Annotated in this window: 231 protein-coding genes and 1 tRNA gene (2 of these 232 cut by a window edge); 132 read left to right on the plus strand and 100 right to left on the minus strand. The window is 62.9% G+C overall.

What is annotated here, in order from left to right; genetic code table 11:
• On the plus strand, window positions 1-121 hold the 3' portion of the coding sequence (locus tag D1223_RS05190; RefSeq protein WP_119375371.1) for a WecB/TagA/CpsF family glycosyltransferase. 689 nt of this gene lie to the left of the window's left edge; only the last 121 of its 810 coding nucleotides appear in the window; the start codon falls outside the window, past its left edge; its stop codon occupies window positions 119-121.
• Window positions 122-136: 15 nt separating this feature from the next.
• On the opposite strand, the gene D1223_RS05195 is transcribed toward D1223_RS05190, so the two are convergent.
• The gene (locus tag D1223_RS05195; protein WP_119375372.1) at window positions 137-334 is read right to left on the minus strand and encodes a zinc-finger domain-containing protein; all 198 of its coding nucleotides are present in this window, start codon (window positions 332-334) and stop codon (window positions 137-139) included.
• Window positions 335-454: 120 nt separating this feature from the next.
• Here D1223_RS05195 and D1223_RS05200 point away from each other — a divergent pair, with 120 nt between their 5' ends.
• On the plus strand, window positions 455-1,096 hold the full coding sequence (locus D1223_RS05200; RefSeq protein ID WP_119375373.1) for a glutathione S-transferase family protein: 642 nt from the start codon (window positions 455-457) through the stop codon (window positions 1,094-1,096).
• A 46-nt stretch (window positions 1,097-1,142) separates the two neighbouring features.
• Window positions 1,143-2,084 (plus strand): ABC transporter ATP-binding protein, encoded by a 942-nt coding sequence (locus D1223_RS05205; protein ID WP_119375374.1) that lies wholly within the window; start codon window positions 1,143-1,145, stop codon window positions 2,082-2,084.
• Window positions 2,085-2,091: 7 nt separating this feature from the next.
• Here the strand turns inward: D1223_RS05205 and D1223_RS05210 are convergent, their stop codons facing one another.
• The gene (locus D1223_RS05210; RefSeq protein ID WP_119375375.1) at window positions 2,092-3,042 is read right to left on the minus strand and encodes a glutathione S-transferase; all 951 of its coding nucleotides are present in this window, start codon (window positions 3,040-3,042) and stop codon (window positions 2,092-2,094) included.
• 119 nt (window positions 3,043-3,161) lie between these two features.
• Between D1223_RS05210 and D1223_RS05215 the strand changes: the two genes are divergently transcribed.
• The 34 genes from D1223_RS05215 to rbfA all read left to right on the plus strand — a co-directional run bounded on the left by D1223_RS05215 (window position 3,162) and on the right by rbfA (window position 38,227).
• Window positions 3,162-4,730: a long-chain-fatty-acid--CoA ligase gene (locus D1223_RS05215; RefSeq protein WP_119375376.1), complete on the plus strand. Its 1,569-nt coding sequence runs from the start codon at window positions 3,162-3,164 to the stop codon at window positions 4,728-4,730.
• Between the two features lie 122 nt (window positions 4,731-4,852).
• Window positions 4,853-6,709 (plus strand): AMP-binding protein, encoded by a 1,857-nt coding sequence (locus D1223_RS05220; RefSeq protein WP_119375377.1) that lies wholly within the window; start codon window positions 4,853-4,855, stop codon window positions 6,707-6,709.
• A gap of 70 nt (window positions 6,710-6,779) precedes the next feature.
• The gene (locus D1223_RS05225; RefSeq protein WP_147372688.1) at window positions 6,780-7,679 is read left to right on the plus strand and encodes a hypothetical protein; all 900 of its coding nucleotides are present in this window, start codon (window positions 6,780-6,782) and stop codon (window positions 7,677-7,679) included.
• Window positions 7,680-7,742: 63 nt separating this feature from the next.
• Window positions 7,743-8,696, plus strand: coding sequence for an alpha/beta hydrolase (locus D1223_RS05230; RefSeq protein WP_119375379.1), 954 nt, complete (start codon window positions 7,743-7,745; stop codon window positions 8,694-8,696).
• A gap of 142 nt (window positions 8,697-8,838) precedes the next feature.
• Entirely contained in the window at window positions 8,839-11,040 is a 2,202-nt protein-coding gene (locus D1223_RS05235; RefSeq protein WP_119375380.1) for a S8 family peptidase, read from the plus strand.
• 19 nt (window positions 11,041-11,059) lie between these two features.
• Window positions 11,060-11,590: a hypothetical protein gene (locus tag D1223_RS05240; protein ID WP_119375381.1), complete on the plus strand. Its 531-nt coding sequence runs from the start codon at window positions 11,060-11,062 to the stop codon at window positions 11,588-11,590.
• Between the two features lie 6 nt (window positions 11,591-11,596).
• Entirely contained in the window at window positions 11,597-12,256 is a 660-nt protein-coding gene (locus tag D1223_RS05245; RefSeq protein ID WP_119375382.1) for a hypothetical protein, read from the plus strand.
• Window positions 12,256-13,425 carry a M23 family metallopeptidase gene (locus tag D1223_RS05250; protein ID WP_119375383.1) on the plus strand — a complete coding sequence of 390 codons (1,170 nt, stop codon included), beginning with the start codon at window positions 12,256-12,258 and terminating at the stop codon, window positions 13,423-13,425. Before D1223_RS05245 ends, D1223_RS05250 begins: the two co-directional genes overlap by 1 nt.
• 144 nt (window positions 13,426-13,569) lie before the next feature.
• The gene (locus D1223_RS05255; RefSeq protein ID WP_119375384.1) at window positions 13,570-14,637 is read left to right on the plus strand and encodes a hypothetical protein; all 1,068 of its coding nucleotides are present in this window, start codon (window positions 13,570-13,572) and stop codon (window positions 14,635-14,637) included.
• A 70-nt stretch (window positions 14,638-14,707) separates the two neighbouring features.
• A complete protein-coding gene (locus D1223_RS19210) occupies window positions 14,708-15,295 on the plus strand; it encodes a NifU family protein (protein ID WP_119375385.1) in 588 nt (195 codons plus the stop codon).
• Between the two features lie 23 nt (window positions 15,296-15,318).
• Complete coding sequence (locus tag D1223_RS05265) at window positions 15,319-15,921, plus strand: malonic semialdehyde reductase (RefSeq protein ID WP_119375386.1); 603 nt, start codon at window positions 15,319-15,321, stop codon at window positions 15,919-15,921.
• Between the two features lie 9 nt (window positions 15,922-15,930).
• Window positions 15,931-16,578: a tRNA (adenosine(37)-N6)-threonylcarbamoyltransferase complex dimerization subunit type 1 TsaB gene (gene tsaB / locus D1223_RS05270; RefSeq protein WP_119375387.1), complete on the plus strand. Its 648-nt coding sequence runs from the start codon at window positions 15,931-15,933 to the stop codon at window positions 16,576-16,578.
• On the plus strand, window positions 16,575-17,057 hold the full coding sequence (locus D1223_RS05275; protein WP_158588411.1) for a GNAT family N-acetyltransferase: 483 nt from the start codon (window positions 16,575-16,577) through the stop codon (window positions 17,055-17,057). The genes tsaB and D1223_RS05275 overlap by 4 nt, the downstream gene beginning before the upstream one ends.
• 8 nt (window positions 17,058-17,065) lie before the next feature.
• The gene (locus tag D1223_RS05280) at window positions 17,066-17,476 is read left to right on the plus strand and encodes a Fur family transcriptional regulator (protein WP_119375389.1); all 411 of its coding nucleotides are present in this window, start codon (window positions 17,066-17,068) and stop codon (window positions 17,474-17,476) included.
• A gap of 55 nt (window positions 17,477-17,531) precedes the next feature.
• Window positions 17,532-18,905 (plus strand): tRNA (N6-isopentenyl adenosine(37)-C2)-methylthiotransferase MiaB, encoded by a 1,374-nt coding sequence (miaB, locus tag D1223_RS05285; RefSeq protein WP_119375390.1) that lies wholly within the window; start codon window positions 17,532-17,534, stop codon window positions 18,903-18,905.
• Between the two features lie 2 nt (window positions 18,906-18,907).
• Entirely contained in the window at window positions 18,908-19,867 is a 960-nt protein-coding gene (locus D1223_RS05290; RefSeq protein ID WP_119375391.1) for a PhoH family protein, read from the plus strand.
• A complete protein-coding gene (ybeY, locus tag D1223_RS05295) occupies window positions 19,864-20,322 on the plus strand; it encodes an rRNA maturation RNase YbeY (protein WP_119375392.1) in 459 nt (152 codons plus the stop codon). Before D1223_RS05290 ends, ybeY begins: the two co-directional genes overlap by 4 nt.
• A 137-nt stretch (window positions 20,323-20,459) precedes the next feature.
• On the plus strand, window positions 20,460-21,176 hold the full coding sequence (locus D1223_RS05300) for a hemolysin family protein (RefSeq protein ID WP_233349506.1): 717 nt from the start codon (window positions 20,460-20,462) through the stop codon (window positions 21,174-21,176).
• Window positions 21,173-22,813, plus strand: coding sequence for an apolipoprotein N-acyltransferase (gene lnt / locus D1223_RS05305; protein WP_119375394.1), 1,641 nt, complete (start codon window positions 21,173-21,175; stop codon window positions 22,811-22,813). Before D1223_RS05300 ends, lnt begins: the two co-directional genes overlap by 4 nt.
• A 38-nt stretch (window positions 22,814-22,851) precedes the next feature.
• Entirely contained in the window at window positions 22,852-23,265 is a 414-nt protein-coding gene (locus D1223_RS05310) for a helix-turn-helix domain-containing protein (RefSeq protein ID WP_119375395.1), read from the plus strand.
• Between the two features lie 71 nt (window positions 23,266-23,336).
• Window positions 23,337-24,533, plus strand: a complete 1,197-nt coding sequence (metK, locus tag D1223_RS05315; RefSeq protein WP_119375396.1) for a methionine adenosyltransferase — start codon at window positions 23,337-23,339, stop codon at window positions 24,531-24,533.
• A gap of 185 nt (window positions 24,534-24,718) precedes the next feature.
• Window positions 24,719-25,771 carry a glycosyltransferase family 2 protein gene (locus tag D1223_RS05320; RefSeq protein WP_199288195.1) on the plus strand — a complete coding sequence of 351 codons (1,053 nt, stop codon included), beginning with the start codon at window positions 24,719-24,721 and terminating at the stop codon, window positions 25,769-25,771.
• Window positions 25,772-25,776: 5 nt separating this feature from the next.
• Window positions 25,777-26,421, plus strand: a complete 645-nt coding sequence (locus D1223_RS05325) for a class I SAM-dependent methyltransferase (protein ID WP_119375397.1) — start codon at window positions 25,777-25,779, stop codon at window positions 26,419-26,421.
• Window positions 26,422-26,435: 14 nt separating this feature from the next.
• Window positions 26,436-27,386, plus strand: a complete 951-nt coding sequence (locus tag D1223_RS05330) for a hypothetical protein (RefSeq protein ID WP_147372690.1) — start codon at window positions 26,436-26,438, stop codon at window positions 27,384-27,386.
• The gene (locus tag D1223_RS05335; protein WP_119375399.1) at window positions 27,383-29,035 is read left to right on the plus strand and encodes a hypothetical protein; all 1,653 of its coding nucleotides are present in this window, start codon (window positions 27,383-27,385) and stop codon (window positions 29,033-29,035) included. Before D1223_RS05330 ends, D1223_RS05335 begins: the two co-directional genes overlap by 4 nt.
• Window positions 29,036-29,236: 201 nt before the next feature.
• Window positions 29,237-29,749 carry a tRNA (guanosine(46)-N7)-methyltransferase TrmB gene (gene trmB / locus D1223_RS05340; RefSeq protein WP_233353099.1) on the plus strand — a complete coding sequence of 171 codons (513 nt, stop codon included), beginning with the start codon at window positions 29,237-29,239 and terminating at the stop codon, window positions 29,747-29,749.
• A 68-nt stretch (window positions 29,750-29,817) separates the two neighbouring features.
• A complete protein-coding gene (locus D1223_RS05345; RefSeq protein WP_119375401.1) occupies window positions 29,818-30,996 on the plus strand; it encodes an energy transducer TonB in 1,179 nt (392 codons plus the stop codon).
• Between the two features lie 193 nt (window positions 30,997-31,189).
• Entirely contained in the window at window positions 31,190-31,399 is a 210-nt protein-coding gene (locus D1223_RS05350; RefSeq protein WP_119375402.1) for a cold-shock protein, read from the plus strand.
• Window positions 31,400-31,503: 104 nt separating this feature from the next.
• Window positions 31,504-32,103 carry a ribosome maturation factor RimP gene (rimP, locus tag D1223_RS05355; RefSeq protein WP_119375403.1) on the plus strand — a complete coding sequence of 200 codons (600 nt, stop codon included), beginning with the start codon at window positions 31,504-31,506 and terminating at the stop codon, window positions 32,101-32,103.
• Window positions 32,100-33,884 carry a transcription termination factor NusA gene (gene nusA / locus D1223_RS05360; protein ID WP_119375404.1) on the plus strand — a complete coding sequence of 595 codons (1,785 nt, stop codon included), beginning with the start codon at window positions 32,100-32,102 and terminating at the stop codon, window positions 33,882-33,884. The genes rimP and nusA overlap by 4 nt, the downstream gene beginning before the upstream one ends.
• Window positions 33,865-34,536 (plus strand): RNA-binding protein, encoded by a 672-nt coding sequence (locus D1223_RS05365; protein ID WP_233353050.1) that lies wholly within the window; start codon window positions 33,865-33,867, stop codon window positions 34,534-34,536. Before nusA ends, D1223_RS05365 begins: the two co-directional genes overlap by 20 nt.
• 54 nt (window positions 34,537-34,590) lie before the next feature.
• Window positions 34,591-37,155, plus strand: a complete 2,565-nt coding sequence (infB, locus tag D1223_RS05370; RefSeq protein WP_119375406.1) for a translation initiation factor IF-2 — start codon at window positions 34,591-34,593, stop codon at window positions 37,153-37,155.
• A gap of 111 nt (window positions 37,156-37,266) precedes the next feature.
• Window positions 37,267-37,857: a YcxB family protein gene (locus D1223_RS05375; protein ID WP_119375407.1), complete on the plus strand. Its 591-nt coding sequence runs from the start codon at window positions 37,267-37,269 to the stop codon at window positions 37,855-37,857.
• Window positions 37,817-38,227 carry a 30S ribosome-binding factor RbfA gene (gene rbfA, locus D1223_RS05380; RefSeq protein ID WP_119375408.1) on the plus strand — a complete coding sequence of 137 codons (411 nt, stop codon included), beginning with the start codon at window positions 37,817-37,819 and terminating at the stop codon, window positions 38,225-38,227. The genes D1223_RS05375 and rbfA overlap by 41 nt, the downstream gene beginning before the upstream one ends.
• 52 nt (window positions 38,228-38,279) lie before the next feature.
• Here the strand turns inward: rbfA and D1223_RS05385 are convergent, their stop codons facing one another.
• The 4 genes from D1223_RS05385 to D1223_RS05400 all read right to left on the minus strand — a co-directional run bounded on the left by D1223_RS05385 (window position 38,280) and on the right by D1223_RS05400 (window position 41,756).
• On the minus strand, window positions 38,280-38,981 hold the full coding sequence (locus tag D1223_RS05385) for a hypothetical protein (protein WP_119375409.1): 702 nt from the start codon (window positions 38,979-38,981) through the stop codon (window positions 38,280-38,282).
• Window positions 38,982-39,091: 110 nt separating this feature from the next.
• Entirely contained in the window at window positions 39,092-39,712 is a 621-nt protein-coding gene (locus D1223_RS05390) for a hypothetical protein (protein ID WP_147372692.1), read from the minus strand.
• A 99-nt stretch (window positions 39,713-39,811) separates the two neighbouring features.
• Window positions 39,812-40,294: a hypothetical protein gene (locus D1223_RS05395; RefSeq protein ID WP_119375411.1), complete on the minus strand. Its 483-nt coding sequence runs from the start codon at window positions 40,292-40,294 to the stop codon at window positions 39,812-39,814.
• Between the two features lie 112 nt (window positions 40,295-40,406).
• Window positions 40,407-41,756, minus strand: a complete 1,350-nt coding sequence (locus tag D1223_RS05400) for a mechanosensitive ion channel family protein (RefSeq protein ID WP_119375412.1) — start codon at window positions 41,754-41,756, stop codon at window positions 40,407-40,409.
• A 95-nt stretch (window positions 41,757-41,851) separates the two neighbouring features.
• On the opposite strand from D1223_RS05400, the gene D1223_RS05405 reads away from it, so the two are divergent.
• On the plus strand, window positions 41,852-42,454 hold the full coding sequence (locus D1223_RS05405; RefSeq protein ID WP_119375413.1) for a manganese efflux pump MntP: 603 nt from the start codon (window positions 41,852-41,854) through the stop codon (window positions 42,452-42,454).
• A gap of 100 nt (window positions 42,455-42,554) precedes the next feature.
• Window positions 42,555-43,493, plus strand: a complete 939-nt coding sequence (gene truB / locus D1223_RS05410; RefSeq protein ID WP_119375414.1) for a tRNA pseudouridine(55) synthase TruB — start codon at window positions 42,555-42,557, stop codon at window positions 43,491-43,493.
• On the opposite strand, the gene D1223_RS05415 is transcribed toward truB, so the two are convergent.
• Together D1223_RS05415 and D1223_RS05420 are read right to left on the minus strand one after the other, a co-directional pair.
• Window positions 43,494-43,865 carry a hypothetical protein gene (locus D1223_RS05415; RefSeq protein WP_119375415.1) on the minus strand — a complete coding sequence of 124 codons (372 nt, stop codon included), beginning with the start codon at window positions 43,863-43,865 and terminating at the stop codon, window positions 43,494-43,496.
• Window positions 43,866-44,040: 175 nt separating this feature from the next.
• Window positions 44,041-44,223, minus strand: a complete 183-nt coding sequence (locus tag D1223_RS05420) for a hypothetical protein (protein ID WP_119375416.1) — start codon at window positions 44,221-44,223, stop codon at window positions 44,041-44,043.
• A gap of 387 nt (window positions 44,224-44,610) precedes the next feature.
• On the opposite strand from D1223_RS05420, the gene D1223_RS05425 reads away from it, so the two are divergent.
• Window positions 44,611-44,952 (plus strand): P-II family nitrogen regulator, encoded by a 342-nt coding sequence (locus D1223_RS05425; protein ID WP_119376044.1) that lies wholly within the window; start codon window positions 44,611-44,613, stop codon window positions 44,950-44,952.
• Between the two features lie 101 nt (window positions 44,953-45,053).
• On the opposite strand, the gene D1223_RS05430 is transcribed toward D1223_RS05425, so the two are convergent.
• On the minus strand, window positions 45,054-45,761 hold the full coding sequence (locus D1223_RS05430; protein ID WP_119375417.1) for a polyamine aminopropyltransferase: 708 nt from the start codon (window positions 45,759-45,761) through the stop codon (window positions 45,054-45,056).
• A 378-nt stretch (window positions 45,762-46,139) separates the two neighbouring features.
• On the opposite strand from D1223_RS05430, the gene rpsO reads away from it, so the two are divergent.
• The 4 genes from rpsO to udk all read left to right on the plus strand — a co-directional run bounded on the left by rpsO (window position 46,140) and on the right by udk (window position 50,690).
• Window positions 46,140-46,409 carry a 30S ribosomal protein S15 gene (gene rpsO, locus D1223_RS05435; RefSeq protein ID WP_119375418.1) on the plus strand — a complete coding sequence of 90 codons (270 nt, stop codon included), beginning with the start codon at window positions 46,140-46,142 and terminating at the stop codon, window positions 46,407-46,409.
• A 72-nt stretch (window positions 46,410-46,481) separates the two neighbouring features.
• Complete coding sequence (pnp, locus tag D1223_RS05440; RefSeq protein WP_119375419.1) at window positions 46,482-48,620, plus strand: polyribonucleotide nucleotidyltransferase; 2,139 nt, start codon at window positions 46,482-46,484, stop codon at window positions 48,618-48,620.
• Window positions 48,621-48,868: 248 nt separating this feature from the next.
• The gene (locus D1223_RS05445) at window positions 48,869-49,696 is read left to right on the plus strand and encodes a CAP domain-containing protein (protein WP_119375420.1); all 828 of its coding nucleotides are present in this window, start codon (window positions 48,869-48,871) and stop codon (window positions 49,694-49,696) included.
• A 307-nt stretch (window positions 49,697-50,003) separates the two neighbouring features.
• Window positions 50,004-50,690, plus strand: a complete 687-nt coding sequence (udk, locus tag D1223_RS05450; RefSeq protein WP_119375421.1) for a uridine kinase — start codon at window positions 50,004-50,006, stop codon at window positions 50,688-50,690.
• Between the two features lie 3 nt (window positions 50,691-50,693).
• On the opposite strand, the gene D1223_RS05455 is transcribed toward udk, so the two are convergent.
• The 3 genes from D1223_RS05455 to D1223_RS05465 all read right to left on the minus strand — a co-directional run bounded on the left by D1223_RS05455 (window position 50,694) and on the right by D1223_RS05465 (window position 52,812).
• Window positions 50,694-51,374 (minus strand): nitroreductase family protein, encoded by a 681-nt coding sequence (locus D1223_RS05455; RefSeq protein ID WP_233353051.1) that lies wholly within the window; start codon window positions 51,372-51,374, stop codon window positions 50,694-50,696.
• A 36-nt stretch (window positions 51,375-51,410) separates the two neighbouring features.
• A complete protein-coding gene (locus D1223_RS05460; protein ID WP_158588412.1) occupies window positions 51,411-52,010 on the minus strand; it encodes an NAD(P)H-dependent oxidoreductase in 600 nt (199 codons plus the stop codon).
• 145 nt (window positions 52,011-52,155) lie between these two features.
• Complete coding sequence (locus D1223_RS05465) at window positions 52,156-52,812, minus strand: SDR family oxidoreductase (protein ID WP_119375423.1); 657 nt, start codon at window positions 52,810-52,812, stop codon at window positions 52,156-52,158.
• Window positions 52,813-52,953: 141 nt separating this feature from the next.
• On the opposite strand from D1223_RS05465, the gene D1223_RS05470 reads away from it, so the two are divergent.
• Window positions 52,954-53,856: an SDR family NAD(P)-dependent oxidoreductase gene (locus D1223_RS05470; RefSeq protein WP_119375424.1), complete on the plus strand. Its 903-nt coding sequence runs from the start codon at window positions 52,954-52,956 to the stop codon at window positions 53,854-53,856.
• Here the strand turns inward: D1223_RS05470 and D1223_RS05475 are convergent.
• The gene (locus D1223_RS05475) at window positions 53,853-54,107 is read right to left on the minus strand and encodes a YjhX family toxin (protein ID WP_119375425.1); all 255 of its coding nucleotides are present in this window, start codon (window positions 54,105-54,107) and stop codon (window positions 53,853-53,855) included. The two genes, D1223_RS05470 and D1223_RS05475, sit on opposite strands and share 4 nt — an antisense overlap.
• Window positions 54,108-54,450: 343 nt before the next feature.
• Here D1223_RS05475 and D1223_RS05480 point away from each other — a divergent pair, with 343 nt between their 5' ends.
• Window positions 54,451-54,843, plus strand: coding sequence for a hypothetical protein (locus D1223_RS05480; protein ID WP_119375426.1), 393 nt, complete (start codon window positions 54,451-54,453; stop codon window positions 54,841-54,843).
• A 20-nt stretch (window positions 54,844-54,863) separates the two neighbouring features.
• Here D1223_RS05480 and D1223_RS05485 read toward each other — a convergent pair whose 3' ends face one another.
• The 5 genes from D1223_RS05485 to D1223_RS05505 form a co-directional block, all read right to left on the minus strand.
• The gene (locus tag D1223_RS05485) at window positions 54,864-55,310 is read right to left on the minus strand and encodes a GFA family protein (RefSeq protein ID WP_119375427.1); all 447 of its coding nucleotides are present in this window, start codon (window positions 55,308-55,310) and stop codon (window positions 54,864-54,866) included.
• A 7-nt stretch (window positions 55,311-55,317) separates the two neighbouring features.
• Window positions 55,318-56,091, minus strand: coding sequence for a hypothetical protein (locus tag D1223_RS05490; RefSeq protein ID WP_119375428.1), 774 nt, complete (start codon window positions 56,089-56,091; stop codon window positions 55,318-55,320).
• 1 nt (window position 56,092) lies between these two features.
• Window positions 56,093-56,908, minus strand: a complete 816-nt coding sequence (locus tag D1223_RS05495; protein ID WP_119375429.1) for an enoyl-ACP reductase FabI — start codon at window positions 56,906-56,908, stop codon at window positions 56,093-56,095.
• A 66-nt stretch (window positions 56,909-56,974) separates the two neighbouring features.
• Window positions 56,975-57,529 (minus strand): bifunctional 3-hydroxydecanoyl-ACP dehydratase/trans-2-decenoyl-ACP isomerase, encoded by a 555-nt coding sequence (gene fabA, locus D1223_RS05500; RefSeq protein WP_119375430.1) that lies wholly within the window; start codon window positions 57,527-57,529, stop codon window positions 56,975-56,977.
• Window positions 57,530-57,633: 104 nt separating this feature from the next.
• On the minus strand, window positions 57,634-58,149 hold the full coding sequence (locus tag D1223_RS05505; protein WP_158586536.1) for an SH3 domain-containing protein: 516 nt from the start codon (window positions 58,147-58,149) through the stop codon (window positions 57,634-57,636).
• 106 nt (window positions 58,150-58,255) lie between these two features.
• On the opposite strand from D1223_RS05505, the gene D1223_RS05510 reads away from it, so the two are divergent.
• Window positions 58,256-59,242, plus strand: a complete 987-nt coding sequence (locus D1223_RS05510; RefSeq protein ID WP_119375432.1) for a 2-hydroxyacid dehydrogenase — start codon at window positions 58,256-58,258, stop codon at window positions 59,240-59,242.
• A gap of 64 nt (window positions 59,243-59,306) precedes the next feature.
• Here the strand turns inward: D1223_RS05510 and D1223_RS05515 are convergent, their stop codons facing one another.
• Window positions 59,307-59,552 carry a DUF1150 family protein gene (locus D1223_RS05515; protein ID WP_119375433.1) on the minus strand — a complete coding sequence of 82 codons (246 nt, stop codon included), beginning with the start codon at window positions 59,550-59,552 and terminating at the stop codon, window positions 59,307-59,309.
• 217 nt (window positions 59,553-59,769) lie between these two features.
• Window positions 59,770-60,441, minus strand: a complete 672-nt coding sequence (locus D1223_RS05520) for an FAD-binding oxidoreductase (RefSeq protein ID WP_158588413.1) — start codon at window positions 60,439-60,441, stop codon at window positions 59,770-59,772.
• On the opposite strand from D1223_RS05520, the gene D1223_RS18795 reads away from it, so the two are divergent.
• The gene (locus D1223_RS18795; RefSeq protein WP_158588414.1) at window positions 60,436-60,750 is read left to right on the plus strand and encodes a hypothetical protein; all 315 of its coding nucleotides are present in this window, start codon (window positions 60,436-60,438) and stop codon (window positions 60,748-60,750) included. The two genes, D1223_RS05520 and D1223_RS18795, sit on opposite strands and share 6 nt — an antisense overlap.
• Window positions 60,751-60,847: 97 nt before the next feature.
• Here D1223_RS18795 and D1223_RS05525 read toward each other — a convergent pair.
• Window positions 60,848-60,923 (minus strand) — tRNA-Ala (locus D1223_RS05525).
• 56 nt (window positions 60,924-60,979) lie between these two features.
• The gene (locus tag D1223_RS05530; protein ID WP_119375435.1) at window positions 60,980-61,591 is read right to left on the minus strand and encodes a TIGR02300 family protein; all 612 of its coding nucleotides are present in this window, start codon (window positions 61,589-61,591) and stop codon (window positions 60,980-60,982) included.
• Between the two features lie 99 nt (window positions 61,592-61,690).
• Between D1223_RS05530 and aroA the strand changes: the two genes are divergently transcribed.
• On the plus strand, window positions 61,691-63,019 hold the full coding sequence (gene aroA / locus D1223_RS05535) for a 3-phosphoshikimate 1-carboxyvinyltransferase (RefSeq protein WP_233353052.1): 1,329 nt from the start codon (window positions 61,691-61,693) through the stop codon (window positions 63,017-63,019).
• A 9-nt stretch (window positions 63,020-63,028) separates the two neighbouring features.
• Here aroA and D1223_RS05540 read toward each other — a convergent pair whose 3' ends face one another.
• Complete coding sequence (locus D1223_RS05540) at window positions 63,029-63,721, minus strand: NAD(P)-dependent oxidoreductase (RefSeq protein ID WP_119376047.1); 693 nt, start codon at window positions 63,719-63,721, stop codon at window positions 63,029-63,031.
• A 72-nt stretch (window positions 63,722-63,793) separates the two neighbouring features.
• Between D1223_RS05540 and D1223_RS05545 the strand changes: the two genes are divergently transcribed.
• The gene (locus tag D1223_RS05545; RefSeq protein WP_119375436.1) at window positions 63,794-64,288 is read left to right on the plus strand and encodes a macro domain-containing protein; all 495 of its coding nucleotides are present in this window, start codon (window positions 63,794-63,796) and stop codon (window positions 64,286-64,288) included.
• A 3-nt stretch (window positions 64,289-64,291) separates the two neighbouring features.
• On the opposite strand, the gene D1223_RS05550 is transcribed toward D1223_RS05545, so the two are convergent.
• Window positions 64,292-65,359, minus strand: a complete 1,068-nt coding sequence (locus tag D1223_RS05550) for a PLP-dependent cysteine synthase family protein (protein ID WP_119375437.1) — start codon at window positions 65,357-65,359, stop codon at window positions 64,292-64,294.
• Between the two features lie 109 nt (window positions 65,360-65,468).
• On the opposite strand from D1223_RS05550, the gene cmk reads away from it, so the two are divergent.
• The 4 genes from cmk to mscL all read left to right on the plus strand — a co-directional run bounded on the left by cmk (window position 65,469) and on the right by mscL (window position 69,048).
• Window positions 65,469-66,101, plus strand: a complete 633-nt coding sequence (cmk, locus tag D1223_RS05555) for a (d)CMP kinase (RefSeq protein WP_119375438.1) — start codon at window positions 65,469-65,471, stop codon at window positions 66,099-66,101.
• A 135-nt stretch (window positions 66,102-66,236) separates the two neighbouring features.
• Complete coding sequence (gene rpsA / locus D1223_RS05560) at window positions 66,237-68,129, plus strand: 30S ribosomal protein S1 (RefSeq protein ID WP_233353054.1); 1,893 nt, start codon at window positions 66,237-66,239, stop codon at window positions 68,127-68,129.
• 104 nt (window positions 68,130-68,233) lie between these two features.
• Window positions 68,234-68,533 (plus strand): integration host factor subunit beta, encoded by a 300-nt coding sequence (gene ihfB / locus D1223_RS05570; RefSeq protein ID WP_119375439.1) that lies wholly within the window; start codon window positions 68,234-68,236, stop codon window positions 68,531-68,533.
• Window positions 68,534-68,631: 98 nt separating this feature from the next.
• A complete protein-coding gene (mscL, locus tag D1223_RS05575) occupies window positions 68,632-69,048 on the plus strand; it encodes a large conductance mechanosensitive channel protein MscL (RefSeq protein ID WP_119375440.1) in 417 nt (138 codons plus the stop codon).
• Window positions 69,049-69,195: 147 nt separating this feature from the next.
• On the opposite strand, the gene D1223_RS05580 is transcribed toward mscL, so the two are convergent.
• The 4 genes from D1223_RS05580 to D1223_RS05595 all read right to left on the minus strand — a co-directional run bounded on the left by D1223_RS05580 (window position 69,196) and on the right by D1223_RS05595 (window position 72,615).
• A complete protein-coding gene (locus D1223_RS05580; RefSeq protein ID WP_119376048.1) occupies window positions 69,196-69,954 on the minus strand; it encodes a DUF3299 domain-containing protein in 759 nt (252 codons plus the stop codon).
• Window positions 69,955-70,017: 63 nt separating this feature from the next.
• Window positions 70,018-71,289 (minus strand): ABC transporter permease, encoded by a 1,272-nt coding sequence (locus tag D1223_RS05585; protein ID WP_233353055.1) that lies wholly within the window; start codon window positions 71,287-71,289, stop codon window positions 70,018-70,020.
• On the minus strand, window positions 71,286-71,984 hold the full coding sequence (locus D1223_RS05590; protein WP_119375442.1) for an ABC transporter ATP-binding protein: 699 nt from the start codon (window positions 71,982-71,984) through the stop codon (window positions 71,286-71,288). Before D1223_RS05590 ends, D1223_RS05585 begins: the two co-directional genes overlap by 4 nt.
• 4 nt (window positions 71,985-71,988) lie before the next feature.
• Window positions 71,989-72,615 (minus strand): ZrgA family zinc uptake protein, encoded by a 627-nt coding sequence (locus tag D1223_RS05595; RefSeq protein WP_119375443.1) that lies wholly within the window; start codon window positions 72,613-72,615, stop codon window positions 71,989-71,991.
• A gap of 179 nt (window positions 72,616-72,794) precedes the next feature.
• Between D1223_RS05595 and D1223_RS05600 the strand changes: the two genes are divergently transcribed.
• The 4 genes from D1223_RS05600 (at window position 72,795) to D1223_RS05615 (ending at window position 75,541) form a co-directional block, all read left to right on the plus strand.
• Window positions 72,795-73,595 (plus strand): ZIP family metal transporter, encoded by an 801-nt coding sequence (locus tag D1223_RS05600; RefSeq protein WP_233353056.1) that lies wholly within the window; start codon window positions 72,795-72,797, stop codon window positions 73,593-73,595.
• Entirely contained in the window at window positions 73,570-74,277 is a 708-nt protein-coding gene (locus D1223_RS05605; protein WP_158588415.1) for a HupE/UreJ family protein, read from the plus strand. Before D1223_RS05600 ends, D1223_RS05605 begins: the two co-directional genes overlap by 26 nt.
• A 69-nt stretch (window positions 74,278-74,346) precedes the next feature.
• The gene (locus tag D1223_RS05610) at window positions 74,347-75,207 is read left to right on the plus strand and encodes a hypothetical protein (protein WP_119375446.1); all 861 of its coding nucleotides are present in this window, start codon (window positions 74,347-74,349) and stop codon (window positions 75,205-75,207) included.
• 25 nt (window positions 75,208-75,232) lie between these two features.
• A complete protein-coding gene (locus tag D1223_RS05615) occupies window positions 75,233-75,541 on the plus strand; it encodes a hypothetical protein (protein ID WP_119375447.1) in 309 nt (102 codons plus the stop codon).
• A gap of 32 nt (window positions 75,542-75,573) precedes the next feature.
• On the opposite strand, the gene D1223_RS05620 is transcribed toward D1223_RS05615, so the two are convergent.
• Window positions 75,574-75,945, minus strand: coding sequence for a GtrA family protein (locus tag D1223_RS05620; RefSeq protein ID WP_119375448.1), 372 nt, complete (start codon window positions 75,943-75,945; stop codon window positions 75,574-75,576).
• 14 nt (window positions 75,946-75,959) lie between these two features.
• Window positions 75,960-76,940: a glycosyltransferase gene (locus tag D1223_RS05625; protein WP_119375449.1), complete on the minus strand. Its 981-nt coding sequence runs from the start codon at window positions 76,938-76,940 to the stop codon at window positions 75,960-75,962.
• An 89-nt stretch (window positions 76,941-77,029) separates the two neighbouring features.
• Between D1223_RS05625 and D1223_RS05630 the strand changes: the two genes are divergently transcribed.
• From D1223_RS05630 to D1223_RS05640, 3 genes are all read left to right on the plus strand, one after another.
• Window positions 77,030-78,814, plus strand: coding sequence for a hypothetical protein (locus tag D1223_RS05630; protein ID WP_119375450.1), 1,785 nt, complete (start codon window positions 77,030-77,032; stop codon window positions 78,812-78,814).
• A 30-nt stretch (window positions 78,815-78,844) separates the two neighbouring features.
• Window positions 78,845-80,296, plus strand: coding sequence for an AMP nucleosidase (locus D1223_RS05635; RefSeq protein WP_119375451.1), 1,452 nt, complete (start codon window positions 78,845-78,847; stop codon window positions 80,294-80,296).
• A 69-nt stretch (window positions 80,297-80,365) separates the two neighbouring features.
• Complete coding sequence (locus D1223_RS05640) at window positions 80,366-81,148, plus strand: tyrosine-protein phosphatase (protein WP_119375452.1); 783 nt, start codon at window positions 80,366-80,368, stop codon at window positions 81,146-81,148.
• Here D1223_RS05640 and D1223_RS05645 read toward each other — a convergent pair.
• Window positions 81,145-83,406: a TonB-dependent receptor family protein gene (locus D1223_RS05645; protein ID WP_158588416.1), complete on the minus strand. Its 2,262-nt coding sequence runs from the start codon at window positions 83,404-83,406 to the stop codon at window positions 81,145-81,147. The two genes, D1223_RS05640 and D1223_RS05645, sit on opposite strands and share 4 nt — an antisense overlap.
• 225 nt (window positions 83,407-83,631) lie before the next feature.
• On the opposite strand from D1223_RS05645, the gene D1223_RS05650 reads away from it, so the two are divergent.
• The gene (locus D1223_RS05650) at window positions 83,632-85,125 is read left to right on the plus strand and encodes an MFS transporter (RefSeq protein ID WP_119375454.1); all 1,494 of its coding nucleotides are present in this window, start codon (window positions 83,632-83,634) and stop codon (window positions 85,123-85,125) included.
• Here the strand turns inward: D1223_RS05650 and D1223_RS05655 are convergent, their stop codons facing one another.
• Window positions 85,126-85,668, minus strand: coding sequence for a TadE/TadG family type IV pilus assembly protein (locus D1223_RS05655; RefSeq protein ID WP_119375455.1), 543 nt, complete (start codon window positions 85,666-85,668; stop codon window positions 85,126-85,128).
• A gap of 8 nt (window positions 85,669-85,676) precedes the next feature.
• Window positions 85,677-86,237 carry a TadE/TadG family type IV pilus assembly protein gene (locus D1223_RS05660; RefSeq protein WP_119375456.1) on the minus strand — a complete coding sequence of 187 codons (561 nt, stop codon included), beginning with the start codon at window positions 86,235-86,237 and terminating at the stop codon, window positions 85,677-85,679.
• 208 nt (window positions 86,238-86,445) lie between these two features.
• On the opposite strand from D1223_RS05660, the gene ispG reads away from it, so the two are divergent.
• Window positions 86,446-87,582 (plus strand): flavodoxin-dependent (E)-4-hydroxy-3-methylbut-2-enyl-diphosphate synthase, encoded by a 1,137-nt coding sequence (gene ispG, locus D1223_RS05665; protein ID WP_119375457.1) that lies wholly within the window; start codon window positions 86,446-86,448, stop codon window positions 87,580-87,582.
• Here the strand turns inward: ispG and D1223_RS05670 are convergent, their stop codons facing one another.
• The 6 genes from D1223_RS05670 to D1223_RS05695 all read right to left on the minus strand — a co-directional run bounded on the left by D1223_RS05670 (window position 87,583) and on the right by D1223_RS05695 (window position 91,186).
• Complete coding sequence (locus tag D1223_RS05670; RefSeq protein ID WP_119375458.1) at window positions 87,583-87,789, minus strand: hypothetical protein; 207 nt, start codon at window positions 87,787-87,789, stop codon at window positions 87,583-87,585. It lies immediately after the preceding gene.
• Window position 87,790: 1 nt separating this feature from the next.
• Window positions 87,791-88,120, minus strand: a complete 330-nt coding sequence (locus D1223_RS05675; RefSeq protein WP_119375459.1) for a winged helix-turn-helix domain-containing protein — start codon at window positions 88,118-88,120, stop codon at window positions 87,791-87,793.
• A complete protein-coding gene (locus D1223_RS05680) occupies window positions 88,121-88,693 on the minus strand; it encodes a hypothetical protein (RefSeq protein WP_147372694.1) in 573 nt (190 codons plus the stop codon). It abuts the gene before it with no gap.
• A 106-nt stretch (window positions 88,694-88,799) separates the two neighbouring features.
• Window positions 88,800-89,324: a DUF1254 domain-containing protein gene (locus D1223_RS05685; RefSeq protein ID WP_119375461.1), complete on the minus strand. Its 525-nt coding sequence runs from the start codon at window positions 89,322-89,324 to the stop codon at window positions 88,800-88,802.
• A complete protein-coding gene (locus D1223_RS05690) occupies window positions 89,324-89,935 on the minus strand; it encodes a DUF1214 domain-containing protein (RefSeq protein WP_119375462.1) in 612 nt (203 codons plus the stop codon). Before D1223_RS05690 ends, D1223_RS05685 begins: the two co-directional genes overlap by 1 nt.
• Before the next feature lie 48 nt (window positions 89,936-89,983).
• Window positions 89,984-91,186 carry an acyltransferase family protein gene (locus D1223_RS05695; RefSeq protein WP_119375463.1) on the minus strand — a complete coding sequence of 401 codons (1,203 nt, stop codon included), beginning with the start codon at window positions 91,184-91,186 and terminating at the stop codon, window positions 89,984-89,986.
• 185 nt (window positions 91,187-91,371) lie between these two features.
• Between D1223_RS05695 and D1223_RS05700 the strand changes: the two genes are divergently transcribed.
• The 6 genes from D1223_RS05700 to D1223_RS05725 all read left to right on the plus strand — a co-directional run bounded on the left by D1223_RS05700 (window position 91,372) and on the right by D1223_RS05725 (window position 96,940).
• Window positions 91,372-92,214, plus strand: coding sequence for a LytR/AlgR family response regulator transcription factor (locus D1223_RS05700; RefSeq protein WP_158588417.1), 843 nt, complete (start codon window positions 91,372-91,374; stop codon window positions 92,212-92,214).
• 107 nt (window positions 92,215-92,321) lie between these two features.
• On the plus strand, window positions 92,322-93,641 hold the full coding sequence (locus D1223_RS05705) for an alpha/beta hydrolase family protein (protein WP_119375465.1): 1,320 nt from the start codon (window positions 92,322-92,324) through the stop codon (window positions 93,639-93,641).
• Between the two features lie 17 nt (window positions 93,642-93,658).
• The gene (locus D1223_RS05710) at window positions 93,659-94,090 is read left to right on the plus strand and encodes an MAPEG family protein (RefSeq protein WP_119375466.1); all 432 of its coding nucleotides are present in this window, start codon (window positions 93,659-93,661) and stop codon (window positions 94,088-94,090) included.
• Window positions 94,091-94,158: 68 nt separating this feature from the next.
• Window positions 94,159-95,235 carry a peptide chain release factor 1 gene (prfA, locus tag D1223_RS05715; RefSeq protein ID WP_119375467.1) on the plus strand — a complete coding sequence of 359 codons (1,077 nt, stop codon included), beginning with the start codon at window positions 94,159-94,161 and terminating at the stop codon, window positions 95,233-95,235.
• Window positions 95,228-96,082 carry a peptide chain release factor N(5)-glutamine methyltransferase gene (prmC, locus tag D1223_RS05720; protein ID WP_119375468.1) on the plus strand — a complete coding sequence of 285 codons (855 nt, stop codon included), beginning with the start codon at window positions 95,228-95,230 and terminating at the stop codon, window positions 96,080-96,082. The genes prfA and prmC overlap by 8 nt, the downstream gene beginning before the upstream one ends.
• A 186-nt stretch (window positions 96,083-96,268) precedes the next feature.
• Window positions 96,269-96,940 (plus strand): DUF4167 domain-containing protein, encoded by a 672-nt coding sequence (locus D1223_RS05725; protein ID WP_119375469.1) that lies wholly within the window; start codon window positions 96,269-96,271, stop codon window positions 96,938-96,940.
• 97 nt (window positions 96,941-97,037) lie between these two features.
• Here the strand turns inward: D1223_RS05725 and D1223_RS05730 are convergent, their stop codons facing one another.
• The 3 genes from D1223_RS05730 to D1223_RS05740 form a co-directional block, all read right to left on the minus strand.
• Complete coding sequence (locus D1223_RS05730) at window positions 97,038-98,060, minus strand: ribonucleotide-diphosphate reductase subunit beta (RefSeq protein ID WP_119375470.1); 1,023 nt, start codon at window positions 98,058-98,060, stop codon at window positions 97,038-97,040.
• Window positions 98,061-98,177: 117 nt separating this feature from the next.
• Complete coding sequence (locus tag D1223_RS05735; RefSeq protein ID WP_119375471.1) at window positions 98,178-99,185, minus strand: lipid A deacylase LpxR family protein; 1,008 nt, start codon at window positions 99,183-99,185, stop codon at window positions 98,178-98,180.
• Between the two features lie 131 nt (window positions 99,186-99,316).
• Window positions 99,317-100,180: a lipid A-modifier LpxR family protein gene (locus D1223_RS05740; protein WP_158586539.1), complete on the minus strand. Its 864-nt coding sequence runs from the start codon at window positions 100,178-100,180 to the stop codon at window positions 99,317-99,319.
• 320 nt (window positions 100,181-100,500) lie between these two features.
• Here D1223_RS05740 and D1223_RS05745 point away from each other — a divergent pair, with 320 nt between their 5' ends.
• The 4 genes from D1223_RS05745 to D1223_RS05760 all read left to right on the plus strand — a co-directional run bounded on the left by D1223_RS05745 (window position 100,501) and on the right by D1223_RS05760 (window position 104,579).
• Window positions 100,501-100,884 carry a hypothetical protein gene (locus tag D1223_RS05745; protein ID WP_119375473.1) on the plus strand — a complete coding sequence of 128 codons (384 nt, stop codon included), beginning with the start codon at window positions 100,501-100,503 and terminating at the stop codon, window positions 100,882-100,884.
• On the plus strand, window positions 100,866-101,588 hold the full coding sequence (locus D1223_RS05750; RefSeq protein WP_119375474.1) for a YiiX/YebB-like N1pC/P60 family cysteine hydrolase: 723 nt from the start codon (window positions 100,866-100,868) through the stop codon (window positions 101,586-101,588). Before D1223_RS05745 ends, D1223_RS05750 begins: the two co-directional genes overlap by 19 nt.
• Window positions 101,589-101,699: 111 nt before the next feature.
• Window positions 101,700-103,916 carry a tetratricopeptide repeat protein gene (locus D1223_RS05755; RefSeq protein WP_158588418.1) on the plus strand — a complete coding sequence of 739 codons (2,217 nt, stop codon included), beginning with the start codon at window positions 101,700-101,702 and terminating at the stop codon, window positions 103,914-103,916.
• A 27-nt stretch (window positions 103,917-103,943) separates the two neighbouring features.
• Window positions 103,944-104,579, plus strand: coding sequence for a hypothetical protein (locus D1223_RS05760; protein ID WP_119375476.1), 636 nt, complete (start codon window positions 103,944-103,946; stop codon window positions 104,577-104,579).
• A gap of 7 nt (window positions 104,580-104,586) precedes the next feature.
• On the opposite strand, the gene D1223_RS18800 is transcribed toward D1223_RS05760, so the two are convergent.
• A complete protein-coding gene (locus D1223_RS18800; protein WP_158588419.1) occupies window positions 104,587-105,417 on the minus strand; it encodes a transglycosylase SLT domain-containing protein in 831 nt (276 codons plus the stop codon).
• Between the two features lie 498 nt (window positions 105,418-105,915).
• On the opposite strand from D1223_RS18800, the gene D1223_RS05780 reads away from it, so the two are divergent.
• Window positions 105,916-108,078, plus strand: a complete 2,163-nt coding sequence (locus D1223_RS05780; RefSeq protein WP_119375479.1) for a TonB-dependent receptor — start codon at window positions 105,916-105,918, stop codon at window positions 108,076-108,078.
• A gap of 15 nt (window positions 108,079-108,093) precedes the next feature.
• Here D1223_RS05780 and D1223_RS05785 read toward each other — a convergent pair whose 3' ends face one another.
• Window positions 108,094-108,519 (minus strand): hypothetical protein, encoded by a 426-nt coding sequence (locus tag D1223_RS05785; protein ID WP_119375480.1) that lies wholly within the window; start codon window positions 108,517-108,519, stop codon window positions 108,094-108,096.
• Between the two features lie 103 nt (window positions 108,520-108,622).
• Between D1223_RS05785 and D1223_RS05790 the strand changes: the two genes are divergently transcribed.
• Entirely contained in the window at window positions 108,623-109,171 is a 549-nt protein-coding gene (locus tag D1223_RS05790; protein WP_119375481.1) for an RDD family protein, read from the plus strand.
• A gap of 26 nt (window positions 109,172-109,197) precedes the next feature.
• On the opposite strand, the gene D1223_RS05795 is transcribed toward D1223_RS05790, so the two are convergent.
• Together D1223_RS05795 and folE are read right to left on the minus strand one after the other, a co-directional pair.
• Window positions 109,198-109,575: a VOC family protein gene (locus D1223_RS05795; protein ID WP_119375482.1), complete on the minus strand. Its 378-nt coding sequence runs from the start codon at window positions 109,573-109,575 to the stop codon at window positions 109,198-109,200.
• Between the two features lie 164 nt (window positions 109,576-109,739).
• Window positions 109,740-110,354 (minus strand): GTP cyclohydrolase I FolE, encoded by a 615-nt coding sequence (gene folE / locus D1223_RS05800; RefSeq protein ID WP_119376049.1) that lies wholly within the window; start codon window positions 110,352-110,354, stop codon window positions 109,740-109,742.
• Between the two features lie 370 nt (window positions 110,355-110,724).
• Between folE and cysS the strand changes: the two genes are divergently transcribed.
• A complete protein-coding gene (gene cysS / locus D1223_RS05805) occupies window positions 110,725-112,110 on the plus strand; it encodes a cysteine--tRNA ligase (RefSeq protein WP_119375483.1) in 1,386 nt (461 codons plus the stop codon).
• On the opposite strand, the gene D1223_RS05810 is transcribed toward cysS, so the two are convergent.
• A complete protein-coding gene (locus D1223_RS05810; RefSeq protein ID WP_119375484.1) occupies window positions 112,107-112,556 on the minus strand; it encodes a DUF3617 domain-containing protein in 450 nt (149 codons plus the stop codon). The two genes, cysS and D1223_RS05810, sit on opposite strands and share 4 nt — an antisense overlap.
• A 109-nt stretch (window positions 112,557-112,665) precedes the next feature.
• On the opposite strand from D1223_RS05810, the gene D1223_RS05815 reads away from it, so the two are divergent.
• From D1223_RS05815 to D1223_RS05845, 7 genes are all read left to right on the plus strand, one after another.
• On the plus strand, window positions 112,666-113,223 hold the full coding sequence (locus D1223_RS05815; protein ID WP_158588420.1) for a SixA phosphatase family protein: 558 nt from the start codon (window positions 112,666-112,668) through the stop codon (window positions 113,221-113,223).
• Window positions 113,204-113,842: an exopolysaccharide biosynthesis protein gene (locus D1223_RS05820; protein WP_119375486.1), complete on the plus strand. Its 639-nt coding sequence runs from the start codon at window positions 113,204-113,206 to the stop codon at window positions 113,840-113,842. The genes D1223_RS05815 and D1223_RS05820 overlap by 20 nt, the downstream gene beginning before the upstream one ends.
• 55 nt (window positions 113,843-113,897) lie before the next feature.
• A complete protein-coding gene (locus D1223_RS05825; protein WP_119375487.1) occupies window positions 113,898-114,347 on the plus strand; it encodes an iron-sulfur cluster assembly scaffold protein in 450 nt (149 codons plus the stop codon).
• A 123-nt stretch (window positions 114,348-114,470) separates the two neighbouring features.
• Entirely contained in the window at window positions 114,471-114,797 is a 327-nt protein-coding gene (gene yidD / locus D1223_RS05830) for a membrane protein insertion efficiency factor YidD (RefSeq protein ID WP_119375488.1), read from the plus strand.
• A 13-nt stretch (window positions 114,798-114,810) separates the two neighbouring features.
• On the plus strand, window positions 114,811-116,784 hold the full coding sequence (gene thrS / locus D1223_RS05835) for a threonine--tRNA ligase (RefSeq protein WP_119375489.1): 1,974 nt from the start codon (window positions 114,811-114,813) through the stop codon (window positions 116,782-116,784).
• Between the two features lie 34 nt (window positions 116,785-116,818).
• The gene (locus D1223_RS05840; protein WP_119375490.1) at window positions 116,819-118,090 is read left to right on the plus strand and encodes an O-antigen ligase family protein; all 1,272 of its coding nucleotides are present in this window, start codon (window positions 116,819-116,821) and stop codon (window positions 118,088-118,090) included.
• Window positions 118,087-118,917 carry a glycosyltransferase family 2 protein gene (locus tag D1223_RS05845; protein WP_119375491.1) on the plus strand — a complete coding sequence of 277 codons (831 nt, stop codon included), beginning with the start codon at window positions 118,087-118,089 and terminating at the stop codon, window positions 118,915-118,917. The genes D1223_RS05840 and D1223_RS05845 overlap by 4 nt, the downstream gene beginning before the upstream one ends.
• Here D1223_RS05845 and D1223_RS05850 read toward each other — a convergent pair whose 3' ends face one another.
• From D1223_RS05850 to D1223_RS05865, 4 genes are read right to left on the minus strand one after another with little or no spacing between them, the layout of a single operon-like run.
• The gene (locus D1223_RS05850; protein WP_119375492.1) at window positions 118,918-119,976 is read right to left on the minus strand and encodes a DUF4340 domain-containing protein; all 1,059 of its coding nucleotides are present in this window, start codon (window positions 119,974-119,976) and stop codon (window positions 118,918-118,920) included.
• Window positions 119,973-121,862: a Gldg family protein gene (locus D1223_RS05855; protein ID WP_119375493.1), complete on the minus strand. Its 1,890-nt coding sequence runs from the start codon at window positions 121,860-121,862 to the stop codon at window positions 119,973-119,975. Before D1223_RS05855 ends, D1223_RS05850 begins: the two co-directional genes overlap by 4 nt.
• Entirely contained in the window at window positions 121,859-122,623 is a 765-nt protein-coding gene (locus D1223_RS05860) for an ABC transporter permease subunit (protein ID WP_119375494.1), read from the minus strand. The genes D1223_RS05855 and D1223_RS05860 overlap by 4 nt, the downstream gene beginning before the upstream one ends.
• On the minus strand, window positions 122,620-123,348 hold the full coding sequence (locus tag D1223_RS05865) for an ABC transporter ATP-binding protein (protein ID WP_119375495.1): 729 nt from the start codon (window positions 123,346-123,348) through the stop codon (window positions 122,620-122,622). The genes D1223_RS05860 and D1223_RS05865 overlap by 4 nt, the downstream gene beginning before the upstream one ends.
• A 357-nt stretch (window positions 123,349-123,705) precedes the next feature.
• On the opposite strand from D1223_RS05865, the gene D1223_RS05870 reads away from it, so the two are divergent.
• Window positions 123,706-124,053 (plus strand): DUF2794 domain-containing protein, encoded by a 348-nt coding sequence (locus D1223_RS05870; RefSeq protein ID WP_119375496.1) that lies wholly within the window; start codon window positions 123,706-123,708, stop codon window positions 124,051-124,053.
• A 7-nt stretch (window positions 124,054-124,060) separates the two neighbouring features.
• On the opposite strand, the gene D1223_RS05875 is transcribed toward D1223_RS05870, so the two are convergent.
• Entirely contained in the window at window positions 124,061-124,732 is a 672-nt protein-coding gene (locus D1223_RS05875) for a ChrR family anti-sigma-E factor (RefSeq protein WP_119375497.1), read from the minus strand.
• A gap of 102 nt (window positions 124,733-124,834) precedes the next feature.
• Window positions 124,835-125,353 carry a sigma-70 family RNA polymerase sigma factor gene (locus tag D1223_RS05880; protein WP_119375498.1) on the minus strand — a complete coding sequence of 173 codons (519 nt, stop codon included), beginning with the start codon at window positions 125,351-125,353 and terminating at the stop codon, window positions 124,835-124,837.
• 236 nt (window positions 125,354-125,589) lie between these two features.
• Between D1223_RS05880 and D1223_RS05885 the strand changes: the two genes are divergently transcribed.
• Window positions 125,590-126,090 (plus strand): invasion associated locus B family protein, encoded by a 501-nt coding sequence (locus D1223_RS05885; protein WP_233349493.1) that lies wholly within the window; start codon window positions 125,590-125,592, stop codon window positions 126,088-126,090.
• Here D1223_RS05885 and D1223_RS05890 read toward each other — a convergent pair.
• Window positions 126,087-127,907 (minus strand): flavin-containing monooxygenase, encoded by a 1,821-nt coding sequence (locus D1223_RS05890; protein ID WP_119375499.1) that lies wholly within the window; start codon window positions 127,905-127,907, stop codon window positions 126,087-126,089. The genes D1223_RS05885 and D1223_RS05890 overlap by 4 nt on opposite strands.
• 106 nt (window positions 127,908-128,013) lie before the next feature.
• Between D1223_RS05890 and rlmN the strand changes: the two genes are divergently transcribed.
• Window positions 128,014-129,171, plus strand: coding sequence for a 23S rRNA (adenine(2503)-C(2))-methyltransferase RlmN (gene rlmN, locus D1223_RS05895; RefSeq protein WP_119375500.1), 1,158 nt, complete (start codon window positions 128,014-128,016; stop codon window positions 129,169-129,171).
• Between the two features lie 131 nt (window positions 129,172-129,302).
• Window positions 129,303-129,770, plus strand: coding sequence for a hypothetical protein (locus D1223_RS05900; protein WP_147372696.1), 468 nt, complete (start codon window positions 129,303-129,305; stop codon window positions 129,768-129,770).
• Window positions 129,771-129,777: 7 nt separating this feature from the next.
• Here D1223_RS05900 and D1223_RS05905 read toward each other — a convergent pair whose 3' ends face one another.
• Window positions 129,778-131,082: a TAXI family TRAP transporter solute-binding subunit gene (locus tag D1223_RS05905; protein ID WP_233353057.1), complete on the minus strand. Its 1,305-nt coding sequence runs from the start codon at window positions 131,080-131,082 to the stop codon at window positions 129,778-129,780.
• A 209-nt stretch (window positions 131,083-131,291) separates the two neighbouring features.
• Here D1223_RS05905 and ftsH point away from each other — a divergent pair, with 209 nt between their 5' ends.
• The 5 genes from ftsH to D1223_RS05930 all read left to right on the plus strand — a co-directional run bounded on the left by ftsH (window position 131,292) and on the right by D1223_RS05930 (window position 136,228).
• Window positions 131,292-133,211 carry an ATP-dependent zinc metalloprotease FtsH gene (gene ftsH, locus D1223_RS05910; RefSeq protein ID WP_119375503.1) on the plus strand — a complete coding sequence of 640 codons (1,920 nt, stop codon included), beginning with the start codon at window positions 131,292-131,294 and terminating at the stop codon, window positions 133,209-133,211.
• Window positions 133,212-133,280: 69 nt separating this feature from the next.
• On the plus strand, window positions 133,281-134,108 hold the full coding sequence (gene thiD / locus D1223_RS05915) for a bifunctional hydroxymethylpyrimidine kinase/phosphomethylpyrimidine kinase (protein WP_119376051.1): 828 nt from the start codon (window positions 133,281-133,283) through the stop codon (window positions 134,106-134,108).
• Window positions 134,105-134,770: a peptidoglycan DD-metalloendopeptidase family protein gene (locus D1223_RS05920; RefSeq protein WP_119375504.1), complete on the plus strand. Its 666-nt coding sequence runs from the start codon at window positions 134,105-134,107 to the stop codon at window positions 134,768-134,770. The genes thiD and D1223_RS05920 overlap by 4 nt, the downstream gene beginning before the upstream one ends.
• Window positions 134,771-135,049: 279 nt before the next feature.
• Window positions 135,050-135,262 carry a hypothetical protein gene (locus D1223_RS05925; protein ID WP_119375505.1) on the plus strand — a complete coding sequence of 71 codons (213 nt, stop codon included), beginning with the start codon at window positions 135,050-135,052 and terminating at the stop codon, window positions 135,260-135,262.
• A 153-nt stretch (window positions 135,263-135,415) separates the two neighbouring features.
• Complete coding sequence (locus D1223_RS05930) at window positions 135,416-136,228, plus strand: PhzF family phenazine biosynthesis protein (protein ID WP_119375506.1); 813 nt, start codon at window positions 135,416-135,418, stop codon at window positions 136,226-136,228.
• 63 nt (window positions 136,229-136,291) lie between these two features.
• Here the strand turns inward: D1223_RS05930 and D1223_RS05935 are convergent, their stop codons facing one another.
• Together D1223_RS05935 and D1223_RS05940 are read right to left on the minus strand one after the other, a co-directional pair.
• Window positions 136,292-137,134, minus strand: a complete 843-nt coding sequence (locus D1223_RS05935; protein ID WP_119375507.1) for a TauD/TfdA dioxygenase family protein — start codon at window positions 137,132-137,134, stop codon at window positions 136,292-136,294.
• A 72-nt stretch (window positions 137,135-137,206) separates the two neighbouring features.
• A complete protein-coding gene (locus D1223_RS05940) occupies window positions 137,207-138,112 on the minus strand; it encodes a DMT family transporter (protein WP_119375508.1) in 906 nt (301 codons plus the stop codon).
• 189 nt (window positions 138,113-138,301) lie between these two features.
• Here D1223_RS05940 and D1223_RS05945 point away from each other — a divergent pair, with 189 nt between their 5' ends.
• The 6 genes from D1223_RS05945 (at window position 138,302) to D1223_RS05970 (ending at window position 145,504) form a co-directional block, all read left to right on the plus strand.
• A complete protein-coding gene (locus D1223_RS05945) occupies window positions 138,302-139,474 on the plus strand; it encodes a phosphoserine transaminase (RefSeq protein WP_119375509.1) in 1,173 nt (390 codons plus the stop codon).
• 133 nt (window positions 139,475-139,607) lie between these two features.
• On the plus strand, window positions 139,608-141,203 hold the full coding sequence (gene serA, locus D1223_RS05950) for a phosphoglycerate dehydrogenase (protein WP_119375510.1): 1,596 nt from the start codon (window positions 139,608-139,610) through the stop codon (window positions 141,201-141,203).
• Window positions 141,204-141,311: 108 nt separating this feature from the next.
• The gene (locus D1223_RS05955; RefSeq protein WP_119375511.1) at window positions 141,312-141,923 is read left to right on the plus strand and encodes a flavodoxin family protein; all 612 of its coding nucleotides are present in this window, start codon (window positions 141,312-141,314) and stop codon (window positions 141,921-141,923) included.
• Between the two features lie 69 nt (window positions 141,924-141,992).
• A complete protein-coding gene (locus tag D1223_RS05960) occupies window positions 141,993-142,580 on the plus strand; it encodes an acyloxyacyl hydrolase (protein WP_119375512.1) in 588 nt (195 codons plus the stop codon).
• A gap of 78 nt (window positions 142,581-142,658) precedes the next feature.
• Complete coding sequence (locus D1223_RS05965) at window positions 142,659-144,125, plus strand: flavin-containing monooxygenase (protein WP_119375513.1); 1,467 nt, start codon at window positions 142,659-142,661, stop codon at window positions 144,123-144,125.
• Between the two features lie 83 nt (window positions 144,126-144,208).
• Window positions 144,209-145,504: an adenylosuccinate synthase gene (locus D1223_RS05970; RefSeq protein WP_119375514.1), complete on the plus strand. Its 1,296-nt coding sequence runs from the start codon at window positions 144,209-144,211 to the stop codon at window positions 145,502-145,504.
• A gap of 7 nt (window positions 145,505-145,511) precedes the next feature.
• Here the strand turns inward: D1223_RS05970 and D1223_RS05975 are convergent, their stop codons facing one another.
• Window positions 145,512-146,318: a TrmH family RNA methyltransferase gene (locus D1223_RS05975; RefSeq protein WP_119375515.1), complete on the minus strand. Its 807-nt coding sequence runs from the start codon at window positions 146,316-146,318 to the stop codon at window positions 145,512-145,514.
• Window positions 146,319-146,480: 162 nt separating this feature from the next.
• On the opposite strand from D1223_RS05975, the gene D1223_RS05980 reads away from it, so the two are divergent.
• Entirely contained in the window at window positions 146,481-147,683 is a 1,203-nt protein-coding gene (locus D1223_RS05980; RefSeq protein WP_119375516.1) for a hypothetical protein, read from the plus strand.
• Between the two features lie 3 nt (window positions 147,684-147,686).
• Here D1223_RS05980 and rpoH read toward each other — a convergent pair whose 3' ends face one another.
• Window positions 147,687-148,574 carry an RNA polymerase sigma factor RpoH gene (gene rpoH / locus D1223_RS05985; protein ID WP_119375517.1) on the minus strand — a complete coding sequence of 296 codons (888 nt, stop codon included), beginning with the start codon at window positions 148,572-148,574 and terminating at the stop codon, window positions 147,687-147,689.
• Window positions 148,575-148,699: 125 nt separating this feature from the next.
• Window positions 148,700-149,269, minus strand: a complete 570-nt coding sequence (locus D1223_RS18805) for a hypothetical protein (RefSeq protein ID WP_158588421.1) — start codon at window positions 149,267-149,269, stop codon at window positions 148,700-148,702.
• A 432-nt stretch (window positions 149,270-149,701) separates the two neighbouring features.
• On the opposite strand from D1223_RS18805, the gene D1223_RS05995 reads away from it, so the two are divergent.
• From D1223_RS05995 to D1223_RS06020, 6 genes are all read left to right on the plus strand, one after another.
• Entirely contained in the window at window positions 149,702-149,905 is a 204-nt protein-coding gene (locus D1223_RS05995) for a twin transmembrane helix small protein (protein WP_119375518.1), read from the plus strand.
• A gap of 24 nt (window positions 149,906-149,929) precedes the next feature.
• A complete protein-coding gene (locus D1223_RS06000; RefSeq protein ID WP_119375519.1) occupies window positions 149,930-150,511 on the plus strand; it encodes a cob(I)yrinic acid a,c-diamide adenosyltransferase in 582 nt (193 codons plus the stop codon).
• Complete coding sequence (locus D1223_RS06005) at window positions 150,504-150,932, plus strand: hypothetical protein (protein ID WP_119375520.1); 429 nt, start codon at window positions 150,504-150,506, stop codon at window positions 150,930-150,932. Before D1223_RS06000 ends, D1223_RS06005 begins: the two co-directional genes overlap by 8 nt.
• Window positions 150,933-150,981: 49 nt before the next feature.
• Entirely contained in the window at window positions 150,982-151,239 is a 258-nt protein-coding gene (locus D1223_RS06010; protein ID WP_119375521.1) for a DUF3297 family protein, read from the plus strand.
• 188 nt (window positions 151,240-151,427) lie between these two features.
• On the plus strand, window positions 151,428-152,174 hold the full coding sequence (locus D1223_RS06015) for an electron transfer flavoprotein subunit beta/FixA family protein (protein WP_119375522.1): 747 nt from the start codon (window positions 151,428-151,430) through the stop codon (window positions 152,172-152,174).
• A complete protein-coding gene (locus D1223_RS06020) occupies window positions 152,174-153,103 on the plus strand; it encodes an electron transfer flavoprotein subunit alpha/FixB family protein (RefSeq protein WP_119375523.1) in 930 nt (309 codons plus the stop codon). Before D1223_RS06015 ends, D1223_RS06020 begins: the two co-directional genes overlap by 1 nt.
• Before the next feature lie 64 nt (window positions 153,104-153,167).
• Here D1223_RS06020 and D1223_RS06025 read toward each other — a convergent pair whose 3' ends face one another.
• Window positions 153,168-153,920: an SIR2 family NAD-dependent protein deacylase gene (locus D1223_RS06025; RefSeq protein WP_119376052.1), complete on the minus strand. Its 753-nt coding sequence runs from the start codon at window positions 153,918-153,920 to the stop codon at window positions 153,168-153,170.
• A 216-nt stretch (window positions 153,921-154,136) separates the two neighbouring features.
• On the opposite strand from D1223_RS06025, the gene D1223_RS06030 reads away from it, so the two are divergent.
• Entirely contained in the window at window positions 154,137-155,015 is an 879-nt protein-coding gene (locus D1223_RS06030) for a 3-hydroxybutyryl-CoA dehydrogenase (protein ID WP_119375524.1), read from the plus strand.
• Between the two features lie 3 nt (window positions 155,016-155,018).
• Here the strand turns inward: D1223_RS06030 and D1223_RS06035 are convergent, their stop codons facing one another.
• Both D1223_RS06035 and D1223_RS06040 read right to left on the minus strand, forming a co-directional pair.
• On the minus strand, window positions 155,019-156,131 hold the full coding sequence (locus D1223_RS06035; protein WP_119375525.1) for an aromatic ring-hydroxylating oxygenase subunit alpha: 1,113 nt from the start codon (window positions 156,129-156,131) through the stop codon (window positions 155,019-155,021).
• Window positions 156,132-156,144: 13 nt separating this feature from the next.
• On the minus strand, window positions 156,145-156,630 hold the full coding sequence (locus tag D1223_RS06040) for a WGR domain-containing protein (RefSeq protein ID WP_119375526.1): 486 nt from the start codon (window positions 156,628-156,630) through the stop codon (window positions 156,145-156,147).
• A gap of 15 nt (window positions 156,631-156,645) precedes the next feature.
• Between D1223_RS06040 and lepA the strand changes: the two genes are divergently transcribed.
• Both lepA and D1223_RS06050 read left to right on the plus strand, forming a co-directional pair.
• Window positions 156,646-158,532 (plus strand): translation elongation factor 4, encoded by a 1,887-nt coding sequence (gene lepA / locus D1223_RS06045; protein WP_407646969.1) that lies wholly within the window; start codon window positions 156,646-156,648, stop codon window positions 158,530-158,532.
• A gap of 83 nt (window positions 158,533-158,615) precedes the next feature.
• Window positions 158,616-159,707 (plus strand): alkene reductase, encoded by a 1,092-nt coding sequence (locus D1223_RS06050; RefSeq protein ID WP_233353058.1) that lies wholly within the window; start codon window positions 158,616-158,618, stop codon window positions 159,705-159,707.
• A gap of 24 nt (window positions 159,708-159,731) precedes the next feature.
• On the opposite strand, the gene D1223_RS06055 is transcribed toward D1223_RS06050, so the two are convergent.
• Window positions 159,732-161,057, minus strand: a complete 1,326-nt coding sequence (locus D1223_RS06055; RefSeq protein WP_119375529.1) for a dicarboxylate/amino acid:cation symporter — start codon at window positions 161,055-161,057, stop codon at window positions 159,732-159,734.
• A gap of 202 nt (window positions 161,058-161,259) precedes the next feature.
• Here D1223_RS06055 and D1223_RS06060 point away from each other — a divergent pair, with 202 nt between their 5' ends.
• Window positions 161,260-162,066, plus strand: a complete 807-nt coding sequence (locus D1223_RS06060) for an enoyl-CoA hydratase/isomerase family protein (protein WP_233349489.1) — start codon at window positions 161,260-161,262, stop codon at window positions 162,064-162,066.
• Here the strand turns inward: D1223_RS06060 and D1223_RS06065 are convergent.
• Both D1223_RS06065 and D1223_RS19140 read right to left on the minus strand, forming a co-directional pair.
• Window positions 162,063-163,823 (minus strand): hypothetical protein, encoded by a 1,761-nt coding sequence (locus tag D1223_RS06065; RefSeq protein WP_147372698.1) that lies wholly within the window; start codon window positions 163,821-163,823, stop codon window positions 162,063-162,065. The genes D1223_RS06060 and D1223_RS06065 overlap by 4 nt on opposite strands.
• On the minus strand, window positions 163,813-163,947 hold the full coding sequence (locus D1223_RS19140; protein ID WP_267896304.1) for a hypothetical protein: 135 nt from the start codon (window positions 163,945-163,947) through the stop codon (window positions 163,813-163,815). The genes D1223_RS06065 and D1223_RS19140 overlap by 11 nt, the downstream gene beginning before the upstream one ends.
• Window positions 163,948-164,041: 94 nt before the next feature.
• Here D1223_RS19140 and D1223_RS06070 point away from each other — a divergent pair, with 94 nt between their 5' ends.
• The 4 genes from D1223_RS06070 to D1223_RS06085 all read left to right on the plus strand — a co-directional run bounded on the left by D1223_RS06070 (window position 164,042) and on the right by D1223_RS06085 (window position 168,494).
• The gene (locus tag D1223_RS06070; protein ID WP_119375532.1) at window positions 164,042-164,623 is read left to right on the plus strand and encodes a shikimate kinase; all 582 of its coding nucleotides are present in this window, start codon (window positions 164,042-164,044) and stop codon (window positions 164,621-164,623) included.
• 4 nt (window positions 164,624-164,627) lie between these two features.
• Window positions 164,628-165,746 (plus strand): 3-dehydroquinate synthase, encoded by a 1,119-nt coding sequence (gene aroB, locus D1223_RS06075; RefSeq protein ID WP_233353059.1) that lies wholly within the window; start codon window positions 164,628-164,630, stop codon window positions 165,744-165,746.
• Between the two features lie 3 nt (window positions 165,747-165,749).
• On the plus strand, window positions 165,750-167,021 hold the full coding sequence (locus D1223_RS06080) for an HlyC/CorC family transporter (protein WP_119375534.1): 1,272 nt from the start codon (window positions 165,750-165,752) through the stop codon (window positions 167,019-167,021).
• A gap of 78 nt (window positions 167,022-167,099) precedes the next feature.
• Window positions 167,100-168,494: a vWA domain-containing protein gene (locus D1223_RS06085; RefSeq protein WP_119375535.1), complete on the plus strand. Its 1,395-nt coding sequence runs from the start codon at window positions 167,100-167,102 to the stop codon at window positions 168,492-168,494.
• Between the two features lie 4 nt (window positions 168,495-168,498).
• On the opposite strand, the gene D1223_RS06090 is transcribed toward D1223_RS06085, so the two are convergent.
• Window positions 168,499-169,284, minus strand: a complete 786-nt coding sequence (locus D1223_RS06090) for a 3-hydroxybutyrate dehydrogenase (RefSeq protein WP_119375536.1) — start codon at window positions 169,282-169,284, stop codon at window positions 168,499-168,501.
• Window positions 169,285-169,361: 77 nt separating this feature from the next.
• Here D1223_RS06090 and D1223_RS06095 point away from each other — a divergent pair, with 77 nt between their 5' ends.
• The 6 genes from D1223_RS06095 to D1223_RS06120 all read left to right on the plus strand — a co-directional run bounded on the left by D1223_RS06095 (window position 169,362) and on the right by D1223_RS06120 (window position 175,325).
• Window positions 169,362-169,793, plus strand: a complete 432-nt coding sequence (locus D1223_RS06095) for a DUF350 domain-containing protein (protein ID WP_119375537.1) — start codon at window positions 169,362-169,364, stop codon at window positions 169,791-169,793.
• A 14-nt stretch (window positions 169,794-169,807) separates the two neighbouring features.
• Window positions 169,808-170,638 carry a S1 family peptidase gene (locus D1223_RS06100; RefSeq protein WP_119375538.1) on the plus strand — a complete coding sequence of 277 codons (831 nt, stop codon included), beginning with the start codon at window positions 169,808-169,810 and terminating at the stop codon, window positions 170,636-170,638.
• Window positions 170,635-171,516, plus strand: a complete 882-nt coding sequence (pyrF, locus tag D1223_RS06105) for an orotidine-5'-phosphate decarboxylase (RefSeq protein WP_119375539.1) — start codon at window positions 170,635-170,637, stop codon at window positions 171,514-171,516. Before D1223_RS06100 ends, pyrF begins: the two co-directional genes overlap by 4 nt.
• A 112-nt stretch (window positions 171,517-171,628) precedes the next feature.
• Window positions 171,629-173,845 (plus strand): PQQ-dependent dehydrogenase, methanol/ethanol family, encoded by a 2,217-nt coding sequence (locus D1223_RS06110; RefSeq protein ID WP_119375540.1) that lies wholly within the window; start codon window positions 171,629-171,631, stop codon window positions 173,843-173,845.
• Window positions 173,846-173,934: 89 nt separating this feature from the next.
• Complete coding sequence (locus D1223_RS06115) at window positions 173,935-174,468, plus strand: TerB family tellurite resistance protein (RefSeq protein ID WP_119375541.1); 534 nt, start codon at window positions 173,935-173,937, stop codon at window positions 174,466-174,468.
• Between the two features lie 41 nt (window positions 174,469-174,509).
• A complete protein-coding gene (locus D1223_RS06120) occupies window positions 174,510-175,325 on the plus strand; it encodes a sulfotransferase family protein (RefSeq protein WP_119375542.1) in 816 nt (271 codons plus the stop codon).
• On the opposite strand, the gene D1223_RS06125 is transcribed toward D1223_RS06120, so the two are convergent.
• The 3 genes from D1223_RS06125 to D1223_RS06135 are packed head-to-tail and all read right to left on the minus strand — an operon-like array spanning window position 175,303 to window position 177,266.
• Window positions 175,303-175,980 (minus strand): glutathione S-transferase, encoded by a 678-nt coding sequence (locus D1223_RS06125; protein ID WP_158588422.1) that lies wholly within the window; start codon window positions 175,978-175,980, stop codon window positions 175,303-175,305. The genes D1223_RS06120 and D1223_RS06125 overlap by 23 nt on opposite strands.
• A complete protein-coding gene (locus D1223_RS06130; RefSeq protein WP_119375544.1) occupies window positions 175,977-176,276 on the minus strand; it encodes a YciI family protein in 300 nt (99 codons plus the stop codon). Before D1223_RS06130 ends, D1223_RS06125 begins: the two co-directional genes overlap by 4 nt.
• Window positions 176,277-177,266 (minus strand): NAD(P)H-dependent glycerol-3-phosphate dehydrogenase, encoded by a 990-nt coding sequence (locus tag D1223_RS06135; protein ID WP_119375545.1) that lies wholly within the window; start codon window positions 177,264-177,266, stop codon window positions 176,277-176,279.
• A gap of 77 nt (window positions 177,267-177,343) precedes the next feature.
• Between D1223_RS06135 and D1223_RS06140 the strand changes: the two genes are divergently transcribed.
• Entirely contained in the window at window positions 177,344-177,958 is a 615-nt protein-coding gene (locus tag D1223_RS06140) for a TetR/AcrR family transcriptional regulator (RefSeq protein ID WP_119375546.1), read from the plus strand.
• A gap of 318 nt (window positions 177,959-178,276) precedes the next feature.
• On the opposite strand, the gene glmS is transcribed toward D1223_RS06140, so the two are convergent.
• Entirely contained in the window at window positions 178,277-180,115 is a 1,839-nt protein-coding gene (gene glmS / locus D1223_RS06145; RefSeq protein WP_119375547.1) for a glutamine--fructose-6-phosphate transaminase (isomerizing), read from the minus strand.
• A gap of 152 nt (window positions 180,116-180,267) precedes the next feature.
• A complete protein-coding gene (locus D1223_RS06150) occupies window positions 180,268-180,828 on the minus strand; it encodes a hypothetical protein (RefSeq protein ID WP_119375548.1) in 561 nt (186 codons plus the stop codon).
• A 140-nt stretch (window positions 180,829-180,968) separates the two neighbouring features.
• Here D1223_RS06150 and glmM point away from each other — a divergent pair, with 140 nt between their 5' ends.
• Window positions 180,969-182,315: a phosphoglucosamine mutase gene (gene glmM / locus D1223_RS06155; protein WP_119375549.1), complete on the plus strand. Its 1,347-nt coding sequence runs from the start codon at window positions 180,969-180,971 to the stop codon at window positions 182,313-182,315.
• Between the two features lie 63 nt (window positions 182,316-182,378).
• On the plus strand, window positions 182,379-183,149 hold the full coding sequence (locus tag D1223_RS06160; protein ID WP_119375550.1) for a formyl transferase: 771 nt from the start codon (window positions 182,379-182,381) through the stop codon (window positions 183,147-183,149).
• Here the strand turns inward: D1223_RS06160 and tilS are convergent.
• The 15 genes from tilS to htpX all read right to left on the minus strand — a co-directional run bounded on the left by tilS (window position 183,130) and on the right by htpX (window position 199,046).
• Entirely contained in the window at window positions 183,130-184,347 is a 1,218-nt protein-coding gene (tilS, locus tag D1223_RS06165; RefSeq protein ID WP_147372700.1) for a tRNA lysidine(34) synthetase TilS, read from the minus strand. The two genes, D1223_RS06160 and tilS, sit on opposite strands and share 20 nt — an antisense overlap.
• Window positions 184,335-185,273, minus strand: a complete 939-nt coding sequence (gene ybgF, locus D1223_RS06170; protein ID WP_119375552.1) for a tol-pal system protein YbgF — start codon at window positions 185,271-185,273, stop codon at window positions 184,335-184,337. Before ybgF ends, tilS begins: the two co-directional genes overlap by 13 nt.
• Before the next feature lie 104 nt (window positions 185,274-185,377).
• Entirely contained in the window at window positions 185,378-185,935 is a 558-nt protein-coding gene (gene pal, locus D1223_RS06175; protein ID WP_119376053.1) for a peptidoglycan-associated lipoprotein Pal, read from the minus strand.
• A gap of 139 nt (window positions 185,936-186,074) precedes the next feature.
• On the minus strand, window positions 186,075-187,436 hold the full coding sequence (tolB, locus tag D1223_RS06180) for a Tol-Pal system beta propeller repeat protein TolB (protein WP_119375553.1): 1,362 nt from the start codon (window positions 187,434-187,436) through the stop codon (window positions 186,075-186,077).
• Window positions 187,437-187,461: 25 nt separating this feature from the next.
• Complete coding sequence (locus tag D1223_RS06185) at window positions 187,462-188,373, minus strand: hypothetical protein (RefSeq protein ID WP_119375554.1); 912 nt, start codon at window positions 188,371-188,373, stop codon at window positions 187,462-187,464.
• 4 nt (window positions 188,374-188,377) lie between these two features.
• Complete coding sequence (tolR, locus tag D1223_RS06190) at window positions 188,378-188,818, minus strand: protein TolR (RefSeq protein ID WP_119375555.1); 441 nt, start codon at window positions 188,816-188,818, stop codon at window positions 188,378-188,380.
• A 3-nt stretch (window positions 188,819-188,821) separates the two neighbouring features.
• Complete coding sequence (tolQ, locus tag D1223_RS06195) at window positions 188,822-189,559, minus strand: protein TolQ (RefSeq protein WP_119375556.1); 738 nt, start codon at window positions 189,557-189,559, stop codon at window positions 188,822-188,824.
• Window positions 189,560-189,746: 187 nt separating this feature from the next.
• A complete protein-coding gene (locus tag D1223_RS06200; protein WP_325048687.1) occupies window positions 189,747-190,181 on the minus strand; it encodes a YbgC/FadM family acyl-CoA thioesterase in 435 nt (144 codons plus the stop codon).
• A gap of 12 nt (window positions 190,182-190,193) precedes the next feature.
• Window positions 190,194-191,780, minus strand: coding sequence for a bifunctional phosphoribosylaminoimidazolecarboxamide formyltransferase/IMP cyclohydrolase (purH, locus tag D1223_RS06205; RefSeq protein ID WP_119375557.1), 1,587 nt, complete (start codon window positions 191,778-191,780; stop codon window positions 190,194-190,196).
• Between the two features lie 87 nt (window positions 191,781-191,867).
• Window positions 191,868-193,745, minus strand: coding sequence for a polysaccharide biosynthesis protein (locus tag D1223_RS06210; RefSeq protein ID WP_119375558.1), 1,878 nt, complete (start codon window positions 193,743-193,745; stop codon window positions 191,868-191,870).
• Window positions 193,742-195,469 (minus strand): heparinase II/III family protein, encoded by a 1,728-nt coding sequence (locus D1223_RS06215; RefSeq protein ID WP_233353100.1) that lies wholly within the window; start codon window positions 195,467-195,469, stop codon window positions 193,742-193,744. Before D1223_RS06215 ends, D1223_RS06210 begins: the two co-directional genes overlap by 4 nt.
• Window positions 195,470-195,494: 25 nt before the next feature.
• Window positions 195,495-196,163, minus strand: coding sequence for a ribulose-phosphate 3-epimerase (rpe, locus tag D1223_RS06220; RefSeq protein ID WP_119375560.1), 669 nt, complete (start codon window positions 196,161-196,163; stop codon window positions 195,495-195,497).
• A 93-nt stretch (window positions 196,164-196,256) separates the two neighbouring features.
• Window positions 196,257-196,754 carry an outer membrane lipoprotein gene (locus D1223_RS06225; protein WP_119375561.1) on the minus strand — a complete coding sequence of 166 codons (498 nt, stop codon included), beginning with the start codon at window positions 196,752-196,754 and terminating at the stop codon, window positions 196,257-196,259.
• A 112-nt stretch (window positions 196,755-196,866) separates the two neighbouring features.
• Window positions 196,867-198,150, minus strand: a complete 1,284-nt coding sequence (locus tag D1223_RS06230; RefSeq protein ID WP_119375562.1) for an RsmB/NOP family class I SAM-dependent RNA methyltransferase — start codon at window positions 198,148-198,150, stop codon at window positions 196,867-196,869.
• On the minus strand, window positions 198,147-199,046 hold the full coding sequence (htpX, locus tag D1223_RS06235; protein WP_233353101.1) for a zinc metalloprotease HtpX: 900 nt from the start codon (window positions 199,044-199,046) through the stop codon (window positions 198,147-198,149). The genes D1223_RS06230 and htpX overlap by 4 nt, the downstream gene beginning before the upstream one ends.
• 120 nt (window positions 199,047-199,166) lie before the next feature.
• Here htpX and D1223_RS06240 point away from each other — a divergent pair, with 120 nt between their 5' ends.
• Together D1223_RS06240 and D1223_RS06245 are read left to right on the plus strand one after the other, a co-directional pair.
• Window positions 199,167-199,352 (plus strand): DUF1674 domain-containing protein, encoded by a 186-nt coding sequence (locus D1223_RS06240; protein ID WP_119375564.1) that lies wholly within the window; start codon window positions 199,167-199,169, stop codon window positions 199,350-199,352.
• Window positions 199,353-199,527: 175 nt separating this feature from the next.
• Window positions 199,528-200,067, plus strand: coding sequence for a hypothetical protein (locus D1223_RS06245; RefSeq protein WP_119375565.1), 540 nt, complete (start codon window positions 199,528-199,530; stop codon window positions 200,065-200,067).
• Window positions 200,068-200,071: 4 nt separating this feature from the next.
• On the opposite strand, the gene D1223_RS06250 is transcribed toward D1223_RS06245, so the two are convergent.
• From D1223_RS06250 to D1223_RS06260, 3 genes are all read right to left on the minus strand, one after another.
• Window positions 200,072-201,088 carry an SDR family oxidoreductase gene (locus D1223_RS06250; protein WP_119375566.1) on the minus strand — a complete coding sequence of 339 codons (1,017 nt, stop codon included), beginning with the start codon at window positions 201,086-201,088 and terminating at the stop codon, window positions 200,072-200,074.
• A gap of 129 nt (window positions 201,089-201,217) precedes the next feature.
• A complete protein-coding gene (locus D1223_RS06255; RefSeq protein ID WP_119375567.1) occupies window positions 201,218-201,997 on the minus strand; it encodes a hypothetical protein in 780 nt (259 codons plus the stop codon).
• 86 nt (window positions 201,998-202,083) lie between these two features.
• On the minus strand, window positions 202,084-203,058 hold the full coding sequence (locus tag D1223_RS06260; RefSeq protein WP_119375568.1) for a DMT family transporter: 975 nt from the start codon (window positions 203,056-203,058) through the stop codon (window positions 202,084-202,086).
• Here D1223_RS06260 and D1223_RS06265 point away from each other — a divergent pair.
• Window positions 203,057-203,353 (plus strand): hypothetical protein, encoded by a 297-nt coding sequence (locus D1223_RS06265; protein ID WP_119375569.1) that lies wholly within the window; start codon window positions 203,057-203,059, stop codon window positions 203,351-203,353. The two genes, D1223_RS06260 and D1223_RS06265, sit on opposite strands and share 2 nt — an antisense overlap.
• On the opposite strand, the gene D1223_RS06270 is transcribed toward D1223_RS06265, so the two are convergent.
• Both D1223_RS06270 and D1223_RS06275 read right to left on the minus strand, forming a co-directional pair.
• Window positions 203,350-204,234: an SDR family NAD(P)-dependent oxidoreductase gene (locus D1223_RS06270; protein ID WP_119375570.1), complete on the minus strand. Its 885-nt coding sequence runs from the start codon at window positions 204,232-204,234 to the stop codon at window positions 203,350-203,352. The genes D1223_RS06265 and D1223_RS06270 overlap by 4 nt on opposite strands.
• Before the next feature lie 409 nt (window positions 204,235-204,643).
• Window positions 204,644-206,860: a prolyl oligopeptidase family serine peptidase gene (locus D1223_RS06275; RefSeq protein ID WP_119375571.1), complete on the minus strand. Its 2,217-nt coding sequence runs from the start codon at window positions 206,858-206,860 to the stop codon at window positions 204,644-204,646.
• A gap of 79 nt (window positions 206,861-206,939) precedes the next feature.
• Between D1223_RS06275 and D1223_RS06280 the strand changes: the two genes are divergently transcribed.
• Window positions 206,940-208,661: an amidase gene (locus tag D1223_RS06280; protein WP_119375572.1), complete on the plus strand. Its 1,722-nt coding sequence runs from the start codon at window positions 206,940-206,942 to the stop codon at window positions 208,659-208,661.
• On the plus strand, window positions 208,658-209,140 hold the full coding sequence (locus D1223_RS06285; RefSeq protein ID WP_119375573.1) for an arsenate reductase ArsC: 483 nt from the start codon (window positions 208,658-208,660) through the stop codon (window positions 209,138-209,140). Before D1223_RS06280 ends, D1223_RS06285 begins: the two co-directional genes overlap by 4 nt.
• Window positions 209,141-209,301: 161 nt before the next feature.
• Here D1223_RS06285 and D1223_RS06290 read toward each other — a convergent pair whose 3' ends face one another.
• The 4 genes from D1223_RS06290 to D1223_RS06305 all read right to left on the minus strand — a co-directional run bounded on the left by D1223_RS06290 (window position 209,302) and on the right by D1223_RS06305 (window position 212,077).
• Window positions 209,302-209,808: a hypothetical protein gene (locus D1223_RS06290; RefSeq protein WP_119375574.1), complete on the minus strand. Its 507-nt coding sequence runs from the start codon at window positions 209,806-209,808 to the stop codon at window positions 209,302-209,304.
• A 69-nt stretch (window positions 209,809-209,877) separates the two neighbouring features.
• Window positions 209,878-210,468, minus strand: coding sequence for a peroxiredoxin family protein (locus tag D1223_RS06295; RefSeq protein ID WP_119375575.1), 591 nt, complete (start codon window positions 210,466-210,468; stop codon window positions 209,878-209,880).
• A gap of 150 nt (window positions 210,469-210,618) precedes the next feature.
• The gene (gene mdh / locus D1223_RS06300) at window positions 210,619-211,581 is read right to left on the minus strand and encodes a malate dehydrogenase (RefSeq protein ID WP_119375576.1); all 963 of its coding nucleotides are present in this window, start codon (window positions 211,579-211,581) and stop codon (window positions 210,619-210,621) included.
• Window positions 211,582-211,678: 97 nt separating this feature from the next.
• A complete protein-coding gene (locus tag D1223_RS06305) occupies window positions 211,679-212,077 on the minus strand; it encodes a hypothetical protein (protein ID WP_119375577.1) in 399 nt (132 codons plus the stop codon).
• A gap of 113 nt (window positions 212,078-212,190) precedes the next feature.
• Between D1223_RS06305 and D1223_RS06310 the strand changes: the two genes are divergently transcribed.
• Window positions 212,191-212,649, plus strand: coding sequence for a winged helix-turn-helix transcriptional regulator (locus D1223_RS06310; RefSeq protein WP_119375578.1), 459 nt, complete (start codon window positions 212,191-212,193; stop codon window positions 212,647-212,649).
• A gap of 7 nt (window positions 212,650-212,656) precedes the next feature.
• On the opposite strand, the gene D1223_RS06315 is transcribed toward D1223_RS06310, so the two are convergent.
• Together D1223_RS06315 and D1223_RS06320 are read right to left on the minus strand one after the other, a co-directional pair.
• Window positions 212,657-213,208, minus strand: a complete 552-nt coding sequence (locus D1223_RS06315) for a DUF1465 family protein (protein WP_233353060.1) — start codon at window positions 213,206-213,208, stop codon at window positions 212,657-212,659.
• A 109-nt stretch (window positions 213,209-213,317) separates the two neighbouring features.
• Complete coding sequence (locus D1223_RS06320) at window positions 213,318-213,488, minus strand: DUF1192 domain-containing protein (protein WP_119375579.1); 171 nt, start codon at window positions 213,486-213,488, stop codon at window positions 213,318-213,320.
• A 115-nt stretch (window positions 213,489-213,603) separates the two neighbouring features.
• Here D1223_RS06320 and D1223_RS06325 point away from each other — a divergent pair, with 115 nt between their 5' ends.
• From D1223_RS06325 to D1223_RS06335, 3 genes are all read left to right on the plus strand, one after another.
• On the plus strand, window positions 213,604-214,584 hold the full coding sequence (locus D1223_RS06325) for an NAD(P)H-quinone oxidoreductase (RefSeq protein ID WP_119375580.1): 981 nt from the start codon (window positions 213,604-213,606) through the stop codon (window positions 214,582-214,584).
• Window positions 214,585-214,709: 125 nt separating this feature from the next.
• Complete coding sequence (locus tag D1223_RS06330) at window positions 214,710-216,119, plus strand: HWE histidine kinase domain-containing protein (protein WP_119375581.1); 1,410 nt, start codon at window positions 214,710-214,712, stop codon at window positions 216,117-216,119.
• Between the two features lie 79 nt (window positions 216,120-216,198).
• Window positions 216,199-217,743 carry a DUF4332 domain-containing protein gene (locus D1223_RS06335; protein WP_119375582.1) on the plus strand — a complete coding sequence of 515 codons (1,545 nt, stop codon included), beginning with the start codon at window positions 216,199-216,201 and terminating at the stop codon, window positions 217,741-217,743.
• Between the two features lie 4 nt (window positions 217,744-217,747).
• Here D1223_RS06335 and D1223_RS06340 read toward each other — a convergent pair whose 3' ends face one another.
• Complete coding sequence (locus tag D1223_RS06340) at window positions 217,748-219,178, minus strand: S41 family peptidase (protein WP_158588423.1); 1,431 nt, start codon at window positions 219,176-219,178, stop codon at window positions 217,748-217,750.
• A 136-nt stretch (window positions 219,179-219,314) separates the two neighbouring features.
• The gene (locus tag D1223_RS06345) at window positions 219,315-219,596 is read right to left on the minus strand and encodes a DUF3892 domain-containing protein (protein WP_119375584.1); all 282 of its coding nucleotides are present in this window, start codon (window positions 219,594-219,596) and stop codon (window positions 219,315-219,317) included.
• Between the two features lie 221 nt (window positions 219,597-219,817).
• Between D1223_RS06345 and D1223_RS06350 the strand changes: the two genes are divergently transcribed.
• Window positions 219,818-220,053, plus strand: the beginning of a protein-coding gene (locus D1223_RS06350) for a DUF1013 domain-containing protein (RefSeq protein WP_119375585.1). The gene runs 433 nt beyond the window's last position; only the first 236 of its 669 coding nucleotides appear in the window; its start codon is at window positions 219,818-219,820; its stop codon lies off the right edge, out of view.

Below are 220,053 nucleotides of genomic sequence, written 5' to 3' on the forward strand. Positions count from 1 at the left end.
TCACCGGCTGACCAATGAACCCCAGCGCATGGCGAAGCGCTACATTATCGATGGTCCGAAGATTTTCTCGCTTTGGCTCGCTGACAGGCGCCAGCGCCGAGAGCGCGCCGAAAGCCGCTAGGCAGCCGATCGTGTTCTATTTGGCGTCGGGATCATAACGGCCGCCGCGCAGGACGAAGCGCCGGTCGCAATAGCCGCACTCGACCATTTCATCATCGCCCATCTCGTACCAGACGATCGGATGGCCGAGCGGACCGTTGCCGCCATCACAGGCGACGCGATGCTCGTCGGTCACAATGGTTTCCGGTGCGTCCGGCAGTGGCTTTGTCGACATGGTGTTCCTGCTTCCCCGATGACAATATTGCCTGAAAGAGGCTTGGCGCATAGGTAGTCGCTGTCGCGCCTGCACGTCAATTGGCGAGGGCACCGGCGCGGCGCCACGCCGGGAGGACCGATGAAACCGAAACTCTACCACTGCCGCAATGCACGCTCCTTCCGCCCGCTCTGGGCGATGGAGGAGCTTGAGATGGACTATGAGCTGATCGTCCTGCCTTTCCCGCCGCGCGTGCATTACAAGCCCTATCTCGATATCAACCCGCTCGGCACCATCCCCTTCTTCGATGACGGCCAGGCGAAGATGACCGAATCGACCGGCATCTGCGAGTATCTGGGCAACAGGTACGGGCCGACCGATCTCGTCGTGAAACCCGATGAAGCCGAGTATGGCGCCTATCTGAACTGGATGTTCTTTTCCGACGCGACGCTGACGTTCCCGCAGACGCTGGTGCTGCGCTACGAGATGCTTGAGCCGAAATCGCGGCGCCAGCCCCAGGTGGCAGACGACTACCGTATGTGGTTCTCTGGCCGGCTGACCCATGTCGAGCGGCGGCTCGAGCACAAAAAGTGGATCGCCGCGGACCGCTTCACCATGGCCGATATCGCAATCGGATATGCGATCCTGCTGGCCTCCGTCCTGCCGCCACTGGAACCATGCATCACGCCGACCTGCAAAGCCTATCTCGACCGACTGCGGGAACGGCCTGGCTTTATCCGCGCGCAGAACATGCAAAAAGAAACCCCGGTGGTTCAGGTTTAGGATTGGGCGTCCTATATGACGCGCTCGACGTGATCATGGAGGCTACATGTCCGCACCTGACTATGCCATCGAGGCCGAAGGGCTGGAGAAGGTTTACGCTGCTTCCGGGAAGATGCCCGAGAAGCGCGCACTCAAGTCGATCGATCTCAAAGTACCGCGCGGGCAGATTTTTGGGTTGCTGGGTCCAAACGGGGCGGGCAAGTCGACCTTCATCAACATCCTTGCCGGGCTGGTGACCAAGACGGGCGGCAAGGCGAAGATCTGGGGCATGGACATCGATCAGCATCCGCGGGCCTCGCGGGCGGCGATTGGCGTCGTGAACCAGGAAATCACGATGGACCCCTTCTTCACGCCCGAAGAGGCACTTGAGTTGCAGGCGGGTTTTTACGGCGTTCCGAAGGGTGAGCGCCGGACGGATGAAATTCTTGAAGCCGTGGGTCTGCTGGACAAGCGCGATGCCTATGTCCGCCAGCTTTCAGGCGGCATGAAGCGCCGCCTGATGGTGGCCAAGGCTCTCGTTCACAATCCGCCGGTGCTGATCCTCGACGAGCCGACCGCTGGTGTCGATGTCGAGCTTCGCCGCTCGCTCTGGCAATATGTCCGCCGCCTGCATGACGCCGGGACGACGATCATACTGACCACTCACTATCTGGAAGAAGCCGAGGAACTCTGCGACCAGATCGCCATCGTCAACCATGGCGAAATCATCGCCTGCGAGCCGACCAGCCAGCTGCTGAAACGCCTCGACCAGCGTATCCTGCGTGTGACCCCGCGCGAGCCGCTCAACGCCATACCGGAAAGCCTGAGCCATCTCGATGCGAAGCTGCTGAATTCCGGCGATCTCGAGATTGCCTATCGCAACAGCGAGACCGGCATCGGTCGGCTGCTTGAACAGGTGCGGGAAGCCGGGGTCGGCGTGGCCGATCTGTCGACCGACCAGCCGAACCTGGAAGACGTATTCGTCGCGATGACGAGCGAGCCGGCCTGATCAGGGCCTAGTCGACGCGCCGGACCATGAAGCCCGTTCGCGGGAAGTGAACATGGATCGTTTCGGCCTGGTCGTCATGGCGGTGCAGGATGATCCGGTCCGCAGCCGCAATGACGATCTCGCCCTCAACCCAGTCGCGGCCATAATCATCCGGCGCGACAGCGACTTTCTCACCCGGCTCGAATTCCTGCAGCTCGCCGTCGGTCTTGGCCGCCTTGAGGCGCGGTGCCGCTTTGCGTGCAATTTCGATGGCCTGCTCGCCGGTGATCGACTCCGGCGCCTGCCCCTCGATTTCCTTCATGCGCTCATACCAGTCCTTGGTCCGCGGCGCGGACTGGAGACAGGTCTCCAGGAAGTCGGGCAGGTTCTGTTCCATGAACCAGAGATTCATGTGAACATGCACATCGACCAGGCCAGGTTTCATGCCGATGATCCACTGACCGCCACCTGCCCCGTGTCCGCCCTGCAGGCGTTCTTCAACCCACATCAGCTGGGCGCGCCACTGATCGCGCAGCATCGGAGCGACAGCGGCCATGGCCTTGGTGTCGAATTCCCGGCCGCTCATGGCCGTACGGTCTTTCTTGAAGTCTTCCGGCACCTGGTCGCCCAGGGCTCCGAAGATCACGGCAACGCTCGTCTGGAACCACTTCCCATCCGCCCATGAACCGATCATGCTGGACAGGCCTTCATGGCCGGGCAGCTCGATGCCTGGCAAGGGAAAGCGTTCTTCCAGAACGCGCAGGATGAGGGCGGTGTCACAGAAAATGTCCGCGCCGATCTGCATCACAGGGGTCTTCCGGTAACCACCGGTCAACGGCATCAGAAGTGGCTTCGGCATGATGTTCGGGATTTCGACGCCCGCCCAGCCAAGGTTCTTCATACGCAAGGCCAGCCGGACTTTCTCCGAGAACGGAGACCGGTCATAATGGTGCAGGATAATCGATTGCGGACCAGCCATATCTTTTATCAACCCCTATGCTTTCAAGGCCCTGTCAGTTTCGAGGGCTTGCCCTACCTAGTGAAAACGCCTTCATGCGGTAAACGATATACAGAGAAGCACAAGAGGAAGCCCAGATCATGCTCGACCCCGTTGCGATGCCGCATCTTGCCGACATTCCGCGCGTCCAGGCCGGACGCATACCCGAAAAGCCGGCTTTCTGGTTCGAAGGTGAGACCACCACTTTCGGCGAACTCGACACGCGCGCCAACCAGGTCGCCAATGGTCTTGTTGCACTCGGTGTACAGCCTGGCGACCGCGTCGCTTATCTCGGCAAGAACATGGCGGTCTATTACGAGATGCTTTTCGGTTGCGCCAAGGCGCGCGCCGCCATGACCGGCATCAACAATCGTCTCGCTCCGCCGGAAATGCAGTTCATTCTTTCCGATAGCGAGTCGAAAATCCTTTTCGTCTCGGCTGATTTTTACGAGGCAGCGACGAAGATTGCGAGCCAATGCCCGGAGCTGAAGCAGATTATCGCGATCGATGGCGGACATGAGGAATGGCCTGCCTACGCAGACTGGCGCGACAGCCAGAATACGGATGCGCCGGGCATCTCACCGCAAGGCAGTGACGATGTCATCCAGCTCTATACCTCCGGCACGACCGGCCTGCCCAAAGGTGTGATGCTGACAAATGACAACTACCGCGCCGTCTTCGAGGAAGCCGGAAAGCTGGCCTGGTCAGCTTATGAAGAAGGTGAGGTGGTGATGAACGCCATGCCGCTTTTCCACGTGGCAGGCTGCAATATCGGCATTCTCGCAACAGCGCAGGGCGCCAAGACGGTGGTCCTGCGCGAAATCGACCCGAAGGTCATCCTGGACCTGGTGGAAGAGCACAAGGTCAACCACACTTTCTGGGTGCCTGCCGTGATCCTGATGCTGAGCCAGTATCCGGGTGTGGATGATCGCGACTTCTCAAGCCTGAAGACGATTTCCTATGGCGCCTCGCCGATTGCGGAAGACTTGCTGAAACGCGCGGTGGACCTGTTCGGCGCGAAGTTTACCCAGCTTTACGGCCTGACGGAGACGGTCGGCCTTGGCACCTATCTGCCGCCCGAAGCGCATGATCCCTCTTGGGGCAAACTGCGCTCCTGCGGTGTGCCCTATCCCACATCAGTGGTTCGAGTTGTCGATGGCGATGACAAACCGCTTCCCACCGGCGAGGTCGGCGAAATCGTCATCAAGGGCGGGTTCGTGATGAAGGGCTACTGGCACCGGGAAGAAGCCACTGACGAGGCCCTCGAAGGCGGGTTCTTCCATACGGGAGATGCCGGCTATGTTGACGAGGACGGCTTTCTCTACATCCATGACCGCATCAAGGACATGATCGTGTCCGGCGGCGAGAACGTCTACCCGGCCGAGGTCGAGAACGCCGTGTTTGGTCATCCTGCCGTCGCCGACGTTGCTGTGATCGGCATCCCAAGCGAAAAGTGGGGCGAGGAGGTCAAGGCTATTGTCGTCCTGAAAGAGGGCGAGCAGGCTACCGCTGAGGACATCATCGCCTGGACGCGCGAAAAGATCGCCGGTTACAAATGTCCGAAATCGGTCGACTTCGCGGACGCCTTGCCGCGCAATCCGTCAGGAAAAATCCTCCGCAAGGACCTGCGCGAGCCCTACTGGGAAGGCACTGACCGGCGCGTCAGCTAATTTTCCCTGTCAGTTTCGATAGGGTCGGCGGCGCGTGACGCAAGGTCATATTCCGGTTTCGCTTGGAATTGGTTTTGCCACGGGTACTATTCCGCAAAACACGACATCGAAGGGAGACCACCATGGCCGACGGACAGGCGCTGCCGCCCTTCCGCCCCCTGCCACAGAAAGAGCCGGACATCGAAATGGTCCGCAAGCCGGACGGGACGATCTATCTGACACCACGCCAGGCACCGGGCGACCGTCCGAAAACCATACCGCATTGTCTTGATGAACGGGCAAGCGAACATCCCGACCGGGTGTGGCTGAAGCAGCGCGACCCGCAGACCGATGAATGGCGCGCCCTGACCTATGGCGAAGGCAAGAAAAAGGTCGATTCACTGGCGCAGGCACTCCTCGACATGGGCGCTGGTCCTGATGCGCCGGTCATGATCCTGTCAGGCAACTCGATTGAGAGCGCGCTCGTGATCCTGGCGGCCCAGAAGATCGGGGCACCTGCGGCGCCGATCTCTGTGCCCTACTCCACAATGTCCAGCGACTTCGGGAAGCTGAAACACTGCTTTGGTGCGGTGAAGCCCAAGGCGATTTTTGTGCAGCAGGTGGAGCCTTTCAAACCGGCGCTGGACGCGCTTGGCGATCACGGTTGCACGGTCTTCGCCAAGGAAGGTGCGACCAACGAGATCCGCTCCTTCGACGAACTGGCTGCGACTGAGCCCACGGCAGCCGTGTCCGAGGCCATGTCGAAGCTGAACGATGACAGCGTTGCGAAATACCTCTTCACATCCGGCTCGACTGGCATGCCCAAACCTGTGCCGACGACGCAGGGCGCCATGTGCTCGATGATCGCGGGGCAGGACGGCCTGCGCGACGACGAGCGCGACCCGGATTATGATCCGGACGAAGTACATGACGTCCTCGACTGGCTGCCCTGGAATCACATCTCCGGGTCGAACGTGAACTTCAATGGTGCGCTGTGGAATGGCGCGACGTTCTGGATCGATGGCGGCAAGCCGACGCCACAGCTTTTTGGCGAAACGATCCGCAATATCCGGGAAGTCAGCCCTTCCAGTTTCGGGACAGCCCCAATCGCCCTGTCCATGCTGGCCGATGCCATGGAGCATGATGACGACCTGCTGGAAGCCTTCTTCAAGAATATGCGCTCGATCGGCTATGGCGGCGCCACCCTGTCAGACGACCTCTATGACCGGCTGCAGGCTCTCGCCATCAAGGCCACGGGCAAGCGAATTCCGATTGTCACCATGTATGGCGCCACGGAGACCCAGGGCATCACGGTCGTTCACTGGGTCGTCGACCGCGTCGGCCTGATTGGGCTGCCGCTGCCCGGAATGACGCTGAAACTGGTGCCGAATGGCTCCAAGATGGAAGTGCGCGTCAAAGGCCCGAGCGTGATGAGCGGCTATCTGAACATGCCCGAGAAGAATGCCGAGACCTTCGATGAGGAAGGCTATTACAAACTCGGCGATGCGGCGATCATGGTCGACGAAAATGACCCCAACAAGGGCATCATCTTCGACGGACGCGTCGGCGAGGACTTCAAACTGTCCACGGGTACCTGGGTCAGCGTTGGCACGCTGCGGCCGGACCTTGTCGCGGCCTGCTCGCCGCTGGTCTTCGATGCTGTTCTGACCGGACAGGACAAGGATTTCGCTGGCGCGATGTTCTGGCCGTCGCAGGCGACCTTCGAGACCTATGTCAAGGAAGCGGGCGGTGACATGCAGAAGGCCTTCATCCGGCTGACTGGCGAGCTGACGGAGAAGGTTCGAGCGTTCAATGCGAAGGAAAAGGGATCTTCAAGGCGCATCAAGCGGTTCCTTGTCATGACCGAACCGCCATCCATCGACGCAGGCGAAATCACGGACAAGGGTTATGTGAACCAGCGCGCCGTCATCGACCGGCGGACGGATCTGGTCAAAAGCATTTACACTGATCCGCCGGGGCCGGGCGTTGTCGAACCCTGAGTAACCGGTTTGCAGGATTTTCCGTTCTACACTTAGTCTGCTGATGAGTGCAGAACCGGAGCGGACCGTCATGTTTGACGCGCGAAGCAGCACGCAGAAGGGACTGGGCCTGGGCTTCGGCCTCGGTGTAACCGGCCTCGTTGCCGCATTATTCTTCGGCGCGCTGTACGCGCCGTCCCTGACCGGCCCGGGAAAATCCGTAGTCGAAGCCGAAGCCAGCGCCAGTACGCCGTCGGATAGCGTGCTGGACAGCGCCTTCAGCGACGAGGCTACGCGCACCTATATCCGCAAACTGAGACGCACTTTCCCATCGGCGGCAGCCGATCTTGAAACCAGCATTCGACGGGCGCTTCGCCGGGATGCCGACGAGGTCGAGCTTGGCCTGATCGTACTGCAGGCAGGGGTGAAGGAGATCGCTGGCAGCGTCGACCGTCTGGCCAGGGCGGATGTGCGCTATTTCGATTCCATCGTCGACCTCTCGCAGGCACAGCTCGATGCCCTCCAGCGGTCTGGCGCGCCATACTGCATGGGCAATGACCTCATGATGTTTGCGGGCCTTTCAGAGCAGCAACTCTATCGCACCATCTTTGACCGGGTGGGCCATGGCGCCGGTCTCTATGAATATGCGCTTGGCGTGAATGGCATCCTGCTCGATGCGATTCAGGATGCACGCACCTCGCCGAAGTCCTACGGTCCTCTAACCCATGACGACCAGCAGTCCCTGCAGGCGCTTGGCCTGGCCCTGGTGACCCATCCGCAGATCGTGATGCTGCTCACGACGGAGGGAAAGACGCGTAGCGAGATGGATTCGGTTCTGGCTGATACGAATTTCTGTTCGCTGACAACCGATATTCTCGACAAGGTCGAAGCCCTGCCGGCAGAAACGCGGGGCAGGCTCTGGGCGGAAGCCCTGTACCAGGTGTCGAGCGGGCGCTGGCGCTACACGCTTTACCGCTACACCGGCTACTGACCGCCCAATTTTTGCCCTCCCCAAGTCTTACGCATCGCAAGCAACAGCAGTAGGGTGCGGCTCATGGCCATCGACGAGACCATCAAGTCCTTCCTGGACCGTTTCAAGCTGCCCGATTTTTCGGGGCTCGACTGGAAACAGTCGACCGATCGCCTGCGCCAGAGCTTCTATCGTGCCAGCCGGGCGGTCGAGCGCGATGCGCCAGAACTTGCAGAAATCTCGACCCTGCCGGTCGATGGCGCCGATGGGGCCTTGAGAGGTCGGCTCTACACGCCTCTGGGCGCAGGTATAGGACCGGGTCCGGGCATCGTTTTCTTTCATGGCGGGGGTTTCGTCCTCGGCGATCTCGACAGCCATGACATGATATGTCGGCGCCTGGCCGCTGCCTCGAGGTGCCGCGTTCTTTCAGTCGATTACCGGCTGGCGCCCGAACACCCCTTCCCGGCGGCCCATCAAGATGCGGTCGCCGCTTGGGAATGGGCCACCCAGCGTACGGATGTTCTGGCCATGGACCCGGATCGGCTTTGTGTCGCAGGCGACAGCGCTGGCGGCAACCTGTCGGCCTTCCTCGCCCAGGAGATGAATCGGGCAAGCGGTCCGCTGCCGGCCTTCCAGCTGCTTCTCTACCCGCTGGTCCAGTTTGCCGACATCCGGTCGAAGAAATCCAGCTTCCAGGAAGGCTTCTTCATTTCGCAGAACCTGTTCGACTATTTCCGGGACGCCTACATCCACTCCGATACCGATCGTATGGATCCGCGCGTATCGCCCCTGTTCGCCGATGATGCGTCTTTCCGGGGCCTGCCGCCGGCTCATCTGGTCCTTTGCGGCTGGGACCCCCTCAAGGACGAGGGCCGGGCCTACGCCGCCAAACTGGCGGCCCACGGCGTTCCTGTTACAATCCGCGAGCATCCCGGCATGGTGCATGGATTCATGAACCTGACGGCCGTTTCGATGCCGGCCCGCGAGGCGATCCGTGAAGCCGGCGAGGTTGTCGGCTCCGCTCTCGGGGCAATCTGACGCCCACTCCAGGCCATTCAAATTCACATCGGCGCGGGCCTCGAAATTTCGGTTAACATGTGGTTATCATCGCCAATGCGGGGGTGGCCTGAGTGACAGGGATAGCAAGACGATGATTTTCCGTAACAAGTTGGTGGCCGCTATGACCGGGCTGGGACTATGCCTCGGCCTGGCCGCCTGCGATCGGACCGACGAACGTGTCGATCGCCTTGAGGACATCAGCCGCGGCGTGCTCGACCAGCTCGGCGGCGGGTCTGGTGCAGAGCGCGATGCGATGCAATCAGCGCCAGTCTCGGCGAGGGCCCTTGCCGGAAAAATCCTCGAAGCCTCGCCCGTCCTGCCTGGGGCGACCGCCCCGCAGAAATTCGTTGTCGGCTCAATCGTCGCGAAACCACGCGACATGCCTCCGCCGGCTTCTGCATCCCGCTCGCTCAACGTCCCCACCATGGCTGACTACGACGCCTATGTCGCCGGCGATGAAGCCGACGCCGTCATTGTCGTGCCTTCTGAAGAGGACCTCGCCATGATGGAATCCGGCGAGTCCGTGGCCGCCAGCGTCGAGGCACCGAGATCGATCAGCCGCTCGGCCACGAGCAGCCGGCGCATTATCGCCATCGATCCGCGATCGCGCGACCTCTCAGCGTCTGGCGGGATAGTATCAAGGGAAGTCATTCAGGATTCCAAGGCGCTCAGGGCCCCGCTCGGGGAGCGTACACTCTCGATACCCGAAGCCGACGTGTCGCCAGATGGCGGCGCCGCAGCACCACAAGAGCCTCTTCCACCCAAATTGGCGGAGCGCCGCCTGATGATGCCGCGCGCAGCGATGTCGTCCCAGATGGTAGCCGAGACGCGCATGATCGAAACGGCGCAACGCTATGGCCTTGCTGCCAATATCCAGCGCTCACGGTCCGGCCAGATGGTCATCGAGGTCGGCTCGCGTGCGATGAGCCCGACCCGGTACGACGCCAATGACAAGCTGGCCCCGCCTATCGCGGAGGATGACGGTCTGGAATGCCCTGAAAACCCGACCGCCGAGCAGCTGCAGGCAGACCCGCGGCTGGCAACGGTCTGCGTCATCCGGGACCTGCAGAACAGCGGCGATTTCGAATATGTCGAGAAGGACTGGGTCTATCATCACCAGATGATCCGGCGTCCGAAGAATGGCGGCCCGTCGACGACGTCCACGATCACGCCGAACGATCCGCTATGGAGCCTGCAATGGAACTTTCTTGGTCAGGGCATAGGCGAAGGCAAATCCCAAGGCGGCGCAGGCTTCGTCGATTTCTGGACAAGCCAGGCGACACAAGGCTCCGGCGAAGTGGTTGTCGCCGTGGTCGATACGGGCCTCGAAATGGATCACCCCGATATCAAGGACTCGCCCAACCTCGCCAAGGGCTGGGACATGGTTACCGACATAAACATGGCCAATGACGGCGACAGCCGGGACCCCGATCCCAACGATCCCGGCGACGTATGCCCGGAGGAATTCGTTTACGAGAACACCTATCACGGCACGCATGTGGCCGGCACGGTCGGTGCGAGCGTAACCAACAATGCAGCAGGCGTTGCTGGTGGCGCATGGAACGTGAAAATCGTCCCGGTCCGCGCACTCGGAAAATGCGGTGGCCGTCTCTCCGACATCAATGACGCCATCCGCTGGGCGGGTGGGCTCATTCCCGAGTATGACGAACTCGGCAACGAGGTCTGGAACGACAATCCGGCCGATATCATCAACCTGTCCATCGGCATTTTCCGCTTCTGCCCTGCCTCGATGCAGGACGCCATCGACGAGGTTGTCGAGCGCGGCGTGGTCGTCGTGGCCGCAGCCGGAAACGACAAGGTCTCGACGCAGTATTACGCGCCCGGCGGCTGCAACAATGTGATTTCGGTTGCCGCAGGCGATGCGCGGGGAATCATGGCGCCCTATTCCAACTATGGTGCAGAAGTCGATATCCTCGCGCCGGGCGGCGATCTTACGCGCGACGACAATGGTGACGGCCGGCCGGATGGCATCCTGTCGACCAAGACAGCGCATGACTGTGTCGACCCGGTCACCAATGAGGGTATCGACGATTGCTTCTATGCCTATGAGCAAGGCACCAGCATGGCGGCCCCGCACGTCTCGGCCGCGCTTGCCCTGATCAAGAGCAAGCGCCCGTCGCTAAGCGGCAATGCCTTGTCCGATGTGCTGATGTCGGCCCTGACACCCCGCAGCCAAGAACAATGTTCCGGCTTGTGCGTTCAGTATCCAGGGGCCGAGCCGATCGAGGGTTCGCCCGATCTGTGCAAGCGCCCGTGTGGCGGCGGCATGCTGAATCTGAGCAATATCAAACTGGACGAGTAGTCAGGACAGGACAAAGCGATTGACCGACAGCAAGGACACTCCATCGAAAAACTGGCCCGGCAGCCAGATTGGAATCGCGGCTGTCGGCGTGTCCTTGTGTGCGGCCTGTGGCGTGGCCTGGCTGAACGGAGGCGACAATTCCACGACAGCCTCTTCATTCGCGCCCGCTCAGACGTCCACCGCCTCGTCCGAGGCCAACGACGCACCGGTGCCTGAGGAAGGCGAAGTCTTCACCGCGCAATCATCGCCACTGGCCGCGACCGCGGCGTTCGCCATCATCGTGAAGTTCCGCAACGAGCCGGAAATCGCCGATCTCGGAAAGACCTTTCGCAAGGATCCCGACGGGACTCGAGCGAAGTTCCGCGCGTGGGCGGCTGACAAACCGGCGCTGCGCGGCCTCACCCTAGAGCGTGCCAGCTATTCCGGTGAACTCGTGCTGACCGGATCGGGATCACGGGACATGAAAGACGTCATCGCGGCCATCGAGGCGATGGACAATGTCGCCTATGTTGAGCCAGACTATTCGGCACAACCCAGCAAGGAAGGCTAGCAGGTCATGGTTGAACGGGTGGGAATCGCGCTTTCGGCGGCTTTGTGCATCGCGGTCGCGGGCTGCGACCTCAAATGGGGTGACGAGCCTGCAGAATCTCCGCCGCCATCCGGAACGGCCGAGGTCGAGTCCGTTGAAACCGATGCGGGCCCGCCAGAGGCAACGCCGGTCGAGGCCGACACGGTCAAGCCGGCATCGGTCACGGCCAAGAGCGAAATCGACTGGGAAGCGGCCCGCCGGGATCTTGCTGCCTCAGGTGAGCGCGAAACCACATTCAACATTCAGAGCGGCGGATCGGCGCCGCCTGTGCCGGTGCTCCTGCCGTCCGGACCTGTGCGCACGGCCAGCGCTGGCGGGCCGCAACCACAATTCCGGCCGGTCCCGGACGGCTATTTCGCTGTCTATCCCGGCGAGGACTATAATCTCATCGTGAATGGCACCAATGAGGTGACGAATGTGCCGGGCGGTTCGCCTGGTGACGGTGAGTCGGAAGACATGCGATATGTCGAGACATCAACCGGCGCCATCGTCTCATTCTCACGCTATGGCGCTGATTATATGGTCGAATTCGAATGCCTGGGCTCGGGGGAAGAGGGTGGCAGCTGCATCACCGAAGATGAAGCCTTGGCTGTCGCAGAAGAAATCGTGATCTCGGGGACTCAGTGATGACACGACTCTTGTGGAGCTTCATGCTGGCACTCATCCTGCTGGCAATAGCGGCTTGCGACGCCATCCGGTATCCGGGTGACGGACGCGACAATGAATACAAGCCGGAAACGCCGCCCGGGGCACCCGGCCCGGCACCGCCAAGCCAGCCGGTGGACGATCCGTACGGAACTGGCGACAGCGACGAACCTGTCACCGTTGATGAGCCGGATACAGAGACACCGGACAGTCCGGATCCGGATGCCTCAAGCGACACGCCGGATGAAAGCGACGCCAGCGACAGCAACGGCACGGACTCATCTGACGAGCCGGATGCGAGTGATCCGGTTGATCCGGACCCGCAGCCCGAAGACCCGCAACCGGACCCTGAGCCCGAGCCCGAGCCCGTCGTCGTATTCTCCTTCGTCGAACCGGGCCAACTCGAACCAGGCTCCGGCACCGGCACGCAGGAAACCGAAGCTGTGTTCTCTCCGGAGATGCGATTTCCGATCAAGTCGGCGCCCGCTTTCCTGCAGTCCCAGGTCTGGGGCTATGGTGGCGGCATGAAAGGCGGAGACCAGTGCGATCCGCGCAATTATGAGTATCCATGGCGCGACAATTTCTGCGAAACACGCTCGTCCAACCGCAACTCACCCTACTGCCCGGTCAGCCGGATCCATCAGGGTCAGGACATTCGTGTCGGTACGGCCGAAGGCTGTAACGAGCTTCGCCGTACGGCGCCGGCCGAGCGCGCCCTCTATGAAGTCGTCGCGACCGAGGACGGCATCATCCAGTCTATCGGCACCTATACCGTCACGCTCCGGGCCGGGCCGCGCATCTACAAGTACATGCACATGAACATGCGCGCGCTTCAGGTTTCACAAGGCGATACCGTGACGAAGGGCCAGACGCTGGGTTATGTCTCGAATGATTTTGGTGGCACGGCAACGACCTTCCACCTGCATTTCGAGCTACTGCAGAACACCGCCGACAGCGGCTGGGTTCACGTTCCGCCATACACCTCGCTCGTCGCGGCCTATGAAAGGCGCGAAAGCGGGATTGGCGAGGAAATTGTTCCGAATGTCGCCGTGGCGGCCGCAACCACACCTGCGCTGGAGGGCCCGGATGCACCGGTTATCACGGAGGCTTTCGTCATGCCCGATCCGGAGCTGGTGACGGACCCGGAATAAGCAGCTCCCGGCCCGGGTCTGGCGCATGAATTGCGTGCAGTCCTGCTGTTGAAAGAATTTTAATGCGTTAACCGCTTGCTAAGATGTTGCTGTGCGGCAACACTTTGGTCTGCGGGGCGCGTAGCAGGATCGAGTAAAATAGCCATGAGCAATGTGGAGAAGCTGCCCGTCCAGCCGCGCCATGAGGGCAAGTCGGTAACGCTGATCGGGACGGATCTACCAGCCCCGTATCTCGACGAAGCAGAACCCTCTCCGCTGATGCACACGGCGTCGCTCTGGTGGCGCCGTTTCGTGAAAACCCTTCAGGTCCTCGCTGTGCTGGCTCTTGTCGGATTTTACCCGGCGCTCATCGTCGCATCGCACGAAATCAATGACAGTCCGGTCATCCTGTCGGCAGAATCGCCATGGGCGTCACCCGAGACCGGCGTCGTCGTGACGCTGATCGGCCGCGAGATAGAAGGTCCTGGCTGGGCGGCCGATCGCCCTGGCTGGCATCCCCAGGCGCGCCTGACTGCTTTGCCAGCCTGGCAAAACGCTCTGGCGACCTCTCTCAGCCAGTTCTCGCGGCTCATGGCCGGAAAATCCCAGACGCCGGATGGCAATCCCGATCCTGATCTGTCTGCCGCGGCGAGGCTTCTGATGCCGGAAGCAGGGCTGGACCAGACCCCCCGGCTGACGGCTGCTGCTGAAGCGCTGGCGCGCTATGAAGGCCGGCTCGAACGCAACCTCGCCTCAAGGCCCTCTGGCGTTACCGACATCGTCGATGAGCTGGCGCTGTTTTCCGGATGGGCGGACAACTCCTATGAGCGGCTCAGCCAGCGGATCGGCACGCGGGAAGGATGGCCGGCGTCAAAGGAAGATATCCAGGTCTTTTTCGAGGCCCGCGCCCGTGCCCAGGTTGTCAGCCAGATCCTTACCGCAAGCCTCGTGTCTGAGCCGGACATCGCCGTTCGCAATTCGGTCGAGTCCCGCCTCGACCAGATCGAGGCCTATTGGCGTCGGGCCGCTGAGCTTGATCCCATCTTTGTCTCGAACCAGGCGGGGGACGCCCGGCTCATGGCCGATCATCTCGCCATGATGGCTTTCTACCTCCGTCAGGCCGGCGACTCGACGCGAGAACTGGGCGCGGCCCTGCTGTCGGAAGAACAGGCCCGACTGGCTGCACAGGCCGAACAGGAAGCCGGCGAAAGCGCCGACGCGACTGACTCCTGAGACAGCACCGGCTTGAAAGCACAGGCCCGACGGTCCATTTCTGCCTCCAGTGACCAAAGCAGGCAGACCCATGTTCATTCAGACTGAGCCGACCCCGAATCCGGACACGATCAAGTTCCTGCCAGGGGAAACCGTAGCCGGCTCTGCTGGCCCGTTCGACTTCGCCAGCGAATCCGAAGCCGGCATCAGCCCTCTGGCGCGCGCAGTGTTCTCCGTTTCAGGTGTCACGCGCGTGTTTCTCGGCGCTGACTTCCTCTCGGTCAGCAAGGAGGAAGCGACCGACTGGAAACATGTGCGCCCGATGGTGCTGGCCGCGATCATGGACCACTATGTCGCCGGGCTTCCCGTCATCGACGAGGGGGTCACTGCGTCAGCAGAGATAGACGGCGTGACAAGTGCGGCCGACTATGAAGGTGAGACAGCCGAGATCGTCGAGGAGATCCTTGAGCTGATCGAGACGCGAGTCCGCCCGGCCGTTGCTCAGGATGGCGGCGACATCATCTTCCAGCGCTTTGATTCCGACAGCGGCATCGTCCACCTGTCGATGCGCGGCGCTTGCGCGGGGTGTCCTTCTTCCACGATGACCCTTAAACAGGGCATAGAAAACATGTTGAAGGCCTATATTCCGGAAGTAAATGCTGTAGAAGCTGCGCTTTAGGAGAATGAATTCGGAGGTTTTGAATGGCTGATCCAGTCAATGACTACGCGCTGGACCTGATCTGGCGCAAAGGCAGAAGCTACAATGGCTGGCTCGACAAGCCCGTTCCCGAAACCCTGATCCGCGCGGTCTATGACCTCACTAAAATGGGCCCGACCAGCGCCAATTGCAGTCCGGCCCGCTTTGTCTTCGTTCACTCCGAAGACGGCAAGAAACGGCTGGCGAAACATGTCTCCGAAGGCAACCAGACCAAGGTCCTGACGGCGCCGTGGGTTTGCATTATCGCAAATGACCTGATGTTCCAGGAAAAGATTCCAGAGCTCTTCCCGCACAATCCCGGTGCCAAGGACTGGTTCAAGGACAAGGACAAGCGGATCGAAACCGCCGATCGGAACGGCACGCTTCAGGGCGCCTATCTGATGCTCGCTGCGCGGGCGCTCGGCCTCGATTGCGGCCCGATGTCCGGCTTCAACCAGGATGGCGTCGACCTTGAATTCTTCGCCGAGAAGGATGGCACCCACCATTGGCGTTCGAACTTCATTTGCTCGATCGGCCATGGCGACGAAAGCACCATCTTCCCGCGCAGCCCGCGGCTTTCGTTCGAAGACGCCTGCCAGATCATCTGATTTTTCATCATGCTGGTCCTATCCATTGATACATCGGGGCCAGCCTGCGATGTCGCCATCGTGGAAGACGAAGCTGTCCTGGCTGAGGCGAAGGATGAAATGGTGCGCGGACAGGATGCGCGCCTGCCGGGTCTCGTCGATGAGACTGTGCGCGCCGCTGGTGTGACCCTGTCCGATATTGACCGTTTGGCCGTTGTCACCGGGCCGGGGAGCTTTACCGGCGTGCGTGTCGGCATTTCCTTCGCCCGGGGCCTCGCCCTGGCATTGGGCAAACCCTGTATCGGCGTCACCAGTCTCGAAGCAGCCTTGCCCACCGGCCAACAGGGGTCGGCCATTGTACTCCTGCCAGCAAAGCGCCGTCCGCCGGACATCAGTTACTGGGCGCAGCGATTCCGGTCCGGCGACGCGGTAACCGAACCTGAAGAAATTGGACTGGATGCACTCGCGGCAGAACTGAAAGCGCATCCGCATTTCGTCTATGGCGACGGGCTGGTTGCACTGGAAGACGCCCTCGGCGGCGCCAATATCCATCCCGCCCGACCGACAGCCGCCCGCGCCGCAGTGATCGCGCTCCGGGCCGACCCGGACAAGATGAAGGCCAGCCCTGTATATGTCCGCGCGCCGGATGCCGCCCTGCCCGGCGGAAAGCGCCCGTGACCCACTCTGTCAGGCTCCTGACGCGCGAGGACGCCGCTGGCGTGCACGCGCTTCATGCCCGTTGCTTCCCGCCCGATGAGGCCTGGAGCGCCTGGTCCTTCCGGGACACGCTTGCGCTGCCGACAACGATAGGGCTCGCAACAGAGGCGGGCGAGCGACTTTCCGGCATGATACTGGCCCAGAACACTCCGCCTGACGCAGACATCCTGACCATGTGCGTGGATCCGGATTATCGCCGCGCCGGCCTCGCGACCGACCTGCTCAATGGACTGGTCCGCCTGCTTGGTCCATATGGCGTCAACCGGCTCTGTCTCGACGTTGCCGCTGACAATGGCGCCGCGACAGCATTCTATGAAAGCAGCGGATTCCTCGCCGATGGCCGGCGCAGGAACTATTATGAACGCAGCGACGGGACACAGGTGGACGCCGTGCTCATGTCGCGCTCAATTGCTGGACAGGCTAATGAATCGGAGGCATGAAGGACGCTATGGATCGGCTTGAAAAACTTTGCGCCGAAAAAGGCCTCAGAATGACGGAGCAGCGCCGCGTCATCGCGCGCGTGCTGTCCGTCGCGGACGACCACCCGGATGCCGAGGAACTGCATCGGCGGGCGAACGAACTGGATAATTCCATCTCGCTCGCAACCGTGTACCGGACAGTGAAACTGTTCGAAGAGAGCGGCATCATCGAACGTCACGAATTCCGCGACGGGCGCGCCCGCTTCGAGGAAGTGCCAACCGAGCACCACGACCACCTGATCGATGTGAAGTCCGGCGACGTTGTCGAGTTCCACTCTGAAGAGATCGAACGTCTACAGGTCGAGATTGCCGAGCGCCTCGGCTACAAGCTCGTCGACCACCGCCTTGAGCTTTACGGCGTACCACTCAAGAAGGACTGATGTCACTTACACCTGACTCTGGCCTGAAAGACGCTTTTGAGTCATAAGCGCGCGGATGACCACCCAGACTTCGCGACCCGAGCCGAAGCGTCTTTTCATCAAGACGTATGGCTGCCAGATGAATGTGTATGACTCAGAGCGCATGCGCGATGTGCTGCGCCCGCTCGGCTACCAGCCGGTCGATACGGCCGAAAATGCCGACCTCGTCGTGCTGAACACCTGTCATATCCGAGAAAAAGCGACGGAAAAGGTCTATTCCGAGCTTGGCCAGATCAAGAAGCTGAAAGAGGCCGCCGGCGGCAAGATGACGATCGCCGTGGCAGGTTGCGTCGCGCAGGCAGAAGGCGCCGAGATCATGCGCCGCCAGCCCGCGGTCGACCTCGTCCTCGGCCCGCAAGCCTATCACAAGCTGCCGGAAATGGTGGCGCGGGCGAGCCGCGCCGTGGGTGAGCGCCTGGAGACGGAATTCGAAACGCTGGAAAAGTTCGACGCCCTGCCAAAGGCGCGCGAAGCTGACGGCCCGACGGCTTTCCTGTCGGTGCAGGAAGGTTGTGACAAGTTCTGCACGTTCTGCGTCGTGCCCTATACGCGCGGCGCCGAGCTCTCCCGCCCCGTGGACGACATCACGCTCGAAGCCCGAAGCCTTGCTGCGCAAGGCGTGCGCGAAGTCACGCTGCTCGGCCAGAACGTCAATGCCTGGCACGGCGCCGCGCCAAAGCTTGAGGGCGGCGAAGAGTGGGGCCTTGGCAAGCTTGCCCGTCACCTTGCCAGGATTGGCGGCTTTGACCGGATCCGGTACACGACCAGCCACCCTCGCGACATGGATGATGACCTGGTCGCGGCGCACGCTGAGGTACCGCAGCTGATGCCCTTCCTGCACCTGCCGGTCCAGTCGGGCTCGGATCGCATTCTCAAGGCGATGAACCGTGGCCACACGGCAGAGCACTATCTCGACATCATGCGGAAGATGCGCGATGCGCGGCCCGACATGGCGCTCGCCAGCGATTTCATCGTCGGCTTCCCGGGCGAAAGCGACCAGGATTTCGAGGACACGATGAGCCTCGTGCGCGAAGTCGGCTACGCCATTGCCTATTCATTCAAATATTCTGCCCGTCCCGGAACGCCGGCGGCCGATATGTTCGGCCATGTGCCGGAAGAGGTGAAGGACGAGCGTCTGCAACGTCTGCAGGCCCTGTTGCGCGACCAGCAGGCGAGCTTCAATGCGTCCAAGATTGGCGAGACCATCCCGGTACTTGTCACCGGCAAGGGTCGCAACCCCGGCCAGCTTCATGGCCGCAGCCCCTGGATGCAGGCCGTTCACTTCGATGCGCCTGAATCCCTGATGGGGCAGATCGTCGATGTGAAGGTCGTCGGCGCGACGCTGAACTCGCTCGCTGGCGAATACGTGGCTGCGGTAGAGGTTGCCTGACCTTGAAAGGCACGATCACCCGCCTCTACACGCCCGAGAATCCGTCACAGCTCCCATCTATCTGCGGCCCTCAGCATCGCAACCTGATGAAGCTGGAAATGGCGCTGATCGATGGCAAGCTTGAAGCTGAAAGCCAGGGCGGCAGTATCAAGCTATCCGGCTCACCCGATGCTGTTGGGATGGCGGAAGCCACGCTTGCTGCCTTTGAACGCATGCTCAAGGCCAACCCGTCCGCTGGTGAAGATGCTTTCGAAGGTGCGATCGACCAGGCACGGGCGCCGGCAGAAAGCTATGGGTCACTGTCCGGGCTTCGGGTGCCGATCATGCCGCAGACCAAGACCCAGGCTTCCTATATCGACAAGCTGACCCGTCCGGGCACCGATCTTGTCTTCGGTGTCGGCCCGGCTGGCACCGGCAAGACATTCCTCGCCGTGGCGGCAGGGGCCGCGGAGCTTCGCAAGAAGACCAAGGAACGCCTGATCATCACGCGCCCGGCCGTCGAGGCAGGCGAGAATCTTGGCTTCCTTCCGGGCGACCTTGAAGAGAAGGTCGAGCCCTATCTGCGTCCGATCTGGGATGCGCTGAACGAGGTGCTCGGGCCCGATCAGGTCGACCGGATGCGCGAGAAGAAGATCATCGAAGTCGCCCCGCTGGCTTTCATGCGCGGGCGCACCCTGAAGAATGCCTTCGTCATCATGGATGAGGCGCAGAACGCCACGGTCGGCCAGACCAAGATGGTGCTGACGCGCCTTGGCCGAGATTCCCGCATGGTCGTCACCGGCGACCCCGGACAGGTCGACCTGCCGCCGAAAACGCCTTCCGGCCTTGCCCATGCGCTGAAGATCCTGGACGGCGTCGAAGGCGTCGGCGTCGTCGAATTCTCAGCCAATGATGTGCGCCGTCACGCCCTCGTTTCGCGCATCATTCGCGCGTATGACAAGGACGCTGAAACAAGCCGATGAGCGTCGTCCTGGATTTACGGATTGAAGCCGAAGGCTGGAGCCAGGCGGTGGGCGATGCCGCGAGCGTGTGCGATGCCGCGCTGTCGGCAGCCCATGCCCTCACAGGCCGGGCCGGTGAGATCGACCTGCTGCTGACGGACGATACTGAAATGCACCAGCTCAATCGCGACTGGCGCGGCAAGGACAAACCGACCGATGTCCTGTCATTCCCGGCCGATCCGCTTGAAGCGCCATTTCTTGGAGATGTCGCGATTGGTCTCGGCGTTGCGAGCCGGGATGCACAGGCGCGTGGAATTTCGCTCAAAGATCATCTCAGCCATCTTGTTATTCACGGCTACCTCCACCTTATTGGCCATGATCACATTGAAGACACAGAGGCGCGTGAAATGGAGGCGCTCGAGATTCGCGCGCTTGCCACGCTCGGCATCGCTGATCCATACTCGGCGCAATCCTGAAGTGTAGGGAAATGAACGACAGCACTGATCGAGAGAGACGGCGCCGTCCGCGGATATTCAGTTTCCGCAGGCGGCGCGATCCTGAGCCAGACGCGCCGTCGCCGGAGGCCCGGCCGCTGCGGCATACGTCCCAGCAGATGAGACTTCGCCTCGCCGAATTCGAACAGGGCCGCGTTGCCGATGTGATGGTACCGCGGGCGGAGATTGTCGGCGTCGAACTCAGCACAGACCTGCCGGCCCTGATCCAGCTTTATGCCGAGGAATCCCATTCGCGCCTGCCCGTCTACCGGGAAACGCTCGATGACCCGATCGGCCTGGTTCACATCAAGGACGTGGTGGGGGAAATCGCACGTGGCGGCGACGGAATGGACCGTCCGCTGGAGCGGCTGCGGCGCGACATCCTTTTCGTGCCGCCGTCGATGCGCCTGGCTGATCTTCTTGTGAAAATGCAGTCGAGCCGGATTCACATGGCGCTCGTGGTGGACGAGTATGGCGGTACAGACGGCCTCGTCTCCCTCGAAGACCTCATGGAAGAGATCGTGGGTGACATCGAGGACGAACACGATGAAGAACCTGCCATGGTTGTGCGCCGTGGCCGCCACGCATGGGAAGCGGACGCCAGAATGGAGATTTCCGATTTCATGGAAAAGACGGGGGTCAATCTCGACATACCGGACCTCGATGTCGAAGTGGATACGCTGGGCGGGCTGGCCTTCGCCATTGCCGGCAAGATTCCGCTGCGTGGCGAAGTGCTGCGACACCCATCGGGTGCCGACCTCGAAATTCTGGACGGCGACGCCCGCCGGGTCGAACGGCTGATCGTCAGGCACCTTCCGGCCGAGGGAACCGCGTGAGCAGCGCGATTCGCAGCCACGGCTTCACTGCCCTTGGCCCCCTGCACGAAGCGCTCGCCAAACTGGTTGGCTGGCGTGCTCTGGGGTTTGCTGCCCTGCTGGGTGCATTTTCGGCGCTGGCCTTCGCACCGTTCCACCTCACACCTGCCCTCATCGTTTCCGTCACCTGTCTCATCTGGATGATGGATGGCGCCCGCGGCATGATCCGCTGGGGCCGCGCCATGTTCATGCGGGGCTGGGCCTTCGGGTTCGGCTTTTTCCTGATTGGCATGCACTGGACCGCCTCGCCCTTTCTCATCGAACCTGAGAAGCATGCTGTCTTCCTATGGATGCCGCTGATCGCGCTACCGGGCGGCATGGCACTGATCTGGGGTGCTGGAGCGGCGCTGGCCGGGGCCTTCTGGTCTGCATCGCCCTCCCGTGTCTTCATCTTCTCGATATTCTTCGCACTCAGCGAACTGGCGCGCGGACACCTTTTTGGCGGCTTCCCGTGGAACATCTTTGGCACGACCTGGTCGCCCGGGGACGCGCTGTCACAGGCCGCCGCAATCGGCGGCGTATACTGGCTGACGCTGCTCACCCTGTTCATCAGCGCTGCGCCAGCCGCCATGGTCGACACGCGCGAATCGCGCGGCGTCATGGGCCGGGCGCTACCCGTCCTCATGGCCGTAATACTGATCGGCTTTGGCTGGGCCTGGGGTGCGCAGCGTATCGCCCAGCCATCCGCGATGAGCGAAGAAACCGTCGTGCTCATGGATGCCGGCATCCCTCAGGCGCAGAAGTATAACGGCCGTGGTGAAGCCGTGCTCGAACGCTATGGCGAATTCCTTCGCGACATTGAGAGCGACCCGAATGACATCGTCATCTGGCCGGAAGGCGCCCTGCCATTCGAGCTGCTGGCCAATAATTACGCGCTGGACGTCATCTCCGCCTATCTCGGCCAGCGCTCGCTCATTGTCGGCACGACGAGGCGCAGCTTCGATGGCCGCGACGGTGTCTATCACAACAGCCTCGCCGTTCTGCAGACAGAAAGCGGGCGCGCCGAGCTTATCGCTCTTTATGACAAGCATCGCCTGGTGCCCTTTGGCGAACTGCCCGCCAGCCGGATCGTCCCGTTCGGCGAATATATGTCGGCTTTCCTGCCAAGCGCGATGCAGCAGCTCGCGACCAGCGGGTTCGAACCGGGCAGCGAACCGACAGTTCTTTTCCCGGCAAACCTGCCGCCTTTCGTCGCCCTCATCTGCTATGAGGGGCTGTTTCCCGAGATCACCCGGAACGCCGGTCCGCAGCGCGAAGAAGCAAGATGGATTGTCACCATCTCGAACGATGCCTGGTTCGGGGCGGGCATGGGGCCAGCCCAGCATTATGCACAAAACCGCTATCGCGCGATCGAGAGCGGCCTGCCCATGGCCCGTGTGGCGAGCCGCGGCGCTACGGCGATGGTTGATGGCCTTGGACGGGAGACCGCGCGCGGCCAGCGCGTGACAGGTGATCCGGCCGGATGGGTATCATCTGTCGTTCGCACGCCGCTTCCTGCCGCGATGCCCGTCACCCCCTATCAGAGATATGGTCCAGCCCTGTTCTGGCTGACCCTGACGGGCTTTGTTGTTCTGGCCTTTGTCTCATGGCGACGCTAGACAGACCGTTGGTCGAGTAAAAGGCAGACATTTCAAGCATGTCGGAAAGCAAACTTCCCAGCAAGATTGACCATCTGGTCGGCCAGCGCCTGCGCTGGCGGCGCAGGGAGTTGAAGCTGACCCAGGAACAGCTTGGCGAAAAGCTGGGTCTGACCTTTCAGCAGGTCCAGAAGTACGAGAAGGGCGTGAACCGAATTTCGGCAGGACGGCTTTACGAGATGTCGACCGTGCTCGATATCCCGATCCTGTACTTCTATGAGGGCGCTGAGGACTACCTCGCCTTGCCCGCAAATGTAAGGGAAGACAACGAGCCGGCCGGGCCCCTGCCGCAGCTTGATCAGGAAGCAATGGAGCTTCTGGCCGCATTCCAGCAGATTGCGGACGAGGAGCTTCGCAAGTCCCTTCTGTCGACTATTAAGGCAGCGGCCGCAGCCAGTGCACCAAATTCCTGAAGGAGCCTAGCCGGGGCCTCCCGAAGGCTATAACAGGGCAAGATCACTCACTCTAACGAGCGGATACTATTTTGACCCCAGCAGATTTTCTTTTCACCAGTGAAAGTGTTTCTGAAGGCCATCCAGACAAGGTCTGTGACCGCGTCTCTGACGAAATCGTCGACCTCTATTTCCGGGAAGCGCTGAAGGCGGGCTATGATACCTCGCGCGTTCGCGTTGCCTGCGAAACCGCTGCAACGACCAACCAGGTCGCCCTGCTCGGCGAGATGCGCGGCCCCGACACGATCACGCACGAAATGATCGAAGACGTCGTTCGCAATGCCATCAAGGATATCGGGTATCAGCAGAGCGGCTTCCACTGGCAGTATCTGAAGCTCCACAACTGGCTGCACGGCCAGTCCGAGGACATTGCTGCCGGCGTGGACGAAGGCACCGGCACCTATACCGACGAAGGCGCTGGCGACCAGGGCATCATGTTCGGCTATGCGAGCGACGAGACAGACGAGCTCATGCCGGCGCCGATTTCCTTCTCCCACCGCATCCTGAAGCGTATGGCCGAGCTTCGCCATTCCGGCGAACGCCCCGAGTTCGAACCGGACGCGAAAAGCCAGGTCACCATGGCCTATAGCGATGGCAAGCCGATCGGCGTCGATGCCGTGGTCGTCTCGACCCAGCACCGCGACGGGCTGTCAGCTGGCGATGTCCGCGAACTCGTCCGCCCGATCATCAAGGAAGTTCTTCCGGACGGCTGGCTGCCAAAGGAAGAGAAGCTTTACGTCAACCCGACCGGCAAGTTCGTCATCGGCGGCCCCGATGGCGACGCAGGACTGACCGGCCGCAAGATCATCGTCGACACCTATGGCGGTTCTGCTCCGCATGGTGGCGGTGCGTTCTCCGGCAAGGACCCGACAAAGGTCGACCGGTCCGCCGCCTATGCCGCGCGCTATCTTGCAAAGAACGTGGTCGCCGCCGGGCTCGCCAAACGCTGCACGCTTCAGCTCTCCTACGCGATTGGTGTGTCACAGCCCCTGTCGATCAATGTGAACCTGCATGACACCGCCAATACGGACGAGCGAGCCCTGGAAAAGCGCCTGATGGAAATCATGGACCTTTCCCCGCGCGGGATTCGCACGACGCTTGGTCTCAACAAGCCGATCTATGCGCGCACGGCCGCCTATGGCCACTTCGGCCGCCAGCCTGACAATGAGGGCGGATTCTCCTGGGAGAGAACCGATCTGGTCGACAGTCTGAAGGACCTTGTCAGCTAGGCTTGCCGACAGGACCAGAGGGGCTCTCTGGCCAGCAAACAATACGAAGACGGGCCCTTCGCGGCCCGTCTTTTATTTTGGCCGACAAGGCCAGCAAGCCGGCAAACCGGCCATGCGTAACGGTTTTTCAAACACTGCCGAGTACCGTGCGGGCAAACAAAGTCCGAAAAAGCGTGGTGAGTGTCGTGGCGTTCCGTAAACTGATCATTCAGATTCCGTGCTTCAACGAGGAGCAGACCCTCGCGATTGCGCTCAGCCACCTGCCGCGAGAGGTGCCCGGTTACGACACCGTCGAATGGCTGATCGTCGATGACGGTTCGACCGACGATACGGTCCGCGTTGCGCGTGAACACGGTGTCGATCACATCGTTTCCCTGCGTCACAATCAGGGGCTTGCCCGCGGCTTCATGGCGGGCATTGAAGCCTCGTTGAAGCTCGGCGCCGACACGATCATCAATACAGATGCCGACAACCAGTACGACGCGTCCTGCATTCCCGACCTCGTCGCTCCTATTGTCGAGGGCAAGGCAGAGATCGTCGTCGGTGCGCGCCCGATCAACGACACACCGCACTTCTCCGGCATCAAGAAGTTCCTGCAGCGGCTGGGCAGCTTCGCAGTCCGCGTGGCCAGCAATACGTCCATCCCGGATGCCCCCTCAGGCTTCCGCGCGATCCACCGTGAAGCCGCCATGCGGATGTTCGTTTTTTCCGAGTACACCTATACGCTCGAGACCATCATCCAGGCCGGCCGCAAGAATATGCGAATTACGTCCGTGCCGGTCCGCACCAACGAGGATCTGCGCCCGTCGCGGCTGGTCAAGAGCATTGCAAGTTATGTCCAGCGTTCGCTGGTCACCATCCTGCGCGTCTTCATCACCTACAAGCCGCTCCGGGCCTGCTTCACGGTCGGATCGGTCTTTGCGCTTGGCGCCGCTGTACTCGGCCTGCGTTTCCTGTGGGCCTTCATGACAGGAGACGGGGCTGGCAAGGTCCAGTCGCTGATCCTGCTCAGCGTGCTGGCCATGGCGTCGTTCGTATCCTTCGCCGTCGGCGTCATCGCCGAGCTTCAGGCCGCCAATCGCAACCTGCTGGAAGATATCCGTCTGCGGCTGCTGCGAGCCGAACTGGCAAGTGAGGAGACCCGTTCGCAGCGCGCCCGCTTTGACCAGGTCCGCCAGGAACTTGCTGAAACCGATCCCGCCCAGCGTCCCGCGGGCCTCCAGTCGCGAGCAGGATAAACGCCATGCCGCAGAGCCAGACATTCTCCCACACCCCCATCGCCGCCTACGACAATGTCGCTGGCAACCACTACGACAAGTACAATACGGGCAATCCAATTGCCCGTTGGCTTATGAATGGATTTCTCAGCGCATTTGACACGCTCGCCGCCCAGTCGGGTGCGGCTGAAGCGTTCGAGGCCGGATGCGGAGAAGGCCACTTGTCACTCCGTCTTGAGCGCGCAGGCCTGAACGTGCGCGGCGTCGACCTTGAAGAAAGCGCCATCGCCGAAGCCCGGGCCAATGCCAGCGACGAGGGCGCCGCCGCCCAATTTGATGTCGCCGATCTTTATACGCTCGACCCGGCCACCCATGGCGCGCCCCTTGTCGTCAGCTGTGAGGTGCTCGAACACGTGCCGGACCCAGATCGGGCGCTCGATGTTCTGACGAAGCTTGCGCAACCCTGGCTGCTCGTTTCAGTGCCACGCGAACCGGTCTGGCGCGCGATGAACATGGCGCGCGGCAAGTATCTCGGCCAGCTCGGCAACACGCCCGGCCATATTCAGCATTGGTCGGCGTCCGGGTTTGAAGCCCTGGTCTCCCGGCACGCCCGCATTGTCGCAACCCGCCGGCCCCTGCCCTGGACGATGCTGCTTTGCCGGTGCGACTGAAGGCGCGCGACCAGATGACCCGACAGGCCATATCCAGGCTGTTTCGCTGGGCCGGCATCGCCGCCGCGAGCGCGCTGACGGCGTGGTTTGTCTGGCGGCTGGTCTTGGCAGACTGGTCCTCCCTGCCAGCCGAACTACCGCCCATTCTGCTGGTTGCGGCTCCCGCACTGGCGCTGGTTTATGCCTGCCTCGGCCTGTTGCTCGCCTTTGCGTGGTCATGGCTGGCGGGGGCCTTCATTGGCGAGGGCTACGGTCAGGTCCGCCTGCACGCGACCACGCAGGTCATGAAATACCTTCCGGGAAACGTATTCCACCTCGCCGGCCGCCACGGTTTCGCGAAGCGCCAAGGGGCCTCGCACCGGGCGCTGGTCCTTGCCGCTCTAGCCGAGGCTGGGCTCCTCGTTTTCGCAGCCGGAATCGTCGCCATGCTGGCGCTGCCTTACCTGTCCGGGCTGATCGCCCTGCCGCCGGCAATCTGGATAACGGCCGGCGCATGCATGCTGACTGGCCTTGCACTTGTCCTTGCGTGGCAGCGTGACCGTGTCGGCGGAATACTGCGGAAGCTGAAATCGGCCCGACAGCCGCTTATGGGTGCCGGGCTCGCTTACCTTGTCTTTTTCGCCGCGAGCGGACTGATTGGATACGTCCTGTTTGCGCTTATCGCGGGCGACAATGCCAGCGGATACCTTGCGGCCACCATGGGTGCCATGGCGCTGGCCTGGCTGGCCGGCTTCCTTACGCCGGGCGCGCCAGCGGGGCTTGGGGTTCGCGAAAGCGTTCTCCTGATCATTCTCGCTCCGGCAGCCGGTGAGGCTAGCATACTCGCCCTGGCCGCACTGTTCAGGATCGTCACCGTGCTGGGCGACGGCTTGCTCGCCCTCGGCGCTGCCGCGTTCGTCAAGCCTGCTGTGGGCAATGGTGATCGCTTGCATGGCCAGGCTTCAGGGTTGGGGACGCCATCATGACGCTCACGCATACGATGAGCCGTGAAATCGGTCAGTCGCAGTCGCGCGCGGTGCCGATAGAGGCCTGGCTTGCCTGGGTACTCGCCTTTGCGGCCTTTTCAGCCTTCCTGCCGCGCGATGTCAGCTATGATGTGGCCCACTACCAGATCCATAATGGCTGGGCGCTGCTCAACGACCGTATCCATCATGACTTCGCGCCGGCGGACATGCACAGCTTCATCAACCCGCCCTACAACGCTTTTGTCTGGTGGCTGATCGAGCGCCTGCCCGGCCCGCTCGTTAGCGCCGTCCTCGCGCTCCCGCAGGCGCTTATCCTGCCCGGGCTGTTCTATCTGACCCGCGCCATATCGACAGCACTGACCGGGTCGGCCACGCGCAATGTCTGTCTTTTCATCGCCGCTATCGGCTTCCTGGCAGATGGCCATTTCTCGCTCTTTGCATCCATCCGGAATGATGCCTGGGGGGCGGCTGCCTTTATCGGCGCGCTCGCGCTTTCCGTTCGTGAAGACGGCTCGCTGGCCGGCTGGAAACGCCTGGCCGTGGCCAGCCTGATCATGGGCGCCGTGCTCGGCATGAAGGGGACGAACCTGCCCTATACGCTTGCCTTTGCGAGCTTCGTCCTGATCCTCGCCGAGGGACATCGCGCGCGCCTGAACGCGGCGTTGATCTGCGCAGCTGGCGGTTTCGTATCAGCCGCGCTGCTGACGGTCCCCTATGCCTGGATTCTCTGGACCGAGTTCGCGAACCCGGTCTTTCCGATGGCTAACGGACTGTTTGACAGTCCGCTGGGACCGGACGCCTATGACGCCTATGCCCGCCGCAAGCCGGACGGCCTTCTCGGCCTGCTGGTCTTTCCATTCGTCTTTACATTCAATTCGGAGATCATTGGCTCAACCGATCTCGACGATGTGCGCCTCCTCCTGGGATATGTCAGCGCCATCGCCCTGCTTGGCCTCCTTGCCCGCAACCGCTTGAACAAATCCGCCAGACCCGGTGCACGGCTGGTCCTCGCGCTGGCCGCAGCCTTCCTCATTGGCCTCTTCGCCTGGATGCAGGCCTTCTCGGTGTTGCGCTACTACATTGCCGGCTGGATGCTTGGGCCCGTCCTCGTCTTCGCACTCGTCCTGTTTCTGACGCGCGAAGCGGTGGTCTCTCATCGCCTGCGCATGCTGGGCCTGGCCGCCGCCGTCCCGCTACTTGCCTTCACGGGGCCGATGGACCTACGCCGCGCCGCCTGGAGCGACTTCGGCGAGCCTTATGTGTCGGCAGACATTCCAGGTCCGGAGCGGTTCGAAGACGCCTTCATCCTGTTCACGGGTGACGATCCGAGCGCCTTCCTCGCCACACAGTTCCCCGCCTCGGCCACTTTCGGCCACGCTGTCATGCAGGATTATTTCAGGCCGGCATTGGAGAACTACCGTCCGCTCCTGCGCGACGCGCTGTGGGCCTCGGACCGGCCGGTCTATGCCGTGATGTTCGAACGCAAGGGCGAAACCGGCCGCGAGCGGATGCTGAGCCGGCTCGCCATGCGCGAAAACCTGATCGGCCGGAGCGAAACCTGCGAGCGAATCCCGACGAATTTCGAGGCAAATGACGGCCTGTGGCTGGTCTGCCCCCTTGAGCGCGGAGACGAAGCCGCTAAGCCCTGAAGCCTGAACAGCTGACAGGAGGCGGCGCTGCCTGAGAACAAGGCTTCAATTCCGATCCGGTCTTTCGGTCGCACAGGCGGACGGCCGCTTTCTGCACGCCAGCAGCGCCTGATTGATGAGCGCCTGCCGGCGCTGGCAATCCCGGAGACAGGTGACCCGCTCGCCGCCTTTCCGGCGCGCCCCGATCGTCTCTGGCTGGAAATCGGCTTTGGCGGGGGTGAGCATGTCGCCGCGCAGGCAGAAGCCAACCCGGATGTCGGCTACCTGGCGTGTGAAGTCTTCGTTGAAGGGGTTGCGAAGTGCCTGACGGCTGTAGAGGAAAAGGGCCTTTCAAATGTCCGCTTCTGGACCGAGGATGCCCGCCAGCTCATCGATCGGCTGCCTGATAGCTGCCTCGACCGTGTCTTTATCCTTTTCCCGGACCCATGGCCGAAGAAGAAGCATCATAAGCGGCGCATCATCCAGCCAGACTTCCTCGACAGCCTCGCCCGCATCATGAAGCTAGGCGCACACCTCCGGTTTGCAACCGATGTTCGCTCCTATGCCGACGAGGCGCTGCAGAAGATCTTGGCTCACGGCCAGTTCGACTGGCTCGCCGAGAAAGCCGACGACTGGCGCCGCCCGCCCGCTGACCATGTCCGCACGCGCTACGAGTCCAAGAATCTGGGCGACATCGCACCTGTGTTCTACGAGTTCTCGCTAAAATCTTCATAAATCTTCGGTTGATCTGACGGGTGGTCCGGCTAAAGCACGCGTAGCCACACTCGTGACGGAGACAAGTTTTGAAGCGTTTTTTCGCCATCGTTGCCTGCCTGTTGGCCGCATCGTTGGCATCGGCCCAATCACTCTATGTCGACAATGCAATCACGCGTCACCAGCGTGCCATGTCGGGAGGAACGGTGGCCGAGCGCGTTGCTGCCGCCAATGAACTCGGCCAGGCCATCGTACAGAATGACTGGCGTCCGGATGCCGTCCTCAGGGCTTATGAAGCTGGACAGACGCTTTGCGTTTATGCTGCGTGCCAAGGCGCGGGTCCGATAGCGAAGTTTGCGGCCGACCGTCCGGTGCCTCAAGACCTTCTCTCCACATCAGATGTCGGTTTGCTCAAAACATATTCGGATTGGATGAACTCGGGCACCCCACAGACCCGCGCGGCTTTGGACGAGGCTCTGACCGCGTCTGCAAGCGTACGCGCTACACCGCTTAGCGTTATCGCTTTCCAGACGCGCTACACAAAAGACTCCAATGCCGGCGATTGGGCCGCCGCCGCCGTTTCTGCCGCTGAGGCCGCGCAGCATTTTGCGCCCAACAGATCGGTTATCGGTGAACGTTGGAGCGATGCCGTTCTGGCCGCTACGACAGCGCACTTCAACCACGCCCCCAACCCAGATGCCATTCTGAGGTTGGCCACGCACACAGTCGAGCTTGTCGAGCTCGAACGGACGCTGGGAACACGCCCCGAATGGTTAGAGAAACACGCCTATACGGCCCGGGCCTGGCAAGAGGCGATGTCGGCTTACTACCGGTCTGCATCCGCGTATAATGGGAACGGCAACCGCTATGCAGTGTCCGGACCATCGGTCGACCAGATCGCCGAAGAGGCAGATGCCATTCTCGCCAATGCGGGCAAGTCCGATCTCGTTCCGGATTTCTGGGCCAGCGAAGATAGCAATGGCCTGCCCTTCTGCGATGGCAAACTGAGCGAAAATCCGGACATACGTTTCCCGCGAAACGCTGGCCGTGCCGGCACGTTCGGGTCGGTCATCATGCGGATTTCGATCGATGATCTCGACGTCACCAATGTTGAGGTCCTAGCGGCTGTACCCGCAGAAACGTTTGAGAAACCAGCCTTGAAGGCGGTCCGGAAAAAGAAATGGATTGTCGAGAACGGCACACCCGGCGTCACCTGCAGCACAAGCCAGAAAGACATGATGGCCGTCGTCTGGTTCTTGATCCGATAGAAGCAACCCGCCTGCAATCTCGATTGCCGCAGCGTCCCGCTTCTGGCATAATAGAATTTATCGAATACCGGTCGGTCTGAATGCAAGACCCCGTCGGACCGACGGACTGACTTCCTTCCCCCGTATTTCGAGACCCTTCGTGACCGTCCGCGCGGTGCGGGTCCGGCACGGGGAGAAGACTGGAGTAGCCACTATGGCAACCGGAAAAGTGAAATGGTTCAACGACCAGAAGGGTTACGGGTTCATCCGTCCCGATGCTGGTGGTTCGGACGTGTTCGTACACATCTCGGCGGTTGAAAAGTCGGGCATGCGGACTCTGGCGGAAGATGCGCCGATCCAGTACGAGCTGCACACCGACGAACGCCGCGGCAAGACCTCGGCTGTGGACCTGAAACTTCTCTAGACATCGACGGCGTCTGATACTATCTAGGCGCCAAGTCGAAAAATATCGGCGGCGGGTCCGGCAACGGGTCCGCCGCTTTCTTTTGTCCCGGAGATTTCTCGGAATTGATCGCGCTCACGCAGCAGGAAAAGACCATTCTCTCCCTGATCGAGCCCGTTGCAGACGGTCTCGGCATGGAGATCGTGCGCGTACGCCTGATGGGCGGCCGGCGTCCGACCCTGCAGGTCATGGCCGAGAAAGCGGGCGGTGCGCCGACCGATGTCGAGGACTGCGCCGACCTTTCGAAAGCGATTTCCCCGGTGCTGGAAGCTGCTGATCCGATCAGTGACCCCTACCGGCTCGAAGTGTCGACGCCGGGTATCGACCGCCCGCTGACACGCGAAGGCGATTTCGGCCGCTGGGCCGGCCACCTTGCCAAAATCGAGCTGGCCATGCCGATCGAGGGCCGACGCCGCTTCCAGGGTGTGATACAGAGAGAAGACGAAAACGGCGTTGCGATCGAGCTGGACGATGAAAGCGAACTGGTCGCCAGGGTCGATGAGATGTCCAAGGCGAGCCTTGTGCTCACGGACGCGCTGATCGATGCCGCAAAAGCCAGCGGCGGCCTGCCGCCGCAGCCGGACGACGAAAATTTCTCCGGTCTCGAAATCGATGAGACCGAAGACGATGACAATAATGAAGAAGAAAGTGGAGCAACGAGATGAGTGCAGTCGGCGTATCAGCCAACCGGCTGGAAATCCTGCAGATTGCCAAGGCGGTTGCCGAGGAAAAGGCGATTGATCGAAAGATCGTCATCGAAGCCATGCAGGAAGCCATCGAGAAGGCCGCCAAGTCGCGCTATGGCCAGGAGCATGACATCCGTGCCCTGATCGATGCCGACACTGGCGAGCAGACGCTGTGGCGCATCCAGACTGTCGTTGCGGACGAAGACATCGAGGATCCGGCCCAGCAGGTCACCCTGACCGATGCCAAGAAGATCGATCCGAACCTCGAAATCGGCGACGAGATCAAGGAAGAGCTCCCGCCCTTCGATTTCGGCCGCGTGGCCGCGCAGACGGCCAAGCAGGTCATCATGCAGAAGGTGCGCGATGCCGAGCGCGAGCGCCAGTACAACGAGTACAAGGACCGTGTCGGCGAGATCATCAACGGCATCGTCAAGCGCGTCGAGTACGGCCATGTGATCGTCGATCTCGGCCGCGCCGAGGGTATTATCCGCCGCAATGACGGCATCCCTCGCGAAAACTTCCAGCCGAATGACCGCGTTCGCGCCTATCTCTACAAGGTTTCCCGCGAGACCAAGGGGCCGCAGATATTCCTGTCGCGCGCCCATCCCGACTTCATGGTCAAGCTGTTCGCGCAGGAAGTCCCGGAAGTCTATGATGGGGTGATCGAGATCCGCGCCTGTGCCCGCGACCCGGGTTCGCGCGCCAAGATCGGCGTGATTTCCAATGACAGCTCGATCGATCCGGTCGGCGCCTGTGTCGGTATGCGCGGTGCGCGCGTGCAGGCCGTTGTCGGCGAACTCTCGGGTGAAAAGATCGATATCATCCCGTGGAACTATGATGCGGCGACCTTCATCGTGAATGCGTTGCAGCCGGCCGAGGTTTCCAAGGTCGTGCTCGACGAGGATGAGCAACGGGTCGAGGTTGTCGTGGCCGACGACCAGTTCCCGCTCGCCATTGGCCGACGCGGCCAAAACGTCCGTCTCGCCTCGCAGCTGACGGGCTGGCAGATCGACCTCGTCACCGAGACGGCCGATTCCGAGCGTTACCAGAAGGACTTCCAGGCCCGCACAGAGCTCTTCATGCAGGCGCTCGACGCCGACGAGACGCTCGCCCAGCTGCTGGCTTCTGAAGGCTTCGAGAGCGTCGAGGAAATCGCCTATGTCGCGCCTGAGGACTTTATCTCGATCGAAGGCTTCGACCTTGAAGTCGCTAACGAGATCCAGGAGCGTGCCCGCGAATACCTCGAGAAACTGGCCGCTGAACAGGATGCCCGCCGCAAGGAACTGGGTGTCGAGGACAGCGTGCTTGAGCTCGAAGGCATGAATGTCGGTTTCGCCGTCAAGTTCGGCGAGAATGACGTGCTGAGCGTCGAGGATGTTGCTGGCCTGGTGCCGGACGATATTACCGGCTGGCGCGAGCCGGGCCCTGATGGCAAGCCAGTCTTCCAGCCGGGCATCCTGAAGAAGGGTGAGATGCGCAAGGACGAGGCACAGCTTCTGATCATGCGCGCCCGGGTTGCTGCTGGCTGGATCGAGCCGGAAACGCTCGAACAGCTGGAAGCCGAAATGGCCGCTGAAGCGGCTGGCGAAGCGCCAGACCTGTCGGAAGAAGAACGAGCCCTGATGGCGCTCGGCGAAATCGGCAAGGCCAGCGAAGAGCAGGAAGAGCTTGCCGAGGAAGAACTGATCTTCGACCTCGATGCTCTGGCCGCTGAAGACGTTTCTTCAGAGGACGGCGATGATGCCGACTCGAAAGAATGAGCCTGCCCAGCGCCTGACGGCGCGCAAGGAAAAGACCACTGGCGATGGCCCCCATCGCCAGTGCGTCGTTACGCGTGAAAGTCTCCCGCAGGACGCGCTGATCCGTTTCGTCCGGTCTCCGGACGGGATCGCGGTGCCAGATGTGTCGGGAAAACTTCCCGGCCGTGGCGCATGGGTCACAGCCCGGCGCGACACCATCGCCGAAGCGGTAAAAAAAGGCGCCTTTTCGCGCGCCTTTAAGATGAGGACTGAACCGGCCGACGATCTCGCCGGCCTGATTGAGCGCCAGCTCGCCAAACGCTGTATCGGCCTTTTGGGCATGGCAAAGAAGGCCGGTGAAGCGATCATTGGATTCGACCAGGTTCGTGACTATTTAAGGAAAGAAGCGCCCGGTTACCTCATTGAGGCAGCCGATGGCAGCGAAGATGGCCGCAACAAGGTTCATTTTCTCGCCAAGGCGCTGTATGACACTCCCAGAACAGCAGGCGCGCTGACGTCTGCTGAATTGGGCATGGCCTTTGGCAGGGAGCGTGTGATACATGCCCTGCTTCAGGAAGGCCCGCTGTCGGACTCGTTTGATGCAGCCTACAAGAGGCTGACAGGCTTTCGGGCAGCACCGGAACGTGACTGGTTCTCCGGTCGGATTGGGTAAGAAAAACGGTAGGGGATGGCCCCTGCCGGCAAAAACGCAGATATACGGAGTCGCATGAGCGATACTAAAGACAAAGGCAATACGGGCGGGCGCAAGCCTCTCACGGTCTCCCGCGGGTCGAGCGGCACGGTGAAGCAAAGCTTCAGCCATGGCCGGTCGAAGCAGGTGATTGTGCAGACGAAGAAGCGCCGTGTCGTCGGCCCCGGCGGCGCCGGGCAGACCGGTGGCAACAAGCCGCCGGCCTCTGGATCCGGTGCGTCCTCTTCCGGCGGCAAACAGCCATCGAAGCTTGCCGAAGCCGCCAAGAAGCTTGGCATCACGGAAGAAGAACTGATTGCGCGGCAGAAAGTGCTGCTGCAACGCCGTGAAGCCGAACAGCAGCGCGAAGCCGAGAAAAAGCGCCAGGAAGCTGCGCGCGAACGCCTCTTGTCCGAACAGGAACGCAAGGTCCAGGAAGACAAGGAGCGCGAAGAGGCCGAGGCTCGCCGCAAGGCTGAGGAAGAAGAACGCAAGGCCAAGGAAGAGGCCGAAGCCAAGAAGAAGACTGAGCGCCCCCGCGATGATCGCGGTGGTCGCGCCGCCCCGGCACCGGCCGGCGCCCCGGACATTCCCCTGCCCGACCCGAGCCAGGCTCGCGGCGGCAGCAAGAAGTCCCGCAAGGGCCGCCAGAATGATCGCGATTTCGATGATGGCGGTTCCGGCGGCAAAGGCGGCGGCAACAAGCGTCGCAAGGGCAAGCTGACCATTGCCAGCGCCCTCGGCGATGACGGCGATCGTCAGCGTTCCCTCGCATCCGTGAAGCGCGCCCGTGAACGTGAGCGTGAGCGCCGTCAGGGCGGCGAACAGCAGGAGAAGGTCTCCCGCGAAGTTACGCTGCCGGAATCGATCACGCTTCAGGATCTTGCCCAGCGCATGAACGAGCGCGTTGCGGACGTCGTGAAGTACATGATGCGCCAAGGCGAGATGATGCGCGCCAATGACATCATCGATGCCGATACGGCTGAACTGATTGCCGAGGAATTCGGCCATACGGTGAAACGCGTTTCGGAATCCGATGTCGAAATCGGCCTCGAAGGCGATGAGGATGATCCGAAGGACATGAAGCCGCGGGCACCGATCGTGACCGTCATGGGCCATGTCGACCACGGCAAGACCTCGCTGCTTGACGCGCTGCGCTCGACCGATGTTGTTGCCGGCGAAGCCGGCGGGATTACCCAGCATATCGGCGCCTATCAGGTGCAGCTGGAATCGGGCGACAAGATCACCTTCCTCGACACGCCTGGCCACGCCGCCTTCTCGGCGATGCGGGCGCGCGGCGCCAATGTCACCGATATCGTGATCCTCGTGGTTGCGGCCGATGACGGTGTGATGCCGCAGACGATCGAGGCGATCAAACATGCCAAGGCGGCCGAAGTGCCGATCATCGTGGCGGTCAACAAGTGTGACAAGCCCGATGCCGATCCGGACAAGGTCCTGACCGAACTGCTGCAGCACGACATCCAGGTAGAGGCCATGGGCGGTGAAGTGCAGGCCGTGAAGGTTTCTGCGACTGCCCGCACCGGCCTCGACGAGCTGACCGAAGCCATTTCGCTTCAGGCCGAGCTCCTCGAGCTCAAGGCCAATCCGGATCGTCCGGCCGACGGTATCGTTGTCGAATCGCAGCTCGACAAGGGCCGCGGGCCTGTTGCCACCGTGCTGATCAATCGCGGTACGCTGCAGCGCGGCGAGATCGTGGTTGCCGGCAAGCAGTGGGGCAAGGTTCGCGCGCTGATCAATGAGCGCGGCCAGCAGCTGAAGGATGCCGGACCGGCCGTTCCGGTCGAGATCCTCGGCCTCGACGGAGCACCCGAGCCCGGCGACATGTTCAATGTCGTCGACAGCGAAGCGCGCGCCCGCGAGATCACCGACTACCGCAACCGGATGGAACGCCAGAAGACCGGCGTCGCCTCCGCCCGCGCCTCGCTCGAGTCGCTCATGAACTCGATGAAGGATGACAAGGAAGTCTCCGAACTGCCGCTGGTGGTGAAGGCAGACGTCCAGGGCTCTGTCGAGGCGATCAAGCAGTCGGTCGAGGGCATTTCGACCGACGAAGTCCGCGCGAACGTCATCTACGGCGCCGCCGGCGGTATTTCGGAAAGCGACATCCTGCTCGCCAAGTCCTCGAACGCACCGGTCTTTGCCTTCAACGTCCGCGCCAACAAGCAAGCGCGCGAACTGGCTGAGAAGGAAGGCGTGGAGATCCGGTATTACTCGGTGATCTACAATCTCATTGACGATGTGAAAGACACGCTTTCGGGCATGCTCGCACCGGAGAAGCGCGAGAGCTTCATCGGCTATGCGGATATCCTCGAAGTCTTCAACATCACCAAGGTCGGCAAGGTTGCGGGCTGTAAGGTCACCGAAGGCGTGGTCAAGCGCGGCTGCGGTGTGCGCCTGCTGCGCGACGATGTGGTGATCCACGAGGGCAAGCTGAAAACGCTGAAGCGCTTCAAGGACGAAGTGCCGGAAGTGACCTCCGGCATGGAGTGCGGCATGGCCTTCGAGAAGTACGAGGACATCCGCGAAGGCGACAAGATCGAGTGCTTCGAGGTCGAGATTGTCGAGCGCAAGCTGGACTAAGAGACCTCTACCCAAACGAGAAAAATTGCAGAAAGCCGGGAGTTTTCCCGGCTTTTTTCGTCTGCGGTTAAACTTCTGTTGCGATGGTCCTTTCCAGCCATGCAACCCTTCATGCCCAAACCCGTCGCAGCTAATGATACCGCGCCGGTTTACCGCGTGAGCGGGCGGCTGCGCGAGAAGGATACCAAGCGCCTTGTCAGCGAAACCCGCTCATCGCGGATCGGCCCGACCGCGCTTTACTATGCCGGTGTCACGGCGCCGGTGATCTCGGCCGGGATGGCGCTGGTGGCGCGCAACACGCTCGATTCCACGCCGGTGAGCGACTACTGGGTCTGGTTCGGCTCCTCCCTGATGGCCGCGATGGCGGGGATTGTGTGGTACCTCATCTTCATGCGCTGGTCCTACCGCCACCGCTCAGGCCGGGCGGGCGAGACCGGCGCTGAAACAGAGATTGACCTGACCCCGGAAGGCCTGCACATCATCAGGGGCGCGGTCGACACCCGCATCGCCTGGTCGGCCGTGAGAACCGTGCGCACCCGCCGCAGCTACACGCTGATCCTGTTTGAGGGTGCCAATCCGCTGATCGTGCCGGACACCTGGTTCGGCAAGGACAGGAACGCGGCGCGCGCATTCAAGATGCGGCTGAAGCAAGGAGCCTCCCATGGCGCGCAATCGACGGAAACCGGACCCGGCCAGCCTTGAGCCGTCCCAGCGCCAGCTGCGCGCGGGCGAACTGGTCCGCCACGCCCTCACCGAAATCTTCATGCGCGAGGAATTCCGCGACCCCGCCCTTCAGGGCGTGAACGTCACGATCGGCGAAGTGCGCACCTCGCCGGACCTGAAGCACGCCCATGTCTTCTGCTCCCCGCTCGGCGAGACCGATCCGGCCGCCCAGGACGAGCTGGCCAAGGCGCTGAACCGGGCCGCGCCCTATATTCGCGGCCAGCTCGGCAAGCGGATCGACATGAAGTTCACCCCGCAGCTGCACTTCATCGCCGACCATTCCTATGATGACGGCGCCTATATGGACGCCATCTTCAACCGCCCGGAAGTCCGCCGCGACCTGGACTGAAGCGGCGCGCACGCCGACGCGCCCGCGCCCGCGCGTGCAGGCCGGATAGCGTCTAGGCTGGTTGGAAGAGGCCAGGCCCGGCCCGGGCCCAGGCCAGCTCGCGGACCATCTCGCCCAGTTCGCTCGCCCGGCTCCCATCGGGATCGTCCTCACGGCGAAGGCCCGGCGGATAGCCGGGGCGCAGATTGTGCAGGCGCGGGCGTTTCGAGCGCGATAGCTTGTCCAGCCAGCGGGCGAGCCGCCGCGCCGCCCGGCGCCGGTTCTTCATCACCCCATGCAGCGCCACGATCCGCCGCACAAGCTTCAGGGACGAATGTGGCCGGGGCCCTGCGCCCGCGCCCCATCCTGCCTTGTCTGCAGCAGGTGGCGGCAGTTCCGTGCCGCCATCGAGCGGCGGGATATATTCGAACAGGCTGAAGCCCGGCATGCGGGGTTTGCCAGTTTGATCCCCGCTTCGCGATGGATCGCGCTCAGGGCTGCAGCCCGGCCCATGTGAGACCGAAGGTCGAGACGGGGCCAGTTCAAACGCCATCACGCCGAGCAGGCGGCGGGTGAGGGCTTCGGCTGTCTGGACAAGGCGCAACACCTCGCCCCGGAACGGGGCCGGAAAGAGTCCGATGGCGGTATGAAAAGAGTCTGATTCCAGTCTGGCGAGCAGGCCGGTGAGGCCCGGCAGCAGGGCCAGCAGCTGCGCCACCCGCGCCCAGCCCCGCTCAAGGACGGCCTTGCTGCTCTGATCTCCCGCCTCGGTCATGGGCAGGGATTATGGGGTGGGCCGAAAGCGGTAGGAAAAATTTCCAAAAAATGTGCGTCTAAAAGCGTGACTGATTGGATAAAACATCAGACGAGCGGCTCACGATGCCGCTAAAGTTGTTGGCGTAGATTGGCAAGCCGCTCGAGTTTCTGATCCAGGTCGGCAAGCTGCGTTGGCGACCATCCGCGCCGCGCGTCGTCCAAAAAGCTACTGAACCGATGTTGGACCGAGGAAAGCTCTGCAGCGTAATTTATGTATCTCTTGAACTCATCAACCTCGAACACAAAAACCCCGGCGTGGGGAGCTCGTCCGCGAACAGGGGTTACTCTGGGGTCTTTCAAAAGTAGGCCGTTTGTCGGCCAGCCAGATCGAAATTCTTGCCAGTGAGCCAGCTGGTCACGAAACTTTTCAAGACATTCACCAGCTTTTACGATCGCTTTGAAAATTCTGTACTCGTCACCGTTGCCAAGGACGTTTTTGGCGGCGGCATCAATTGCAGCTGTTTTCGGACCCCTTGTGTTGATAGCCAAGTATGCGGCGGCTCCAACCGAATCGGAGCCCCCCAATAGTTTAGTGAACATCTCCTGACGCCAAACATCCATAACCGAGGTTGCAGCGATCACCTGATAGGCATAGCCGTGCGCATCGGTGGGGACGAAACCGGACGATATTCCGCTCATCATCCCTCTTGCCTTGGCGTCTTTGGGTGGAGGTTTTAGGGGTTTTGGCATGACCAACTCCAAAGAAGATGGATTCAAGGACACCCTCAAGCGAATGATGGCTCCGTTTATGGCTGTCTTTCATCGTCGGCGCCAACGGCTCGCCGCCCCTCACCCCACCCGGACAGCCACGCCGTCCATGCGGACCACGGCTGGCGAGATGATCAGGTCTTCGACGCTCACCATGCAATAGCGCACGGGGCTGCGGCCCGGGGCGCCGAGGAGCTGGCAGAGTTCGAAGGCTTGCGGGCGCAGCAGGTGTGAGGCGAGCAGCGGGTCGGCCTTGATCAGCGCATCGAGTTCAAGCGCGCCAAGATGGTGCCAGTAGGCTTCGGCGCTGCCGGGCCGTGGCCCGTCTTCGGCAAGGTCTGCGAGCGCTTCCTCGCGCCAGCTGGCGAACCAGTCACCTGTCAGGCGAAGGAAAACCGGTGTGTGCATGGCGCAGGAATAGAAGAGCGGCACGTGGCCCTCACCTTCCCAATGCTGCATCTGGCCGAAATTCATGTCCGGCGGCGCAATGGCCGCGCGCGGCACGGGGATGAAATCCTCCCCGTCGACAATCACGAATTCCGGACCACCCCCTTCAGAACACATAGACGTCCCTCCCGCCTCAAGTGAATGCGGCAGAGCCTGTTCGCGTCAAGCGGGAAACGCAGTTTTCTGTTAACAATCTGCAGTAGCTATTGCAGCCCTCGCCTTCGCCGGATCATTCCACCGGGCGGCGGGAATCGAGCAGGTCCTTTTCACCGGTCTGGGCGCGCTCTTCCTCGACCTTCTCGGAAATGTGCTCGTCGGGCCGCACATCGAGAACTTCGCCTTCGGCCGCCTTGTCGGGCACGGGCACCGGTTTCAGGCGGGCCGGGGGTTCGGCCGGCTTGCCGGGCAGGCTGACAGGCGCCCCGCCCTGGTCGAAGCGGAGGCGGTAGATCGGCTCCGGCAGGGTGAAGCCAGCGGTTTCCAGCGCATCCTTGGCGGCCCGGATGGCGAGCGAGCGGGCCTTCATGAACTCGCTCTCGGTCTGGTCCACCCAGGCGAAGAAGCGCAGCACGATATTGCTGTCGCCGACCGTCTCGATGATGGCGTCGGGCTTCGGGTCACTGAGCACGAAGTCGAGCGCGCTGATCGCGGCGATCCCGGTCGCCATGGCGGCGATGGGGTCGTCTGCGGCATCGACGCCGAGGGCGAAATCGAAACGGCGCTCGGGATTGCGGGTGTAGTTCAGGATGATCGCCTTGAAGACGGTGGCATTGGGAATGCGCAGATGGTTGCCGTCGAGCGTCATCAGGATGGTGGCGCGGGACGTCAGGCGCACGACCTTGCCTTCATGCTCGTTGATCCGGACATGGTCATTGGCGCGGAAGGGCTGTCGCAGGCTGAGCATGATGGAGGAGATGTAGTTCTCCACCGTGTCCCGGACCGCGAAACCGATGGCGAGGCCGATCACGCCCGCACCGCCGAGGATGGCGCCCATCAGCGCGGTCGCGCCGACCAGGTTCAGCGCGGTGACGAGGCCGACCACGATCGCGACAAAGCGGAAGGCCTGGGCGACGATCTCGGCGAGGAAGGGGTTCGGCGTCATCCGCCGCCAGAGGCCCGACCAGGCGGCGAGGAGGTGGCCGATAAAGGCGATGACGAGGAAGACCGCAATGGCGAGCCCGACCAGCGGCAAGGCTTCCCAGCCGCGCTGCACGCTCGTTTCCAGGCTCTCGATGGCCGGGGACAGCGAGGTGTCGATGGACAGGTCGCGCGTGATCCGCTCCTGCACGGTGACGACGCCTTCCAGCCGCTCGGCTATGGCGGCGGCGCGGGCGGCATCGGCCTGGCTGGTGACGGTGCCGGACAGGGTGACGACGCCCTGCTCGACGCTCGCCTCGATGCCGGACAGCCCGTCGATCTGGTCGTAGATGCCGGAAAGGCGCGCCTCGATGGCAGCGTCATTGGCGGACTCTGTGACGATGGGCGTCTCGTCTGCGGGCGCTGGGGCCTCCTGCGCATGCGCGAGGCCGGCCACCAGGGCAGAGAAACATAAAAGGGCGGCAAGGAGCATCCGGACCATGACGAGCCCATAACACGTCCGGAAGCGTTCGTGTTCCCCTTCTTGCGAAACGTGGGCCTTGCGACTCGCCGTCCGTCAGGCCACAAGGCTCGGCCATGAGCGGATTACTCACCCTGATTGCCCTCGGCTTCTCGCTGTCGGTCGATGCGTTCGCCGCCGCCCTCGCCAAAGGCGCGTCGATGAAGCGCGTCACGGCGGGCGATGCGCTGCGCATCGGCGCGGTGTTTGGCGGCATGGAAGCGCTGATGCCGGTCATCGGCTTCCTTGTCGGCCTCGCCATGGCGAGCCTCGTCGCGCCGGTCGATCACTGGATCGCCTTCGTGCTGCTGCTCGGGGTCGGCCTGCACATGCTGTACGAAGCCGCCAGCGGCAGTGTCGAAACGCATGAGGAGAATGTCGAGATCGCCGCGCCGGGCATTGGCAGCGAGGGACCGCCCTGGATCCGGCTGGTGCTGGCGGCGCTCGCGACCAGTATCGATGCGCTGGTGGTCGGGGTCTCGCTCGCCATGATGGGCGTGAACATCATCACCGCCGTGATCGTGATCGGTGTTGTAACCACCCTCATGGCGGCTCTCGGCGCGCTGATCGGCAAGCAGGCGGGTGTCTGGCTCGGGCGCTATGCCGAAGCGGTGGGCGGCGTGGTGCTGATCACCATCGGCGCGCTGATCCTCTGGCAGCACCTGTCGAACGGGATTTGACGGTTGACGCTTCACCCGCGCGCCACTAGCTCCGGCGCCTGATCTTTCTCATCCGCTTCGCCCGGCGTTCGATCCGCCGGCGGCAGCAAAGGAGGCCAGCTTGGCACGCAATCGCAAGAAGAAGGGCCTGCCGGTTCATGGCTGGCTGAATGTCGACAAGCCCGTGGACGTGACCTCGACCCAGGTGGTCGGCATCCTGAAGCGGCTGTTCAACGCCCAGAAGGCCGGCCATGGCGGCACGCTGGACCCGCTCGCCGACGGTATCCTGCCGATTGCCTTCGGCGAGGCGACCAAGACCGTGCAGTGGGCGATGGACGCCGACAAGGAATATGTCTTCACCATCGAATGGGGCCGCTCGACCGATACGCTGGACGGCGAGGGCGAGGTGATCTCGACCTCCGATACCCGCCCCGCGCGGGCGGCCATCGAGCAGGCGCTGGAGCGTTTCGAGGGCGAGATCGCGCAGATCCCGCCGAAATATTCCGCCATCAAGGTCGATGGCGAGCGCGCCTATGATCTTGCCCGCGACGGGGAGAGTTTCGAGATTCCGTCCCGGCAGGTCGTCGTGCATGAGGCGCGCCTGATCGAGATGCCGGATGCCGACCATGCGGTCTTCCATATCCGCTCCGGCAAGGGCTTCTATGTCCGCGCGCTGGCCCGCGACCTTGCCGCCGCGCTCGGCTGCGACGGCCACGTCTCGAAGCTGCGCCGCATCCGGGTCGGCGTGATGCATGAGGATGAGGCGATCGCGCTCGACGCGCTTGAGGCGATGGACCGCGAGGCCTTGCTGGAGCTGCTGCTGCCAGTTGAGGAAGTGCTCGAGGATGTGCCGGATGTCGAGATTTCAGACGAGGACGCCGCCGCCATCCGCCAGGGCCGCGAAGTGATGCTGATGCCGCATGTCGTCGAGCGCTGGCGCACCGAGAAAAACCCCGACCCGGAAGACCGTCTCGCCCTCGCCATGGCCGGGGAGACCGCCGTCGCCATGGGCGAAATCCGCGCCGGCCGCTTCCAGCCGGTCAGGGTTTTCCAGCTTTAGCTAGTTGCAGTTGCCGAATTCGTCAGGTGCCCAGCTGCGGGCATGGAGACCGAATTCGCTCGGCAAGAAGACATAACCTGTGTCGGCCGTTTCGGCGGGCGCAAGATAGACGACCGCTCCCATGCTGTACTCGCTCGAGTAGCGCATCGATTCGGCGTTGGTTTGCACACAGCGCGGCTGTGAACTGTAATTCGTCGCCGAAAACTGCAGGTATTGGCGTCCTTCATACGCTTCCTGCATGAGGTCCTGATGGAACTGGACGTCGTTTGATATTCCCACCTCCGTCCGCTCCAGGAACACAGGTTCATTAAACGTCTCACAGCCGCTGGCAACGAGAAGCGCCGCTACCGCGGCCGGGATTCTGGTTTTCAAGTAAGTGTCTCCGCACGTGGACATCACGTGAATACCACCGGTCTCGGCAACCGCCAATGAGGATCGTCAGAGCCCGCGCCCATCAAAAAAGGCTGCCCCTTCTCACGTGGGCAGCCTTTTCCGTGTCAGGGCTATCTGATGGGGTCGAGGATAGCCTCGGGTTTTCGCCATGGGCTCAGGCGAAACGGTGTCCGCGGTAGACGAGATGGCGGGTGCCGGTCTCGATCTCCACAGGGTGCGTGCCGTCATGGGCGACACCGCGGTATACAAGGTGCGGCTTGCGCATCTGGTCTGCCAGCGTCTGGCGGGCCTGAGGGGCGTCTTTCACTTCATGGCCGCGATAGATCAGCTTGGTCATCTTCACTCTCCTTCGGCGTTTTTGCCGGCCTTTCAGGGCCGGTTCGCCTCGTCTGTTACGCCGAAGGTATGTAAGGTGTGTAAGTTTGTCAACATGTATATTTTACGCGTTTGCGTAACTTGCGATTCTGTGGGATTGAGAGGGCTCCAGGCGCCCAGATTTGCCGCGCCCGGCAGGGCCATCCCCCGGCCCGGACAAGCGTAAAAGCGTAGACAAGAAGAGACCGTCCCGATGGAAAAACTCGACCAGCGAATCCAGCTTGTCGCCTCCAGTGAATTCTCGAAAACTGTCGATGAGTGGCGCCGCGGCCAGTCGGACCTGCCATCGCGTTCAGAAGCCATCCGCCGCCTGGTCGATCTCGGCCTGCGCTATGAAAGGGAACACCCGATGCACATGATCACCGCCGTCATCCGCCCGCACAAATATGACGACCTGCGCGAGGCGCTGCTTCAGCTCGGCGTCGAGGGCATCACGGTGACACAGGTGAAGGGCTTCGGACGCCAACGCGGCCAGACCGAATTCTATCGCGGGGCAGAGTACACCACGACGGAAGTGCCGAAGCTGCGGCTCGAAATCGCCGTCTCCAGCGCGATCATGAACCAGGTGATCGACACCATCCAGTCGGTCGCCTCGACCGGCAAGGTCGGCGACGGCAAGCTGTTCGTCCACACGCTCGACCAGGTTGTGCGCATCCGCACCGGCGAGAAGGATGAACTGGCAATCGGGTAGGCTGGCCCCACCCCGACCCTCCCCAGCGGGGAGGGGGATGAGGTTGCACCCGGCTGAGCTGTCTGCGCCCCCTCCCGCCTGGGGAGGGTCGGGCTGGGGCTCTATGTGCGCGCCAGATAGACGGTCTGGGTGAAGGGCTTGTCCTGCAGCGGATTGTGGAAGGTGACCGGCTCGCTCCAGGCGTTGCTAAAAACCTTCGCCATGCGGGCCACGAAAGCCTCGTCCGCACGCGCATCGGACCACAGACCCATCACGCCGCCGGGCTTGAGGTGGCGGGCGAGTTTCGCAAGGCCCTCTTCAGAGTAGAAACTGCCGCTGCGCTGATCGAGCAGCCAGTCCGGCGTATGGTCGATGTCGATCAGGATCGCATCCTGCGGCCCGCCGAACCCCTCATCGGAAGCCGCCAGCGCAAAGAAGTCGCCCTCAACGACGCGGCACCTCTTGTCAGCGACGAGCGGCGGATCGAGCGGAACAAGGCGTTTCTCATGCCACTCGATGACGGGGGCGAGCAGCTCGACCACCCTGAGGCAGCCAACGCGCGCATCCTCCAGCACGGTGGCTGCGGTATAGCCAAGGCCGAGCCCACCCACCACGACATCCCAGCCCTCTGCCGGCGCCTCGCCCAGCGCCGCAAGGCCGAGCTGCGCCAGCGCCACCTCGGACGCGGTAAACAGGCTCGACATCAGATGCTCGTCACCGAGCAGGACTTCCCAGACATCCTTATCGAGCGACAGGATGCGCCGCCGGCGCAGGCTGACGGCCCCTATATCGGTGACCTGATAGTCGAGTTCTTCGAAAAGTTTGGACATTGTGCGGGTGTAAAGGGATTTCGGCGCGAACGGAAACCGTGTGTCCAGACCTCGCCGCCTCCCTGACCCTCCCCCGAGGGGAGGGAACGCTGACGGCAACCTCGCGCGATGATTGCTGCCTGCGCACCCTCCCCGCTTGCGGGGAGGGCTGGGGTGGGGTGAAGCCTGGTCCGGACCACACCTTTCACCACACCCTGCCCCTTCCCTTTTGGGGCATTCTGTGCGATGGGCGCCCCCTTGAGGCGAGCGTTCCGCTCTCTAGCCCGGCTGGACGACATCCCGGCCCTGGCTGAATGGCGAAACCCGTCTCACGAAACCCCGCCCATCACAGGCGAGACAGTGCAACCCGCCGCAAGGCGAAAACGAAAGTAATTGACGATGTCGATCACGGCAGAAAAGAAAACTGAACTGATCAAGAAATTCGCCCAGACCGAAGGCGATACCGGGTCTCCGGAAGTGCAGGTCGCAATCCTCACAGAGCGGATCAACAACCTCACCAACCACTTCCAGACCAACAAGAAAGACCACCATTCGCGCCGCGGCCTGCTCAACCTGGTCGCCACGCGCCGGAAACTCCTCGACTATCTCAAGAGGAAGAACGAGAGCCGCTATCAGGCGCTCATTGAAGAGCTGGGGATCCGCCGCTAGGCGCCCTGCCAATCTCAAGCCCGCCGGACATGGGGTCCTGGCGGGCTTTACGTATGAAGAGAAAGAAGACTTATGTTTGACAAGCAAACCGTGTCGCTGGAATGGGCCGGCCGCACGTTGACGATCGAGACGGGCCGTGTCGCTCGTCAGGCTGACGGGGCCGTCCTCGTCACTTACGGGGACACCACCGTCCTCGCGACAGCCACCTTCCGCAAGGAAGCCAAGCCGGGGCAGGATTTCTTCCCGCTCACGGTCAACTATCAGGAAAAATACTACGCATCGGGCCGCATCCCAGGCGGCTACTTCAAGCGTGAAGGCCGCCCGACCGAGAAAGAGACGCTGACGTCTCGCCTCATCGACCGCCCGATCCGCCCGCTTTTCGTCGATGGCTTCAAGAATGAAGTCCAGGTCGTTATCACGGCGATCTCCTACGACATGGAAAACGATCCGGACATTATCGGCATGATCGGCGCATCCGCCGCCCTCGTCCTGTCCGGTGCCCCGTTCATGGGCCCGATCGGCGCAGCCCGCGTCGGCTACAAGGACGGCCAGTACCTGATCAACCCGACCGAGCAGGACCTTGAAGAGTCCGAGCTGGACCTCGTCGTCGCCGGCACCAACGATGCCGTGATGATGGTCGAGTCCGAAGCCAAGGAGCTGCCGGAAGACGTGATGCTCGGCGCCGTCATGGCCGGCCATGAAGCGATGCAGCCGGTGATGGACGCCATCATCAAGCTCGCCGAGAAGGCCGCGAAGGAACCGTTCGAGTTTGACGCCGAAGACCTGTCGGGCGAACTCAAGCAGATTCAGGACCTTGTCGGTGCAGACCTCTCTGCCGCCTACAAGATCACCGAGAAGCTGGCCCGCCAGGAAGCTGTCGGCGCGGCGCGCGAGAAGGCTGCTGAAGCCCTCGTGGCGACGGAAGAGAAGCCCGACGGCATGGACGAGTCTGTGTTCAAGGCTGCCTTCAAGAAGGCCGAAGCCAAGGTTGTCCGCGGCGACATCATCAAGACCGGCAAGCGTATCGATGGCCGTTCGCTCGACCAGGTCCGCCCGATCGTTGCCGAAGCCGGCTTCCTGCCGCGCACGCATGGCTCTGCCCTGTTCACGCGCGGCGAGACGCAGGCCATCTGCGTTGCCACGCTCGGCACCTCCGACGATGAGCAGTTCATCGACGGCCTCGGTGGCACGCGGAAGGAAAAATTCCTCCTGCACTACAACTTCCCGCCCTATTCCGTCGGTGAAACCGGCCGCATGGGTGGCGCAGGCCGCCGCGAGATCGGCCACGGCAAGCTTGCCTGGCGTGCGCTGAGCGCCGTCCTGCCGGAAGCCGATCAGTTCCCCTACACCATCCGCCTTGTTTCGGAGATCACCGAGTCGAACGGCTCGTCCTCCATGGCGACGGTGTGCGGCTGCTCGCTGGCCATGATGGATGCGGGTGTGCCGATTTCGCGCCCGGTGTCCGGTATCGCAATGGGCCTGATCAAGGATGATGAAGGCGTTGCCGTCCTCTCCGACATCCTCGGTGACGAGGACCATCTCGGCGACATGGACTTCAAGGTCGCCGGGACCGAGAAAGGTGTCACCTCGCTGCAGATGGACATCAAGATCGCCGGCATCACCAAGGAGATCATGGAAACCGCCCTCGATCAGGCGAAAGGTGGCCGTGCCCATATCCTCAGTGAGATGAACAAGGCGCTGGCCGCTTCGCGCGGCGAGCTCTCGGCCAACGCACCGCAAATGGAAATCGTGAACATCCCGGTCGACAAGATCCGCGACGTGATCGGTTCCGGCGGCAAGACGATCCGCGACATCGTCGACACGACGGGCGCCAAGCTCAACGTGGAGGACGACGGCACGATCCAGATTTCGGCCCTCGACCGCGAATCCATCGATGCCGCCAAGAAGCGCATCCGCGAACTTACCGCTGAGCCGGAAGTCGGCGAGATCTATGAAGGCAAGATCGTCTCCATCAAGGATTTCGGCGCCTTCGTGAACTTCTTCGGTCCGAAGGACGGCCTGGTGCACGTCTCGCAGATGGCGGACGAGCGCGTCGGCCATCCCAAGGACATCGTCAAGGAAGGCGACACCGTGTGGGTCAAGCTGATGGGCTTCGACGATCGCGGCAAGGTCCGCCTGTCGATGAAGGCCGTCGACCAGGAAACCGGCAAGGACAAGGAAGCCGAAACGGCCGACGCGGACGCCGAATAGGCTCCACCTTCCACACACACCGTCACGAAAGGGCCGCACACGCTGCGGCCCTTTTTTTTGGCTGCGAACGGGCTTCGAAGCCCCGTCAGCACACGGATTCAGCCAGAAATTTCATTTCGCATCCGGAACGGGATTTCGCCAGATCCCCAATAGCGGTGGACTCGCTCCGTATACGCACGAAAAATATGTTGCGCTGCAGCGCAAGATTTTAGTTGACACATAACTGTCACATTTCAAATGATGCGGTTATGTTACAGAAATATGACACACTTCGCGCCTCGACGCTGCTGGCCATTGCGGTAGCAGGCGGCGCCATCATGGCCGCACCCGCCGCCGCGGAAACCCGCTGCGACCTCTCTGACGGATATGGCGACGACGTTGTCTCCTATGTCGCGGAAGTCGAAGCCTGCCTCGACGCATCAGACGCCTTTTCCGCTGACCGCGAAACGGCCGTCTACGAGAAGACCAATGCTGCCCGCGCCAAAGCCGGCCTCGAGCCGCTCGAACGCCGCGCCTCGCTGGACCAGGCCGCCCGCGCCCACGCCCTCGACATGGCAGCGCGCAATTATGCCGGCCACAGCGACCTTGAAGGCCGCGGCCATGTCTACCGGATGCGCGCGCTCGACCGGCAGGTCCTCGCCAGCGCAACCGGCGCGAATGTGGTCGTGCTGGGCGCTGATGCCAGCGCTGAGGACATTTACGATGCGATCCGCTCCGACACGGCCAACCGCGAAAACCTGACCCGCGAGCGCTTTAACGCAACCGGCCTCGGCATCGCCGAAGGCAATGACCGGGTCTATGTCGTGCAGATGCTGACGACCGTCGATGGCGAGCTGGAAACCCCGCTCCCTTTGCAGATCGCGGGCGCAACCAGCTTCCAGCCCCGCATGAGTGAGGACTATTTCCGCACCGCTGGCTGGAACCTCACCGACGATGCCGGCAACCGGCTCGCCGGTGGCCAGATGATGCGCCTGACAGCTGAAAGCGTCGACCAGCCGGGCAACGCCTATCTGGACATCCTCGTCGAGCTGAACACCGACACTTACGTGCTGCGCGGCCCGATCGTCAGCCGCTAGGCCAAATACCCCGAGACGGGAGGAGGCTCTCGTCCACGAGCAAGGGGCGCTTTCCTGATGGAGAGCGCCCTTTGTTTTGTTTGATCCCCGGATCAGGGCCCCACCCCGACCCTCCCCAGAGGGGAGGGGGATGAGGTTATGCCCGGTACAACTGTCGGGGCGCATGGTGAGCGAAGTCGAACCATGGGCCGGCGAGAAAGGCTGCGTCTAGCGCCCCCTCCCCTCTGGGGAGGGTCGGGGTGGAGCGAGCGGCCCGCATCTGCGGGGATGGGTTCCCTGCCGGGCGGGTTCCCGCTACATCCGGCGCATGACCAGCTCAACCTTCCTCATTGCCATGTCGGGTGGCTCGGGTTCCGGCAAGTCGACGCTTGCCGATGCCCTGATCGAGCGCCTCGGCGCGGACAAGGCCGTCATCTTCCATGAGGATGGCTATTACTGGCCGATGCGCCATTACGGGCCCTGCGACACGCCCGAGCAGCGCGCCGCGATCATCGCGCAGGCCAATTATGACGATCCGGCCTCAAAGGATAACCGCCACCTCGTCAATGACATCAAGGCGCTGAAATCCGGCCAGTATATCGAGCAGCCCGTCTATGATTTCGACCGGCATGACCGCGACACGACGCGGACCTTTCGTATCGATCCGAAACCGGTCCTGATCCTGGAAGGCATCCACGCCCTTTCCGTGCCCGAGCTGTTCCCGCTGATCGACCTGTCAATCTATGTCGACACGCCGGACGATCTGCGCCTGGCGCGCCGCATCCGCCGCGACGTGCTGGAGCGCGGACGAACCGTGCAGAACGTGCTGGAGCACTATCTGACAACGGTGCGCGCGGCGCATTACCGCTTCACCCATCCGGCCAAGTTCGAGGCCGACCTTGTCATTGCCGATGAGGGCCTGCCGGCCTATGGCGATGTCATTCCGGGCGCCGAAGCAATCGACCGGATGCTCGCCCCCGTCATCTCCCGCCTGCAGGGCGCCGGCGTGATCTGACCGTCAGAGAAAATCCGCAATATCGCTGAGCGGCTTCTTCTTGAGCGCGTGCTTCGGCACCATGGCACCCTCTGCCGGATGCCCGGCAACGAGAATCAGGAAGGGTTTCTCCGTCGCGGGGCGCCCGCAAATCCCGTTCAGGAAATTCATCGGATTCGGCGTATGCACCAGCGTCGCCAGCCCCGCTTCATGGCAGGCCGCCATGAGCAGGCCGGTGGCAATGCCGACGCTTTCGTGGATGTAGTAATTCTTCCGGTCCTCACCGGCCTCGGCCCCGCCGCGTCGCTGCGCGAAGATACAGATGAGCCAGGGCGCGGTCTCCATGTAGGGCTTGTCCGCATCGGTCCCGATGGGTGTCAGGGCGTCCAGCCATTCCGTGCCCGCCTTGCCGGCATAGAAGGCGCGCTCCTCGGCTTCGGCCGCCTCCCGGATCTCGCGCTTTTTCTCCGGCGAGCCGACACAGGCGAAGAACCAGGGCTGATGGTTTGCGCCCGATGGCGCTGTCCCGGCCACCCGGACACAGGCCTCGATCAACCCTTGCGGCACGGGCCTGACGGAAAAGGCACGCACCGAGCGGCGGGTGCGCATGGTCTCATGAAAGGCGTGCGCACGCTGGCGCATCTCCGCTTCCGGCAACAGCCGGTAGCCCTCCAGCGGGAGATGGGTTTCTGGTGAGGTCTTCATGCAACCGGTCTGGCGCAGCCCCCGCGCACGGGCAAATCACGCTTTCGCCAGCTTGCGCCCCATGGCCGCCCCGCGCCTGGACGCCTTGGCTAGCCAGGTGTCGATCTTCTCCTGAGGCGTGCCCTTGACCGGGCCGAACTGGAAGGTGCGGAAGGGTTTGATGCCAGCAAAGTTGAAGACGGGGCGTTCGACCTGGTTCTTCGCCGCGCGGCGATAGGATAGCGCATCCCAGAAGACCGGCGCATCAGACGTCATGAAGACATCGGCGGACCGGCCCGCCAGCAGCCTGTCCCACCAGGGCCCTTTCTCGTGATAGGCCATGGCAAAGCCAGGCAGGAAGCAGCGGTCGATGACGCCTTTCATCTTGGCGGGCATGCCGCCCCACCATTGGGGATAGGCCCAGACAAGATGGTTCGCCCACATGATATTCTCGCGCCATTCTTCCAGGCACGGCTCCAGCGTCTTGCGGGCATGATAGCCTTCGGTCAGGTCCGGATCGAAGTCCATCTCGTGCAAATTCATGCGGCGGGTCTCGGCGCCCTCGGCTTCGGCGGCCTTCTGGTAGGCATCGGCCATGCCATGCGAGAGCGAGGTTTCGCGCGGATGTCCGACCCAGATGAAGATACGTGCGGCCATGCCAGCCCCTTTCTCAGTAAACATTGAATGAATTCATAATTGTTCAGAGCATGAATCGCAAGCGGTTTCTTCGAAGCGGTACTGGCGGCGCAGCCGCAAGGCCGTCTCGCGGCGCGGTCTGGTAGCGTGGAGAGATCTCGGGGGGTCAGTCCCGCTTGAGGCATGCCACCGCCTCGGCGACCGGCACATCCCCATCGGTCAGCTCGAAAATCTCCCGGCGGATCAATGGCGTGTCGATGAGCTCTGCAATGAAGGCGGCGACATTACCCCGCGCGACATTGCCATAGGGGGTGGCGTGACCGGCGCGGACCCGGCCGTCGCCCGCCTCGCTCTGAAGCGTGCCAGGGCGGATGATGACATAGTCGAGCTCGCTGCCAGCCAGCGCTGCGTCGGCGCGCTTCTTCTCGGCCATATAGTGCTCGAAGCCGTCGCGGCGCTCGCGGCTGCGCCCCGCATCGGGGAAGACGGAAACGAGGTAGACACGTTTGACGCCCGTCTTGCGGGCCGCCTCGATCAGCTTGACCGGGCCGTCGCCGTCGATGGCGGTTGTACGGTCGAGCCCGCTGCCTGCCGCCCCGGCGGAGAAGACGACAGCATCCGAGCCCTGCACCATCATTTCCAGGTCGCTGGCGGAGATCTCCATCAGGTCGGCCTCGACCGGCATGGCGCCGGCCGCGCGCAGGTCCTCGGCCTGTTCCGGCTTGCGATGCAGGCCCGTGACGGCATGGCCGCGCGCGATGAGGTCTGGCACCAGCCGGATGCCGACCCCGCCCGTCGCGCCGATCAGGAAGATGTTGGCCATGGCTGAGATCCTTTCCGTTGTGCTGCCTGTCCATAACATGGCACGGCGGCGCGTGTTCCAGACAGTTTCCTCGCGGTCATGCCTGTGCGGCGGCCAATCGCGGGATTACGCTTCCGGCAACTATAAAACCGGGAGGAAAGAATGAAGGATTTCAGCGGGAAGATCGCCGTTGTCACTGGCGGCGGAGCCGGCATGGGCCGGGAGATGACCAAACAGCTCGCCGAGGCCGGCTGCAGCGTCGCCATCTGCGACATCTCCGAAGAGGATATGGCCGGCACGGTGTCGGCTGCAGAGGCGCTCGCGCCGCAGGGGGTGAGGATCACCGCCTTCCGCGCGGATGTCGGCAAGGAAGACCAGGTCCAGGCCTTTGCAGACCATGTCCGCACCGCGCACGAGACCGACCATATCCACCTGCTGATCAACAATGCCGGCATTGGCGGCGGCGGCAGCTTCGTCAGCGATCCGCGCGAAAGCTGGGAACGGACTTTCAATGTCTGCTGGTACGGCGTCTACTACAATGCCCGCGCCTTCATGCCGATGCTGATCGCCGCCGATGAAGGCCACATCGTGAATGTGAGCTCGGTCAACGGCTTCTGGGCGAGCCTCGGGCCGGAAACACCGCATACGGCCTATTCGGCCGCCAAGTTCGCGGTGAAGGGGTTCACCGAAGCGCTGATCACGGATCTTCGCATCAACGCCCCGCATGTGACGGCGTCGGTCGTCATGCCCGGCCATATCGGCACGCAGATCGCGCTCAACACGCTGCGGGAGTTCGGCGACAATTCCGCGATTGGCGGGGGCAATGAAGAGTATGAAGCCGCAAAGGCGCGCGGCGAGATGTTTCGCGACAATGCCATCACCAGCGCACCCGACGCGGCAAAGGTCATCCTCGACGGCGTGCGCGCGGGCCAGTGGCGTATCCTGATCGGCCCGGACGCCGCCGCCCTCGATGAAGCGGTCCGCGCCACACCCGAAGCCGCCTATGAGGGCGACTTCGGGATGGACGTTTTCGCGTCGCTGAGAGAGGCGGTCCGGCCAGCCTAGCGGTTGTCCAGTTCGGCCCTGACCAGTTCCAGCCCCCGCCGCGTGATGCGATAGGGCGCACCGCCTTTCGAGGCGATGGCGCGCTTGCGCTTCAGCTTGCGGAAAAGATGCTCGTCGAGGCCGGCAAAGCGCCAGCCATCGCGCGAGTAGCAATGCAGCTCGGCGAGCTTCTTTCCCTGGCGGGTGGTTTCAATGCGCCCGCCCTGGGCGAGCAGGTGAAGGATGCGCTGTTCGGCGCGGGAGATATCCATTTGTCTGTAGTCCGGAAGGTGTGCGCGGCCCGCTCTAAAGGGCGCACGCATGACAAGTCCTCAGCCTCTCAGCTTTGAGAGACCGGCATTCGCTTGTCGGCCTGCCTCGCCAGTTACGGCGCTCGCGGCAGGCCCCTTAGCGGGACTCAGACAGGTTGCGTGTCATCAACACTCCATTGGAGCGCTGTATTTGGGGCAGGTTAGACGCGAGCGCAAGTCCCACCCCGACCCTCCCCAGAGGGGAGGGGGAGGCTGTCTCTAATGTTGCAATGCCTGCGCATGGTTCGACTTCGCTCACCATGCAGGCTATTGATGGACTGTTCAGGCCAGAGGAACTGATCAGATGAACAAGCCAGGTGCGCATGACGGACGAGAGCTTGAAATGCTTCTGACCGGGCAAAAGCCACTTGCAGCCTTCTCGGGCTATGACGGCTTCAGTGAAAGCGACGCAGCAGGAGGACAGGATTTTGCGAATGCTGTCGCCTCAAGTCGTGTACTGAGGTTCGAGGAAACGTTCGAAATTGATGGACAGCCGGTGTATGTGGTTGCATTCACGCGTCCAGAAGAAAGCTGGAGAGGCCCCGCATATCTCCATCTGATTCGTTTTCTTTACGACCGCGCGTGGTGCCCGCATCTCGAGTGGCTTCAGGGAAGCTTGCTCGGTTACTCGGACGCCGAAAACTCAGCCCATCTTCTCCAAAAATACGGACGGGAACGACTGAACGAGACGTGCTGAACGCGGTCTGGTCGCTGACTTCAATCCTTCCCGCGCAAATCCAGCGACGGCTTTTTCGCGGCCTGCGTCGAGGTCACGTGCTCAACATCCTCGCCAAGGATCTCGACCCAGGCATGTTTGCGGTCCTCGAAGACGGAGTGCTTCGGGGCGGGAAAGTCGAGATCGGTGAAATTGCCGACGGGAATGGCGGTCACGCCGGGCCAACCCTCGATGATATAGGCCATGGTCGAGCCGCAATGCGGGCAGAAGCGATAGGTCGCCTTGTTGCCGCTGTCGGCTGTGCGCACCCACATCTTCGTCTCGCCCTCAATGCTGATCTGTTCGTCCGGCCAGCGCGCCTGCACCGCGAAGGCGCTGCCCGAGCGCTGCTGGCAGGCAAAGCAGTGGCAGACGGAGACGCGGACCGGCTCACCCTGGCAGGTGACCGTAAGCTGGCCACAGCGGCAGGCTGCGGTGCGGGAGGTCATGACGGCCTCAATAGGACGTTGCCCAGGCGAGGAAGCCGTGGGTGGCGGTCTTGGAGATGCAGGGCACTGACATCTGGCGCACGGTCTCGCCGCGCTTGCGGATTTCGCCGACCCAGAAATTGCCATCGGGCGGGCAGTACCAGCCCTCGCCTGCCCGGTCGCCAAGCTTCAGTGTCAGCGGTGTTCTGATGAAGTCGGGCTCGGCGGCAAAGCACGGGTCATTCATCCAGGCTTCGATGATCGCGGTGCTCGCAGCGGTGTAGACATAGCCCTCGCGGCGCAGCTCTTCTTCCGCGCGTTCGGCTGCTTCCTTGCGGGCCTGCTCCTTGGCGCGGGCGGCCTTGTACTTTTCCAGCTGGTCAGGGTCTTCCGGCGGAGGGGGCGGCGGCGGTGGCGGCGGTACCGGGCCATAGGCGGTGCCGGATGACGTCCTGTAGCCCCGCCACTCCTGACGCTCCGCACTATACCAGATCGTCGTCCGTACAGTGGGGTAAGAGGCCTGGTAGGCAAGGATCAGCGTCTCGGCATCTTTCGCAACTTCGGGAATATGCTGATCGGCGAGGATATTGGTGACCCGGTCCGACGCCTTCTGCCAGTCCTCATCGCTCATCCGCTCGCGGATTTCGGCGAGGTCGAAATTGCGGAAGCCCTGGCATTTCGAAAGATCGAAGGCAGGCGCGTCATCTGCGCTGGGCCCAGCTCCCGGCTCGCTCGTCACACACGCTGGAAGCGTAAGCGAGAGCGCAATGAACGGGGCAAGCGCGGCGCGGAGGGGTTTCATCCTATTCGTCCGGAAGGTCCGGGACACCGACAACGTGGAAGCCCGCATCGACATGCATGACTTCGCCCGCGATGGACTGGCCGAGATCGGAGAGGAGGTAGAGCGCAGCGCCCGCGACGCCTTCCATCTTGGTGTCTTCCTTCAGCAGCGACCAGTCGCGGCCCGTGCCCATCAACGACTTGCCGCCGCGGATGCCCGCCAGCGAAAGCGTGCGCATCGCGCCGGCAGAGATCGCGTTGACGCGGATGCCCTGCGCACCGAGGTCCCGCGCCGCATAGCGGGTGGCCGCTTCAAGCGCGGCCTTGGCAACGCCCATCACGTTGTAGGACGGAACGGTGCGTTCAGCGCCGAGATAGGTCATGCAGATCATCGCACCGCCATCCGGCATCAGCTCGGCCCCGCGCCGGGCGCAATCGATGAAGGAATAGACCGAAATATCCATGGCGCGGCGAAAGCCCTCGCGTGTCGTGTTTGCGACCATGGAGCCCTGCAGCTCATCCTTGCCGGCAAAGGCGATGGAGTGGACGAGGAAGTCGATCGTGCCCCACTTCTCCTTGATGGCGGCGAAGGCGGCGTCCATGGACGCGTCGTCGGTCACATCGGCCGGGATCATCGTGTCCATGCCGATGGATTCGATCAGCGGGCGCACGCGGCGTTCAAGGCTTTCGCCCTGATAGGTGAAGGCGATTTCGGCGCCCTGGGCAGCCAGCTGTTTCGAGATGCCCCAGGCAATCGAGTTCTGGTTGGCAACGCCCATGACGACGCCGCGCTTGCCCTTCATCAGCTCGCCTGACGGCATGTTCCAGTCGTCCGACATGATCGCTCACTCCCTGATGGTGAATATGTTTTCCAGCTTTCGGGCTAGGCGCGCCCGCAGGTTGCGTCAAGCGCCCGGCATGCTCGCATTGCCATCGAGAACGTTCTTCAGGCCGACCTTCATGTCGAGCGCGGTGTAGACATGCTCGCCATCGACATAGACCCGGCCGTCGGCAATGCCGAGGACGAGCCGGCCGCGGCGGGCGCGCTTGATGTCGATCTCATAGCGTACGAGCTTCTTGTCCGGTGTGATCTCGCCGGTGAACTTCACCTCGCCGACTCCGAGCGCGCGGCCTTTGCCCGGCGAGCCGGACCAGCCGAGCCAGTAGCCGACCGCCTGCCACATCGCATCAAGGCCGAGGCAGCCCGGCATCACAGGGTCGCCCGGGAAGTGGCACTGGAAGAACCAGAGATCAGGCTGGATGTCGTACTCGCCGATTACATGCCCCTTGCCGAACTGGCCACCATCCAGACTGATCTCCGTGATCCGGTCCATCATCAGCATCGGCGGCATGGGCAGCTGCGCATTGCCTGGCCCGAAAAGCTGGCCCTGGCCGGAGATGAGAAGGTCTTCCTTGGTGTAGGAGGACTTGGGGGTATGGAAGTCGTGCGGTCCGCTCATGAGGGGACTCCTGCTGATCAGAACAAGAAAACGCGCATGAGCCTGCCTGAGGTCGGATTGTCAAGCAATGACGGCGAGACGCTGGGTTGCAGGAATGGTTGGCGTCACAGCCCGTCCGTATGCGTTTCGATGCCCCAGAGCGAGGCCTGCTCGACCCAGCCCTTGAAGCCGTCGGCCTTGATTCGGCACCAGCCATCCTCGCACTGTTCGAGCTCGGCAATGACGCCCTTCTGGATGGACGCCATGCCGCGTGAGAGCTCATTGGGCTTGCGCCGCATGATCGCCTTGGTCAGCAGGACAACATTGCGGCGATCGTTCAGCATCCGCGCCTGCACCCAGGTCTCGTCGCCGTCGGCATCGCGGATCTGGCGCCAGTCGCGGGTTTCCTTGACCACGAGTACCGGCATGCCCTGGCGCTCATACCGCCAGACGATTTCGTGGTCCTTGGATGGCCCGCGCCGGCCATGAACCGCCGAGTAGCGCAGTGATTCGAATCGCGGCACCGGCTTGCCGGAAAACTGGCTGATGCGCACCGGCTCGGGCTCTGCAACGGCAGTTGCATAACTGGCGGCGTTCAGGATAAGGCAAACAGCAAAGACAAGACGTGCAGGCAGTTTCATGAGGCCTTTATCGCGCGCGCCGGTGAATCGGCGGTAAAGCCGCAGGGCTGCGCATTGGCGATCGGCAAATGCTCTGCTATGCGCAGAAGCAGGAAAGGAAACGTTCATGACCGCAAAGCGGCTGAAGGTCATCGTCACGCGGCGCCTGCCGGATCCCGTCGAGATCCGGCTGAAGGAGCTTTTCGACACGGAACTCAACGAAACCGACGTCCCGTTTTCCGATGCGCAGATGATTGATGCCGTGAAGCGTGCCGACGTTCTCGTGCCGACCGTGACCGACCGCATCGATGGGCGCCTGCTTGCCCAGGCCGGGCCGCAGCTGCGCCACATCGCCCAGTTCGGCGCCGGGGTCGACAATCTCGACATTGAGAGCGCCGTCCAGCGCGGCATCACCGTGACCAATACGCCCGGCGTTCTGACCGACGACACCGCCGATGTCACCATGGCGCTGATCCTGTCCGTGCCGCGCCGCCTCTATGAAGGCGTGAAGTTGCTGGAAGCGGGCAAGTTCGATGGCTGGGCGCCGACCTGGATGCTGGGCCGCCGCCTCGCCGGCAAGCGTCTTGGCATTATCGGCATGGGCCGCATCGGCCAGGCCGTCGCCCGCCGGGCCAAGGCGTTCGGCCTGCAGATCCACTATCACAACCGCAAGCCATTGAACCGTCAGGTCACTGACGAGCTGGAGGCCACATACTGGGAGAGCCTCGACCAGATGCTGGCGCGGATGGACGTCATCTCGGTCAACTGCCCGCACACGCCGGCAACCTTCCACCTGCTGAATGCGCGCCGGATCGACCTGCTCAAGCCCGACGCTTTCGTGGTCAACACCGCGCGCGGCGAGGTGATCGACGAGGCCGCCCTCGCCCGGGCGCTGAAGGCAGGACGGATTGGCGGCGCCGGCCTCGACGTGTTCGAACGCGAGCCAGTGGTCAACCCGGAACTCGTCGGCCTGCCGAATGTCGTGCTGCTGCCGCATATGGGCTCGGCCACGGTCGAGGGCCGGATCGAGATGGGCGAAAAGGTCATCATCAACATCAAGACCTTCGCCGACGGCCACAAGCCCCCGGACCGCGTCATCCCGGCGATCCTCTAGATAAAAAAAGCCCGGCATCTCTGCCGGGCTTTTTCATGCTTTCAATCTCTTGCCGAGGGCGTCTCTAGTGGACGCTGACCGGGCGCATCTCGTGTGCGCGGGCGGCGGCAAAGGCAGCTTCGCGGCCTTCGACGATCGCCAGTTGCTGGCCGTCACCATTGGCGAGCACGAACAGTGCGTCACGGTCGGCAACGGTGTCGAGCGCCTCAGGCGGCAGGCCATCGAGCTCTTTTTCGGCGATCCGGCGGATATAAACCAGATCCTTCGCCGAAAACAGCTTGGCGGCTTGATGTTGAAGGTCTGTCGTCATGGCATGCTCCTTCCTTCAAAGACAGGACCACGACACATGATGCCCGGCGAGAAGCCCCACTTGGCGGCAGCTCCTCTCGCCGCCGGGCTCGGGTGTCATGGTGAATCTGGTGTCGCATAATGCCCGGTTCAAGCCGGAAAGGCGGCAAGATGTGGGCATTTGCTCACTTTTTGCGCCGATGCTGAATGGCCATTCAGATTCAGCTAAAAAAGCCGGATCAGTCGAATTCCTCGGTGATGATATCGTCTTCCGGCACGCCGATTTCCAGAAGCGCCGCCGAGATGTCATCCAGCATCGCATCCGGTCCGCAGATATAGCATTTGCCTTTTCCAGGCTCGATCCGGCGGGCGAGCAGGTCCTTGTCGATCATGCCTTTGGGCAGGTCCGTATCGGACTGGTGGCTGACCGTGAAATAGGTGGTGAGACCCGGCATGTCCTCGAACATCTTGCGATGGATGATGTCGTCTTCGGTCTTGTTGGAGAAAATCAACTCGCAGCCATCCAGCGTGCCATTCTTCTCCAGCCGCTCGCGAAGGATCGCGATGAAGGGCGTCACGCCGGCACCGCCTGCGATGAACCAGCCCTTGCCTTCGTCCTGGATGGCGCCCCAGGGCTCATCGGCCAGGACCGTGTCGCCGGGCTTCAGCGTGGCGAGACGCTTGGTCATGCCGTCATGCTCCGGATAGGTCTTGATGGTGAATTCGAGATTGCCTTCCTGCGGCAGGCTGGTCGGCGTGAAGGGATGCCCGTCATCGCGCCAGCCTTCGCGGTCAAGGGCAAGATCAATGGCCTGGCCGGGCGTGTAGGTGAGGTCTGCCGGCTTGTCGAAGACATACCGGTTGACGTCATGGGTGACGGCTTCGACAGCCTGTAGCGTCAGCGTATGCATATTTTTCTCCGTTTTTATCAGCTTGCCGGAGAAACGTGTCTGGAGATGGCGGCGTTCCCGTGCCGCTCGTCTGAAATTTTCTATGGCTGGTATAGAGAGGCCGCTGCGCCACCCTTGGACCAGCCACAATGGCTGCCGCTGACGCGCAGCCCTGAGCGCGATCCATGTGAGGAACGGAGTGCGAAACGGGATCATTCGATGAAGCCCCTGCCGGGGCATTTTCATCCGAAAATCGATCCACCGGATCGATTTTTTCGCGAAGCGAACTGGAGCAGCCCTGAGCGCGATCCATCGCGGAGCGAAGCGTAGCGGGGATAATACAAAAAAGGCGGCTGCGGCCGCATTCGCCAGCCTAAGATCAGTCCCCCGGACTGATTTTTTGAGCTGACGCTCAATCGGCAGCGAATGGTGGAGCCTAGCGGGATCGAACCGCTGACCTCCTGCATGCCATGCAGGCGCTCTCCCAGCTGAGCTAAGGCCCCATTTCTCTGGAGACGCGTGAGTTATAGTCTCACGCGCTCCTGATCAAGTCCATTTATCAGGACTTTTCGTCTTCGCCCTCATCGGACGCATCATCATCCTCGTCGTCGTCATCATCGTCGTCGTCGAGGGTCAGATCGTCTTCGTCGCCGAGGTCGATATCGTCGTCTTCGAGGTCGAAATCATCTTCGTCCTCGTCGAGGTCGATGTCGTCGTCATCGTCGTCATCGTCGATGCCGTCCTCGTTGAAGCCGCTTGGCACCTTGCCGGGCGCAGCCTCATCGTCTTCTTCCTCGTCACCGCCTTCCAGGACTACTTCATCGGCATCCGAGCCGAGTTCGCGGGACGCTTCGTCCTCGTCGTCATCCTCGTCTTCATCTTCCTCGATGTCGTCGTCATCATCATCGCCGTCATCGTCGTCATCGCTGACGGCCTTCTTCTTGCGGCGCTTGTTCTCTTCCTCTTCGAGATCGTCCTCGTCCTCATCCTTCGGCACAGCGCTCTTGGCGCGCTTCGCTTTCAGCTTGGCGCTGGTCGTGCGGACCTCGTCATCGTCGGGATCGAATTCGGTCTTGCACTTCGGGCAAACGGCCGGGCGCTTGTTCAGGTCGTAGAACTTCGCTTCGCAGCTGGGGCAAATCTGTTTGATACCAAGATCTGGATCGGCCATCGGTCTTTGGTCTCCGCACCTGGGATGAAATGATGGGGGGGCGCTTGCCAGAAAGGCGCGCCCCTGTCAAAGCGCTTTTCGCGTGCTTGTGCAGAGGAGATGCGTTTGGCCTGGACTTCATACCCCGTTCCCCGGTTTCAGGGCGCCATCCGGGCGCCGGGCGACAAGTCCTGCTCGCACCGTGCCCTGATGTTTGCGGGCCTCGCGGATGGCACCTCCGAGATATCCGGCCTGCTGGAAGGCGAAGACGTCATAAACACAGCAAAAGCCATGGCCGCGCTCGGCGCCAGCGTCGAGCAGATCGGCCCGGGAAAATGGACGGTCAAGGGTGTTGGCAAGGCGGGCCTCAGCTCGCCGGCTCAGGATATCGATTTCGGTAATTCGGGTACCGGCTCGCGCCTGATGATGGGGCTGATGGCCGGCTATCCGATCACAGCGCGCCTCGTTGGCGATGCCAGCCTCTCGAAGCGGCCAATGAACCGCGTGATCAAGCCGCTGGAGCAGATGGGCGCACGCTTCGAGCATGACGGACGCGGCATGCTGCCGATCACGCTGCACGGGTCCGACGCGCTGACGCCCATCGACTTCGAGCCGGAACAGGCCTCCGCGCAGGTCAAGTCCTGCGTCCTGCTGGCAGGCCTCAATGCCCGTGGCACGACAAGCGTCACCGAATCCCGTCCGACGCGCGACCATACAGAGAAGATGCTGCGCGGCTTCGGCGTGAAGATATCGACGCGGCCCGCTGGCGGCGTTCGCCAGTGCGTGAGCATCGAGGGCGGCCAGACGCTCCAGCCGGTCGATACATCCATTCCAGGAGACCCCTCCTCGGCCGCCTTCCTGATTGCCGGGGCGCTGATCTCGCCATCGGGCGGGGTCGTCGTCGAGGGCGTGATGTCGAACGAGACGCGAGACGGCTTCTTCCAGGCCGCCGCCATGATGGGCGCGGGGCTCGGCGCTGAGGAAATGGGCGATGCAGCCGGTGAACGGCTGGTGGACCTGCAGGCCGCCACAGCCAGCCTCAAGGGCCGGTCCATTCCGGAAACCCTGGTCGCTTCAATGATTGACGAATTCCCGGTCCTGTCAGTCATCGCCGCCTTTGCCGAGGGCGAAACCGTCGTCTCTGGCGCAGAGGAGTTGCGCGTGAAGGAAAGCGACCGGATCGCTGCGACGGTCGCCATGCTGAGGGTAAACGGTGTCGAGGTGGAAGAGCGCGCCGACGGCTTTGTCGTGCAGGGCTGCGGCGGCCCGCCGCCGGGCGGCGGCCTCGTCGAGACCCATCATGACCACCGCATCGCGATGAGCGCGCTGGTCATGGGTACGGCCGCGCAAAAGCCGGTCTCCATAGACGATCCGGGCATGATCGCGACGTCCTATCCCGACTTCATGGCCCATATGGCCGAGCTCGGCGCGGACATCCGGGAGGGTTGAACCGGGTGCTCAGGCGCTGGCTGCCCCAGCATGAGCGCGAGCTGACTCCGAGGCACAGCTCACAATCGCCGGCGCCTTCCGGATGAGCGCATCATTGGTCAGCGCATCGACCATGAACAGCGCAAAATCCACGCGGCGGGTCCGATTGCTCTCCAGCACCGGATCGCCGACATGTTCGGCCCAGACGGGCAGGCCCTCGCTTTCGCCTTCTTCAAGGTTGCTGCCGCGCACGACTGTCCATTGCCGGTCGCTTTCGAAGACCCGCCGGCAGGCTTCGACCTGGTCGTCGATGTCGACCAAACGAAACAGCCGGCCAATGAAGCCGAATACGGCCAAGAGGGCTTTCAGCTGCCAGCTATACTTGTCCTTGCCGTCCCGCGTGATGTGCCAGCCGCACGAGAAGATCAGCCGCGCATCCTTGGGGGCAAGATCGAGTACCGCCTGGGCCGTCTTGGTCGCATAGCCCGTAACACCCCATGGCACGAGAACCGTCAGAACGCCGTCGCAGCCCTTGACCGCCTGGCGGATAACATCGCGGTCATCCGTTGCCCCCGGGAATACGGTGATCTCATCCTTCAGCGCGTCGAGCTTTTCCACGCTCTGTTCCCGGCAGACCCCGACGACTTCGTATCCTCGCGCGAGCGCGTGACGGGCCATGTACTGGCCAAGCTTGCCTGATATGCCGATGATGCAGACTTTCATCATCCGCCCCCTTCCCTTCATGCCGCCGGCCATGATGGGATAAACGCTTCAGCGATGCCAGAGACTGCAGTCATGATCTCTCTTCACCACGGCAACATTCTCGACATCACCTGCGATGTGATCGTCAACGCGGCCAATTCCTCGCTGATGGGGGGCGGCGGGGTCGACGGGGCGATCCACCGCGCGGCCGGTCCGGAGCTCAAAGAGGCGTGCAAGCCGCTCGCGCCCTGCCCGACGGGCGAGGTTCGCGTGACCGATGGCTTCAGGATCGAAGGCCGCCTCATCTTCCATACGGTCGGCCCCATATGGCGCGGCGGGCAGGAAGGGGAGGCCGAGCTTCTGGCGGCGTGTTACCGCCATTGCCTCGACGAACTCGTGGCGCGGGAGCTGAGATCCATCGCCTTCCCCGCGATCTCGACCGGGGCCTACGGGTTTCCGGTGAACGAGGCCGCAGGCATTGCCGTGCGCGCGTGCCGCGCCATGGCCGAGCGCCACCCGGTTTCGATCACCCTCACCGCCTTCGATGCAGCGAACGCAAACGCACTCGCCGCAGCGCTCGACACCTGACTCTCAGGCCGTCAGGCGGGCGATGGCTTCCAGGTGGGGCGCAAGGTCGAGGCCCTGCGCCTCCAGCCAGCCGGGATTGTAATAGGTGTCGAGATAGCGCTCGCCGCCATCGCAGATCAGTGTCGCGACGCTGCCAGCCCGCCCGGCCTCCCGCATTTCCGCCATCAGGTGCAGCGCCGCCCAGACGTTCGTCCCGGTAGACCCGCCGCACTTGCGCCCCAGCATGCCTTCCAGCCAGTGGATCGTGGCCAGCGAGGCGGCATCCGGCACCTGCATCATCCGGTCGATGACGCGTGGCTGGAAGGAGGCCTCGACGCGGGGGCGGCCAATCCCCTCGATGCGCGAGCGCCCCTTGATCCTGAGATCGGGGTCGCGCGTGACATAGTGATCGTAGAAGACGGAGTTTTCCGGATCGGCGACGCAAAGCTGCGTTTTCGACGACAGGTCTCCGCGATAGCGGATGAAGCGGCCGATGGTGGCCGACGTCCCGCCCGTGCCCGCACTCATCACGACCCAGTCCGGGATGGCGTGTTCTTCAAGCGAGAGCTGCGCGAACAGGCTCTCGGCAATATTGTTGTTGCCGCGCCAGTCCGTTGCCCGCTCGGCGAAAGTGAACTGGTCCATGTAATGCCCGCCAAGCTCTGAGGCGATGCGCTCGGCCTCGGCATAGATGTCCGTGGCCGGGACAGCGCGGGTCTCGGCGCCGTAGAAACGGATCTGGTCGATCTTCTTCTGCGCCGTGCCCTCCGGCAGGACGGCGATGAAGCGCAGGCCGAGCAGCCGGGCGAAATAGGCTTCCGACACGGCCGTCGAGCCTGATGAGCTTTCGACCACGACCGTGTCCGGCCCGATCATTCCGTTGCACAGGCCATAAAGGTAAAGCGAGCGGGCCAGCCGGTGCTTCAGGCTGCCGGATGGATGGATCGACTCGTCTTTCAGGTAGAGGGCCTGGTCATCAAAACCGGGCAGGTCGACCCGGATAAGATGCGTATCGGCCGAGCGGTTGAAGTCGGCATTGATGCGCTGCATGGCCTCGCAGACCCACTGCCGCTCGCCGCAAAGATCCTGCATCCCGGACAGCCTCCTGATTGCATCCAAGGTCCGCGCTTGATGACAGGCTGCATCATGGCTTGGCAAGTCCGGTTGACGCTCGCCGCGCCATGACGCATCTGTCCGCGCCATGATTATCGCCATCGACGGAACACTGGCCTCAGGCAAGGGGACGATCGCCACGCGACTCGCGGCCCATTATGGCCTGCCGCATATGGATACCGGCCGTCTATACCGCGCGACCGGTGTCGCCGCGATGCGGGCGGGCGTCGCGCTCGACGATGCCGACGCCATCGCCGCCCTCGCCGCCCGGCTCGATCCGGGCCTATACGAGGAAGCTGAATTGCGCACGGCAGAGGCCGGTGTGGCGGCTTCAAAGGTCGCCGTAATTCCGGAAGTGCGAACAGCCCTCCTGCAGCTGCAGCGCGACTTCGCGCACCAGCCGACCGGCGCGGTGCTCGATGGCCGGGATATCGGCACGGTGGTTTGCCCCGACGCCGATGTGAAACTCTGGGTCGATGCCGACCTCGATGCCCGCGCCCGGCGCCGTCATGCCGAGCTGACAGCCTCCGGCGCAACCATCTCTCTCGACGATCTGATCCGCCAGTTGCGCGAGCGCGACGAGCGGGACCGCAGCCGCAAGGACGCGCCCATGAAAATGGCCGCAGACGCGGTCTTGATCGATACCACTCATCTGACTATAGACGCGGCTGTGGAAAAGGCGCGGGCGGCCGTGGATGCGGTCATGGCCCGTCAGGAGTAGCAGGCTCTGGAGCAAACTGGCTCCAAATCCAAAAGCCTGGCCTCCGCCCTTCCAGAATAAAGACTGACAGCGTGTACGCGCCAGCAATCCCGCTCGGCGCCGTGAACCGCGTTGATCAGACCCTTTGGAGAAAAAATGTCTGCAACTGAAACCATGAATCCGAGCACCGACGACTTTGCCGCGATGTTCGAAGAGTCCACCGGTGCAACGACCCTGCAGGAAGGCCGCGTGGTCCCTGCCACTGTCGTCGCGATCAACGGTGACCAGCTGATCCTGGACGTCGGCCTGAAGGTCGAAGGCCGGGTGCCAATGAAAGAATTCCTCCTCGAGGAAGAAAAGCCCAAGGTCGGCGACATCGTCGAGGTCTTCCTCGACCGCATCGAGAACCTGATGGGCGAAGCCGTTCTCTCGCGCGACAAGGCTCGCCGTGAAGAGAGCTGGATCAAGCTCGAGGACAGCTACAACAAGGACGAGCCGGTCAAGGGCGCGATCTCCGGCCGCGTCAAAGGCGGCTTCACGGTCGACCTCGGCGGAGTCAACGCCTTCCTTCCGGGCTCGCAAGTCGACATCCGTCCGGTGCGCGACGTGTCCCCGCTGATGGGCGAAGTCCAGCCGTTCCAGATCCTCAAGCTCGACCGCGCACGCGGCAACATCGTTGTCTCGCGCCGTGCGATCCTTGAAGAGAGCCGCGCCGAACAGCGCGCCGAAATCGTCGAAGCCATGACCGAAGGCGATGTCCGCGAGGGCGTCGTGAAGAACATCACCGATTACGGTGCGTTCGTGGATCTTGGCGGCATCGACGGCCTGCTGCACGTCACCGACATGAGCTGGAAGCGGATCAACCATCCGAGCCAGGTCGTGAATGTCGGCGACACGGTGAAAGTCCAGATCATCAAGATCAACCAGGACACCCAGCGCATCTCGCTCGGCATGAAGCAGCTCGAAGCCGATCCGTGGGAAGGCGTCGAGAGCAAGTACATGGTCGGCACGCGCCTGCCGGGTACTGTCACCAACATCACCGATTACGGTGCGTTCGTGGAACTGGAAGACGGCGTCGAAGGCCTGATTCACGTTTCCGAAATGAGCTGGACGAAAAAGAATGTCCATCCGGGCAAGATCGTCTCCACCTCGCAGGAAGTCATGGTCGAAGTGCTCGATGTCGACGCCGAGAAGCGCCGCATCTCCCTCGGCCTGAAGCAGACCCAGGACAATCCGTGGTCGGCCTTCATGGCAGAGCATCCGGCAGGTACCGAAGTCGAAGGCGAAGTTCGTGGCATCACGGAATTCGGCCTGTTCATCGGTCTCGGCCCGGAACTCGACGGCATGGTCCACATCAACGACATTTCGTGGGATGTGCCGGGCGAGCAGGCGATTGCCAACTTCAACAAGGGCGACGTCGTCCGTGCGAAGGTGCTGGATGTGGATGTCGAGAAAGAGCGTATTTCGCTCGGCATCAAGCAACTGGCCGGCGATCCGATGTCCGACATGGAAGTCCGCCGCAACGACACGGTCACCTGCACCGTCACCGAGGTCACCTCGGGCGGTATCGAGGTCCAGTTCGGCGAACCGGCCATGACGGCCTTTATCCGCCGCTCCGACCTGTCGCGTGACCGCTCCGAGCAGCGCCCTGAGCGCTTCTCTGTCGGTGACAAGGTCGACGCCAAGGTCACCCAGATCGACAAGGCGGCCCGCCGCGTGTCGGTCTCGATCAAGGCGCTGGAGATCTCCGAAGAGCAGGAAGCCGTGAAGCAGTATGGCTCCGCAGACAGCGGTGCTTCGCTTGGCGACATTCTGGGCGCGGCCCTCGCCACCAAGGGCGATACGCCGGACGAGGAAGACGACGCTCCGAAGGCCAAGAAGGCTGCAGCCAAGAAAGCCGAGGAGGCCGACGAGGCTGACGAAGCCAAGGCTGAAGCCGACGAGGCCGACGCTGAGGAGAAGCCGAAAAAGGCTGCTGCCAAGAAGGCGTCTACAGCCAAGAAATCGACCGCAAAGTCGAAGGCGAAATCGGACGAAGACGGCGAGTAAAACCGTCTGGGCGGGTGCTAAATCCGCTTTATGACAAAAAAACAAGGTAATGTTTGGGGCGGAGCCACTGGTTTCCGCCCCAAATTTCGTTTACATTCAAAGTCATGCTCAGGTCAGAACTCATAGCCAAGCTTGCCGAGGAATATAGCCACCTCAAGCAAGATGATCTCGAGAAGATCGTTTCGATCATTCTTGAGGAGATTGCCCAGGCGCTTGCCGAGGGTAACCGGGTCGAACTTCGCGGCTTCGGCGCGTTCTCCGTGCGCGAACGAAAGCCGAGGATCGGGCGCAATCCCCGTACCGGCGAGAAGGTCCATGTCGAAGCCAAGTCGGTGCCTTTCTTCAGGCCGGGCAAGGATTTGCGGGCGCGTGTGAACGGCGGAACCGACCCCGAAGCGCGCTAGGCCCCGGCGGGTCCAGATCTCTTCCATATTGACGCTGCGGCAGAACGCGCCGAAAGTTTGCCGATCTTAAATCGGGCAAACCCAGTCAGGAGGGACGAATGCTCAAGGAATTCAAAGAGTTCGCCATGAAGGGGAACCTGGTCGACATGGCTGTCGGCTTCGTGATGGGCGGCGCCTTCGCGACCGTCGTCACCGCGTTTATCCAGGGGGTCTTCCTGCCAATTCTGGCGCCAATCATGGGCGGGATCGACCTGTCATCCATCGCCTTCACCATCTCTCCGGCCGAAGTCGGCGCCGATGGCGAGGTCATCAAGGAAGCCGCCATTGTCGAACTCGGCAATTTCATTGCGGCCTGTATTTCCTTCATCATTGTGGCCTTCGTCATGTTCCTGATCATCAAGGGCATGAACCGGATGAAGGCCAAGGAAGAGGCAGCCCCGGCGGAACCGCCAGCGCCGCCGCGCCAGGAAGTGCTTCTGGAAGAAATTCGCAATCTGCTGGCCAAGCAGTCGTAAACTCTTAACCAGTTTCCGACACAAACGCTCGCAGTAGAGTTTGTAGCGTTTTGAAGGGCGTCGCCTTATTGGTGGCGCCCTTCTCAATTTGGCGGCGCTGTAATGGCCTTTACACGCGGAGGCGAACGGCCTGCGCGCCGGTCCGGCCTAGTATTCGTAGATTTCCCAGCCCGTCATCTCGATCGTATAGGCCGCGTCGGCGAGGTCGGATTTCTGCGTTTCAGTGCGCAAGGTGCCCTCGATCCAGACAGCCTGGGAGAGGTCCTTCAGCTTGATCGGCTTGTCGGCTTTGACGAACACGGTCTGATTCGGTGGTGGCGGCGGGGCGTGCAGGCAGGCCCCGTAATACGGCACGAGCAGGAATTCGCTGATCTGTGCATCCTTGCCGTACTCGAAGGGCACCGTGTAGCCGGGCAGGCGAATCTTCATCCCGTCCGCGGGCTGGCCAAGAATTTCCTCGACCCGGTTGAATGTGCCGATCTGGATCGCCTGGTCAGCCGCCGAGCCTTCCGCGACACCGCCGCCCGGCCCGCCATAGAGCCGAGCCATTTGCGCCTGATACATTTCGGCGATGCGCTCTTCCTCGCCCTCGGGCATCAGTTCTTCCCAGCCGATCTCGGTCACGCCGCGGGCGGCCACCGCATCGGCACGGGCTTTTTCCGCAGCCGATGCCGACGCAATCGAGCTGCCGGAGGATTTGCGCTCATCCGGCTCGGGCACGCGTTCGCCGATCTCCGGCCCGCTATCGGCGGTTTCCGCCCGCGCCAGCTGGACATCCGGGGAACCGGTTGCATCGCCAGCCGCATCGGATTGCGGCGCGCTGGCCGGTGGTTCACTTGCCTCGCTGCAGGCCGTCAGGCCGGAGACCAGGACAAGGGCGGAAGCGGCGAGCAGGATCTGTTTCATGTACATCAATCTAGGAACAATGATTTCGATCATCCATAGGGGAAAGCACTGGGTGGCTGCGACCTAAAGCTTCACGGTAAGCCCGTCGGCAAGCGAACGGCGCAAGGCGGTGATGGCGGGAATCATGCCGATGACAAGCGCCGCGCCGGTCACGGCCAGCACTGTCCAGAGGTCAGTGAACGAGACGCCGAGGCCCTGCAACTGCACGCCATAGGTCTGGCTGAGGACGGGGCCGAGCAGGACCAGGCCAAGCTGCACCAGGGCGACGCCCAGCACAGCGCCGATGAAACCGAGCAGGCCGGCTTCGGCCACCATCAGAAAGAAGATATGGCCCGGCCGCGCGCCCGTCGCCCGCAGGATCGACATCTCCCGGCGCCGTTCATTCAGACTGGTCAGGATGCTTGTCAGGACAGATACCAGCCCCACCGCGATCACGAAGACGGACACGGCGATCAGCGCGCGTTCGACGACGCCGGTCACCTGCCAGAGCTCACCAAGCGCGACACCCGGAATGATGGCCAGCAGGGGTTCACCGGGACGTGTGTTGATGGCCCGCTGTGTCGATAGAATCGTCCCGCGCCGCTCCAGCCCGACAAAGATGGCGGTGATCGAGCGCGGTGTCAGGTCAAAGCTGCGGATCATTTCCTCGGTGATCGTGTCGGCCATCGGGTTCTTCGTGCCGCTCTCCCAGCCGACATGGATCGCCGTCATGCCCTCGAGCGAGATGTGGATGGTCTGGTCGACCGGCGTGCCGGTCGGCGCGAGGATGCCGGCGACGATGAAGGGCCGGTTGTCGTGATCGGTCAGCCCGCCAGCGCCAAGGCCGTGGGTCAGCACGATCTCGCTGCCAATCTCGTAGCCCAGCTCGCGCGCGACACCCGCGCCGATCACCGCCTGGTAGATGTCACCGAAGCGCTCACCTTCAGACAGCCTCAACGGCTGGCCGTCGCCGTATTTGTAGTGTTCGAAATAGGACTGGTCGGTCCCCATGACGCGAAACCCGCGATGGCTGTCGCCCAGCGAGACAGGAATGGTCCAGGCAATGTCACCCCGCGCCGCAACCTGCTGGTATGTGTCCCAGCTGACTTCTGCCGTGGCATTGCCAAGCCGGAACACCGAATAGAGCAGCAAATTGATCTGGCCCGTCGGCGCACCGACGATGAGGTCCGTGCCGGAAATCGTGTTGTCGAAGCCCGCGCGGGCGCCATTGCGCGCCTTGTCGACGCCGAGGAAGAGCGCGACTGAAAGCGCCACGGCGAGGATGGTCAGCAGCGCGGAGCCGCGCCGGTTCATCAGGCTGCGCCAGGCAAGGCCGAGGATAGACGTTCCCATCATGCCGTAGCCCTCGCCCGGTTGATTTCGGCGAGGTCGACACTGCGGTCGAAATGGCTCGCAAGACTGCCATCATGGCTGACGAAAAGCAGCGCTGCGCCGGAGCCGGAGGCTTCCTCGGTCAGCAATTCGATGAAGCGGTCGCGCGCATCGGCATCGAGCGCCGACGTCGGCTCGTCAGCAATCAGCAGCTGCGGCCCGCCGATCAGCGCGCGCGCCACGGCGACGCGTTGCTGCTGGCCGACAGACAGGTCCGTGACGGGCCGGGCCAGCAGCTTCTCGTCGCTGAGGCCAAGCCGGGCCAGCAGGCGCCGCGCCTCGCCAGCAAGGTCGTCACCGGCGGCCTTCCGGCGCGCGGCCGAGAAACGGCACGGCAACATCACATTCTGCACCACCGACAGGTACGGCACGAGATTGAACATCTGGAAGATCACGCCCATCCGGTCAGCCCGCAACCGGTCACGCTTCGAACCCGCCAGCCCGGTCATATTCTCACCGAGCACCTCGATGGTGCCCGATTGCGGCTCCAGAACGCCGGCAACCAGGCCAAGCAGCGTCGATTTCCCCGATCCGCTCGGTCCCCGGAGAAACAGCTTTTCGCCGCGCGCGAGGTCAAAGCCGGCAATGTCGAGCAGCGGCGGGCTCTGCGGCCAGGCAAAGTCGAGATCACGAATCTTGATGGCAGGCGTATCTGTCACGAGGTCAGCGAACCTTCAGGGCCGGGCTGCCGGGACGCAGCTCACCCGCTGACTGGCGCGTGCCAGACAGGAAGATGGCATCGATGCTCTCCAGCTGCGGATAGCGGTCCATCAGGAGGAATTCGATGGAGTCGATACGATCAGCAGATTCGCATGTGTAAACATGTTCGACCTCCAGCGCGCCGTGACCGCCGCCAAAGTGCGTGCCCGATGTTGTCATAAGCGGCAGGCAGCCAGCGGATGGATTTACCGCGACCATGCTGCCCGGCACGACGAACACATCTTTCAGCGTGTTGAGCGCCTCGGTCTGCGCGTCTGTTTCGGGCGCATGCTCAAAGCCGACCAGCGACGCGAGCGGGGCCTCGAAGGTGAAGGTCAGCTCGTTGCCATCGACCGCAGCGGCGAGCGTCGCCCGGCCATGTTCATGCGCTTCCAGCCGGCCGCCTGTCTCTTCATGGTCATGCTCTGCCGGTGCTTCGGCCATCTGGGGCTCAGGCGCAGGCGCCCGGCCCGGCTCAACCGTTCCGCCCGGCGCTGCCATATCCTTGTTTGCCGGATCGGGGGGGGCGTCACAGGCGACCGCCAGAAGCATCGCACAGATGAGGGCGGGAACAGCTCGGGTCGCACGCATTCTTGGGCCTTTCTGAACTTCACTCAGCCGTCACGGAAAAAGCGTTCGCAATTCGAAAACTGCTATACTATAACGTTCGCAGCGGGACAACGCGTCCGCGTCCCCTCTGGCTGCTCTTTATCTGGCAGCGCAACCTTCGCAAGGCAAACCGGTAAATGTGGGATTCGTTGCAGGCTCCGTTGTTCTTCGGAATCATCGCCGCATTCTGCACGACGGTCGGGCTGATCTTCGTGGCGCAGCGTGCGCCCTGGAGCGAGCGCAATGCCGCCCTCTTCGGCCTTGCCGCAGCCGGCATGCTGACGACGCTAGCCTTCCTGCACATTATCCCCGAAGCCTTTTCGCTGTCCCGCATGGCGCCGGTCTGGCTGGCGGTCGGCTTCTTTGCGGGCCTCGTCCTGAACAATCTCGTGAAGATCTTCTTCCCGCAAGCGACGGGAAAAGTTGGCCGGCACGAAGCGGTGACGCCCATCCTCGCCATCGCCGTCCATTCCTTCATCGACGGGGTGATCTATGCCGTCACCTTCGCCGCGAGCTTCACCTCCGGCGTCTATGCCGCGGTGGGCCTGACCCTGCATGAATTTCCCGAAGGCGTTATCGCTTTCGCAATCCTGCGCCGATACGGTGTGCGGAATGTCACTGCGTTCTGGTTCGCCTTCCTTGCTGCTGCCGCAACGACGCCGCTTGGCGTCATCGTGGCCGGCCCGTTCATGTACGGGCTCGACACAGAAGCGATCGGGTCGCTGTTCGCGGTTTCGGCCGGGCTGCTCATCTTCGTGGCGACGGGACCGCTCATGTCCCCGCTGAAGGAAATGACCCCCGTGCGTGGCCTCGGCGCTGTGGCAGCGGGTGCGACAGCAGCAATCCTGCTCGTGATGGCACCCATTCGCACGCATGACCATTCCGGCCATGATGACGATCTTGCGCCGGGTTCGTTTATTCCGGGACAGGGGATGCATGATGATGAGACACATCGCCTCTGAGCCTTGCCGGGCCATCCAACCAGCCCGCCAGGCTGTCGCTCTCTTCCTGATCGCTGCCGCGGCGATCTTCGCCGCGCCTGACGCTGCCGCCGCCACGACTGCTGGCGCGAATGGCATTGGCGGTTTCCTGCCGGCGGGTATCCGGGTGGTGCTGCCGGGCGGCAATGAACAGATCCTCTTCCTGATCGCCATCTTCCTGGCCAGCCCGCGCACCGATGCGCTGATCGTGCAATTTATCGCCTGGGTCGCAGGCCACTCGCTCACCCTCTGGCTGGTTGGCCTCGGCGCGCTCAAGGTGCCAGCCGATACGATCGCCTGGCTGGTTCCGCTGACCGTCGCGCTGGTCGCCGCCGAAAACCTCCTCTTTGGGCGCAAGACGAAGTTCAAGACCGGCCTTGTCTTCGTTTACGGCCTTATCCACGGGATGAGCTTCGCCCAGACCTATCATGCGATCCCGGTCAGCGGTGATTCCGGCGTGATGACGCTGGTCGGCTTCAATCTCGGCCTGGAAGTCGCCCACGCCGCCGTGCTCGGCCTGGCCTTTGCCGCCTCGCTCTATTTCCGGGGTGTGCTGAAACAGGCCTCGCGCATGGATCTATACCGGCCGATGATCGTCGTTCCGGTCTCACTGGCGATCCTCGTGACCGCCGCTATCTGGACAATCCGCGCCTTTACCGGCTGAGCCCGGCCCGATCCGGCACCGCGCTTGCAACCTGCCTGGTTATCAAAAGGTAACCAGCGGGAATGAAACATGCGCAAACGCCTGCTTCGCTATCTCGGCGCGCTGCTCGTCTCGATGATTTGCGCTTATTCCGGCGCCCAGCGCTATGCCGCCGCCGAGCCGGGCGGCTCGTGCACACTGACTGATGTCGCAGCCTGGCATGCCGCACTGGACGACCCGCAGGAAGAAGCCACCCCGCTTTACCGCCAGACCGTCACGGAAGCCTTCCTCAGCCGCTGCCCGGACCGCCCCGAAGCGCCAGGCGCCCATCAGGTTGCAGGCATCGCCGCCGCATGGGTTGGCGACATTGAAGCCGCCGCCGCCCATTTCGACCGGGCCGGCTATGTGACTGACAGCGAAACCCTGCTGATGCATGCCGCCGTGCGCTTTGCAAAGGGCGAGGCGGACCGCGCCCGGGCCCTTCGCGATGAGGCGCTGGAACACTGGATCGCCCGGCTGGAGCGGCAGGCGCTGGCCGACATCGAAATCGAGGAAACATTCGCTGGCGAGCTGATCAGCGTGCGCTTCCGCCAGACCGATCCCGAAACGCAGGTCTCGCATCTCTGGATCGCGCGGCCGGAAGCGGCGGCCTGGCCGGCGGCGCTGTCCGTGACGTCCGAGCGCCAGCTGAACGCCTTATTCCGCCTTCGCGCGGGTGAGGGGGCCAAGGCGCTGCGCCATGTCCGGCTCTACCGGTGCCGGGCACGTAAAGTTCTGGCCCGCACCAACGAGCCGATTGGCGATGGAGACATGAATGCAGCGGCGCGGGCGAGCCTTATCGCCTATATGGCCGATCCCGATGTCCCGGCGCCCGGCGAAGTCGAGGCCTGCCTGTTCGATGGGCGCATCCTGCCCAAGGTCAGCCGCGCCCGCAGCATTCCGCTGCAATAGCTTCACATTCAGCCAGACTGAATAGATGGAGCTTTTCCCGCTGCCACGCGTCGGTATGGTGATGACGATGGTGCGCGATCTGCTTCTTTATGTTGGTGCGGTGCTGCTTTGCGCGCCGCTCCTGATCTACCTGCTCGATTCCATAATCGGTCTCGGCCGGCTGGATCCTCTGACCCTGTCGACGACCATGGGCGGGATTGGCGCATGCCTCTGCGCGCTCAGCCAGGGTCAGCATTGGGGCCGGTTCGCGATCGCGCTGATTATCGGGCTCGCCCTGCTCGCGCTGCAGGTCTACGGGATCGCCTTCCTCGTCCTCCATACGAGCGGTCTCTAAAGCATCGGTCTTCCGTTTGCGCCGAACTGGCTCTAGGGCCTGAACGCAAAGCGGCCATAGCCGGCAAATGACACCAGCATGCAGCAGCCTGTCGAGATCGCCGTGGCGAGAATGGGCGGACAGGCCGGAACGAGAAACAGGATGGCGGCAAAGAGCCCGTAATTCAGCGCTGCCACGCCCAGCGCGACGAGAGCGTAGCGCCCGGCTTCTTGCAGCTGGCTGCCAGTGCTCTGGCCAAAGGTGATCGCGCGGTTGAGCCGCCAGGTGACGAACATCGCCAAAGCAATCGAAACGGCCCGGGCCGTAAGCGGGCTCGCCCCCAGGTGTATCAACAGGGTGAGCATGCCGGCATCGACGATGAAGCCGAGCCCCCCGATCAGTGCGAAACGGAGAAACCTGCTCATCGGGACGGGCGGTCTCACGCCTGCCAGTCTCCGGGCGGGTAGCTGAGGAAAACCGAGCGCTTGGCTTCGACGCGCGCTCGCGCAAGGCTGTCGAGGACAAGGCCGCAAACGGCGGTCACCGTCCCGATGATGATCAGGCCGGTCGCCAGAATGGCCGTCGGCACGCGCGGGACGAGGCCAGTTTCGAAATAGGTGATGAAGAGCGGCACCGAAAGGCCGAGCGCCAGCAGCGCCAGCACGATGCCGATGGCACCGAAGAAGGCGGCCGGGCGGGTTTCCTTCGCCAGCGTCATGAACAGGCCGAGAATACGCAGGCCATCCCGGAACGTCCGCAGCTTCGAGGCCGAATCCTCGTGCCGGACACCATAAGGCGTCGGACGCTCAAGTGTCGGCACGCCGATCTGGCAGGCATGGACCGACATTTCCGTCTCGATCTCGAAGCCGCTGGAAACGGCCGGGAAGGACTTGGCGAACCGGCGCGAGAAGACGCGGTAACCGGAGAAGATGTCGGTGAACTGGCGCCCGAACATCGTGTTGAACAGGATGTTGAAGACGCGGTTGCCAAAGGCGTGCCCGCCGCGTCCGGCATCGCGGGTCACATTGGCCCGCGTACCGACGACCATGTCGACATGGTTGCGCTTCATCAGTTCGATCAGCGTTGGCGCCATGGACGCGTCATAGGTCCCGTCACCGTCGGCCATGACATAGATGTCGGCTTCGACATCCGCGAAGATGCGCTGCACGACATAGCCCTTGCCCTGCCGGGTTTCGGTTCGCACACGCGCGCCGGCCCGGCGGGCGATATCGGCCGTGCCATCGGTGGAGTTGTTGTCGAAGACGTAGATCTCGGCTTCGGGGAGGGCTTGCCGGAAGGCTTCGATGACAGACGCGATCGTCGCCGCCTCATTGTAACAGGGCAGCGTGACCGCCACGCGGGGGGTGGCGGTGTCGACCTGCGGCGACGGTGCGCGCGTACTTGCTGTCACGCCACTCATCCAGTCAGCCTTTCCGTAACCACATTCGTTGCATAACAAGGCCTGGTGAACACCTCGTTACGAAGATGACACGAACAAGAAGCGCGCCCATGACACCTGCCGATCCGACCCGTCAGACACCGGTCTGGCCTATTGTGGTGTTTATCCTGGTTGCGCTCGCCTATGGCCTTTCGCAGGCCGGACCCGCCCTTGGCGGGGATCTTCGCGGCAGTGACGACATGATGCGCATGCAGCAGGTTCGCGACCTCATCGCAGGCCAGAGCTGGAGCGATGTCGACCAGTCGCGCCTCATGACCCAGGAAGGCGGAGCGATGCACTGGTCGCGCCTGCCCGACCTGTTCCTCGCCGCCATCGTCCTGCTCGCCCAGCCGCTGACCGGGCGCGAAATGGCCGAGGGGCTGGCGGTCACCATCTGGCCGCTGATGCAACTCTGCTGGGTGCTGACGGCGCTGACAGCTTGTCTTCGCCGCCTGAACACACCGCTGAGCGGGCAGCTGGCCGGTATCTTCTTTTTCTGCACATCGGCGGCGATCGCCAATTTCCTGCCCGGGCGGATCGACCATCACGGCCTTGGTGTCGCCCTGATCCTGACGGCGTTTGCCTGTCTTCTGTCACCGCGCAGGTCGGCCCGCTCAGCAGCCATCGCGGCGATCTGCGTGGCGGCGATGATAACGGTCGCGATCGAGAACTTGCCGGCCGCAGGGCTGATTATTGCCGGTTTCTCGACAGCCTGGCTGATCCGGGGCGAGGCGGAAGCCAGCCGGCTGCGCGCATTCGGGGCGACGCTGATCATCGCGGCACTGCTGGCCTATGTCGTCGATGCACCGGGCGCAGGCGGGCAGCGCGGCGTCTGCGACGCTTATGGCCAGTCGCACTTCGTCTCACTGCTCGTCGGCGGCGCCGGGCTTGCCGCCATAGCGACCGTGATGCCGAACACGCCGGACTGGCGGGCACGCCTGCTCGCGGTGGCCATGGCTGGCGGCGTGACACTTGTCAGCTTCATCGCGATCAACCCGGCCTGTATCGGCAGCCCTTATGCGGCCCTGCCTGGCAGCGTGCGCGAAGGCTGGTTGAACGTCGTCACTGAAGCTCGCCCCTTCTCCACTGTCTTCATCGAGGACACTGCCCTCGCCGTCTTCTTCTACGGCGTTACCTTTGCCGGGCTGGCCGCCGCCATCATCGGATACAGGCTCAGCCCACCGTCGAAGCGTCTCTCGCACGCCGCCCTTCTGGTGCTGCTGGGTGTCATGACGCTTGTCATGATGTGGCAATTGCGGGCGGCCTCGCTCACGCATGCCATTGCCGCAATCGCCAGCGGCTACCTGTTCGGCTACCTGTTCTCGAACTGGCGCGAGACGCGCGGCGCAGGTCCAGCGCTGATGCTGCTGGCCGGGGCGCTGGTTGTCTCACCCTCGGGATGGACCATGGTGCGTCATCTGTTGCCCCAGGGCTCGACGGGCGAGCGCCTGGCTGCGGCCGATTGCCGGACCGGCAAGGCCTATCGGCAGATCGCCGCCGCCCCGCGCATTATCGTCTTCACGCCCATCGATCTCGGCGCGCCGCTCATCTACTACACTCGCAACTATGCCACCGCCGCGCCCTATCACCGCAACGCTGACGCGATCGAGCTGACCCTCGACGTGTTCAGGGGCCCGACGGAGGAGGCCCGGGCAAAGATTGCCACGACCGGGGCAACACATTTGCTGTTCTGCCCGCGCCTTGGCGAATTGCAGGGCTATGCCGCCGCGGCGCCTGAAGGCTTTGCCGCAGACCTGCTTGCAGGCCGACTGCCGAACTGGCTTGTCCCTCTTTACCGCCCGCCGGAGGGCGAGGAAGGCCCGATCGTCTACACCGTCGCGTTCGACCGCAATTGACGGCCACGGCGCTTTGCGGCAACGGGAAGCATGTCAAAACTCAAAACCCCCGAAGCTGTCGTCGACGCGCTGGAAAAGATCTACTCCGATGCCGTCACTGCACTGACGACAAGCCTTGAAGCCTATCTCAAGCATGGCACACCGCCAGCCATGGGCGTGCGTGCATCGCGTGCTTTCTGCTATCCCTCGCTGATCATCCGCTACGATCCGGACGGCCCGCCGCCGCCGATCTCACGCGCCTTCGGCAAGATGTCGGAAGCAGGCACGTACAATTCCACGATCACGCGGCCCGACTATTTCCGTCCCTACCTGATCGAACAGCTCAGCCCGCTGATGCGGGACTATCCGGTGGATGTCGAGGTCAAACCGTCCGGCTCGGAGATTCCCTATGCCTATGTCTGGGACCAGGCCGATGCCGGCGGTCTCGACGAGGTCAGCCCCGCCGAGCTTGCCAAATGGTTCCCATCCCCGAAGCTGAGCTCGATTGGCGATGAGGTGGCCGACGGCGAGCTTTACGAGCCGGGCTCCAGCCGCCCGCTTGCCCTGTTCGACGCCCCGCGGACCGATTTCTCGCTAAAGCGCCTGGCGCATTACACCGGCACGCCGGTCGAGCACATGCAGCGCTATATCCTGTTCACGAACTATCACCGCTATGTCGATGCGTTTTGCGACTGGGGTGTCGAACAGCTGAAAAAGGGCTCGCGCTATACCGGCCTGTCGGTCGCTGGCGGCCTGCTGGTCGATGGCAAGACGCCGGATGCGAAGGCAGCCATCGATGCGGCGCCGTGGCGGCGCTACCAGATGCCGGCCTATCACCTCATGGCGGACAATCGGTCCGGCATCACGCTGGTGAATATCGGTGTCGGCCCGTCCAATGCAAAGACGATCACCGACCACCTCGCCGTTCTGCGGCCGGAATGCTGGCTCATGGTCGGCCATTGCGGCGGCCTGCGTCATAGCCAGCAGATCGGGGACTATGTCCTCGCTCACGCCTATCTGCGCGACGATCATGTGCTGGACGGCGTGCTGCCGCCGGACATACCTGTCCCGCCGATTGCCGAGGTCCAGATCGCTCTGCAACAGGCAGCCGCCGACGTCACGGGCGAACAGGGCGACGCGCTGAAGAAGCGCCTGCGTACTGGTACCGTCGTGACGACCGATGACCGCAACTGGGAGCTGCGCTTCACCGAAACCGCCCGGCGCTTCAACCAGTCGCGCGCAATCGGCATCGACATGGAAAGCGCAACCATCGCAGCGAACGGCTACCGGCTGCGCGTGCCCTATGGCGTGCTGCTGTGCGTCTCCGACAAACCGCTGCATGGCGAGATCAAGCTGCCCGGCGCGGCCAACCGCTTCTATGAGCGCGCCATTGGCGAGCATATCCGGATCGGGATCCAGACGCTGGAGCGGCTCGCCGAGGAGGGCGGACAGGCCCTGCACTCTCGCAAGCTGCGCGCCTTTGACGAGCCGCCCTTCCGCTAGGGTCCGGGTGGACCTTCGGGTCCTTTCGCACTAGCTGAAAGCGCGAACCAGTCTCCGGAGGCAAGGCTCATGCAGGATCGTATCAAACCGCTCGTCGGCGTGCGGAATTTCCGTGACTTCGGCGGCTATGAAGGCGCTGAGGGCGCGCGCGTAAAGGCGGGTAAGCTCTACCGCTCCGGCCATTTCGGGGAAGCCTCGGAGTCCGACCTGGCCGCGATTGACCAGTTCAGCATCACGGTCCAGGCCGATCTGCGCCGCCCGGACGAGCGCGAACGCCATGGCGACCGGTGGCCGGTCGAGGGCGTGCGCCGGCTGTTCTCGGACCTCGGGCGCGAAACGGATGCGCCGCATGTGAACTTCCTGAAGCAGGTTGCTGTCGACGCCGAGGCTTCGAAAGGCTGGATGCGGGCCTATTATGTCGAAGCGCCCTACCGCCCGGCGCTGGTAGAGACGTACACCGCCTGGTTCGACCATCTCGCAGACCTGCACGATGATGAGGCCGCGCTGGTGAACTGTGCCGCCGGCAAGGACCGCACCGGCATCCTCTGCGCCCTCACGCACCATGCGCTCGGCGTCTCGATGGACCACATCTTCGTCGACTATGAGCTGACCAATGAAGCCGCGCAGGTCGCCGACCGGCTGCCGGAGGCGCGCGAATACTTCAATACCATGCTCGAGAAGAATTATGACGACGATGTCTACCGGCCCTTCCTCGGGGTCGAGCGGCAATTCCTCGAAGCCGCCATCGCCTCGATCAAGGACCAGTCCGGCGACCTCGACACTTACCTGGCGACGACGCTTGGCGTTGATACCGCCAAGCGTGACACCATCCGCAAGAAACTGCTCGCCTAGAAGCTGACTTCGAGACCCAGCAGGATTTCCTGCGGCTTGCCCGGACGCAGGCCCGCCGGATCGATGGACGCGACATAGACTTCGTCGAACAGGTTCTCGGCCTTGGCCCGCAGGCGAACGGACTCCGTCACGTCAAACCAGACCGACGCATCGGCGATCCAGCGCCCATCGATGCGTTCGGCTGCCGGGATCGCACCCTGGCCGGCGCGGGCGCGGGCCTCATCGACATAATTGCCCTGGATGCCAGCGCCCCAGCGCGTGCCTTCGACACCGGCCGACAGGGTCAGCTGCTGTTCAGGCAAATAGGGCAGCTCGTCGCCAGCCTCGACATTGCCCCACGGCTCGTAATCGCTGGAGAAGCCGGTCTGGAACTCCGCATCCGTCCAGGTGTAGACAAGACCCAGCGGCAGGGAGAGGTCTGTATCGATAATCGCGGCCGCATCCCAGCTGGCTGTCAGCTCGATCCCCTTCACGTCAACCTCGCCGCCATCGAACTGGTCGCCGATGACACAGCCGCCGCCCGAGGAATTCGTGCAGGTGCCGAGCAGGTTTGAATAATCATTGAAGAAGGCAACCGCCTCAGCCTGGAACAGGCCGCGCGTGAAGCGTCCGCCAGCTTCATAATTGACGCTCTCCTCCGCGTCGGAGGTCGTATTGCCGGGGCTGGCGATCGCAAAGCCGCGATGCACGCCCGCCAGCAGCGTCAGTTCGTCGGACACATCATAGAGCGCGCTGATACCCGGAACGACGACCTGGTCACTCAGCGTGCGCACCCGCGTCGGGCCGCTCGCACGCGTCGGATCCGCCGTACTGTAATCCTTGCGGGTCAGCTCATAATCCTCGAACCGGACCCCGGCCGTGACCGAGAGGCGGTCCCGGCGGATCGTGTCTTCGATAAAGAGCGCGACCGCTTCGCCGGAGGAGACGCGGTTGGCCTGGCTGCCTGGCGCGCCGGCCGTGGTCAGGAAAAGCTCGCCGCCTTCCAGCCGGTAAGCGTCCTCTTCCTGGAACCGGTCCTCTTCGTCCTCATGCACCCGGACACCAATGGTGAGATCATGGTCCCAGCCAGCGAAAGCGGTCTGCCAGTTGAGGACCGACTGGATACCTTCACTGGAATAGTTGCGACGGTTGGCCCTCAGCACGATGGAATCATCCAGGCTGACGGCGCCCGTGACGATGTCGAATGCGGCCGCATAGGTGACCGGATCGGCGATGATCGAGGAAATGCCCGTATCGCCCGCTGCACCGCTACCATCGGCGGCAATGCCCTGCAGCTTGTACCAGTTGCGGAAGAAGTCATGGCTGTAGCCAAACGTGGTCAGCGTCAGCCCCGGGCTGAATTCGATCTTGTGGGTCAGCTGGTAGAGCTCATTCTCACCATTGAACTGGTCGTTCAGGCTGGCGTCATAGCGCCTGTAGGGGTCGGTGCGGAAATCGTCCAGCGTCAGGCCGAGATAGGTCTCGTTCGAGGTTTCCTCACGGCTCTGATACTTGAACTCCAGTGATTGGGGGAGGGCGGCGTCCTCATTGTAGAGGCCGAATTTCACGACAATGTCGTCCGCGTCGAAACCGGTCGGGCCGCCGGAATCGAGCCTTTTGAAGCCGTCGGTTTCCTCGTCATAGAACTCGATGAGGCCGCCAGCTTTCAGGCTTCCGGCGAGCGTTTCGCGCCCGCCGACCCAGCCATGCAGACGCTGGTGATCATCGGTGCCGAACAGGGCCTGGCCATAGCCGGAGAAATCTTCCGGCACCGGCGTCGAGAACAGGTTGACTGCACCGCCCGTGGTGCGCGGGCCGTAGCGGACGGCGGCCGGTCCCTTGGTGACTTCAATGGCATGCATGCGGCCCGCCGTCGGGAAGTAATAGGCCGATGGCGAGGCATAGGGTGCGGGCGCAATCGGCACGCCATCCTCCATCAGCACAACGCGCGAGGACCGGTCAGACCCCGAACCGCGCAGGCCGATGTTCGGGCGCAGGCCGTAACCGTCCTCTTCCTGGATGTTCACGCCCGGCACGGCTCTCAAAATGCGCAGCACGTCTGACTGCGACTGAACCGCAAGATCTTCCTCCGACAGAAAGGTCACCGATCCGGCAACCTCCTGCGCATCGGCTGCGCTGCTGGAGACGAGCACGGTCGATAGCAGGCGGTAGGGATCCTCGGCGCTGGCGCCCGGCTCGCCCGTCCCGGCATCCTGGGCAAAGGATGGCAGTGCCAGGGCTGTACCAAGCAGGGCGGAGGCAATGGAGGTTCTTTTCATATCGGACAATTCGGCAGTTGGAGTGGAGATGGCGCCGCGCCAAAGCGACTGCGACTTATTCTCAGTCGCTTTATTGGTCCACGTTGCTAGTTGCAAGCGATAATAAGTCTCAACTGCAGTTTGCTTCCGCTGCGTCACCGCTGAGCGCCACTTCCCCTTGCGGCAAATTTGCGAAAGAGTTGCCCAAACGCGCCACCAAGATGCGCGGCCCGCGGAGGAAAACATATGAGCACCAGCGATGCTGTGCCGGCGCCTGCCGACACTGTCCACGTTGAACCGTCCCTAGATCTCGGCGGGGCCATGGACCGGCGGGGGTTTGCTTGGGCGGTCTTCGAATGGGCGCGAAACCCCTACTACATCCTGATCGTGATCTACCTTTTCCCCGTCTATTTTGGCGGGGTGATCGGGCAGGACCTCATCGCCAGCGGCGCGCTTGAAGGGCTTGATCCGGACTCGATCCAGAAAGCGGCCAACGCCGAGGGCCAGGCGAAGATCGCCTCCATTGTGAAAACGGCAGGCTTCGTTGCCGCGTTGACAGCGCCGTTCCTTGGCGCCGCGCTCGACAAGGGCGGGCGCCGCAAACCGCTCCTCGCCGTTTTCCTCGGCGTTCTGGCCATCATGTCCTTCATGCTCTGGTTCGCGAAGGCAGACGGCAGCGGCCTCTCCATCGCTCAGACCATGGGCGTTCTGGTCATTGCCGCCGTCGCCTACACCTATTCGGAAGTCACACACAATTCGATGCTGAACGTGAACGGCCGGGCAGCCTCCCTGCCGGCCATTTCCGGGCTTGGGCTAGCGCTCGGCAACCTGGCGGGCGCACTGCTACTGGCCTTTATTGTGTTTGCCTTTGCGATGCCCGCACTCATCCAGTGGCCGTTTGAGACGCCGCTGTTCGGGATCGATGTCGAGGCGGGCGAACACTACCGCCTGGCCGGTCCGCTCTGCGCCGTCTGGTTGGTCCTCTTCTCGATCTATTTCTTCATGCGTTCGGAGGATGGCGGCACGCGCGGCGCCAGCTGGGTCAAGGCCGGCAAGTCCGGTGCCCGGAGCCTGCTCAACACGTTCCTGAAGGCGCGCGACAATATCAACATCCTCAAATATCTCGGCGCCCGGATGCTTTATGCTGACGGGATGCAGGCCCTGCTGGCGCTGGGCGGGGTCTATATCGGTCTTTACCTGCAATGGAACCTCGTCGAGCTTGCCGCCTACGCGATCCTCGCCTCGATTTTCGCCTTTGGCGGCGGAATTGTCGGCGGCTGGCTCGACGGCCTGGTCGGCCCGAAACGGGCGCTGATGATCGAGATTCTGGGGATGATCGCCACGCTCACCTTCCAGCTGTCGATCACGCCCGACGCCGTCCTGTTTGGCCTGTTCCCGGGCTTCACAATCTGGGACGGACCGATCTTCAACACGCTTTCGGATGTGGTCTATCTGTGCACAGCGGCCTTCATTGCCGTGACCGCAACAGCCAGTATTTCGTCCAGCCGGTCGATGCTCGTCCATCTCGCCCCCGCGCAGCGGGTCGGGGAGTTCTTCGGACTTTACGCGATTGCCGGGACGGTGACGGTGTGGCTGGGACCGCTCCTGGTGGAACTCTTCACCCAATGGTCCGGTGACCAGCGGATCGGCATGAGTGCAATCGGCCTGCTTTTCATCCTCGGCCTGATCGTACTGACCACCGTCCACTCACCGCATTATCCGGCAGTCGACGAAGACTGATCAGTTGCGAACGCGGGCGACGTGCGTAACGCGGCGCGGGCGGAGGTAGAATTCGTCGCGCAAGGTCTTCTTGGTGGTGATGAAGTAACCGAGCTGCGATTCATAATCATATTCGATCTGCGCGAAGATGATCGATCCGTTCTCGGGCACGAGATTGTCTGGAACCTCAACGACGCTGTCCTCGACCCAGGCCTGCAGGTTTCGTCCGTCGCTCCAGGCGACCTTGGTCGTGCCATTGTCGTCATACAGGCTCGAGACACGCAGGCGCACGCCTTCGACCGGATTGGGCTCGAGGATCATGCGCGTGGCTTCGACGATGTCATTCAGCTCCGCATCGTCGATGGTTGCCGCGCGGGCGACCAGGTCACCCAGCGTCGCGGCCGCGCTGGTCACCTTGCGGTCGAGGACCATCATCAGCGACAGCTCCACACAGGCGAAGTAGATCAGCACCATGACCGGCGCGATCAGGGCGAACTCGATGGCCGAGATACCCTTTTTCGCAGCGTGGAAAAGGCGGATGCGTTGAGCGAAAACAGTCAGCATGGGCGGCCTCAGAACGGCTCGTTGCGGAAGACGACAGTGGCCTGCAGCAAGTGCCGGTTGCCACTCATATTGGCCAGCGGGGCGCTCATCACCGGAGTGATCAGGTCCCAGGCATAGAAGGCGCGAACAACGACGATATCATCACGCCCGCCCGGGTCGAATTCGAACCCGGTCGCGTCCAGTTCACCGTTTTCGTCAAGCGGGCTGGCATTGTTGGTGGACGTGAAATCATCATAGGTCTTCACGTCGAGCTGGATCTTTCCCTTGCACTCGAACATTTCGAAGACCTGGGCGCAGACGATGTCCTCGAAGGCATCCCGGTCGAAATTCTCGCCGCTCTGCAACTCACCTGTGCGGATGCCGCGGGCTGCCTCGTTCAGGCCATGCTCAAGCACAGCCGACATGATGAAGATCACACAGACTTCGAGCAGACCGAAAATCAGGAAGAAGAAAGGTATGGCGATCATGGCGAATTCGACGGCGGCGACGCCGCGGCGGTCCTCAGCCCATGCGCGGAACCGTTTCAGCCAGATCGGCGATACAAGTCCCGGAACTTTCTGAAAACTCATGATTTTCTCCGCGCTCCACCCGGCGTACCTTTCGGATGGCGACAGACCTACCACCTCACGGTTTCGGCGCCGTTCAGCCGATCGATGAAATTTCACAGAACTGGCCGCTACTGTTGCCTGCGGCCTTTCGCTTGCGGTGGCAGCCTTTACCTCGCCTTGATCTGATACCATTTTGGCTAGGCGAGCAGGCTTCTGGAAGGACACCCCGATGAGCCACAATCCGGTCAGGCCATGGCGTTCCATCGAACGGCGCCCGTCGCGAAAGATTCGCGTCGGATCGGTCGAAATTGGCGGGGATGCGCCGATTGCCGTGCAGACCATGACCAACACGCCAACCGAGGATGCGGCAGCCACGATTGCGCAAATCGAGCGCTGCGCAGAGGCCGGCGCCGACATTGTGCGTGTCTCCTGCCCGACCGAAGACGCCACAGCTGCCATGCCCGCCATCTGCAAGGCCTCGCCCGTGCCGATCGTGGCGGACATCCATTTCCACTACAAACGCGGCATCGAGGCCGCCGATGCGGGCGCAGCCTGCCTGCGCATCAATCCCGGCAATATCGGCAGCCAGGCGCGTGTAAAGGAAGTCGTAAATGCCGCGCGCGCCAATGGCTGCTCCATCCGGATCGGCGTGAATGGCGGCTCGCTGGAGCGCCACTTGCTGGAGAAGTATGGCGAGCCTTGTCCCGATGCGATGGTCGAAAGCGCCCTCGACCATGCCCGTATCCTCGATGATCTCGGCTTCCACGATTACAAGATTTCGGTGAAGGCGTCTGACATGTTCCTCACCGTGGCGGCCTATCAACAGCTCGCCGAGGCAACCGACGCGCCGCTGCATCTCGGCATCACCGAGGCGGGCGGCCTGCGCACCGGCACCGTCAAATCCTCCATCGGCATGGGCAACCTGCTCTGGATGGGGATCGGCGACACGATCCGCGTCTCGCTGTCGGCGGATCCAGTCGAGGAAGTGAAGGTCGGCTTCGACATGCTGAAATCACTGGGCCTCAGAACGCGCGGCGTGAACATCATCGCCTGCCCCAGCTGTGCGCGTCAGGGCTTCGACGTCATCAAGACGGTCGAGACGCTGGAAGACCGGCTCGCCCACATTTCCGAACCGATCTCGCTGTCGATCATCGGCTGCGTCGTCAACGGGCCTGGCGAGGCGGCGCTGACCGATCTCGGCTTTACGGGCGGCGGCAAGGAAAGCGGGAAGATGTATGTCTCCGGCCGCCCCGACCACAACGTCTCCAATGCCGACATGGTCGAGCATATCGTCGAGCTGGTCGAACAGAAGGCTGAACGCATGAAAGCCCAGCGCGAGGCGGACGAGACCGTCGCGGCGGAGTAGTCAGCGCCTGAAGAACCGCTTGTAGACGAACCAGCCCGTGTCGAGGGCTGCGATCACCAGAAGCGCACAGCCGATCCAGAATTTCACACCGCCCACATCCTCAGGGCGCGCCAGAACGGTATTCATCAAACCGATGATCCAGAATCCGGCTGCGCGGATATAGAACCATGGCGTGGCGTTTTTGCTCGGCGCTTCGTTCGATGTCATGTCAAATAATCTCCAGCATGCGGAAGAGGCTGTTGAGCGCCTTGCCATGGGCTTTCAGGCTGCCTCTTCCCGTTTCAGTGATGCGCAGTTCAGTGCGCGGCCGCTTCCCCTTGAAATCCTTGGTGATGTCGACCAGGCCCGCGGCTTCCAGCTTGGTGAGGTGGGTCGACAGATTGCCCTGGGTCAGTCCCGTCTGAACCATGAGGTACGAAAAATCGGCTGCCTCCACAGAATGCAGGATGGCCAGGATAACCAGGCGCGCCGGCTCATGGACGATTTTGTCCAGGTCCAGCACGCGGTTGATTTCGGGGAGGCGGGTCAGCTTGTCCATTCATTCTGCCGCCAGGAAACGGAACAGCATCACCAGCCCGGACCCCAGGACAATGCCCCCAACCGCGAGGATCAGCCAGGCCGGATCCTCGACACCGCCAAGAATGCCCGCAACCGCCACGGTGAACGCCAGGACGGAATAGGCGATGAACCGGCGCGCGCCGACCAGAAGCCCGGCCAGCAGACCGATCCCGATCAGGCCCACGGGAATGGCGACGGCAACATCCGATACGCCGGTCATCGCGGGTGAAGCGACGTTCCCAAGAGTGAAGACGACCGCCGCCTCTGCGACCAGCACACTCGCGCCAAGTACAAGCCAGCCCGTCAGGGACCGCCGTGTTTCTTCGGTGCGCGCCTCGCTGAACCGCACGCGGCCGAGGCGAGGCTCCACCAGCGCCTCGCGTCCGATCTTCCAGAACGGAAACAGCACGGCAGGGACGACAGCGGTAAGGGCGATCGCGCCGGCCAGCCAGCATACTCCGATCCCCGTCAGGCCCAGGCCGACCAGAACGTCCAGCCAGCCATCGTCAAAACTGCGCCTGAACAGGCGCTTTTCCATGGGCGTTGAAGACATCTCACCCTCCGTTTGCCATGCAATTATGTTTGCACTGCAAACTAAATGCAAGCCTGGTACGCTGCCCCAGGTGGACTCTGTCGTCTGGTTGGGCAGGGGGCGAGCCTCAGCGCACGGCGTCGCAGGCGGCACCGTCGATAAGCGAAAACGCCCGATCATACGCGTCCTGGCTGGGGGCCAGCCGGCGGATGAGGGCAAGGCCCGCCCCATCGAGAAACACGGTTTCGGTCGCGTCAGGCAGGCCTTCCGGCGAGGCGCCTTTATCCTTCGGGTGCAGCAGCAGAACGGCTGCGTCCTGCCCGTCCAGCGACGACACGAAGACATTGTTGGTGCGGCGGTCGAAGATCGAGAGTGAGCCATACCCCTCCCAGCCCGGAGCCGTGATCAGCACAGGCCCCTCCGACGTATCGAAGCGGCAGATCGCATAGGAGAGGTCGGGCGAAGGGCGGACGATGGTCTGCGTCTGCGGCGTCATCCGGGGCGAGGCCGTCCACTGGTTCATCGGAACGCCGCGTTCCGCCATGCGCTCCATCGCCGTCGCCATGATCTTCGCCGGGATGGCCTGCAGCACAACAAAATGCCCAAGCGCCGCCGTCGCCGCAAAGACGAGAAGAGCGAGCAGCCAGCGCATCAGCCTTTCCTCTCGCAGGCAATCTGTTCGATACTCGGCGGCGTCAGCGCGGTTTCCGGCGACGCCAGCAGCGCCTCGCTGGGCAGGTAGAGGCGCAGCGTCAGGTCAAATGTCCCGGCCGCCTTGCTGGACACCCATTGGCGGGGCTCCATGCCGCCCTGGTCCGCGCCGATCATGAAGGTCCAGTCTTCCGCCATGCCAAGCGCTTCGGCATCGCTTGCATCGAAGGAAAGGGCGCCGTCCTCATTCATCGGCAGGCGGCTGTCAGCGTCATAGAGCGTGATCGACCACCACTCGGCCGGGAAGCTGCCGCCGGAGACCCGGTAGGCGCAGTTTTCCTTCAGGGCGCGGCCCTTCTCATCAACCGACCGGGTGAAATACACCGCCTCTTCCTTGCGCAGGGCGAGCAGGCCATGGCGCGCGATCCGGGCGCGGACATAAGGATCGGCGGCCTCTGACCCGATTGACCAGTCGCTGCGCCAGTCCTCGATGTCGATGCCGTCTCCGAGCCGGGGCCCGAAGGGCAGCAGGCCACCCATCCAGAAGGCAGAGCCCACCCCGGCAGCAAGTCCGAGAATCGCGGCAAGCAGGAGCGGCAGCACGAAACGCATGAGCTTTCCTACTGCCGCTTTTCGCCAGCGTGAAGCCAAAATCCAGGTTCAGGCCGGGCTGCCCTGTTCCATGGCCGCTGGCCGCCGGGACGGTTTTGGTTTCAGCCCGAACCATGGCCGCAGCCAGCCCACCCGCCGGATGAGATATTCGTGCAGCAGGGCGCAACCACCCATGGTCACGAGGACCAGAAGCGCAAACTCGGTCCAGACATCAAGGCCCTGCCGGGTCAGCCAGAACCCGGCCATCACGATGATGGTCTGGTGCAGGATGTACCAGGGGAAGACCGCCTCGGTCATGTAGGTGAGCGCTGGGCCAGCCCGGTTGAGATAGCGTTCCGCCAGCGCCAGCAGCGACAGGATCGCCAGCCAGGCATAAGCAATCCGCGCCATGCGGGCCGGCCAGATGATCCAGTCCCAGCCGGAGGTGCTGCTGGCCAGCATGTCCCAGTTGCTCCAGACAATTGTCAGACCGCTCCCGAGAGCAAGCGTCAAGACAATCACCGGCAGGATGGCGCGGCGAATGGCGGCCCAAAAGGCGGCATCCTTCGCCAGCAGGAAACCCGTCATCAGAATGGTCAGACTGTGGGCGTGGTTGGCCCAGTCCCAGACGAGATTGTGGGTTGTCGGAAAGTATGGATCGAGAAACAGCCGATAGGCGGTGTGCGGCAGCAGCGGGAGCGCGATAACCATCACGATGCCCAGACGGCCTGCGAAAAGCCGTCCCGTAATCGCTGCGCCGCGCCCTTCCATGAAGCGTGAAATCGGCCCGGCAACAGGCGCCAGCATCAGCGAATAGACCAGCAGGTAGACAATGTACCAGAGATGGTTCCAGGTCGGGGTGATGATGGAAAAGTCCGAGGCCGGGTTCAGGTATTGCGGATAGAAGGCAAGGAAACCGCCATCGAACTCGCCGCTCTCGACAAGCTGCAGCCAGCTCTGCGGGGCAACGACAAGCACCACCCCGGCGAGGATCGGCAGGCCCATGCGAACCACCCGGTCTCTCGCCAGCCCGCCCGCGCCCAGCTTGGCCGACAGGAAGCGCAGGGCGACACCGGATATGAAGAATAGCAGCGACAGCCGCCACGGGTTGAGCAGGCTCATCAGCGGCTCGGCGCCCTCGCCCGCATGCACGCTTTTCACGTGCCACTCCCACGGCACGTAGAACATGCCGATATGGTAGAAGATCAGCAGCAGGAAGGCGATGATACGCAGCCAGTCGAGGTCATGGCGCCTTGTGTTGAATTTGGTCACGGGGCGAAGTCTCCAGTCAGGTTTGAGCCGACCGTGGCAGAATGACCCCAGGCCATCAGCTGCGAAGACGCGAAACGAGGCCGGGCGGGACAAGTGGCTGGCCGCTGGGACGAGTGGCGGCATGCCGGGACGGGCGGCGCGGAAAGCGCTTCGGCTGCGAACCGGTATGTGGCAAGGAAGCGCTGATGACTGAGGACATCCGCCACCCCGAATTGGAAGCCGACCGGCGTGCCGACCGGCGAACCTATCTCTATTTCGGCTGCTTCCTGTTTGCCTCGTTCATCGTCCTGTCGATGTCGGACCAGCACGATTTGAGGCGGGCTGGCGCGGCCTATCCCGACTTGCCCTGGCTGTCACAGGCGACGTCCCACCTCGTCGTCTTTGCGCTGACGCCGTTCATCACCTTCATGCTGAGCCGCTACCCGCTCTCGGCCTGGCGGCGCAGCCTGCCGATGCATCTTGCCGCAACCGTCGTCTTCTCGGCCGTGCACATCGTCGCCATGGTCGCCCTGCGAAAGCTGCTGACGCCGCTCGTATTCGGCGTGCCCTATGATTTTGGTTTCGCTGATCCCTCTGTCTGGCTCTACGAATTCCGCAAGGACCTGCTCACCTACGCCCTGATCGCCGCGCTCTTTGCCATGAACCGGCTGGCCGAACAGCGTGGACTGGAAGCGAAAGCGGCACAGGCCGAAGCCAGCGAACGCCACCGCCTGACCCTGAAATCCGGCGGGCGGACCTTCTTCGTCGATGCCGGCGACATCATCCGGGTCCGGGCCGCGTCGAATTATGTCGAAGTGGTCACGCCGGGCCGGACCTATCTGGCGCGCGCAACGCTCAGCGAGCTTGAGAAGCTTCTCGAAAGTGCCGGCGGGCGGCATGTGCGCGTGCACCGCTCGCACATCGTCGATACCAACCATATCCGCGAAATCATTCCGACGGGTGAAGGCGATGTCACGCTTGTCCTCGACACAGGCGAGGAAGTGCCCGGCTCGCGCCGCTACCGTGACCGCTACGATGCACGGACATGATCGCTTCGTCTGGTGGCGGGCGCTGCAATTGACCGAACACAAGCCCGTGATTTGAATTCCGCGATGGCCAACGGGCTGCTAAGGCTTCGCGCGTCGGAGGAAGCTTCATGAAACTGCTATTGACGGGTCTTGGCTGGGTCGGGCGCGTGTTTGTCGGGCTTATACTGCTGACCGGCATGGCCAATTGCACGCAGCTGGGGCTCAACTATGCCAGCCTCGATGTCGATGGAAAGCCAGCGGCCTACCCGCCGATTGCCGATGACCCGGAAGAATTCCTCGCCGAACGCGAGATGTGGAAGGCGAGGCTGGAGACCCATGTCTTCGGGCCCTTCCCCGAAGGTGTTGAAGCCCGCCTCGTCAGCCATGAGGTCATCGACGACGCCTATATTGGCGGGCTGGCAAGCCTCGAGGAGTACATCATCGAGATCCAGGGCAGCGGAAAGTCCCGCCAGTTCACGCTCGGCATTGCCTGGCCGCAATCGGACATGCCTGTTCCGGTAATCATCAGCCAGTCCTTCTGTGGCAACCAGACCGCTTTCCAGTACCCGGACATGTCCCCACCAATCGACGAGAGCGTCAGCGACTTTTGCGGCGGCGGGGAGGACAGCACGATGTCGCGCGTCGCGCGGCTGATCTTCGGCCGTTACATTTCCAGCCCGCCCATGGAGCAGGTGCTCACGCGCGGTTATGCCTATGCGAGCTTCTACACCTCCGAACTCATCCCGGATTCGCGGAAACCTGCACGCGCCCTGATGCCTGACTTCCCGCACGGTCCGCGCGGCGAAATCACCGGTGCGGTATCCGGTTGGGCGGCCGGCTTTTCGGCCGCCATCGACATTCTTGAAGACGACCCGCGGACCGATCCGGCGCGCACGGCGATCATCGGCCATTCGCGCTCGGGAAAGTCGGCGCTGGTTGCCGGCACTTATGACAGAAGCATCGATGCGATCATTGCCCACCAGGCCGGCACAGGCGGCACGGCGCTCAGCCGGGACAAGCCGGGCGAGACCGTTGAAGGGATGGTGAAAAACTACCCCCACTGGTTCGATCCTGCGTATCAGGCTTTCGATGCCGAAGGCCCGAACACAACGCCGGTCGACATGCACGCCCTGATCGCCCTGAACGCACCGACCCCGCTGCTCATCGGCAATGGGCGGCGCGATGTCTGGTCTGACCCGAATGGCAGCTGGCGGGCCACGCTGGAGGCCGATCCCGTCTACAAGGCCGCCGGCACGGGCGGTCTCGACCAGTCCGGCATGCGCGAGGCGAGCGCCGATGCCGACCTTGTCTTCTGGATGCGCGCCGGCGGACACGCGATCACTGGACAGGACTGGGATTTCTGGCTCGACTGGCTTGACCAGGTCATGCCGCAAGGAAACGAGGTGCCAGCCGCCTCGAATACGGCTAGCGTCTCTCCCGGCAATTAGCTGGGAGGAACTATAAAATGCCGTTTCAAGCCGAAGACCTTTATCCCGTCCTCGCCCTTATTGTGTGGACGCTCGTCATGCTGCTCTGGATGTATGCCACGCGCATCCCGGCCATGCAGAAAGCGAAGATCGATCCGAACGATGCGCGCCATCCGGGTGCCGGTTACAATGACAAGATCCCGTCCAGCGTCCGGTCGGTCGCGGACAATTACAATCACCTGCACGAGCAGCCGACCATCTTCTACGCGCTGGTCTTCTTTGCGGCGCTGACAGGCGGGAGCGACAACATCTTCATGTATCTCGCCTGGGCCTATGTCGGCCTGCGCGTCATTCATTCGCTGGTGCAGGTGCTGTCATCCCAGGTCACGCAGCGCTTCCTGGTCTTCATGCTCAGCTCCATCGTGCTGATCGTGATGGCTGTTAAGGAAGTGATCCGGATCGTCGCCTGATCCTTTGAAGCATATGAGCGGCGCGGGGGAGCTTCCCCCGCATCGCGTTTCGTTTTAGACGCGGGGTCATGGCCACTATTCCCGTTTCCCGCCTTGAACAGGTCATTGACCGGTTCGACCAGGTCGAAGCCCGTATGGGCGCGACAACCGATGGCGACGAGATCGTCCAGCTCTCGCGCGAGCATGCCGAGCTGAAACCCGTTGCCGACAAGGCCAAGGAGCTGATCGACCTGAAAGCGCAGCTCAAGGACGCCGAGACGATGATGAACGGCGCCGACAAGGACATGGCCGAGCTGGCGACCGAGGAATACTACGACATCAAGGAACGGCTGCCGGCGCTGGAAAAGGAAGTCCAGCTGCTGCTCATCCCCAAGGATATCGACGACAAGGCCAATATCGTCCTCGAAGTGCGCGCGGGCACAGGCGGCGACGAGGCGGCCCTTTTTGCAGGCGACCTCTTCCGTATGTATTCGCGCTACGCCCAGCTGGAAGGCTGGAAAGTGGATGTGGTGTCCGTCTCCGAAGGCGATGTCGGGGGGTACAAGGAAATCATCGCCAATATCGAAGGCGATGGCGTCTTCGGTAAGATGAAATGGGAAAGCGGCGTTCACCGCGTGCAGCGGGTTCCGGAAACCGAAAGCGGCGGGCGCATCCACACCTCCGCCGCGACGGTCGCCGTGCTGCCGGCCCCTGAAAACATCGAAATCGACGTGCGCCCGGAGGACATCCGGATCGATACAATGCGCTCCTCGGGCGCGGGCGGCCAGCACGTCAACACAACCGACTCGGCGGTGCGCATCACCCACCTGCCCACCGGCATCGTGACGACCAGCTCGGAAAAGTCCCAGCATGTGAACCGCGAAAAGGCGATGGAGCAGCTGAAGATCCGCCTCTATGAACGCGAGCGCGAGGAGAAGGATTCCGCGCGTGCCGAAGCTCGCAAGGACCAGATCGGATCGGGCGACCGTTCGCAGAAAGTGCGGACCTACAACTATCCCGAAAACAGGGTCAGCGACCATCGCATCAACCTGACGCTCCATTCACTCGACAAGATCATCACCGGCGACAAGCTGGACGAGGTCATTTCCGCGCTGATCGCCGAGGACCAGGCGCGCAAGCTGGCCGCCATGGACGAAGATGCATGAGGCGAGAACCTTCAAGGCCCAGCTGGCAATTGCCGCTGCGCGGCTGAAAAGCGCCGGCTTCCACAAGCCTGGCCGCGAAGCGCGCCAGCTGATGCAGCATGTTTGCTCAATGAGTGCGTCCGATCTCATTCGCGAAGAGCTGTCCGAAATGGATGACAAGGCCCGCGGCGCATTCTTTGACCTGGTCGAGCGGCGCGTCTCGGGTGAGCCCTTCGAATACCTGACGGGCGTCGCGAGCTTTTACGGCCTCGACTTCTACTGCACGCGCGAGACACTGATCCCGCGGGCCGACAGCGAGGTTGTCGTCGACGAAGCCCTTGCGCGCCTGCCGCTCGGCCGGACGGCGCGTGTCGCCGATCTCGGCACGGGAACGGGCTGCCTGCTGATTGCGCTATTGAAAAACCAGCCCGGGCTGAGCGGCCATGCGGTCGAGAAATCGTCGGCCGCCGCCGCGATCGCACGAAAGAACCTCATTCGTCACCGGGTCAGGAGCCGCGCGTCGATCACCATCGGATCCTGGGAAGACTGGGATGGCTGGGGCGACGTCGATCTCATCATTTCCAATCCGCCCTATATCCGGACAGGAACGATCGCCACGCTCGACGCAAGCGTGCGCGCCTTCGAGCCACATGACGCGCTGGATGGCGGAGAGGACGGCCTGGAGGCCTACCGGTCGATTATCTCGCTCGCGGCGGCACGCCTGAAGGAAGGGGCGTGGCTGGTCTTCGAAATCGGTTTCGACCAGCGTGAAGCGGTCACCGGGCTGCTCGAAAAGGCCGGCTTCGGGTCCATTTCCTGTGGACAGGACCATGGTCAGCGGGACCGCGTTGTTGCCGCAAGGCGTTGAAAGCGCAGCAGGGGGCTTGGCGAAAGCCCAAATGCGCGCTAGAGCAAGAGTCGGCCAGAGGGCTCCTTCTCATGAGAATGGATGCCCCGCCAGGAGCAAGCGAAACATCACTGAGTATATTCCCGACCGGGATGTGACGCGAACGGTCTGAGATTACAGACAAGAACGGGATCAGGAACTTAGCGTATGCAACGCAAGCGCGGACGTGGACGCCGTTCAGGTGGAAACAACAGCAATAATCCGAACCGGCACTATGAGAGCACCGGCCCGGACGTGAAAATCCGTGGTTCGGCGCAGCAGATTCTCGACAAGTATCAGCAATATGCGCGCGATGCCCTGACAGCCGGCGACCGGGTGAAGGCCGAAGCGCATTTCCAGCATGCCGAACACTATGCGCGCATCGTTGCGAGCTTCCAGAAGGACAAGCCGCGCAACAAGAATGACGACAACAGTTCGGATGATGACGAGGACAATGACAACACCTCGTCTGACGACAACTCCAATGAGTCGCAGAACAATCAGGACAATTCCGGCTCGCAGGACGAGAGCAATGACGGCAAGAAGCCGCGCGGCCGTGGCCGCAAGCCGAAAGCCGAGAAGGAAGACAAGGATGATCCGATGCGGGTCATTGCGTCGGACAATGACGGCAAGTCTAACACGTCCGATGATAGCTCTTCCTCAGGCGAGGATGACGGCCAGTCCAAGCCGCGCCGGCGCACCTATCGCAAGAAGGCTGAAGCTTCCGGCGAGAATGACGGCGTGATGTCCACACTGGCCCGCGGCCGTAGCAGCGGTGGCGACGACGACAGCTCCGATGACTCCCGCGAATCCAGCCAGGCCGAGGCTGCCGCCGAATAGGCCGCTGCCGCAACACAGAAATCACGAAAAAGGGCGCCCCGATCGGGGCGCCCTTTTGTTTTGATCCATTCTCGTCCGGCCCGGCGGGCCCGCCGGCCTATTCGGCGGCGATGTGGCGCTTCTTGTCGAACATGGCCCAGACGCCGTCCGCGCCGTGCCAGTCGCCCTGCGTTGCGCCTTTCGAATACTCGGTCGCGCGCGCCTCGAAGAAGTTGGCATGCTCGACGCCGTTCAGGATTTCTGTCAGCCACGGGATCGGGTGCTTGTCGACACCGTAGATCGGATCGAGCTTCAGCTGCCCCATGCGCCAGTCGGCGATGTAGCGGATATACTGCTTGATATCGTCTGGCGTCATGCCCTGGACTTCGCCCGCCTCGAACGCCAGTTCGATGAACTTGTCCTCGAGCTTCACCACGGTCTGGCAGCAATCGGCGATATTGTCCTTAACATCCTTGGTGAGCGCGCCCGTCTCCTCGGCGAAGGTATGGAACATCTTCATCATGCCTTCGCAGTGCAGCGACTCGTCACGCACCGACCAGGACACGATCTGGCCCATCCCCTTCATCTTGTTGAAGCGCGGGAAGTTCATGAGCATCGCGAAGGATGCGAACAGCTGCAGGCCCTCGGTGAACCCGCCGAAGACGGCCATCGAGGTCAGGATGTCCTTTTCGGTGTCGCAGCCGAACTGGCCAAGATAGTCATGCTTGGCGGCCATCTGCTCATATTCCATGAAGGCGCCAAACTCAGAGTCCGGCATGCCGATCGTCTCGAGCAGAAGGGCGTAGGCAGCGATATGGACCGTCTCCATGTTGGAGAAGGAGGCCAGCATCATGCGCACTTCAACCGGTTTGAAGAGCGGCATGTAGTTTTCCATGTAGTTCGCGCCGACTTCCACGTCCGACTGGGTGAAGAAGCGGAAGATCTGCGTCAGCAGGTTGCGCTCCTTGTCAGTCAGCTTGTTCGACCAGTCCTTGCAGTCCTCGCCGAGCGGAACTTCTTCCGGCAGCCAGTGAACCTGCTGCTGGATTTTCCAGAAATCATAGGCCCACGGATAGCGGAACGGCTTGTAAGCCTTGCTCGGTGTCAGCAGGCCGACGCCTGACGTGTTTACGAGTGTCATGGCTTTACCCCTTTCTGGATCATCAGCACCATATATGGTGCCAAACACATCTCTCGAACGCAAGATATATACAGCTGAGGGTTAACAAATTTCCACAGCGAAAGGCCGGCCTGTGGATCAGTATGCCACCGAGACAGACACCGCGCCAAACCGCTGCGGGCCCGCCTGCCGCTGGAACTCCTCGGTCCGGTGCACATAGGTAAAGGCGACCTGCACATTCTCGACATGCACGGCAAGGCCTGCCTGGAAGTCACCGACGAGCTTGTTGCGATCGGCGACGCGCGGCCCGTCGCGGAACGCATTGCCGTCCAGGAACATGTCCCGCAGCACAACCCGTCCGTCGAGACCGGCGAACAGGTAGGCGCCGAGCGGCTTTTCCGGGGAGAAGGTCCCCGCGCCGGAAAGGGCCGGACGGATTCGCGGCGGGCCAAAATCAGATTCGAGATCCCAGCCGATTCGTCCGACCAGGCCCGTGCCTGCATAGGTGCGCACATTGCCGAGCGCGCCGCCGCCATAAAAACCAAAATCAGTTTGCAGCCCCAGAGGCAGGTCCGGGCCGTCAAACAGGGCCATCCGCTGGGCGATCAGCTCGATCCCGGGTTCGTCGCGCAGCTGGTAGTCCCAGCCCTGGGGCTGCGGCGCACCGATCATTTCATGCCAGTTGGTCTGCACGAATTCGCCGAGCGCCGACGGGCCCACAACGCCGAGATTGAGCTGCAGGACATCCTGGATGTGCCTGTCCGATGCGACAACCGTGCCCGACAGGTAAAGCCAGCCGGCATAAGGCCGGTCGTCCGGGTCCGGCACGCTCTGCGTAATGTCCTGCGGCGTAAAGATGGCGTGTGAAAGCGCCAGTCCCTGACGCAGGTTCCGCCGCTCAAGATCCAGGAAGGGAAGCCGCTCGGCCGCCCAGTTCAAGACCGGGAAGACGTCATTAGCTGGCGAGACGCGTTCGATGCGCACGCCATTGGTGTAGTTCCGGTCCGTTCCGCCAAACAGGTCGTTCTCGGATGTCAGGGACCAGACACCGCGATTGTTCGATGTGTCGCCTTCATCCTGCGCGCTGGCGAGCGGCGCCAGGACAAACAGGGCGGACAGGATCACTGAATGGTGAAAGGATGGCATGGCGGGCAAACCGGAACAGGAGAATTTCCTGCGGCCTAGCGTGCCGGCAGCGCCTCGTCAGCTAAAATTACAGAAATCAGCTCGCGATCGCAGACTGCGCCGCATCAATCAGCATTTTTCTATTGTAGAGCCTAGCGGCGCAGCGTGAAGCTGATGCCGGCAAAGTTCTCGACGTCCTCGCGGCCCTGCATGCCCCGCTCATTGTATGAGATTTCGCGGCGGATATAGCTTACCGATAGCTGGCCACCGCCCTGGGTGAGGGACAGGCCGGCCTGCATGTCACCAACCGTCACCTGGTCACGAAGTGCCATGCTGTTTGTCCAGCCACGATCGCCATACGGTTCATAGACGAGCGCTTCGCCGTCTGCGCCAGCAAAGAAGTACCAGCTCTTGGCTTCGACATCAGCGCCGCGCTGGTCGAAATTCTGACCGATCCGGATTTCACCACCGAAGCGGCGGGTTTCGAACTGGCCGTCCTTGCGCACGCTCATGCGTGGGACGACGCCGACATCGAAGCCGAAGCCGGTCTGTGCATTCGCGGCCGAGAGTGTGAAGGAGGCATCGAACTCTCTCACTGACCGGGCCGGCATGCTGAAATTGGCGGATTTGCGCGCGCCCTCAAAATCGATGATGGCCGACGCATTCGACATGCGCCGTGCGCTGAAATCCGGGCTGAAGGACACGTCGGCGTCCAGGCCGCTCCGGCCGAGCACCGGTGTAATGGAAATCGACGGTGTCGGGACGGTCTGCGACTGCGACAGCGAGAAATCAGGAGACGTATGGAGGAGCAGCGCCGGCTCAGCAGCAACAACGCTGGCGGATGTTGGCAGAGCGGCACGCGAACCGGTCAGCCCGGACGCCTGCATCACACCGGCACGACTTGGCGTAGAACTGGCGGTGTCACGAACCTGCAGGCTCGTGCCATAAGCACCGCTCGCGCCAGACTGGCAGCCCTGGCAGGCAATCACGGCAAGTGTGGATACGCTTAAAAGCATTCCTTGTCCGACGCCTCTCATAGTCCGAACTCCCCAGCGAACTTGCATAGGAGAGTCCCGTTTCTATCTTAATGTATCATGAAGCCAGCCGGCCCGGGAGTCCCTTTCGGGTGAATTCATGTTTAACTCGCATAGCAGTAATTCGCATGGCGCAAAAAGGTTCCATGCCCCGTCATCATTACAGATTGCGTGCCGCGCGGCATGGTTAGACAGGGGTTAACGAATTCAGAAAATTTCGACCTATTGAAATTTCAGCGCCGTTGCCGGTTCGCGCGAAGGGGGATAAGCCGAATATCATCCACACGTCTGAGGGGACGACTATGAGACACATTTCCATTCTGGCGGGACTGGCCGTGCCTGCCCTCCTGCTGGCTTCCTGCGCCACATCAGAGCCTGAGCGGCTGGAAGATATCGCGTCGCGGGCCACTGCTGCCTGTCCGGCGGCGGTGGAGCGGTCCAATGCGGCCGGCGATTACGCCTATGACGTCTCGACCTGCGAATGCATTGCGGGTCGGATTACGACGCCGCTCTGGTCCGATGAGAATTCGTCCTATTCCGGCGACCCGATGCCGATCAAGGATGCCAAGGCCATCGCCAGAGCCATCCGTACCGGCGAAACGCTCGGCAAGGGGCTGGAAGAGGCCAAGCAGAATATCTCCGTGCCGTCGGCCAATTCCGTCAATACGTGCTTTTCAAAGTACTGATCGCAGGCGCGCTTTGCGCTGTTTCGGCAGCGGGAAGCGCCCTGGCCGCTCCGGATGGCGATCGGGCCGCGAGGCTGGCGCAAAGCCTCTGCCCTGTCCTGCAGCCTGGCGATCTTGTCTTCAAGGGGGCCAGCACGGCAATCTGGACGCAGCTCGCTGCGGGCTGGTCTGATGCGACCGACCGGCGCTGGGGCCATGTCGGCCTCGTCGTAACTGTCGACACGCAGGGCGAAGGCCGGCCGGACGCCAGCCCAGACGCCGGAGGCTGTGATGCGGGCATCGTTCACGCCGATACCGGAACGGGCAATCCCGGACAGCCCCCGGGGCCCGGCGAAGCGATCGGCGCCGTCCGGGATGTCCCGCTCGAGGCCTTTCTCGGCGATGTCGACCATGTCGGAGTCTTCCGCCTGGCGCTCGACGCTGACCAGCGCGCGCGGATGCTTGCCTGGGCCAGAGGTAAAGCCGAGCGTCGCACCCCCTTCGACCGGGGCTACAATCTCGACAGCGAGAACAATCTCTACTGTACCGAGCTTATCTGGCGCGCCATGTCGAAAGGCCTCGGCGCCGATGCGGTCCCGCAGAAGAGCCATCGGATGGGCCGCACCTATATCGCCCTGTCGGACCTGTCCCGCCATCCGCTGGCAGAGGAGCTTGTTGACCTCGACGTGTCCGACTGCCCGCCCGGCAGTGACTGCGAACAATAGTGAGCCACGCAAGCGGGTAGACCCCTCGCAAAATCGGTGGCAAATCTTCTCTTCAGAGGGGAAGAAATGCCAAAAAACAGAATAAGAACTGCCCTTAAGTCTTCTGTCCGCATGAGCCGCCTGGCCGCCATTCCACTGGCCGCCGCGTACGTTTTCGCCGCGCCAACGCAGGCGCCAGCACGCGCACAAACTGCTTCGCAGGCCAGCTATTCGGTCGACGCTGAAGTGGCTGCGGCCCTCTACAACGCGTCGGCGACGCAGGCCGCAATGGAGCGCCAGTACAGCAAGCAACTGTTCGAAGCGCGCCAGCAGATCGACGCCCTGCGCAAACAGATCAAGGCCGCACCGTCCGCCGCCGACAATTCCGGACGCGTCGAGGAACTTGAAAGCGTGGTTGCCGCCAAACAGCGCGAGATCATCGACCTGCTGGCGCAGCTGGATGAAGCCTATGCCCGCGAAGTCTCGACGCTGGAAGAAGCCTTCGAGAACATCGCCTCGACGCCGGAAGGGCTCAGGGCGCTCGACATGTTCAACAATGGCGACCAGCTCGCCGCCATCACCGTGCTGGATGAGCTTCGCGCCGCCAAGGAGCGGGCGCGCCAGGCTGAACTGGACCGGGCCAACGCCATGGACGCGCGGTCCATCGCCTACCTGGCGCTTGAAGCCATCGACAGCGGGACCCTCACCACCGCGCAGGTCATCGACCGCTTCGAGGAAGTCACCCGCCTTGATCCGACACGGTTTCGCGACTGGATGGTGCTGGGTGACCTCTACAAGACCGCAGGCGATCTTGGTCAGGCGAGTGCGGCGCTGGATCAGGCCGAAACGCTGGCCTCGGGTCCGGAAGAGCGCGCCGAAGTCCTCGTCGTATCGAGCGAAGTCGCCATGGACCAGGGCAACCTTTCACGCGCCGAAGCCCTGCTTGCAGGCGCAAGCGATGCCTGGAAGTCGGTGCTTTCGAGCGATCCGGACAGTATTCCGGCCCTTGATGGCATGGCGGCAATGTCAATGCTGATTGGAGAGCTGAACGAGGACCAGGGCGATCTTCGCGCCGCACGCCGCGCCTATGAAGACGCGGAAGCCCATGCCGACCGGCTGGTCGCCCTCGAACCCGACAATCCGAATTTTACCTGGCGCAAGTCAAACGCCGTGGCCTTTCTCGGCTTTGTTGACGGCAAGGAAGGGAACGAGGCGGGAAAGCGCGAAAAACTCAACCAGGCGCTGGCACTTCGCGAGGCCGTGCTGGAACGCGTGCCGGGCCTGCCGCGGGTGCGGCTCGGCATCTCTTCGATAAAGGCCACGATGGGTGGGTTCGACGCGCTTAGCGATCACCGCGCCCTGCTGACCGAGCTGCTCGAAACCGACCCCGGCAACACCGAATGGCAACACACGCTGGCCATCACCAACATCCGGCTGGCTGGATGGTATAACCAACAGGTCGACCTGGTCTCCGCGTCCGACCATTTTGAGGAGGCCGTAGGGCTGCTGGAGGCTCTCGTCGAGACCGAACCCACAAACACAAACTGGCTGCTCGACCTGCAATACGCCCTGACACAGCACGCTGCAGCCTTTGTCGGTTTCGGCGACTACAAGGGTGGCGAAGCGGCAGAGCGGAAAGCCGAATCCGCCTTGCTGCGCGTGCTTGCCATCGACAGCGGCAATGTTCGCGCCCAGACACAGCTGGTATGGTCCCGTATTCGTCTTGCCGGCATGCTGATGGGACAGAAGAAGTATGACGCCGCCAACGCGCTGTTCGACGAATCGATCGCCGAGGCCCGGGCGCTGCAGGAACGCGAGCAGACCCGGACGGCCCATGCCGAGATGCTCGCTGTCGCCCTGCAAAGCTCTGCTCTGCCGCTGAGACTGACCGGCAGGTCCGAGGAGGCCGTCGCGCGCTATATCGAGGCCGAACAGATATGGTCGGGCTTCGTCGCCGAGTCGCCGGGCGACGATCAGGCGCTAGAGGATCTCGCCACGTGCCGGCGTTTTCTCGCCACGCACTATCGCGATGAAAAGCAGTTCGACCAGGCCGAGACCTACGCCCGCAAGAGCCATCTGGCCCTTCAGTCCCTCGCTGAGCAGGCGCCATCGGATACTGGACGCCAACGCGACCTGCAGGAGTCACACTCGCTGCTTGGGAGCATTGCGCGCGATCGCAAGGATTATGAAACGGCGCTCGCCGAATACCAAACAGCCTTGTCGATCAACCAGCGTCTCCTGGAGAATGATCTGGGCAACATCGACCTCACCATGGACGCAATGGATATCAAGATGATGGTGTCGGCAACGGAAACAGACCTGCGGCTTCAGCAGCTCGGTCTGGATTAGAACAGGACTGAGGCAGAAAGGACGAGCATGAACGAGTCGACTGGAGCGCAGAAGAAGACGAGGCGGGGCCTGATGTTCGGCATCCCCCTCACCCTGATCCTCGGCGGCGGCCTGAGCTTTTTTGCAAACGTGCTGTCGGTTCAGGACTCTGTCTGCTCACTCGGCTTCGCGCAGCCTGGAATCGCCGATCTCTGCGGGGCCATCGGCGCCGGCGGCAAGCCGACCAAGCGCGAACGCCTGGCCTGGGACGCCCTCGATACCAATAGCTGCGAAGCCCTGCGCCAGCATATCCAGTCCTTTCCTGGCGGTGTCTTCCGCGACGATGCAGCGGACCTGCTGCAGGCAAGCCGGACCATCGAGACAGAACGCTGGGAGCCAGTTGAGCGCCGCCTCGCCATATTTGTCGATGGCGGGCCCGATCCGTCGGGCGATGTGGCTTCGGCCAAAAGCGCAGCGCAGGAGAAGGCGACCCGCAAAGCCGGCCAGATGTGCCGGTCCTTTGCCGCGACAGCCTCCTACAAGCTGGATTCGGCCAGCGCCGACGTGACGGAGTGGATGTGTGCCGAGCAGGGCGGCGGACAGGTCTGCAGCCTTGAAGGCGAGGCGGTCTGCAGCCTGCAGCTGCGCGGCATTGTCGAGACTGAAACCTGCGGCAGTCGCTGAGCACGTCTTAGCCTCCGCAATTCTCCGTCGCGGATGTATAGGCCTGGATCGCGTCGAGCTTGCCTGGCCTGAGCACGCTCCAATAGGCAGAGCCGCCCTTCCACTGGCCGTCCTTGCGGCTGATGACACCATCGCGGGAAACAAGCCGGCTCATGATCGCCACCCCGCAGCGCAGGTTGAGCGCAGGTTCGTGCAGCTTTTCTTCGTCGGCGATGGGAACCGGGCAGCCGCGATAGGCATTCGCGCTTTCCTGTGAGAGCTGCAACAGGCCACGGCTGATGACGTGGCGCCCGTCACGGGTCAGCGCCCAGTCACAGCTCGGGCAATGAGCGCGCTCATCGAATGAGACGCTGGGGTCGAAGCCGCTCTCAAAGCGCGCCATGGCCGACAGGAGGCCGACCCAGAAGGCGCGCCGTCCCGTATCATCGAGCCTCTCATAGGCCGGGCAGAAGGTCTCGATATCAGACGGGACCGTCTCCAGAAGCGGGCTGCCGATCGCGTCGATTGAACCGGCGGCAAGCGCGGTCCACGCATCCGATTGGGGCATGTGCGCCCAGTCGGTTTCGATGGAGCGGGCTACTTCACTGGCGGGTGCGGGCGCCTCTGGTGGCTCCGGTGCTTCTGGCGTTTCGGTCGCCGATGGAGCTTCCGGCGCTGGAGGCGCCTCGGGAGCGGCAGGGGCCTCCGGCACAGGCGGGACTTCAGGAGTCCCGGTCGTCACCGGCGAGCCCGCTGTCTCGACCGGCGGGGTCGGCGTGTCCACCACTGTCGGCGCTTCGTTCGTTTCACACGCTACGAGAATTGCCAGCATTGCGCCTGGCAGGACCAGTCTCTTCACTCCACCCTCCCTTGTCCTTCAGGGTCGGCACCTTAGGGGCGGAACAGGGCGCGGCAACTGAATTCGCAGGACGCGCAGCAAGCGTCTTGCGCGGCAGACCGCTTGTGTTATCTCATAACACTATGCGTGGGCTGACCGCTTCCCTGCCTGTGAAGGTGATCTTCACTGCCTTGTTCCTCTGGGTTCAGGGTGCTGCCCTTTATGATGCGGCCGCGCATGGAGAGCAGCCGCACGACCACTATGGTGTCTCCTGCGAGCTGACCTCGGCCGTCCACGCCGAAGTTGCTCCCCTGCCGCTGGCGCCGCCCCTGCCCAAGCCGCCCCGTGCGATCCTTGCTGCCGAGCAGCCGACCCGCGACTTCCGCCCATGGTCGCAGCCGCCTGGCCGTGCCCCGCCGCCGCGAAGTCCACCTGCCCTTCATCAATAGAGACTGACCGCTGCCCGCGCTGCCATGAGGCGCCGGGCGCCATCCCTGTTGACTGAAGGATTTTCCTCCCATGCTTTCCAGTTCCATCCGCCGCACGCTTGCGGCCACCCTGATTGCGGGCACCAGCTCGTTCGCCCTCGCCCATGCACAAACCACTGACAAGGGCGGCGAAGACGAGCCCGAAACCCTGTCCACCGTCATCGTCACCGGTGTCGGCCCGCAGCGCGAAACCGACGAGATGATCGGCAATGCCAGCGCCGTCACGCGCGATGATATCGTGCAGTCCCTGTCTGCCTCGCTCGGCAATTCTCTGGACAACCAGCCCGGCGTTTCAACCACGCATTTCGGACAGGCTGCCAGCCGCCCCGTGCTGCGCGGGCTCGGCGCCGAGCGTGTCCTGGTGCTGACCAATGGCATCGGCGTCATCGACGCGTCCGCCGCCTCGCCCGACCACCAGGTCGCTGGCGACGGTATCGATGCTGACAAGATCGAGATTCTCCGCGGCCCCGCGGCGCTGGCCTATGGCGGTCAGGCCATTGGCGGCGTCGTCAATGTGATTGACGGGCTGATCGTCGAGGACCTGCCGGACGAGCCGGTCTCCGGCGAAGCCTATGGCGCCGTCAATGGCGTGAACGATGGCGAGGAGGGTGCGCTGAAGACCCGGTTCACCACGGGCCCCTTCGTTCTCACCCTGTCGGCGTCCGCCCGCGACTTCGGCGACTATGACATTCCTGGCTTTGCCAAATCCGCGCGTCTGAGAGCGTCGGAAGACCATGAGCATGAAGAGGAAGAGGAGCACGAAGGCGAGGAAGCGCACGAGGAAAGCCGCGGCACGGTGGAGAATTCCTTCGTGGAGACAAACTCGCTGGCAGCTGGTCTTTCATGGGTCGGCGATAAAGCCTTTGCGGGGATTGCTGTGCGGCGCCAGGAATCGACCTACGGCCTGCCCGGTCACGCTCATGGGGACGGGCATGATGAAGGCGAAGCGGCAGACCCCGCCGAGGAAGATCACGAGGCGCATGGTGAGGAGCTGCCCTTCATCGACCTCGAACAGACGCGCATCGACCTTCGCGCCGGTGCCGACCTCTCTGCCGGGCCGTTCACCCGCATCGCAGGCAACATGTCCTTCGCCGATTACGACCACACAGAATTCGAAGCGCCCGGCGAACCGGGCACACGCTATGAAAGCGATGGCGCGGAGGGCCGGATCGAACTCGGCACAGCATTTGGCGAGCTTGAGGGCGCGATTGGTCTCCAGGCGCTGGACAAGACGCTCGACGCCTTCGGTGACGAGGCCTTCATCACACGGACAGACACGGTCTCCGCCGGCCTCTTCGCTTATCAGACCCGGGAGTGGGACAATGGCTTCGGCATCGAGGGCGGACTTCGCTATGACCTCACCGAACTCGACAATGTGAACGCGGGCATCAAGTCGTTCGATCTTTTCTCCGGCTCATTCGGCCTGCACCAGCACTGGGAGTCCGGCTGGTTCGTCGGCGGCCAGGTCAGCCTGACCGAACGCGCGCCGAACGAGAGCGAGCTTTTCGCCGACGGAGCGCACCTTGCCACCAGCCAGTATGAGGTTGGCGATGCCTCGCTGGAAAAGGAGCGCGGGCTCAATATCGAGGGCACGCTTCGCTGGCGCGGAGACGGCTTCAGCGCCGGAGCGAACCTTTTCTACACTCACTTCGACGGCTTCATCTATCTTGCACCCGGCAGCGTCATGCATGACGGCGCGCTCGTGGATGAGGTGGACGGCCTGCCGGTCTACCTGTTCTCGCAACAGGATGCGAATTTCACGGGCGGCGAGGTCTATGCCGACTACGAGCTGAATGACGGACCGGCCGGCGCCGACTGGACGGCACGGGCCAGCGTCGACCTCGTATCCGCCGAACTGGGTGGCGGCGGCAATGTCCCGCTCATGCCGCCGGTCACGTTCAATGCGTCCCTGGACGCCGACTGGGGCCTCGTCTCCGCCGGGGCCAGCCTGTCTGTTGCCGGCGATCAGAACGATCCGGGCGAAGGCGAGCTGCCAACGGACGGCTACACCACGCTCGACCTGCGGACAGCCCTGAACGTCTCGGACTGGGGCATCGGGCGGCCGGGCACGCAGCTCTTCCTGGACGTGCGCAACGTGACCGATGAGGAGGTGCGTTATGCGACCTCGGTCCTGAAGGACACGGTGCCTGCACCGGGCCGGAATGTGCGTGCAGGTGTGCGGCTCGTCTTCTGACGCGGCGTGGGCTTGTCAGTGCGGGCGGCGGTCGTCGCCCCACTCCATGCCCATCGTCTTCTTCATCCAGTCGGCAAAGGTAGCCGGTTTCTGGAGGTTTTTCGGATCGAGCGTCCCGAAGGCGACCACAGGACCTTCGGCGGTCTCGAGGCGGACGCCCGCTATCTGCTGGTGCGGATTGCCCCAATTGCCCCAGCTGGTGCGTGGATCGAGGATCAGCATGACCTTTCGGCCGCTTGTGCCGTCTACAGCCTTGTCGAACACAAGGCCGTATACGCGCTCGCGGCCGAAACCGCCCGAATGCGCCTGGCGCTTGCCATCGAGCAGGACCTCGTCCCAGAGCAGGTTGCGCCGCCATTGCAGGACGTGCATTTCCTCGTCATCGGTGACGATCTTGATATCGACCTGATGCAGGCTCACACGGACAAGTTCGGCGCGCATGGGAGGTGTCCTTCGATTATCGTGTTATTGAAAAACGATAATTCGAGCGCCGTCAGCCGTCAAGCGCTTTGCGAACCAGCCGCCATTTGAATAGAACCTTTCGATGACAGCTCTCATGCCGGCTCCCGCCAGCAGGCGAATTGCCGCGTTCGCCGCCGATTACGTCGTCCTGGCGGCCTATATCGCCGTGCTGACAGCTTCAAGTTTCCTGTTCGGCATCGGCCAGTTTCTCTCCACCGGCACGCTGACCGGCAAGATGACCAGCCATGCGATGGCCTTCCTCAGCCTGACCCTGCCGGTCGTGCTTTATTTCACCATCACGGAAAGCGGCGGCCGGGCCGCCAGCCTCGGCAAGCGTCTCATGGGCCTTCGCGTTCTCGGCCCGGACGGCAAGCCGCCGGCCTTCCCGCGCGCCCTGCTGCGCAATGCGATCAAGTTCGCCCCCTGGGAGCTGGCCCATGCCGCGATCTGGTACACGCCCGGCCAACCCTTCATTGATCCCATGCCGCCAGCCAATCTCGCTGTCTGCATCATTTCAATTCTGCTTGTGACCGCCTGGGTGGCCAGCCTGGCCATGTCGGATGGCCGCACGCCCTATGACCGGCTGAGCCAGACACGGGTCGTGAAAAGCGACATGGAACATGCCGTCTGACCGAGGCCTGGCATCGCCAGCGCGGCTTAGCCACGCTGGGAGACCGAAAGGACATTGCCGTCCGGGTCCTTGAACCAGAGGATCCGGACCGGTGCGCCAGGGACCTTCCAGATACCCCTCTCATCCTGATCCATGCCGTCAAAGAGAACGGGCTCAACACCCCTGGATGCCAGCCCAGCCTGCGCGGCGGCGATATCCGTGACCTGCCAGTCCAGCACCGTGAAGGGCTGAGGGGTGAAGGCTGGCACCTTCGAGATGCGCAGTTCGGCGCCAGCCAGCTGGAAGACCAAGGCAAAATCATCCTCGGACACAAGCTTCAGCCCGAGTGTCTCGCCATAGAAACGCCGACTGGCATCGGCATCGGTCGTCGCCAGAAAAATGGAAAAGGGTGCAGATTGCATCATGAAGCCCCCTTTGACCGAGCAGCCAGTTCACGCCGCCGGGCGCTCAACGTGACCGTCCGTTGCGTCATTGCAGAGGCTATCGCCTGTGTGCCCCATCACCAAACAAAAAAGGGCTGCGCCTATAACGCAGCCCTTGGTTACCTGGAGTCTTCCAGTGACGCGTCTTACCGGCCCGTCAGCCGCAGGAAGCGGTCTCGCATATCCTTGTCGGTCTTGAACACGCCCGTGAACTGGGTCGTGATCGTTGAGACGTTCGGATGGTGCACACCGCGCGTCGTCATGCACTGGTGGACGGCATCGATCATCACGGCGACGCCCGACGGGGCGAGGCTGTCGGTGATCGCGTCGCAGATCTGCGCAGTCATGGTTTCCTGCGTCTGCAGGCGCTTGGCGTAGATTTCGACGACGCGTGCAAGCTTCGAGATGCCGACCACGGCCTGCGTTGGCATGTAGGCGACCCAGGCCTTGCCAAGAAACGGCGCCATGTGGTGCTCACAATGGCTCTCGACGTCGATGTCGCGCAGCATGACCATATCGTCATAGCCCTGCACATCCTCGAAGGTGCGCGAAAGGTATTTCACCGGGTCTTCGTCATAACCCTGGAACCATTCGCGATAGGCGTTGACGACGCGCTTGGGCGTGTCGAGCAGGCCTTCACGGCGCGGATCGTCGCCCGCCCATGCGAGCAGCGTGCGAACAGCCGCTTCGGCTTCTTCCTGCGAAGGGCGCGTCAGCGGCTCTCCCTTGGCGAGTTCTTTGTCAGTCGTGATGGCATCCATCGCCATGGTTCAATCCTGTTCTGAGGGACGGGGGTCGAGCCAGATGTTCTGTGGGTGAGCCCTATTACCACCCCAATACCGGACTTAACGCCCGCCCGAGTTGTACCCTCAGGGCGTATACTGGGACATAGGGCAATTGGATCACATTTTCCAGAAAAACGCTGTGTTGCCTTGGCGTCAGGCCTGAGTCAGGCCGCCAATAAAGCGCTTGGACGGCGCGGACCTCAGGCTTATAAGGGGCGCGCTGAAAGGAAACCGGAATGGCGATTGCCGCTCGCAGCTTGTGTTGTCGTTTCGTTTGATGCACCGGACATCGAGAGATGTCCGCCCGTTCCGCCTAAATTTACCTTCCTGACGCTAGAAGACCTTCATGACCATCAAACTCTACAACACGCTGGGGCGTGCGAAGCAGAATTTCATTCCGCAGGATCCTTCGCGGGTGACGCTCTATGTCTGCGGACCGACGGTCTATAATTACGCCCATATCGGCAATGCGCGGCCGGCTGTCGTCTTCGACGTGCTGTTCCGGCTGCTGCGCCAGACCTATGGCGAGGCGCATGTGGTCTATGCACGCAACATTACCGATGTCGAAGACAAGATCATCGCCCGCTCACTGCAGGATGGGACACCGATCCCCGAGATCACACGGACCTATGCCGACATCTACAATGCTGATCTCGCCGCGCTGAACGTCCTGCCGCCAACCATCGAACCGTGGGCGACGAAACATATCGACGGGATGATCAGGATGACCCAGCAGCTGGTGAAGAAGGGCTATGCCTACACCGCACCGTCTGGCGTCTTTTTCGATGTCGCGCAGATGGAGGATTACGGCAAACTGTCCGGGCGCAATATCGAGGACAATGAAGCCGGCGCACGCGTTGCCGTCTCGGACGAAAAGCGCAATCCGGCTGATTTTGCGCTCTGGAAGTTCGCCAAGCCCGGCGAGCCGGACGATGCGATCTGGGACAGCCCCTGGGGCCGCGGGCGGCCAGGCTGGCATATCGAGTGCTCGGCCATGATCGCCGCGCATCTCGGCAAGACAATCGATATCCATGCTGGCGGGATCGACCTGCAATTCCCTCACCATGAGAACGAGATCGCCCAGTCCGAATGCGCGCATGGCGAGCCGATGGCGCGCTACTGGCTGCACAATGGCTTCCTCGACATGGACGGGGAGAAAATGTCGAAGTCGCTGGGCAATGTGAAGCTGATCCACGAGCTGCTTGAGCAATGGCCAGGCGAGGTGCTGCGCATGGCGCTGCTGTCTGGCCATTACCGCGCCCCGCTCGACTGGACGGGCGACCTGCTGGAGCAGGCGAAGGCGACGCTCGGTCGGATCTATGGCGCGCTGCGCCGGGTCTGGGAGGCCGAAGGCGGCGTGGCAAGAGATGGCGCGGTTCTGAAGGCGCTGAGCGATGATCTCAATACACCGATCGCCCTGGCCGAGCTTTCGCGGCTGGCCGGCGAAGCGAACCAGGCTGCCGACGCAAAAGACACGGCCCGTATGGCGCAGGCCCGCGCCGACCTGCTGGCGGCCGGCAAACTGCTCGGCCTGCTGAGCCAGAATCCGGGCGAATGGGAACAGGGCGGCAGTGTCGATGACAAGGCCCGGATCGATGCCCTCGTCCAGGCCCGCATCGATGCGCGCGCCGCGAAAAACTGGGCCGAAGCCGACCGCATCCGCAACCAGCTCGCCGAGGAAGGCGTTGAGATCATGGATGGGCCGCAGGGCTCGACGTGGCGGCGGGTTTAGGAGCAGGCGCCGGTACGCCGGGCCGAAATCGTGCCCCAGATATCCTTCAGCGCTCCATTCTTCAGGCGGATCTTCTGCGGTCCCGCCATCAAAAAGTAGTCGCTTTGCCGCTCCATCGTGTAGCTGGCGCTCTGTAGCGTACCTTTGGCGCAGACCATGTCGAAAGTGATTGTGTTGCCGACACTCTGGACGTTTGACTGAACGCACTCCGCACCGCCCGCGAACGCGGCCGCCAGCTCTGACGGCGAATTGCGGGTCTCCGCTTCACTCATGCAGCCGCTAAACTCATCCGTCACGATCGCTTCGCCGCCCTCGGCAAGGCTCATCGTAACCGTCGCCTCCCAGTTTCCAGCCGTGAATTTGACGGGGTCGGCATTTGACGTGGCCACAAAATAAATGGACGCCAAAAAAATCACAGATGCTCTGAGCGTCATCGAGTTTCTCATCCTCCGCACATCCACCTCACCTGAGTGTTAAGGAGAAAGGCGTAGCAGGCAAGGGTGAGAGCGGCTTGCAGGGGTCGACGGCGCGATGGCTTTAGGCAAGAGTGCGTGGATGAATTCTGGCTGGTGGATACGATTCGCGGCGCTTGGCGCCGCTATTTTGGCGCTTGCGGCGTGCGACCCCTCCTCTGCACCGCCGGATGCAGACGATCCACAGAACACCTACACGATCTACCTCGTCCGGCACGCCGAAAAGGAAGCGGAAGGCAGCGACCCGGCCCTGACCGAAGCCGGGACGGCGCGCGCCGAAGCCCTGGCCGACCTGCTTGAAGGTGAAGGCATCGAGGCCGTCTGGTCATCGGACTATGTCCGCACGCGGTCGACCGCGAAACCGCTCGCAGACCGGCTGGGTGCCGATGTGCAGACCTACGATCCCTCTGACCTGCCGGGATTTGCACAAACGCTGGAGTCCCGCGGCGAGACGGCGCTTGTCGTTGGCCATTCGAACACCACACCGGCGCTTTCTGCCCTGCTCGGCGGCGAGCCGGGAAACGAGATTGACGAAGCCGGCGAGTATGACCGGATCTACATCCTCGACGGGGTTGGTTCAGGCGCTGTTGAAACTGACATCCGGCGGTATGGAGTGCGCTATGACGCAAACGGCGGCTAAACCTCCGAGACCTCCGGTCAACAATCTCGAAAGCCTGATGACGAGCCTGTGCGAGCAGACCCAGGGCGAGACGGTCACCGTGCGCGACCTGCTGGATGCCGCAGGACGCCGGTCCTATGGGCCGCTTTTGCTGCTGCTCGGTTTCATATCGATCAGCCCGCTGACGCTGATTCCCGGCGCGACCTGGCTGGTAGCCCTCGTGACACTGCTGATCTCGCTCCAGATCGTTGTCGGCAAGAAATTCCCATGGGTGCCGAGCCGGTTCCTGAAATTCGAGTTCAAGCGCAAACACCTCGTCGACGGCGTCGAATCCGGCCGGAAATACGCCCACATGATCGACTACTATCTGAAGCCGCGTTTCACGATTCTCACAGCCCCGCTCTTCGTCCAGCTGATCGGGCTGATCTGTGTGGCGGCTTCGCTGATCACCATCCCGCTCGGCCTGTTTCCGTTCGGCCCCGTGCTTCCCGGCCTGACCATCCTGCTCTTCGGCCTCGGCCTGACCGCGCGTGACGGCGTCTTCCTGCTGCTGGCTGCGGCGGCGCTGACCGGCGCCATACTGATCCTCATTCGCGTCCTGCCGCGCGTCCTTGCCGTGGTTCATTCCCTGTTCGGCTGAGACGGGTTGCGCAGATTCACTTGATCTTCAGCTGTTTCGGGACGATCTAAGCCCCATGAGCGCAGAGCTTTATCATAATCGCGTGCTGGAACTGGCCGCCAATATTCCGCATGTCGGGACCCTCGCCGATGCCGATGCATCGGTGGAGAAGGTCTCGCGTGTGTGCGGATCGGTCGTGCGCGTGGACGTAAAGCTCAGCGAAGACGGTGAGACGATCGAGGCGATTGCTGTCGATCCGCGCGCCTGCGCACTCGGACAGGCAGCAACCTCCGTCCTCGCCGAACAGGCCGTCGGCGCGCCTGTCGAAGAGATCTTTGCGGCGCGCGACGCGCTGCGTGCGATGCTGAAGGATGGCGGCGAGCCGCCAGCCGGGCGATTTGCAGAGCTGCGCCACCTCGCCGGCGTCGCCGATTATCCGCCGCGCCACACCTCCACGATGCTCGCTTTCGAGGCGGCTTGCGAGGCCATCGAGACCGCCCGAACTAAGCGGGCTGCGGCGGCCTGAGCGCACCGCCGTAGCCGGTCGGCAGCCCATTCCGGAATATGCCACAGCCTTAGCGGGTTGAGGGCTGTCCCCCGCGCGTCTAGAACCGCTTTCGACGAAACATCAACCGGGCTTCGAAGCCTCATGTCCGCAATTCGCAGGAAGGCCGCCCACGCGGCCCTGAAAACGTACAAGCTGACCCTGTCTCCGGCCTTCCAGGTCTTTGGAGCGCAGTGCCGGCATGTGCCGACCTGCAGCGAATACTGCGCTGAATGCGTCTCCCGCCACGGCCTCTGGACCGGCGGCTGGATGACGCTGGCCAGGCTGTCGCGATGCCGCCCCGGCGGCTCGCGCGGCTTTGACCCGGTACCGGAAAGCAAACCTTCTTCACCCTTCTGGGCACCCTGGCGTGCCGGAGACTGGGCCCGCACGGACCGGCCCTTCCCGGACGGCGAGCCCGACCAGACCTGAAAAGTCAGAGACAATGATCAATGTAACGCTACCCGATGGATCGCAGCGACAATATGAGGACGGGGCCAGCCCGGCCGATGTTGCCGAATCCATTTCCAAATCCCTCGCCAAGGCCGCCCTTGCCGCCAAGGTGAATGGCGAACTCTATGACCTCAACCGCCCGCTTGAAGGCGATGCCGAGGTCGCCATCGTCACGGCCCGCGACGAGGAGGGACTGGAGCTTATCCGTCACGATGCCGCCCACGTCCTCGCCCAGGCCGTACAGGAGCTCTATCCAGACACTCAGGTCACGATTGGCCCGGTGATCGATGACGGCTTCTATTACGACTTCGCCCGCGAAGAACCCTTCTCCACGGAGGATTTCGAGCGGATCGAGAAGAAGATGGAAGAGATCGTCGACAAGGACTATCCGATCATCCGCGAAGTCTGGTCGAAGGATGACGCGATCGAGACCTTCAAGAAGATCGGCGAGGACTACAAGGCGCAGATCATCGACGACATCATCCCACCGGGTGAGCCGATCACGGTCTACAAGCAGGGCGACTGGTTTGACCTCTGCCGCGGCCCGCACCTGCCCTCGACAGGCAAGCTGCCCAAGGCGTTCAAGCTGATGAAGCTGGCCGGTGCCTACTGGCGCGGCGATCATCGCAACGAAATGCTGCAGCGCATGTACGGCACGGCCTGGGCGAATGAAAAGGACCTCAAGGCCCACCTCTTGCGCCTCGAAGAAGCCGAGAAACGCGACCACAGGAAGCTCGGCCAGCAGCTCGACCTGTTCCACTTCCAGCAGGAAGCGCAAGGCTCGGTCTTCTGGCATCCGAACGGCTACATGATCTGGCGCCAGCTGGAGGCCTATATCCGCCGCCAGCAGGACGAAGACGGTTATGTCGAAGTGAAGACGCCGCAGCTTCTCGATTCAGTCTTCTGGCAGCGCTCGGGGCACTGGGACAAGTTCCGCGAGAACATGTTCATCGTGCCGGACGAAATCCCGTCGACGGATGATGACGCCCCCGTGCTGTCGGGTGAAGCCGAGCTGATGGCATTGAAGCCGATGAACTGCCCGGCGCACGTTCAGATCTTCAAGCACGACCAGCGTTCCTATCGCGACCTGCCGATCCGCATGGCGGAGTTCGGCTGCTGTCACCGCAACGAGGCGCATGGCGCGCTGCACGGTCTGATGCGGGTTCGCCAGATGACGCAGGACGATGCGCACATCTTCTGCCGCGAAGACCAGATTGCCGACGAGACGCTGCGTTTCCTGAAACTGTTCGAGCGGGTCTATAACGATTTTGGCCTGTCGGAGATCTCCTACAAGCTCGCCACGCGCCCTGAGGTTCGCGGCGGTACGGATGAGAACTGGGACCGGGCAGAAAAGGCGCTCGCTGACGCGCTCACCGAAGCGGGGCTGGAATTCGAATACGCCGAGGGCGAGGGTGCCTTCTACGGTCCGAAGCTAGAATTCCATCTGACGGACGCGATTGGCCGGACGTGGCAGTGCGGCACGTTCCAGCTCGACTATGTCCTGCCGGAGCGGCTCGATGCCGAGTATACGGGCTCTGACGGCGCCAAGCACCGCCCCGTCATGCTGCACCGCGCGGTGTTCGGCACGTTCGAGCGGTTCATGGGCATCCTGATCGAGAACTATGCTGGCGCTTTCCCGATGTGGCTCGCGCCGGTGCAGGTTATTGTCGCAACGATCACCTCGGATGCCGACGGCTATGCCGAGAAGGCGGCCCAGCGCCTGCGCAAGGCCGGTCTTCGCGTCGAGGTCGACACGCGCAACGAGAAGATCAACTACAAGGTTCGCGAGCACTCGCTCCAGAAAGTGCCTGTGATTGCCGTTGTCGGTCAGCGCGAAGCCGAAGAGGGCACGCTGGCGCTGCGCCGGTTTGGCTCGAAAGGACAGGAAATTCTGGGGCTTGAAGAAACGGCCGAAAAGCTGTCCGATGAGGCAACGGCGCCCGATCTGAAACGGGCGAAAGCCTAGCGACTCGGACGAATAGCGTACGGAAAGACACCGAATGAGTGAAAGCCGCGGCTTCAGCTATGCAATCGTGCTGGCCGCGGCTTTCCTGCTCTGGATTCCGGTCGCGCTGTTCGGGGCGGGCGGCTATTCTGCCCTGCTGGCCCTGGCGGCCATTCCTGCCATCTTCTTCGTTCGTTACCGCAGCTTCGGCTGGCTTTCAGCCGCTATTCTCGCGCTTGTCGTCTGGGCCGCGATTTCCACCCTTTGGTCAGCGGAGTCCGACGCCATCGTTTCGGGCGACCTTGCCGAGGGCAATTTCGGCGTGAATGCCGCCGGCCTGCGCATTGTTCTCACCGCGCTTGCCAGCCTGCTTGTCATCGGCGCCGGCCTTCGTATACGCGGGCCGAACAGGATCGCCCTGGGCGTCATCCTGCTGGTCATCACCCTGCACGGAATCAGCATGCTGCTGATGGGAATTTTCCCCGATACGGCACTTGGCCTGTATGCCCCCTTCAGCGATCCGGTCCGCGAAGCACCGCAGAATATCCTGCGCAGCACGAACGCCTTTTCGCTTGCCGTTCCCGTCCTGATCGGGGCGGCCTGGATGCTGCCCAGTCCATGGCGGTTCCTCGCATCGGGCTCAGCCTTCCTGCTGGGCGTCATGACCTTCCTGCTTGTGAGATCCGACGTCGCCCTGCTCGGGTCCATCCTCGTCCTGCTGGCCATCGGGACGGTGTTTCTGTTCCGGCAGAACGGGCTGCGAATTCTGCTGGGCGTCGTCGGCGCGGCCATCATTGCTGCCCCGGTCATCCTGCCGGCTGCAGCCCCGGTTGCGGTCCGCAACGAATTGCCGCTGCCATCCTCGACCAAGTCGCGCATCTTCGCCTGGTCGCTGGCTGCAAAGAAGGTGCATGAGCGTCCGTTTGTCGGCCACGGCATCGAGGCATCCAAGGAATGGCGCGAAACCTTTGCTGACGAGCCGGAACTGCTTGCACTGATGCGCCAGAGCACCGACCTGACCGACATCCCCTGGGAGAAGTACCGCATCCTGCCGGGCCACCCGCATAATATGGGCCTGCAGCTCTGGGCCGAAACGGGCCTGGTCGGCGTGATCCTGGCGTGTACGGTCCTGCTCCTGCTGGCGCTCGCCCTGCCGCCGCCGTCCAGCCTCGGCATGCCGGTCACGATTGCGGCCGCCGGCCTGATCGGGGCGGGTTTTTCCCTGTTCAGCCTGTCCTACAGCCTCTGGAATGAAGCCTTCTGGGCAACCGTCGTCCTTGTCGCAGCTGCGATTGTCCTGCTTTACCGCCAGAAGCCGCAAGCATGAGCCCGCCATCTGTCACTGCCATCGTCGTCACCTATCATACCGGTCCGAGACTACGCGAATGCCTCTATGCCCTGATCGGCTGCCCCGATGTTTCGGCGATCCGGATCGTCGACAATGGCAACCCGCCCGGCATGTCTCAGTGGCTTCAGGATTTCACGGCCCGGCAGGACCGGGTCACACTGATTGAGCCGGGCGCAAATCTCGGTTTCGGAAAGGGTGTCAATCTCGCCTGCGAGGAGGCGCCGGCGGGCTTCCTCCTCCTGGTCAATCCGGACGCGGTGATCAAGCGTGACGCCGTCGCGGCCATGATCGCGGCTGCCGGCCCGCTGCAGCGTCCCTGGATCGCCGGTGGCAAGATCTTTGGCCTCGATGGCCAGGAAGGCCGCGGCGCCCGGCGGCGTGAATTGACGATGTGGCGGGCGCTGTCCAGCGCGGCCGGGTTCGATACGTGGAACCTGAACCAGTCGCCTGCGCCCGACGGCCCCGTGCCGGTTGGCGCTGTGTCTGGCGCCTTTCTTCTGACCGACACTGAGAGCTTCCGCCAGCTGGGCGGCTTCGATGAAGCTTACTTCCTGCATGTCGAGGATGTCGACCTTTGCAGACGGGCAAGAGAGGCCGGCGGCGATGTGATCTACTGCCCGGATGCCGGCGCGCTTCACTATGGCAGCACCTCGGACGTTTCCTCAAAACTGGTCGCGCGGCACAAGGCTGAAAGCCTCGGCTACTATTTCCGCAAATTCTCTGGCGGCCCGCTGTCGCGCTGGACGGCGCGGTTCGCCCTCACGCCCTTGCTGAAATGGCTGCTGCCCGCCGTCGCGCGGGACTGATCAGGGCTGGAAATTGTTCTCGCCCGGGGCTTGTGCGTCGGGATCAGCACGCCGGACGATTGACGAGACAAGCGGCGTGAATTCACGCCAGTCATATTCGGTCAGCTTGAAGGCCCAGCCCTCGGCCCGGTCATTGATGGTCTGGGCCCGGCGGGCGCCCTCGCCTGCCTCAACCGCCCTCAGCGTCACCCAGAAGCCACCCGGTTCGCGCCAGGCGCGCAGGTCGATCTCGAGCCCGTCATGGGTCTCGGTGATGTGGCGTGCGACCGGCCGGCTCGTCAGTTCACTCGCGGGCTTCACGTCAATCGGCGTCAGCCTGGATATGGCAAGCGCTGGCGTCGAAGCGGCAAGGCGGCTGCGCAGCCGGTCATTCTGGTAAGGCGGCGCTGGCGAGAAACTCCGCGCGCCGCTACCGGGCGACCGGGTGAGATAGAGGCTGGTGCGCGTCGAATCCGTGAGCCGGACAGCCGAGATGGCCGACGGGTCGATATCGATGATGTCGAGGTCCAGCCAGGCTTCGCGCGTATAGAGCGGCGGCAGGTCTCCCTCGACGCGGAACGACACGTTCTCACCCGGCTCCCGCGCATAGAGAAACTCGTTCCGCCGGCCGGTTATGATCTCTGCCGTTTTCGATCCGTTGGTGGCGAACACCTCGATCAGGACGCCATTGCCGCCGTCACGCGGGTCACCGAGCCCGATGCGGCCAAACCGGGCAGGATCGGAGGTGCGCCGTTCCCCCCATGTCATCGTTTCGAGGCCTTCAGCCAGCGTGGTCAGCCGGTCCTCGCGCACCGGATAGCCTCCCGTCTCGGCCATCACCCACTGCCCGTTCCGCTGTTCCAGCGTGTAGCTCAGCTCGTCCATCGTGAAACGGATCGCGCCTGTATCGCTGCGCACGGCGGAGAAATTCTTCAACACCGGCTCTCCGGTGCGCGGGCTGGTATCATTCTCGGACGGCGCAAACAGGCTCATCAAGAGCAGGAAAATCCACAGTCCGGCCGCGATGATGGAGAGGACCTCAATCGTCCTGCGTCTGCGTGTGTCGAGGGTTGCGCTCATGCGATCCCCCTCTGCCTGCGGCGCCACCAGACAAGGCCAGCAAGCAACGCGACAAGGATCGGCCCGCCAAAGATGTTGATGAATTTCAGCCAGCCTTCGAGCCCGTCAATCTCGCGGCGGAAATCACGCTCGATGGCCCGAAGCCGAGAGCGCGTGTCGATAATGTCCTGGCGCAGGCGGGCCAGTTCGAGGCGCTCATCCTCGGTCAGTGTGGCTTCGATATCGCCGCTGAAAAAGCCATCTGAAGTTCCCCGCTGCTGAAGCTGCTCCAGACGGCTCTGCGACTCGACCAGCTTGCCTTCGAGCCGCGCCTGTTCATCGAAAAAGCGCTCCTGGGCGTCGTCCCGCATGGCCTCGACCCGTGTCATCGGCCGGCGCGACGATGCCCGCGCACGAAGGCTGAGCAGGCCCGCATCGCCCGACAGCACATCCAGCGCGTTCATCAGAAAGGCACCATTGTCAGCGAACGCCGTCGCCGAACTGAGATCAACATACAGGCCGTCATCCACCATGTCGGCATCGGAGACGACCAGGATTTCAGCGTCGCGCTCGCTGCTGGAAACGTGCGGCAGTGCCTCTTCCGCTGCCGCGCGCGCAAGTTCCGCGAGCACCGGGTCGTCAGGCATGTCCGGCTCGGGACGCCCATCCGAAAAAGCAGAGACAAGGGCACCATGGACACGCACAGCCAGCGGCACCGCCTCATCGAGCGGCGAATAAAGCTGCAGGGTCTCCTGCGCAGACAGGTCGGTTACGGCTTCATCGGCGGGGATCCAGGATGGCGCCGGCCCTGTCTGGATGAGCACCTCCTTGTCGATCGGCGACTCCGCATCAAGCAGCAGGCCGCCCGGCGCGCCGAAATTCACAGACCGCGACAGGTCTGCCGTGATCAGGCTGCGCGTCGGCATGAGCGAGGGCGTTGCAGACAGGTAGAGCGGGTGCCGGATGACATTGGTCCGCCCTTCGCCGGCAGGCGCCTGGATAGGCAGCGCGCTTTCAGTATCGGCAAGCGCTTCCTCGGAGAGGTGCAGGCCCCAGACATCGCCAAACGGGCCAAGGTCGGAGCGGACCTGCCGGCCGGCCATGCTGGCAAGGTCGCTTCCGCGCGAGGTCTTCGCGGCCGCGTCCACGAGAATGATGGCCCGGCCCTTTCGGAGGATGAACTGGTCGACCAGCCACAGCTGCCAGTCATTCATCTCGGGCGGATGCACCATCATCAGCACATCCATGTCCTCCGGAAGGGAGAAGAAGTCCTCGTCTATCGGCTCAAGCTCATAGCCCTTGGCCAGTTCCTGCAGGAAAGTATAGCCGCCCGTGTCGCCCGTGCCGCTCATGCCCTGAAGGGTCGACAGGACGCCGACCTTGGGCGGCTCGGGCCGGTTGAGCCGGGCGATCATGCGCGTCAGGTCATATTCGAGCGTTTCTTCCTGCTCGGGCGCGAGGAACGGGATGACACGCTGGTCATCGACCGTGTTCTGACCGATGAGGCCGAAATAGAGCGGGTCGCCACTGTCGGAATTCACCGCCGTGATGCCCGCCGCCAGAGCCTCGTCCTCGGCTTCGGAGAAGGGCTCGGGGTCGATCTCGCGGATACGCAGGTCCGGCCCGGCGACGGCCTTGTAGGCATCCAGCAGCTCGCGCACGCGGGTCGCATAGGCCCGAACGGCCGGGAACTCCTGGCCGACGCGGCGCGTGTAGACAAAGGTAAGGTCCACCGGTTCCTCAAGCTCGGTGAGAACCGACTTTGTGCCCTTCGACAGGGTGAACAGGCTGTTCTCCGTGAAGTCGATGCGCGCGGTCCGGAGCAGCGGCTGCACGATCAGTGTCGCAGCGACGAAGATCACCGCGATCAGGGCCGTTGCAGCGGCGAGATAGGTCCGGGAACTCATCGCGCTCCGCTCCGCCGCTGGCTGACCCACAAGACGTTAAGCGCAATCCAGAGCGCGATAACGCCGATGAAGTAGAGCAACGACCGCAGTTCCAGGACGCCGCGCTCGGCCGTCTCGAAATGGGTGAGGAAGGAGAAGGTCGCGACAACTTCGCCGATGCCGGTCCCCAGCGCATTGGATACAGCGCCGAGTACCATCGGCCATCCGGCCGCCGTGAAGATGAAGGCAGCGACGACGCCGACGACATAGGCGAGGACCTGGCTGGACACCAGCGAGGACACAGCCGCGCCGATCGCCAGATAGGCGCCGGCCATGATGAGGCTCATGAAATAGGAAAGGAAAATGGCCGTATTGTCCGGCGCGCCGAGGTAATTGACGGTCAGCCACATCGGAAAGGTCAGCAGGAGCGTGACAAGCGCGACCGTCCAGGCCGCCAGAAGCTTGCCAATGGCAAGGCCGGTAATGCTGACCGGCAGCGACATGAGGAGCTCGGACGTGCCACTGGCCGCTTCGTCCGACCAGAGACGCATCGACAGTGCCGGCAGGAAGATCATGTACAGCCAGGGATGCCAGTAGAAGAAGGGCTCCAGGTCAGCTGCGCCGGTATCGAAGAATCGCGAGGCCTCCCATGTGAAAAAGCCGAGCATCATCAGGAAGATGGCGATGAACACATAGGCGAGCGGCGTTGCGAAATAGGCGCGCAACTCACGCGCATAGCTTGCGTGTGCACCGGTCAGCGTGTCCTTGAACCACTGGCTCATGCAGCATCGGCCTCCGCCGTGCCCGCCAAGGTGATGAAGGTTTCCTCAAGGCCGCCCGGCGACTGGCTGGCCAGACTTTCCGGCGTGCCATCCGCAACAACCTTGCCCCGGTCGATAATAATGGCGCGGTTGCACATGGCCGGAACCTCTTCCAGCGTATGCGTGGAAATCAGGATCGCCTTTTCGGGCGCCATGCGGGCAATCAGCGCCCGAACGGCCCGCTTCTGGACCGGATCGAGACCGTCTGTCGGTTCGTCCAGAACAAGCACGTCAGGATCGTTGAGCAGCGCGCCCGCCAGTCCGACGCGGCGTCGATAGCCCTTGGACAGAGTCGCGTTGCGGCGCGAGGCAACATTGGCGATTCGCGCATCTGCGATCACCCGGTCGATGGCGCGCTTGCGCTCGGCCCGGTCAAGGTCATAGGCCGTCGCCATGAAATTCAGGAATTCGACCGGTGTCATGTCCGGATAGAGAGGCGCGCCTTCAGGCAGGAAGCCGAGCCGGCGCTGGGCCTCGCGCGGGGCGGTGATGATCGAGTGTCCGGAAATCAGGACATCGCCCTGGTCGGGCTCTATGACGCCGGCCACCATACGCATGGTCGTCGACTTTCCGGCGCCATTCGGACCGAGGAACCCGAGCACTTCGCCCTTGTTCAGGCTGAATCCCACTTTGTCGACAGCGATGTGTTCGCCGAAAGACTTCACGAGATGCTTCAGTTCAAGCATGGCGGGACCCGCTGGCGTTCGCAGAGGACCACTGAGTAAACGTCTCGCAGGAGGCTGGCCAGAGGCTGTTTGCGCAAATCGCAGGCAGAGCGCTCAAGGTGAAGGGAATTTCACCTGCGAGGGCCTGACGCGGCTTCGATTTAAGGGAAGGATGTCGGGTATTGGTTGAACAAGCTCCCCGGGGGGCTGGGGGGGCTGATGGGTCCGGGATGCCTGCTAGACACCAACACCCGACTATTGCAAGGTGAATGTAATCGGCGGCGCTCGCAAGGCGAGAATGCGGCTAAATCCTGTTCTTCGCATTAAAAATGCGACAGGATGAGATGGCGGTAGAAAATGGGAGCGTAATCTCACTTTATGGGAAGCCTGACAAGACTGCAGCCCGGTCCAGCACCCAAGGTTGCCTTTCATCGAACCGAAATGAGCCGAATCCTCGACGTTTACGGTCGAATGGTCATGTCCGGGCAGGCCAAGGACTATGCGATTGGCATGCATGCCGATCACGCCGTGTTCGCCATTTTCCGCCGGCATGCAGAAGCGCCCACCTGGCGGATCGAGAAAGTCCCGGCGCTGCGCAACCAGCAGGGCGCTTACATTGTCTATGGAAGCCAGGACCAGGTTCTCAAGCGCGGACATGACCTCGGCCAGGTCCTTCGCGTCTTCGAAACACGGCGCTTTGAAGTGATCAACGGACGGGCAGACTGAGCCGGCGCTACCGGCCTGCCAGGCGCTGCAGGAAACCGAGAACTCCCGTGAACTTCAGCCCGCCTTCGCTGACGGCGAGCACAAGACATGGACCGTCGTCGTCGGCCACAGGCTGGTGGGTATCAGCCGGGGTCTGCCGTGCGATGTCACCGGGGCCGTAGCTTGCGCCGTCATCGCTGAATCCACCATGCAGGACGAGGCTGAACTCATCACCATGGTGCGAGTGGCGTGGCACGGAGGCGCCAGGGTCGAGCCGATAAAGATGAGCGTGCACCGAAGGGTTGCTTCCCAAGTCCAGCCGCTGGACGCCGCCCGTCAGGCGTTGCCACCCTTGCGCTTCGCAGGCCTCGAGCGCCTTTTCGCGCAATGGCTCCGGCAGGTTCAGCAGCTCCTGCAGCCCCGCGCCGGCGCTTTTGGCCGCGCGCACGGTGCGGTCCTTGCCATCATCAATTGCATCGATCGCGCGCAGCGCTGATTCGAAGGCATTGGGCGACATCACGGTCGGCTCTTCGTCTTCCAGCATCGCTCCGGCAATCGCCTCCGACAGGTCGAGGTCGCGGCGGATGTCTGCGCGGATCGCCGCCTGCGTCTCGACCATGAGCGCAAAGGCCGGGCTCAAGCGGCCTGCGGCATAGGCGCTATAGAGTTCAGATACATATGGCGGTTCTGCGGATGACACTTTACGGGCTCACTGACAGTCTGACGAAAGGCTATATAGCCGATATTGCCGAGATCGCGTTTTCGTCAAGGCTGAACGCCTCCACTTATCACACTCTTCAGCTTATTCGGCGTTCAGCCGGCCGCGCAATTTGTTGAAGGCAAGACGGATACGGGACTTGACCGTACCTAAGGGCAGGTCGAACGCTTCGGCTATCTCCGAATGCGAGAGGCCGTCATAGAAAGCCGCCTTGAGGAGATCGAGTTGCTCATCTGGCAGCGTTGCCAGCTGCTCGCGCACGGACGCTTCGATCTGGGACCGGTTCAGCGATTCTTCCGGGGCGGCCTCCCCGGCTGGCTGCAGCATGGGTTCGTCGGGCGAAAGTTCAGGCTTGGCCGATTTGCGGAACAGGTCGATCTGCCGGTTACGGGCGATCCGGAATATCCAGGTCGAAACCGATGCCTGGCTTTCATCGAACTGTCCGGCCTTGCGCCAGACCGTCAGCATCACGTCCTGAACGACTTCTTCTGCCCCGGCGTCTTCAGCGCCCATGCGCTTGAGATAACTCTTGAGTCGGGGCGCATAGTATTCGAACAGCCGCCCGAACGATGTCCGGCACTGTTCCTCGGCGATCCTTCGCATGCAAGCTGTATGGATCGCACGGTCGCTACTGGCGCTATCAATTCTCGCTAAGGTCAAGACCCGTCCACGCGCTTCCGATCAACACTATACATCACATTCTGGGGGCAGTACGCAACCTTTTGGGGCAAAAATGGTTTTCACCACACGTCATGCGTTCTGCCAAAATTCAGCCTTAACTTTCCTGCAGTTTCGACCCGTTAAATCCCTCCTGGATGTTCGAACCCAAATCAGCCCTCATGATCCGCAGCACACTCACCAGCCTATTCCTTCTCTCCGGAACCGTTGCACTGACAGCAGCCGCAGCGCCTACGGCGATTGGCCGCTATGATGACTGGACGGTGTTCACGGAAACCGTGAACGGCGAGACCCTTTGTTATGCGGCGACAGAAGCAACCGACAAGGCGCCCAAAGCGGCTGATCACGGAGATGTGTGGTTCTTCGTGTCGAATTGGAAGTCCGGAAAGGCACGCAGCCAGCCGAGCCTGAAAGTCGGATACGAGCTGCGCGCCGACCTGCCAGCCCGCGCCTCGGTCGGGCGGTCCGGCTGGACGTTGTACGGCGTCGGTCAGGAAGCCTTTGCCGAAGACCAAGACGATCCACGTCTCGTCTCGGCCCTGCGGCGCGGCAGCGAGCTGCGCGTCGAGGCCGTGTCCGCACGCGACACCAAGGTTTCCTACCATTTCTCCCTGTCAGGATCGGCCAACGCGATCGACAAGGCCTCGGCGCTCTGCCGTTAGGCGCCGACAGACTCCCGCACGATTTCCAGCCCGGGCAAGGAGCCGTCCTCCCGCCAGGCCTTGAGGATGGAGAAATACTCCATCGACCCGCCGCCATAGAACGAATTCTGGCGGGCGCGCGCGGCGATCTGGCCTTCATTATTGTAATAGCCGGGCGTGCATTCAGCGAGGAATTGCTCGCGCATCTGTGCCTTGTCGATGATCGTCTCGACCCATTTGGACTGGGCTTGCGGCGTTGGTTCGATCTGGACGATACCCTCATCCAGTGCCCGCGACAGGAGATAGGAAAGGTGTACAGCCTGTTCGTCGAGCTGGTGAGGATAGTTCGCCGTAAACGCCGCCTGGGCCCCGCCCATCACGAAGACGTTGGGGAAATCGCGGACGAATATGCCGTGCAGGCTCTCGACACCATCTTCCCATGCGTCCGACAGGGCTTTTCCGCCCCGCCCGTACAATTCGTAGCCTGAACGGCGTGTATAGGAAGTGCCAACCTCGAAGCCTGTCGCGTAGATCAGGCAGTCGAGCTCATATTCCTTGCCATCGACGACGACACCTTTCTCGGTGATGCGGTCGACGCCCTGTCCATTCGTGTCGACGAGCGTGACATTGTCGCGATTGAAGGTGGCAAGGTAATCGTCATGGAAGCATGGGCGCTTGCAGAACTGGCGATACCAGGGCTTCAGCGCCTCGGCGGCCTCCCGGTCAGCGATCACTTCGTCGACCCGCGCGCGGATCGATTCCATCTTCTTGAAGTCCGCGAGTTCCGCGATCTCCTGAAGCTTCTCAGGTGACATTTCCTCGCCATTCTGGTCGGCCGCAATGAACAGCAGATTGCGGATGATGTCGGTCCAGCCATCCTGCACCAGGTCCTCGGCCTGATAGCCGCCGGAGACGAGGATGTTGAAATTGTCCATCCGCTTCTTCTGCCAGCCCGGCTCCAGCGAGCGTGCCCAGTCCGGATCGGTCGGCTTGTTGTCGCGCACATCAATCGAGCTTGGCGTTCTCTGAAAGACAAAGAGCTCCTTGGCGCCCTCACCGAGATGCGGCACGCACTGAACAGCCGTCGCCCCCGTGCCGATGATGCCGACGCGCTTGTCCTTCAGCCCGTCAAGGCCGCCGTCAGGCCCGCCGCCGGTATAGTCATAGTCCCAGCGGCTGGTATGGAAGGTGTGGCCCTTGAAGTCCTGAATGCCGGGGATGCCAGGCAGCTTCGGGCGGTGCAGCGGGCCATTCGACATGATCACGAAACGCGCCTTCATTGCGTCGCCGCGATTGGTCGAAACGGTCCAGCGCTTTGCGGCCTCATCCCAGTCCATACGCGTGACTTCCGTCTGGAACAGGACGTCGTCATAGAGATCATAATGCTCAGCGATGCGCGCGCTGTGGCCGAGAATCTCGCGCGCCGGAGTGTATTTCTGCGCCGGCATGAAGCCCGTCTCTTCGAGCAGCGGGAGGTAGATGTAACTCTCGATATCGCAAGCGGCGCCAGGATAGCGGTTCCAGTACCAGGTCCCGCCGAAGTCGCCGCCCTTCTCGATCATGCGGATGTGCTTGATCCCTGCTTCGCGCAGCCGCGCGCCCGCCAGGAGTCCGCCAAATCCGCCGCCGATCACGATGATGTCCACCTCGTCGCTCAGCGGCGCGCGGTCGATCTCTTCATCGATGTAGGGGTCCTCGATATAGCCCGCATACTCTTCGCGGATCTCGACATATTGCTCATTGCCATCGGCGCGCAGCCGCTTGTCGCGTTCTGCCCTGTATTTTTCACGCAGTGTGTCCGGATCGAAGTCCAGACGGCCAGCATTGCCGTCAGCCATTGTATTTCCTCCCGTCGAGGGCCCTTGCGGCCTCTTATCTGTTCGCTGCAGTGGCAGTGCCGTCTAATTCTTAGATTTCCGGCAAGGACATGCTATGTGCAGCGCAATGAAACATGATCTGGACCTTTCACGCCGCGTCAAGGCAAGTCCTTCTGCGCCTGCGAACCTCGCAGGCCTGTCGCTGCCTGCCCTGAAAGCGGAGATGGAAGGCTTGGGCCTTGATCCGAAAAAGGCCGGCATGCGGGCCAAGCAGCTGCGGCGCTGGATCCATCATTTCGGCGTGCAGGACTTTTCCGGCATGACCGATATCGCCAAGGAGCTTCGCGCGGAACTGGCCGAAAAGTGTGTCCTGACGCGCCCTGAAATCGCCGAGCACAAGGTCTCGGTCGACGGCACCCAGAAGTGGCTGACCCGCTTCCAGCCGGGCGTCGAGGGCGAAAGCGTCTACATCCCGGATGTCGGCCGTTCCGGCGCGCTCTGCGTTTCAAGCCAGGTCGGCTGCACGTTGAACTGCACCTTCTGCCACACCGGCACCCAGAAGCTGGTGCGCAATCTGACCGCGCAGGAAATTGTCAGCCAGGTGCTGATTGCGCGCGATGAATTGCAGGAGTGGCCGAGCTCGACCGAGAACCGCAAGCTCACCAACATTGTCTTCATGGGCATGGGCGAGCCGCTCTATAATCTCGACAATGTCGCAGAGGCCATCGACACGATATCGGATGGCGACGGCATCGCACTTGGCCGCCGGCGGATTACGGTCTCGACCGCGGGGGTCGCCCCGAAGATTCCCGAGCTTGGCGAACGCACCGGCGCCATGCTGGCCATTTCACTGCACGCGGTGCGCGACGACCTGCGCAACGAAATCGTGCCGATCAACAGGAAGTATGATCTGAAGACGCTGTTCGAGGCGATCCGCGCCTATCCCGATCTTGGCAACTCCAAGCGGGTTACGTTCGAATACGTCATGCTGAAGGGCGTCAACGACTCGCTGGCCGAAGCGCGCGACCTGGTGAAGCTGCTCAAGGGCGTGCCCGCGAAGATCAACCTGATCCCGTTCAACCCCTGGCCGGGCTCTCCCTACGAGTGCTCGGACTGGGAGACGATCGAGAATTTCGCAGAAATCGTGAACCGGGCTGGCTATGCATCGCCGATCCGCACGCCGCGCGGCCGAGACATTTTTGCCGCCTGCGGACAGCTCAGATCGGAAAGCGTCAAGAAGTCTGCGGCGGAGAAACGCCGCGAAGCGCTGGCCGCCGATTCCTGATCCCTGCTGCTTATGGTGAATCCGGGATTTACCCGGACCCGCAAGACTCCATGAAAACCTTCGATCCGCTTTCGCGATTCATAGAGAGAAGCCTGCGATAAGCCCGCTATTCAAGGTTTGTGGGGGCACAGGTGTCAATTCTTTCTCTTTTGCAGACGCGTCCGATGCAGGCGTCGCTCACCGCTGCGCAGGGGCCAAAGGCCGATGCATCCCGTACACAGGACACCGCCGCGAAAGACCCCCAGCCAATCTCGGCTGGACCGCCGCCTGCTCTGGTCGACAATGCGCGGAAATGGACACTCATGGTGACTCCGGCCCGGGAGGATAGCCCGGCTGACGAGACCATTGAGCAGGTCCTCGACGAGGACACGCAATCGGCACTGGTCCGGGCCAGTAGCAACGAACGCCTGGACATGCCGCGCATGAGTGCCTCCCTCGCCAGCGCCCTGATCACGCTGAATGCAAAACCCTCGAGCATGGCCCACTTGCTGGAGGGTGCCGAAGACGGCCCCGGCCTCGTTGAGCGTGCCTATTCTCAGCTCGGCAGCGTGGCTGGACAGGGACCGGCCTCTTTCGCGGCCTACAACAAATCCGCCTGATGACGGGTCAGGCGGTTTGGTGCTCGGCCGCGCCTGCATCGCGCGCGTACAAGCCCTGAACGAGATTTCTCACAAAGGCGATATGGCTGCGCAGGTGGTAGACTTCCTCGGTATAGGAAAGCGGAACGTCCAGTTCCCCCACTTCCTTCTGGAGTTCTGAGACCTCACCGAGGACCTGGTCGCGTTCGTCATTGGTGGTCGCCGCCCGGCCACGCGCTTCAAGTTCGCGCAGATCCTTGTACCAGATGTAGATCTTCCGGCGCACCTGCCAGCGGTAGATCGGCGGCGCGACCCGGACCAACGGGATCATCAGCGTGATCAGGGGGATCAGGAAGACCCAGGCCCGCTCCAGGAAGTTGGCGAGATGGAACGAGAAATAATTGCGCAGGAAGGACGGCCCGTTCTTCCAGTAGCGTTCGGCCTCTCCGGACAGCGGCATGTCGATGAGGGACTTGTCCGGAAAGGCCCCGGCGGGCGCAAAGGCAGAATTGCCCGAATGGATGTCTTCCGACGCCTCGAGCAGCAGCGACTGGATCGCCGGATGCAGGTCCTTGTTCACAGCAAGCTGGGCCACTGATGCGATCAGCGGAATGTCTGCGGAGGGCACGTCACGCTCCAGGTCGAGAATGCCGCGATAGAGCGTCACTTCATCGAGGGCTGAAGTCCGACGCGCCAGAGCCGGTGCCCGGTCGAATGGCAGCAGCCGGATGCCGGGCGTTTCCAGAAGGTCGGCGATATAGGGCGCATCGATGGAAGCGGAGAAAGCCGCGGCATCGAGGTCGCCCGCCTTGAGTGCACTGGCCGCAGCCAGCCCGCTGGGCGTGCTCCTCGAAGTCGGCGTCCAGTCGCCGCCCCATGTTTCCTGCAGGTCGACTGCCAATGCGCGTGTGCCTGACCCTTCGCCGCCAATGGCGAGACGGACCGTCCTGAGATCGCCGAAATCATCGGCCGGGACACCCTCGCGCACGAACACCCAGAAGGGCTCGTGGAACATGCCGGCCAGCGAGCGCAGCGCTTCGCGGTTTTCAGGCCCGGCCAGCCCGCCCTGGATGAAGGCGATGTCTGCCTTGCCGGTCATCAGCAGGTCGAGGTTTTCGATCGATCCGCGCGTTTCCAGCACGTCCACTTCAACGTCATTTTCGGCGAGGGCGGCCTTGTATTGCTGGGCCAGCGAATAATAGGCCCCGCCCGATCCGCCGGACGCGAACGTGACCTTTTTCGGCGGCGCGGGGTCGATCAGGGACAAGGCCAGCCAGATGCTCGCGATCAGCACCAGCGCGAGCGGCGCATAAACCTTCAGAGCGTCTTTCATCTTCTTGTCCATGCGCAAGGGCCCACCTAGACCGCAACCCTAGCGCGGCGCTTGCGGGTTCGTCGAGTGTCCCGAATGCCTCCATGGCGCCTTCGCCTGCGGCACGCTGAAGCAAATGCAGGCAAATGACCGCAATTTGAGTCGTTTTCTTGTCATGCCTCGCCTATGTTAGTGTTCTGAAAGACACACCAGGATCGACGGATTAGATAATGAATATGCGCAATCTCGCTGTCTGGGGACTCATCGCCGCCCTTGTCGTGGCCATGATGATCGCCATGCAGGGTACCTCAGTCGCCGCCGGTTCGGAAAAGGTTCCGATTTCCGAGATCATGCAAATGGCCAAGGAAGGCCAGATCGCGGAAGCCACGGTTACCAATGACCGCATCACGGCTATCACTCAGGGCGGCAGTACGGTTTATGCTGAAAAGCTGCCGAGCAATTTCGAAGCGTCGAACAAGCTGACGGACCTCGGCGTAGAGGTCACCGAGGATGCCGATACTGGCTTCAGCCTGAGCGGCCTGCTCCTCAATCTGCTGCCGCTGGTGCTGATCCTCGGCCTCTTCCTGTTCCTGATGCGTCAGATGCAGGGCGGCGGCGGTGGACGCGGCGCGATGAGCTTCGGCAAGTCGCGCGCCCGCATGCTGACCGAGAAATCCGGCCGCGTGACGTTTGATGACGTCGCAGGAGTGGACGAAGCCAAGGAAGAGCTGCAGGAAGTCGTCGAGTTCCTGCGTGACCCTGCCCGCTTCCAGCGCCTTGGCGGCAAGATCCCGAAAGGCGCGCTTCTGGTTGGCCCTCCGGGCACCGGTAAGACGCTGCTCGCCCGCGCGGTGGCAGGCGAAGCCGGCGTGCCCTTCTTCACGATTTCCGGTTCCGACTTCGTCGAGATGTTCGTCGGCGTCGGTGCAAGCCGTGTCCGCGACATGTTCGAGCAGGCCAAGCGCAATGCACCCTGCATCATCTTCATTGACGAAATCGACGCTGTCGGCCGTTCGCGCGGCGCCGGCCTCGGCGGCGGCAATGACGAGCGCGAGCAGACGCTGAACCAGCTGCTCGTCGAGATGGACGGCTTCGAGGCCAATGATGGCATCATCATCATTGCCGCGACCAACCGCCCCGACGTTCTGGACCCGGCCCTGCTGCGCCCCGGCCGCTTCGACCGTCAGGTCACGGTGAACAATCCGGATATTCTTGGCCGCGAACGCATCCTGAAAGTGCATATGCGCAACGTGCCGCTGGCCAAGGATGTGAATCCCAAAGTCATCGCGCGCGGTACGCCCGGCTTCTCGGGCGCCGATCTCGCCAACCTCGTCAACGAAGCTGCCCTTCTGGCAGCGCGGCGCGGCAAGCGCGTCGTGGCCATGGCCGAGTTCGAGGATGCCAAGGACAAGGTGCTGATGGGGCCTGAAAAGCGCTCCATGGTGATGTCCGACAAGGAACGCGAACTGACCGCCTGGCACGAGGCCGGCCACGCCATCGTGGCGCTCAAGGTCCCGGCGGCCGACCCGGTCCACAAGGCGACCATCATTCCGCGCGGTCGTGCCCTCGGCATGGTCATGCAGCTGCCCGAAGACGACAAGATGTCGATGTCGAAGATCGAAATGACCTCACGCCTTGCGATCATGATGGGCGGGCGCGTCGCCGAGGAAGAAAAGTTCGGCATGGAGAATGTCACCGCCGGTGCAGCTTCGGACATCCAGCAGGCGACCAAGCTCGCCCGTGCGATGGTCACGCGCTGGGGCCTCTCCTCCGAGATCGGTCCGGTCGACTATGCCGATGACCAGGGCGACGTGTTCCTCGGCCAGCAGCTGATGAACAAGTCCCACGTCTCCGAGGAAACCTCGAAGAAGATCGAGGAGGAGGTCCGCAAACTCGTCCAGAAAGGCATGGACGATGCCCGCGAAATCATGACCAAGTATCGTGATCAGTGGAGCGCGGTCGCCGAAGGGCTGCTTGAATACGAGACGCTGTCTGGCGAAGAGATCAAGGACCTGCTCAACGGCAAGCCGCCGCACCGTCCGGAAGAACCGGACGAGCCGCAGGGGCCGACCTCTGCCGTGCCGGTCACCGGCAAGCGCCGAAAGGGCTTTGGCGGCGGGGAGCCGGACGGCGAACCGAGCCCGGCCTGATCATCGAACCCATCAATGAGAGGGCGCTGCCGGAATGGCCGCGCCCTTTTTCTTTGGAGCATGCAGGACATGACCGAGAAAAGACCCGACCCGAACGGCCGCGTTCTCGTTGTCGCAGGATCCGATTCCGGCGGCGGCGCGGGCATACAGGCCGACATCAAAGCCATCATGGCAACCGGCGGCTATGCCATGACCGCCATTACGGCGATCACCGTCCAGGACACGACGGGCGTCCATGACGTCCACCCCGTGCCCCTCAACACGGTGCGCGGCCAGATGGCCGTCTGTCTGAAGGATATTGGCGCTGACGCCATCAAGACGGGCATGCTCGCCACAGCCGACCTGGTCGAGCTTGTGGCCGAAACGCTGGATGAGCGCGCACGTGATGTTCCGCGCATCGTCGACCCGGTCATGGTCGCAACGTCCGGCGACCGGCTGATCGATGAACGCGCGGTCGACGCGCTGATGTCCCTGCTGATACCCGGCACCGCCCTTCTCACGCCGAATGCGCCGGAGGCTGAAGTGCTGAGCGGAAAGTCTGTTGATGGGGTGAATGGCCAGCGGCGGGCAGCTGAAGCCCTGCTCAATCGCGGCGCAAAAGGTGTCCTCGTCAAAGGCGGGCACATTCCGGGCCGCGTCATCACGGACGTCCTGCAGACCGAGCATGGCGAATGGCTCCTGGAGAGCGAGCGCATCGTGACCACATCGACCCACGGCACGGGCTGCACGCTGGCGAGCGCGATTGCATCCCTGATCGCCCAGGGTCAGCCGATCGACGCAGCTGTCGAGCAGGCTCGCGACTATCTTCATGGTGCCATCCAGCATGCGAAGGGCTTCGGCAGCGGCCATGGCCCGGTCGACCATGGCTGGACACTTCAAACGGATGTGGAGCGATGAGCCTCGCGGAAACCCGCAAGCGTTATGATGACTGGCTCGCTGCGCGAGACGAGAGGCCGGCGGACATCATGGCGGGGATAGGCGACGCCCTCCACCTGCCGCTGGACAAAGCCGGCCTGAGAGCGCGCGGCTGGAGTGACCTGCCTGTCGACTGGGTCCCCGAAGACGGCCATCTCCACATAGGCGGCTATGGCGAGGACCGGGCGATCTATGACACGCCGATCTTCAATCCTGCTGGCGAGGAGCCGCGCACGATCCATCTTGGGCTCGACATCTTTGCGCCGGCAGGACGCGCTGTTTACGCCCCGCTTGCCGGCAAGGTTCACAGCTTTCAGGTGAATGACAATGCCAAGGATTATGGCCCGACCATCATCCTTGAGCACGCCCTCGCCCCCGGCCTGACAATCTGGTCGCTCTACGGCCACCTCAGCGCCGAAAGCCTCGACGGCCTTGCGGCTCGCCAGGACATCGCAGCCGGAAGCGAACTCGCCCGTCTCGGCGACCCGTCCGTGAATGGCGGCTGGGCACCGCACCTGCATGTCCAGGTGATGCTCGACCTGCGCGGTCAATCCGGCGATTTTCCGGGCGTCTGCAGGCGCAGCGAGCAGTCGGACTGGCTAACGCTTTGCCCGGATCCGAGACCACTGCTGGGACTGATCTGAAGCCGGGTGGTCCGTTCCGCGATGAAGCTTTCCTCTCGCTCGCCTGAGCAGGTCAATTGGACAATGTCCTGGAAAGTCCAGTTTGTTCAGGAAGCGCGGTCGACCATGGATGGACCCTCTTCCGCGATAAGAAACATCTTTGAGTCTGCAGGAAAAAACACATCTCAAGTGGAGGGAGAATTATTTCTACTTAAGTTGCAGGCTTGGCGCGGACCAGTTTAACTGAAGGGGCTTTCTTCGGAAGGCGTTCATCTCCAACAGGTCCGAAAGGAAACTCCCATGCCCGCCATCGAAATCGTAATGCAGATCGTGCCATCGGCTTTGCTCGCGTTCAGCGCATCAGGTATGCCGTCCGATGCTGCGCAAACCTGCGCAATGAACGTGAGCGCAGAAGTCTCCACCAGCCGGGACGACTGCATCTTCATTCGCCAGAGCGGGGATATCTGCCTGTATTGGTGTGATGGCAACTATGAGCTGCGTGTTTGCGAGTAGCCAATTGTGATTGGCCGGCTTGTGAACAGTTGGCCAATCATATTAAAAGCTCGGGCTCAGGCCTAGGCCGACTAAACCGCGCCTTAGAAAGTCTGGTTTGTAGAGACCGGGCTATTCGCCTATCTGCAATGCCTTCCACCTGGAGGCATTGTGATGACCAGCCTGCCCTTTTACCAAATTGACGCTTTTGCTAGCCGCACCTTCGAGGGCAACCAGGCCTGCGTCATGCCGATGGACAGCTTCCTGCCAGACGAGACGCTGCAGGCCATTGCGGCTGAAAACAATGTCGCGGAGACGGCCTTTATCGTACAGACGGGCGAGGGCGTCTGGGACCTGCGCTGGTTCACGCCAACCGTCGAGGTACCGCTTTGCGGGCACGCCACGCTGGCATCGGCGCACGCTCTGTTCTCGCATCTTGGATATGATGGCGAGGAGGTCGCATTCGATACCCGCCAATCCGGCCAGCTCACCGTAAAGCGCACGCCGGATGGCCGTTACGAGATGGATTTTCCGGCGCCAGAGATCCGCAAGATGGACGTGACCGAAGATGTCGCCGCCGCGCTTGGCGCGTGGCCCCTCGAAGCCTGGGGCGGGCCATTCTACGCGGCGGTCTTCGCTGATCCCGAAGACATCGTGAGCATGCAGGCCGATATCGACCTCATCGGAAAGCTCGGCGTGATGAAGGATGTCAATCGCGGCAATCTCGGCGTGCTCGCGGCTGGCGGTGACGGTGTCGATGTGACGAGCCGCTTCTTCGCGCCAGCGAGCGGCATCCCGGAAGACCCGGCCACCGGCAGCTGGCATTGCATGGTCGCAGCCATCATGGGGCCACGCCTGAAGCGCGCCTTCGACTGCTATCAGGCCTATCCCGGCCGCGGCGCCAAAATCGGTGTCGAGCTGGTTGGCGACCGCGTGAAGCTGCGCGGGGACGCTGTGACCGTCATCGAAGGCAAGTTCTCGCTCTAGGCCACAAAACGCTGCCAGGACCCCACTTCATGTGAAGCGCGCAAGCGCCGGGACGGAAAAAACTCAGAATGGGCGGTCGCCATTCACGGTCACGCGCCGCATGTGCCGGCGGTGGCCGTGATAGTCGTTCAGCGCAAAGTGCCAGGTGCTGCGATTGTCCCAGAAGGCGACCGAGCCAGCCTCCCAGCGAAAGCGACATGTGAACGGCTCCTGCCTCGAATGCTCGAACAGGTAATTGAGCAGCGGACGGCTTTCCCTCCGGCTCCAGCCCTTGAAGCGCAACGTGAAGGCCGGATTGACATAGAGCCCCTTGCGGCCAGTTTCCGGATGGGTGCGCACGACGGGATGCTCGAATTCAGGGGCATCCGGGGCCGCTGTCGCCTCCATGGACTGGCGATTGAGCGCCGACTGCCCTTTCGGTCCATACTCGCCCTTGGCAGAGTGGATGGCCGTCAGCCCTTCCAGCGTCTCCTTCAGACCGTCTGAAAGCGCCTCATAGGCCAGGTGCTGGTTCGCCCAGAGCGTATCGCCGCCAAAAGGCGGGACTTCGATGGCGTGCAGGATCGAGCCGAGGGCCGGCTCTTCCAGGAAGGACATGTCGGTGTGCCAGCCGCCGCCGAAATTCGTTTTTTCTTCTGGCTCCTTGATGATCTCCAGGATCTCCGGATGGCCTTCCATGCCCTTTACATAGGGGTGCACGTTCAGCGTTCCGAAATGGCGGCCGAACGCCTTGTGCTTTTCCGGCGTCAGGCCATGCTGACCCCGGAAGAAGATGACATGGTGGTCCAGGAAGGCCTGATGAACCTGGTCGAAGGCCTCATTCGAGAGGTCACTGGCAAGGTCCACCCCATCGATCTCTGCGCCGAGCGCACCTGAAATGGGTTTTACCTGAATGGCGCTGGTCATGTTTGTCCTCCCGGTCTGGTCTTGCTGCCAGATGTTTTCCGATCCTAGCCGAGCCGGTGACGGACGCAATCCTCAGGCCTGTCCCGGCGCGCGGCGTCGCTGGCGCTGAGAGAACCAGACGCCTGACAGGATCAGGACAAAGGCGCCGAGCGCGCTCCAGCTTTGCACCTCCTGAAAGGCGAAGAAGCCGATAATCGCCGACAGGATCGGAATGACATAGCCTGTCAACGCAATGAAGGTCGCGCTCGTCCGGCTGACCAGGAAGATGAGGATGATGCCGGCAAGTCCGGTCGAGACGGCGCCGAGCCCGATCACGGCCGCCGCGCTTTCAGGGGTTAGTGTCACCGTCGACCAGTCCGTCCAGAACAGCATGGGCACCGAACAGAGCGCAGCAACCGTTACAAATCCGACCGGCATGACAGTCGGCGCAAGGCGCGGCGCCTGCCGGGCAATGATCCCGTTGATCGAGTAGCAGAGGGCGCCGCCAAGCACGAGCAGCTGGGCGACAAGATCGGCATTGCCGAGCCCCTTGAGCGCATCCGGTCCGATCAGGAGCACCACTCCCGCGAAACCGGCCAGCAGGCCGATCACCTTGAACCCGGTGAGTTGCTCATCGCGGAAGTAGAGGTGCGCGAGTATCGCGGTGAAAAGCGGCGCGGCGGAAATCAGCAGGGCCGCAAGGGAAGAGTCGATGGTCGTCTGCCCCATTGTGATCAGGTAGAAGGGCATCGCCGTCCCGATCGTGCCAAGTCCGATGATCGAAAGCCAGGCGGGCCGGTTCGAGAATGGCGGCAGGCGCTCTCCGCGCGCCAGCATGGCAATCCATAGCACAGCGGCGCCACAACCGAGCCGCCCCGGAATGATCACACTCACCGGAAGGTCCTCGACAGCGACCTTGGTCATGGCGAACGCGCCGGCCCAGCAGGAAGAGAGCAGGAGGAACAGGGCCCATTCAGCAGGTGAGCGTTGGGTGTCCATCAGGCTGGGGCGGTCCTCGAATATCTCCGCTCCTGCAATTGCACCGGCAGACGCAGGCGGCAAGGCCGCAGGCGCATCCGCCTGTCCGGAAATTACCCCTATCACACGCCCCTGAAATCTGGCATACGGGCCGCGGGCCAGCCCTCCCCAACGAGGGCCAGCCTATCTGTAAGGATAGGAGTAAAACAGATGACGATTCCCGCTAAGCCGGACGTGCGTCCAGCATGCCCGCATTTCTCTTCCGGGCCGACTGCCAAGCGCCCCGGATTTTCACTCTCACAACTTGAGACAACCGCTTTCGGCCGCTCACACCGCGCCAAGGATGCGAAGGCGAAGCTGAAAGAAGCGATCGACCGCACCAAGGTGATCCTGAAGCTGCCCGACGACTATCGCGTTGCCATCGTGCCTGCGTCTGACACCGGCGCTGTCGAGATGTGCATGTGGTCGATGCTCGGCGCGAAGCCGGTCGACATCTTTGCCTGGGAAAGCTTCGGCAAGGACTGGGTGACGGACGCGCAAAAGCAGCTCAAGCTCGACAATTGCGAAGTCTATGTCGGGGACTATGGCGTGCTGCCGCCCTTCGAGAAGGCGCGCGACGATGCCGATATCGTCTTCACCTGGAATGGCACGACCTCAGGCGTGCGTGTCGACGATCATAGCTGGATCAAGCCGAACCCGGACCGCGTCGTGATCTGTGATGCAACGTCCGCCGTCTTCGCGCAGGACATCCCGTTCGAGAAACTCGATGTCATTACCTATAGCTGGCAGAAAGTGCTCGGCGGGGAAGCGGCGCATGGCATGCTGATCCTGTCGCCCAACGCCGTGAAGCGGCTTGAAAGCTTCACGCCTGACCGTCCGCTGCCGAAACTCTTCCGCATGACCAAGGGCGGCAAGCTGAACGAATCCCTGTTCGAAGGCGCCACCATCAACACCCCGTCCATGCTCTGCGTCGAGGATTATCTCAAAGCCCTCGACTGGGCCGAAAGCGAAGGCGGACCGGCCGGTCTCAAGGCACGGTCCGACAAGAGCCTCAGGATCCTGGAAGACTGGGTCGCGAAGACCGACTGGATCGACTTCCTCTGCGCCGATCCCGTGACGCGCTCCAATACGGGTGTGACGTTCAGGATCGCCGATCCGCGCGTGGCCAAGCTCGACAATGATGCCCAGGAAGCCTTCGTGAAGAAGCTGGTGACCATGCTGGAAAAGGAAGGCGTCGCCTACGATTTCAACTCCTACCGCGATGCGCCTCCAGGCCTGCGGATATGGGTTGGTTCGACGGTCGAGCCGTCGGATGTCGAGAAGCTCCTGCCCTGGCTCGACTGGGCCTTCGCCACAGCCGCGACCGAACTCCAGGACGCCTGATTACTCGTCATCCCGCAAAGCGCACCAGCGCTTCTCCGGGACCCAGTGCGAACAGTTCAACTGGGTCCTGGGTTTTCGCTGCGCTCCGGCCGGGATGACGCCTTTCCCCTGCTTGTAAATGGAACACAAACCCATGCCCAAAGTCCTAATCGCTGACGACCTCAGCACCGCCGCCGTCGAAATCTTCAGAAATCACGGCATCGAAACCGATATCCGCGTCGGCCTGACCAAGGATGAGCTGATCGAGATCATCCCGGAATTTGACGGCCTCGCCGTGCGGTCGGCCTGCAAGCCGGACGCCGACGTCATTGCCGCGGCCTCGAAGCTGAAAGTGATCGGCCGCGCCGGCATTGGTGTCGACAATATCGACATCAAGGCGGCGACCGCAAAGGGCGTCGTCGTCATGAACACGCCGTTCGGCAACGCTGTCACGACGGCCGAACACGCCATCGCGATGATGTTCGCCGCCGCGCGCCAGATCCCGGCTGCCGATGCCGGTACGCAGGCCGGCAAGTGGCCGAAGAAGAACTTCGTCGGTACCGAGGTCTCCTACAAGACGCTCGGCCTGATCGGCTGCGGCAATATCGGGGCCCGCGTGGCCGAACGCGCCAAGGGCCTCCTGATGAAGGTCGTCGCCTTCGACCCCTTCCTCACCGAGGAAAGGGCTGTCGAGCTCGGCGTGGAGAAGGTCGATCTCGATCACCTGCTCTCGCGCGCCGATGTCATCACGCTGCATACGCCGTTGACCGACCAGACGCGCAACATCCTGTCGAAGGAAGCGCTGGAGCAAACCAAGAAAGGCGTGATCGTCATCAACTGCGCCCGCGGCGGGCTGGTCGACGAAGCCGCTGTGCGCGAACTGCTGGAATCCGGCCATATCCAGGCCGCCGCCTTCGACGTGTTCGCAGAAGAACCGGCGAAAGAGAACGTCCTGTTCGGCGCGCCGAACTTCGTGGCGACCCCGCACCTTGGCGCCTCGACCGTCGAAGCGCAGGAAAACGTCGCGCTGCAGGTCGCCGAGCAGATGAGCGACTACCTGCTCACCGGCGCGGTAACGAACGCGCTCAACATGCCGTCGGTCACCGCCGATGAAGCCCCGCGCCTGAAGCCCTTCATCGACCTTGCTGAAAAGCTCGGCCAGTTCGCCGGCCAGATCTCCGATCACGGTTTCGAGGAAGTCGTCATCGAGTATGAGGGCGACCTGGCCGACATGAACCGCAAGCCGATCACGGCAGCGGCCCTGGCGGGCCTGCTGCGGGCCTCTCGCGGCGATGTGAACATGGTGTCCGCACCTGCCATCCTCGCCGATTCCGGCGTGAAGTTCTCCGAGAGCGTCACAGAGGACAGCCCCGTCTATGACAGCCTGATCCGGATCAAGGTGCTTGTGCCGAAGACGGCAAACTCAGACCAGGCAGGCTGGCGCTCGCTGGCCGGAACCGTATCGGCCGGGCGTCCGCGCGTCGTTGAGGTCAAGGAAATGCCGCTGGAAGGCGATTTCTCCCCGGTCATGCTCTACGTGAACAATCTCGACAAGCCGGGCTTCATCGGCTCGCTGGGCGTGATGCTGGGCGAAGCGAATGTGAACATCGCGACCTTCCATCTCGGCCGGCAGGCTGAAGGCGGCGAAGCCATCGCGCTGATCGGCATCGACGGTGAACCGGCCGCCGACGTCACGCAGAAAATCGATTCGCTGCCGCATGTACGCTACGCGAAGGTCCTGCACTTCTAGGGATACATCCCATTCATAAGACTTATGCCCGTTCCGGCCGATGAAAGCCGGAACGGGCTGCTCCATTTCGCGTCCATGAGATGAACGCAATTTCGAAGGAGCATCCCAATGACGAAAGTCGCCATCATCTATCATTCCGGCTATGGCCACACCGCCAAGGTCGCCGACCATATTCTCAAGGGCGCGCAGGCTGTCCACGGCGCAGACGTCACGCTCTACAAGGCTGACGACCTGACAAGCCCGGACAAGGGCCCCTGGTCCGAACTCGCCGAGGCAGACGCCATCATCTTTGGCGCTCCGACCTATATGGGCTCGGCCTCCGCGGTGTTTAAGCAGTTCATGGAAGCGGCCTCGAAGGTCTGGATGGCGCAGGGCTGGCGGGACAAGATCGCCGCCGGCTTCACCAATTCCGGCTCGCTGGCGGGTGACAAGCTCAACACGCTGCAGGAACTGGCAATTTTCGCCGGCCAGCAAGGTATGATCTGGGTCAACTACGGTGCCTTCCCCGGCTACAATACGAGCCAGAGCGACTACGAGAGCGCCTGGAACCGGGCCGGCCACATGATCGGGCTGGGCACCCAGTCGCTGACGGACCTGCCAGCCGATCAGACCCCGGACCGCGCAGACCTCGAGACAGCTGAAGACTTCGGGCGCCGTGTCGCTGAGGCCACAAAGCGCTGGGTTCGCGGCAAAGTGGACCAGGCGCTGGAAACCGCCTGAAGAGATTAACTTGACCTCAGGCCCGCCCCGGCCTTTCTGGGGCGGGTCAATTTTTCAGAGGTCCCTTCCATGAATCGTCTCCTTGTCTGCAGTGCTCTTACCCTCTCGGCCGTCTCGCTTGCCCAGACCGCCGAAGCCCAGCTCGTCGAGGAAGCGCGCATTGGCGTCATGCAGCACAATATCTGCGTGATCGACTGCAAGAACGCCGACAAGGAGGATGGCCCGACGGTCGAAGGCGAAATCGTTTTCGCCTCACCGGAGTTTCTGAAATATATCTGGGCACCCCGCCCTTACGCGCTGGCATCGATCAATGTGTCAGGCGACACAAGCTATGGCGCGGTCGGCCTGATGTGGAACTGGGACTTTGCCGAAGACTGGTCGCTGGAGCCAAGCCTCGGCTACGCCATCCACGATGGCGCGGTTGCCAGCCCGTTCCCGCAAGGCAGCCCGGAAAGCAATGCCTTCTCGCAGGAAAACGTCCTGTATGGATCGGAGGACCTCTTCCGGACCGGCCTCGCCGTCAACCGCGACATCGGTGAGAATTGGGGCCTTCAGCTCCAGTATGAGCACCTGTCCCACGGCCAGATCCTCGGCAATGGGCGCAATCAGGGCGTCGATAGTATCGGGCTGCGCGCCTATTACCGTTTCGGCGGGTAAGGCTTACCCGCCGTCACACTTGCATTCAGACGAGATCAGGCGAATCCTCCCCGTCAACAAATGACATGGGAGGATTGAATGGCGCAGAAACATGCCATCATCATTGGCGCCGGCCTCGGCGGCCTGACCGCTGCCATCAAGCTGCAGGAAGCGGGACATTCCTTTGATCTGCTCGACCGCAACCCGAAAGTCGGCGGCACCTGGTATGAGAACACCTATCCGGGATGCGCCTGCGACGTTCCGGTAGCGCTCTACCAGCTGTCTTTTGCACAGAGCATCAACTGGACCCGCGCCTATCCTCAGGGCTCGGAAATCCAGGCCTATGCAGAAGAAATCGCCGATCGCTTCCAGCTGAGGCCGAACCTTCATCTCAATGACGCTGCCGTGAGCGCGAAATGGGATGACGAGACCAAGAAATGGACGGTCACGACCGAGAGCGGCAAGACCTATACTGGCGAGATCCTTGTCGGCGCCCTTGGCCAGCTCAACAGGCCCAACTGGCCGAAGATTGACGGCATCGACGCCTTCAAGGGCGCGAAGATGCATTCGGCGCGCTGGGATCATTCCGTCGATTTCGAAGGCAAGCGCGTTGGCGTCATCGGCTCGGCAGCGAGTGCCATCCAGCTGATTCCCGAACTTGCGAAGGTCGCCAAGCAGCTAACCGTGTTCCAGCGCACACCGAACTGGGTCATCCCGCGCCGCGATGTCCCCATCACGCAACAGGAACAGGCCCTGATGTTCACCGAGCCGGAAACGGCAATGGACCTTGGCGCCCGCAACCGCCAGCTGATCTATGACAATGCCGATCATTTCTTCTGGCAGGCCTTCAAATGGACCCAGGCCGGGCGCGACGCCTATACGGCGATTGCGACCAACCACCTGAAAGACCAGGTGAAGGATCCGGAACTGCGCAAGAAGCTGACGCCCGACTATCCTGTGGGCTGCCGGCGCATCCTGATCGGCGACGACTATTTCCCCGCGCTCCAGCAGGACAATGTCGAGCTCGTCACCCAGGCGCCGAAGTCGATCGACGAGACCGGTGTGACGACACCGGACGGTGTCCACCGCGAGTTCGATATCCTGGTCTTTGCAACCGGCTTCGAGACCACTGGCTGGAACTGGTCGGTCGATGTCGAAGGTCTGAACGGCAAGCATCTCAACGAGGAATGGTCCGACCACCCGGAGGCCTATCGCGGCATCACGGTCGCCGACTTCCCGAACCTCTTCGTGCTGTATGGCCCGAACACCAATCTCGGCCACAACTCCATCACCTTCATGCTGGAGCGCCAAGTCGAGTACATGATCAAGGCGCTGCTCACGCTGGATGAAAAGTCGGCGTCGGCCATGATGCCGAAGAAGGATGCGCAGGACCGCTGGAACAAGGAAATCCAGGAACAGCTGCAGAAGACGGTCTGGGCCGATCCGGCGTGCAATTCCTGGTACAAGACCGAGGACGGCCGGATCACCCAGAACTGGTCCTCTCACACGCGGGACTATGCTGCGGCCGTGCAGGACGTGAAAGTCGAGGATTACGAACTCGCCTGATCGTCGCGCTAGCGCAACTCGCCCCTTGATATTCGCGTGCAAACACTGTCTGTGGCGCACGGGATTTCAAGGAGTATGAGCCCATGTCAGGTGTGGTCGTTGTCGGGGCCCAGTGGGGCGATGAGGGCAAGGGCAAGATTGTCGACTGGCTGTCGAGCCGGGCCGATACGGTTGTTCGCTTCCAGGGCGGCCACAATGCTGGCCACACGCTGGTCATTGGCAACAAGACCTTCAAGCTGAACCTCTTGCCATCGGGCGTCGTGCGCGGTGGCAAGCTCTCGGTGATCGGCAATGGCGTCGTCGTAGACCCCTGGCAGCTGCTGTCGGAGATCGATGGCATGATGAAGGAAGGCGTGATGCTCGGCCCGGACGACCTGATCCTGGCCGACAATGCCTGCCTTATCCTGCCCTGGCACAAGGATATCGACGCGGCCCGCGAGGCGGCGCTCGGCGACTCCAAGATCGGCACCACGAAGCGCGGAATCGGCCCGGCCTATGAAGACCGTGTCGGCCGGCGCGCCATCCGGGTTGCCGACCTCGCCGATCCGGCCGCTCTTGACCTCAAGCTGGAGCGCCTGCTGGCCCACCACCGTCCGCTGCGCGCCGGTCTCGACCTGCCTGAACCGGATGCCGAGAAGCTTAAGGCAGACCTTCTGGAGCTGGCACCGAAAGTGCTGCCCTTTGCCAAGCCCGTGTGGAAACTGCTGGATGAGCAGGTCAAGCTCGACCGCCGCATCCTGTTCGAAGGCGCCCAGGGCGTCATGCTCGATGTCGATCACGGCACCTACCCCTTCGTGACCTCATCGAATGTCGTGGCGGGCAATGCCTCGGCCGGGTCCGGCGTCGGGCCCAGCGCGATTTCCTACGTGCTCGGCCTCGCCAAGGCCTATACGACACGCGTCGGCTCGGGCCCCTTCCCGACAGAACAGGACAATGAGATCGGCCAGCGCCTCGGCACCGTCGGGCATGAATTCGGCACCGTCACGGGGCGGGCCCGGCGCTGCGGCTGGTTCGACAGCGTCATGGTCCGCCAGGCCTGCGCAACCTCGGGCGTGACCGGCCTTGCACTGACCAAGCTCGACGTTCTCGACGGCTTTGAGGAGATCAAGGTCTGCGTGGCCTACAAGCTGAATGGCAAGGAAATCGACTATTTCCCGGCCGGTCTCACCGACCAGGCCGCCGTCGAGCCGGTCTATGAGAGCATGCCGGGCTGGAAGGATTCCACGCGCGGCGCCCGCAGCTGGGCAGACCTGCCGGCCGAAGCGGTCAAATATGTCCGCCGCCTGGAAGAACTCGTTGGCAAGCCGTGTGCGCTGGTGTCCACCTCGCCGGAACGCGAAGACGTCATCCTGATGCGCGACCCGTTCGAGCGGGCCTGACCATCCTTCAAGCGGTTTGCCGCGCCTCGAAAATCCGGCTGAGGGCGACAGCACCGGCTGTTGCGACATTTATGCTGTCAAAGCCCGGCGCCATGGGAATGCGCACGGGATGCGCCGCTCCGATCAGCCCGTCCGGCAGGCCCGGACCTTCAGCCCCGAGCAGCACGGCGACCTTCCCTGAAACCGGCATGTCGCCGATGGGTGTGGCGCTGGCGCCCGGCGTCATCGCCCAGATGTCATAGCCTGCGTCCTTCAGGGCTGCGATATGATCGGCCCCCGTCTCGCCATGGTGGAAGGGCAGCCAGAGCGCGCTGCCGGCGGATACACGGATGGCCTTGCGATAGAGCGGGTCGCAGCTGCGTTCATCAAGGATGATCCCATCCACGCCGAAGGCCGCCGCATTGCGGAACGCCGCGCCAACATTGTCGTGGTTGGAGATGTCATTGAGGACCAGCAGTGTCTCGCCGCTGAGCAGATTTTCCAGGCCAATCGGCTCACCCTTTCGCGCGCAGGCCAGCACGCCGCGGTGAATGGGAAATCCGGCGACCGCATCCATTATTGTCTGCGGCGCGACATAGATGGGCACATCGCCTGGCAGGCCCGCCAGAATATCCGCCAGAGGTTCAAGCCGCGTCTCGCCGATGAAAACGCTGTCGATCGTGAAGCGAGACCGCTCGGCCAGGATTGAAAGCGTTACTTTTCCCTCGACTATGAAGCGGCCGTCGGGCCGGCCGGTGAGGTCCCGCTCGCGGATCGAGACATAGGGCGCCACGCGCGGATCGGCGGAATCGTCGATATGGATGACCTCATTCATGCGGAAAGGAGCACTCCTGGCGAACGTCTGGACTGGCGAAGACAGCCGTTTAGCGAAGCATGCGCGTCAGCGCGAGGCCCGGATTAACCAGCCGGTTCCCCAATCGTGCCATTCCGGCTAGTGTCCCGAATGGCCGCAGGGGCGCGGGCGAGGGACAAGACAATGACACATGCCGGGTCGCGAATTGCGGTCACACTGCTTTTCGCGCTGATCTATCTGGCCTTCCTGTTCGAGACGGGCGTGCTGGTCTATGAGTTCGGCCCCGATGGCCTCGCCCTGCAGATGGCGACGATGTTCGCCCACAACTTCCTGTTCTTCCCGGTTGCAGGCGCGCTCGCCCTGATCGCCTTCTGGCGGCCTGCCGTCCTGATCGTCGATGCGCTGGCGGCAGGCCGGGTTCCCCACGGACGGATCACGCTGATTGCCGTGGCCGGGATCATCGGCTTCCTCTCCTGGTCCCTGTCGAACGCCTTTGCCGGGTCCAATACGCGGTCTTTGTTCGAGGTTGCGCCCGATGCCATCGTCAGCGACGAGGGCGTGCCCTCCGAAGATCCGGCCTTGCGGCGCGCGGCGATTGGCGAGGTGCTGATCCAGCTGAAGATCAATGCGGCCAGCGAAGGCGGCCTGCAGAGGTTCCAGTCGCGCTGCGAGGACGAATGGCTGCGCTATGGCGTTGCCGCGCAGGAACAGAAGCTCTGCTTTCCGACAGGCACCGTGACCAGCATCGAAGCCTGCTGCAGGGCCAAGACCGATTTCCGCGCCCGGGTAAATGCGATGGAGGCCGACCACCCATCCTTGCTCGCCTCGGTTCACCGTTATGTGCTGCCGGTTAAGATGGTGTTCCTGCTGACCCTGCTGTTTATCGGCATCCTGCTGGTCTGGCTGCGCAAGCCGCTGACCCAGCTCTATGGCAAGACGGTCCAGCAGGTATCTTTCCCGTTGGCCGCGGGCGGCGCGCTGGTCCTGCTCTGGCCGCTAATGAATGCGGCCTATCTCTCCACCTCATCCCTGCTTACCGGTGACGGGCTGTCCAACGCCTACCGGATTACCGCGCCGCTTTTCGCGCTTGGCTTCGGGGTCTGGGCGATGCTGCTCATCTTCTTCCACCTGCGCACCTATCCCAGCCATATCGAGACCGCGCTGAAATCGGCAGGCGCCATCGCCGCCGCCATCGGCGTGTTCCGGTATGAGGATATCGTGAACTATCTCAGCCGCACGCTCGGGGTCGGTGGCGGCCTGGTGGCCGTCATCGTCTTCACTGTGGCGGTGGGCGCTCTGATTGCGGCGGTCCTGATGGGCGTCAAGGCGCCGGAATTCCTCGACCCGAAGGCCGAGGACAAGGAAGATCCGGGTCTGGCGGACTAGGTGTCAGCCACCCGCCGGCAGGCCCTGCTCTTTCGCCATGCGCTTCATCGCCTTCTGGATCTTCTCGAAGGCGCGGACCTCGATCTGGCGAATGCGCTCACGGCTGACATTGTAGACCTCTGACAGCTCTTCCAGCGTCTTCGGCTCATCGGTCAGGCGGCGTTCCTGCAGGATGTGCTGCTCGCGCTCCGACAGGTCCGCCATGGCTTCCTGGAGAAGCGTCATCCGGCTGTCGAACTCCTGACGGTTGGCATAGGATTCGGCCTGGCCGGGATCGTCATCGGTCAGCCAGTCCTGCCATTCCATGTCGCCTTCCTGGCCCATGGGCGCATTGAGCGAGGCGTCAGATCCGCTCATCCGGCCATTCATGCTGAGCACGTCCTTCTCGGACACATTCAGGCGCTCGGCGATTTCCTTCACCTGGTCGGGATTGAGATCGCCGCTTTCCAGCGCATTGATCTCGCCCTTGATGCGGCGAAGATTGAAGAACAGCTTCTTCTGCGCGGCCGTGGTGCCGAGCTTCACGAGGCTCCAGGAGCGCAGGATGTATTCCTGGATCGCGGCGCGAATCCACCACATGGCATATGTCGCGAGGCGGAAGCCCTTGTCCGGATCGAATTTCTTCACGGCCTGCATGAGACCGACATTGCCTTCGGAGATCACCTCGGCCATCGGCAGGCCATAGCCGCGATAGCCCATCGCGATCTTGGCGACGAGGCGAAGGTGGGAGGTCACCATCTGCTCGGCGGCGTCGGTATCCTCATGTTGCTGCCAGCGCTTGGCCAGCATGAATTCCTGCTCCTTTTCGAGCATGGGAAATTTCCGGATCTCTGTGAGATACCGGCTGAGGCCCTGTTCCGGGCTGAGGGCGATTGATGTTGTCTTTGCCATCGGCGTTTTTCTCCTGTCTACGGAGTCTGACCCAAAAGTCCGGCATCAGTTCCGCATCGGTTCTGAAGAAAGTGTCTAGCCCCAATCATTGGCGGCGTCTTTCCCCCGTTTGCGCATCTCATTTATCACGCATGCTCATAAATGGGCGATGAACCCGGCCAAATGAAGGCCGCAGCGAAATTTTTCGACAAAAAAAGAGGCTGTCCGGCCGGTTCTGGCCGAACAGCCTCATTCGATCCAGAACCGGGCGTCAGGCAGCCTTTTTGGGCGCCGTCTTCCTGGCTGCAGGTTTCTTGGCCGCCGCAGGCTTCTTTGCGGCGACCACCTTCTTGGGTGCTGCAGCTTTTTTGGCCGTCGGCTTCTTCGCAGCCGGTTTCTTCACGGCGGCGGCCTTCGCAGCAGGCTTCGCCGCCTTGGCTGTGGCTGGCTTGGCCTTCGCCGCAGCTGTCTTGACTGGTTTCCTGGCTGGCGCCTTGGCGGCGGCTTTCTTCGCCGCTGGTTTCACAGCCGCCTTCTTGGCGACAGTCTTGGCAGCCGTTTTTGCTGCCGGTTTTGTGGCTTTTGCTGGCATGTATTACCCCCGAGCAAAGTGAAACGGGACTATACTTTTCTAGCGTCACCGAATCAGTCGGGACATTCGAATCTTGATACTGGTTTTCAGAACGCGCAACCAAATAAAAATTAAAGGAATTCAAGATTTGGAAAACCCCGCACTCCATCATCACTGTATTCGAGACGATTGAGACCCGGATGCGGGGGCGGCATCCGGGTCTCGTCTAGGCGCCTGCCTGCTGAATTACTTCGCCCGGGGCTTACCTGGGATCGATGGCTTGCCGGGCTTTGCAGCTGGCTTGGCTGCCGGTTTTGTTGAAGGCTTGTTCTGTTGCGATTGCATCGCGGTTGCCTTGTAGACTGAGGCTTTACTATTGCGCCTCTCAAGCACTGTCACGAAATGTTCCAGCACTTGTGAAATACGTCTTTCGATTGCTTGCCGCAACGGCGCGCGAGGTGAAATCTTCGTTAGCTCGATTGCGCCTGGCCGCTTGCGACGAGGGGGCGCAACCGGGCGGGCATGACTTCACCGGCCAGACGCCCTAAGTAGCGAGAACCATACTGAAAGACTCAACATGGCGAATTTTCTTACAATCGGCTTTTACCTGGCGCTCGCTGTCCTGCTGGTCATCCTTGTGCTTGGCCTCGTCAACCTGACCCGGACGGACGAAAACCAGCCGAGCCGGTCGAACAAACTCATGCGCATGCGCGTCCTCGTCCAGGCGATTGCCATCGCCCTTCTTTGCGCGATCGGCTTCGTCGCCGGCGCCTTCGGCTGACCGCGCCACTAATGGAGGCCTGTCTTGGTCAAGCTCGACAAGATCTACACCCGCACCGGCGACAAGGGTAAGACCCGCCTGGCCACGGGCGAGCCGGTCGACAAGTGGAACCCGCGCGTCACCGCCTATGGCAGTGTCGATGAGGTGAACGCAGCGCTCGGCGTTGCGGCCACGACCGCAGAAGGCGACCTGGCAGAAGCCATCCATCGCATCCAGAATGACCTGTTCGACCTCGGCGCCGACCTGGCAACGCCGGATCGCGGAAAGGATCTTGGCTGGGAGCCCCTGCGGATCGTCCAGACCCAGGTCGAGCGGCTGGAACGGGAAATTGACGCGATGAATGCCGACATCCCGCCGCTGGACAGCTTCATCCTGCCAGGCGGCTCGGCCCTCGCAGCCTATCTGCATGTCGCCCGCGTGACCTGCCGGCGCGCCGAACGCGATATTGCCCGGCTGGCGGGGCTTGAAGACGAAACGGTCAGCGCACCCGCTCTCGCCTACATCAACCGGCTGTCGGACTGGCTGTTCGTGGCCTGCAGGGCCGCCAATGAAAATGGTGCGGCCGACATAAAATGGGTGCCCGGGGCCAATCGCGGCGATGGCTGAATCCCCGCCGGCGCCGCCATATGCCCGCTTTCTCGGCCACTGGGAACTCGACCCCGCCTCCTGCCGGTATGAGCAAGGCGATCCGCCCGCCTCGGGTCAGTACATCATCCGCGAGGAAGTCGGCCTGCTCGTGTTCGACATGGCATGGACAGACAAGGCCGGCGACGCCCATACCGCATCCTTCAGCGGCAAGGCCGATGGTGTCGCCGTGCCGTTCGAGGGGACCGACCTGATCGACAGTTTCGTGATCGCTGCCGAAAGCCCGAGCGAGCTGAACTCGTCGGCCTATCTCAAGGGCGAGAAGCTCATGCAGGCGACCCGCACCCTGATCGACGACGAAACCATGCGCATCGTGCAGACCGTTTACCTGCCGGATGGCTCTGCGCCGTCGAACCGGTCTGTCTATTACAAGCGCGGCTAGCAGCATCAGGGCTTGAGCATTTGCCGGCTTCAGGGCAAACCATCGCGCCATGAGCGATACACCACCAGACCGCCTGAGCCTTGACCCCCGCAGCCCGCATTATGACGAGGCGCTGATTTCGCGCGGCGTCGGGGTGCGCTTCAAGGGCCAGGAACGCACCAATGTCGTCGAGTACTGCCTGTCGGAAGGCTGGATCAAGGTCGTCGCGGGCAAGTCCCTCGACCGGCGCGGCAATCCGCTGACCCTGACCCTGAAAGGCCCTGTCGAGGTCTGGTTCGAGGATGTCGAGAATAAGACCGAAGACTGAGGCAGTTCTCGCCACACCCATTGCAACGCCAATCGTTGCCAAGGGACCGGCGCTTCCGGCTGGAAAGCCTCCTGTATCTCAAATTTGCGCGACGAATTGACCTTTACGTTAGCGGGAAGCTTGATTGTTTCCCGCGAGTTCTCTAGGTCAACGCCAGACTTCAAGATCGCAATTATGGGAGCCAGCCGATGAAGGTGCTCGTGCCCGTCAAACGGGTGATCGATTACAACGTAAAAGTCCGCGTAAAGTCGGACCAGACAGGCGTCGACCTCGCCAATGTGAAGATGTCGATGAACCCGTTCGACGAAATCGCCGTCGAGGAAGCGGTCCGCCTGAAGGAAAAAGGCGCCGCTGAAGAGATCATCGTGGTCTCGATTGGCCCGCAACAGGCGCAGGAAACGCTGCGCACCGCGCTCGCCATGGGTGCCGACCGCGGCATCCTGGTCAAGACGGACGATGCGGTGGAGCCTCTGGCCGTCGCCAAGATCCTCAAGGGCGTTGTTGGCGAAGAGAGCCCGGACCTCGTTATCCTCGGCAAGCAGGCCATCGATGACGATGCCAACCAGACTGGCCAGATGCTCGCCGCACTGCTGGACTGGCCGCAAGGCACCTTCGCCTCGGAAGTCGTCCTGGAAGACGGCAAGGCAAACGTCACGCGCGAGATCGATGGCGGCCTGCAGACCCTTTCGCTGCAGACCCCGGCCATCGTCACCACGGACCTGCGCCTCAACGAGCCGCGCTATGCCTCGCTGCCGAACATCATGAAGGCGAAGAAAAAGCCGATCGATGAAAAGGCGCCGGGCGATTATGGCGTCGATACCGCCGCCCGCCTGACCGTCGTCAAGGTGACCGAGCCGCCGGAACGCGAAGCTGGCGAGAAGGTCGAGGACGTCGCCACGCTTGTCTCGAAACTCAAAGCTGAAGGAGCGATTTAATGGCTGTTCTGGTACTTGCAGATCACGACAATGAGTCGCTCTTCGACGCGACCCACAAGACCGTCACGGCGGCAAAGGCTTTCGGCGGCGACGTCGATGTGCTGGTCGCCGGCAAAGGCTCCGGTGCGGTTGCCGATGCCGCCGCGAAGATCGATGGCGTTCGCAAGGTGCTCCACGCCGAAGGCGATGCCCTCGAAAAGCAGCTCGCCGAAGCCATGGAAGCGCTGATCGTCCCGCTGATGGATGGCTATGATGCCCTCTTCTCGCCCGCCACCACGATGGGCAAGAACGTTACCCCGCGCATCGCGGCCAAGCTTGACGTCATGCAGATCTCCGACATCACGGCCATCGAAGGCACCGATACGTTCGAGCGCCCGATCTATGCCGGCAATGCGATGATGACGGTAAAGTCTTCCGATCCAAAGAAGGTCGTCACCGTTCGCGGCACGTCGTTCGACGCGGCCGGCGAAGGCGGCTCGGCATCGGTCGAGAGCATCGACGCCCCGGCCGGTCCGTTCAAATCGGCCTTTGTCGACGAGAAGATCGTCCAGTCTGACCGCCCGGAACTGACCTCCGCCAAGACCATCGTGTCCGGCGGCCGTGCGCTCGGCTCGAAAGAAGAGTTCGACCGCCTGATCGTTCCGCTGGCTGACAAGCTGGGTGCTGGTGTCGGCGCCTCGCGCGCTGCCGTCGACGCGGGCTACGCCCCGAACGACTACCAGGTCGGCCAGACCGGCAAGATCGTTGCCCCTGAGCTGTACATCGCCATCGGTATTTCCGGCGCGATCCAGCACCTTGCCGGCATGAAGGATTCCAAGATCATCGTTGCCATCAACAAGGATGAGGAAGCCCCGATCTTCCAGGTTGCCGACTATGGCCTGGTCGCGGACCTCTTCAACGCCGTGCCGGAGCTGACCGAAGCGCTCTAGGCGCCCGGCAACCCAGGTTCAGAAAGCCCCGGATGCTTCATCCGGGGCTTTTTTTGTTGTCATCTCAAGCCGCTTCGAGCTCTTTCATGACCTCGTCGAGGAAGGCCCCGATCTCGACGTTCAGCACCATGTGGGCATAGGAATCCATGTCGGTCGGTTCGCGATTGATGATGACCAGCTTTGCCCCGGCGCGCTTTGCCATGACCGGAATACCCGCCGCCGGATAGACGACGAGCGACGAGCCCAGGACGATGCACAGGTCGCAGGCCTCGGCCTCGGCGGTCGCGCGCTCCATCTCGACTTCGGGCATGGACTGGCCGAAGGAAATCGTGGCCGTCTTGATCAAGCCTGTGCAATTCACGCAGATGATTTCCTCATCGGCTTCCCACGGGGCGCGCAGCTCCTCCAGCTCGTAGCGCATGCCGCATTGCAGGCATTTTGCGTAGGACGCATTGCCGTGGATCTCGATCACCTTGTAGTCGGGCACACCGGACTCCTGGTGAAGGTTATCGACATTCTGCGTCACGACGGCGCTGACCTTGCCCTGCCTGACGAGTTCAGCGATCGCATGATGACCGGCATTCGGCTGGGCGCCGACCCACCCGGCCGACTTGTTGAAGACACGCGTCCAGGCTTCGCGGCGGGCGTCACGGTCCGACACGAAGTCCTGGAAGTAGATCGGCTTCATCTTGCTCCAGACACCACCCGGTGACCGGAAGTCCGGAATGCCGCTTTCGGTTGAAATTCCTGCGCCGGTAAACACCATGACGCGTTCTGCGCGCCGGATCAGGCCCGCGAGTTCCTTGGCTTTGCTCATGCAGCCGATCTTATACGAGGCTTTTGGGCGCATCCAGACTCCCGCCGCAAACAACATCCTGTGCGCCAGTCCGCCTCCATGAGCCTGTGCCCGGTGGGTCACAACCCTCTGGCGACTGATTACACATCTGCTGACAGGCCTTGATCTTTTCTGCGCCGCACAATCAGTCTACGAGATTACGAGATTGACAGAGCGGATGGCCTCTCGGAGGGCGGAATGAGCAATATCGGCACTGTAGGCGTTGTTGGCGCCGGCCAGATGGGCAACGGGATCGCGCATGTCTGTGCGCTCGCCGGGTATGATGTCTTCCTCAACGACGTCTCCGAGGACGCCCTCGAGCAAGGCATGAAAACCATCGAGGCCAACATGAGCCGCCAGGTCTCGCGCTCGATGATTTCGCCTGATGACATGACAACGGCCCTGAAACGCATCCAGCCCGGCACCTCGCTCGAGCCGTTCGGAAAGGTGGACCTCGCCATAGAGGCGGCCACCGAGAAGCGCGAAGTCAAGGAAGCGATCTTCAAGTCGCTCTGCGATGTTGTCCCCGAGAGGACCTATCTGGCGACCAATACCTCGTCCATCTCGATCACGCGTCTTGCAGCGACAACGGACCGTCCGGAAAAGTTCATCGGCCTGCACTTCATGAACCCTGTGCCGCTGATGAAGCTGATGGAAGTCATCCGCGGCCTCGCGACTGACCAGGACACCTATGAAATGGCGCTCGGCTTCGCCAAGGCGCTGGGCAAGACGACGACCAATGCCGAGGACTATCCGGCCTTCATCGTGAACCGGGTCCTGGTGCCGATGATCAATGAAGCGGTCTATGCACTCTATGAAGGCGTTGGCACGGTGGAAAGCATCGACACCGCCATGAAGCTCGGCGCGAACCACCCGATGGGCCCGCTGGAACTGGCCGATTTCATTGGCCTCGATACCTGCCTGTCCATCATGCAGGTCCTGCATGACGGCCTCGCCGACACGAAATACCGCCCCTGCCCGCTGCTGGTGAAATATGTCGAGGCCGGCTGGCTCGGCCGCAAGGCCAAGCGTGGCTTCTACGACTATCGCGGTGACGCGCCCGTCCCGACACGGTAGATATCAGCTGCGCCAGCGCAGCGTGACCGGTTCGATCGGGTTTTCGAAAGAACGCCCTTCAGTCCGTGAAGCGGTCCATTCCTTCTTCAGCGTGCGATACCATTTGGCCTGGACGTCGATATCGTCGATCCAGATCATCGCCTTCTGATACTTCATGCCCTCATTCTGCAGGTCAACGATATCGCCATCTTGGCGCAGGAATTTCCGGGCGGCCGGCTTGAAGATCGGAATGGCGAGATTGAGCAGCGGCGCACCGAAGAACCAGGTGACCTGGGTGATGCGCGTCTTTTTTTTGTAGATCGGCGTCAGGCAGGTCAGCGTCAGCAGCCGGGCGGTCTCGTTCTCGACGATCTCCCAGCGATAGCCGGGAAGCTGGAAAATGATTTCCGTTGTCACCTTGCCGCCGAATACCGCCTTGTAAGCGAGCGAATTCGATGAAGGCTGGTGACGGTCGATGGCCCAGCCCCGGTCGCGCGGGACGAAGGGCTTTTCCTTGAGCTTCAGGCCAACGCTTGGCGGGCGCCACCACCATTGCGAATGGACGAACGCGACGTGCGCAGGGTCCATCAGGCCGACCACGGCGTCGTCCATGTGGGCGTTGAAGTCTTCCTGAATGACGAATTTTGGCTTGTCCGGCAGCTCGCCAAAATCCGGCGGCGGAACGTCCGGTTCGCCCGAGACTTTCGGATCATGCGCGATGAAGACGAAGATCATGCCGTTCTTCTCATGCACCGGATAGCGGCGCACCTTGAAGCGGCTTGCCTCATAGGGCTGTTCTTCCAGCACCGACGGCATGTGGCGGCAGACGCCGTCCGTCCCGAAGCGCCAGCCATGATAGGGGCACTCGACCGTCGGCTCGCCATCAGTGTCCAGCATCTTGCCGGCGCTGAGCGGCACAAGCCGGTGCGGGCAGATATCGCGCAGCGCGAACGCCTCGCCCGCTTCCGTCCGGCCGATGACGATGGGCTGGTCGAGCATGATCCGGTGAAGCAGGCCGCCGGGCTTCAGCTCCTTCGAGGTGCAGCCGAGATACCAGCTATCGGTCAGCCAGCCTTCGGACGTGATTCCGGGCTGGGTCTCCACCGTTTTGTCTATGAGGGTTTGGCCGTCGGGCATGGCGTTCTGAAGCTTACTCTTCCTTGTAAATACGAGAATAGTCTACGAAGGCGGTTCCTTCCAACGCCTCAATGACAACTGCTTTTGCGAGGTCGAAGTCTACCACAAAGCAGGCAGCCTCCATTGTGTCTGAACCGATGCTGCCCCCGTCGCAGTGACCAAGCCCTTTCCAGCCGAGCGTTTCGTTGAGAAAATCCTCCAGAGCTTGACGTTTCTCAAGGTCGTCCTCGGTGCCGAATCCGTCGACGACATATTCAACCACCAGCACCGACTGCTCTGATGTATCGAGCTCTTCGTAACCCGCTTCTCTTGGTGCGGTTAGACGATCGTCGAATTGCCTCTCCAATGAGCGCAAGAATTTCACCCTGTGAGCACGGGTCTGGCCCTTGTCGCCGAGCCGGCCCCAATGCTCAATGAGCCGGCGATTTTCCGGCTCCGCCCAAACCTCGAAATAAGCTGAAATCGCTCCGTCGGGCTCGCGCTTGTAGAGCTTAATCATGGTGACGCATCCGCTATCCGTCCGAGGGCCACGCCGACGCACAAATACGCACATAGCCGCTTTCCGCAAGGCCTCGTGGCCGCTATATGCCGCCTCATGACACCCCGCGACAAGATCCGCAATTTTTCCATCGTGGCGCATATCGACCACGGCAAGTCGACCCTCGCTGACCGGCTGATCCAGGTCACGGGCGGTCTCTCCGATCGCGAGATGCGCGAACAGGTGCTCGATTCCATGGATATCGAGCAGGAACGCGGCATCACGATCAAGGCCCAGACCGTCCGGCTGAACTACACGGCCAAGGATGGCGAGACCTATGTCCTGAACCTCATGGACACGCCCGGCCATGTCGACTTTTCCTACGAAGTCTCGCGCTGCTTGGCGGCCTGCGAAGGCTCTCTGCTGGTGGTGGACGCCTCCCAGGGCGTCGAGGCGCAGACGCTCGCCAATGTCTACCAGGCTATCGAGCAGGACCACGAGATCGTGCCCGTCCTCAACAAGATCGACCTGCCAGCCGCCGAGCCGGAACGGGTGAAAGAGCAGATCGAGGACATTATCGGCCTCGACGCCTCCGACGCCATCGAGATTTCGGCCAAGAACAACATCGGCACCGAGGATGTCCTCGAAGCGATCGTCAAGCGCCTGCCCCCGCCGCCGGAAGGCGACGCGGACAAGCCGCTCAAGGCCTCGCTGATCGATGCCTATTACGACCCCTATCTCGGTGTTGTCGTCATCGTGCGCATCGTCGATGGCGTCATGCGCAAGAAGCAGAAGATCCGCATGATGCGCGCAAAGTCGACCTATGAGATCGACAAGGTCGGCGTGTTCAGCCCGAAGCCGACCGATGTCGACGAACTCGGACCCGGCGAAGTCGGCTTCTTCGTCGCCTCGATCAAGGAAGTCGCCGACACCGCCGTGGGCGACACGATCACGGACGAGAAGAACCAGACCGACACGCCGCTTCCGGGCTACAAGGAAGTCGTGCCGATGGTGTTCTGCGGCCTCTTCCCGGTCGATGCGGGCGACTTCGACGACCTGCGCGCGGCGATGTCGAAGCTGCGCCTGAACGATGCGTCCTTCACCTGGGAAATGGAAACCTCCGCCGCCCTAGGCATGGGCTTCCGGTGCGGCTTCCTCGGCCTCTTGCACCTTGAAATCATACAGGAGCGCCTCTCGCGCGAGTTCGACCTCGACCTGATCGCGACGGCGCCATCCGTGGTCTATGAGATGACGATGACAGACGGCTCTGAAATGGAGCTGCACAATCCCGCTGACATGCCGGATGTGGTCAAGATCGCCGAAATCCGCGAGCCATGGATCACCGCAACCATCTACACGCCCGACGAATATCTCGGCTCCATCCTGCAGCTCTGCCAGGACAGGCGCGGCATCCAGAAGGAGCTGTCCTATGTCGGCGGCCGGGCGATGGTGAAGTATGAGCTGCCGCTCAACGAGATCGTCTTCGATTTCTATGACCGGCTGAAATCCATCTCCAAGGGCTATGCGAGCTTCGACTATGAGATCATCGGCCACCGCGCCGGCAACCTCGTGAAGATGTCGATCCTGGTGAATGAAGAACCGGTCGACGCCCTCTCCATGCTCGTCCACCGAGACCGCGCCGAGGGCCGCGGCCGCCAGATGTGCGAGCGGCTGAAGGACCTCATCCCCCGGCAGATGTTCAAGATCCCGATCCAGGCCGCCATTGGCGGGCGCGTCATCGCTCGCGAGACCATCTCGGCCCTGCGCAAGGATGTGACGTCCAAGTGTTATGGCGGCGACGCGACACGCAAACGCAAGCTGCTCGACAAGCAGAAGGCCGGCAAACAGCGCATGCGCCAGTTCGGCAAGGTCGAAATCCCGCAGGAAGCCTTCGTGGCGGCGCTGCGGATGGATGATGATTGAGGCCAGCTCCCCCGACGTGATGGATAGAACTCGGCCTGCGCGCTGATAGAGTCGCCCGTAAAAGACATATGCGGGAGGCAAAATTGGCGCACACAGACCTGTTCGACCCTGTCGAGTTCAACGGCCTGAAACTCAAGAACCGGATCGCCCTGTCGCCGCTGACGCGGGCGCGCGCGACGCAGGATGGCAAGGCCGGGGAGCTTCAGGCGGTCTACTATTCACAGCGCGCCAGTGCCGGCCTGCTGATCACCGAGGCGACCGCCGTCGTTCCGGGCGGGCGGGGCGGCCCCTTCCTGCCGGGCCTCTGGGAAGACGCCCAGATTCCGGGCTGGAAAGAGGTGACGGACGCGGTCCACGCGAAGAATGGCCTCATCTTCAGCCAGCTCTGGCATGCCGGCCGCCTCAGCCACTCATCGCTGAGCGCAGACGGCAAGAGCGCACCCGTGGCCCCGTCCGAGTACAGCCAGCCCGGCGAGATCTTCACCGAGGCCGGGCCGCAGCCTTACGAGCCGGTCCACGTCATGACGAAACCAGAGATCAAGGGCATGGTCGGCGCCTATGAGGCCGCCGCAGCCCGCGCGAAAAAGGCCGGCTTCGATGGCATCGAGCTCCACGCGGCGCACTCCTACCTGATTTCGGCCTTCCTGAACGACATGACCAATAAGCGCGAGGACGAATATGGCGGCTCCATCGAGAATCGCGCGCGCTTCCTCAAAGAGATACTGGAGGCCTGCCTCAAGGTCTGGGACGGCAAGCGCATCATGGTCCGCCTCGCACCGCTCGGCCACGCCTATGGCACCTGGGATACCGATCCGGAGCCGCTTTTCACACATGTCATCGACGTGATGAACGAACTCGGCATTGGCTGGCTTGATCTGGTGGAAGGCGACACGGGCGTCACCCGCAAACCCGAGCCGTACTTTGACGTACTGAAGCTGCGCGAGCAGTTCAATGGGCCGACGATCCTCAACAATCTCTACACACGGGACATGGCGATCGAGGCGCGCGAAAAGAATACGGGCGACATCATCGCCTTCGGCCGCCCCTTCATTGGCAATCCCGACCTGGTCGAACGTCTGAAAGCCGATGCCGAGCTGCATGAAGCCCCGCTCAAGGCGTATTATGGCGGCGGCGCACGCGGCTACACCGATTTTCCGACCATGGAAGAAGCGTGACGGGGCGCGCCCCAAGCCGCCTCGTCAGTGAACCGCTTCCGGCATGGCGTGGCGTTCGCCCAGCCACTTGTCCATGACGACGCAGGCGGTCAGGTCGCCTGACACGTTTACCGAGGTCCGGCACATGTCGAGAATCCGGTCGACGCCGAGCAGGATGGCGGCCCCATCTGGCGGTATGCCCAGCCCCTGCAGGATGGTTGCGAGGATCACGATGCCGACGCCGGGCGTTGACGGGCTGCCGATCGAGGCGCCGACCACGGTGAAGATCAGGACGGCGAGTTCGACGGTGGACAGGTCGACATTGTAGAGCTGGGCGATGAACAGGGCGGCGACGACCTGGTAAAGCGCCGTGCCGTCCATGTTGACCGTCGCGCCAAGCGGAATGAGGAAGCGCGAAACCGGCGGGCTGACCCGCAGCCGGTCTTCAGCGATCCGCAGCGACAGGGGCATCGTTGCCGCCGAGCTGGACGTCGAGAAGGCGAGCAGCTGGGCATCGGCGATCTGGCCGGCGAACTTCAGCGGATTGCGCCCGGCAAAGACCAGTACGATCAGCAAGTAGACCAGCAGCAGGATGATCAGCCCGGTAATGACCGTGGCAATATAGGCTGACAGGCCCAGCAGCGCGCTGAGACCAACGCGCAGCACGAAATCCATGATCAGGCCGAACACCGCCAGCGGCGCGAGCCGCATCGCCCAGCCCACAATCTTGAGCGAGACATCCTGGACCAGCTGGACAAGGCGCAGCGCCAGCTCGCGTTTGTCGATAGGCAGCGACATCAGCGCGATGCCGGTAAAGACCGCCGCCACCACGATCTGCAGCATGTTCTTGGTGACGGCCGCCGAGAGGAGATTGGAGGGAATGAGCTCTGCGATCTGGTCGGTCGCCGAGAATTCAGGCATCGCCGCCACACCGCCGGCCGCGGCCGCGCTGCCCGAATTGACGAGATCCAGCGTGGTGCTGTCGATATACTGGCCCGGCTCGATCAGCTTCGCCACCGCAATACCGATCAGCACGGCCAGCACCGATGTACACACGAAGTAGGGCACGATCCGCGAGGCCGCCCGCTTCAGGAATTCCGGATCGCTGGAGGACGTGATGCCGAGAATGATCGACGAACCGACCAGCGCCACCACCACCATCTGGATCATGTTGAGGAAAATCCGGCCGGGCAGGCGAGCCCATTCGCCGAGATTGTCGACCTGGCCCGGCAGCACCGCGAAAACGCTGCCAGACCCCGGCGAGAGAAGGATGCCGGCGACGATCGCCAAGATCATCGCAACAAGGATCTGGGCCCAGAGGTGGGACCGGATGAGGCCGCGAATATCGCTCAGGCGAAGCATTCTGTTCATCGTGTGCCCCACCGGCCTCCGATTAATGATCACGTTTGTTTGCCAGACACGCCCCAACGATCAAAGGCCCGGCGGGGCGAACTCTTACCAGCCCCAATACGCACGGATATCCGCAAAAGTCCGGATAGCCGCCGCAACGTCACCGATAGGCAGCCAGGGCTGGTGCCGGTACACTGCGCCAAAACAAATGGGAGAGACCGCCATGCCGGACACCGCCGCCAGCTTCGAAGAGCTGATCTACGAGGTCAGCGATCATGTCGCGACCATCACCCTCAATGCACCGGACCGGATGAACACGATTTCCGGACCAATGCTGGACGGGCTCAGCGAGGCCCTGCTCAAGGCCGACGCCGACCCGGACGTGCGCTGCGTGATCCTGACGGGTGCGGGCCGGGCCTTCTGCGCCGGGCTGAACCTTGAAAGCGCGACCAAGGGCGAAGGCATCGGCTCCGGCGCCGTCTCATCGGCGCATCTGGACCTGCGCAACACGCCGCCGACCATCCTCTTCAACATGGACACGCCCACCATCTGCGCAATCAATGGCGGGGCGGCCGGCTATGGCATGGACACCGCCCTTGGCTGCGACATCCGCATCATGTCGGACAAGGCCAAGATGGCGGCCGCCTTCACCAAACGCGGCATCCTGCCGGAAAGCGGCGGCACGTGGTTCCTGCCGCGCATGCTCGGCTGGGAGAAGGCCGCGCAGCTGATTTTCACCGGCCGCACGCTCAGCGCCGAGGAGTGCCTCGACTATGGCCTCTGCTTCAAGGTGGTCGCCCATGACAGCCTGATGGACGAGGCCCGCGCCATGGCGGCGGAAATCGCCTCCAACGCCCCGCTCGCTGTCCAGGCCACCAAACGCCTGATGCGCATGGGCCTTTCGGAGCCGTTCACCGAACACGTCCACCATGTCTTCCTGCAGCTCCTGCCGCTGATGCGGTCTGAAGATGCGCGCGAAGGCATGATGGCCTTCCTCGAGAAACGCCCGGCGAACTTCAAGGGCCGCTAGCGGCGGGCCTGGCCAGCCGCATAGGTCCAGAGCTGGCCGGCATCGAAGGCGAGCGCGCGTGCCTCGTCGCTTGCGCCCATCCGCACGAGCGCATTCAGCAAGCCGGCAAGCGCGCCGCCTGACAGCGTCTCGACCTGTCCGTCGGTCTGCGTGAGGATGGTCAGCAAGGCCTCACCCGTTGCGCCGGCGCGCTGACCCGTGTCGATGGCCAGCAGGATGCCCGGCTCCACGGGGCGGGCCTCTATCTGCGACTGGGCCAGAGCGGACCGCGCCAGGACGGGCATCGGGACGTCAAAGCCGGCCCAGACGGAGAAGAGCTGCAGCGAATCCGAAATCTGCTCGCGCTCATAGCCGGTCTCCAGCAGCGTTGCGACGATGCGCGCGGTGTCCGCTGATGAGCGCTGCTGCGCGAGGAGGAGGCTGTAGCCTTCCAGCATGGCCGCCTCGAAGCGCACGCGGTCATCGGCATCATCCGGCACGCCAGCAAGCCATTTCCGGGCGACATTGACCGACCCGTTGGAAAGCGCTGCAACCGCGAAGGGGATCGCAGCCTGCGCAGTATCCTCATTAGCTGGTATGGACTGAAGAGCCGGGGCGAAAAGGCGGGCCCTGGCCGCGAAGCTGACCGGATCTATGGCCGCTTCGCGAAGCGCCTCGCGCACGGCCAGCGCCTGCTCCTCGGCCAGCGAAATCTCGTCAACCGCATCGCCCTCTTCCGGGGCCGGGACGTCCGGCGCGGCAGGCTCGGGCGCGGCATTTGCCATGGCCCGAAGGTCAACTGGGCCCGTCGGTGCCGGTGTCACCAGCGCCAGGTCCGGGACGACCGGTTCGGGTTCAGGCGCCTTTGCAAGCACGACGAACGCGGCCTCGATGGCCGATTCCGGCTCGAAACCCTCTTCCTCGATCAGGGTCGTGTACAGCTGGCGATGCTGGACGGCGGAAATCTCACCGGCTTCTGCGGCGATGCCAGCAGCGGCCAGACGCAGACGGATCGGGCGCTCGATATCCTCGGCGATCAGCGCCGCAATATCGGGGCGCGCCGCAGCGAGGCTTTCGCTGTCCGGCTCAAGCCCGGCCATCTGCGACATCGTCAGTTCCAGCCCGGACCCGAACCGGGCCGGCGGGCGATCCTCTGCCTCGCTCAGCATGGCAAAGGCGACATTGGTGAACCAGGGCTCGGCGCCTTCCTGCTGTCCGGCAATCTCGATGGCAAGTTCGGCGGTTTCCGGTGCGTCGGCCTTGAGCGCACAGATCGCCCGCAGCTCGGACCAGAAACGGCCCTCACCGGTCGTATTCATCTGCGCGCAGACGAGATCGACCTCGCCGCGCGCCAGGCGATTGTCGGAGAGGATGATGTCAGGATCGACATCCGCTGGCGGCACATCGACCTGCTCTGCCAGGCTGGCGGCCGCCCGGCGCTCACCGAGTGCATGCAGCAGCTCGATCCGCAAGTCCTGAAGGGCCGGCGCCAGATCGCCGCCCGGTGAAGCAGATGGCGAGCGCAGGGACCGGCTGAGCAGCGCCTTTTCGCTTTCGGACATCAGCGAGACATCCATGTGCTCGAACAGCGCAATCAGATATTCGGGATCCGACGACGACCAGAGCCCCTGTCCGAAACCGCTCTCGCCGCGCTCAAGGAAGTTCGCTCCCCACGGGTCGACATCGCCCAGGCCGCTCGATTCGATCTGCGCCTGCCCGGGCAGGACCATCAGAACCGCGCCCAGGCCCAGGGCCAAAGCCCTGAACCTAGAAGACATTGTCGATCTCCATCCGGACCTCGCCATCTTCAGGCATGGATTGATCGACCTGATTGCCGAGCCACCAGAGAAGACCGATGACGCCCAGAATCAGGACAACGAACAGAATTAGCCACTTGCGCAATGCCAAACCTCTTTCTCGCAGATCGAATCTGCCGGAATTGTTGCCCGCTTCGTGCGAGACTGTATAGGACAGTCAGTAGAGAAGCGAAAACCCGATGAGCGCACACCGCAATAACGCAATAGACGCTGGCAGAATTGAGGCGGCCATTTCCGACCGCACAATCGCGCTGGTCGGCTTGATGGGCGCGGGCAAGTCAACGGTCGGGAAAAGGCTCGCCGACCGGCTCAACCGCCAGTTCTACGACAGCGACAATGAGATCGAGAAGGCCGCTGGCCTTTCCATTTCGGACATCTTCACCCTGCATGGCGAAGCCGAGTTCCGGCGCGGGGAGCGACGCGTGCTCGAACGCCTTCTGAATGAGGAGCCACATGTCCTGGCGACGGGCGGCGGCGCCTATCTCGATCCGGAAACACGCGACCTGCTACGCGAGAAGGCCGTGACGATCTGGCTCAATGCAGACCTGGAAACGCTCTGGCGGCGCGTCTCGCGGCGCGGCCACCGGCCCTTGCTGAAAGCCGAAAACCCGAAGGGCGTTCTCAGCCGCCTGCTGACCGAGCGCACGCCGATCTATGAGCAGGCCGACCTGGTCGTGCGGAGCGAGGAAGGCCCGCACAAGGCGACTGTTGAGTCGATCCTGCGAGCCCTTGATGACTGGTCGAAAGCCCGCCATGCCTGAAACGATGAGTGACACCAAACGCGTCCGGGTCGAACTTGGCGACCGAAGCTATGACATCCTGATCGGCGAAGGCCTGCTGGCAGAGGCAGGCACGCTAATTGCGCCCATGGTGCGCCAGCCGCGCGTCTTCGTCCTGACCGACGACACGGTGGGCGGGCTCTACGCAGACACCCTCTCTGATAGCCTGTCGCGCGCTGGCCTTGCGATGCGGATGAAATCGGTCCCCCCGGGCGAGGGCTCGAAATCCTGGGCCGTGCTGGGTGACGTGCTCGACTGGCTGCTGTCGGAGGGCGCAGGCCGCGACGATGTCCTGATCGCGCTGGGCGGCGGCATTGTCGGCGACCTGACCGGCGTCGCTGCATCGCTGATGAAGCGCGGCATGAAGTTCGTGCAGGTCCCGACCACGCTGCTGGCGCAGGTCGACAGCTCGGTTGGCGGCAAGACGGCGGTCAATGCCAGCCAGGGCAAGAACCTTATCGGCGCCTTCTACCAGCCCCAGCTGGTGCTGGCAGACACAGCCGCCCTGAAAACCCTGCCCGAGCGTGAGCGGCTGGCGGGTTATGCCGAAATCGTCAAATACGCTCTGATCGATGATCCGGACTTCTTCGACTGGCTGGAGCGCCGCGGCAAGGATGTGGTCGCGCTCGACCCCGAAGCGCTCGGCGAGGCCGTTGCGGTCTCCTGCGCGGCCAAGGCGCGGATCGTGTCGCAGGACGAGACCGAGGCGGGCGTGCGCGCCCTTCTCAATCTCGGGCATACGTTCGGCCATGCGCTCGAAGCGGCCAATGGATTCCAGCCATCCCTGCTCCATGGCGAAGCGGTTGCCGCCGGCATGGCGCTGGCGCTGCGCTACTCGGTCCGGCAGGGCCTCATGAATGGCCAGGATGCAGACCGCGCATCGCGCCTGCTTGAATCGGCAGGGCTTGTGACACAATTAAAGCGCCTGAACGGGGGGCCTTACCCGGCAGACAGGCTGACGGAAGCCATGAAGCAGGACAAGAAGGTCCGGGCCGGCCGGGTTCCACTCATCCTGGCGCGGGGACTGGGCCAGGCCTTTATACAACCGGACGCCGATCTTTCGGATGTCCGCGAATTTCTCAATGAGGAGCTTCAGCAGGGCTGAGCCATGATTATCGGAACCGCTGTCGCCATCCTGCTTCTGCTCGGGATGTCGGCGTTTTTTTCGGGCTCTGAAACAGCCCTCACCGCCGCTTCCCGTAACCGGATTCACGCGCTCGAACGCGAAGGAAACAAACGCGCCGCGGTGGTCAATTCGCTGATCTCCGACAGGGAGCGCCTGATCGGCGCGATCCTGCTCGGAAACAACCTCGTCAACATCCTTGCCTCCGCACTGGCCACGAACCTGTTCGCGAGCCTGATGCCCGGCGGCATGGGTGTGGCCGTGGCAACAGCCGTGATGACCGTCCTCGTCCTCGTCTTCGCGGAAGTGCTGCCGAAGACCTATGCCATCACGCGCGCCGACTCCATGGCGATGTCCGTTGGCAAGCCGATCAGCTGGCTCGTCGCCGCCGTTGCCTGGATCACGGTGCTCATCCAGGCCGTGGTCAATGCCACGCTGCGCATGGTCGGCGCCGGCGCGCCCGATGCGTCCTTCACCGCCGAGGAGGAAATTCGCGGCGCCATCGACTTCCACCACTCCGAAGGCGGCGTGGACGAGGCTGACCGGCACCGCCTTGTCGGCGCGCTCGACCTGAAGGACATGACCGTCGAAGAGGTGATGATCCACCGCAAGAACATCACCATGCTCGACGCCTCCCTGCCGCCCGGCGACATCATACGCCAGGCCCTCAACAGCCCGCATACGCGCATCCCGCTCTACAATGCAGAGGAAGACGAGATCACGGGTATCCTTCACATGAAGGACCTGTTGCGCGCGGTCGTGCAGCAGAAGGGCACGATCGACGATATCGACTTCAAGGATCTCCTGCGTGAGCCCTGGTTCGTGCCCGAGACAACGCCGCTGCAGGACCAGCTCGACCTGTTCCTGACCGAGCGCAACCACTTCGCCCTTGTCGTGGACGAATATGGTGAGCTTCAGGGCCTGCTGACGCTGGAAGACATCCTGGAGGAAATCGTCGGCGACATCCGCGACGAGCACGATGTGCCCGTACAGGGCGTGCGGCCGCAATCGGACGGGTCCGTCATGGTGGAAGGCTGGGTCACGATCCGCGACCTCAACCGCGCGACCGGCTGGAACCTGCCGGACGACGAAGCCGTAACCGTTGCCGGCCTCGTCATCCACGAGGCCCAGACCATTCCCGAGCCGGGCCAGCGCTTTGCCTTTCACGGCCACCGCTTCGATGTGATCCGCAAGACCCGCAACCAGATTACCGGCCTGCGCGTCTCGCCCATCCCCGAAGAACCGGAGCCTGTCTGACGAGACCGCCTCCCCAACGCCTTGATTGTGTCAGATTTTGCAGACTAGCTTCGGGCCAAGCCATCGAAGGGGACACAGATGAAGACGGTATCTTGGAGCGCACTGGCCGTTGCAGGCCTGTTGGGATTGAGCGCCTGCGCCACGGGCGACGTCACCGCCGCAGGGCCGGATGATGTTGTCGTAACAGGTTCGGGCGGCGACGATGCCGGCCCCGCGCCGGTCCCGTCCGCCCCGCCACCGCCTCCCCCGCCACCTCCGCCACCTCCTGTGATGGCTGAAGAGGCGGCACCGTCTGCCAAGGCAGATGGCATGATCGCGCCTGCACCGGATACGCCTGATACTGAACGCGAACGCCCGCTTCCCCAGTCAGGGACGCTGACCGCCGGTGACTATGACGACGTCCTCAATCCCGGCCTCTACAAGGCCTATCTCGACAAGGCGCTGCAGGGCCCGCTTGGCCGCAAGGACCTGCCCTTCGTCGATGCGGCCGACCGGATCGAGATCGTCCTGACCGACCGGCTCGGCAAGCCGATGCCGTTTGCGGAAATCCTGGTCCAGGACGGTAATGGCGAGACCATGTTCCCGCTGGTGACTGGCGCCAAGGGCCGCGTCTTCCTCTATCCGCAATTCGATGCCCTCGGCGGTGCGGTCACGCTGAAGGCGTCTGCGCCCGGTTCGCAGGGGATCAGCCACACGCTCGATCTCAGCGGTGACAGCGCGCCCGACAAGCTGACGCTGAGCTTTGCCAGCGACGCGCCGAAGATCGAGAAGCTCGACCTCTTGCTGACCATCGATGCCACCGGATCGATGAGCGACGAGATGCGCTACCTGCAGAGCGAACTCCTCGCCATTCTCGATCGGGTGCGCGATGGCCATGGGTCTCTGGACATCCATGCGGGCCTGATCGTCTATCGCGATGAAGGCGACCAGTACGTCGTGCGCGAATTCGACTTCACCGGTGATCTCGAGGCCTTCATGGCGGATCTCGAGGCCCAGAAAGCCCAGGGCGGCGGCGATTTTCCGGAAGCCATGCAGGATGCCATGAAGGCCGGTCTGGACTTCGACTGGCGCGACGGCGCCATCAAGGTGAACATGCTCGTCGCCGACGCGCCGCCGCACGATGAAGACATCCAGGCGACCTGGGACAGCGCGCTCTTCTCACGCACGCGCGGCATCCATATCGTTCCGCTGGCCGCCTCTGGCGTCGACGACACCGCCGAATTCCTGATGCGCGCCATGGGACAGATCACCGGCGGGCGCTACCTCTTCCTCACCGACGATAGCGGCGTCGGCAATCCGCACGCCGAACCGTCGGTGGACTGTTATGTCGTCACCCGCCTCGACAGCCTGGTCGAACGGGTGCTGAACGAGCTGGTCACCGGCCAGCGCGAGGAGCCCGACGGCGGCGACGTCATCCGTATTGTCGGCGACTACAAGGCCGGCATCTGCAAAGTGGAGGGTGCTGAGAGCTAGCGCGCTACTGCGCGACCCAGCCGCCATCCATCTGCATCAGCGCGCCGTTGATCTGGTCGCCGGACGGGCTTGTCAGGAAGACGGCCATGGCGCCGACCTGTTCGGCCGTGACGAACTGCTTGGTCGGCTGAGCGGCGAGTAGGACGTCTCTTTTCACCTCCTCCTCGGATATGCCGCGCGCTCTAGCGGTATCGGTAATCTGCGCATCGACCAGGGGCGTGTGCACATAACCCGGGCAGATCGCATTGCAGCGCACGCCATGCTGGGCTCCTTCCAGCGCGACGACCTTGGTGAGCCCGGCAATGCCGTGCTTGGCCGCGACATAGGCAGCCTTGAAGGGCGAGGCGACGAGGGCATGCGCGCTCGCCGTATTGACGATCCGGCCCCAGCCCTTCTCCTTCATCGGCCCCATCACCATGCGCGTCGTATGGAAGGCAGCCGTCAGGTTCAGCCCGATGATCAGATCCCATTTGGCGACGGGAAAATCCTCGATCGGCGAAACATGCTGTACACCGGCATTGTTGACGAGAATGTCGACCCCGCCAAAGTCGCGGGCGGCATAGCCGATCAGGCCTTCAATGGCCTCTGGATCGGTCAGGTCGGCGCCTGAAAAGCCGATCTTGCCCTCGAAGCGCTTTTCGAAGTCGGCAACCAGCGCGTCGTCCTCGCCCGGCTTGACGAGCCCATTCAGGACAATGTTCGCGCCCTCCGCGGCGAGTGCCTCGGCAATGGCCTTTCCAATTCCGCTCGTGGATCCAGTGACCAGCGCCGTCTTACCGCGATGCAGCATGTTTGCTCCTATGTTCTTGAGTGAGGCTTCCGGCTTGTTTAGGACAAAGCTTTACAAGACAACAGACCGAGGCGCGCATGAGTTCAGTTTTGCAGTCCTTTCAGGCGGGATTTCCTGTTTTCCTGATTTGGACCGGGACAGCCGGCGCGCTGTTTATCCTCGCGGCGACGATCTATGTCCTGCTGACGCCGTGGAAAGAACTCGCTCTGGTGCGCGGTGGCAACGCAACCGCCGGCCTGGCGCTGGCGGGGGCTTTCATCGGCCTCGCCATCCCGCTGGCCTCCTGCCTGGCCTCAAGCGTTTCACTGCTCGACCTGATCCTCTGGGGCGTTGTCGCGCTGATCCTGCAATTGCTGGCTTATCGTCTGACCGACCTCTTGCTCCGCGACCTTCCAAAACGCATACAGGATGATGAGGCAGGCGCCGCAATAGTCTTGATTTCGACCAAACTTGCGAGTGCAATGCTTCTGGCCGCCGGGCTCTGGGATCCGGCGCTGCAGAGGTTCTAGGAGGAGGACGGCTTTTGCGTTTCATCCCCGACTGGCTGGTCTACACGCTCGCTCTGCTCGCGATTGTCGGCGGCGTGTTCGCCAATACACCGGACGAGGACGCACCGCCCGCCACGCCGGACTCCGTTGAGCGGGAAGGCGCCACACTGCCGCCGCCTTCCGCTTTCGATGAAACCGTCCTCGTCCGCGTCGAATCGCCCAAGGACGGGATCGGCACAGCCTTCTCGATCGATACACAAGGCCATTACCTGACTGCCCGCCACGTCGTCGAAGGGTGTGATGATGTCTCGCTGCTCGTTGCGCCGGGACAGTACCTGCCGGTCGAGAATGTCTCGGTCTCCGAGCGTAGCGACCTCGCCCTGCTGGTGGCCAGGCCCAGCCTTGCCCCCGTCGCGCTCGACACGTCCCCGGACCTGCGCATCGGGTCCTATGGTTTCCATGTCGGCTATCCGCAGGGGCGGCCTGGCGAAGCCTCGTCCCGCCTGATCGCGCGCTCGCGCCTTGTCATGAGCGGGCTGCGCAGCGGCGAGGAATCGGTGCTCGCCTGGGCGGAAACCGGCCGCACCAGCGACCTGGAAGGCCCGCTTGGCGGCCTCAGCGGCGGCCCCGTCTATGACGACCAGGGCCGGGTACGCGGTGTGATCATCGCCGAAAGCCCGCGCCGCGGACGCATCTACAGCGCCTCGCCGGAAGCGATCAGCCGGTTCCTCGACGACCAGGGCATTGAGCCGCTTGGCGAGCGCCCGCTCCCGATCACACCAGACTCTTATGGCGGCATGGCCGACCGGGCCCGCCAGAGCCTGCAGGTGGTGAAAGTGGCCTGCGAAGTCGGAAACAGTTCATGAGCGCATTTGCCGACCGGCTTTTTGAAGCCGCTGACCGGTTCGGCCCGCTATGTGTCGGCATCGACCCGCATGAGGGACGTATCCCGGCGCTGTTCGGGGGCGACACGCCCGAAGGGGTAGAGCGCTGGGGCCTTGCCATGGTCGAGGCCGTCAAGGGCCGGGCTGGCGTCATCAAACCGCAATCGGCCTTTTTCGAACGCCATGGATGGCAAGGCATGCGCGCGCTAACCCGCATATTGGAGGCAGCGCGTGAGGCCGGTCTGGTCGTCCTGATGGACGCCAAGCGCGGCGACATCGGGTCCACCGCGCAGGGCTATGTCTCGGCCTTCCTGGAAGCCGGCGCGCCCTTCCCCTGCGATGCGCTGACCATCAACCCGTATATGGGTCTCGACACGATCGAGCCGCATGTCGCGGCCGCCGAGCAATACGGCAAAGGCGTGATCGTTCTGGCCCGGACCTCCAATCCCGGATCGGCGGACTTCCAGTCGAAATCGCTGGAAGGCGCGCCGCTCTTCGAGCGCGTCGTCGAAGCATTGGCACCGATGGTCGAGCGGCTGAAGGGCGACTGCGGCTGGTCGGGCCTGATGCTGGTGACCGGCGCGACCGGCCCGGAAGAGGCCCGCCGCCTGCGAGAACTCGCGCCTGACGCCCTGTTCCTGGTGCCCGGCTATGGCGCACAGGGCGCTGGCGCTGCAGAAGCGCTTGCCGGCTTTCGCCAACAGGGAAACCGGCTGGTCGGCGGCGTTGTCAGCGCATCGCGCTCGGTGAATTTCCCGGCCGGCTCTGCTGAAGCGGACACGCTCGACGGCTGGCGCATCGCGGTCACTGAAGCGATTGCTGCAGCCCAGGCCGACCTGGTCGCTGCAGCCGGCACCTGAGCCTTACCTTGCGTCTATCTCGACAATGAACACCAATCCCGTAGCATGCCTCTTTGAGGCTGACTTCGCAAAACAGACGGAGCAGCGAGAGAGGAAATGACGGGGAGCGACCATGACAATCAGGCGAGTACTAGCGACCGCGGCAATGTCAGCCCTTTGGCTTTCGGCATGCGGCAATCCGGCCGATGAGCCGACCACGCCGGAAACACCGGCAGGAACGGAAACCAGCCCTGAAAAAGGCGCTGCAGCCGTCGACGATGAGCGCCTGCTCAATGCGGCCGCGACACCGGAAGAGTGGCTGACCTATAACGGCACCTATGACGAACAGCGCCATTCAACGCTGACCGGCATCACAAAGGAGAACATCTCCGAACTGGCACCGGCCTGGACCTATGACCTGAAAACCGGGCGCGGCATGGAGTCGACGCCAATCGTGGTCGATGGCGTCATGTACCTGACCTCCAGCTGGTCGGTCGTCTACGCGCTCGACCCGGTCACCGGTGAAGAGCTCTGGGTTCACGACCCGGACGTCGACCGCGCCGTTGGCGTGAAAGCCTGCTGTGACGTCGTCAATCGCGGCGTCGCGGTGTATGACGGCAAGGTCTATGTCGGCGTGATCGATGGCCGCCTGCAGGCCCTGGACGCCAAGACCGGCGAGGTCGTCTGGAGCAAGGTCACTGTCGACCAGTCGAAGCCTTACACCATCACAGGCGCACCGCGCATCGTGAAGGGCAATGTGCTGATCGGCAATGGCGGCGCCGAGCTTGGCGTGCGCGGCTACCTGTCTGCCTATGATGCCGAGACAGGCGATCTGTCATGGCGCTTCTACACCGTCCCCAATCCGAACAAGGAGCCTGACGGCGCGGCCTCGGATGCCATCTTCGCCGAGCTGGCGAACGACACCTGGGGCGATGATGGCGCCTGGGTCACCGATGGCGGCGGCGGCACGGTCTGGGATTCGATCGTCTATGACACCGTCAACGACCAGGTCATCTTCGGCGTCGGCAATGGCTCGCCGTGGAATGCAGACCTGCGCGACCCGAGCAGCGACGGGGACAATCTCTTCGTCTCGTCCATGGTCGCCGTGGATGCCGACACAGGCGAATACAACTGGCACTTCCAGACGACCCCGCGCGACAATTGGGACTATACGGCGACCCAGCACATCATGCTGGCCGACCTGCCTCTCGGCCCGGACGGCGAAACGCGCCGCGTGGCCATGCAGGCACCGAAAAACGGTTTCTTCTACGTCGTGGACGCCAAGACCGGCGAATTCATTTCCGGCGAGCCCTACTCGACATTGAACTGGGCTGAAGGCCTCGACGAGACCGGCCGCCCGATCGAGAATCCGGAAGCGCGCAACAATGACCCGGCAACCTATAATGGCTTCATCCAGGTGCCTGCCCCTTATGGCGCGCACAACTGGCACCCAATGGCGATGAACCCGGACCTTGGTCTGGTCTATATCCCGGCCATGACGATCGGCCAGGCCTATATCACCGACCCGCGCTTCAAGTCGAAACCAGCCAAGTGGAATACCGGCATGGACTTTTCCGCCGGCATGCCGCTTCGCTATCCGGCGGGCACGGTCCAGGCCCTGCGGGCAGCGGCGACCGGTACGCTGGTCGCATGGGATCCAGTCAAGCAGGAAGCCCGCTGGACGGTCGAGCACACAGCCGCCTGGAATGGTGGTCTCCTGTCGACAGCAAGCGGCCTTGTCTTCCAGGGCAAGCTGGACGGATCGCTTATCGCCTATGATGCGGCAACCGGTGAACAGCTCTGGAGCGCGCAGCTGAATTCGGGCGCCCTGTCCGGCCCGTCCACCTTCGAGATTGATGGCGAGCAATATGTAACGATCACGACCGGCTGGGGTCATGCCTTTGGCCTCGCGGCCGGCATGATGTTCAAGGATGCCGTCCCGCCGGCTGTCGGCAAGGTGGTTACCTTCAAGCTGGGCGGCGAGGCGACAATCCCGCCGCTCGATACCAGCCTGCTGGTCAATCCGGAGCCCAAGGCCGAGGCTTTCGGCGACGAGGAGATGCTGCAAGCCGGCCTCGTCCACTTCTCGCGCAACTGCGCAGTCTGCCACGGCATGCTCGGCATCAGCTCGGGCGTTCTGCCGGACCTGCGCTGGTCGTCCTACACCGCCAGCGAAGAGGCCTGGAAGGGCGTGGTGATCGACGGCAATCTGAACGATATCGGCATGGTCTCCTTCGCCGACGTGCTGACGCCTGAGGATGCCGAAGCGATCCGGGCCTATGTCGTGACGCAGGCCCACATGAAGGAAGCCCAGGCCGAGATGGGCGGCAATGACGGCGGCGGACAGTAACCGCCGTCAGCAACAATTCGACGCTTCATATCGCGAGGCGCAAGGCTTACACTCCCCGGCAGGCCCTCCTGCCGGGGAGTTTTTCTAGAATGCATATCCTGCTCGCCCTGATCAGTCTCATCACCTTCCTCGCCGTCTGGTACTGGCGGATAAAGATGATATCCGGCGCAGCCCGCGGCGGTTACGAGGCGGCCAAGACCGTGGCGAACCTTCCCCGCAAGCACGGCTTTCGCAACAAGGCCAGAAAGGCAGGGCTGCGCGCGGTCACTGACCCGCGCGAGGCAGCCGCCATCATGATGCTGGAAATCGCCCGGACACGCGGCACGATCAGCGACACGCAGGAAGCCGCCATCCGCACCGAGATGATCGAGCATTTCGGGTTCACCGATGAAGAGGCGCAGGAATGGCTGACGGAAGCGGGCTGGCGCGCACGCGAAGCCCCCGCCCCGCATGCCGTCATGGCCCGGATGAGCGATGTCATCGTCCGCTCGCCCGGCATGGGGCCGAAGGAATTCGACGATCTCTGCGCGATGCTGGAAAATGTCGCCGTCGCCGATGGACGGGTCACCACCGATGAGCGCGATCTCATCCAGATCTGGCGCCGCAAGGCCGGCCTGAACTGAAGTGCTTGGCAGCGGGCGCGGCCATCAATAGAAGCGGTCTGATGGAACCCAGCTACGCCAAACGCCTTCGCAAGGACAATTGGGGAAACTTCTCCATCCTGCGCCACCGCGCCTTTGACGGCATTCTCGTGACATCGAAGAATTCCGGCACGCACTGGGTCAAGTACATGTTCTCGGTCGCGCTGGCCGACACGTTCGGTGTCGAGCGCCCGAAATATTTCTCCGAGGATGCAGTGCGGCCCTATATCGGCTGGCCCAAGGACAAGCCAACCTTCAAGACCCTTCCGCGCCTCGCCTTCAGCCACACCATCCCGCATCGCCTCGCCGACTGGGGCTGGGCGCGGGGTCTGGCCGGCCTGCCGCCATACGTGCTCTTCGTGCGCCATCCGATGAGCATCCTGGCCAGCCACCATGCCAAGTGGAATCACGAGCTGAATGTTGACTGGCTCGACTATCTGCGCGGCGATCCGTCAGGCTCGGTCTATCGCTGTGACCTTTACTGGCTGGCGCGGTTCTGGAACCGCTGGGGCGAGGTGATGGAATCGGCCGGCGACAAGATTTACCGCGTCCACTACGAGGACACGCGCGCCAATCCCCGCGCCATCCTTGGCGGCATGGCCGCCCACTGGAAGATCGCCCTGACACCTGAGTCGATCGATGCCGCACTGAAGGCCGGCACCAAGGAAGCCATGGCGAAAAAGGTCGACCCCACCGCCGAAGCGAATGTGCTGCAGTTCCGCAAGACCCCGATCGAGGAGCAGTTCTCCGGCGAAGCGCTGGAGATCTACCGCAGCAAGGTCAAGGAGCTGTTCCGCTACGATCTCGGCTACGACCTCATGAGCTTCCCGAAGGGATAAAGCCCGAGCTTCGCCCATCCGGCGTATATTTGATCCACCAGGGTTCGGCCTCGGCCTCTTTCGCCAGCCTGACCATCAGGGGATGCGCCATGACGGCATCCATATAGGCCTGCGCCACCTCGCTCCTCGGCAGGTCATAGGTGATGAAGCGGGTCACGACCGGCGCGTAAACCGCATCAGCGGCCGACCATTCACCGAACAGGAACGGGCCGCCTTCACCGAATTCGGCGCGCGCATCGCTCCAGAGTTCGTCAACGCGGGCGATATCGGCCTTGAGGTCCGCCGTCATTTCAGGCGTGTCATGTCGCGCCCGGATATCCATCGGGCAGGCGCGGCGCAGGGTTGGAAAGCCGGAATGCATCTCGGCGGAAATGGAACGTGCGCGTGCCCTCGCCCGGGCGTCCGCAGGCCAGACGCCGGGATACCGCTCGGCCAGCCACTCGATGATGGCCAGCGAATCCCAGACCGCCTCGTCGTCCCAGATCAGCAGCGGCACCTTGCGGGTCGGGCTGATCCTGGCCAGACGCTCGGTTGTGTCCGGAAAATCGAGCGGGACGATCTCTTCCTCGACTTCAAGGCCGACATGCCGGGCCATCAGAAGTGCCCGGATCGACCAGCTCGAATAATTGAGATTGCCGCTGACAAAGCGCCTCATGAGGAGGGCTTCCCTTCGCCGAGCAGCCATTTGAACGGCATGATTTCAACACTCGCAAACAGGCCGGCCTTCGCATAGGGATCCTGCGCGGCCCAGGCTTCGGCGTCGCGCAGGCTGTCGAATTCGACAACGAAGGTCGAGCCGGCAAAGGTCTCGCCATCGTCAGCAAAGACCGGGCCTGCCATCAGGATGCGGTCTGCATGTGCCTTGGCCCAGTCGAGATGGGCAGGGCGGTTCGACATCCGCACGTCGAGGGCACCGGGCTTGTCGCGGGCATTGAGCAGAAAAAGCGGCATCTAGAGTCCTTCCTGTGTGAACGGCCGGGAGAGAAGCGCCGTCATGGCGTCATCGAGGCTGGAGCGGCCGGCGAGGATGTCATCCACCGCCTGGCAGATCGGCATCTGCACCTCGTGTTTTCTTGCAAGCTCGATCAGGGCCGGGGCGGTTGCAACGCCTTCTGTGACGGAATTGCGCGCGGCCAGGATCGACTCGGCGGACTGGCCTTCGCCGAGCGCCTTGCCGAAGCTCATATTGCGCGACTGGACCGACGAGCAGGTCAGGACAAGGTCGCCAAGCCCGCACAGGCCCGCCATGGTCTGTGCCTCGCCGCCCATGGCGACGGCCAGCCGCGTCATCTCGGCAAAGCCGCGCGAGATCAGGGCGGCGTGAGCCGACTTGCCGAGCTGCAGGCCTTCGACGATGCCGCACGCGATGGCGAGGACATTCTTGACGGCGCCGCCCACTTCCGCGCCGATCAGGTCGCGCGACCAGTAGGGCCGGAAGGTCGGCCGGCCGATGGCCGCCATCAGCCTGTCACCCAGCGCGCGATCCCGGCAGGCGAGGGTCACGGCGGTTGGCAGGCCCCGCGCGACGTCCGCAGCAAAGCTCGGCCCGGACAGGACAGCGGGCACGGCTTGCGGGATCGTCTGCGCCAGGACATCGGTCATCAGGCTCAGCGTGGATTGCTCGATCCCCTTGGAGCAGAGCAGGATGGGCGTGCCGTCTGCGATATGCGGGGCAAGCTCGGTGAAGACGCCGCGTGCGAACTGGGCCGGTACGACCGATAGCAGCGCATCGGCGCCCTTCATGTCGGACAGGTCTGTCGAGGCCGGCATGGCCGGCAGGTCGATGCCCGGCAGGAAGGCCGGATTGCCGTCACCGCGCGAAAGACTGCCCGCCACATCGGCCTCGCGGGCCCAGATCCGCACCGAGCGCCCGGCTTCCAGCGCGGTAAAGGCCAGCGCCGTTCCCCAGGCGCCGGCGCCGAGAACACCTATCGTCTGCATACGGCCCCGCTGCATTCGACGGCGAATGCGCTGAAGAATTCGTTGATCATTCAGACTTTTCCCTTAATCTGTGTCCCATGAATGACAAAACCGATACCAGACAGCAAATCCTCGAAGCTGCAATGAACCGTATCGTTCACTACGGTTACGGCAAGACGACGATGTCTGAAATCGCAAGTGATTGCGGCATGTCTGCTGGCAACATCTATCGATTTTTTGCCTCCAAGATCGACATTGCCGAGGCGATGGCCCGGAAGTTCAATGTTGAACTCTATCAGACATATGCCGAGATTGCGCGCGAAACGATACCCGCCCCGGACAGGCTCCGCAAATTCTTCAATCACGGCCTGACGCACACCTTCGACGCTATCCAGAAGGATGCAAAGATCCTTGAGGTGGCAGAGGTGTTGAGTGATGAGCGCCCGCTCTTCTTCAATGAGGGCCTGGCACAGGAGCGCATCTATCTCAACCAGATCCTGGAAGACGGCATAGCGGCGGGCATCTTTGCCCCGATGGAGGATGTGACCTTCGTCTCCGAGATGATCCAGTCGGCATTGATGAAGTTCCGCTTTCCGCAGCTCTATTCCCTGCTGACGCTCCAGAAGCTCAGACGTGAGCTTTATGGCGTGCTGGACATCCTGATCGCAGGCCTGAAACACGGCGTGGAATTCACCAAAACACCTGAACGCTGAATATTTTTCAAATCATTCATTGATTATTATTCCAACCCTTGCTATATGGATATGCAAGGGCGGACGAGATGTCCGTCCTGCAGACCCAAGAAGGATAATAACAATGAGCGTTTCCTCCCACGCCGAAGCAAAACAGGGTTTCATCGCCGCCATGCTCAGCCTGCCGCTGGCTGTCTGCGTGACCGGACTGGCCATCATCATGGCCGGATCGATTGTTTGACCCGGTTTCCTCCCGGAAGCCCAACCCGACACATAAACAAAAGCCCCGGAACAGCATGACGCTGCCGGGGCTTTTTCAATGGCTTGAAAGCGAAGGCGCTACTCGACCGTCACGGACTTGGCGAGATTGCGCGGCTGGTCGACATCCGTGCCTTTCTCGACAGCGACATGGTAGGCCAGCAGCTGCACCGGGACCGAATACAGGATCGGCGCGATGAACGGGTCGCAGTCGGGCAGCTCGATCCGGTGGGCCGGCGCTTCACCCGCCGCGCGCAGGCCCGCCTCATCGGAAATGAGGATCACCTCACCGCGGCGGGCCGCAACTTCCTGCAGGTTCGAGAGCGACTTGTCGAACAGGCCATCGAACGGCGCGACGAAGACGACGGGCGTCTCTTCATCGATCAGCGCGATCGGCCCGTGCTTCAGCTCGCCGGAGGCATAGCCTTCAGCGTGAATATAGCTGATTTCCTTCAGCTTGAGAGCGCCTTCCAGCGCGATCGGATAATGCACGCCGCGGCCGAGATAGATGACATCGGTTGCCTTGGCGATATCGCGAGCCAGCGCTTCGATACGCTCATCGAGGGCCAGCGTGGTCGAGATCAGCCGCGGCAACTCGGTCAGCGCGCGCACCAGGCGGATCTCTGCATCGCGCGAGAGCATTTCGCGGGCCCGGCCCGCTGAAATCGCAACCGCCGCCAGCGCGGAAAGCTGGGCGGTAAAGGCCTTGGTCGAGGCCACGCCGATTTCCGGACCGGCCAGGGTCGGCAGGACAAGGTCGGCCTCACGCGCAATCGTCGAGGTCGGCACGTTGACGACGGCCGCCGTCTTCAGGCCCTGCGCCTTGCAATAGCGCAGCGCCGCCAGCGTATCGGCCGTCTCGCCGGACTGGCTGACGAAGATGGCAAGGCCACCGGTGCGCGGCAGGGCTGGATCGCGATAGCGGAATTCGGACGCAATGTCGGTCTTCACCGGAATCCCGGCGACCTGCTCGAACCAGTATTCAGCAACACGCGTTGCGTAGTGTGCGGTGCCGCAGGCGACCATTTGGAGACTGGTAATCTCCTTCCAGTCGATCGCTTCGCCATTTTCTTCCGGCAGCGTGACCGTCTGGTTCAGGACGTTGAGATAGGCGCCAATGGTGCGCGCGGTGGAGTCGGGCTGCTCGAAGATTTCCTTCTGCATGAAGTGACGATAATTGCCCTTCTCGGCAGCCGCCCCCGCGCCCTGCACGATGGTCACCGGGCGCTCGACCGGATGGCCCTTCGCGTCGAAGATTTCATAGCTCTCGCGATGAAGGACGCACCAGTCACCCTCTTCCAGGTAGATCACCCGGTTGGTGAAGGGCGCGACGGCCAGCGCGTCGGAGCCGAGATACATTTCACCATCGCCGACGCCAATCGCCAGCGGCGAGCCCTTGCGCGCCCCGATCATCAGGTCCGGCTTGTCCTCGAACAGGAAAGCCAGCGCGAAGGCGCCTTCCAGCTTCGACAGGCCGGCTTTGACAGCCTCGACCTCGCTCATGCCCTCCTGCATGTTGGCGGCGATCAGGTGGGCGATGGTTTCGGTGTCGGTCTGGGTTTCGAACTTGTGGCCCTTGCCCTCGAGCATCTGGCGAAGGTCGCGGAAATTCTCGATGATACCGTTGTGCACGACGGCGACCTTGCCGGACACGTGCGGGTGTGCGTTCCCGACGGTTGGCGAGCCGTGCGTCGCCCAGCGCGTATGCCCGATCCCCTGGGTGCCCTGGAGCGGCGTAGTTTCAAGTTCGGCCTCGAGATTTTTCAGCTTGCCGGGCGCCCGCACGCGTTCCAGCGCGCCGGTGGCGCTCAGCGCGGCGATACCGGCGCTGTCATAGCCGCGATATTCCAGACGCCTCAGCGCCTCGATCAGGCGGGGCGCTGCCGGTTCGTTTCCAAGAATTCCGATGATTCCGCACATGCCAATTCAACTCGCTAATTTTACTCTTCAGGCACTGCCTTTAGGAAACAGGCCGGGCCCTCGTCACTGCAATTAACATGCCGATTTGTTACAGGAATCAAAGAGCCGCCCTCAATGGGGCGGCCCTGACTTGTGCAGCGCAGCAATGGCGCTCAGGAATTGTCCGGCATGCTCGATTGCTGTGATGCGCCGGCATCAGCCCGGCGGCAGCATCGCACATCCATTTCCAGCACCTTGCTGTTGAAGCGGCACTGGTCATTGTTCACCTCGCGCAGGAAGGACAGCCCGCCTGCCGCATGCGTGTAGCGCGTCTGGCTGCAGCCCATCACGGTATAGCCGGTCGGGCACGAGCCAACGGCTGACTGGTTGATCGTGTTCGTCATGCAGTCGAGGTCGCTCATGTTCAGCGCCTGGTTGGCCCGGGACATCGCCGCGTCTGCAGACGCCTGGGCCTGCGCCGCGGCAGCGCCGGCTTCATCGGCGGAGGTCTTGGCGGCCGCCGCCAGGGCTTGAGCCTCCTCAAGGCTGAGTTTTGTGTTCGCGATGGCCGTCGTATTGCCATCCACTTCAACATTCAGGCGGCACACGGCCTCGCCGGCACGATCAGACGAAGCACAATAGTCCGCAACGCTCTGATCTCCTGGAATGGACGTTGCACACGCCGCCATGAATACACCTGCGGCGAGGGCGATTACGGTCTTGAAGGCACCCATTACCATTCTCCCTTGTCTTTCTATGGCCCCATTCATGCAATCCTAAGCCGTCTGTGCAAGAGCAAACCCCGCTTGGCAGGGCACCGCGAAGCTGGCATTGGCTTGAGCGTGGCCCCTATGGCACGAACGGAGAGCAGGACATGTCGCGCAAATATTTCGGCACCGATGGCATTCGTGGACGGGCTAATACGCCGCCCATGACGCCTGAAATCGCGATGCGCCTGGGCATGGCCGCCGGCAAGTACTTCCGGCGCGACGAGTCCCGGCGCCACTCCGTCGTCATCGGCAAGGATACGCGCCTGTCCGGCTACATGCTGGAGCCGGCACTGGTCGCGGGCTTCACCTCGGTCGGCATGGATGTGACCCTTTTCGGGCCGCTGCCGACGCCGGGCGTTGCGATGATGACGACCTCGCTTCGCGCCGATCTCGGCGTTATGATCTCGGCCAGCCATAATGCCTTCGAAGACAATGGCATCAAGCTGTTCGGGCCGGATGGCTATAAGCTATCGGACGAGATCGAGCTGGAAATCGAAAGCCGCATGGACCGCGCGCTCGACGACAAGCTGGCTGCGCCTTCCGCCCTCGGCCGCGCGCGTCGCGTCGACGATGCGCAAGCGCGCTACGTGGAGATCGTGAAGGCTACCTTCCCGCGTGGCATGCGCCTGTCCGGCCTGCGCGTCTGCGTCGACTGCGCCAATGGCGCGGCCTACAAGGTCGCCCCGACAGCCCTTTATGAACTCGGCGCCGAAGTCTTCCCGATCGGGGTGTCCCCGGATGGCTTCAACATCAACAGCGAGGTTGGCAGCACCGACACGCGCGCCCTGCGCGAAGCGGTACTGAAGTATCGCGCCGATATCGGGATTGCGCTCGACGGCGATGCCGACCGCTGCATCCTGATCGACGAGAAGGGCGACACAATCGATGGCGACCAGCTGATCGGCATGATCGCAACGCACTGGAAAGAGCGTGACCTGCTGGCCAAGAACGGCGTTGTTGCGACGGTGATGTCCAATCTCGGCCTCGAAAAGCACCTGGCGGCGATGGGTCTTTCTCTCGAGCGCACCAAGGTGGGCGACCGGTATGTCGTCGAGCGCATGCGCGATGGCGGCTTCAATCTCGGCGGGGAACAGTCCGGCCACATCGTGCTGTCCGATTATACGACAACTGGTGACGGCCTGATCGCTGCACTTCAGGTCCTCGCTGTCATGGTTGGCAGCGAGAAGCCCCTTTCGAAAATCTCGCGGGTCTTCGAGCCGATCCCGCAGAAACTGGTCAATGTCCGCTATTCGGGCGGCGATCCGCTCGAGAATGAAACCGTTCAGGAAACGATCTCGGCCGTCGAAGGCCGTCTCGGCAAGGCAGGCCGTCTGGTCATCCGCAAGTCGGGCACCGAACCCCTAATTCGCGTCATGGCCGAAGCCGAAAAGGCCGATGACATGGAAAAGGCGGTGAACGAAGTGGCAGACGCTGTTCGCTCCGCAAGCTGACGGTTTCCCCTAGCACGCGAATTGCATGCAAAATCCCGACTGGACCGTTTCGGGAGTTCAAAAATGTCCTCGCCCCACTCGATCGTCGCGCTGACCGCCGGCGGTCCGCACAGCTGGATCATGATCAATGCGCTGCGCGAGCGCTTTGGCCCTTTTGCCATCATCATGGAAGACGGCGAGCCGGAATCGGTGCTCTGGAAGCGGCGGATGAAGATGCTGGGCCCGCTCAAGGTCGCCAGCATGCAGGCTGCGCGGATTCCGATGAAGCTGACCAAGCGCGGCACGCAGGCGATCATCGATGATCTCATTGCGTCTGAAGGCCTGCAGCCGGCGGCGCCGGACGAAGACGATATTATTCGCGTCCCCTCCGTGAATTCCGAGGCCTGCCGCGGCGCCCTGAAAACGCTGGGTCCGTCGGCGGTCTTTGTCGTGTCGACGCGAATGATCGGCAAGAAGACGCTGGGCGCCGTCAACGCGCCGTTCATCAATTACCATTCAGGCATCAATCCGGCCTATCGCGGCATGTTTGGCGGCTATTTCGCGCTCGCCAACGGTGAGCCGGAGCATTTCGGGGCAACCGTTCATCTTGTCGATGAAGGCGTCGATACGGGCGGCATCCTTTACCAGTCCCGCCTTGAGCCAAAGCTGGGCGACAACTTTCACACCTATCTCTGGCGCCTTGCCGCCGGGAGCCGCGACATCGTCATCAAGGCCATGGAAGATGCGGTATCCGGCACGCTCTCGCCGGTTCACGTAAACCTGCCATCGCGCCAATGGTTTGCGCCCACGCTCGGCGGATATGTCTGGACTGGCCTCAGCCGGGGCGTGTGGTAGCGACCGGAGACAGCGTTTGCGCGCCGCTGCCAGCAAGCTCGACACCCAGGCGCGCGCCAAGCCGCAGCGCCTTCTCCCATAGGACGAGCCGACCGGTCAGGATTTCCTCGTAAGGGTCGTCCGGCATCCCATGACGCACCAGGAACGGGCTTTCCTCCACGTCTGCGCCTCCTGGCGCCGCGCGCCGGTAACGCCCATCCCAGATGCCATCCTGCCAGCCCGCGCAGACCTCGCCCGGATCGCGTCCGATCATCAGCGTCCCGCCTCGTCTCTGCAGCCAGGCACCGCCGAGGGTGAGACGGCTTTTCGGACCGCCACTGGCGAGGTCACTCGCGAGCGCCAGCAAAGGCTGAGGCGCGACCGGGCTGTCACTGCCAGCAGCGGTTTGCAGCAGGATCGACAGGAGCCGGGCGCGAAGGCGCAGGCTGCCGGCCAGTCGGTCCATCTGCAGCTCGACAAGGCCCGCTGGGTCGATACGCACAAACGCCGACAGCATGTCCGCCAGCTGGATGTCCTCGACGGCGCGCAGGCGCATCGCATCATCCGTGATCCGGCTGAGGCGGGCCGCGTCCAGCTGTCCGGCCAGCTTTCGCATACGGACGCGCTCATAAGCGTCGGACTCATTGCTCGGATCCCGTACCCAGGACTCGCCGCGCTCGGCCAGCATTTCCATGAGGTGCCCGCGCCTTACCGCGATTAACGGACGGCCAAGCAGGATATCGCGCCCTTCAGGCCAGACCGGCGAAACCGAGACTGGTTGCGGCCCGACAGCGCTAGCTAGCGTGGTGGGCCTGGCAAGGCGCATGAGCAGGGTTTCCTCGACATCGGTGCGCGTATGACCGAGCAGCAGCAGCCCTGCCCCCGCTTCGCGCGCCGCAGCGGCGAGGAGGGAATGGCGCCCTTGCCTTGCGGCGTCCTGGCTGCGCTTGTCCGGCGTCCAGGTGAGGCCGCGCGCAGAAAGGCCGAGCGATGCAGCTTTGGCGGTGACCCATTCGGCTTCCTCGCGCGCTTCCGGCCGCAGGCCGTGGTCGACTGTCAGCACGATCAGGTTGCGCCCGCTGCGCCGTGACCAAGCCTTCGCAAGCAGCATCAGGACGAGCGAGTCGCTGCCGCCGGAAACAGCAATGGCGACAGGGCCATTCGTGCCTGCCGCCATTCGGTCGATCAGATCGGAAATATGGGTTTCTAGTTGTCGCACTCTGCACGCGTACGCTCGAGCGCCGCGAGGTTGCGGGTCACGCCCGACGCATTGGGATATTGCTGCGGCAGGATGTCGAGCGCGTTGCACGCCTTGTCGAGGTCACCGACGATGCGCATCGACCGGGCCAGCTTCACCAGCGCATCCGGGGCGCGGGCATGGTCGGGATATTCGCGGATCATCTGCGTATAGGCCTGCCCGGATTCGGCATAGGCATCCTGCTGGTAGAGCGACTCGGCCAGCCAGTATTGCGCTTCACCGGCCTGCGGATCGTCGCCGAACTGGACGAGAAAGGCGCGGAAAGCTTCTTCGGCGCCTTCGAAATCGAAATTCAGGAGCTTGGACTTGGCGGCGGAAAAGAGCGGGCCCGCCTCGCCCGGCAAATTGCTCGCTTTCAGCGTACCGAGCGAGCCCTGGAGTTGCGGATTGTTGCCGCCATCGCTGCTTGCCGACGACTGGGTGACCACGCGCCGCTCGGGCTGCGCGTCCGTTCCGGCCTCGTCCTCCGCTGGCTCTGCAGCCGCTTCACCCTCCGGCGCATTGCCGGCTTCGAGCATGGCTATCACGGCCGACAAATCGGATTCGAGGGCCTTCACCCGTTCGGTGAGCCGTTCATTCTCGGTGTTGAGGGATTCGATGGCAGACCCGATGCGGGAGTCGTCCTCCTGCATCCGGTTGATTTCTTCGCGGGTCTGGGACAGCAGGAATTCCAGCGTCTCGACCTTGCCGTTCGCATCGGCAATTTCCTGCTCGAGGCGGTCATTCTCAACCATGAGCTGGGCATTCTGCTGACGGATATCGGCCATCTGCTGGGCCAGGTCACCGCTTGTTGCCCCCCGCTGGATCGGCGCGCTCTGGGCGACGGCCAGCGGACTGAAAGCGGAGAAGGTCATTGCAAGGACGGCGACCGTTGCGAAACGCACCATGATCGAGGCACTCCAGACTGCGTAGAACTCTAATTGATCTGCATACGAAAAAGCCGGGGCCAAAATATGGCGCCCGGCTTAATCATTACAGAAGACAGATTGTCTTAGCTGCTGGCGCCGGACAGGATCTGCGTAAAGCCGTTCCGGTTCAGGGCCCATGCTGCTTCGTTCGAGCGGGAGTCGATCGGACGCTCCTTGCCGTAGGAAACGGTGTCGATGCGGGCCGGGTCGACGCCAAGGCTGAGCAGGTACTGCTTCACCGTGTTGGCGCGGCGTGCACCGAGGGCGAGGTTGTACTCGCGGGTGCCACGCTCATCGCAGTTGCCTGCAACGAGGATACGGACGTTCGGATAGGATTGCAGCCATGCCGCCTGGCGCTGCAGGATTTCCTGATCGTCCGGATCGAGGCTTGCCTGGTCGAGATCGAAATAGACGCGGTCACCGACGTTCACGGTGAAGTCCTGGATCGAACCAGCAGCCGGGCCGGCGTCAACGACGCGCTTCGGCTCTTCGATGGTTTCTTCCTGGACGGGTTCCACAGGCGCCGTGTTGGTCTCGACAACCGGCTCAGGTTGTACCGGCTCCGGTTCTGGCGTGGAAGAGCACGCAGCGGCGCCAATAAAGAGCGCTATTGCGGAGGTGGTAAGAGCAATACGACGCATTGATAACTCCTTGCTATGGTCGTTCAGCGAGCGCGTGTAGTCGCCGATTTTGTCAACTTCGTGGCTGAAGCCATGCCGTTTGCTGCCGAGGCAGCTGGGACGTGACATTTTCAGCACTATGGCGGGCGGCCCGCAAGACTTAATTCAAAAGCGGCGACCAGGCCGGGTCCGATGCATCGGTCGGGGTCGGGATCGGACGCAGGTTGCGTCCTGTCAGGTCAACCGACCAGAGTTTCGGACCGGCGCCCGGCGCCTGCTCGCGGAAAAACGTAATGACGCGGCCGTTCGGCGACCATTCCGGACCTTCATCCAGATAGGATTCGGTCAGGATGCGCTCGCCCTTCCCGTCGACGCCGATAACGCCGATATGAAAACGGCCGCGCGACTGCTTGGTAAAGGCGATCAGGTCCCCGCGCGGGCTCCAGACCGGTGTGGAGTAGCGGCCCGAGCCGAAGGTGATCCGGCACGCCGTGTCGCGCCCGCCCGACGGGCAGGTCAGGGGCGAGCCGTCAGCATTCATGATGTAGAGCTGCGGGCTGCCGCCACGGTCGGAGTTGAACACGATCTGCTGGCCGTCCGGCGACATGGACGGCGAGGTATCGATCGCCGGATGGTCGGTCAGCCGGCGCGTGCGCTGGGTGACGAGATTGCGGATATAAATATCCGAATTGCCCTCGATCGCCTGGGTCAGCAGGACCGATTCGCCGTCGCGGGTGAACCGGGGGGCGAAGGTCATGTTCTCGAAATCGCCGAGCACTTCCTGACGGCCATTCTGGATGTCGAAGAGATAGACGCGCGGCTCGTTATTCTCATAAGACATGTAGGTGATCTGCTGGTTCGAAGGCGAAAAGCGCGGCGTCAGCACGGTGAAGGTCCCGGAGGTGAGGTATTTCACGTTCGCACCATCGGAATCCATGATGGCAAGGCGCTTGACCCGGGCATCCTTCGGTCCGGTTTCGGCGATATAGACGATGCGCGTGTCGAAATACGGGTCCTCGCCTGTCAGGCGCGTATAGATCGTGTCGGCGATCTTGTGCGCGATACGGCGCCAGTCCTCGGGTTTAGCCGTGAAACGCCGCCCGGCCTGGCCCTCGAGGCGCATGACCTCCTCGCCATAGACGTCCCAGAGGCGGACCGAGGCACGCACGAACTCGACGCCCTCCACGGTCACCATGTCGATCTGGCCGACGACGAGCGCATCCGTCTGGATGATCTTCCAGTCGGCAAAGCGCGGCTGGTTGTCGATGGACAGGTCGCGCTGGATATGCGCGCTTTCGGGGGTGATCGTGAACAGGCCGGTTGAGACCAGGTCATTCTGCACGACCTTGGTGATCTCGGCGGCGAGCTGCTCGTCCGCGCCATTCGAGACGTTGAAGGTCGGCACCGCGATCGGTGTCGGCTTCAGGACGCCTTCGGAAATGTTCACGGTCACTTGCGCAAACGCCGCGGGGACGAGCATCGCAAGTCCGATCAGCAGGCTGGCGGCTAGTTTGTTCAGCATATCATGGCTCCTCGCCTGTTAGTCTTTAGTCAGCGATGAACGCGGGACCAAGGTTGATGTTCGCAATTTTCCAGATTTCGTAGTCGTCGCGCGGCAGCCTGTAGGGCTGGCACTTGCGTACTGCCCGCAGGGCCCGCTCGACGGCCAGCGACATTGACCGGTCGCCAATCGGCGCACGCGACGGGCGCACGAGTTCGATATCGATGAGGTTACCCTCGGCATCCAGCTCAGCGCGCATGCTCACATTCAGGCGCTCGGGATCCGGCTGGTCGGCGACGCCATCCCAGCACGGATAGATCTGGTTGTAGAGCAGCTGTTCGATGCGCACCGTATTGGCCGTGCGCTCGCCGGCGCCCTTTCGCGGGTCTTGCGCGGGCGGCGTATTGTTCAGCAACTGGCGCTCCGGCAGCTTGGGCGGCTGGGTCTCGCGCTTGGTCTGGCGCTCGCTTTCAAAGGTCGATTCCGCATCACTCAGGAAATCGTCCAGCGGGTTGCGCTTCTGGACCGGATTGGGGGCCTTCGGTTCCGGTTTCGGCTGTTCCGGTTCCTTCTTTTCAGGCTCGGGCTCTTCCTCAGGCTCGGCTTCGAGGTCCGGCATCACGTCTTCGGGCTCTTCTTCGGCGGGTGTGGCCTGCGAGGCGGTCGAGACATCGTCTTCGGGAAGGTCGCGCGTATCGGGCTCGATCTCTTCCGGGGCCTCGGACTCTTCGGGCTCCGGCGGGGTCGGTTCGGGCTCTTCCTCAGGCTCGGGCTCGATCTCTTCCGGCGGCTCGACGACCGGGGCGACATTGGTCATTTCCCCGACATCGACCAGCTCCACCGGAACGATCACGAACTCGTCCTCGACCACGCTGGTCCCGACATAGGGCCAGGCGAGGTAGCCCGCGCCGATGACGACAGCGTGCAAGGCAATGGAGGCGGGGAGTCCGCGGATCATGGGCTTACTGGTTCACCTTCGGGTCGGTCACGAGCGCGATATTGCGATAGCCGGCGCGCTGCATGCGGGTCATGACGTTCATCACGTCGCCGTAGTTCACGCCGGAATCGGCGCGCAGGTAGATGCGTTCCTCATAGCCCTCGCCGGCAATGGCATAGAGGGTGGAGACGAGCTCATCCGGGCCGACCTTCGTATCCTGGATGAAGATCTCGCCACTGGCGTTCAGCGAAACGGAAAGCGGCTGCGACTTCGGCGCCTGGAGGTTTTCCGCGCTCGCCTTCGGCAGCGAGACTTCGACACCCGTGGTCAGCAGCGGCGCGGTGATCATGAACACGATCAGCAGCACAAGCATGACGTCGACCAGCGGCGTGACGTTGATTTCTGCGGCGAGGCCGCGGCGCCCGCGCGACTTGCCCGGCGTTCCAGATGCCCAGCTACCGGCCATGGCTTATGCCCCTCCGTCGGTCGAGCGGCGCGACAGGCGCACCAGCAGGTCTTGCGAGAAGGTGTCCAGGCGGTCGGCGAACTGGTTCAGGTCACCGGTGAACTTGTTGTAGAAGATGACCGCCGGGATCGCCGCGATCAGGCCAAGGCCGGTCGCAAACAGCGCCTCGGCAATCGGGCCGGCGACGTTGGTCAGGCTGGTGTCCTGCTTCTCGGCGATGTTGATGAAGGCGTTCATGATGCCCCACACCGTGCCGAACAGGCCGATAAAGGGTGAGGACGAGCCGATGGTCGCCAGGACGCCGAGCCCCTTGCTGACCCGTCCGACTTCACGGTCGACACCGGCCCGCAGGGAGCGTTCGGCACGGTCGACCAGGATGGATGGGTCGTCTGACGGGCCGAGCCGGCGCGCATCGTTCCACTCACGCGAGATCGAGGCGAACAGCCGGGAGGCCGGATCGCTGTTGCCTGTGCCGGGACGGCCATCGAGATCATCGGCCCGGCCGGTCCAGAAGGCATCCTCGAACTGCTTGGCTTTCTTGCGCGCGCTGCCCACCGTGAAAAGCTTCTCGACGATCACCGCCCAGGACCAGAGGCTGGCGACAAAAAGGGCGATCAGCACGAACTTGACGACGATGTCGGCTTCCATGAGGAGGCCGAAGAAGGAAAAGCCGCCTTCCGTCGCGGCCGCTCCGAGCGCCTCTCCGTCGCCAATTTGCTGCGCAAGCGCGAGTAAATTCATGAGGGTCCTCTTTCCATGTCTCTGCATCAGCCGGTGCGCCAGGCACGCAGCCGAATGGGGCCCGTTCAGGCAAGCCTGTCCCATATCCAATGAGAATCAGGCGGAAACTTGACGCTACTGCCGAGGATGGCAGCGGGTGCAGCAATGGCGTGATCTGGTTAACGTTTTGTCAGTAAACCGCCCGGTTTCACGGCTGGTAGACAAAACCGGCCAGCTTTTCGACGACATCCGGGATCGGCCTGCGGGGGCGCCCGTCGGCATGAATCATCACCGCTGTGATGTCCGCTTCGGCGATGACCTCCTCGCCGCGGAACGCTGTCTGCTGGAAAATGACCTTTGCCCCCCGGCAGCCAAGATAGCGTGAGCGGATGGACAGGAGGTCGTCGATCCGGGCGGCGCGCCTGTAATCGACATTCACATTGGTCAGCGTGAAGGCGGCGGGGTCAGGCCGGTCGAGCAGCGCCTGGTGGGCCACCCCGGCATCGCGCAGGAATTCCGAACGCCCGCGCTCGAAATAGCGCAGATAGTTGGCGTGATAGACCATGCCGGTGAAGTCGGTGTCCTCATAATAGACCCGGACGTTCAGCCAGTGCTGTCTCAACTCGTCGAAGGGAGAGGTCACAAGCCCGCCCTCCTAGTGCCGGAAGTGCCGCATGCCGGTGAAGACCATGGCGATGCCAGCTTCATTGGCGGCGGCGATCACGTCATCGTCGCGGATGGACCCGCCCGGCTGGATGACCGCCGTCGCCCCGGCCGAGGCAGCCTGCAACAAGCCGTCCGGGAAGGGGAAGAAGGCGTCCGAGGCGGCGACACACCCCTTGGTGCGAGGCGCATCCCAGCCAGCGGCTTCCGCCGCATCCTCGGCCTTGCGCGCGGCGATCCGGGCAGAATCGATGCGGCTCATCTGACCAGCGCCGATGCCGACAGTCGCGCGGTCGCGGGCATAGACAATCGTGTTCGACTTCACATGCTTGGCAACGCGCCAGGCAAAGAGAAGGTCATCCATCTGGGACTCATCGGGCGCCTTTTCCGTCACGACGCGCAGCTCATCGCGCGTGATGCGTCCGAAATCGCGATCCTGGACAAGCAGGCCGCCCGCAACCGTCTTGGCCATCCGGCCCTTCGCCGCCGGGTCGGGCAGGCCGTTGGCAAGCAGCAGGCGCAAATTCTTCTTTTTCTCGAACACAGCCAGCGCGCCTTCGTCCGCCCCCGGCGCGATCACGACCTCTGTGAAGATCTTGGTGATCTCTTCGGCCGTCGCCTCGTCGAGCATGCGGTTCAGCGCAACGATGCCGCCAAAGGCCGAGGTCGGGTCGCAGGCCAGCGCCTCGCGATAGGCCTCGATCGGCGACTCCCCGAGCGCCACCCCGCACGGATTGGCGTGCTTGATGATCGCGACGGCCGGGGTCTCTTCGCCCAGCTCACCAATCAGCTCATAGGCCGCATCGGTATCGTTGATATTGTTGTAGGACAGCTCCTTGCCCTGGACCTGGCGCGCATTGGCAACGCCGGGGCGCTTCTCGCCCGTCTGGTAGAAGGCGGCCGACTGGTGCGGATTTTCGCCATAGCGAAGCCGCTGCAGCAGCCCGCCGCCAAAACCGATCCAGTCCGGCGCGGTCTCTTCCAGCTGGCTCGCATACCAGCCGGAAATGGCCGCGTCATAGGCGGCCGTACGCGCATAGGTCTTTGCGGCAAGCCGGCGGCCATGTTCGGCGGAGACGGTCGCATCATTATCGTCCATCTCGGCAAGGACGCCTGCCAGGTCATCGGCATCGGTGCAGACGGCAACCGAATGGCCGTTCTTGGCAGCTGCGCGCAGCATGGCCGGCCCGCCAATATCGATATTCTCGATACATTCCTCGAAACCGGCGCCGGACGCGACCGTCGCCTCGAAGGGATAGAGATTGATGTAGACCAGATCGATCGGCTCGATGCCGTGCCGCTCGGCGTCCTCGACGTGGCTCTCCTTGTCGCGCAGGTAAAGCAGGCCGCCATGCACGGCGGGGTGGAGCGTCTTGACCCGGCCTTCCATCATTTCCGGATAGCCGGTGAGGTCTGCCACATCCTTCACAGCGAGGCCCGCCTCTTTCAGGGTGCGGGCCGACCCGCCGGTCGAGACCAACTCGACCCCGTGCGAGGCCAGGCGCTGCGCATATTCAACAAGGCCCGTCTTGTCAGATACAGACAGGAGGGCGCGGCGGACTTGGAAACGCTCGGACATGGCTTGGGGACACTTTTCCTGAATTGGGCAGAGAACAACGCGCCTGCCGTATCATGAACCCCCGCAAGGTCAACTTGGCATATGGCGTCAGGCAGGCATGCGCTTGGGCTTGTACTCCGGCACCAGCCGCGAGAGGATCTCGATGGCCTCTTTCCGCCGGCGCTGGCGGGCCATGTCGAGCAGTTCGTCGAGCTGCTCGTCGAAGTCATTGGCGACAACCTGACGCGAGCCGACCTTGTAGATGCCCTCGATGCCGATCGCATAGACCTCTTCATGGTTGTAGGTCAGCATTTCGTGCATCTTCTCGCCCGGGCGAAGGCCGGTTGTGCGGATCTCGATATCGCGGCCGGGCACCAGGCCTTTCAGGCGGATCATCGCCTCGGCCAGCGCCTTGATCTTCACCGGCTCGCCCATGTCCAGCACATAGAGCGATGCGGTCCCCGGCATGCCGTTATGCGTCGCCGACTGCAGGACCAGGGCGGAGGCCTCCTCCACGGTCATGAAGTATCGCGTCACATCCGGGTGGGTCAGCGTCACCGGGCCGCCATTGGCAATCTGGCGCTCGAACAGGGGCACGACCGACCCGGACGAGCCAAGCACATTACCGAAGCGGACCATGGAGACGGCGAGGTCAGACGCCTCGGCCTGCCGGGTCATCGCGATCTCCGCCAGGCGCTTCGTCGCGCCCATGACATTGTCCGGGTTCACCGCCTTGTCGGTGGAGACGAAAACCAGCTTGCCGACCTTGCAGTCGACCGCCGCCCGTGCCGTCTGCAGCGCGCCGCCGACATTGGTGAGGATGGCCTCGCAGACATTGCGCTCCATCAGCGGCACATGCTTCAGCGCCGCGGCGTGGATCACGATGTCGGGCTGGATCGCCTGCATCAGGCTCGTCACCCTGTGGCTGTCGCGCACATCGCCAAGCTCGGTATGAATGTCGATATTGGGGAACTCGTTTCGAAGGGCGAGATCAGCTTCGTAGAGATTGTATTCCGACGCGTCGAAAATCGTCAGCGAGGCGGGGTTCATCCGCGCGCACTGGCGCGCCAGCTCCGACCCGATCGTACCGCCGCCGCCGGTGACGAAGACATTCGAGCCCTCGATCAGCTCGCCGACCGGGCGGCTGTCGAGCACACGTTCGCGACGGCGCAGCAGGTCCGACGGGCGCACCGGCAGCATGCCATTGCCTTCGCCGCCGGCCTCGAGCGTCATGATCTCGGCCTTCTGGTTGGCCGCCTCCTCGAGGATGCGGGTCATGTAGACGCGCTCACGGGCAACACCGGCCACGGCAACGAGCGGTGTCTTGCCATAGCGGACCGACAGGACATCCAGCACCTTGCCGAGATCGTCGAGCCCGCCCATCACCGGAACCCCGCGAATGGCGCGGCCAAGCTCGACACCGTCCGGTTCGATTAGGCCGAGGATGCGCACGCGCGCGCCTTCATCGTTCTCATTCACCTTGCGCAGGATGGCGGGGGCTTCGGTCGCCTTCGCGATCAGTACGGCGATCGGTGCATCGGCCCGGGCATTGGAGAAGAAGATCTGGAACGGGCGGTTCGTCGAGCGCGCCAGCGCCACCATCCGGCCGAGGAAGAGCAGGCTCAGCCAGAGGATGTCGGCAATGATGATGGCCGAGCGGGGAAAGCCGACAAGCCGGTTCCAGAGGAACATGATCGGCAGGAACATCAGCGTGGCGACGCAGACGCCCTGGATGATCTTCACGGCATCGGGCCAGCCGGCATGACGCCAGACCTGCCGGTGAACACGCATGATGTAGAAGGCGGTCAGCGCCACCATCGCGAATGTGATCGTGGCCATGGCCCCGGACCGCCAGGCATCTGGCGGCGCGCCATTGGTGGCCAGCCAGCGGATCGAGATCGCCACCGCCATCGCAATCGTCGCTGCCATCGTGTCGAAGGCGAGCGTCAGCGCCATGGCGCGGCGGGCTTCATTCCTTGGTGTCATGCGGGCCGATCCTTGAGGAAGGCCCAGCGCACGGCATTGGGCGGGGTTGACCCGTCGCTGTCGGGATTGGCCCGGCCGCTAAGGACGATCTGCCAGCTCTGTTCGACAATTCCGCGCGCGAGATAGATTGTCTTCTCCAGCCGCGCAGCCTCATGGCTGGTCTTGAACCGCCAGACCGAGCCGCTCTCGCTTTCGAGGCGGATGGCGGTGTCGCCCATCGTCGCCGTCACCGTTGGATGGAGGTGGAATCTTACAACGTATGGAATGGTCCGGTCACTGTCGGCGGTGCCCTGCGAGACCGGCCGGGCCAGTGAATCCTCACCCGTCAGCCGGCGGCCATCGCCACTCATGAACAGCCGGCGCCGGTGCAGCAGCCCGAATGTTTTCTTGTAGCCGCCATGCTGGGCGTCGAGCCAGATCTCGTCTGCCTCTTCCAGCCGCTTGGCCGAAATCCCTTCCGGGCCGACAGGAAACACCAGACCGGTGTCCTCATTGCGCCGGAAGGGGGCTGAATCCTCATTCGCGATAATCAGGGTCGAGTGGGCGCCGGTGCGCCGGACGGCTGCCTGCCAGTCGATGTCCACTTCCGGGCTGTAGCCGCAACTGGTGATGAGGCGGGCCTCGGCATCATGCAACTCGAAGCCGAGCGCGCCCGCATGGGCCCCGTCGCCAAACGGCTCTTCCGGGGCGTTGCCGGCATCAAGGATAAGGCAGGTCTCACCCTTCTGGAGTTTGTGAAAGCCGGATTTGGGCGCCACGGTGAACCGGCGCGGCGGAGCCTGCAGCCTCGAAAGCGCCGCATCCACGGTCTCGGGCAGGCTTTCCTGGCTGTCATTGAACGGAGGCAATGCACCGTCTCCTGCCCTGAAGAATCCGATCATGCCGCCCAGCCGTTCAATCCACCGTAGCATGAATTCGGGCACCGGACGCTCTGATCGTTCGGTCAGGTCCTTGAGGACGCAGAGGTCGAGCATGGTGCGCAAGCCCCGTGCGGGCGAGCGGCTGACATGCCCGCCATCGGGAAGGATCTGCGCGGTACATTCATTGTCGAGCCGCTCGAAAGCTTCATCGAGCCCCTTGCCGCGGCGCACGCAGATCGCATGCGCCGCCATGACAGCGGCAATCCGCCAACGGGCCGCTGGCTCGCTGCAATCCTCGTGCAGGGCGTCGACATGTCGGACCTGCCGGCCGAACACTTCCAGCCGGTGCTGCACGGCCTCTTCGGGGCCGTGCTCGAACAGGCCCGGCCCGCAGAGCATCCAGTTCCAGACGCGGTCTGCGGTGCAGCCGGCCCGCCAGGCAAAGCCATTGAAGCGGCCGAAATTCTCGATCCAGTCATCAACCAGGTAACGCGCCCGGTCAGCGCCGGCATCGCCCTGCGTGAACAGGTCACCGAGCCAGTCGAAGCGGTGCACGCGGTCGGTAAAGTGGCGCGAGGGGAGCGGCTCCGACCAGGGCGGGCGCCCGCCGGGCATCTCGACCTTGGCCATGCCGATGCGCCAGATATCGCGCATCAGGCTTTCGCCGCGCAATTCGTCAGGCGGGGCAGCCGGGCGGGGGTAGAGACCAAACCCGTCAGGGGCCGATCCGGCAATCTTCAGGCGATGGATCGGACTCGCCGTGGCTTCCTCGCCTGCCTTGCCGGTAAAACGCGCCCATAGCTCAGCGTCCTCTTCGGCGCTACGTCGCGGCTGGGAGCCAGATTTCGCATACTCGGCTGACATCAATCGCCCGATCCGCTTGTTCGGTTCAGCTGACCATTTCACCACGAAGGGCCGCGATGTTGCCCGCGTAACTGGAAGGCCCGCCCTTGAAAACAGCGGAACCTGCAACAATCGCCGTAACGCCGGCGTCGATAGCCCTGGGGGCTGTCTCTGAATTGAGCCCGCCATCGACCTCCAGGATGATCTTGCGCCCGCTTTCGTCGATTTTCTTGCGGAAGGCTTCGATCTTGCGCAGCTGGCTGTCAATGAAACTCTGGCCTCCGAACCCTGGATTGACGGACATGACCAGAATTAGATCAACATCGTCAATGATCGGATCGACCACATCGGCCGGCGTACCGGGGTTTATGGCGACGCCTGGCTTCATGCCCGCCGCCCGGATCGCCTGCAGCGTCCGGTGTATATGCGGCCCGGCTTCAGGGTGAACGGTCAGGATATCGGCGCCGGCCTTGGCGAAATCGTCGATGAAGGGATCAACCGGTGCGATCATCAGGTGCACATCAAACGGCTTGTCGGAGTGCGGCCTCAGCTTTTCGATCACCGGCGGGCCGAATGTCAGGTTCGGGACGAAGTGCCCGTCCATGACATCGATATGGATCATGTCGGCGCCCGCGGCGTCTATGGCGCGGATCTCCTCGCCAAGCTTGGCAAAGTCAGCCGACAGTATGGAGGGGGAAATGAGGACGTCACGCATGTCTATCGCCTAGAACCAAACCGCCGCCAGCACAAGGCTGACGGCGGCTAGCGGATGTCGTTCGTGAAGGCCCTGTGGCCTTCAGGCTATGGCCTAGTAGTAGCCCGCCGGCGAAACCACGACCTGGTCGGCGCGGAAAGTCACGTTCACGCGCGTGCCGGGCTGGATGTAGATGTCGTTGCCCTGGACGATTTCCTTCACTTCGCCGCTGTCGAAACGGATCGTGTAGGCAAAGCCTTTGCGGGTATTGACGCCCTTGCCAACCTCGTTACCGGCGATGCCGCCGAGGACCGCGCCACCAATGGCACCGGCCGTCTGGGCCTTGTCGCCGCCACCGAGTTCGGAACCGGCAAGGCCGCCGAGGACGGCGCCGGTCGCCACGCCAATCACCGACTTGTCGGGACGGATCACGACTTCGCGCACGGCGGTCACCGTGCCTTCGCGGACAGTCGATGCATAGCCGACATCGGATGAGTTGACGGTATTTGCGCCATAACCGCTGGCACAGCCCGCGAGCGCAAGCGTGAGGGCGGCAAAGGCGCCGGCCATCATCTTGTTCGGCGTCTTAACGGTTGCTGTTTCAGTCGTCATAGGGTGCTCCTTTGCACTTAGAACCCGACGATTATCGGATCTGGCCGCTGAACGAGGTATGAACCCGCGGCGGCGAATTTAAGGCGAATGCGCGAAGCTTTCATGATTTTAATCAAACAACTCGCTCAAGACGCGAAATATGGAAAACATCATGCCCGTACAATGCGTTGGGCAGGGTGACGAGGTCGCCCTCGGGCGTCAGGCCGCCGGCAAAGTCGTTCGCCTCTTCCGGGCTGATCGGCACGCGTTTCAGCTGCCTGTCAGCGACCACTTCATTGACGACGTCGCGGCCCTCGCGGCTGAGCGGCGTGCAGACACAATAGACGAGCGTTCCGCCCGGACGCAGCATCCCGGCTGCCTTGCGCAGGAGCCGGGCCTGCACCTCTGGAAAGCGGGCAATATCGTCCGATGACTTGATCCAGGCCCCTTCGGGATGGCGCCGCAGGGTGCCGAGCGCCGAACAGGGCGCGTCCAGCAGGATGCGGTCGGCTGGGACCGGCGGCGTCCAGTCTTCAAGCTTCGCGGCAACGATCTCGACATTTGCATCGAGCTTCGTGCGGGCAAGGTTCTCCTGCACGCGCTCCAGCCGCGTGGCCGAGCGATCCAGCGCGGTGACCTGCGCCCCCGTTGCCGCCAGCTGCATCGTCTTGCCGCCCGGCGCCGCGCAGAGATCGAGGACGGTCTCGCCCGGCCGCACGCCAAGCAGGTGCACCGGCAGGGCTGCGGCCACATCCTGGACCCACCATTCGCCGGACTCATAGCCATCGATGGCCGCAACGTCGCCTGCGGGCACACTTATGCTCATGCCGGATAGCACCTTCCCGCCGAGGCGCGCGGCGAGTGCTTCGATCTCATCGGGATCCTTTGGCGTAAGGTGAAGCTCCGGCTCAACCGACTGCGCCTCCGCCAGGGCGGTGGCGGCCTCGATACCGAGGCTGGTCATCATCTCTACCGTCAGCCAGTCCGGCCAGACGGCGGTGACCGGCGCCTTGTCGAAATGGGAGCGGTCATTCACGGCCTTGCGCAGGACGGCGTTGAGAAAGCCGGAGGCCGAGCGCGCCCGGGCCCATCCCTTGGCGGCGGCAACGGTCTCGCTGACCACGGCATGGGGCGGTGTGCCTAGCAGCCAGGCCTGCGCCGCGCCGACCCTCAGCAGGGCCCGCGCGGGCGGCGTGGCCGTCTCGAGCGGGCGGCTGAGGAAAGGGGCGAGCCCCTTGTCGATCCGGCCCAGCTGGCGCAACGCCGCACTGGCCATGGCCCGCGCAAAACCGCGATCCGCCCCCTGCATCCGGGAATAGGACTCTGAAACCGTCATCGCCTCATCAAGCGTCCGGCGATTGTCGAACGTCTCGATCAGGAGGTCTGCAGCAGCCTGTCTTGCCTTCGCCCCACTCATCCCCAGGGGCCGGCGGCGCGGGCCGGTTCCGGCTCGGCGAGCTTGCCGGAGGGGGCGATATTCATCTCGGCGGCGAGCTTGCGCAGCGCCTCGATGCGGTTGGCGGTGGACGGGTGCGTCGAGAAGAGATTGTCGGCGCCTTTGCCGGCCAGCGGGTTCATGATGTACATGTGCGCCATGGCCGGATTGGCCTCCGCGCGCTGGTTCAGCGTCGAGCGGGCCCCGCGGTCGATCTTCTCCAGCGCCGAAGCCAGCCAGTGCGGATTGCCGCAGATTTCCGCGCCCAGCCGGTCCGCCTCATATTCGCGTGAGCGGCTGATGGCCATCTGGACCAGCGCGGCCGCCATGGGCGCGAAGATCATGATGGCGATGGATGTGATCAGGCCGCCGCGCTCACGATTGCCGAAGAAGAGCGCGAAATTGGCCAGCATACCGATGGCACCGGCAATGGTCGCGGTGACAGTCATCGTCAGCGTGTCGCGGTGCTGGACGTGGGCCAGCTCGTGCGCCATCACGCCGGCGACTTCCTCTCGGGTGAGCGCATTGAGCAGGCCGGTGGTCGCGCAGACAGCGGCGTGATTCGGGTCGCGGCCCGTGGCGAAGGCATTGGGTTGCGGGGTATCGATCACATAGACCTTGGGCTGCGGCATGCCGGCATGCTCTGCCAGCGCCCGCGTATCGTTCACGAAGGTGCGCAGGACCGGCGAGCGCTCATCATCGGTGACTTCCCGCGCGCCCTGCATGCGCAGTACGATCTTGTCGGCATTCCACCAGGAAAAGATGTTCATCACCAGCGCAACACCGAAGGCGATGGCCATGCCCGGAACCCCGCCCACGAGGTATCCAACGGCCATGAAAAGGGCCGTCAAAACCGCCAGCAGCAGGAAGGTCTTCATTGTGCCCACGGGATCAGCTCCTTGATCGGGTTCGGCTTAAGTTTAAGTGTCTGACAAGCGAGTATATGGAAAGTGTTAACGCATGTGGGAGTCCTCCTTCAGCGGAATTAAAGAAAAGTCATGAGCCGGAAACTGACCCCAGAAGCCGAACGTGCCCTCGCCGAAGCCCAGGCCCGCCGGGAGGAACAGGAAAAACTCGAAGCCGAGCTGGAAGCCCAGCGCCAGAAGGAAACCGGCGGTCCGAAGGCTGTCGAGCCCACCCGGTTCGGGGACTGGGAACGCAAAGGCATTGCCTACGATTTCTGACGCCCGGCGCTACGTCGCGGCCACCACGCAAGCCGCGAACCCGATTCGCCTGCTGGGTTAACCTGTTTGCACCGGCCTGACCTGAAGCGTTTACTGTAACGGAAGCCGGGACTGGCCCCGGCCTTGCTCGACCTGCGATGAGTTGATCGCAGATTTCGCTCAGGAGGCGAATCGCATGCCAAAATGCTACAGCCTTGCTGCGTGCGCCGCGGCGCTGGCCCTTTTTGCCGCGCCCGCCTTCGCGGACGGCTATCCCGGCCGGCCCGTGCAGAAAGGCCCCGCGCCGCTCAAGGCCCACACCACGACCCAACCGGCGCCGGGCTGTGAACTGATCGGCGGCAGCGACTGGTATTGCCCGCCATCCGAGACGGTCACCCGGCGCTATGTCGACGAGTCGCAGACGCGCCAATACGTTCGCCGCTACACGACGGGTGGGGCGTGCTGCACGCCAGCAGCGCCGCCCAAGCAAGTCGTCTACCACAGGCCGGTCGAGCGCGGCCTGTCGATCAATATTTCAGGCTTTGATGGCGGCGTCGGCGCAGGCGTCGATGGCGGCTATTATGGCGGTGGCGGCGGGTTTGCCTATGCCAGCGCCTCGGCATCCGCATCGGCCAGTGCCTCGGCCTCGGCAGCGTTCCGCTATTCCTTCCGCGGCGGCTTCAAGGGCAAGCGCGGCAAGCGAGGCGGTGGCGGCGGCCCCTGCGGCTGCCAGTAAGCCCTCACACCGCGCCGAGCCGGATAAGACTGTCAGCGCTTGCCCGAATCGCATCCTCGGCTGGTATCGGCGTGATGCCCAGCACCTGCTTCAATCGGTCATTCGAAAAGTCCCGCTCCTGGCCAAGCTCCGGCAGGATCTGCTTCAGCGGCGGATTGGCGAATGACAAGAGCCGCACCAGCCAGTTGGGAAGAACCCCTTTCGGGATCTTTCGGTCGGGATAGGCCTCGCGAAGCACCGCACCGACCTCCTCCATCCACATCACCCTGTCGCCCACGATGAACCGCTTTCCGGCGGCCTCGGCTGACGTCATCGCCCGCAGATGGGCCTCGGCGACATCGCGAACGTCGACAATTCCGAAACTCAGTTTCGGATAGGCTGGCAACTTGCCCTCCAGCGGCTGACTGATCAGTTGCAGCGATGAGGAAACATCCTCGCTCATCGCCGGCCCAAGAACGGCGACCGGGTTGATGACGGCGAGCTCCAGCCCCTTGCCTTCTGCGTCGATATAGTCCCAGGCGGCCCGCTCCGCGATCGTCTTGGATCGCGTGTAGGCCGTGTTGTCGCTGATATTGTCGGCGTTCGACCAGTGGCTCTCATCGAATTTGGCTGGCCGTTGATCGCCCCAGCCGTAGCCTATCGCCGCCATCGAAGAGGTCATGACGACCCTTTCGACGCCGGCTGCCTTGGCCGCCTTCAGCACCCGAAGCGCACCATCGCGCGCGGGCCGGATAAGCTCATCATCGTTCTTGGGCTGAACTTCCGGAAACGGCGAGGCGACATGCTGGACATAGGCACACCCCTCGACCGCTTCGGCCCAGCCATCATCCTTGCTGAGATCGGCCGCAACGACCTGGATGTTTACAGGCTTGCCGGCATAGTTCGACAGCACCTCGTTCAGGCGCTCCGCCTTGCTTGCCGATCGCGCCGTTCCGCGAACCGCGTAACCGGCGTCGAGCAATTTCAATATGAGATGCGAGGCGATGAAACCGGTCGCACCGGTCACAAGAACTGTCTTCATGGGGAGCCTCCTGGGGCAAAACGCCCTTGAACAATAACAGACTTGTTCAGCGTTCGCTGAGCTTTTTTATCGCTCCCGACCGGTGAGGCCGCACCGGCCAGTGTGCGCGCCCAGTGACGCCCTCAATGCCTAGCGGAACACATCCCCGATCGATTCGAGCGACGTGCCCTCCTTGAGGTCGCGCAGGTGGACATACAGCACCGACACACCGACTGCGCCCACAACGCCGGCCGCCATGGCCAGGATGGCGTTGAGCAGCGCGCTCCAGAGGCTGAAGCTGGCAAAGCTCTCATAGGACTGGCTGCCCGCCATGGCGCCGAAGCTGAGCATGCCGATGATCAGCCCGGCAATCATCATGGCGATGAAGGCGAGCACCATCAGCGCGAAGATCCGCCAGCGCTGGCCCTCGGTCAGTTCGAAGCTGCGGCTGAGCGCGCCGATGATCCCGGTCCGCTCGGCGACAAAGGCCGGGACGGCAACCGCCCAGAGCGTCATCAGGATGAGGCCCGGCACGACCAGCAGCATCAGGCCGATGCCATAGGCAACGCTGAGGATGATCGAGAGCAGGATCAGCGGCAGGAACACGCCGATCGCGACGGACATGGAACTGGCCACGTCCGATGGCCGGTTGGACATGGTCTCGACCGTCGTATGAACCACCGCCGCCTGCAGCAGCAGTGGCAACAGGCCAACCAGGAAATTCATGATCAGGAAGCCGGGCGAGAAAGCGGCAAATGCACTGCCGGAGGAAACAGCCTGCTCGAGCCATTGTGCCGACAGCCAGGCCAATATGATGTTCGGGATACCGACAAAGATCAGCGACAGCAGCGCCAGTTCCGAGAACCGTTGACCGATGATGCTGAACGTCTTCTCGAAGACATAACCGATATCAAGATTGCGATCCGCCATATAACCCTCCAGCCTTGGATTGACGTCCAGACGACCACAGACGTGACATCTTCGCAATCAAAAATCCTGTCCGGAAATTCATGAAACTAGCGTTCTTTCAGGACCGTGACCGGCTGGGCCTGGCGCTTGCGCTCGCGGATCGTGATGTAGACAGCGGACACGATAATGATGCCCGCACCGATCCAGACATTGATGCCCGGCAACAGCCCGACAACCAGAAGATCCGCCACAGTCGCCATCGGCAGGCGCAGATAATCTAGCGGCGAAATGAAAGACGCATCGCCGACGCTGACGCCCGAGATATAGCAGAATTGCGAAACGAAGCCGGTCATCGCCATGAAAAAGATCCAGCCCCAGGTCTCAAGGTCCGGCATGGACCAGAAGACGAAGACGAAGGGCAGCAGCAGCACGGTGGAGAGGATGTTGGCATAGGTCAGCAGCGCGACCGCCGACAGCTCGGCGCTGAGCGTCTTCACCAGCACGATCGCGAAAGCGAGGAAGAAGGCGCTGCCAATGGCGCTCAGCGTACCGCCATCGAGCTGGAAGCCGGACCCGGCATCCGGGTTCCAGAACATGAACACGCCCGGCACCACCATGATCAGGACGCCAACAAAGCCGACCGCGACCGCGCCCCAGCGGTGCGGCCCGACCATTTCGCGCAGGATAATGGCGGCCAGCACCGTCACGAAGAGCGACCGCGAAAAGCTGATCGCGTTGAACTGGGACAGCGACAGGGTGAATAGGTCGGAGACCGCCACCATGGCCAGCGTGAAGCCCAGCGTGCCGAACAGGGACCGGGCGAACAGCAGGCCGGGCCGTTTCGTCTTCATCTGGTGCAGGCCGACCCGCAGGATGACGGGCACCGAAAAGATAAGCGCGAAGGCCGACCGCCAGAAGGCCAGGAAGACCGGATGGACGTCGACCGACAGCTGTTTGGCCAGAACGGTATAGATTGTGAATCCGATTCCCGAGAGGACCATGAACACCGCGCCCAGGGCATTGCCAGACAAGCGCGGGCGCTTAGGTTCTGAAGCAGGATTGGAAGGCGGACTGTCACTCATGAATCGGTTTTCCCAACAGGACCTCGACGAGATCGACCAACTTTGGCGCAGTGTCCCGGCGGATCATGTCTGGACAGGATGGTCGGCGAGTGGTGCGGAGCCGGAAGAAATATGGCTGTACCGCACGCGGGCCCACTGGCGCAAATTCCCATTGCGCAAGACTGACAATGGATTTGCCCTGTTCGACGAACGGGGAAGGCCCGTTGCCGATGCCGAAACGCTCAGCGACCTGCTGCGCGCGGTCGAGAGCATTCCGGGCCTGGCCGATTCGGCCGCGCAGGAGAACGGCGACTAACCGTCCTGGGCCTGCATCGCCAACTGCATCTGCTCGGCCTGTTCCGGCGTGATGCCGAGCGCGTCGAGCAGTGGACCGCCATCGGTCTCGTCCCAGCTGTGGCGCGGGCCGACCGTCATGCCGCCATCGACGAGGAATTCGCCGCCGGTGATGAAACTCGCCTTTTCGCTCGCCAGAAAGGCCGCCATTTCCGCGATGTCCTTTCCTGTGCCGGTGCGTCCGGCTGGCTGCATGCGCCCGCCCTGCTGTTCGACAAGGGCAGCCATCTGATCGGCCTGCTCGCGCGACAGGCCGAGCGACGCACCAAAAATCGAGGTCGCGATGAAGCCCGGCAGGATCGCATTGACGCGTATCTTGTGTTTCGACAGCTCGGCCGCGGCCAGCTTGGAAAAGTGCGCGACGCCCTTCTTGCAGACCGAATAGGTGATCGGCGCATAGCCCGCGCACACCGCCGAGATAGACGAAGTGTTGATCACAGACCCGCCGCCACGCTTCTTCATGTAGGGCACGGCGAGCTTGGTGCCGACAAAGACCGATTTCAGTAGCAGGGCCACCGTTTGGTCGAAGCCGTCTTCGTCAAGCTCCTCGACACCGGTCGGCGTGCCGCCATGGCCGGCATTGTTCCAGAGGATATCGACCCCGCCAAATGCGTCCTCGGCGGTCGCGAACAGCGTCTTGAGATCATCGGTCTTCGTGACGTCGCAATGGACATAGCGCACCCGGTCCGAGCCGAAGCGCGTCTCCAGCGCCTTGCCCTTTTCGTCCTGCAGGTCACCGGCGACAATGGTCGCGCCCGCCTGCATGAAGACCTCGACGCCGGCATAGCCAATGCCGCTCGCCGCGCCGGTGATGATCGCTGTTTTTCCCGATAGGTCGCCCATGTTTTCCTCCGCACTGTTTCTTGCGAAGGGGCGCCCGCCGGGCGGCTTAGTCAAGACTCGCGTTACGGAAGGGTGGAAGGTACCGGCTCCTGCCTCGTCAGGCAGGAGCCGGCTGGGGACGTTACCGACCGGCCTTTGGGGAAGAGCCGACGGTTCTTGTGTCTAAGCTTGAGGTAAAATCGCGCCCAATGCGGCTCATCGCCTTGAAGCGCAGCCCGACCCCCGTGAATATACGTATACGGCCTTTTTGCGGCCCAAGCAAGCCCCTTGTCGCCCCGAACCTGTTGAAAACACTACAGAAAACGCCTTTCAGGCGAACCGGCATTTTTCCGGCCAAACGGAATTCATCAGGCAGGCGAGTCCCGAAATGGGACAGGAAAGCCCGGCTCGGCGAGCCGGGCCCGCCTCATCAGTCCTGCACGGAGCCTGTCACTGTTAGGCGGCGCTGGAGATAGACATATTCCAGGGCCGAGCGACGGGCCGTTTCCTTCTGGTTGGCGGCCGCCGAATGACCGCCATCGATATTCTCGTAATAGAAGAACGGTTTTTCTGTCACTTCGAACAGTTTTGCCATTTTCCGCGCATGACCGGGATGGACCCGGTCATCCTTGGTCGATGCCAGGAAGAACGGCGTCGGATAATCGGCGTCCGGATCGAAGTTCTGGTAGGGCGAGATCGTCTCCAGGAAGGCGCGCTCTTCCGGCACGTCCGGATCGCCATACTCATCGACCCAGGAGGCCCCGGCCAGCAGCTTGTGATAGCGAAGCATGTCGAGCAGCGGCACCTGGATGACGACGGCGTCCCAGAGGTCCGGGCGCTGGACCAGCATCACGCCCGTCAGCAGGCCGCCATTCGAGCCGCCCATGATGCCGAGATGGTCGCTGGAGGTTATGCCGCGCGCGATCAGGTCCTCGCCGACAGCGATGAAGTCGTCATAGATGATCTGGCGCTTCTGCTTCAGGCCGGCCTGGTGCCATTCCGGGCCGAATTCGCCGCCGCCGCGGATATTGGCAAGGACATAGGCCCCGCCCTGCTCCAGCCAGAGACGCCCGCGCACCGCCGAATAGGACGGGTTCATCGAGACCTGGAAGCCGCCATAGCCATAGAGCAGCGTCGGCGTCGTGCCGTCGAGCGGCATGTCCTCGCGGTGGATGATGAAGTACGGGATGTTCGTGCCGTCGGTCGAGGTCGCAAAGAACTGCTCGACCGCGAGGCCGTCTGTGTCGAACTTGGCCGGAAGCCTTTTCAGCGGTGAGACCTCGCCGGTCTTCACATCGTAGCGCAGAAGCGAATCCGGCGTCAGGAAGCCCTCATAATTGAGGAAGACCGTGTCGACATCCTTGTCCGCGAAGGCGATGCCAGCCTGGCCCTTGCCGGGCAGCTCGATCTCGCTGGTGGTCCAGCCGCCCAGCCCCTGGCCAAGCTTCAGCACCTTGCCGACGACATTCTCGTCGATCGACAGGAGCGCGGCGCCATCGGCGATAGCCACGCCGTTCACCGCCTGGCTTTCATTCGGGCTGAAGATCAGCTCGACGGCCGGAAGCGCACGGGTTTCGAGGAAAAGCTCAAGATCGAAGGCGACGAGATCGCCGGACTTGAAAGCCACTGGCTGGCCTTCAGGCGCCCAGTCCTGCTGCAGGGTCAGCAGGAACTGACCCTGATAGATGCCCTGTGGCGAGGATTTCGGCGGGATCGGCCATTGCACCGGCTCGCGCTCGCCGTCCGGCAGCCACCAATAGGTCGAGGTGAAGAAGGTATCGGCCTCGGCGGCGCCCTGCAGGCGTGTCCCATCTTCCTTCTCGAAGACGACCGGCCAGACACCGACATCGTTCTCCGTGCCGCGCAGGACTTCCTCGGCCTCGGCGAGCGGCGTGCCGCGTGTCCAGCGCTTGACGATGAAGGGATAGCCGGACTGGGTGGTCGTGCCTTCGCCCCAGTCGGTCGCGATCAACAGCGTGTCGGCATCGGCCCAGGCCACGCCCTGCTTGGCCTCCGGGGTGATGAAGCCATCCTCCACAAACGCCTTGGTCGACAGGTCAAACTCGCGCTGGATCACGGCATCCTTGCCGCCATCGGACAGGGAGACCATGCAAAGCCACTTGCCGCCCTCTTCCGGCTGGAAGCAATTGGCGCCCTTGTAGACCCAGTTCTTCCCCTCTTCTTCGGCGAGCTTGTCGAAATCGACGATGGTTTCCCAGTCCGGGCTGTCGCTTGCATAGCTTTCCAGCGGCGTGCGGCGCCAAAGACCGCGGACATTCGTCTCGTCCTGCCAGAAATTGTAGACCATGCCGTCACGGATCGTGCCGTAGGGAATGCGCTCGTCGGAGGTCAGCACGTCGAGCGCGTCCTGATAGTAGCCCTCATAGAGCGGGTCGGCCTGCAGCTCACCAAGCGTGCGTTCATTCTGCGCACGCACCCAGGCGAGCGCATCCTCGCCTTCCACCTCCTCAAGCCAGAGGTAGGGGTCTTGCTCGCCGTTCGGCAGCAAGGGGGCCGTATCGGTCGCGGTGGCGTTGTCTGCAGTGGTCACGGTGGTCGCAGCATCCTCGGTGTCTGGTGTTTCATAGGCGGTCTGACAACCGGCGGCGGCCAACAGGGCAGCGCCAGCAAGCAGGAACAGTCTCATCAAACGGGTCTCCGGTATCGTCTGGTATTTCCTGGAAATGGTTCTAGTCTCCTCGCGGGCTACGAAAACAGGGAATGTCATGAAAAAGAACACGCGACGGGACCTGCTGAAGATTGGCGCAGCCGGACTGACCGGGCTGGCCGCTGCAGGACGGGCAAGCGCCCAGGAAGAGGGAGCCGGCACGATGACACCGGCAAGGATCGCGGAAGCCGAAAAGCTCGCGGGGGTCGCCTACACCGAGGCCGAGCGCGAGCAGATGATCCCGACCATCGAGGACCAGCTGACCGCGATCCAGCAGCTGCGCGCCTTCGAAAAGCCCAACAGCCTCGCTCCGGCGCAGACCTTCGATCCGCGCCTGCCGGGCAAGACCTATCCGACCGGAACAGAGAGCACGCTGCGCACCGCGGACCTGCCGCAACGCCCCGTCCCGGCCGACGAAGCCGATATTGCCTTCGCGCCCGTCGCTCAGCAGGCGGCCTGGATCAAGGCGGGCCTGCTGACATCGCGCCAGCTGACCGACATCTATCTTGCCCGCATCGAGCGGCTGGACCCGACGCTTCACGCCTGGATCACCGTAATGCCGGACCGCGCCCGCGCCGAAGCAGACGCAGCCGACGCCGAGATCGCGTCCGGTTTCTATCGCGGCCCCCTGCACGGCATTCCCTACGGCCTGAAGGACCTGTTCGACGCGAAAGGCGCGGCGACGACCTGGGGCGCGGCGCCCTACAAGAATACACCGGTCAAGGATGAAGACTGCACGATCGTCCAGAAGCTCGCCGGGGCAGGTGCCGTCCTGCTCGGCAAGACGACCTGCGGGGCGCTCGCCTATGGCGACATCTGGTTCGGCGAGGTAACGCGCAATCCGTTTGATCCGCGCGAAGGCTCGTCCGGCTCCAGCGCCGGGTCTGCCAGCTCGGTCGCAGGCGGCCTCTGCGCCTTTGCGATCGGCACCGAGACGCTCGGCTCACTGGTCTCGCCCTCGCACCGCTGCGGTGGCTCGGCCCTGCGTCCAACTTTTGGACGCGTGTCGCGGGCCGGCGGCATGGCACTTTGCTGGTCGCTCGACAAGGTCGGCCCCATGGCCCGCAGCGTCGAGGATCTCGCCATGGTCATGTGGGCCCTGAACGGACACGATTCGGCCGATGCCAGCTCGCTTGCCACCAGCTTCTCCTATGCGCCGATGAGCGATTTCTCCGGCTTGAAGCTCGGCTTCAACGAGGCCTGGCGCGAGAACGCGACCGAAGCGGAGCTCACCGCCTTCGACCGGGCGCTGGCACTCGGCGCCGAGGTGGTCGAGTTCAAGCTGCCGGAACTGCCGTCTGCCCCGCTGGTCCAGCAGCTGCTCGCCGAAGCCGCCGCCGCCTTCGAGGAGCTGACCCTGTCCGGCCAGGACGACCTGATGGTCTGGCAGGAAGAAGCCGCCTGGCCGAACAGTTTCCGCGCCATCCGCTTCCTGACCGGTGTCGACCTCATCCAGATCGACCGGCTGCGGCGGCGCTGGATGCAGGACATGGAGGCAGCCTTCGAGGGGGTCGATCTCGTCATCGGGCCGAATTTTGCCTCCGGCATGCTCACCCCGACAAACTTCACCGGCCATCCCTGCCTGGTGATGCGGGCAGGCTTCCAGGAGACCAGGCCGCGGACCATTTTCGGCGCCGAACAGGCCCCGGATGCCGCCCCGGCACAGACGCCGGTCGCCGTGTCGCTCTGGGCCCCGCTTTTCGAGGAAGCAAAGTTGCTTGCATTTGGCGCCGCATTGGAACAGGAACTGGGCGTGGCAGATACACGGCCGGTGCTTTGACGACACGCAATATCCTGATCCTTTGTACAGGCAATTCCGCCCGCTCCATCGTCGGGGAAGTGGTGGCCAATTCGATACCGGGGCTGAAAGCCTATAGCGCAGGCTCGCGGCCGCGCGGCGAAGTCCACCCCATGGCCCTCAGCGTGCTGTCAGCCAAGGGGCATGACGTGTCCGGGCTGGAGTCGAAAAGCTGGGATGTCTTTGCCGGGCCGGATGCGCCGAAAATGGATGTCATCATCACGGTCTGCGACAGTGCGGCCGGCGAATCCTGCCCATACTGGCCGGGACACCCGGTCCAGGTGCACTGGGGCATGCCAGACCCCGCCTATATCGAATCGACCATGCGCCAGCGCCTCGCTTTCGAGGACGTGTATTCGGACCTCAATAAACGCCTGCAGAAACTCGCCGCGCTCGATTTCGACGGGCTGTCGGACACCGAGCTGAAAGCGGCCGCGCAGGCGATCCACACGACGCGCTAGCAACCCCACCCCGACCCTCCCCAGAGGGGAGGGAGCGACAGTCTCCCATGTTCCAAAGCCCGCGTGGTGAGCGAAGTCGAACCACGGGCGTGCGCGCTGACGTCAAACCAGATTGCAACATCATCCCCTCCCCTTAGGGGAGGGTCGGGGCGGGGCCGGGGTCAGGCCAGGACCGTCCGCCAGAAATCCACTGACATGTCGATGAGATCCAGCGAATGCCGGATCGAGGCGGCTTCGGCGTCGCTTACCATGGATGGGCGCACAGGCTGGGTCAGCAGCAGGTGACGCACCAGCCCGGTCGCGACCTCAAGGCCATCCGGCAGGGCGCGCGCATCGATCGCGAGGCCATCGGGCCTTGGATGCATGACGCTGTTGCGCGCGGCAATGACGGCGTCCAGCGCGCGGTGATGGGCCGGTTTGAGCGGCGCCGTATAGGGCTGGGCGAGATGCTCGGCATCAGCCACGCGCGCGACCAGTTCCGCCGGGCCTGCCATGGCCGGCAGCTCGGCGCCCGCCTCGCTCAGCGCCAGCGTGCAGGCCTGCTGGACCATCAAGACCGCGCCAGTCACAAGCCAGGGCACCGATGCGGCGTCTTCCGGCGCAGAAGCTGCGTGAACGGCCGTAAACCGCGCGGTTTCCTCGATCTGATGGACAAGTGTCATCGCCATGCCAGCGAGCCTTACGCACACCGGCATGGCTTGGCCAGTCATTCCGGGAACCGGCTGGCGAAGTGCCGGTCAGCTGCCCGCGGCCTCGTTGAGCAACAATGCAGTCTCGGTGATGGCCTCGACTTCCGGCCGCTTTTCGTAGCCTTCTTCGCGCAGCACGGCCCCGACCGTGCCATCGGTGCGGACAAAGACGACGGCGGGATGCGGAATGCCCCAGTATTTCGAGCCTTCGCGCATTTCTTCATTGAGCAGTCCATAGGCGCGGATCACCTCTGAGTCCGCATCTGAGACCATGGTGTAGGTGAGCCCATTCTTCTCGGCGAACCCGGCCAGCGTCTCCGGGCTGTCATAGGACAACAGGACGAGCGACCAGCCTGCTTCTTCCAGCGGGGCCCGGGCCGCTTCGAGGCCTTTTGCTTGGGCTTTGCAATAGGGGCACCAGTCGAGCGAGCGGACAAAGGCGATGGCGGTGCCGTTCTCGCCAGCAAGGGCGGCAAGGGTCGTCGCTTCGCCTGCGGCCGTGACCACCGTGCCGGCGGGCGCCTGCGCCCCGACCATCGGGCCGATCATCTCATCAGTCGGAACGGCGCTTTGCTGCGCAGCCCCCGGCAGGGCGAGCGCGGCGGCAAAGACGAGGGCGGCGAGGGGTTTACGGAACATGTCAGGGTCTCCTTCAATCCATGCCCGCAGGCTAGTGCAGCCGCTCCCGGCGCGCACATGACAAAGACGTGCGCTCACATGGACGTGAAGACAGCAAAAAAGGCCGGACCTTTCGGCCCGGCCTTCGATTTTGGAGCGCTGGGTCCGCGCTTATTTCAGCGAGCCGTCAATGCCCTTGCAGGCGTCGATCAGGCCGTTCACGGCGTCGACCGAATTCTGGAACATGCCCTTTTCGTCGTCATTGAGATCGAACTCGACAATCTTCTCGACGCCGTCTGCGCCGATCAGGGCCGGTACGCCGACATAGATGCCATCGACACCGAACTGGCCCTTGCAGTAAGCGGCCGCCGGAACGACGCGCTTCTGGTCCTTGAGGTAGGATTTGGCCATGGAAATCGCCGATTCCGCAGGGGCGTAGTAGGCCGAGCCGGTTTTCAGCAGCGCAACGATCTCGCCGCCGCCCTTGCGCGTGCGGTCGACGATGCCGTCGAGCTCTTCCTGGGTCATCCAGCCCTGCGCGACCAGCTGCGGCAGCGGCAGGCCGCCAACCGTGGAGTGGCGCACCATCGGGACCATCGTGTCGCCATGGCCGCCGAGCGTCCAGGCGTGGATGTCGGCCACCGAAACGCCGGTCTTCTCGGACAGGAAGTAGGCGAACCGGCTGGAATCCAGCACGCCTGCCATGCCGACCACCTTGTTGTGCGGCAGGCCGGAGAATTGCTGCAGCGCCCAGACCATGGCGTCGAGCGGGTTGGTGATACAGATGACGAAGGCGTTCGGCGCATGGGTCTTGATGCCCTCGCCAACGGCCTTCATGACCTTGAGATTGATCCCGAGCAGGTCATCGCGGCTCATGCCCGGCTTGCGCGGCACGCCAGCGGTGACGATGCAGACGTCGGCGCCTGCGATGCCTTCATAGTCATTGGCGCCCTTCAGGTCGACGGACGAATTGTAGACCGGGGTCGACTCGGCAATATCGAGGCCCTTGCCCTGCGGCAGGCCCTCGGCGATGTCGAACAGGACCACATCACCGAGCTCCTCGCGCGCCGCGATGTGGGCGAGCGTACCGCCGATCATGCCTGAACCGATAAGTGCAATTTTCTTGCGAGCCATCAAAGGCCTCCTTCCTGCAGTGTCTGTATCCAGAGTTGCCGTCCACCTAGATCAGATTTTCGATGAAGGAAACTGCGACCATCGCCGCAAGACGCCTTCAGGCGCCGATTGACGCGTTTTTTACGGCTGAAACAGCGTCCTCGATGGCCCGGGCGAAGGATTTCGACTTGTAGCAGCGCAGCGTCAGCCGCTCGTCTTCGGTTTCGATGTCGATGATGCTGGTGAACAGCCCCTTGCGCCAGTTCACCGCCGTTACCTCGGACAGGCTGACCGAGGCTGACAGCTCGTCTGGATTGAGATGGAAGCGGCGGTTCAGGCCATTCGGCTCGAAGCTGATCTCTTTCGCCGTCAGCCAGGCGTTCCCGCCAACCCAGAGCCCGCCCATGGTCTGCTTGGCAACCGCGCCGGTCAGCCCGCCCATCAGCCCCTTGGCCTGAGCTTTCGGGATCAGGGCGTTTGCGATGCGTTTGTCGATGTATTTCTTGGGCGCGGGCATGACAGGCGCTCTCTTGCTGGACGGCGTCAATCTAGCGGATCGCCGGCCGGGTGTCTCGACGGAATCCGAATTTGAAGCTGGATTTGGATGACGAACCCATGCAAGACTGCGGTATGGTTCCGCTATCACGCAAATCGCCCGTCCCGCCCGACCGCTGCAACCTGGCGCGCGCCGTCGACCAGATCGGCGACCGCTGGACGCTGCTCATCCTGCGCTCGGCCCTGTATGGCGTGCGCCGGTTCGACGATTTCCAGACCGAGCTCGGCACGCCGCGCACCATCCTGTCAGGGCGCCTGAAAAGCCTGGTGGACAGCGGCCTGCTCGCCAAGCGCACCTACAAGGTCGAAGGCCGCCGGGCACGTCCGGAATATGTACTCACCACCAAGGGTGAGGCGCTGCGCCCCGTGCTGATCGCGCTCAACCAGTGGGGCGACCAATGGCTCGAAAGCGAGGGGCAGCCGCCCATCAGCTTCACCGACAGCCAGAGCCGCCAGGCCGTTCGTATCGCCTTCGTCACCGAAGACGGACGCGAAGTCTCGGTCGAGAACATGCGGATCGTGCTGCGGCGCTAGGCCGGTCTCAGCGGGCCCGGCCCCAGATGCGAAGCGGGTCGAACGCCCCGTCTTCGGCGGCCGCTTTCAGCTCCTCGATCTGGCGCTTCACAGGGCTTGCCTCGCCGGAATGGCCATCAACATAGATGGCCGCGTCCAGCCGGCAGATCCGGCCGAACAGGTTCTCGGCGTTCTCGACCAGGTTAAGGAATGTATCGGGCAGGCCCTGACCGCGCTGGTCGGCAACATTGAGCGGCGGGCCGTCGCGGCTGATCCGGTATTTGTTCGCCAGTGCATCCTCGCGCGGCATGTCGCCGTCGCGCACAGCCTTCTGCATCACCAGCCAGCTCGCCGCCTGCATGAGCTTGGATGTCAGCTCCATGCTCCAGGCCGCATAGGTAAGCCCCGCCTCGCGCGGCAGCGTCCTGGCCATGTCGCGGCCCGGCCCGTCCAGATAGGCAGCGGTTTCCTCAACCAGCGCCATGCCGTCGACAAAGACACGTTCGAAAACGCGGCTCGCGGCAAATTCCGGCATGGTCCAGTCAGTATCGTCCAGTCTGTGGTCGGGTGTGATCGCCATGAAGTCTTCCGGGTCTTTGCCTGTAATCTGCAGCGCATGCTGCGGTGGACGCGAATCCACCCAACAATCTAACGCGCGCGAGGTTTAAGGGGTCTTAAAGATTGCACGCTCATCGCTTGAAGAAATCGTCGGCGGCCGATTTGTGCGCCTGTTTTTTCCTGATTTCCGCTTCGCAGTCGGCGATCTGCGCCTTCAGCGTTTCGATCCGCGCCTCCAGCTCGTCGACCGACATTTTCTCCAGGTCGAGCTTGGCGGGTTTCGGGAGTTCGTCCTCGAACATTGATTGCGCGCCTCCATCCCTATAGGCCTTCTGCCCTCAGGCAAGGACAGGCGCGCGGCGAAATCAAGCCTTGAATTCGGATGTCAGGCTTAACCGCACCCCAGGAGGACAGGACATGAGCGAGACAATGAAGGCGATTGTGGTGGAGGATGACGAGCCGCTGCAGCTGGCAGACGTCCCCCGCCCGGAGATCGGGCCGCACGAGGTGCTTGTGAAGGTTGCCGCTGCCGGCCTCAACCGTGCCGACCTCGTCCAGCGGGCTGGCCATTATCCCCCGCCACCTGGCGCCTCCGAGATCATGGGGCTGGAATGTTCGGGCACCGTCGCAGCCACCGGTGAAAAGGTGACGCGCTGGAGCGAAGGCGACCGCGTCTGCGCGCTGCTGGCCGGGGGCGGCTATGCGCAGTTCTGCGCCGTCGATGAAGGTTCGCTCCTGCCGGTGCCGGAAAACCTGACCCTGCTGCAGGCCGCTGCCCTGCCTGAGGCGATGATGACGGTCTATGCCAACATCTTCATGCGCTGCGCCTTCAAGCAGGGCGAAACCGTGCTCATCCATGGCGGCACGTCGGGCATCGGCTCGATGGCGATCCAGATGGTCAAGCAGGCCGGCGCCAGCGAAATCTGGACGACGGCTGGTTCGGCGGACAAGTGCAAGGCCGCCGAGACGCTCGGGGCGACCCGCGCCATCAACTACAAGGAAGAGGACTTCGAAGAGGTGGTCAAATCCGGCGGCGGCGCCGATGTCATCCTCGACATGGTGGGCGGCGACTATGTCCAGAAGAACATCTCCGCCGCCCGCGTGAACGGCCGGATCTGCAACATCGCCTACCTTAACGGCTCGAAGGTCGAGGTGAACCTGATCTACCTGATGATGAAGCGGCTGATCCTGACCGGCACGACGCTGCGCGCGCGTCCCGTTGAGGAAAAAGCGGAAATCCGGGCGGCCATCGAGGAACAGTTCTGGCCGCTCGTGGCCTCTGGCGACATCCGCCCCGTCATCGACCAGACATATCCGCTCGACGAGGCTGAGGCTGCGCAGGCGCGAATGGCCAAGGGCGGACATATCGGCAAGATTCTGCTGAACGTCGCGGGCTGATTTCCCCCCGGCACCGCCGGTCCCCCGCAGCGAACCTCATGAATCGACTGGTTCACACGCTATGAGTGTGTAAAAGTATCCCTGCGCAGGGATATTCCTGCTGTTACCGCGACCGCAGGAAGGCGATGCCCGAACGCTACAAGGCCCTTCAGCACAGCTATGAACAGCTGGAAGCCGACTTCCACATGCTGGCCAATTCAATCCCGCAACTGGCGTGGATGACCCGTCCGGATGGCTGGATCTTCTGGTACAATCAGCGGTGGTTCGACTACACCGGAACCACGCTGGAGGAGATGCAGGGCTGGGGCTGGCGGCAGGTCCATCATCCCGACCATGTCGACCGTGTCATCGACCGGATCAGCCAGGCCTTCGAGACAGGCGAGCCCTGGGAAGACACCTTCCCGCTGAAAAGCAAGGACGGGGAGTATCGCTGGTTCCTGTCACGCGCCGTTCCGATCCGCGACAGCGACGGCAATATCATCCGCTGGTTCGGCACCAATACGGACGTCACCGAACAGAAGCGCCTGGAGGAACGCCAGGCCCTGCTGATGCGGGAGATCGACCACCGGGCGAAGAATGTGCTCGCTGTCGCGCAATCGGTCGTCAGCCTGACGCGTGCTGAAACAGTTGAAGGCTACAAGGAAGCCGTTGAGGGCCGCATCGGCTCGCTCACCCGCGCCCATAGTCTCCTGGCCGCATCCCGCTGGGACGGCGCAAACCTGCACGCGCTGCTGCAGGAGGAGACCGAACCCTTCAATTCTGGTGACGAATGCCGGGTCACGCTCAAGGGTGACAATGTGCTGCTGGCCCCTGACGCAGCCCAGTCGCTGGCACTGATCTTCCACGAGCTGGCCACCAATGCCGCAAAGTATGGCGCCCTGTCCCATCAGGGTGGCCAGTTGGATGTGACATGGACCAGCGAGCGCGATGCGGTGCATATCTGCTGGCGGGAATCGGGCGGACAGGCGGTGGCCGCACCCGAGCAGACTGGCTTCGGCACACGGTTGCTGGAACGGATTATTGCCGGGGCGGCGGGCGGCACACTCAAACGGACCTGGCATGAGACAGGGCTGCAGGTCGATATCGAGATCGCCACAAGCGACGCCCAGCCCGACGAAACGACGCGACAGGCCGAATCCACAAAACAAACCCAGCGCCGCAAGGCACAGCCCCTGATCCTGGTTGTCGAGGATGAGCCGTTGACCGCCATGGACCTTGAGGTCCGCCTTCAGGACGCAGGATTCGAAGTGATCGGCCCGGTCGACTCCGTCGCCAGCGCCCGCGAACTGATCGGCGACCTGAAGCTCGACATCGCGCTGCTCGACAGCAACCTTTCAGGTGAGCGGTCCTACGGCCTGGCCGAGGACCTGGTGTCCTCCGGTATCCCGGTTGTCTTCTGCACCGGATATGAGGAACTGGACGAGCTGCCCGACGTCCTTCGCGAATGCGCAATCGTGCCGAAACCCTTCCGCAACGATACGCTTTTCGGCACGATCTCCGCGGCGATGAAACCGCCTGGCCGTCCGCAGGGCTGAGCCCCAAAGGTTAACCGGGGTTAAGCGCGCATTAACCAGAATACTGGCGTTATCAACGGGTTAATCCGGGGAACGCGCCATGGCCAATCTGCTGCGAAACGTCATCACCGCCCATCACTGCCGCTCGACCCACCACTTCATCGTGATGGATGCGCTTGGCCTGCTGGACGGCAAGGACGCAGACGGCTGGCACGACCTGATGCTGAGCGAGCATGCCTCGCTGCTCGCCGGCGCCAAGGCCCCGGATACAGAGTTCAAGGATTTCCGGAATCACGTCCTGCACGTCTCCGAAGGCGAATGGGGCGGGGCCCGCGATGCGGCGGCTGAATGGTATGGCAAGGCCGTCGGCGCCCTGCGCGAGAAGAAGTGGAGCCATGCCGCCTATGCGCTCGGCGTGCTCAGCCACTATTACGCCGACCCGATCCAGCCCTTCCATACCGGCCAGAGCGAGGAAGAAGGCGCCATTCACCGCGCCCTGGAATGGTCGATCGCAAAGTCCCGGGCCGAGATCGTCCGCCGGATCGAGCTGAAAGGCTATCCCGACATTGGGGCTGGCATGGGGTCCGGCTTTGTCTCCGACATGGTGCTCGCCGGCGCGCAGCGCTCGCATCCGCACTATCAGGACTTCATCGACCATTACGACATCCATGTCGGGGCGAAGAACCCGCCCGCCGGCCTGGACGAGACACTGCTCGAGATCATTTCCGACCTTGTCGCCTATGCGACCAAGGGGATGAGCGTCCTGTTCTCGCGCGCCTTCGCCGAGGCCGCCGTGACGCCGAAAAAGGTCAACATCACCGTGCGCGGCTATCTCGCTACGCTCGATATCCCGGTCCAGTGGGTCACGAAGAAGATGGAGAACGCGGCCGACCGCAAGACGGTGGCGGCGATGTACAAGGAGCTGACCGAGACCGGCAAGGTGGTCAAGACCCTGCCCGATGACGACAAGGCCATCCGCGCAATGCACGCCAAAACCGTGCTGCGCGTGCCCTTGAAAGAGCTCGATGCGAAGCCGCTCGCCCCGCTCGGCTCGAAACATGTGCCCCGGGCCGCCATGCCCGAGACTGCTACAGGATCGCAAGATGCGACTCGCGCTTCAGCGCCGCCGAAACCCTCTGCCGCGGTTGAAAATGCCGTCGCCGAAACACCCGAAGCCTCACCCGCGCCCAAAGCCCCCGCGCGCGCAGAGCCGGACATGGCCGAGGACTCCCGCCTGACGCTCGATAGCGATGTCGTGGACGCCCCGTCCATCGGGAAGAAGACGGCCGCCCGGCTCAACGCCATCGGTATCGAGACGATCCGGGACCTGATGGGGATCGATCCGGTGACGACCGCCGAAGCCCTTGATGTTGGCCACATCACCGCCGAAACCGTTCTCGACTGGCAGGACCAGACCGCGCTGAAAATGGCGCTGCCGAGCCTTCGGGTGCACGATGTCCAGCTGCTGGTCGGCGCCGGCTTCCGCTCAATCGACGATGTCGCAGAGGCCCGGGCCGGCGAGCTCTTTGCCGCCGCCAAGGCGCACTTCGAAAAGCCGGAGACGCGCCGCATCATCAATGACAACAACGCGCCCGACCCGGAAGAAGTCCTGCACTGGATCGAACTTGCGAAAGAGGCCGTCTAGCGGCTCACTCCGCCGGTTCGCCCGGCGCGAGCAGCGCCTCGACCGCGCGCCGGTGTCCGCCAATCGGGTCGTCGAGGGGGAAAACCTCCAGCGCCACGTCCGGCGTGATGCCGGTTTCCTCATAGAGCACGCCATCGGGCGCCAGGAAGCGCTCATTCGACAGCTCCGCCACCCAGCCATTCGGCAGAGGTTTTGACAGCACCGTGGAAAAGCTGCCGCGCGTTGTGGCGCCGTAATGCGTCACATTCGGCAGCTGGCGCAGGGCAACCGTGGCAATCTCGCCGCCGCTCACCGTGACATCGCTGGTCAGCAGCTTGACCGGGCGTGTGTAGCGGATGTGGTCGGCGGGCGCGATGACCCGCTCACGCGGGGGCACACCCGTTCCCGGAACCTCGGTCGCATAGGCTTCGAAGGCCTGACCGGTGAAGCGGCTGGCGAGGCGCCGGGAAATCGCGTCATAGCCGCCGCGATTATTGGAGAGGTCGAGAATGACGAACTCGCTATCGGCCATGGCCGTCAGCGCCGCGTCCATGACCTCGTCGAAGACAGCAAACTCGGCCTCGCGAAAGGTGGGATCGCCAATGTCCACACCGCTGAACCCGCCCATCTGGAGGATCTGGATGTAACCGACCCGGCCATCGCCGATCGTGCCCCAGAGGATGCGGTCATTCGCGACATGCTGGCTGCCGGCGTCCAGGATCTCCTCTTGCAGCGCCGTGAAGATGCCGATCAGCCATTCGGTCTCGCGGCCCTCACCCCGGATAAAGGATAGCGTTTCGCCAAGCCCGTCCTGCTGGCGGCGAAGCCCCTCTCCCATTGGCGCGATCAGCTTGGTGTGGGAGTCGCTGAACCCGTCGATCATGCCGGCAATCACATCGAACAGCGCCGCATCGGTCATATCGTCCGACACCTCGCCGCGCGCAGCCGCGACACGGGCCTGCCAGTCAATATCGCGCACCTCGAAGAAGGCATAATTCTCCGCCACCAGCTCGGCGAAATAGTCGAAGACAGCGCTCGGCGTTGCGCGTTCAGGCGAAACGTCCGTGCAGGCGCCGGGCAGCGCATCGATCCGCGTATTGAAGATTTCGGTGTCATCCGGCAGCAGCTGCAGGATCAGCGCATCCCCGCCCGGCGCGGTGCGGTAATACCGGTAGTCCAGTGCCAGCGTATCGGTCAGACCCCGGGCGGCTTCAGGCGTCTCGAAGCAGAAGGACTGCGTGACCTGGTACTGGGTCATGCCGTCCGGCGTGATGTCGAAAATCCAGCCATAGCCCTCAGACCGCCAGAGGCCGAGCACGTCTTCCGGCAAGGCTTCGAAGCCGGTGATCTCATGCGTGTCGCCGAATGCGGCGCGGTCGAAGGCGGGCGCCTTCTCTTCGCTTACGCAGGCCGCGACCAAGCAAGCCGTCGCCGCCACTGTCAGAGCTCTCACCATCGTCATCGCCTCCTCTCCAGGACGTGACTGGCTATGCGCCGCTCACCGCTTCGTCAATTGCGCATGGCGGCGCGCCCGGCGCCATACGGTCGAGACGACGAAAGACGCGGCCCGAATGGCTCGAGTACGATGAGCGTTATAATTCAAATCTCCTAAGGGTCAGAAGGTCATCGAGCCACTTCCCGCCCCCTCGGGCCCGCAAATGCTTGCGTCTTGGTCCCTGCTCGATCGCAATCTCGAGCCGCCTGCCATTCGCGTCCAGCAGGTAGAATTCGTTCACGCCCCGCTCGATCGTCGATACGGCCTGCGCCACCGTCATGCGCCAGCCGCCTCCATTAGGACCGCCTATAGCGACGACCCGCGCATGGTCGACCAACTCACCCTTCAGCGAAATGCACGTAACCTTGATCGACGCCATACGCTATTCCTATCCCATCCGTCGACCGGACGTCTCCTGCGCGTCACCGCCGGGCAAATAAATTCCGTGAAGCCGGCCTCACTACAAACCCTGACTTCCCAATCCGACCCCGAACCATTATACTGCGCGTCGTTAGGACACTATTCCGTCCCGGAACCCTGACCGCCCGGCCCGCAAGGCCGGGCGGCTGCGTTTCAGGGACCAAGCAAACGGAGCCCAAAATGGCCGATATTCTGATGCCGAAGGCGACGGCCGTCTGGCTGATCGACAACACGACGCTGACCTTCAAGCAGGTCGCCGACTTCTGTGGCCTGCACACGCTCGAGGTGAAGGGCATCGCCGATGGCGACGTCGCCGAGAACATGCGCGGCGTCGATCCGATCTCCGGCGGCGAGCTGACGCGCGAGGAAATCCGCAAGGGCGAGGCAGACCCCGACTATGTGCTGAAAAAGGCCGA

The sequence above is a fragment of the Henriciella mobilis genome (genome assembly GCF_003576285.1).
In the GTDB taxonomy this organism is placed as follows: Bacteria; Pseudomonadota; Alphaproteobacteria; order Caulobacterales; family Hyphomonadaceae; genus Henriciella; species Henriciella mobilis.

What these genes read in the sequence shown, in the direction of transcription:
- D1223_RS05195 (WP_119375372.1), bottom strand. Translation starts at nt 334, where the DNA reads ATGTCGACAAAGCCACTGCCGGACGCACCGGAAACCATTGTGACCGAC.
- D1223_RS05200 (WP_119375373.1), top strand. Translation starts at nt 455, where the DNA reads ATGAAACCGAAACTCTACCACTGCCGCAATGCACGCTCCTTCCGCCCG.
- D1223_RS05205 (WP_119375374.1), top strand. Translation starts at nt 1,143, where the DNA reads ATGTCCGCACCTGACTATGCCATCGAGGCCGAAGGGCTGGAGAAGGTT.
- D1223_RS05210 (WP_119375375.1), bottom strand. Translation starts at nt 3,042, where the DNA reads ATGGCTGGTCCGCAATCGATTATCCTGCACCATTATGACCGGTCTCCG.
- D1223_RS05215 (WP_119375376.1), top strand. Translation starts at nt 3,162, where the DNA reads ATGCTCGACCCCGTTGCGATGCCGCATCTTGCCGACATTCCGCGCGTC.
- D1223_RS05220 (WP_119375377.1), top strand. Translation starts at nt 4,853, where the DNA reads ATGGCCGACGGACAGGCGCTGCCGCCCTTCCGCCCCCTGCCACAGAAA.
- D1223_RS05225 (WP_147372688.1), top strand. Translation starts at nt 6,780, where the DNA reads ATGTTTGACGCGCGAAGCAGCACGCAGAAGGGACTGGGCCTGGGCTTC.
- D1223_RS05230 (WP_119375379.1), top strand. Translation starts at nt 7,743, where the DNA reads ATGGCCATCGACGAGACCATCAAGTCCTTCCTGGACCGTTTCAAGCTG.
- D1223_RS05235 (WP_119375380.1), top strand. Translation starts at nt 8,839, where the DNA reads ATGACCGGGCTGGGACTATGCCTCGGCCTGGCCGCCTGCGATCGGACC.
- D1223_RS05245 (WP_119375382.1), top strand. Translation starts at nt 11,597, where the DNA reads ATGGTTGAACGGGTGGGAATCGCGCTTTCGGCGGCTTTGTGCATCGCG.
- D1223_RS05250 (WP_119375383.1), top strand. Translation starts at nt 12,256, where the DNA reads ATGACACGACTCTTGTGGAGCTTCATGCTGGCACTCATCCTGCTGGCA.
- D1223_RS05255 (WP_119375384.1), top strand. Translation starts at nt 13,570, where the DNA reads ATGAGCAATGTGGAGAAGCTGCCCGTCCAGCCGCGCCATGAGGGCAAG.
- D1223_RS19210 (WP_119375385.1), top strand. Translation starts at nt 14,708, where the DNA reads ATGTTCATTCAGACTGAGCCGACCCCGAATCCGGACACGATCAAGTTC.
- D1223_RS05265 (WP_119375386.1), top strand. Translation starts at nt 15,319, where the DNA reads ATGGCTGATCCAGTCAATGACTACGCGCTGGACCTGATCTGGCGCAAA.
- tsaB (WP_119375387.1), top strand. Translation starts at nt 15,931, where the DNA reads ATGCTGGTCCTATCCATTGATACATCGGGGCCAGCCTGCGATGTCGCC.
- D1223_RS05280 (WP_119375389.1), top strand. Translation starts at nt 17,066, where the DNA reads ATGGATCGGCTTGAAAAACTTTGCGCCGAAAAAGGCCTCAGAATGACG.
- miaB (WP_119375390.1), top strand. Translation starts at nt 17,532, where the DNA reads ATGACCACCCAGACTTCGCGACCCGAGCCGAAGCGTCTTTTCATCAAG.
- ybeY (WP_119375392.1), top strand. Translation starts at nt 19,864, where the DNA reads ATGAGCGTCGTCCTGGATTTACGGATTGAAGCCGAAGGCTGGAGCCAG.
- D1223_RS05300 (WP_233349506.1), top strand. Translation starts at nt 20,460, where the DNA reads ATGAGACTTCGCCTCGCCGAATTCGAACAGGGCCGCGTTGCCGATGTG.
- D1223_RS05310 (WP_119375395.1), top strand. Translation starts at nt 22,852, where the DNA reads ATGTCGGAAAGCAAACTTCCCAGCAAGATTGACCATCTGGTCGGCCAG.
- D1223_RS05325 (WP_119375397.1), top strand. Translation starts at nt 25,777, where the DNA reads ATGCCGCAGAGCCAGACATTCTCCCACACCCCCATCGCCGCCTACGAC.
- D1223_RS05330 (WP_147372690.1), top strand. Translation starts at nt 26,436, where the DNA reads ATGACCCGACAGGCCATATCCAGGCTGTTTCGCTGGGCCGGCATCGCC.
- D1223_RS05335 (WP_119375399.1), top strand. Translation starts at nt 27,383, where the DNA reads ATGACGCTCACGCATACGATGAGCCGTGAAATCGGTCAGTCGCAGTCG.
- D1223_RS05350 (WP_119375402.1), top strand. Translation starts at nt 31,190, where the DNA reads ATGGCAACCGGAAAAGTGAAATGGTTCAACGACCAGAAGGGTTACGGG.
- nusA (WP_119375404.1), top strand. Translation starts at nt 32,100, where the DNA reads ATGAGTGCAGTCGGCGTATCAGCCAACCGGCTGGAAATCCTGCAGATT.
- D1223_RS05365 (WP_233353050.1), top strand. Translation starts at nt 33,865, where the DNA reads ATGCCGACTCGAAAGAATGAGCCTGCCCAGCGCCTGACGGCGCGCAAG.
- infB (WP_119375406.1), top strand. Translation starts at nt 34,591, where the DNA reads ATGAGCGATACTAAAGACAAAGGCAATACGGGCGGGCGCAAGCCTCTC.
- D1223_RS05375 (WP_119375407.1), top strand. Translation starts at nt 37,267, where the DNA reads ATGCCCAAACCCGTCGCAGCTAATGATACCGCGCCGGTTTACCGCGTG.
- rbfA (WP_119375408.1), top strand. Translation starts at nt 37,817, where the DNA reads ATGGCGCGCAATCGACGGAAACCGGACCCGGCCAGCCTTGAGCCGTCC.
- D1223_RS05385 (WP_119375409.1), bottom strand. Translation starts at nt 38,981, where the DNA reads ATGACCGAGGCGGGAGATCAGAGCAGCAAGGCCGTCCTTGAGCGGGGC.
- D1223_RS05390 (WP_147372692.1), bottom strand. Translation starts at nt 39,712, where the DNA reads ATGCCAAAACCCCTAAAACCTCCACCCAAAGACGCCAAGGCAAGAGGG.
- D1223_RS05395 (WP_119375411.1), bottom strand. Translation starts at nt 40,294, where the DNA reads ATGTGTTCTGAAGGGGGTGGTCCGGAATTCGTGATTGTCGACGGGGAG.
- D1223_RS05400 (WP_119375412.1), bottom strand. Translation starts at nt 41,756, where the DNA reads ATGGTCCGGATGCTCCTTGCCGCCCTTTTATGTTTCTCTGCCCTGGTG.
- D1223_RS05405 (WP_119375413.1), top strand. Translation starts at nt 41,852, where the DNA reads ATGAGCGGATTACTCACCCTGATTGCCCTCGGCTTCTCGCTGTCGGTC.
- D1223_RS05420 (WP_119375416.1), bottom strand. Translation starts at nt 44,223, where the DNA reads ATGACCAAGCTGATCTATCGCGGCCATGAAGTGAAAGACGCCCCTCAG.
- D1223_RS05425 (WP_119376044.1), top strand. Translation starts at nt 44,611, where the DNA reads ATGCACATGATCACCGCCGTCATCCGCCCGCACAAATATGACGACCTG.
- D1223_RS05430 (WP_119375417.1), bottom strand. Translation starts at nt 45,761, where the DNA reads ATGTCCAAACTTTTCGAAGAACTCGACTATCAGGTCACCGATATAGGG.
- rpsO (WP_119375418.1), top strand. Translation starts at nt 46,140, where the DNA reads ATGTCGATCACGGCAGAAAAGAAAACTGAACTGATCAAGAAATTCGCC.
- pnp (WP_119375419.1), top strand. Translation starts at nt 46,482, where the DNA reads ATGTTTGACAAGCAAACCGTGTCGCTGGAATGGGCCGGCCGCACGTTG.
- D1223_RS05445 (WP_119375420.1), top strand. Translation starts at nt 48,869, where the DNA reads ATGTTACAGAAATATGACACACTTCGCGCCTCGACGCTGCTGGCCATT.
- udk (WP_119375421.1), top strand. Translation starts at nt 50,004, where the DNA reads ATGACCAGCTCAACCTTCCTCATTGCCATGTCGGGTGGCTCGGGTTCC.
- D1223_RS05455 (WP_233353051.1), bottom strand. Translation starts at nt 51,374, where the DNA reads ATGAAGACCTCACCAGAAACCCATCTCCCGCTGGAGGGCTACCGGCTG.
- D1223_RS05460 (WP_158588412.1), bottom strand. Translation starts at nt 52,010, where the DNA reads ATGGCCGCACGTATCTTCATCTGGGTCGGACATCCGCGCGAAACCTCG.
- D1223_RS05465 (WP_119375423.1), bottom strand. Translation starts at nt 52,812, where the DNA reads ATGGCCAACATCTTCCTGATCGGCGCGACGGGCGGGGTCGGCATCCGG.
- D1223_RS05470 (WP_119375424.1), top strand. Translation starts at nt 52,954, where the DNA reads ATGAAGGATTTCAGCGGGAAGATCGCCGTTGTCACTGGCGGCGGAGCC.
- D1223_RS05475 (WP_119375425.1), bottom strand. Translation starts at nt 54,107, where the DNA reads ATGGATATCTCCCGCGCCGAACAGCGCATCCTTCACCTGCTCGCCCAG.
- D1223_RS05480 (WP_119375426.1), top strand. Translation starts at nt 54,451, where the DNA reads ATGAACAAGCCAGGTGCGCATGACGGACGAGAGCTTGAAATGCTTCTG.
- D1223_RS05485 (WP_119375427.1), bottom strand. Translation starts at nt 55,310, where the DNA reads ATGACCTCCCGCACCGCAGCCTGCCGCTGTGGCCAGCTTACGGTCACC.
- D1223_RS05490 (WP_119375428.1), bottom strand. Translation starts at nt 56,091, where the DNA reads ATGAAACCCCTCCGCGCCGCGCTTGCCCCGTTCATTGCGCTCTCGCTT.
- D1223_RS05495 (WP_119375429.1), bottom strand. Translation starts at nt 56,908, where the DNA reads ATGTCGGACGACTGGAACATGCCGTCAGGCGAGCTGATGAAGGGCAAG.
- fabA (WP_119375430.1), bottom strand. Translation starts at nt 57,529, where the DNA reads ATGAGCGGACCGCACGACTTCCATACCCCCAAGTCCTCCTACACCAAG.
- D1223_RS05505 (WP_158586536.1), bottom strand. Translation starts at nt 58,149, where the DNA reads ATGAAACTGCCTGCACGTCTTGTCTTTGCTGTTTGCCTTATCCTGAAC.
- D1223_RS05510 (WP_119375432.1), top strand. Translation starts at nt 58,256, where the DNA reads ATGACCGCAAAGCGGCTGAAGGTCATCGTCACGCGGCGCCTGCCGGAT.
- D1223_RS05515 (WP_119375433.1), bottom strand. Translation starts at nt 59,552, where the DNA reads ATGACGACAGACCTTCAACATCAAGCCGCCAAGCTGTTTTCGGCGAAG.
- D1223_RS18795 (WP_158588414.1), top strand. Translation starts at nt 60,436, where the DNA reads ATGCATATTTTTCTCCGTTTTTATCAGCTTGCCGGAGAAACGTGTCTG.
- D1223_RS05520 (WP_158588413.1), bottom strand. Translation starts at nt 60,441, where the DNA reads ATGCATACGCTGACGCTACAGGCTGTCGAAGCCGTCACCCATGACGTC.
- D1223_RS05530 (WP_119375435.1), bottom strand. Translation starts at nt 61,591, where the DNA reads ATGGCCGATCCAGATCTTGGTATCAAACAGATTTGCCCCAGCTGCGAA.
- aroA (WP_233353052.1), top strand. Translation starts at nt 61,691, where the DNA reads ATGCGTTTGGCCTGGACTTCATACCCCGTTCCCCGGTTTCAGGGCGCC.
- D1223_RS05540 (WP_119376047.1), bottom strand. Translation starts at nt 63,721, where the DNA reads ATGAAAGTCTGCATCATCGGCATATCAGGCAAGCTTGGCCAGTACATG.
- D1223_RS05545 (WP_119375436.1), top strand. Translation starts at nt 63,794, where the DNA reads ATGATCTCTCTTCACCACGGCAACATTCTCGACATCACCTGCGATGTG.
- D1223_RS05550 (WP_119375437.1), bottom strand. Translation starts at nt 65,359, where the DNA reads ATGCAGGATCTTTGCGGCGAGCGGCAGTGGGTCTGCGAGGCCATGCAG.
- cmk (WP_119375438.1), top strand. Translation starts at nt 65,469, where the DNA reads ATGATTATCGCCATCGACGGAACACTGGCCTCAGGCAAGGGGACGATC.
- rpsA (WP_233353054.1), top strand. Translation starts at nt 66,237, where the DNA reads ATGTCTGCAACTGAAACCATGAATCCGAGCACCGACGACTTTGCCGCG.
- ihfB (WP_119375439.1), top strand. Translation starts at nt 68,234, where the DNA reads ATGCTCAGGTCAGAACTCATAGCCAAGCTTGCCGAGGAATATAGCCAC.
- mscL (WP_119375440.1), top strand. Translation starts at nt 68,632, where the DNA reads ATGCTCAAGGAATTCAAAGAGTTCGCCATGAAGGGGAACCTGGTCGAC.
- D1223_RS05580 (WP_119376048.1), bottom strand. Translation starts at nt 69,954, where the DNA reads ATGAAACAGATCCTGCTCGCCGCTTCCGCCCTTGTCCTGGTCTCCGGC.
- D1223_RS05585 (WP_233353055.1), bottom strand. Translation starts at nt 71,289, where the DNA reads ATGATGGGAACGTCTATCCTCGGCCTTGCCTGGCGCAGCCTGATGAAC.
- D1223_RS05595 (WP_119375443.1), bottom strand. Translation starts at nt 72,615, where the DNA reads ATGCGTGCGACCCGAGCTGTTCCCGCCCTCATCTGTGCGATGCTTCTG.
- D1223_RS05605 (WP_158588415.1), top strand. Translation starts at nt 73,570, where the DNA reads ATGATGATGAGACACATCGCCTCTGAGCCTTGCCGGGCCATCCAACCA.
- D1223_RS05610 (WP_119375446.1), top strand. Translation starts at nt 74,347, where the DNA reads ATGCGCAAACGCCTGCTTCGCTATCTCGGCGCGCTGCTCGTCTCGATG.
- D1223_RS05615 (WP_119375447.1), top strand. Translation starts at nt 75,233, where the DNA reads ATGGAGCTTTTCCCGCTGCCACGCGTCGGTATGGTGATGACGATGGTG.
- D1223_RS05620 (WP_119375448.1), bottom strand. Translation starts at nt 75,945, where the DNA reads ATGAGCAGGTTTCTCCGTTTCGCACTGATCGGGGGGCTCGGCTTCATC.
- D1223_RS05625 (WP_119375449.1), bottom strand. Translation starts at nt 76,940, where the DNA reads ATGAGTGGCGTGACAGCAAGTACGCGCGCACCGTCGCCGCAGGTCGAC.
- D1223_RS05630 (WP_119375450.1), top strand. Translation starts at nt 77,030, where the DNA reads ATGACACCTGCCGATCCGACCCGTCAGACACCGGTCTGGCCTATTGTG.
- D1223_RS05635 (WP_119375451.1), top strand. Translation starts at nt 78,845, where the DNA reads ATGTCAAAACTCAAAACCCCCGAAGCTGTCGTCGACGCGCTGGAAAAG.
- D1223_RS05640 (WP_119375452.1), top strand. Translation starts at nt 80,366, where the DNA reads ATGCAGGATCGTATCAAACCGCTCGTCGGCGTGCGGAATTTCCGTGAC.
- D1223_RS05645 (WP_158588416.1), bottom strand. Translation starts at nt 83,406, where the DNA reads ATGAAAAGAACCTCCATTGCCTCCGCCCTGCTTGGTACAGCCCTGGCA.
- D1223_RS05650 (WP_119375454.1), top strand. Translation starts at nt 83,632, where the DNA reads ATGAGCACCAGCGATGCTGTGCCGGCGCCTGCCGACACTGTCCACGTT.
- D1223_RS05655 (WP_119375455.1), bottom strand. Translation starts at nt 85,668, where the DNA reads ATGCTGACTGTTTTCGCTCAACGCATCCGCCTTTTCCACGCTGCGAAA.
- D1223_RS05660 (WP_119375456.1), bottom strand. Translation starts at nt 86,237, where the DNA reads ATGAGTTTTCAGAAAGTTCCGGGACTTGTATCGCCGATCTGGCTGAAA.
- ispG (WP_119375457.1), top strand. Translation starts at nt 86,446, where the DNA reads ATGAGCCACAATCCGGTCAGGCCATGGCGTTCCATCGAACGGCGCCCG.
- D1223_RS05670 (WP_119375458.1), bottom strand. Translation starts at nt 87,789, where the DNA reads ATGACATCGAACGAAGCGCCGAGCAAAAACGCCACGCCATGGTTCTAT.
- D1223_RS05675 (WP_119375459.1), bottom strand. Translation starts at nt 88,120, where the DNA reads ATGGACAAGCTGACCCGCCTCCCCGAAATCAACCGCGTGCTGGACCTG.
- D1223_RS05680 (WP_147372694.1), bottom strand. Translation starts at nt 88,693, where the DNA reads ATGTCTTCAACGCCCATGGAAAAGCGCCTGTTCAGGCGCAGTTTTGAC.
- D1223_RS05685 (WP_119375461.1), bottom strand. Translation starts at nt 89,324, where the DNA reads ATGCGCTGGCTGCTCGCTCTTCTCGTCTTTGCGGCGACGGCGGCGCTT.
- D1223_RS05690 (WP_119375462.1), bottom strand. Translation starts at nt 89,935, where the DNA reads ATGCGTTTCGTGCTGCCGCTCCTGCTTGCCGCGATTCTCGGACTTGCT.
- D1223_RS05700 (WP_158588417.1), top strand. Translation starts at nt 91,372, where the DNA reads ATGACTGAGGACATCCGCCACCCCGAATTGGAAGCCGACCGGCGTGCC.
- D1223_RS05705 (WP_119375465.1), top strand. Translation starts at nt 92,322, where the DNA reads ATGAAACTGCTATTGACGGGTCTTGGCTGGGTCGGGCGCGTGTTTGTC.
- D1223_RS05710 (WP_119375466.1), top strand. Translation starts at nt 93,659, where the DNA reads ATGCCGTTTCAAGCCGAAGACCTTTATCCCGTCCTCGCCCTTATTGTG.
- prfA (WP_119375467.1), top strand. Translation starts at nt 94,159, where the DNA reads ATGGCCACTATTCCCGTTTCCCGCCTTGAACAGGTCATTGACCGGTTC.
- prmC (WP_119375468.1), top strand. Translation starts at nt 95,228, where the DNA reads ATGCATGAGGCGAGAACCTTCAAGGCCCAGCTGGCAATTGCCGCTGCG.
- D1223_RS05725 (WP_119375469.1), top strand. Translation starts at nt 96,269, where the DNA reads ATGCAACGCAAGCGCGGACGTGGACGCCGTTCAGGTGGAAACAACAGC.
- D1223_RS05730 (WP_119375470.1), bottom strand. Translation starts at nt 98,060, where the DNA reads ATGACACTCGTAAACACGTCAGGCGTCGGCCTGCTGACACCGAGCAAG.
- D1223_RS05735 (WP_119375471.1), bottom strand. Translation starts at nt 99,185, where the DNA reads ATGCCATCCTTTCACCATTCAGTGATCCTGTCCGCCCTGTTTGTCCTG.
- D1223_RS05740 (WP_158586539.1), bottom strand. Translation starts at nt 100,180, where the DNA reads ATGCTTTTAAGCGTATCCACACTTGCCGTGATTGCCTGCCAGGGCTGC.
- D1223_RS05745 (WP_119375473.1), top strand. Translation starts at nt 100,501, where the DNA reads ATGAGACACATTTCCATTCTGGCGGGACTGGCCGTGCCTGCCCTCCTG.
- D1223_RS05755 (WP_158588418.1), top strand. Translation starts at nt 101,700, where the DNA reads ATGAGCCGCCTGGCCGCCATTCCACTGGCCGCCGCGTACGTTTTCGCC.
- D1223_RS05760 (WP_119375476.1), top strand. Translation starts at nt 103,944, where the DNA reads ATGAACGAGTCGACTGGAGCGCAGAAGAAGACGAGGCGGGGCCTGATG.
- D1223_RS05780 (WP_119375479.1), top strand. Translation starts at nt 105,916, where the DNA reads ATGCTTTCCAGTTCCATCCGCCGCACGCTTGCGGCCACCCTGATTGCG.
- D1223_RS05785 (WP_119375480.1), bottom strand. Translation starts at nt 108,519, where the DNA reads ATGCGCGCCGAACTTGTCCGTGTGAGCCTGCATCAGGTCGATATCAAG.
- D1223_RS05790 (WP_119375481.1), top strand. Translation starts at nt 108,623, where the DNA reads ATGACAGCTCTCATGCCGGCTCCCGCCAGCAGGCGAATTGCCGCGTTC.
- D1223_RS05795 (WP_119375482.1), bottom strand. Translation starts at nt 109,575, where the DNA reads ATGATGCAATCTGCACCCTTTTCCATTTTTCTGGCGACGACCGATGCC.
- folE (WP_119376049.1), bottom strand. Translation starts at nt 110,354, where the DNA reads ATGGATGCCATCACGACTGACAAAGAACTCGCCAAGGGAGAGCCGCTG.
- cysS (WP_119375483.1), top strand. Translation starts at nt 110,725, where the DNA reads ATGACCATCAAACTCTACAACACGCTGGGGCGTGCGAAGCAGAATTTC.
- D1223_RS05810 (WP_119375484.1), bottom strand. Translation starts at nt 112,556, where the DNA reads ATGAGAAACTCGATGACGCTCAGAGCATCTGTGATTTTTTTGGCGTCC.
- D1223_RS05815 (WP_158588420.1), top strand. Translation starts at nt 112,666, where the DNA reads ATGAATTCTGGCTGGTGGATACGATTCGCGGCGCTTGGCGCCGCTATT.
- D1223_RS05820 (WP_119375486.1), top strand. Translation starts at nt 113,204, where the DNA reads ATGACGCAAACGGCGGCTAAACCTCCGAGACCTCCGGTCAACAATCTC.
- D1223_RS05825 (WP_119375487.1), top strand. Translation starts at nt 113,898, where the DNA reads ATGAGCGCAGAGCTTTATCATAATCGCGTGCTGGAACTGGCCGCCAAT.
- yidD (WP_119375488.1), top strand. Translation starts at nt 114,471, where the DNA reads ATGTCCGCAATTCGCAGGAAGGCCGCCCACGCGGCCCTGAAAACGTAC.
- thrS (WP_119375489.1), top strand. Translation starts at nt 114,811, where the DNA reads ATGATCAATGTAACGCTACCCGATGGATCGCAGCGACAATATGAGGAC.
- D1223_RS05840 (WP_119375490.1), top strand. Translation starts at nt 116,819, where the DNA reads ATGAGTGAAAGCCGCGGCTTCAGCTATGCAATCGTGCTGGCCGCGGCT.
- D1223_RS05845 (WP_119375491.1), top strand. Translation starts at nt 118,087, where the DNA reads ATGAGCCCGCCATCTGTCACTGCCATCGTCGTCACCTATCATACCGGT.
- D1223_RS05850 (WP_119375492.1), bottom strand. Translation starts at nt 119,976, where the DNA reads ATGAGCGCAACCCTCGACACACGCAGACGCAGGACGATTGAGGTCCTC.
- D1223_RS05855 (WP_119375493.1), bottom strand. Translation starts at nt 121,862, where the DNA reads ATGAGTTCCCGGACCTATCTCGCCGCTGCAACGGCCCTGATCGCGGTG.
- D1223_RS05860 (WP_119375494.1), bottom strand. Translation starts at nt 122,623, where the DNA reads ATGAGCCAGTGGTTCAAGGACACGCTGACCGGTGCACACGCAAGCTAT.
- D1223_RS05865 (WP_119375495.1), bottom strand. Translation starts at nt 123,348, where the DNA reads ATGCTTGAACTGAAGCATCTCGTGAAGTCTTTCGGCGAACACATCGCT.
- D1223_RS05870 (WP_119375496.1), top strand. Translation starts at nt 123,706, where the DNA reads ATGGGAAGCCTGACAAGACTGCAGCCCGGTCCAGCACCCAAGGTTGCC.
- D1223_RS05880 (WP_119375498.1), bottom strand. Translation starts at nt 125,353, where the DNA reads ATGCGAAGGATCGCCGAGGAACAGTGCCGGACATCGTTCGGGCGGCTG.
- D1223_RS05885 (WP_233349493.1), top strand. Translation starts at nt 125,590, where the DNA reads ATGATCCGCAGCACACTCACCAGCCTATTCCTTCTCTCCGGAACCGTT.
- D1223_RS05890 (WP_119375499.1), bottom strand. Translation starts at nt 127,907, where the DNA reads ATGGCTGACGGCAATGCTGGCCGTCTGGACTTCGATCCGGACACACTG.
- rlmN (WP_119375500.1), top strand. Translation starts at nt 128,014, where the DNA reads ATGAAACATGATCTGGACCTTTCACGCCGCGTCAAGGCAAGTCCTTCT.
- D1223_RS05905 (WP_233353057.1), bottom strand. Translation starts at nt 131,082, where the DNA reads ATGAAAGACGCTCTGAAGGTTTATGCGCCGCTCGCGCTGGTGCTGATC.
- ftsH (WP_119375503.1), top strand. Translation starts at nt 131,292, where the DNA reads ATGAATATGCGCAATCTCGCTGTCTGGGGACTCATCGCCGCCCTTGTC.
- thiD (WP_119376051.1), top strand. Translation starts at nt 133,281, where the DNA reads ATGACCGAGAAAAGACCCGACCCGAACGGCCGCGTTCTCGTTGTCGCA.
- D1223_RS05920 (WP_119375504.1), top strand. Translation starts at nt 134,105, where the DNA reads ATGAGCCTCGCGGAAACCCGCAAGCGTTATGATGACTGGCTCGCTGCG.
- D1223_RS05925 (WP_119375505.1), top strand. Translation starts at nt 135,050, where the DNA reads ATGCCCGCCATCGAAATCGTAATGCAGATCGTGCCATCGGCTTTGCTC.
- D1223_RS05930 (WP_119375506.1), top strand. Translation starts at nt 135,416, where the DNA reads ATGACCAGCCTGCCCTTTTACCAAATTGACGCTTTTGCTAGCCGCACC.
- D1223_RS05935 (WP_119375507.1), bottom strand. Translation starts at nt 137,134, where the DNA reads ATGACCAGCGCCATTCAGGTAAAACCCATTTCAGGTGCGCTCGGCGCA.
- D1223_RS05940 (WP_119375508.1), bottom strand. Translation starts at nt 138,112, where the DNA reads ATGGACACCCAACGCTCACCTGCTGAATGGGCCCTGTTCCTCCTGCTC.
- D1223_RS05945 (WP_119375509.1), top strand. Translation starts at nt 138,302, where the DNA reads ATGACGATTCCCGCTAAGCCGGACGTGCGTCCAGCATGCCCGCATTTC.
- serA (WP_119375510.1), top strand. Translation starts at nt 139,608, where the DNA reads ATGCCCAAAGTCCTAATCGCTGACGACCTCAGCACCGCCGCCGTCGAA.
- D1223_RS05955 (WP_119375511.1), top strand. Translation starts at nt 141,312, where the DNA reads ATGACGAAAGTCGCCATCATCTATCATTCCGGCTATGGCCACACCGCC.
- D1223_RS05960 (WP_119375512.1), top strand. Translation starts at nt 141,993, where the DNA reads ATGAATCGTCTCCTTGTCTGCAGTGCTCTTACCCTCTCGGCCGTCTCG.
- D1223_RS05965 (WP_119375513.1), top strand. Translation starts at nt 142,659, where the DNA reads ATGGCGCAGAAACATGCCATCATCATTGGCGCCGGCCTCGGCGGCCTG.
- D1223_RS05970 (WP_119375514.1), top strand. Translation starts at nt 144,209, where the DNA reads ATGTCAGGTGTGGTCGTTGTCGGGGCCCAGTGGGGCGATGAGGGCAAG.
- D1223_RS05975 (WP_119375515.1), bottom strand. Translation starts at nt 146,318, where the DNA reads ATGAATGAGGTCATCCATATCGACGATTCCGCCGATCCGCGCGTGGCG.
- D1223_RS05980 (WP_119375516.1), top strand. Translation starts at nt 146,481, where the DNA reads ATGACACATGCCGGGTCGCGAATTGCGGTCACACTGCTTTTCGCGCTG.
- rpoH (WP_119375517.1), bottom strand. Translation starts at nt 148,574, where the DNA reads ATGGCAAAGACAACATCAATCGCCCTCAGCCCGGAACAGGGCCTCAGC.
- D1223_RS05995 (WP_119375518.1), top strand. Translation starts at nt 149,702, where the DNA reads ATGGCGAATTTTCTTACAATCGGCTTTTACCTGGCGCTCGCTGTCCTG.
- D1223_RS06005 (WP_119375520.1), top strand. Translation starts at nt 150,504, where the DNA reads ATGGCTGAATCCCCGCCGGCGCCGCCATATGCCCGCTTTCTCGGCCAC.
- D1223_RS06010 (WP_119375521.1), top strand. Translation starts at nt 150,982, where the DNA reads ATGAGCGATACACCACCAGACCGCCTGAGCCTTGACCCCCGCAGCCCG.
- D1223_RS06015 (WP_119375522.1), top strand. Translation starts at nt 151,428, where the DNA reads ATGAAGGTGCTCGTGCCCGTCAAACGGGTGATCGATTACAACGTAAAA.
- D1223_RS06020 (WP_119375523.1), top strand. Translation starts at nt 152,174, where the DNA reads ATGGCTGTTCTGGTACTTGCAGATCACGACAATGAGTCGCTCTTCGAC.
- D1223_RS06025 (WP_119376052.1), bottom strand. Translation starts at nt 153,920, where the DNA reads ATGAGCAAAGCCAAGGAACTCGCGGGCCTGATCCGGCGCGCAGAACGC.
- D1223_RS06030 (WP_119375524.1), top strand. Translation starts at nt 154,137, where the DNA reads ATGAGCAATATCGGCACTGTAGGCGTTGTTGGCGCCGGCCAGATGGGC.
- D1223_RS06035 (WP_119375525.1), bottom strand. Translation starts at nt 156,131, where the DNA reads ATGCCCGACGGCCAAACCCTCATAGACAAAACGGTGGAGACCCAGCCC.
- D1223_RS06040 (WP_119375526.1), bottom strand. Translation starts at nt 156,630, where the DNA reads ATGATTAAGCTCTACAAGCGCGAGCCCGACGGAGCGATTTCAGCTTAT.
- D1223_RS06055 (WP_119375529.1), bottom strand. Translation starts at nt 161,057, where the DNA reads ATGAACAGAATGCTTCGCCTGAGCGATATTCGCGGCCTCATCCGGTCC.
- D1223_RS06060 (WP_233349489.1), top strand. Translation starts at nt 161,260, where the DNA reads ATGCCGGACACCGCCGCCAGCTTCGAAGAGCTGATCTACGAGGTCAGC.
- D1223_RS06065 (WP_147372698.1), bottom strand. Translation starts at nt 163,823, where the DNA reads ATGTCTTCTAGGTTCAGGGCTTTGGCCCTGGGCCTGGGCGCGGTTCTG.
- D1223_RS06070 (WP_119375532.1), top strand. Translation starts at nt 164,042, where the DNA reads ATGAGCGCACACCGCAATAACGCAATAGACGCTGGCAGAATTGAGGCG.
- aroB (WP_233353059.1), top strand. Translation starts at nt 164,628, where the DNA reads ATGAGTGACACCAAACGCGTCCGGGTCGAACTTGGCGACCGAAGCTAT.
- D1223_RS06080 (WP_119375534.1), top strand. Translation starts at nt 165,750, where the DNA reads ATGATTATCGGAACCGCTGTCGCCATCCTGCTTCTGCTCGGGATGTCG.
- D1223_RS06085 (WP_119375535.1), top strand. Translation starts at nt 167,100, where the DNA reads ATGAAGACGGTATCTTGGAGCGCACTGGCCGTTGCAGGCCTGTTGGGA.
- D1223_RS06090 (WP_119375536.1), bottom strand. Translation starts at nt 169,284, where the DNA reads ATGCTGCATCGCGGTAAGACGGCGCTGGTCACTGGATCCACGAGCGGA.
- D1223_RS06095 (WP_119375537.1), top strand. Translation starts at nt 169,362, where the DNA reads ATGAGTTCAGTTTTGCAGTCCTTTCAGGCGGGATTTCCTGTTTTCCTG.
- pyrF (WP_119375539.1), top strand. Translation starts at nt 170,635, where the DNA reads ATGAGCGCATTTGCCGACCGGCTTTTTGAAGCCGCTGACCGGTTCGGC.
- D1223_RS06110 (WP_119375540.1), top strand. Translation starts at nt 171,629, where the DNA reads ATGACAATCAGGCGAGTACTAGCGACCGCGGCAATGTCAGCCCTTTGG.
- D1223_RS06115 (WP_119375541.1), top strand. Translation starts at nt 173,935, where the DNA reads ATGCATATCCTGCTCGCCCTGATCAGTCTCATCACCTTCCTCGCCGTC.
- D1223_RS06120 (WP_119375542.1), top strand. Translation starts at nt 174,510, where the DNA reads ATGGAACCCAGCTACGCCAAACGCCTTCGCAAGGACAATTGGGGAAAC.
- D1223_RS06125 (WP_158588422.1), bottom strand. Translation starts at nt 175,980, where the DNA reads ATGAGGCGCTTTGTCAGCGGCAATCTCAATTATTCGAGCTGGTCGATC.
- D1223_RS06130 (WP_119375544.1), bottom strand. Translation starts at nt 176,276, where the DNA reads ATGCCGCTTTTTCTGCTCAATGCCCGCGACAAGCCCGGTGCCCTCGAC.
- D1223_RS06135 (WP_119375545.1), bottom strand. Translation starts at nt 177,266, where the DNA reads ATGCAGACGATAGGTGTTCTCGGCGCCGGCGCCTGGGGAACGGCGCTG.
- D1223_RS06140 (WP_119375546.1), top strand. Translation starts at nt 177,344, where the DNA reads ATGAATGACAAAACCGATACCAGACAGCAAATCCTCGAAGCTGCAATG.
- glmS (WP_119375547.1), bottom strand. Translation starts at nt 180,115, where the DNA reads ATGTGCGGAATCATCGGAATTCTTGGAAACGAACCGGCAGCGCCCCGC.
- D1223_RS06150 (WP_119375548.1), bottom strand. Translation starts at nt 180,828, where the DNA reads ATGGGTGCCTTCAAGACCGTAATCGCCCTCGCCGCAGGTGTATTCATG.
- glmM (WP_119375549.1), top strand. Translation starts at nt 180,969, where the DNA reads ATGTCGCGCAAATATTTCGGCACCGATGGCATTCGTGGACGGGCTAAT.
- D1223_RS06160 (WP_119375550.1), top strand. Translation starts at nt 182,379, where the DNA reads ATGTCCTCGCCCCACTCGATCGTCGCGCTGACCGCCGGCGGTCCGCAC.
- ybgF (WP_119375552.1), bottom strand. Translation starts at nt 185,273, where the DNA reads ATGGTGCGTTTCGCAACGGTCGCCGTCCTTGCAATGACCTTCTCCGCT.
- pal (WP_119376053.1), bottom strand. Translation starts at nt 185,935, where the DNA reads ATGCGTCGTATTGCTCTTACCACCTCCGCAATAGCGCTCTTTATTGGC.
- tolB (WP_119375553.1), bottom strand. Translation starts at nt 187,436, where the DNA reads ATGCTGAACAAACTAGCCGCCAGCCTGCTGATCGGACTTGCGATGCTC.
- D1223_RS06185 (WP_119375554.1), bottom strand. Translation starts at nt 188,373, where the DNA reads ATGATCCGCGGACTCCCCGCCTCCATTGCCTTGCACGCTGTCGTCATC.
- tolR (WP_119375555.1), bottom strand. Translation starts at nt 188,818, where the DNA reads ATGGCCGGTAGCTGGGCATCTGGAACGCCGGGCAAGTCGCGCGGGCGC.
- tolQ (WP_119375556.1), bottom strand. Translation starts at nt 189,559, where the DNA reads ATGAATTTACTCGCGCTTGCGCAGCAAATTGGCGACGGAGAGGCGCTC.
- purH (WP_119375557.1), bottom strand. Translation starts at nt 191,780, where the DNA reads ATGTCCGAGCGTTTCCAAGTCCGCCGCGCCCTCCTGTCTGTATCTGAC.
- D1223_RS06210 (WP_119375558.1), bottom strand. Translation starts at nt 193,745, where the DNA reads ATGACACCAAGGAATGAAGCCCGCCGCGCCATGGCGCTGACGCTCGCC.
- D1223_RS06215 (WP_233353100.1), bottom strand. Translation starts at nt 195,469, where the DNA reads ATGTCAGCCGAGTATGCGAAATCTGGCTCCCAGCCGCGACGTAGCGCC.
- rpe (WP_119375560.1), bottom strand. Translation starts at nt 196,163, where the DNA reads ATGCGTGACGTCCTCATTTCCCCCTCCATACTGTCGGCTGACTTTGCC.
- D1223_RS06225 (WP_119375561.1), bottom strand. Translation starts at nt 196,754, where the DNA reads ATGACGACTGAAACAGCAACCGTTAAGACGCCGAACAAGATGATGGCC.
- D1223_RS06230 (WP_119375562.1), bottom strand. Translation starts at nt 198,150, where the DNA reads ATGAGTGGGGCGAAGGCAAGACAGGCTGCTGCAGACCTCCTGATCGAG.
- htpX (WP_233353101.1), bottom strand. Translation starts at nt 199,046, where the DNA reads ATGAAGACCTTCCTGCTGCTGGCGGTTTTGACGGCCCTTTTCATGGCC.
- D1223_RS06240 (WP_119375564.1), top strand. Translation starts at nt 199,167, where the DNA reads ATGAGCCGGAAACTGACCCCAGAAGCCGAACGTGCCCTCGCCGAAGCC.
- D1223_RS06245 (WP_119375565.1), top strand. Translation starts at nt 199,528, where the DNA reads ATGCCAAAATGCTACAGCCTTGCTGCGTGCGCCGCGGCGCTGGCCCTT.
- D1223_RS06250 (WP_119375566.1), bottom strand. Translation starts at nt 201,088, where the DNA reads ATGAAGACAGTTCTTGTGACCGGTGCGACCGGTTTCATCGCCTCGCAT.
- D1223_RS06255 (WP_119375567.1), bottom strand. Translation starts at nt 201,997, where the DNA reads ATGGCGGATCGCAATCTTGATATCGGTTATGTCTTCGAGAAGACGTTC.
- D1223_RS06265 (WP_119375569.1), top strand. Translation starts at nt 203,057, where the DNA reads ATGAATCGGTTTTCCCAACAGGACCTCGACGAGATCGACCAACTTTGG.
- D1223_RS06260 (WP_119375568.1), bottom strand. Translation starts at nt 203,058, where the DNA reads ATGAGTGACAGTCCGCCTTCCAATCCTGCTTCAGAACCTAAGCGCCCG.
- D1223_RS06270 (WP_119375570.1), bottom strand. Translation starts at nt 204,234, where the DNA reads ATGGGCGACCTATCGGGAAAAACAGCGATCATCACCGGCGCGGCGAGC.
- D1223_RS06275 (WP_119375571.1), bottom strand. Translation starts at nt 206,860, where the DNA reads ATGAGACTGTTCCTGCTTGCTGGCGCTGCCCTGTTGGCCGCCGCCGGT.
- D1223_RS06280 (WP_119375572.1), top strand. Translation starts at nt 206,940, where the DNA reads ATGAAAAAGAACACGCGACGGGACCTGCTGAAGATTGGCGCAGCCGGA.
- D1223_RS06290 (WP_119375574.1), bottom strand. Translation starts at nt 209,808, where the DNA reads ATGGCGATGACACTTGTCCATCAGATCGAGGAAACCGCGCGGTTTACG.
- D1223_RS06295 (WP_119375575.1), bottom strand. Translation starts at nt 210,468, where the DNA reads ATGTTCCGTAAACCCCTCGCCGCCCTCGTCTTTGCCGCCGCGCTCGCC.
- mdh (WP_119375576.1), bottom strand. Translation starts at nt 211,581, where the DNA reads ATGGCTCGCAAGAAAATTGCACTTATCGGTTCAGGCATGATCGGCGGT.
- D1223_RS06305 (WP_119375577.1), bottom strand. Translation starts at nt 212,077, where the DNA reads ATGCCCGCGCCCAAGAAATACATCGACAAACGCATCGCAAACGCCCTG.
- D1223_RS06310 (WP_119375578.1), top strand. Translation starts at nt 212,191, where the DNA reads ATGGTTCCGCTATCACGCAAATCGCCCGTCCCGCCCGACCGCTGCAAC.
- D1223_RS06315 (WP_233353060.1), bottom strand. Translation starts at nt 213,208, where the DNA reads ATGGCGATCACACCCGACCACAGACTGGACGATACTGACTGGACCATG.
- D1223_RS06320 (WP_119375579.1), bottom strand. Translation starts at nt 213,488, where the DNA reads ATGTTCGAGGACGAACTCCCGAAACCCGCCAAGCTCGACCTGGAGAAA.
- D1223_RS06325 (WP_119375580.1), top strand. Translation starts at nt 213,604, where the DNA reads ATGAGCGAGACAATGAAGGCGATTGTGGTGGAGGATGACGAGCCGCTG.
- D1223_RS06330 (WP_119375581.1), top strand. Translation starts at nt 214,710, where the DNA reads ATGCCCGAACGCTACAAGGCCCTTCAGCACAGCTATGAACAGCTGGAA.
- D1223_RS06335 (WP_119375582.1), top strand. Translation starts at nt 216,199, where the DNA reads ATGGCCAATCTGCTGCGAAACGTCATCACCGCCCATCACTGCCGCTCG.
- D1223_RS06340 (WP_158588423.1), bottom strand. Translation starts at nt 219,178, where the DNA reads ATGGTGAGAGCTCTGACAGTGGCGGCGACGGCTTGCTTGGTCGCGGCC.
- D1223_RS06345 (WP_119375584.1), bottom strand. Translation starts at nt 219,596, where the DNA reads ATGGCGTCGATCAAGGTTACGTGCATTTCGCTGAAGGGTGAGTTGGTC.